Consider the following 226,463-nt stretch of genomic DNA (forward strand, 5'->3'; position numbering starts at 1 on the left):
CGGGCTCGTGCCGATGACGGCCGGCGCCGTGAAATGGCGTGGCGAAGCCGTCGCGCCCGATCACCTGCGCGGCACCGCGATGCGGCGCGAAGTGCAGATGATCTTCCAGGACCCGCTCGCGTCGCTCGATCCGCGCATGACGATCGAACAGGTCGTCGCGGAGCCGCTCGTCACGCACCAGGCCGGCCTCGGCCGCACCGAGGTGCGCCGCCGCGTGATCACGATGCTCGAACGCGTCGGCCTGAACGCGCATCACCTGCTGCGCTATCCGCATGAATTTTCCGGCGGGCAGTGCCAGCGCGTCGGCATCGCGCGCGCGCTGATCGGCGAGCCGAAGCTCGTGATCTGCGACGAACCCGTATCGGCGCTCGACGTGTCGATCCAGGCGCAGATCGTGAACCTGCTGCGCGATCTTCAACGCGAACTGTCGTTGTCCTATCTTTTCGTTGCACACGATCTCGCCGTGGTGAAGGCGATCAGCCAGCGTGTGCTCGTGATGTATCTCGGCCGCGTGATGGAGTTCGGCACGCGGCATGACGTGTACGGCGTCCCTCAACACCCGTACACGAAGGCGCTGCTCGATGCGGCGCCGACGCCGGAGCCGGCGCGCGAGCGTGCTCGCCGCCCGATGCTGCTGGCGGGCGAGATGCCCTCGCCGCTCAACCCGCCGTCCGGCTGCGCGTTCCGCACGCGCTGCCCGGTCGCGATCGATGCGTGCGCGCAGGACGTGCCGCTGCCGGAAGTTCGGCAGGGGTCGGCAGCGCGTGTCGCGTGCATCCGCGCGGGTGTGGCGTGAGCTGAAGTGACGCAGCAAACATAACCAAGGCAGGTCAACAGGGGTAGGTGCGGCGCGAACGATCTTCGCGCCGCGGGTACAGGCGCGTCCCTAACCGGGCGCGCCGGGGGGCCGGGAGCGGATCGCAGCCGGCGTGGACGATATCAACACAAGACGAGAATTACGATGAAAAAACAGAAGACGATCGGGACGGCATCGAAAATGCTGCTCGCATGGGGGCTGCCGGCACTCGCCGGTGTCTCGCTGACGGGCGTCGCGCACGCCGACGACGCGGCCCCCGCACCGCTGACGGTCGCCCAGGCCGCACCGGGCGCGACCGTTGCGCAGGCAACGACCCCGAACGCCGTTATCAACGCCGAAGCGACCCAGGCCGTCACGCCGCCCGACGAGCCGTCGGCCCAGTCGCAGTCGAAGGGTTTCATTGCCGACAGCCACCTCAACTTCCTGTTCCGCAACTATGCGGACGTGCTCGACGCCAAGGGCGGCCCGCATCGCCACGCGTGGGTCCAGGGCGCGATGGCGAACTTCGAGTCGGGCTATACGACGGGCCTGATCGGTATCGGCTTCGATGCGTCGCTGTATGCGGCGCTGAAGCTCGACGGCGGCCAGGGTGCCGGCAGCATGGTGCACATCGCGAAGGGCGGCGGTGGCGGCAACCAGCTCGCATGGGCCTATCCCGGCATCTACGACGTGAAGGCGCGCATCTCGAACACGGTGGTCAAGTACGGTCTGCAGGCCGTCGACAACCCGTTCATGGAGCAGCACGACAACCGTGCGCTGCCGCCGACGTTCCTCGGCGCGACACTCGTCAGCAATGAATTCAAGAACGTGATGCTCGAGGCCGGCAGCTTCACGAAGACCGACGCGCGCGGTCACACGACGCTCACCAACCTGACGACGCAGTACGGCGGCACGCGCATCAATCGCCTGTCGTACGTCGGCGGCACGTGGGATTACTCGCCGAACGGCGAAATCGCGCTGTACGCGAACCAGGCCGACGACGTGTGGCACCAGTACTACGCGTCGGTGAAGCACAGCATCGGCAGCCCGCAGACGATCAAGTGGACGGGCTTCGGCAACGTCTACTCGACGCACGACACGGGCGATGCGCTGCAAGGCAAGATCAACAACAACGCGTACAGCCTGTCGCTGGCCGCGCAGCACGGCCCGCACGAGCTGCTGCTCGGCTTCCAGCAGGTGCTCGGCGACCAGTTCTTCGACTACCTGAACGAAACGAACGGCATCTTCCTGACCAACTCGATGGACGTCGACTACAACGCGCCGCACGAAAAGTCGCTGCAGCTGCGTTACACGTTCTACGGCAAGGAAGCGGGCCTGCCGGGCTTCAAGGCGATGGTCTGGGGCGTGACGGGCTGGGGCGCGGACGGCAGCGCGAGCGCGGCGCTTGACCCGAGCAAGTCGAGCATCTACTGGAGCAACGGCGCGCCGGTGCAGGGCCGTCACCACGAGTTCGGCTTCATCCCGTCGTACACGTTCCAGAGCGGCAAGCTGAAGGACACGAAGGTCACGTTCATCGCGATGTGGCACGCCGGTTCGGCGCACTACTCGGACGCGACGAACACCGAGTACCGCCTGGTCGTGAACCTGCCGCTGCACGCGTTCTGATCGAAGGGGGCATGCGCCCCCGCTTCGCACGGCCGGCTTTCGATCGAAACGATCAGGCCGGCTTGTGCAGCCCCGCGACCGGATCGTTCGCGGCCGGCATGTCTTCCACGAGCGACGTGAGCTGGCGGCCCGTATCGCGCCATGCGTCGAGGCCGCCGCGCAACGCGAGCGCATCGGTGAAGCCGGCGTCGAGCAGGCGCTTCGCCATCAGGGCCGCCGTCACTTCGTTCGGGCACGAGCAGTACACGACGAACTTCTGCGAGAGCGGATAGCGCGCGACGATGTCGCCGATCCGGCGATCGTCGGCGAATTGCGCGCCGGGAATCGTGAACGGGTCGAGCTTGCGGTGCTCGGGCGAGCGCACGTCGAGCACGACCGGCGCGGTGGCGTCGCGCAGCAGCAGGTCGAGTTCGTCGACGCTGATCCGCGCATTGGCGAGCTGGCGGATCAGCGCGCGGCGGCGCATCCAGCGGATGGCCGCATACACGGCGAGCAGCGCGACGATCACCAGCAGCACCGCGCGGCCGAGGCGGCTCGCGCCGGCGAACAGCCAGTCGATCTGCCGGTAGAACACCAGCCCGGCCACCAGGCCGACGATCGTCCACAGGGCGGCGCCGAGGGCATCGTAGCCGGCGAACGTGCGGTAGCGCGTGCCGAGCGCACCGGCCATCGGCACCGATACGAGCGACAACCCGGGAATGAAGCGCGCGACCGCGAGCACGCGCACGCCGTAGCGGCCGAAGAAGCGTTCGGTCTTTCTCACGCAGGTATCGCGCGACAGCGACAGCCGGCAGATCGTCTTCAGCGTCGTGCCGCCGTAACGGCGCCCGGCGACGTACCACACGGTGTCGCCGATCAATGCGCCGAGCACCGACAGCGCCACCACCGTCACCAGTTGCGAGCCGATCATCTCGGGATGCATCGCGGACATCGCGCCGAACAGCACGAGCGTCGGCATCGCGGGCACCGGCAGGCCGATGGCCGCCGCGAGCACGTTGGCGAAGACGAGAAGCGGCCCGTATTGGGCGACGAGGTCACGGAGCATGACGGCTGGCCGAAAAGGACATGCGTGGGCAGGAAACGCAGATGGGCCGATTATCGGCCTTTTTCAAGACAACGGCGGGAATGACGGCAAGCGCCTGACGGCGGCAGGGGCGCGGTGAGCCGACGCGCTGCGAGCGGCTCACCGTTCGGAATCAGGAGGAGGTGCGGGCGAGCGACGCGGCGCCGTGGTTTTCGCCGGGCAACTCGGCGCCGTGCGAGCGGATCGCCGCGATCAGTTCGGCCGGCGTGATCTCGTAGCGGACTTCGCGATGGATGCCGGGCTTGCGTTCGTCGATCTCGATCAGCAGCACGCTTTTGCCGTCGCCGGTTGCCTCGAGCCGGAGCGAGCGCAGTTCGCGGCCGTCGGCCGGGTCGTGTTCGGTGAGCAGGGTCATTGCCCCGGATGAGCCGGTAGTGCGCATCGAACCTATCCTCGTATCGTGGATGCCGTAGTGGCGAAGATGTCTTTGTTGAATACAGCCTGACGCAGTTTAACGCGAACGGGCCGCAAGTCGGAGCATTTTCGCGAGCTGAAATGAGGGCTGAACCACCGATCCTTCTGATGTTTGAGCCGCGCGGGGCGGGCGTTTGCGCCGGATCGGGGCCGGCCGCGGCCGGCCCCCGAGCGTCGTTCGCGGCCGGGCCGGCGCGGGCGGCGACACGCGTACGACGTGGGGCAACGCGTGTCGCCGCGGCGGCATCAGAAGCGGTCGGCGAGCCCCATCGCCGGGTCGCTGACCGAGTGGCGGCCGGTTTCCACGCGGCCGGCGACGCGGCGCGAGAAACCCGGGTCGCTGTCCGCGGTGACGATGAAGTCGTACCAGTGGCCGGTCGAGTCGAGCTTCCAGTCCAGTTCGGCCTGGTCGCCGGCGCGCACCGTGACCGTCCACGTGGTACCGGTACCGCGACCCTGGCCGTTGCCGTCCTCGATGCCATGGCCGTGACCGCGACCGTCGTGTGCGCCGCGGCCCGGGAGCGGCCCGTAGACCTGGTTCGACTTCACGGTGAAGCGCACCGTGCCGCCGCCGTGGTTGCGCAGCCGCAGGTGGAGGTTGCCGCTCGCGCCCGCATAGCCGACGCGGACTTCCGGATGAGGCGCGCGAGCACCGGCCAGGCGGCTCAGGTCGCCGGTGAAGCGGCGGTGATAGCCGTTCGGGCCCAGCACCCACAGGTCATATTTGCCGCCGTCGTCGGCGCGCGCCGCCCAGTCGTCGTGCAGCGTCTTGCCCGGTTCGACGACGTAGCGCCGTGGCAGGCGGTCGAGGTGCAGCTTGTCATAGACGTGGAACACGGCGGCGGCGCGGCCCGTATTCGCGAACTTCAGCGTGAGCGTGCCGTTGCCGGCATCGGCACGCGCGCTCGCATGCAGTTCGTAAGGCAGCGCGCGCGACGGGCGCACGCCGGTCGCCTGCGCGGGCAGCGACGGCGCGGCCGGCGGCACGATCTTCGGCGCGGCCTGCTGCGCGGCGCTCAGCGCGTCGACCTGGCTTTTCGTCGTATGGCCCGCGAGCGTCGGCAGCGGTTCGTTGTTCGGCGAGCGGAAGTTGAACGCGCTCGTCAGGTCGCCGCACACCGCGCGGCGGTACGCACTGATCTGCGGCTCTGCGACGCCGAAGCGCTTTTCGAGGAAGAGCAACGTCGACGTATGGTCGAACACCTGCGAGTTGACCCAGCCGCCGCGGCTCCACGGCGACACGACCCACATCGGCACGCGCGGGCCCGGGCCGTACGGGCGGCCGTCGATCGCCGGCTGGCTCGACGTGGCCGGCGTGAAGTCGTGGTACTCGACGGCGACGTCGGCGTCCCGCAGCGTATGCCCGCCCGCGAGCGTGCCGTCGGCGTTGCGCGACGGCACGGCCGGCGACGGCATGTGGTCGAAGAAGCCGTCGTTCTCGTCGTAGTTGACCAGCAGCACCGTCTTGCTCCACACCTCCGGGTTCGCCGTCAGCGCATCGAGCACCGCCTGCACGTACCAGCCGCCCTGCGCGGGGCTCGACGGCCCCGGGTGTTCGCTGTACACGGACGGCGGGATGATCCACGACACCTCGGGCAGCTTGCCGTTGCGGATGTCGTCGCGGAACGATTCGAGGAAGCCGTACGGCATCGTGTTGCCGAACCCCTTCGCGAGCGGGCTCAGCGGATCGTCGATCGCCGGATCGTAGAACGCGCCGGCCGCCGTCACCGGCTGCGTGATGTCCGTCGACGCGACGTAGGCGGGCCGGCGCGCGGGCGGCATCTGCTCGATCGCCGCGCGCCAGTGGCGGAAGCTCATCATCTCGTTGCAGCCGAAATTATCGATCAGGCTCTGGTAGACCTTCCAGTTCACGCCGGCCTGCTGCAGCCGGTCGGCGTAGGTGGTCCAGGTCCAGCCCTGGCTCGACGGGCCGATGTCGTTGCCGCCGTTGAACTGGTTGTTCAGCGCGGCGATCTTCACGCGGCTGCCGTCGGCCGGGCTGATGCCGTTCGGGCCGTTGGTGCCGCTCCAGTAGAACAGGCGGTTCGCGATCGTGCCCGTGTGCATCCCGCAGTGATAGTGGTCGCACAGCGTGAACGCATCGGCGAGCGCGCGCTGGAACGGGACTTCCGCCGCGTCGTAGTAGCCCATCGACAGCGGCGTCTTCGCGTCGGGCCAGCGGTTCATCCGGCCATGGTCCCAGGCGGCCTGCGCATCGGCCCACGTGTGCGGCGTGCCGCCCGCGCGCTGTGCGTTGCCCTGGCTCGCGTCGAGGTGATACGGCGCGACGGTGGCGGCGGGCGTCGGCTTCGTGTACGTCTGGTAGAACACGTTGCGGCCGTTCGGCGACGGCACCGCAAAGCGGTCGCCGTAGCCGCGCACACCCTTGAACGTGCCGAAGTAGCTGTCGAATGCGCGGTTCTCCATCATCAGCAGCACGACGTGCTTGACGTCCTGGATGGTCCCCGTTTCGTGAAACGCGGGAATCGCGAGCGCGCGGCGGATGCTCGGCGGAAACGCGGCGAGTGCGGCGGCGGCGAGGCCGGAAGTGGCGGTCTGCTGGAGGAATGTGCGGCGTGACGTCATGGCGTTCGGGTCCTGTGATGATGGGAGCGTTCGTGACTTCGTCCGGCGGTGCCCGTGCGTCGCCCGCCGGGGCGATGCGCGCGGCATGGGTGGTCGGGTGCGGCGGCCGCGCGTGGCGGAAGTGCGCGACGCGCGCGATCCGTGGTGTCGCGCGGATGCCTTGGCCGGTGCCGCGACCCTGCGCGACGCGCGCTCGTGATGCGCGGGCCGGGACGTCGGCACACACCGGCCGGGTACGTGCCGGATTGGGCGGCGCCCAGTCTAGGGAGTCGACGTGACGCCGACGTGATGAAGGCATGACATCGCGTGTCGCGCGCGTGACGTTGCGTGCGCAACGATCGATCGGGAGGCATCGGGAAGCGATACGTGACGGAAGCAGGTAAGGAATTACCGGTTTCCGGTCGCCGGGCCGGTCAGATTTTCCCTGCGCGTGGAGGCGTGGCTCAAGCGCTGGTCGTTGCGGGTGCAACGGCATCGCATGACGTCGATGTTTCAAATGCGTGAAATCGGATAAGCTCGATCCGTTGCTGCGCAGGTGCGCAGCCCGCGCCGCGGGCGCGACTTTTCGGAACCGGCCCACCCATGACCGACATCAAGATCCGGCACAGCGAGACGCACGACGTCGACGCGATCCGGCAGATCGCCGCGCACCCCGCGGTGTACATGTATACGCTGCAGTATCCGTTTCCGTCGTTCGAAAAATGGCAGAAACGGCTCGCCAACGCGCACGAGCGCGGCGCGAGCCTCGTCGCCGAAATCGACGGCGAGGTGGTCGGCCATCTCGGCCTCGAGTTCGAACCGAATCCGCGTCGGCGCCATGCGGCAGGGCTCGGCATGATGGTCGACGCGACACGGCACGGGCGCGGCATCGGCAGCCGGCTGCTCGCGGCCGCGATCGATCTCGCGGAAGGCTGGCTGAACCTCACGCGCCTCGAGCTGACCGTGTTCACCGACAACCGCGCGGCGATCGCGCTCTACGAGAAGCACGGCTTCCGGATCGAGGGCGAATCGCCGGGTTATGCATTGCGCGACGGCGTGCACATGTCCGTGTATCACATGGCGCGGATCAAGGGCCGAGAGTGAACGCGCGGCGACGATGCCGCGCGTCATATTCATTCAAGAATTCGTTCGTTTCCCGCCGGCTGCGCGGATCGTATCGTTGAAGGATTTGCCGGCCGCTTCGCGCGGCGTTGACGGTTGCCGCATCGATGCGCGCGGCTTGCGTCGGCGCACGCCGGCTTGCGCCACGCCGCACGCCGGTGCGCTTCATCGCTTCATGAATCTCGCTGCATGGGCGTCGCTTCAGGTCGTCGCTTCCCGTCGTCGCCTGGCGCGCCACGCCTTCCCGCAACCTTCTTTTTCAACGGACCCGCTTCGATGAAAACCGCTCTCCGGAATCTGACTGCCGCCTGCCTGCTCGCTGCCGCCGCGGGTGCGGCGTTTGCCGCCGCCGCGCCCACGGGCACCCCGGTCGCGAGCGCATCGCCCGACGGCGCGCACCTGCCGCCCGGCATCGCGTGGCAGCACGGCGACGTCGACGCCGCTTTCGCGTTGGCGAAGCGCACCGGCAAGCCGCTGCTGCTCTACTGGGGCGCGGTGTGGTGCCCGTCGTGCAACCAGGTGAAATCGACGATCTTCAGCCAGCAGGCATTCAAGACCCGCTCGTCGTTCTTCGTGCCCGTGTATCTCGACGGCGATACCGAAAGCGCGCAGAAGCTCGGCGAGCGCTTCAAGGTGCACGGCTACCCGACGATGATCCTGTTCCGTCCCGACGGCACCGAAGTGACGCGGCTGCCGGGCGAAGCCGATCTCGACCGCTACATGCAGGCGCTGTCGCTCGGGATGACGGCCGCGCATCCGGTGCGGCAGACGCTCGCGACCGCGCTGAAGAACGGTGCGTCGCTGACGCCGGACGAATGGCGCCTGCTGGCCGACTATTCGTGGGATACCGACGGCGCGCTGCCGGTGCCGGCCGATCGCGTGGCCGAGACGCTGCAGTCGCTCGCGCAACGCGCGCGGGCGGCCGGCGCGAAGGCCGAATCGGCGCGCTTCGCGCTGAAGTCGGCCGTGGTCGCCGCGTCCGACGATCCGGCGCAGGCCGGCGCGCTGGACAAGACGGCGCTGGCCGATTCGCTGCGCACGGTGCTGCAGGACCCCGCCTTGTCGCGGGCCGATTCGGACGTGCTGGTCGCCGCGCCCGCGCGTGTGGTCGCGTATCTCGGTGGCGGCGACGCGCAGCGCGCGAAATTGCGCGGCGCATACGACACGGCGCTTGCGCGCCTGTCGACCGACACCACGCTGTCGTCGATCGACCGGCTGATGGCGCTGCACGGCCGCGTGCTGCTCGCGCGCGGCGATGCACGCAAGGGCGCACCGCTCGCCGTGCCGGCGCTGGCCGACACGGCGCGCAAACAGATCCTGGCGTCGGTGCAGGGCGCCGCGAACGCATACGAGCGGCAGGCACTCGTCAGCGAAGGCGCGGACACGCTGACCGACGCGGGGCTGTACGACGAGTCGGATGCATTGCTGAAGGCCGAGTTGCCGCGCTCGTCCACGCCGTACTACTTCATGTCCGGGCTGGCCGCGAATGCGAAGGCGCGCGGCGACAAGGCCGCGGCGCTCGACTGGTACCGCAAGGCATACGATGCGGCGAGCGGGCCGGCGACGAAGCTGCGCTGGGGCGCGACCTATTTCGCGAATGCGGTAGAACTGGCGCCGGACGATTCGGCGCGCATCGAAGGGATCGCCGCGAGCGTGCTCGCGCAGGCCGACAAGACGCGGGACGCGTTCTACGGCGCGAACCTGCGCGCGTTGACCAAGGTCGTCACGCAGTTGAACCGCTGGCGTGGCAGCGGCGCACACGACGCATCGGTCAGGTCGATCGCGAAGCAGTTCGACGGCATCTGTGGGAAACTGCCCGCCGGCGATCCGCAGGCAAGCGCCTGCGAGCGCCTGATCCAGCCGGTCAAGGCATAGATCCGGCGGCACTGCGTGGGCTTTCGGGATGCCGGCCGGCGCATTTCCCGATACCGACGAGGCCACCGATCCCATGCCCCACCTGACGCTCGAATATTCCGCGAACCTCGACGGGTTCGACGCCGGCGCGACACTGCGCGCGCTCAATGCCGCGCTTGCCGCGTCCGGCCATTTCGACGAGCGCGATATCAAGAGCCGCGCGCTGCGGCTCGATACATTTGCGGTCGGCACGTCGCCGGCGCCGCGCGCGTTCGTCCACGCGAAGCTCGCGGTGCTGAGCGGCCGGCCGACTGACGTCAAGCGGGAATTCTCGGAGCGGGTGCTGGCGGAACTGAAGCGGCACGTCGTCGCGCCGCCCGGCATGCACCTGCAACTGTCCGCGGAAATACTGGAACTGGAGCGCGGGTCCTACGCGAAAGCGGGCATCGAGCCGCGCTGACCGTGCAGCCCGGTGCGCGCTGCACGCGCCGGGAACGTGGCGCTGACGCGAGCGCAGCCCGCTGGGTTGAAACCGGACTATTGGCCCGTGGCGGACGCGCCGCGATTGCCGTAGCCGGCGCCCGCGGCCCGCGGCGCACCTTGCTGCCGGGCGATCTTCGCTTCGGCGGCCTGGATGCTGGCAGGGTAGAACCAGTCGCTCGGCTGGAAGCCGGCTTTTCTCAGTGCAACCACTTCGGAATGCACTTCGGCGCGCGTGAGCGGCGGGGTGGCTTGCGCCTGCGCGGCGACGGGAGCGGCGAATGCGGCCGCGAGGGCGAGTGTGCGGAGCAGCGGGTTCATGAGCGGATACCTCCAGGTTTTCGACGGCGCCGATCACATACGGTGACCGTCGAAAGCAGTGTAGGCCTCGCCTGACGTGTGAAAAATGCCGCTGCGCCCAACGTAGTGTTCTCCTGAAGACAACAATGAGCGGCCGGCGCACGCACCTGGACGGTGCCCGGCAAAAAGGGGAGGAGCGGGGAGAAGCCGGCCGCAGCGACGTGGCCGGCGGCCGGCGGGCAGCGGCCCGGAGACGGGCCGCCGCGTGCGGGGGTATTACACGAGACCCGTCGTGTAGTACACGGCGATCACGAAGAACACCGCGAGCGTCTTGATGATCGTGACCGCGAAGATGTCGCGATACGACTCGCGGTGCGTGAGGCCCGTGACCGCGAGCAGCGTGATCACCGCGCCGTTGTGCGGCAACGTGTCCATGCCGCCGCTCGCCATCGCGACGACCCGGTGCAGCACGTCCAGCGGGATATTGGCGGCCTGCGCGCCCTTGATGAACAGGTCCGACATCGCGGCGAGCGCGATGCTCATGCCGCCCGACGCCGAGCCCGTGATGCCGGCGAGCGAGCTGACCGACACGGCCGCGTTGACGAGCGGGTTCGGGATGCTCTTCAGGGCATCGCTGACGACGAGGAAGCCCGGCAGCGCCGCGATCACGCCGCCGAAGCCGTACTCCGACGCGGTGTTCATCGCGGCGAGCAGCGCACCGGCGACGGCGGCCTTCGAGCCGTCTGCGAAGCGCCCGCTGACGCGTTTGAACGCGGTCAGCACGACCAGCACGATGCCGAGCAGCAGCGCAGCCTCGACCGACCAGATCGCGACGACGGTCTTGATCGACGTCGTGACCGGCGCGTGCACGCCGGGCAGCACTTCCGGCGCGACCGTGTACGACGCGGCGCCGTACCACTGCGGAATCAGCTTCGTGAATGCGAAGTTCGACACGCCGACGAGGATCAGCGGCAGGATCGCGAGCGCGGGATTCGGCAGCGACTTCGCCTCGACGCGCTCCGGTTCGTTGACGAGCGACGTGCCGTAGCCTTCACCCTTTGCCATCGCCGAACGGCGGCGCCATTCGAGATACGTGAGGCCGACGACGATGATGAACAGCGAGCCGATCGTGCCGAGCGCGGGCGCGGCCCAGGCGGTCGTCTTGAAGAACGTGGTCGGGATGATGTTCTGGATCTGCGGCGTGCCGGGCAGCGAATCCATCGTGAACGAGAACGCGCCGAGCGCGATCGCACCGGGCATCAGCCGTTTCGGGATGTTGCTCTGGCGATAGAGTTCGGCCGCGAACGGATAGACCGCGAACACCACGACGAACAGCGACACACCGCCATAGGTGAGCAGTGCGCACACCGCGACGATCACCGCATTCGCGCGTGAGCGGCCGATGTAGCGGATCGCCGCGTGGACGATCGACTCGGAGAACCCGGAGAGTTCGATCACCTTGCCGAACACCGCGCCGAGCATGAACACCGGGAAATACAGTTTGACGAATCCGACCATCTTCTCCATGAAGATGCCGGAGAAGACCGGTGCGACGGCGGCGGGTTCGGTCAGGAGCACCGCGCCGAGCGCGGCGATCGGCGCGAACAGGATCACGCTGTAGCCGCGATACGCGGCGAACATCAGGAACGCCAGCGCGGCGAGGACGATCACGAAAGACAAGGGAGTCTCCTAAAAGCTTGGAATGGCTTTGGTTGTTGTTCGATCGCGCGATGCGCCGCGGACCAGCTCAGGTTCGTGCAGGTTTCGTGCCATCGGCCGGATAGCGCCGCCGGACATGGGTCCGCCGGGGACCGGCGGGCCCGCGTCGGTCGTTGTCTGACGATTCTACATAAAACGTCTCCATCCGGAGACGTTTTGGCTATCCGGCCAAGCCTCGACATCGTGCAGGGCTTTACCCGACAACGTATTGCAGCGTGTCTCCGGAGTGAGATAATCCGTCTCGTTCCGGAGACAGCCGGTCGACGATACACGGAGACGAAGACACGATGATGAACGACTGGGCCCGCCTGCCCGTCAACTACGGCGACGTGCTGCGGCGCGCCGCCGAGTCGCTGTTCCGGACCTTCGAGGATTCGAGCGCGGGCACGGTGGTCGTCGATCGCGATGCACGCGTCGTGTGGATGAACGAGCGATATGCGGCGCGCTTCGGTTTCGCCGATCCGCAACAGGCCGTCGGCCTCGACTGCGAGGCCGTGATCCCGAACAGCCTGATGCGCGAGGTCGTGTCGACCGGGCAGCCGATTTTGCTCGACATCATGGAGACGGGCCGCGAGCCGCTCGTCGTCACGCGCCTGCCGCTGAAGAACGAGGCCGGCGAGACGGTCGGCGCGATCGGCTTCGCGCTGTTCGACCAGTTGAAGACGCTCACGCCGATCTTTTCCCGCTACGCCCAGCTTCAGCAGCAACTGATCGCGACGCAGCGTTCGCTCGCGCAGGCGCGCCGCGCGAAATACACGTTCGCGAGTTTCGTCGGCACGAGTGCGGCGAGTCTCGAAACCAAGCGCCAGGCGCGCCGCGCCGCGCAGGTCGATTCGCCGGTGCTGCTGCTCGGCGAGACGGGCACCGGCAAGGAACTGCTCGCGCATGCGATCCACGCGGCATCGGCGCGTGCACTCCAGCCGCTCGTGACCGTCAACGTTGCCGCGATTCCCGACACGCTGCTCGAAACCGAATTCTTCGGCGCGGCGCCCGGTGCTTACACGGGCGCCGACCGCAAGGGGCGCGTCGGCAAGTTCGAGCTGGCCGATCGCGGGACGCTGTTTCTCGATGAGATCGGCGACATGCCGCTGCCGCTGCAGGGCAAGCTGCTGCGCGTGCTGCAGGACAAGGAGTTCGAGCCGGTCGGCTCGAACCGGATCGTGCGCGCGGACGTCCGGATCATCGCGGCCACGAGCGCCGACCTGCCGGCGCTGGTCGCGGCCGGGCGTTTTCGCGCGGATCTCTATTACCGTCTGAACGTGCTGACGATCCACGCGCCGCCGCTGCGCGAGCGCGCCTCCGACATCGCGGCGCTCGTCTACGCAACCCTCGAGGAACTGGCCGCGCAACACGGGCGCGCGGCCCATTGCGAGCTGACCGACGATGCGCTGCGGATGCTGTGTGCGTATCCGTGGCCGGGCAACGTGCGCGAGTTGCGCAATACGCTCGAGCGCGCGCTGATGCTGTCGGACCGGTCGGTGATCGATGCGCGTGCGCTCGCGCCGTTCCTTGGGCCGGTGCGCGTATCGACGGACGGTGCAGTACCGGCGCAGCCGGTGGCCGTGTCGACGGTCGAGCGGCGCACGGGCGAAGTGCGGGCTGCGCCGGCAGCGTCGTATGCCGATGCATTGGCGGCGTGGGAGCGCCAGTTCCTGACCGATGCGCTCGCGGCTTGCGACGGCAAGGTGGTGGAAGCGGCCGCGCGCATCGGGATCGGCCGCGCGACGCTGTACAAGAAGCTGGCGGCGCTGGGCATCGACCGGTAGGCCGATCGGCAAGGCCGATGCGGCCGGACGTGCGGCATCGAACAGGAGATCACGATGAAACGGATCGGCATCGCAGGATGGCTGACGCTGTTGCTGGCGAGCGCCGCGCTCGCGCAGTCCGGCGACGCCGACGCCCCCGAGGCACGGCGCAACTGGTACAACGATCCGTTCATCGCGCTGTCGCGGGACGTAGCCGAATGCCCGTTGCCACTCGGCCCGTGGATGACCCGGGCCGAGATGACGGACGACGCGCATTACCGTGCCGAACGCGGCACCACGTGCTGGCTCGCGCACCGCTGCACGAAGCCGAACTCCTACATGTATGACGCACCGATCGCCGACGCCGTGAAGGCACACTTCGCCGGCTCCGATCGACTGCATGGCACGAGCCTGTGGATCACGGTGCAGCGGCGTTTCATCTACGTCGAAGGATGTGCCGATACGGCGTTCGACCGGCAGGCATTGCAACGTGAGCTCGAGGCGATTCCGGACGTCGAGCAGGTGTTCGTTCGCATCACCGACGATCCGCGCAAGCGCTTGCCGTACAAGGCGCGCGGGCAACCCGGGCGCACGCCGGACTGACGGAGAAAGGGCCGCGCATGGCATACTCGCGACATTCAAAAAAAGGTTGACGGGAAGAACAATGAAACACATGCTTGCGTCGGTCTGTCGGTGGCCTCGGGCGGCCGTTGTGCTGGGTCTGGTTGCCGGGCTCGGCGGGTGTGGCGGCAGCGCGCCGCTGTTCACTTCGGACGGGCGTCCGACTACCCAGGTGCAATGCACCGGCAGCGACTGGAGCAATTGCACGGACAATGCCCGGGCGATCTGCAACGGGGATTTCGAAGTGCTTCAGCAATCGAGCGATGACGCCACGCGAAATCTTCTCTTCGCGTGCAAGAAGAAGAGCGGTTATTGACCTCGAGATAACCGGCTGAGGAGACCACGATCGGGCGAAGCGCTTTTCTGTTTGCTGAGAGTCACCTATTTTTCACGAATAACACTCACGGAGTCCCATCCATATGGCGACCTACAGGCAACTGACCGCGCAGCTCGAACGGCTTCAGCAAAAGATCGACAAGGAACGCGAAAAGGCGATTGCCGATGCGATTGCCGATATCCGCGCGAAAATCGAGGAATACGACATTACTCCGGAAGAGCTCGGGTTCCGTGCGGCAGGGGCGGCGGCTGCCGCCGCGAAGCCGAAGCGTACGTCGCCGCCGAAGTACCTGAACCCGAAGACGGGTGAAACGTGGAGTGGCCGCGGACGGTCGCCGACGTGGCTCGGCAAGAATCGCGCGCGTTTCCTGATCAAGGACTGACTCCCGAAAATTCTCACCTTTCGCGTGCCGACCGACGGTGCGAACGGCCATGCGGCCGTCGCACCGTTTTGTTTTTGTGCATTCCCGGCGCGATTCCCGACGGCGTATTGAACTGCGATGCCGCGCAATTAACGGATCCCGTTTTGCGAATTCGCTGCGATTCGGCTGCATATCGCGGCGATTTTCGGTAAACAGCGCCGCAATTTCACCGCATATCCGCATTGGCTCGCGCCATTCTCGCGGTGCACGCGCGCCGCGAATTCCGATCACCTTTCGCGTGTTTGCGCGTCGCGCCGTGCAATTCCCGAATTTACTCACCATAGCTCCTGTAAATCCTCACCTTTGACGAAGCGGACACAGCGCCGCGCCGAATGCGAACGCCGCCTGCGTCGAGCGAATGTGGACGCCCGGCGTGCGGCGACGGCGTTCGTGCTCGTGTCACAGGCCCATGGTGCGTGCGTTGACGTCTGTCGAATAGTCGGCCGTCCGGCATATAGGCAGCCGCATGCGCTTCGCCTATGCTTGGGGTTCGCGTCGATCGGTGTACGGCCTGTCCGTGCCGCATGCCGATCGGGTCGTCTTTCGTTACCGCAGGGAGCCGATGTGACCGTTCGCCATCTCGATGCGTTGTTCCAGCCCAAGTCCGTTGCGGTCGTCGGCGCGTCGTCGCGCGCGGGCAGTATCGGCGCGATGGTGTGGTCGCGCGTGCTCGACGGCGCGTTCCAGGGGCCCGTGTGGCCCGTCAATCCGAAGTATCGTGACCTGCACGGGCATGCGGTCGTTGCCGATGTCGACCGGTTGCCCGCACCGCCGTCGGTTGCCGTGATCTGCACGCCGCCCGCGACCTGGGCCGGCATCGTGCGCAAGCTCGGCGAGCTCGGCACGCGCGTGGCGGTGATCGTCGGCGAGGCGCGCACGGATGCCGATCGCGCCGCGCTCGATCGCACACTGAAGGCGGCGAAGCCGTTCGTGCTCCGTATCGTCGGGCCGGGCAGCCTCGGCGTGCTGTCGCCCGCACGGCATGCCCATTTCGGCGCGCCGGCCTATACGGCGCGATCGGGCGGTGTCGCGTGGGTGTCGCAATCGAATGCGCTGACGAACGCGGTGCTCGGCTGGGCCGACGCACGGGGCCTCGGGTTTTCGCATGTCGTCGCGCTCGGCGGCGAGTCCGACGTCGATGCGGGCGACGTGCTCGACTATCTCGCGAGCGACCCCGGCACGCGCGCGATCCTGCTCGAACTCGATACCGTGCGCGCGGCGCGCAAGTTCATGTCTGCCGCCCGCGCGGCCGCGCGCAACAAGCCGGTGCTCGCATTGCGCACCGGGCGCGCCGATCCCGGCGACGCGCTCTATACGGCGGCGTTCCAGCGCGCGGGGATGGTGCGGGTCGATGCGCTCGACGATCTGCTCGACGAGATCGAGACGCTCGGCGTCGGCCGCGTCACGGCGCGCGGTGCGGCCACGCTCGTGACGAGCGATGCGGGGGTCGCGAAACTCGCGGTCGACGCGGTGTCCGAAGTGCGCGACGTACTGGCCGACTGGCCGCCCGCCGCCACGTCGGCCGTCTCGGCCGCGCTGCCGCATCTCGCGTCGCCCGGCAATCCGCTGACGCTGGGCGACGATGCGCGGCCCGAGCATTTTGCCGCGGCGGTCAAGGCGCTCGCGCCGTTCCCGCAAACGGGCACGCTGTTCGTCGTCCATTCGACTTCCCACAGCGCGCCGGCCGATGCGGTTGCGCACACGCTGATCGAGGCGCGGCAGCACGCGCATCGCGGCATCCTCGCGTGTTTCTTCGGCGCGGTCGACGCGGCGACGCGCGATGCATTGCATGCGAACGGCATTCCCGTGCACACCACGCCGCAGCGGCTCGCACGCGCGTATGCGCGTCTCGTCGACTACAACCTCGGGCGGCAACTGCTGATGCAAACGCCCGAGGGCACGCCGCTGCAGCCGGCCGAGTGCGTTGCATCCGCACAGGCCGACGCGCGCCGGATGGTCGAAGCCGGCGAGCATGAGCTGACCGGCGAAGCCGCGCTGGGCTGGTTGTCCCGTTTCGGCCTGCAGGGCGAGCAGGCCGCCGAGCCGGCCGGCACGAAAGTCGTCGATGTCACGGTCGACATGTACGACGATGCGAACTTCGGCCCGGTGTTTCGTTATGCCGTGCCGCCCGCGGACGGCGTATCGGCGCCGTTCGTCGTCTATGGCCTGCCGCCGCTGAACACGGTGCTCGCCCGCGCGGTGATGGAACGCTCGCCGTATGCACGCAGCACACCCGTCGAGCCGACGCTCGACGCATTGACGGCGCTGTCGCAGGTCGTCTGCGACGTGCGTGAAGTCGTTGCGATGTCGGTCACGCTGCGCGTGCTGTCCGACCGTGCGCAAGTGATCGCACCGCGTATCACGCTGGCCACGGGCCGCAGCCGGCTCGCGATCATGCCGTATCCGCGCCACCTCGAACAGACGCTCGAGTGGCGCGGCGAGACGGTGACGATCCGCCCGATCCGTCCGGAAGACGAGGCCGCACACAACGAGCTGCTCGGTGCGATGACACCGGACGATCTGCGGATGCGATTCTTCGGTGCGGTGCGCAGCTTCGATCATTCGCAGGTGGCGCGCATGACTCAGATCGATTACGACCGTGAGATGGCCTTCATCGTGTCGTTCACCGACGTGTCCGGGCGCGACTACACGCTCGCGGTGGCGCGCGCGGTGGCCGATCCCGACAACGAGACGGCGGAGTTCGCGATCGCGGTACGACCCGACCAGAAGGGCAAGGGGCTTGGCCGGCTGATGATGAACCGGATCATCGACTACGCGCGTTCGCGCGGAACCGCATGGATGATCGGCGAGGCGCTGCGCGAGAACTCGGCGATGATCGCGCTTGCGAAGTCGTGCGGTTTCGCCGTGTCGACGACGGAGGAGCCCGGTGTCGTCGGCTTCAGGATGAAGCTGCAGCCGTAGCGTCCGTCGGTGGCTCGGCGCGTACGGACGCCATAAGCCGTCGATGCCCCCGGCTTCCCGGCACGTTGCGGATGTTTCCGGTCACGAATGCCGGGCATTCGAACCGGTCTTGTGAGCGAAACGACGGCGAACGTGTCGCTGCCTGTTCGCGATGGAAACAACGACGCGCATACGGCAGGTATCGCGAGACGCGTTTCGTTTACCGCGATATCGGTCCCGCAGCGCAGTTTTCCGCGAGGTACCCACACGTATTTGCCGCCGTATTTCAGCCTCGAAAATTCGAGCCTGCCCAAAAGGTGAGATTTTTCGGGAGCCGCCGGTGAGCTTCTCCGGGATGGTCGAGGTGAGCCGATACGGGAGCATTCGGTGAGCCTTCCCGGGAGTGGCCGGTGAGTACCTGCGGGAGGTGTCGGTGAGCCTTTCCGGGGCGCATCGGTGAGGGGCTGCGGGACGTGCCGGTGAGCACATCCGGGAGGCTTCGGTGAGAGTTTCCGGGAGCCTTGGTGAGCTTTTTCGGGAGGGGTGGGTGAGCGCTTGCGGGACGCCAAGGTGAGACTTTTCGGGAGTGTCCGGACGCACGGCTAGCGCAAGCGCAACGCCGGCCAAGGTCGGCGTCATGCAGGGCGCGGGCACGCATGAACCGTGCCCGCGCTTACATTCAGGCAGCGAGTTTCGCCGCCGCGTCGTTCACCTGGTCACGCGAAATCGCGAGTTCCTCGAGGTGCGGATCGGCATAGACGGCGCCGGTTTCGCGCTCGAGGCGGGCGATCGTCAGTGCGCAGCGCGCGATGTCCTTCGGCATCGCGATGAAGCGCTTGACCGATTCGCCGGACGTGAATGCTTCGAACAGCGCGCCGCGCACGTCGTCCGGAAGCGTCTTGGTCCACTGGTACGGCTTGCCGTTGAACGTGATCGACGGCGGCAGCGTGCGTTCCTTCTTGGTCGCCGTGATGAGCCCGTAGGTGCGGGCCGCGTCGCCGATCTGCTCGGGCGAGAAGAGCTCGTCGGGCGTGATGTCGAACTGCTCGATGTAGTTCTCGATCGCCTGCATCGCGGCGGCACGATCGTCGCGCTTCTTCTGCGCGCGCGCGACGATATCGCGCAGTTCGTCCGCCTCCTCGGGCGTGATCGTGAAGCTTGCCTGCTTCTGCTGAAGTTCGGAGAAACGCTGGAATTCTTGATCGTTCAGAAGTTTGGCCATGACATCCATCGGACACGACGGCCGCGACAACCGGCCGCCGTAGTTTTTGAGAGGGCCGCTATTTTAGCGTAGCGCCGTGGACGCACGATATGGCACCGTGCGTCGCGCCTCGCACCGGCGTGATCGCGGGCGACCGGGATCGGCGCAATCGCGCCGTCCCCGGTGCGTTCCGACGAGCCTGCGTGTCGGCAGGGACAGCTGTGTCAGCAGGTTTCGGTGCGGCACATCGACAGATGGGCGGCCGTTTCGCGCAACCCTTCGACGACCGCGTCGACCGACGGCGCCATGTGCGCATCGATCCGGCGCATGTACGGGCAGGTCAGCACCGCGATCGCATGGCCGGACGGCCCGAGGATCGGCGCGGTCAGGTCGGTCACGCCGTACGCCTGGCGGCTGTCCTGGCGCAGGTAGCCGGCCTGCCGGATGGACTGGCACGCGTACGCGAGTTCCTGCTCGTTCAGCGGCGCTTCGCCCTTGACCTTGCGGTGCTCCGCGAGCATGTGCGCGCGCTGCTCGGCGCCCTGGAACGACAGCATGACCCGCCCCGATGCGGTATCGGCGAGCCCGATGCGCGAGCCGAGCCGGACCGATACACCCCACGGGCCGGGCCCGTCGACTTGCGCGATCACGAGCAGGTTGCCGCGATCGTAGACGGACAGGTGGCACGATTGTTCGGAGGAATCGGCGAAGCGCTGCATCGGCGGCAGCGCCTCGGCGATCAGCCGGCTCATCGGCGGATGCCGGTGCGCGAGCGAGAACAGCTTGAGGCTGAGCGTATAGCGGTCGCCGCCGGTCGAGCGCATCACGTAGCGGCGCGCGACGAGGCGTTCGAGCATCCGGTAGATCTCGCTCGCATTGCGGCCGAGCTCCTTCGTGATTTCGGTGCGGGTGAGGCCTTCTTTCTGCTCCGACAGGAGTTCGAGGATGTCGAGACCCTTGTCGAGCGCGGGTGCGCGATAACGGTCGATTGCGCCCATCGATTCCCGTGCGTCGCAGCCGGGAAGCAGGTCGTTGGTTGTTTGCATTGTCGGTGTGAGGTTGGGGGATGACTGTCGATCGATTGGCGACGCACGCTGACCGATTCTGCACTTGGCCTGTGTCGGGCTCGCGTGTGGCGACGCACGCCATCCGTCCGAGCTTAACAACAAACATTTAGTGTGCAATGCAGCGTCTTTTTACCGATCGTTACCTGACAAGAACGGATCAATTCGTTTTCAGGATGACAGGGAAGCTCCGAATACCCGGTATTCATGACAGGTGGCACCGGTTCAAGGTATTCGAAAGGAAATCGGGCTGCGCCGCCGCCCGCGATGCTGCGCCGCAGCGCCCGCGGGCGCACCAATAGTCGGTATCCGTCGCGTGTCATTTCATCGTGCGCGGCCGATGGTACAAAGACTGGCGGGCCAGCGACGGTGCGGCCGCGCGTGACGCCGGCCGGTACGGGCCGGGCCATGTCGCGGGTGCCGGGCCGTCGTCGCCGATGCGCAGACCGGCGGCCGCCCGTTCGATGCGCGCCATACTTCCGTGTGGCGCCACGATCGCTGCGCCCGCGCGACCCTCGCGCGTCGAACGGCATGCCGGATGCGGCGCCGACGCGCGCAATCGACGATCGACAATCAGTCCGGCACGCGGCCGCGAAGGGCGGCGTCGGCCGGTATCCTGTCCCATTCGACAACAGAGGTTGAGCACGATGAAACTGCTTCGCTATGGCCCGTCCGGCCAGGAAAAGCCCGGTATTCTCGACGCGGACGGCCGGATTCGCGACCTGTCGGCGCATGTGCCGGATCTGTCCGGCGATGTGCTGTCCGACGCGGGTCTCGCGCGTCTGCGTGTAATCGATCCGGCCACGCTGCCGCTCGTGTCGGGCGAGCCGCGCATCGGCGCGTGCGTCGGCCATGTCGGCAAGTTCATCGGCATCGGCCTGAACTATGCCGATCACGCGGCCGAAGCCGGCATGCCGGTGCCGAAGGAGCCCGTCGTGTTCGGCAAGTGGACGAGCTCGATCTGCGGCCCGAACGACGGCATCGACATCCCGAAGGGTTCGGTCAAGACGGACTGGGAAGTCGAGCTGGGCGTCGTGATCGGCGCGACCTGCAAGGACGTCGACGAAGCGCGCGCGCTCGATTACGTCGCGGGCTACTGCGTCGTCAACGACGTGTCGGAGCGCGAATGGCAGATCGAGCGCGGCGGCCAGTGGGACAAGGGCAAGGGCTTCGACACGTTCGGCCCGATCGGTCCGTGGCTCGTCACGCGTGACGAGGTGCCCGATCCGCAGCGTCTCGACCTGTGGCTCGAGGTCGACGGCCACCGCTATCAGAACGGCAACACGCGCACGATGGTGTTCACCGTCGCGCAGCTGATCGCCTATCTGTCGAGCTGCATGACGTTGCAGCCGGGCGACGTGATCACGACGGGCACGCCGCCGGGCGTCGGGATGGGCATCAAGCCGTCGCCGGTGTTCCTGAAGGCCGGCCAGAAGGTACGCCTCGGGATCGACGGGCTCGGCGAGCAGTTGCAGAGCACGCGCAACGCGCAGTAAGCGCATGCCCGGTGCGGGCGGATCGCGGGGCAATCAGCCGCGAGCCGGTCGCGCCGCCCGGCGTCGGCGTGCTTGCCTGCGGCGAGCGTCGCGACCGAACCTCGATGCAGCAAAAACAAGGACAAGGGCCCGATTCCGCGTGATGCGGAATCGGGCCCTTGTCGTTCACCCGCGTCGGTACGAACCGGATCAGACGACGTTGTCCAGCTCGCAATGGGCTTCGAGCCGATATCCGTCGGGATCGACGACGAACGCCGCGTAATAGCCGGGGCCGTAGTGCTCGCGCTTGCCGGGCCCGCCGTTGTCCTGGCCGCCGTGCTCGAGCGCGGCGCGGTAGAACGCGTCGACCTCGACGGGCGACGCGGCCTTGAACGACAGGTGCAGCCCGGAGTCGGGGTCGGCGGCGATGGGGCGAGCCGCATGCTGCAGCCACAGCACCGGCTCGGTCTCGCCGTACCCGATCGAGCCGTCGTCGCTATACAGCCGCTTGTAGCCGAGCGCGCCGAGCGTGCTGTCGTAGAACGTGCGGCTGCGGCCGATGTGGGCGACGCCGAAGGAAAGGTGATCGATCATCTGTGGGCTCCTTGAACTGAAGAGGGGACGTCAGTACGGCAAACCTGCCTACAAGCACCATGCCAGCCGCTTGTAGCGGAGCGCACCGAGTGTGCTGTCGTCGAACACCCGGCTGCGGTCGTTGTGGATAACGCTGAAAAAAAGGCGATCGATCATCTGTGTCTCCTTGAACTGAAAGGGCGCAGTGCAGCCAACCGTTTTTTAACCACCATGCCGGTTATGTTAGAAAGCGTCCGGATGCTTGTCAACCGGCATGCTGGTTAGATACGATCGCGTCATGAGCAAAACGCAACCTTCCGTCACGACGGACTGCCTGATTCCGGCGCCGCCGGAAACGCTGAGCATCGATTTCGCGAATACGCTGTACTGGCGCGGCGCCGACACGCCGACGGAGACTTTCGGGACGCTGGACGACCTGTTGACGTGGTGCCGCGAGCAGGCGGGCGTACCGGCCGGCCTGGCCGACGCGTGTCGAGTGCGGGACAAGGATGACGAGCCGGCGATGCTCGCGCGCGCGCTCGCACTGCGCGAGGCGCTGTATCGGCTGTTTCATGCGCAGGCCGAGCAGCGCGAGCCGCACGCCGACGATCTGGCGCTGCTCGGCGGCTTCCTGGCGGAAGCGGCGCCGCGCGTCGCGCTGGCGCGCATCGACGGCGCCTATGCGTGGCGGATCGGCGGCGCGGGCGCCACGCCCGAGGCACTGCTGAGCCCGGTACTGTGGTCGGCGATCGACCTGCTCGGCGGTGCGCGGCTCGCGAAGGTCAAGCGTTGCGCGAACGACGCCTGCCAGTGGCTGTTCATCGACGACAGCAAGAACGGCAGCCGCCGCTGGTGTTCGATGTCGTCGTGCGGCAATCGCGCGAAGGCGTACCGCCACTATCACAAGGTCGACTGACGTTCCTCGTCAGGCAGGCGCGCGCCGGCGTGCCGCATCCGGCCTGCCTATTTCGCCGACAACTTCCGCCACAGCGTCGTCTTGCTGATGCCGAGCATCGCGCATGCGCGATCGCGGTCGCCGCCGCACGCGTCGAGTACCGCGCGGATCTCGTCGGCTTCCGCGCGGCGGCGGCGTGCGTGCAGCGTCTGCGCATCGTCGGCGTCGGCCGCGTCGGGCGCGGCCGCGAACAGCTCGGGCGCGATCGCCTGCAGCGCGTCGGGATCGAGCGTGCCGCAGGCGGCGGCCGGGTCGTTTTCGTCGGCTTCCTCGGCCAGCTCCACCGCGATCCGCTCGATCACGTTCTGCAGTTCGCGCACGTTGCCGGGCCACCGGTAGCGCGCGAGCACGGCCTGCGTCGCGCCGAGCACGCGCGCGGCATCGTCGGCGTCGCGCAGGCGCTCGGCGAGCCGCGGTTCGCGTCGTGCGGCCTGCACGAGCAGCGTGGCCGCGAGCGCCGGGATGTCGGCCGCGCGCTCGCGCAGCGGCGGCAGGCCGACGTTCAGGATGTTGAGCCGGTAATAGAGATCCGCGCGGAAGGTGCCGGCCTCGACGGCGGCGAGCAGCGGACGGTGCGTCGCGGCGATCACGCGCACGTCGATGCGGATCGGCTCGGTCGAGCCGAGGCGGATCACCTCGCGCTCCTGCAGCACGCGCAGCAGCCGGCTCTGCAGCGACGGCGGCATCTCGCCGATCTCGTCGAGAAACAGCGTGCCGCGGTGTGCGGCTTCGAACAGGCCGGTCTTGCCGCCGCGCCGCGCACCGGTGAACGCGCCTTCCTCATAGCCGAACAGCTCGCTTTCGAGCAGCGCTTCCGGAAACGCGCCGCAATTGACCGCGACGAACGGGTAGCTGCGCCGCGCGGACAGCGCGTGCAGGCTCTGCGCGATCATTTCCTTGCCGGTGCCGCTTTCGCCGAGCACGAGCACGGTCGCGTCGGATTTCGCGTAGCGGCGCACGAGATCGCGCACGCGCGCCATCGGCGCCGATGCGCCGACCACGTCGTCGAGCGCGTAGCGCGCCGCGAACTGCTGCGTGGTGGGCTGCGAACGCAGCGCGCGGTCGAGCCGTTCGACCGCGCGCGATTCCTGGAACGTCAGCACGCTGCCCGACGTGACGCCGCGATCGACGAGCGGCCCGCGATGCACGACGTAGCGCACGCCGCGCACGGTCGCGAGCGCGTCGCCGTCCTCGCCGCGCAGCGTGCGCAACTCGGGCCGCAGGTCGACGAGCGCGCGGCCGACGGCCGCCGCGGGTTCGACCCCGAGCGCCGACGCGAGCCGCTCGTTGATCGCCTCCACGCGGCCGCGCGCGTCGAGCGCGACCACGCCGTCGCGCAGGTGCTGGAGCAGGTTGTCGAGCCGCTGGCGGCGGAACGCCTCGGCATGCGTCGCGTATGCGACTTCGAGCGCCGTATCGACGGCCTTGCGCACCGACGCGTGCGAATACAGGAACACCGCGCCCATGCCGGCGCTGGCCGCGAGATCGGTGACGAGGCCGGGGCCGACGATCGTCTCGATGCCGCGGTCGCGCAGCTCGTGCACGCAGGCTTCCGCTTCCTGCGCGGACTGATATGACGCAAACTGCACGTCGAGGCCGTATGCGGCGACGAAGCGGCGCACTTCGGGCGGCGTTTCGCCGGCGCTGACGAGCGCGATCCGCGACGCGTCGCGCCGGGCGCGCGCGAGCGCCTGCATCACGTCGAAGCCGGTCGGCGACACGACCACCACGGGCACCTGCGCACGCGTCTTCAGGAAGCCGCCGTTCGAGCCGGCCGCGACGATCACGTCGGGCCGCGCGGTGCCGGCCTCGGCGATCGCGCTGAGCGCATCCTCATAGGCGCGCGTCACGATGCGCACGTCGGCGCGTTCGTCGAATTCGCCGGCGATCTCGCGAAAGAGTTCGCGCAGGCGGCTGATGCCCATCGCCCAGATGCGCGGGCGGGCCGCGCGATCCGCCGGGCCGACGGGCTTGGTCGAGGAGAGGTCCATGACGGTCGATTATGCGCGCGCGATTTCATTTTTGAAACACGAAATTGCTGAATTGAAATCGCCGGGTGCGGCATCGCCCGTGCCGGTTGCTTAAGAATCAGAGGGTTAGCGACATTCCGCGAGCTGGCCCGGTCCTTGCTGTTATCAGGCATTCCATCAGGAGGCCGTTCATGAGCAACACGCATCTTCAGAGCGCCGGCGCGAAGTTCCGCGCGGCAGTCGCGGCCGAGCAGCCGCTGCAGGTGGTCGGCGCGATCACCGCGTACGCGGCCAAGATGGCGCAGGCCGTCGGCTTCAAGGCCGTGTACCTGTCGGGTGGCGGCGTCGCCGCGAACTCGCTCGGGATCCCCGACCTCGGCATCAGCACGATGGAAGACGTGCTGATCGACGCGAACCGGATCACCAACGCGACCGACCTGCCGCTGCTGGTCGACATCGATACGGGCTGGGGCGGCGCGTTCAACATCGTGCGCACGGTGCGCTCGTTCATCAAGGCCGGCGTCGCGGCCGTGCACCTGGAAGACCAGGTCGGCCAGAAGCGCTGCGGCCACCGTCCGGGCAAGGAAGTCGTGCCGACCGAGGAAATGGTCGATCGCGTGAAGGCCGCGGTCGATGCGCGTACCGACGATCAATTCGTGATCATGGCGCGCACCGACGCGGCCGCCGCCGAAGGGATCGACTCGGCGATCGAGCGCGCGGTGGCCTATGTCGAGGCCGGCGCGGACATGATCTTCCCGGAAGCGATGAAGACGCTCGACGACTATCGCCGCTTCAAGGCGGCCGTGAAGGTGCCGATCCTCGCGAACCTGACCGAGTTCGGCTCGACGCCGCTGTTCACGCTCGACGAGCTGCGCGAGGCGAACGTCGACATCGCGCTGTACTGCTGCGGCGCGTATCGCGCGATGAACAAGGCCGCGCTGAACTTCTACGAGACGCTGCGCCGCGACGGCACGCAGAAGGCGGCCGTGCCGACGATGCAGACGCGCGCCGAACTGTACGACTTCCTCGGTTATCACGAATACGAGCGCAAGCTCGACGAGCTGTTCGCGCAGGGCAAGAAGTAACGCGGCCCGCGCGCCGGGCACGATTCCCGGAACGCCTTGCATGAAACCGGGCCGCGCGCACCCATGCCGCGCCCGGCGGACATGACACCCCCGATACATATTGGAGAACGGAAAGATGAGCGAGACGAAAGACGCAGCAGCACCGGCCGCCGCAGGCGCATTCAAGCCGAAGAAGTCGGTGGCGCTGTCGGGCGTGACGGCCGGCAACACGGCGCTGTGCACGGTCGGCAAGACCGGCAACGACCTGCACTATCGCGGCTACGACATTCTCGACGTCGCCGAGTCGTGCGAATTCGAGGAAATCGCGCACCTGCTCGTTCACGGCACGCTGCCGAACCTGACCGAACTGGCTGCGTACAAGACCAAGCTGCGCGCGCTGCGCGGCCTGCCGAACGCGCTGAAGGCCGCGCTCGAGCAGATCCCGGCGTCCGCGCACCCGATGGACGTGATGCGCACGGGCGTGTCGGTGCTCGGCACCGTGCTGCCGGAGAAGGACGACCACAACCTGCCGGGCGCGCGCGACATCGCCGACCGCCTGATGGCATCGCTCGGTTCGATGCTGCTGTACTGGTATCACTTCTCGCACAACGGCAAGCGCATCGAGACGGAAACCGACGACGACTCGATCGGCGGCCACTTCCTGCACCTGCTGCACGGCAAGACGCCGTCGAAGTCGTGGGTCGAGGCGATGCACACGTCGCTGATCCTGTACGCGGAGCACGAATTCAACGCGTCGACGTTCACCGGCCGCGTGATCGCGGGCACGGGCTCGGACATCTACTCGGCGATCACCGGCGCGATCGGCGCGCTGCGCGGGCCGAAGCACGGCGGCGCGAACGAAGTCGCGTATGAAATCCAGAGCCGCTACAGCTCGCCGGACGACGCCGAAGCCGATATCCGCCGCCGCGTCGAGAACAAGGAAGTCGTGATCGGCTTCGGCCACCCGGTCTACACGATCTCCGATCCGCGCAACAAGGTGATCAAGGGCGTCGCGCACAAGCTGTCGAAGGAAGCGGGCGACCTGAAGCTGTACAACATCGCCGAGCGCCTCGAATCGGTGATGTGGGAAGCGAAGAAGATGTTCCCGAACCTCGACTGGTTCAGCGCGGTGTCGTATCACATGATGGGCGTGCCGACCGCGATGTTCACGCCGCTGTTCGTGATCTCGCGCACGTCGGGCTGGAGCGCGCACATCATCGAGCAGCGCATCGACAACAAGATCATCCGCCCGAGCGCGAACTACACCGGTCCGGAAGACCTGCAGTTCGTGCCGATCGAGAAGCGCTGAAACGCCCGCCGCGCGCGCCGGCGCCCGTGATGCGGGCCGCCGGCGCGCGCGGAACGTCTTACCCCGAATTCCGCCCCACATCATGAATACCGCCAACCGCAAACCCCTGCCCGGCACGTCGCTGGATTATTTCGACGCGCGCGCCGCGGTCGACGCGATCGCGCCCGGCGCCTACGACACGCTGCCGTACACGTCGCGCGTGCTCGCCGAAAACCTCGTGCGCCGCTGCGATCCGGCGATCCTCGCCGATTCGCTGAAGCAGATCATCGAGCGCAAGCGCGAACGCGACTTCCCGTGGTTCCCGGCGCGGGTCGTGTGCCACGACATCCTCGGGCAGACGGCGCTCGTCGACCTCGCGGGCCTGCGCGACGCGATCGCCGATGGCGGCGGCGACCCGGCGAAGGTGAACCCGGTCGTGCCCGTGCAGCTGATCGTCGACCACTCGCTCGCCGTCGAGTGCGGCGGCTTCGATCCGGACGCGTTCGCGAAGAACCGCGCGATCGAGGATCGCCGCAACGAGGATCGCTTCCACTTCATCGAGTGGACGAAGAAGGCGTTCGAGAACGTCGACGTGATCCCGCCGGGCAACGGCATCATGCACCAGATCAACCTCGAGAAGATGTCGCCGGTGATCCAGGCGCAGGACGGCGTCGCGTACCCGGACACCTGCGTCGGCACCGACAGCCACACGCCGCACGTCGACGCGCTCGGCGTGATCGCGATCGGCGTCGGCGGGCTCGAAGCGGAGAACGTGATGCTGGGCCGCGCGTCGTGGATGCGGTTGCCCGACATCGTCGGCGTCGAGCTGACCGGCAAGCGCCAGCCCGGCATCACCGCGACCGACATCGTGCTCGCGCTGACCGAGTTCCTGCGCAAGGAAAAGGTGGTCGGCGCGTATCTGGAATTCCGTGGCGAAGGCGCGGCGAGCCTCACGCTCGGCGATCGCGCGACGATCTCGAACATGGCGCCCGAATACGGCGCGACGGCCGCGATGTTCTTCATCGACGGCCAGACGACCGACTACCTGCGCCTCACCGGCCGCAGCGACGAGCAGGTGAAGCTCGTCGAGACCTACGCGAAGGCGGCGGGCCTGTGGGCCGATACGCTGAACGATGCGCAGTACGAGCGCACGCTGACGTTCGACCTGTCGAGCGTGGTGCGCAACATGGCCGGCCCGTCGAACCCGCACAAGCGGCTGCCGACGTCCGACCTCGCCGCGCGCGGGATCGCCGGCCAGTGGGAAGAGAAGGCGGGCGAGATGCCCGACGGCGCGGTGATCATCGCCGCGATCACGAGCTGCACGAACACCAGCAACCCGCGCAACGTGATCGCCGCGGCGCTGCTCGCGCGCAACGCGAATGCGCGCGGCCTCACGCGCAAGCCGTGGGTCAAGAGTTCGCTCGCGCCGGGCTCGAAGGCGGTCGAGCTGTACCTGGAAGAAGCGAACCTGCTGCCCGAACTCGAGAAGCTCGGCTTCGGCATCGTCGCGTTCGCATGCACGACCTGCAACGGGATGTCGGGCGCGCTCGACCCGAAGATCCAGCAGGAAATCGTCGATCGCGACCTGTACGCGACGGCCGTGCTGTCCGGCAACCGCAACTTCGACGGCCGCATCCACCCGTATGCGAAGCAGGCGTTCCTCGCGTCGCCGCCGCTCGTCGTCGCGTATGCGATCGCCGGCACGATCCGCTTCGACATCGAGAAGGACGTGCTCGGCCACGATCCGGACGGCAAGCCGGTCACGCTGAAGGACATCTGGCCGACCGACGAGGAGATCGACGCGATCGTCGCGTCGAGCGTGAAGCCCGAGCAGTTCCGCAAGGTCTACGAGCCGATGTTCGCGCGCAGCGCCGATGCGGGCGAGCGCGCGGCGCCGCTGTACGACTGGCGCGCGCAGAGCACGTACATCCGCCGTCCGCCGTACTGGGAAGGCGCGCTGGCCGGCGAACGCACGCTGCAGGGCATGCGCCCGCTCGCGGTGCTCGGCGACAACATCACGACCGATCACCTGTCGCCGTCGAACGCGATCCTGCTGGACAGCGCGGCTGGCGAATACCTCGCGAAGATGGGCCTGCCGGAAGAAGACTTCAACTCGTACGCGACGCACCGGGGAGACCACCTGACCGCGCAGCGCGCGACCTTCGCGAACCCGACGCTGATCAACGAGATGGCGGTGGTCGACGGCGCGGTGAAGAAGGGCTCGCTCGCGCGCGTCGAGCCGGAAGGCAAGGTCATGCGGATGTGGGAAGCGATCGAGACGTACATGAATCGCAAGCAGCCGCTGATCGTCGTGGCCGGCGCCGATTACGGCCAGGGCTCGTCGCGCGACTGGGCCGCGAAGGGCGTGCGGCTCGCGGGCGTCGAGGCGATCGCCGCCGAGGGCTTCGAGCGGATCCACCGCACGAACCTGATCGGGATGGGCGTGCTGCCGCTCGAGTTCAAGCCCGGCACGAACCGGACGACGCTCGGCATCGACGGCACCGAAACCTTCGACGTGATCGGCGAGCGCACGCCGCGTGCCGACCTGACGCTCGTGATTCACCGCAAGAACGGCGAGCGCGTCGAGGTGCCGATGACGTGCCGGCTCGATACGGCCGAGGAAGTGTCGATCTACGAAGCGGGCGGCGTGCTGCAGCGTTTCGCGCAGGACTTCCTCGAATCGTCGCAGGCGGCCTGACGGGCCTACGGAGAGAACACGGACATGGCTCACATTCCTCAAATCAGGGTTCCCGCGACCTATATCCGCGGCGGCACCAGCAAGGGTGTGTTCTTCCGGCTGCAGGACCTGCCGGATGCCGCGCAGGCGCCGGGCGCCGCGCGCGACGCGCTGCTGCTGCGCGTGATCGGCAGCCCCGATCCGTACGGCAAGCAGATCGACGGGATGGGCGGCGCGACGTCGTCCACCAGCAAGACGGTGATCGTGTCGAAGAGCACGCGGCCCGGCCACGACGTCGACTACCTGTTCGGGCAGGTCGCGATCGACAAGGCGTTCGTCGACTGGACCGGCAACTGCGGCAACCTGTCGGCGGCCGTCGGCCCGTTCGCGATCAGCGGCGGGCTCGTCGATCCGTCGCGCGTGCCGCGCGACGGCATCGCGACCGTGCGGATCTGGCAGGCGAACATCGGCAAGACGATCGTTGCTCATGTGCCGATCGTGAACGGCGCGGTGCAGGAGACGGGCGACTTCGAGCTGGACGGCGTCACGTTCCCGGCCGCCGAAGTGCAGCTCGAATTCATGGACCCGGCCGCCGAGGAGGAAGGCGCGGGCGGGTCGATGTTCCCGACCGGCAACCTCGTCGACGATCTCGCGGTGCCGGGCGTCGGTACGCTGAAGGCGACGATGATCAACGCGGGTATCCCGACGATCTTCGTCGAGGCGGAAGCGATCGGCTATACGGGCACCGAGCTGCAGGACGCGATCAACGGCGATGCGAAGGCGCTCGAGAAGTTCGAGACGATCCGTGCGCACGGCGCGCTGCGCATGGGCCTGATCGACACGCTCGATGAAATCGCGACGCGGCAGCACACGCCGAAGATCGCGTTCGTCGCGAAGCCGGCCGATTACGTCGCGTCGAGCGGCAAGCGCGTGAACGCGGGCGACGTCGACCTGCTGGTGCGCGCGATGTCGATGGGCAAGCTGCACCACGCGATGATGGGCACGGCGGCGGTCGCGATCGGCACGGCCGCGGCGATCCCCGGCACGCTCGTCAACCTGGCGGCGGGCGGCGGCGAACGCAACGCGGTGCGCTTCGGGCATCCGTCGGGCACGCTGCGCGTGGGCGCGGAAGCGCAGCAGCAGGAGAACGGCGAGTGGACCGTCACCAAGGCGATCATGAGCCGCAGCGCGCGTGTGCTGATGGAAGGCTGGGTGCGGGTGCCGGGCGACGCGTTCTGATCGTGGCCGGTGGTATCGGCGCAGATGCGGGCGGCTTCGGCCGCCCGCGTCGTTTTCGTCAGCCGTGCAGGAAGCGGCGCAGCGCGTCGTGGCTCAGGCGGCGCGCCGTTTCGGCGATGCGCGCGCCGGGCACGATGTCGAAACCGTGCACGCCGCCGGGCAGCACGTGCAGTTCGGTCGGCACGCCCGCGCGGAGCAGGCGCCGCGCATAGTCGAGGTTTTCGTCGAGGAACAGGTCGAGCGAGCCGACCGACAGGAACGCGGGCGGCAGGCCGTCGAGCCGCGTGGCGCGCGCGGCGGCCGCGTAGGGCGACACGCCGTCGATGCCCGGCGCGTGACCGAGCAGCGAGGCCCAGCCGAACCGGTTGTTGGCCGCGTGCCAGACGAACTCGCCGGCATGCGGGTGCGGCGTGCGTGTGCAGGTGCGATCGTCGAGCATCGGGTAGATCAGATGCTGGAACGCGAGCCGGTATTCGCCGCGGTCGCGGGCCAGCAGCGCCAGCGACGCGGCGAGTCCGCCGCCCGCGCTCTCGCCCGCCACGCCGATCCGCGACGCATCGATGCCGAGCGTATCGGCATGGCGGAAGACCCACGCGAGCGCCGCGTAGCAATCCTCGATCGCGCCGGGAAACACGGTTTCCGGCGCGAGCCGGTAGTCGATCGAGATCAGCGCGCAGCCGAGCTGCGTCACGAGTGACCGGTGCACCGCCTCGAGATCCTTCGCCTTGCCGCGCACGAAGCCGCCGCCATGCAGGTGGACGATCGCCGGGAGCGGGCGCGCGTGATGGTCGGGCAGGTAGACGAGGACCGGGACGTCCGGCGCACCGGCGGGGCCGGGTACCGTGCGGCGTTCGAGCGTGCTGCCGGCCAGGTCGGGCGGTGGCAGCGGCAGCACGCGTTCGCGCGACTGCGCGAGGTTGTCGATGCCGAGCGTGACGGTCGGCCAGGTCTCGAGCAGCGGGCGGATTTCGGGGTCGACGAGATGCAGGGTGTCCAACGTATGGCTCCATCGTGAAGGTGGGCGGTGCACCGCGGTCAGAGCACGCTGCGCGCGATGACCCAACGGTGCACCTCGGTCGGGCCCTCGAAGATGCGCATCAGCCGCGCTTCGCTGGCCATCTGCTGCAACGGCATTTCCTTCGTCATGCCCATCGCGCCTAGCGCCTGCATCGCATGATCGATGACGCTCGACGCCATTTCGGTGGCGAACACCTTGACCATCGAGATCTGCGTGCGTGCATCCTGTCCGGCATCCACGCGCGCGGCCGCTTCGTAGGTCATGAGGCGGCACGCGTGGATCTGCGTGAGCGCGTCGGCGACCCACCACTGGATCGCCTGGCGTTCCGCGAGCGGCACGCCGAAGGTCTTGCGCTGTTTCGCATGGTCGCACAGCATCGCGACCGCGCGCTCGGCGCGGCCGATGCACCACGCGGCCATTTCCAGACGCCGGTTCGCGAGCCGTGCCTGCATCGGCGCGAAGCCGGCACCTTCCTGGCCCAGCAGTTGCGCGGCGGGAATGCGGCAGTCGTCCAGCACGATTTCGTAGGTCGACAGCCCGCCGATCATCGGGATCCGCCGTTCGATGATGAAACCGGGCGTGTCGCGGTCGACGATGAACGCCGACATGCCGCCGCGCTTGCCCTTGCTTCGATCGGTGAGCGCCATCACGATCGTCCAGTCGGCTTCGGGCGCATGGCTGATCCAGATCTTCCGTCCGTTCAGCACCCAGCTGTCACCGTCGCGCACGGCCGTCGTCGACAGCGCGCCCGGGTCCGAGCCGGCGCCCGGTTCGGAGATCGCCATCGCGGCACGCGTGACGCCGCGTGCGTACGGTTCGAGATAGTGCACGCGCTGCGCGTCGTCGGCCGCGTCGCACAGCATCCGCAGGTTCGGCGAATCGGGTGGCAGGATGTACGGCGTCACGGTCGTGCCGATCGCTTCGTTGACGCCGACCATCGCGACGGCCGGCAGGTCCGAGCCGCCGGCGTCGAGCGGCGCGTCGAGGCCCCACAGGCCGAGCTGCCGGGAACGCTCGTCGAGGTGTGCGCGTTCTTCGTCGAGCAGCCCGAAGCGCTGGCCGTCGGCCTCGCGGGCCATGACCGCTGCTTCGAGCGGGATCAGCTCGTCCTGCACGAAACGTGCGACGAGGTCGCGGATCATCCGGTGTTCGAGTTCAAGGTCGAAATTCATGGGAGTCGATGAGGGTGGGTAAAGGGGGGCGATGCCGTCAGCCGGCGTTCGCGCGCGACACCGCGCGGGTGCGCAGCGTGCCGAGCAAGGCGACGGCGCCGGCCGCGAGCAGCGCGGCGTTGAAATAGAGGCCGCCGCGCATCGACCCGGTGGCCGTGTTGAGCACGCCCATCAGGAACGGGCTCGCGAACCCGCCGATCGCGCCGGACATCGTGATCGCAGCGATCGCGACCGCCATCGAGCGCTTCGGCAGCGCGAGCCCCGGCAGCACCCAGAACGCGGGCAGCGTCGCGGCGTGCGTGGCGACCGCGACGCAGAGCGCGATCATCAGGTGCGATGTGCCGGTGGTGCTCGCCAGCCCGGCGAGCGCGGCCGCGCACGCGAGCATCGCCACTGCGCCGTGCCCGCGCCATTCGCGCCGCCGCTCGGTGCGCCAGCCCATCGCGAGCATGCCGACGATGCCGCACAGGTAGGGCAGCGCGGACAGCACCCCGATCCGCATCGCGCCATGCAGGCCGCCGCGATGCAGGATCACGGGCATCCAGAACACGAGTGCGTAGCCGGCGGCCGCGATCGCGAAATTGGCTGCGCACAGCAGCCAGAAATCGCGGTGCGCAAGCAGCGGCCGTGCCGCGTTCGCGTCCGGCGTGCCGGCTTCGGCGTGCGCGTGCGCGGCGCGCAGCGCGGCCTTGTCGGCGTCCGACAGCCAGCGCGCGTCGTCCGGCCGGTCGTCGAGAAAGCGCAGCGCGACGAGGCCGAGCACGCTGCTCGGCAGCCCTTCGACGAGGAACAGCCACTGCCAGCCGCTCAGGCCGGCGGCGCCGTCGAAGAACGAGAGGATGGCGCCCGACACCGGGCCGGCGATCAGCCCGGCGAGGTACAGCGCGGTCATGAACAGCGCGAACGCCTTCGCGCGCTGCCGCGGCGGATACCACGCGCCGAGATGGAACAGGATGCCGGGGAAGAAGCCGGCCTCGAATACGCCGAGCAGGAAGCGGCACGCGTAGAACTGCGCGGGCGTCGTGACGAACATCGTCGCGGCCGAGCCGAGCCCCCACAGCACCATGATCCGGGCAATCGTCTTGCGTGCGCCGATCCGCGCCAGCAGCGCGTTGCTCGGAATCTCGAACGCCATGTAGCCGATGAAGAAGATGCCCGCGCCGAGCCCGTAGACGGCGTCGGAGAAGTGCAGTTCGGCGGCCATCTGCGCGTGCGCGAAACCGATGTTGATCCGGTCGATGAACGAAAGCGTGTAGCAGAGGATCAGGAACGGCAGCAGCCGGCGCGAGATCCGGCGGTAGAGCGCCTGCGTCGCGTGATCGCCGGCGGCGGGCGCGTGAGTGGAAAGGGTCGGGGTCATGGGCACTCCGTCAGAAGCGGTGGGCGATGCCGAGCGCGAACACCTGCCCGGTGCCGCCCGGTTGCGGCTGCAGGCCGACGGCGACCGTGTCGCGGGCGTCGCCGCCGTTCTTCACGTACAGATAGCGGGCGTAGAGCGACGTGCGCTTCGACAGCGGATGGTCGTAGCCGACGCCGAGCGCGGTCGCGTCGTTCGCCGAGCCTTTCACGTCGCGACGCACGACCGAGACGAGCACGCGATCGAGCGCGCCGACGTTGATCGACGCGCCGGCGCTCGCGGTCGAGAACGCCGGCAGGTGCGGCGCCGTGCCGACGCCGTACAGGAACGCGGCGTACAGCTTGACGCGCGCGAACGCGTAGTTGGCCGCGAACACGTAGTGGCGCGTCGTCGACGGCGAGACGACGGGCGCCAGGTTGCCGGCCGACGTGTCGCCCTGGAAGCCGGCGCCGAGATAGAGCCCGCCGATCCGGTACTGGAGCCCGGCGCCGTAGTTGCGCCCGGCCTGCGTGGACAGCGCGTTGGGCGTCGGAAAGCCGTACGTGGCCATCACGCGCAGGCCGTTCCAGTCGGGGCTCAGATACGACGCCGCCTGGTTGAAGCGCGGAATCGGCGGCGTCGTGTTGCTCGTGATCGTGTCCGTCGACGTCGCGAGCAGCGCGAGCGGCGACAGCCGTTCGTTGAGCCCGAACGGATCGCCGTCGTACACGATGTAGAACGCGGGGGTGTATTGGCGGCCGAGCCGAAGGTCGCCGTAGCGCGTGTTCTGCAGCGACACGTAGGCCTGCCGGTAGAACAGCGTGCCGCCCTGGAACGATCCGTCGGCCGGCGAGAAGCCGCTTTCCAGCACGAACTTCGTCGACGTGCCGCCGCCGAGATCCTCGACGCCCGTCAGTCCGATGCGGCTCGTCGACGAGCCGCCGCCGCTTTGCCGCAGGCTCGACAGGCTGCCGATGCGGTCGAATTCGACGTAGCTGTCGACGATCCCGTACAGCGTGACCGACGATGCGTGCGCCGACGTGGCGCTCAGCACGCACGCGCCGATCAGGAATGCTTTCCGTTGCATGAAGGTGTCTCCGTTCCATGTCTTGTTGTGGCGCGCCCGCGTTCTGGGAGCGGTTGCGCGCGGGGTGCTGCCGTACCGCGTCGGTTCAGCGCCCCTTGAATACCGGCTTGCGTTTCTCGAGAAACGCGCGGGCGCCCTCGATCCGGTCCTCGCTCGCGTAGACGTCGGGGCCGACGTCCAGCCGCAGCGCGGCGGCCACCGGCAGCCCCTGGCTGCGTGTCGCGGTTTCCTTGATGCGGCGGATCGTGAGCGGCGCGTTTTCGGAGATCGTCTGCGCCAGTTCGCGCACGGTGTCGTCGAGTGCGGCGGCGGGGACGACGCGGTTCAGCAAGCCGATGCGCTGCGCCTCGTCCGCGTCGAAGCGTCGGCCCGTGAACAGCAGCTCCATCGCGATCGCGCGCGGCAGCAGGCGCGGCAGCAGCACGCTCGCGAAATTCGCGCCCATCCCGACGCGCGCCTCGGGTAGCGCGAAGGTCGCGTGATCGGCGGCGATCCGCAGGTCGCACGCGAGCGCGATTTCAAAGCCGCCGCCGACGGCGAAGCCGTTGATGGCCGCGATGGTCGGCTTGCGCAGTTCCAGGATCAGCTCGTGCACGTTGCGGGCGAGCCCGCGCATCGGCCGCATCCCGCGAATCTCGGGATCGCCGAGATCCACGCCCGCGCTGAATGCGCGTTCGCCCGCGCCGCGGATCACGATGACGCGGATCGACGGGTTGTCGTCGAGCGTGACCAGTTCATCGCACAGGCGCCGGATCGCGTCGGCGGACAGCGCGTTGGCGACGTGCGGGCGATGGATCGTCAGCCACGCGATGCCGTCGTCGTCGTTGCGCAGGATCGACGGGGCGTCGTCGCCCGTCAGCGAGGAAAATGCGCCCGGCGTGGTCATGACGCGCTCCCGGCAGCATTCGCGCGCGTGTCGTGGAGCACGCCCGCCTGCCGCAACGCATCCCGACGGGCCGCGTCGATACCGAACGCGTCGAGCACGGCGTCGGTGTCGGCGGCGAACGGCTGCGGCGGCCGGCGTATCGATCCGGGCGTACGGGAAAGCTTGGCGGGGATGCCCGCGCCGGTGTACGTGTCGGTGTCGACGAACATCGCGTTGCGAGCGGTTTGCGGATGGCCGAACGCGTCGGCGACGGTGTTCACCGGTCCCGTCGCGACGCCGGCCTGCATCAGCCGCTCGACGACCTCGTCGGCACGCAGCTCGGCGGTCAGTTGCCCGAGCAGCGTGTCGAGCGCATCGCGATGCGCGACGCGCTGCGCGTTGGTCGCGAACCGTGGATCGCGCGCCAGCTCCGGCACGCCGAGCGCTTCGACGAGCCGCGCAAACGTGCGGTTGTTGCCGGCGCCGGTCGCGACCGGCTTGTCCTTGCACGGATAGACGCCGTACGGCGCGATCGCGCCGTACACGTTGCCGGTCGCGACGGGAACCTCGCCGGTCGCCATCCAGCTCGTGCTGACCGGATGCAGCATCGACAGCGCCGTGCTGAACAGGTCGATGTCGACGTGCTGGCCGAGGCCGGAGCGCGTCCGTTCGACCAGCGCAAGCAGGACGCTCGATACGGCGCTCATGCCGGCCGCGAAGTCGACGACCGGAAACGGCACCTTGAGCGGCATGCCGCCCGGTTCGCCGTTGATCGACATGAAGCCGGCGAGGCCCTGCGCGACGGCGTCGTAGCCCGGAAACCGCGCGAGCGGGCCGTCGGTGCCGTATCCGGAGATCGAGCAGTGGACGAGGCGCGGAAAGCGCTCGCGCAGGCAGTCTTCGTAGCCGATGCCCCAGCGTTCGAGCGTGCCCTGCTTGAAGTTGTCGACCAGCACGTCGGCTGTCTCGAGCAGGCGGAACAGCACGTCGCGTCCGTCGGGATGCGACAGGTCGAGCGCGAGATTGAGCTTGTTGCGGTTGAGCCCCCAGTAGTAGCTGGAGAGGCCGTTCGGCATCGCGGGCCCCCAGTCGCGCGTTTCGTCGCCCTGCGGCGGTTCGATCTTGATGACGTCCGCGCCGTGGTCGGCGAGCGTCTGCGCGCAGAACGGCCCCGCATAGACGCGGCTCAGGTCCACCACACGCACGCCTGCGAGCGCGCCTTCGTTACTGCTGGTCATGACGATGTCTCCTTCGATGGGGATGCGATGCGCCGGCAGACCGGCACGCGCCGGCTGCACGTCCGTGATGCGTCGGGGTTCAGCCGCGTGCGGCAAAGAGTGCGTCGACCGCCGCGCGATGTTCCGGGGTCGCGTGCGCGAACGCCTGGTACGACGCCGACAGGTCGAGCACCGTGTCGAGGCTTGCATGGCGGCTTTCGCGCAGCAGGCGCTTGGTCAGGCGCAACGCGGTGCCTGAGTGGCGGGCGATGCGGCCGGCCAGTTCATGGGCGTGCGCGAGGAGGTCGGCGTCGGGCACGACACGCGACACGAGCCCGCAGCGCAGCGCGGCCTGCGCGTCCAGTGCGTCGCCGGTGAACGACATTTCCGCGGCGACGGCGGCGCCGACGATCTGCGGCAGGAACCACGCGCCGCCGTCGCCGGGCACGAGGCCGAGGGCGATGAAGCTCTCGGCGAAGCGCGCGCGGTCGGCGGCGATGCGGATGTCGCACATGCACGCGAGGTCGGTGCCGGCGCCGATCGCCGGGCCGTTGACCGCCGCGATGGCCGGCACCTCGAGTTGCTGGAACGCCCGTGCAAGGCGCTGAATGCCGCGGCGGTAGCTGGACCGGATCGCGGCAGGATCGTGCGACTCCGATTCCATGAAGGCGCGCATCGCCTTCACGTTGCCGCCCGACGAGAACGTCGTGCCGGCGCCGGTCAGGACCAGCACGCGGATCGACTCGTCGCGGTTCGCGTCGTCGCAGCATTCGGTCAGCGCGTCGATCGCATCGGTGTCCGAAATGGCGTTACGGGTTTCGGGACGGTTCATCGTGACGGTCAGGATCGGGCCCTGCCGTTCACGGATCAGAAAGGCTGCCATGATGTCTCCGTGTGTTCTGTGCCGCGGGGCTTCACGCCGCGGGCCGAAGCCTAGTATCGTCACGACGGTTGGCGGCGGGAAATTCCGTTCCACATATGTGGAAGGCCCGTCCCGGTTGCAGCGGAGAGGGCGGGATGAGCGGAAACGTGGTCAAGAGCGCGGCGCGCGTGTTCGAGGTGCTGGAACTCTTCAGCGCATTGCAGCGGCCGCTGAGCGTGCGCGAGATCGCCACGCGTTGCGGGTATCCGGGGTCGAGCGCGGCGGCGTTGCTGACCAGCATGAAGGTGCTCGGCTATCTTTCGTACGACGACGCAACCCACGCGTATGCGCCGACCGCACGGCTCGTCAACCTCGGCGAAGCGCTCGTCGATTCGGCGGCCGGCAGCCGGCGGCACTGGCATGCCGTCGCGAAACGGCTGGCGCTGCGCACGCACGAGGCGGTGGTGATCGCGGTGCAGAGCGACCTGTACGTGCAGTACATCGACGCGGTCGAGGGCTCGCATACGATTCCGATCCAGTTCTACGCGCCGATCGGCACGCGTCGCGAGATCTGCATGTCGGGGCTCGGCTGGGCGCTGCTGAGCCTTCAGCCGGACAGCACGATCCGCCGGCTCGTATCGCGCAGCATTCGCCGGATCGGGAAATCGGGCAGGACGATCGACGAGGACGTCGTGCTCGACAAGGTCGAGCAGACGCGCCGGCTCGGTTATTCCTATTCGGCGCATACGGTCACGCAGGGCGCCGCGATGATCTCGATGGTGATCGCGGACGGCTGGAACGGCCTGCCGCTGGCCATGGGGGTGGCCGGGCCCGTCGAGCGGATCGGCGCGCGTCGCGACGCGATCGTGCGGGCGATGCGCGAGGCGCTGGACGCGCAGCGTCCGGATGCGGCGGCCGGCTAGCCGGACGAGGCCGGCGCACGCAGGCATTCGCATAGAATCGGGCGGTTTCGCCGCTCTTGTCCCGACTGCATTTCAGCGAGGCTCTCATGTCATTGAACGCGCCGCTTTCCGGCATCCACATCATCGAATTCGAAGGTCTCGGCCCCGGCCCGCTCGCGGGCTGGATGCTCGCTGGGATGGGGGCGCGGATCACGCTGATCGCGCGCCCGGCCGGCCGCACGAGCGCGCCGGACGCATTGAAGGCCCGCGACGGCGACCTGCTGCGCGAAGGCAAGACGATCGTCGAACTCGACCTGAAGTCGCCGGCCGGCCGCGAGGCCGCGCTCGACCTGATCGCGCGGGCCGATGCGCTGATCGAGGGCCTGCGGCCCGGCGTGATGGAGCGGCTCGGCCTCGGGCCTGAGGATTGCGCGCGCCGCAATCCGAAGCTCGTGTACGGCCGGATGACCGGCTGGGGCCAGCACGGCCCGCTCGCGGCCGCGGCCGGACACGACCTGAACTACGTCGCGCTGACAGGGCTGCTGTCGCTGTCCGCGCCGCGCGACGGCCGGCCGGGGTTGCCGCCGACCGTCGTCGGCGATGCGGGCGGCGCGCTCGGGCTCGCGTTCGGGATCGTCTGCGCGCTGTTCGACGTGCGCGGCGGCGGGCCGGGGCGGGTGGTCGACGGCGCGATCGTCGACATCGTGTCGATGCTCGGTTCGCTCGCGCTGTGGGCGCGCGCGAACGGGCAGCTCGACGGCGCGCAGCCGAGCCTGTTCCACGATGCGCCGTTCTACGACGTGTATCGCTGCGCGGACGGCGAGTGCGTGACGATCGGCGCGCTCGAGCCCCCGTTCTACGCGCTGCTGGTCGAACGGCTCGGGCTGACCGACGTCGATCCGGCGTCGCAGTACGACCGCGCACGCTGGCCCGCGCTGAAGGCGCGTTTCGCCGACGTGTTCGCGCAGCAGCCGTCCGCGTACTGGCGCGCGCTGCTCGAAGGCACCGACGTGTGCTTCGCGCCGCTGCTGAGCGTGGCGGACGCGGTCGCGCATCCGCATAACGTCGCACGCGGGATCTATCGAACGGACGAGAACGGCAACGTGCGGGCGCAGGTGGCGCCGCGGTTTTTGCCGCTGGCGGGGGATGAGGCCGAGTAGCGCGTCGAAGCTCGCGGTGAGGGAGCAAACCCGGCGTTATCTTGAGGGCATTCGGGATGGAGCCAAATTGGGTACCGAATAAGGTATGGCGAAATTTCGATCGAATCAGGAGCGGACATGCGTCACACCATTCTGGCCAGCGTGACGGCGAGCGTTTCGGAGCTGAAGCGGAACCCGATGGGAACCGTGGCGGCGGGCGAGGGCTTCCCGGTCGCGATCCTGAACCACAACGAACCGGCGTTTTACTGCATCCCGGCGAAGACATGGGAGGCGATGGTCGAACGTCTCGAGGATATCGAAGCCAACGCGCTCGTCGATTCGCGCGCCAACGGGAACATCGTCAAGGTCAAGCTGGCTGACCTTTGAGTTCGCGTTGCTCGAACCTGCGTCGAAGGCGTGGAAGAAGCTCGACCGCACCGTTCGCGATCGGTTCGAGGCGAGACTTGCCGAACGGCTCGAAAATCCTCGCATTCCTTCGACCAGGCCGCGCGGTCAACTGGACCGCGACAAGATCGGGCTGCGCAGTGTCCGCTATTGCCTCGTGTACGAAGTGCGCGAGGCGGAGGTCGTCGTGCGGGTGGTCGCGCTGTGGCGTCGCGAACGCGATGCGGTCTGTCTCGCCGCGATGAAATGCCAGTGCGACACGCGCTGTGGCCTCGGCGTTTCGCGGCTTGTCTCGTCGAACCGGCCGGTGCCGCCCGTCAGGCCGTCTCTTCCGGCGCATCCGGCATCTTCCCGTCGCCGACGCGGTTGATCGTCCCTTGCGCGATCGCGACGAGCCGTTCGTGATCGCCGTCGATGACGAACACGTGACACTGGCAGGTCGCCTGATGCCGGCCCGCGTACACGAGCTTCGCGCGCGCGACGAGCGTGCCGTTCACGGCCGGCCGCAGGTAGTTGATCTTGTATTCGGCCGTAATCACGCGCGGGCCCAGCACGAGCGCGCCGGCGAACGTCAGCGCGTTGTCCGCCAGGTAGCTGATGACGCCGCCGTGCACGAACCCGTGTTGCTGCCGCAGTTCGTCGCGCACGGGCAGGCACAGCGACACTTCGTTGTCGCCGATATGCATCAGCTCCGTGCCCAGCAGCATGCTGAACGGTTGCGCGCGCAATGCGCCGCGCGCGTGATCCGTGATGTCGGTCATCGAACTTCCTTCGCAATGAGTGCCCGCTTGCGCTGAACTCTAGGAAGGGGGCTGCGGATAAGCAAGGAAATTCGTCCGCATTTCGTGCAAATTCCGGCGCGATGCGACGCGATTATTGCGTCGAATACCAAAGATCCCCCGGTTTGCCGGCGATTCCGCGGGAATGCACGAGCAACGAGAACTTTGCCGTCTCCCGGCCCTAAAGTCCGACGAAGAAATGCCGCTAATGCCGGGGCATTGCCTCATCGTCCGCTTTCCAGGAATCTCCCCCATGTTCGGAAAAATCAAGCTCGCGTCGGGTCTGCTCGGCGTGTTGACCGTGTTCTGCCTTTTCCTGTTCGCGATCGAGGCGCTCGGCTTCTGGGCGCTCACGTCGACGCGCAGCGGCGTCGACGACCTGTCGAACGTCGCGATCACGCAGGTCGGCGCGGCGAGCCAGGCCACCCAGCAGCTGCTCGACGCGCGCATCAACCTGTCGCGCGCCGGCACGCGGATGGTGCGCGGCGGCCCGAAACCGGACGACATCATCCGCCATGCCGGCGCTTCGCTCGCGGAAGCCGACAAGGCGTTCGCCGCGCTGACGGCCGTGCAGCCGGTCGACGAGACCAACCGCGCGCGCGTCGCGGCGCTCACCGAGCGCTATCGCGCGCTGCGCGGCGCGCTGGGCGAACTCGTGCAGTTCCTCGATGCCGACAACATCCAGGCATTCCTCGACCAGCCGACGCAGAGCATCCAGGACGCCTATATCGCCGAGCTGCGCCGCTTCACCGACTACGGCGGCACATCGAGCCGCTCGGCGCTCGATACGATCGACGGCGGCATGCTGTGGTTCAAGTCGGTCGGCATCGTGCTGCTGGTGGCGATGCTCGTGGCGAGCGCGGCGATCTATGCGGTCGCACGGCGCGCGGTCGTAGCGCCGCTGGAGGAAGCCGGCCGCCATTTCGAGCGGATCGCGCAGGGCCGGCTCGATGAAGTCGTGCGGGCAGGTGGCGTGTTCGAGATCGACCGGATGCTGCGCGGCCTCGCGACGATGCAGACGAGCATCGCGGGCACCGTGCGCACGGTGCGCCAGGCGTCCGATGCGATTCACCTCGGCGCGGGCGAGATCGCGGGCGGCAACGCCGACCTGTCGGCGCGCACCGGCACCCAGGCCGCGTCGCTCGAGGAAACGGCCGCGAGCATGGAGGAGCTGACGGCAACCGTCCGTCAGAACACCGACAGCGCACGTGCGGCGAGCGCGCTGGCCGACGCGGCGCTCGAGGCGACGAGCCACGGCGGCGGCGTGGTCGACAGCGTGATCGACCGGATGCGCGGCATCGCGCAGAGCTCGGGGCGGATCGCGGAGATCATCTCGGTGATCGACGGCATCGCGTTCCAGACCAACATCCTGGCGCTGAACGCGGCCGTGGAGGCCGCGCGGGCCGGCGAACAGGGCCGCGGCTTCGCGGTCGTCGCGGGCGAAGTGCGCTCGCTCGCGCAGCGCAGCGCGCAATCGGCGAAGGAGATCAAGGCGCTGATCGAGGATTCGGTCGCGCAGATCAACGGCGGCGCGGAGCTCGTCGAGCGCGCCGGCGAAGCGATGCGGACGGTGTCGACGTCGATCACGCGCGTCGTGCAGACGATGTCCGAGATCACCTCGGCGTCGGTCGAGCAGAGCGTCGGGATCGAGCAGGTGAACCAGGCCGTCACGCAGATGGATCAGCTCACGCAGCAGAACGCGGCGCTGGTCGAGGAAGTCGCGGCGGCGGCCGCGTCGTTGAACGACCAGACCGCGCACCTGATGCAGGCCGTGTCGGTATTCGAACTGGGCGATGGCCGTGCCGCGCGCGATGAACGCGCGGCGTCGTCGTTCGCCGGGACGGGTTACGAGCCGGCCGGCAGCGCCGCGTAGGCGGTCGCGAGGTGGTAGGGCGTCGTCGACGGCATGTCGGCGCGCGACACCTGCCCGTCGGCCGTCTTGCACTCGAACCAGCCGCGCGGATGCAGGAAGCGCGCGGCGAAGCGCTCGATCTGCCGCGCGAGCGGCGCGGAGGCCGGCGTGCCGCCGTGCGTCGCGAGCGCGCGCAGGTACTCCGTCTGCGCCCAGATCCGCTGCGTGCCGTCGACGCACGCACCTTGCGCATCGAGCGCCGCGCAGACGCCGCCCGTCTGCGGATCGACACCGTATTGCTCCGCAAAGCCGAACGCACGCGACAGCGTAGCGGGGAGCCCCGTTTGCGCGAGCCGCGCGCCGGCCGCATCGACCAGGTAGAACCACTCGAACTGATGACCGGGCTCGAAACGGTTGTCTGCCGCGCCGAGCGGCAGCTCGGCCACGCAGCCGGTCGCCGCGTCGACGAACGTGCGCTCGACGGCCTGCGCGGTGTGCGCGAGCGCGTCGTCGAACGCCGCGTCGCCGAAGGCATCGGCAGCCGCGAGCCACGCTTCGGTCAGGTGCATCAGCGGATTCTGCAGCGCCCCGCTGCCGGACGACGAGAAATCGGCGTCGCGCGCCGCATCGAGCAGCGCGTCGCCGGGATGCGGCGCGAAACGGTCGCGGATCAGCGCGGCGGTCTCCTCGGCCGTCGTGCGCGCGGCGGCGTCGCCCGACGCCGCATACCAGGCGGCACACGCGAACACGATGAATGCGTGCGTATAGAGATCCTTGGTCGTGTCGAGCGGCGCGCCCTGCGCGTCGACGCTGTAGATCCAGCCGCCGTGGCGCGTGTCGCGAAAGCGCCGGCCCAGCGCGTCGAACAGCGTGGCTGCGTGCGCGGTGTCGCCGGCCTGCGCGAACACGAACAGTTGCCGTGCGCACGCCATTGCGCGATAACGGGTCACGGGCAGCGGCGCGTGGGTGGCCGGATCGACGGCTTCGAACGGCAGCTGCAATGTCTGGTCGAACCCTGAACCCCGCCAGATCGGCAAGACGACGTGCGCGAAATGGTGGCGCAGCTGGGCGGCCTGGGCGGAAGCGGAGTCGGAAACGGACATGACGGGGTTGAGCGCTGGGTTCGAAACGTGTCGGCGCGGCCCGGAGGATCGGCGCGGCCGGGGCCAAGGATAAAACATTCCGCGCGGCCGGCACCAAAAAAGGAGATAAATCGCATGCTGAGCAACCTGGAACTCGTGATGCGGCTCGTTCTCGCGGCGGCGCTCGGCAGCGTCATCGGCTTCGAGCGCGAGCGCCTGTCGTGGGCCGCCGGCCTGCGCACGCACATGCTCGTCTGTGTCGGTTCGACGCTGATCATGATCGTGTCGGCGTTCGGTTTCGCCGACGTGCTCGGCAGCAGCGAGCACATCATGCTCGATCCGTCGCGGATCGCCGCGCAGGTCGTGTCGGGCATCGGCTTCCTCGGCGCGGGTTCGATCCTGCTGCGCGGCGAGATCGTGCGCGGGCTGACGACCGCCGCGAGCCTGTGGTCGGTCGCCGCGATCGGCCTTGCGGTGGGGGGCGGGCTGTACGTCGCGTCGATTTCGGCGACGATCATCATCCTGATCATCCTGGCAGGCATCAAGCCGCTGGAGCGGCGCTATTTCACGGTGCGGCAGCGCCGCCAGGTCGCGCTGACGGTCGTGAGCGGCACGCTGAACTTCGATTCGCTGCATGCGGCGCTCGGCCCGGACAGTGCGCGCGTGAAGCAGTTCATCGTGCAGCGTGCCGACGACACGGGCGAGCACGACGAGGTGCGCATCGCGCTCGCGCGGGTGTCGGCGCTCGAATACCAGGCGATCTGCGACAAGCTGCGCGCGCTGAAGGGCGTGACGCGTTTTGAAGAGGGCAACGGGCTGTCGGGCGACGAATAGGCTGAATCGGCAACGGGGCATGCGACAATGGCCGACCACCGATTCCGTTCGACATCCGGTTCCGTGTTCGCGGGCCCCGCTATCCGATCTCCATGACCGAATCCGTTTCCTCGCCTCGCTCCCGTTCCCGTTCCAATCGTTCGTCGGCCCGTTCCCGCCAGCGCTCGGCTGCTGCCGCGGGGAGTACGTCCGCGAGGGCGACGGCGCGGTCCGGCAGTGCGCCGGCCGTCGACGCGTCGCGGGACGAGCGAACGCTCGACCTGTTCGGCGATCCGGTGTTCGAGCCTGGCGAGCGCGCGCCGGTTGCGGTTCGCGACGAAGCGGGGGCGCAGGCCGATGCAGCGGCCGATATCGCGGACGATGTGGCCTCCGGGCGGCAGCCCGCGCTGGACGGGTTCGGTGCGCGGGAAGGGGCGGGCGCGGCGGCACATGCGGAAGCGGTAGAGGGCGCGGTGACGCCGGAAGTCGCGACGGTGGCCCATGGCGTTTCGGTGCCGCAAGGTGAGGAGGTTGCAGATGCCGACATCGTGCCGGCCTCCGGGGCTGTTGCGATGAAGGCGGTCGATATTCCCGTGGCGGGTGGTGTTGCAACGAAGGCCGCCGATGTGCCCGCGGCCGACGCCGTCACAATGGCGGCGACCAGGCTGCAAGCGGCCGATGATACGGCGCCGAAGGTGACCGAAACGCAAACAGCTGGCGGTGAAGTCGAGCAGGCTGTTGTCGCTGCCGCCGCCGTCAAATCCCGCGAAGGGCGATCTTCCGGCGACGCCGTGAAGGAGCGTCGCGCGTCGTCGGGCGGCAAACGTCGGGCGGCTGCCGGGGCAAGCGACGCGACAGCAGAGCAATCTGCGCCAGTCGTGACGAGCGTCGACACGGCGCGAGCAGCGGCCGGGGCGAGTCCGGCACCGGACGCGGTGTCGATCGTCGAGCCGCAGGCGTCGGCGGAGCCGACCAAGACGGCAATTGCCGCGAACCCGGCGAACACGGCGAACACGGCGAACACGGCGAACACGGCGAACACGGCGAACACGGCGAACACGGCGAACACGGCGAACACGGCGAACACGGCGAATACGGCGAATACGGCGAATACGGCGAATACGGCGAATATTGCGAAGGCCGCAGACGCCGCGCCGCACCCCGACACCACCGTATCCCCTGCCACCCAGCCGGTGGCTTCCGCTGCGTCCTTTGTCACGAAGCCGTCGGTGGAGCGCGCGCAACCGGCCGCGCCGGTCTTCGATCCGGATACGCACCTGCGTCCGCTGACCGACCGGCTCGCCGCGCTGCAGGCCGACGTCGACGGTTTGACGCGCGCGGCCGATCGCGAGATGCGCCGCGTCAACCGCCTGCTGCTGGCGTTGGCCGTCGTCGTGCTGGCCGGACTCGTAGCGCTGGTGCTTCAGACGCGGCAGATCGCGCACCTGAAGCAGGACGTCGCCACGAAGCAGCAGCGGATCGATCGCCTCGCGGCCGATCTGTCGACGCAGCAGGCGACGCTGATGACGCTCGAGGAGCATCACGAGGCGCTTCTGTCGCAAGTCGACCGGCTCCAGCGCAACGCGAATCGCGAGGCGGCCGTCGCGAAACGTGCGCACCGCACACGCTAATCGTTTCGACCCTATCCTGGGAGCCCGGCGGAGCAAGGATCGCGGTTTCGCGTCGGCGATCAGGCGCCGCGCGCATGCGGCAAACTGATGCGGTGCGCTGGCAGAGTTCAGGGAAAACCCTTAGAATAGCGTCCATCTAAGGGAAAACCCTAGTCACATCTGTCAGGAGTCTCACATGAGCTTCATCCTTGCCCTGCTGCAAAAGATCGACGACCTGTTCGTGTCGCCCCACCTGCCGCTCGACGCCGAATACTCGTACGCTGCGCGTCGTGCCGAAGCCGAGCGCGTGCGCCGTGCGCACCTCGTGCCGATCGTCCTGTATCGTCGCTGATTCGCTGATTCGCTGATTCGCTGATTCGCTGATTCGCTGATTCGCTGATTCGCTGATTCGCTGATTCGCCGATTCGCGGCCAGCGCGACGTCCGCCGCACCTGCCTGCCCGCTTTCCGCCGCCGTATCGCGCGCCGGCGCGACCGTCCCGCTACACTGGAAGTCCGAATCCGTTCACGGTGACCGGGCCATGCTGCAGATGCGGCCGATGACGGCCAGTGAATTCCACGCGTACCGTACGCGAGCCATCGACGGCTACGCGCGCGATCTCGTCTCATCCGGACAAAATGCTGTCGAAGACGCGGCCAGCCGGGCGCGCGCCTGTTTCGACACGCTGCTGCCGGATGGCCTGCGAACCTCCGGCCAGACCCTCGTCGTGCTCGTCGACGCCGCCAGCGGCGACACAGTGGGCGACCTCTGGTACGCGATCGTGCCCGAAGGGCCGAACCGCACGCTGTTCATCTACGACCTCGACATCGTCCCGTCCCGGCGTCGCCAGGGCTGGGCCACACGCACGCTCGATGCGCTCGACGCCGAGGCGCGCCGCTACGGCATCACCGAGATCGGGCTGTCGGTGTTCAATCACAACACGGCGGCCCGCGCGCTGTATCGTGCGTGCGGCTTCGCGCCGATCACGACGACGTTGATCAAGCCGGTCATTCCGGGCTGAATCAGCTGGCAGGCGCTCAGGTGGCACTTGCGGCCAACCGGGTACGTCGCGGACGGCCTGCACCGTCCACACTCCCGATCCTTCCTGCTCGCCGAGCGCCGAGCGCCGAGCGCCGAGCGCCGAGCGCCGAGCGCCGAGCGCCGAGCGCCGAGCCCCAAGCCCCAAGCCCCAAGCCCCAAGCCCCAAGCAACCGACCCCGACCATCAAACACCGACAGCCGAACGGCCCTTCGACCCTTCGACCGTCCTGCACGCGACGCCCACACCCGCTCAGTGCGCGCGCCCTTTCCATCTCCGCAGCAGCAACGCGTTGGTCACGACGCTGACGCTGGAAAACGCCATCGCCGCGCCCGCGATCACCGGGTTCAGCCAGCCGAGCGCCGCGAGCGGCACGCCGACCAGGTTGTAGACGAACGCCCAGAACAGGTTCTGCTGGATCTTCCGGTACGTGCGTCTGGAGATGTCGATTGCATCGGCGACGAGCGCCGGGTCGCCGCGCATCAGCGTGATGCCGGCTGTATGCATCGCGACGTCGGTGCCGGTGGCCATTGCGATGCCGACGTCGGCCGCGGCAAGCGCGGGCGCATCGTTGATCCCGTCGCCGACCATCGCGACGATTCCGCCGTGCGTGCGCTTCAGCTCGGCGACGACGCGCGCCTTGTCGTCGGGCAGCACCTGCGCATGCACCTCGCCGATGCCGAGCGACGCCGCGACGGCTGCCGCGCTGCCACGGTTGTCGCCGGTCACGAGCACGCTCGCGACGCCGCGCGCCGACAGTGCCGCGATCGCGTCGCGGGCGCCCGGCTTCACGGTGTCGCCGAAAGCGATCAGCGCGAGCAACGCGCGCGGCGCATCGGCGCGCATCAGCCACGAGATCGTGTTGCCCGCGCGTTCGAGCTCCGCCGCGCGGGCGTCGAGCGCGGGCGGCACGGCGATGCCGAGCTCGTCGCGCCAGCGTGTGCTGCCCAGCGCGAGCAACTGCCCGCCGACGCGGGCTTCCACGCCGCGTCCCGCCACCGCGCGCGCATCGGCCGCGCTTGCCGGCGGCACCGCACTGCCGCGTGCGGCAACGTCGGCGTCGTGCGCGGCGACCACGGCGCGCGCGAGCGGATGGTCGCTCTGACGCTGCACCGCCGCCGCGAGCGCGAGCGCTTCGTCATGCGGCACGCCGACGGCTTCGAACGCCGTCACGGACGGCTTGCCTTCGGTCAGCGTGCCGGTCTTGTCGAACGCGATCACGGTGGTGCGCTGCGCGAGTTCGAGCGCCTGCGCATCCTTGATCAGCACGCCGCGCCGCGCTGCGACGCCCGTGCCGGCCATGATCGCGGCGGGCGTCGCGAGGCCGAGCGCGCACGGGCACGCGATGACGAGCACCGCGACCGCGTTGAGAATCGCGGTTTCGGTGCCGGCGCCGGCGATCAGCCAGCCGATCAGCGTCAGCACCGCGATGCCGAGGATGGCCGGCACGAACACCTCGCTCACGCGATCGACGAGCCGCTGGATCGGCGCCTTCTCGGCCTGCGCGGATTCGACGAGGCGGATGATGCGCGCGAGCGTCGTCTCCGCGCCGATCGCGGTGGTTTCGACGACGAGCGCGCCTTCGCCGTTGATCGAGCCGGCCGTGACGGGGTCGCCGTCGTCCTTCGGCACGGGCAGGCTTTCACCGGTGATCAGCGATTCGTCGACGTGCGAGCGGCCCGACACGATCCGGCCGTCGACGGGCACGCGCTCGCCGGGCCGGATGCTGACGCGGGTGCCGACACGCACCTGCGCCAGCGGCACGTCGCGTTCGATGCCGTGCTCGACGACGCGGGCACGGTCGGGACGCAACGCGTTCAGCGCGCGGATCGCGTCGGTGGTCTGGCGCTTCGCGCGCGATTCGAGCCATTTGCCGAAGCGCACCAGCGTGACGATGACGGCCGACGCCTCGAAATACAGGTGGCCGGGATGGCCGGTGCCGCGCAGCAGCATCCACAGGCTCAGCCCGTATGCGGCCGACGTGCCGAGCGCGACGAGCAGGTCCATGTTGCCGGTGCGCGCCTTCACCGCGTGCCAGGCCGCGCGATAGAAGCGCGCGCCGAAGCCGAACTGGACGATCGAGGCGAGCACGAGCTGGACCCAGCCGTTCGGCATCAGGTGGATGCCGAACGGCGCGACGAGCATCGGCGCGATCAGGGGCGCGCTCAGCACCGCAGACCAGATCACGAGATCGCGTTCGCGGATCGCTTCGAGGCGCTTGCGTGTTTCGGGGTCCTGTGCGGCGCTGGCCGGTTGCGTGTCGGCGCCGGCTGACGACGCGTCGGCGAGCGACGCGCGATAGCCGGCGGTGGTGACGGCCGCGATCAGCGTGGCGGCGTCGAGGGCGCCGGCGCCGTGCACCGATGCGCGCTCGGTCGCGAGGTTGACCGAAACGCGCGCGACGCCCGGCACGGCGGCCAGCGCCTTTTCGACGCGGCCGACGCAGGACGCGCAGGTCATGCCGTCGATGTCGAGTTCGAGGTCGGCGGGGGCGGTGGAAGCAGCCGGCGGGATGGCCGCGCCAGCAACCGGCGTCGCGCCGTATCCGGCTTGTTTGACGGCTTCGGCGAGCCGGGCGGCGGTAACGTCGGACGCGGCGTCCACGGTCGCCCGTTCGGTCGCGAGGTTGACCGACGCGCGCGTGACGCCCGGCACCTTCGCCAGTGCTTTCTCGACGCGCGACACGCACGACGCGCAGGTCATCCCGTCGATGTCGAGTTCGATGCTGGCGGGCGCGGCAGGCGAGGAGGGGGCGAGCGCGGTGAAGCCTGCATCCGTTACGGTCGGTGTCGCGCCGTAGCCGGCCTGTTTCACGGTTTCCACCAGTTGTGCGGCGGAAACGTCGGCCGTGACATCGACGGTCGCCCGTTCAGTCGCGAGGTTGACCGACGCGCGGGTGACGCCCGGCACCTTCGCCAGCGCTTTCTCGACGCGCGACACGCACGACGCGCAGGTCATGCCGTCGATATCGAGTTCGATGGTGCTGTTGGCGGGAAGCGGATGGCCGGCTGTCGAAGCGGCTGCGGCCATCGACGCGGGCGATGCTTCGACAGGATGCGCATGCGCGGCGGCGGCGGTTTCGAGCACCGGTGCGCGTACGGAGGCGCCGTAGCCGGCTGCGCCGACCGCCTCGATCAGTCGTGCGGCGTCGACGGTTTCCTGCGCAGTCACCGTCGCCGCGTGCGCGTCGAGGTCGACCGCCGCGTCGACCACGCCCGGCACTGCGGCCAGCGCCCGTTGCACGCGGCCCGTGCAGCCGCCGCAATGCATGCCGTCGACGCTCAGCCTGATCGTGTGCAGCGCTGCGGAGGCAAGTGGTTCAGTCATGTCGGATTCCCAAAATGCACGGCTCGTGCCGCGAATGGACCCAGTATCAACATTCCCATGATGGTAAGGTCAAGCGGCGGCAGCGCGTGCCGATGCACACAGGGTGTCACAACGCGGAAAAGCAATCTCCCGGATTCCTGACCGACATCCGGGAGGGGCGGGCCTTTGCGCTCGACTGCGCGATCAGGCGCAAAGCTTGGCGCTCGCGAGACGATTCAGGCTGACGCCCTGCTCGGCGGCCTGGATCACCAGCGCGCGGTGTGCCTGCGGCGGGATGCGAACCTTGAATTCACCGCTGTAGGTGCGGTCGGCGATCGGCTCGGGCACCTTTTCTCCGTTTGCGGTCATGTCGCGAATGACATCGGCGACTAGCCGGCGAATACCGGCCAGCGCACCTTCCGGCGTTGCGTCGAGCCACGAAAGAGACGGGAATTCCGCGCACAGGCCAACGTGCTCCCCGTTCTCCGGGGACCACGTTACGCGGTACGTAAAGTGGTCTTGAGTCATGATTTCTGTTCCTTCCGTCGATCGATCGCGTCGAGAACCTGTCGCACCTGATCGTTGAATCGCACGTTCGCGGGCCCGCGCCTCATGAGTTCGAGGATCTTCCATACGCCAGCCATTTCGAATGGTGTCATTAGTGACACCATTCGGCAATCGACCAACCGGCCCCTGCACTCGAGATTGTTTCGCCTTGAGCGTGTGTCGCTCCGATATCCCCTGTTTTGTTGCAAATCGCCAGAACTATTTCGAATTTGTCGACAATACGGCTAGCGTTCGGCCAACTATTCGGCATATTAGGGGATGCCCGTAGGCGCTATGATACCGGCCTGACATCAGCGCCCACCGTTACGCAACGTCACGAAACGGTTATCCGGGCACGCTGGGGTGCCTTGCTTTCGCCATTCGCGCGTCGCACAAGGCGTTGACTGAAAAGAACGATATTCGGCCAGTACTCGATGATTGAAAACCAGCAGGAATCAGTTTCTCTGCGGCGCGCGTGCGCGTCGCTGGCCATGGCGGCGTTGCTTGCGGGGTGCGCGTCGCAACCGGATGCCATTCAGCGGAAAACCGGCTGGATGCGCGCGGAAGTCGCCGACTCCTATGTATACGCGTATCCGCTCGTGCTGATGGACGTTGCGAAGGAAGCGGCGACGGGCGGCGACGGCGCACAGCCGGGGCAGGCGCCGCTCAACACGCTGCGCCACGCGCAGGCGCTGCCGCCCGTCGGCGCGGTCAATCCGCCGCTGCCGGGCGTCGACACGCTCGACTCGACCGGCTGGCTCGACGTCGCCGCCGAACCCGTGATCGTCACGTTGCCCGACACGCGCGGCCGTTACTGGGACGCGCGTGCGCTCGACATGTGGACGAACGTGCTGTGGTCGTCGTCGAGCGTGGCTGCACGCGGCACACGCGGCGGTGTGCGATCGCAAACGATTGCCTTCGCCGCGAAGGATTGGCAGGGCACGCTGCCGAAGGGCGCCGTCCGGATCGACGTCCCGTCGGCCAACGCATGGCTCGAAGTCCGTCTGCAGACGAGCGGCGGGCGCGACCTGACGAACGTGAAGAAACTGCAGCGCGCGATCCGCGTGGTGCCGCTGTCCGTCTACACGGGTGCGGCGCGCGGCGCGTCGGTGGCGGTCCATGCGGGCAGCGCGCCGTCCGAGGCGGTGGGCGGCGGCACGCCGGCCGAGCAGGTGGCCGCGCTCGACCCGAAGGCGTTTTTCGCGCGTTTCGCGCAGGCGCTACAGGACAACCCGGCGCCGGCCGACGACGCACACGCGCAGGCGTTGCTCGGCGACATCGGCGTGTCGGCCGGCTACCCGGTGCTGTGGACGGGCGACCGCCTCGCGGCCGCGACGGCCGGCGTCGCCGAGGCGCGCGCGCGGCTCGCGACCCCGCCGTCGAACCTGCTGAACGCGAACGGCTGGAGCTGGATCGGCGATACGGCCGGCAAGTACGGCCAGGACTACACGCTGCGTGCGTACGCGGCCTACACGCAGTTCGGCACCGCGACGCGCGACGACGAAACGCTTGCGGTCGTGCGTGTCGACAGCGACGGCCATCCGCTGAACGGAGCGAACCGCTACGTGCTGCATTTCGCGCCGGGCGCGCTGCCGCCGGTTCGCGCGTTCTGGACGCTCACGCCGTATGCGACGAACGGCGCGCTGCCCGACGTCGGGTCGGCGCGCCGCTCGCTCGGCGATCGCGACCGCCTGCGCCGCAACCACGACGGGTCGATCGACATCGTCGTGTCGGCGTCGCCGGGCGGCACGCATGCGGGCAACTGGCTGCCGGCGCCGCGCGCCGATTTCGCACTCGCGTTGCGCCTGTACGCACCGAAGCCGCAGGCGAGCGACGGATCGTGGATGCCGCCCGTCGTCGTCCGGAAATGAACGGAGGGCCGGCGGCGTTGTCCGACCGGCGGGCGCGGCGGCGCCCGAACCCCGTACTGTTACCACCTGAGCCTATACTTTCGGGATAGCGTGCGCGGCCGACCGGTTCTCCGGTGCGGCCGGCATCCCATCCCGAGGCATTCAAGCATGGCAAGCGCAGACAAAGAAACCGTATCCTCGACCCTCCATGCCCTCGGTGGCGTTGCACGCTCGCGCCGCACCCGGCGCATCGGCCTCGGCCTGCTGATCTTCCTCGTTTTATTCGGACTGCTCGGGTTCTTCGCGGCGCCGCCGCTGATCCGCCATATCGCCGAACAGCAACTGAGCCAGCAGCTCGACCGCCCCGCCACGATCCGGCGCATCGCGCTGAACCCGTACACGCTGAACCTCGAGGCCGACGGCATCCATCTCGGCGACAAGGGTGGCCAGGGCGACTTCATCGACATCGCGAAGCTCGTCGTGCGGCCGTCGTGGTCGTCGCTGTTCCGCGGTGCGCCGATCGTCAATGAAGTCCGCCTCGACTCGCCGCAGTTCCATATCGTCCGCTACGATGCGCAGCGCTTCAATTTCACCGACCTGATCGAGAAATTCTCGACGCCGTCGCCCAAACCGGAAAGCAAGCCGACGCAGTTCTCGGTGTCGAACATCCAGGTCAACAACGGCCGGATCGATTTCGACGACCGCCTGCTGAACGAAAAGCACGTCGTCGACAACTGGACGCTCGGCATTCCGTATATCGCGACGCTGGCATCGAAGACCGACATCTTCGTCGAGCCGAAGCTGCGCGCGCGCTTCGACGGCAGCCCGATTGCGATCGACGGCAAGACCAAGCCGTTCGCGCAGTCGCGCGAATCGGAAATCGCGCTGAAATTCGACGGCCTCGACGTGCCGAAGCTGATCTCGTACGTGCCCGCGAAGCTGCCGGTGGCCGTGACGAGCGGCCTGCTGAGCAGCGACCTCAAGGTCAATTTCGTGATGAGCGGCGAGACGCCCGCGCTGCGCGTATCGGGCACCGTCGACCTGAACGACGCGAAGGTGACGGACCGCGCGTCCGCGCCGCTGTTCGCCGCGCGCGGCGTGCATGTCGCGGCGGCCAGCCTTGAGCCGCTGCGCAACGCGTTGCACTTCGACGAGATCCGGATCGACCAGCCGGTGGTCGACCTGTCGCGCGACAAGCAGGGCGTGCTGAACGTCGAGAAGCTCGCCGCGCAGCCGGCAGCCGCATCGAACGCTGCCGAGGGCAAGCCGGCGGCGCCGGGCGCCGCGCCCGCTTCCGTGGCTGCGGCAGCCGCCGCCAGCGGCGCAAAGGTCGAAGCCGTCGCGAAGGCGGCGCCGCCGCTCGACCTGACGATCCGCCATTTCGCGATCGACGGCGGCACCGTCAACGTCGACGACCGCGTACCGGCAACGCCGACCGCGCTGTCGCTCACGAAGCTCGCCGCGACGCTCGACGGCTTCTCGATGCAGGGCAAGACCCCCGCGAAATACACGCTGTCGACGTCGCTGTCGCGCGGCGGCGACGTGACGGCCGAAGGCACGTTCAATCTCGCGGAGAAGCAGGCCGACAGCAAGCTGACGGTCGCCGCACTCGCGCTGCCGGCGCTGCAACCGTACCTCGGCGAGGCCACGCGTGCGCGCGTGCTCGACGGCACGCTCGGCGCCACCGTCAACGCGAAGGCCGACTGGGGCAAGACGCCGCTCGCCGCGCAGGTCGCCGACAGCACGGTCAGCCTGAAGTCGCTGAAGATCGCGACGCCCGACGCGAAGGCGCCCGCGATCGTGCTGCCCGACGCGAGCGCGAAAATCGCGAAGGTCGACGTTGCCGCGCGCACCGCGGAGATCGCGAGCGTCGACGCCAGCGGGCTCGCGCTCGACGTGCAGCGCCTGAAGGACGGCAGGATCGACCTCGCGGCACTGGCCGAACCCGCGCAGGCGTCGGTGCCGAAGCGCACGGTCGCGCGCAAGGCCGAGGCCGCCGCGCCGTCGTGGCATTACCGGATCGATGCGCTGAACGTGAAGGATTCGTCCGCGAACTTCACCGACCTGTCGACGCCGCGCCCGGTGAAGCTGGCGATCAAGCCGCTGGAACTGTCGGTGCAGAAGATCAGCGACGACATGAGCAAGCCGCTGCCCGTGCAGTTGAAGGCGACGCTGAACCGCAAGGGCTCGCTGAACGTGACGGGCGACGTGACCGCGCAGCCGCTGAAGCTCGGCCTGAAGATCAACGGCAACCGCCTCGACGCGGCCGCGTTCGAGCCGTACTTCGGCAGTGCGCTGAACGCGACGATCGCCAGCGCGCTGCTCAACGCGCAGGGCAACCTCACGTTCGCGCAGGTGAAGGACGCCCCGCGCGCGACCTATCGCGGCGACGTCGCGCTGGTCGACGTGCGGATGCTCGACAAGGCGACCTCCGACCCGTTCGCGGGCTGGCGCTCGCTCGCGCTGACAAACCTGAAGGCGAACTACGACGAGAAGGGCACCGACGTCGACGCCGCGCGCGTGACGTTCTCGAACTTCTACGGCCGCGTGCTGCTCGACGCGCAGGGGCGGCTGAACCTGAAGGACGTGGTCGCGAAGGAGACGGGCCCGGCGCAGTCGCTCACGCGCGACGCGAGCAAGGGCGAACCGGTGCCGCTGTCGCCGGGCGTGACGCCGCCGGCGGCCGCCGCGCAGCAGGCGTCCGCGCCGGCCGCCGCGTCGGCGACGGTGGTCGTGAAGGCCGCGCAGCCGCCGCAGAACCCGGTGCGGATGCATTTCGGCGAGTTGCTGCTGCAGAACGGCCGCGTCACCTACACCGACAACTTCATCAAGCCGAACTACACGGCGAACCTGGTCGCGATCAAGGGCACGGTCGGCGCGTTCGGCACGGATTCGACGACCTCCGCGCCGGTCGACGTCGCCGCGAACCTCGCGGGCAACGGGCCGATCTCGATCAAGGGTTCGGTGAACCCGCTGATCGAGAAACCGGCGCTCGACCTCACCGCGACCGCGCACGACATCGAGCTGACCAACCTGACGCCGTATTCCGCGAAGTACGCGGGCTACCCGATCACGAAGGGCAAGCTCAACGTCGACCTGCATTACGAGCTCGCGAACGACCAGCTGAAGGCGAACAACCACATCTTCATCGACCAGCTCACGTTCGGCGACCATGTGGAGAACGATACGGCGACCAGGCTGCCGGTGAAGCTCGCGATTTCACTGCTGAAGAACACGCGTGGCCAGATCGACGTGAACCTGCCGGTGTCGGGCTCGCTGTCGAACCCCGAGTTCAGTGTCGGCGGGCTGATCTGGCGCGCGGTGCTGAACCTGATCGCGAAGGCCGTCACGTCGCCGTTCTCGCTGCTCGCGCATGCGTTCGGCAGCGGCGGCGAGGATCTCGGCTACGTCGAATTCGCGCCGGGCTCGTACCAGCTCGACGACGCGCAGCAGAAGAAGCTCGACACCGTCGTGAAGATGCTGACCGAGAAGCCGTCGATCCGCCTCGACCTGATCGGCCGCGTCGACCCGGCAAAGGACACGTCGGGGCTCGGCGACGCGTATGTCGAGCGGCTGGTGCGCCAGCAGAAGCTGAAGGACGTGATCGGGCAGGGCGAGAGCATCGACCCGATGTCGGTGAAGGTCGAGCCGGCCGAGTACAGCAAGTACCTGACGCGCGCGTACAAGGCCGCCGACTTCAAGAAGCCGCGCAACCTGATCGGCCTGCAGAAGACGCTGCCCGATGCCGACATGAAGAAGGCGCTCGCCGAACACGCGCCGGCCGACGACAACGCGCTGCGTGCGCTCGCGCAGCAGCGCGCGCAGGCCGTGCGCCAGTACCTCGACGGGAAGATCGATTCGAGCCGCGTGTTCGTCGTCGCGCCGAAGCTCGATGCGAAGGGCATCGACGACAAGGGCGCGACCACCCGCGTCGATTTCGGCCTGCAGTAAGCAGGCCGTCCGCCGCCGCTGCGCCCGTTCCTCCGTTCGGGCGCGGCGGCGCGCTGCCTTCAGCGCGCGGCGATCGCCGGTTCCTCGCGCTTGCCCAATTCCTTCTTCGCGGCCAGCGGCAGACGTGCGTCGTCCCACTGCGCCAGCCATTCGACTTCCTTCGCGGTGAACACCTGTCCGTAGTTGCGCAACGCGTACTGCAACGCGTCGACGACGTGGTGGCGAATGATTTCGGGGGTGCGTGCATCGTCCAGCACGAACCGGAGGGCTTCCAGGGTCGACATACTCTTGCTCCGGGTCAGGGAAAACCCTTTATCACACGCCAATAGTCGCGCGCCAAGCCGGAAAAAAAATCGTGCGGCGGGTGACGCCGCGGACGGTCTGGCCGATGCACCGGGGCGGTGCTTGCCGGTGAGCGCGCGAGTCCGCAACGTGCGCCCGGCCACGTTGGTTTGCGACCGCATCGTGTCACTTGCGATTGGTTACGTTTGATAGAAAACAGAAAGCCCCGCTTCATGCGAACGACCCACGGCGCAGCCATATTCTTGCGCGCCTGATGGCAAGTCACGCAGTTCAACGTCAATCGATGAGGTGGGGTGATCATGTATTTCCTTGGTAAGCAGCGGAAGTGGGTGGGGATGGTGGCGGGCGCGCTGGCGCTCGCAGGCGCGGGCGCGCATGCGGCGCCGCAGGACGGCAACCGTCAGGGCGAGGACCGCGGCCACGCGAACCGCGTCGTGAAGCACGTGCTGCTGATCAGCATCGACGGCCTGCACGAGCAGGATCTCGCGCGCTGCATCGGCGCGAACACGTGCCCGAATATCGCGGTGCTCGCAAAGAGCGGCGTGACCTACACGAATGCCTATACGCCCGGCCTGTCGGATTCGTTTCCGGGCCTCGCCGCGCTCGTGACCGGCGGCTCGCCGAAGACGGCCGGCCTGTTCTACGACGTGTCGTACGATCGCAACCTGTACGCGCCGGGCGACACGAGCTGCACGGGCAAGCAGGGCTGGAACGTCGTGTTCGACGAGACGACCGGCATCGACGCCGAGAACGGCGGCGCGCTGGTTCACCTGAACGGCGGCGGCGCATTCAATCCGCAGGCGATCCCGAACGCGAAGGTCAACGGCAAGTGCGTGCCGGTCTATCCGCACAACTACGTGAAGACCAACACGGTGTTCGAGGCCGTGAAGGCGGGCATCCCGAACGCGACCACCGCGTGGGCCGACAAGCACGCATGGGGCTACGACTGGCTGAACGGGCCGTCGGGCACCGGCGTCGACGATCTCGCGCGCACCGAGATCAACTCGATCGACCCGGCGACCCAGACGGACTACACGGACGTCTATTCGCATACCGCGCAATTCGACAACCTGCACGTGCAGGCGCTGGTCAACCAGATCAACGGCCGCGACTCGACGGGCACGAAGCGCGCGCCGGTGCCGACGCTGTTCGGCGCCGATTTCCAGACGCTGAGCGTTGCGCAGAAGGCGGTGGTGACGAAGGGCGGCGGTTATCTGGACGCGAACTTCACGCCGAACGGGCAGGTCGCGAACGCGATCACGTACGTCGACAACGCGATCGGCCATGTCGTCGAGGCGCTGAAGCAGGCGAACCTGTATTCGTCGACGGCCGTGATCGTCACGTCGAAGCATGGCCAGTCGCCGACCGATCACACGAAGCTCGTGAAGAACGGCGACACGCTGACGAAGCTGCTCGAAGCGAACAACTATCTCGACCCGAACGGCAACTTCGGCCAGAACAACACGAAGACGGGCAACCTGAACGACGGTTCGGGCCTGGTCGGCACGGGCTTCGTGCAGACCGACGACGTCGGCCTGATCTGGCTGCGCGACCGCAACCAGCGCACGGCCGTCGTGCAGACGCTGAAGGCGAACCTGGGCTGCAATGCGCCGGGGATCTGCGCGGATGGCCCGCAGGCGTACATCCTGTACGGCGCGGCGCTCGCCGAGCGGTTCGGCGATCCGGCCAACGGCCGCACGCCGGACATCGTCGTCCAGCCGAATCCGGGCGTGATCTATACGTCGAGCACGAAGAAGGACGAAGAGCACGGCGGCAACGCGCCGGACGACAGCCATCTCGGCCTGCTCGTGTCGTATCCGGGCCTGCATCGCGCGCGCACGGTGACCGACACGGTCGGCACGAAGCAGGTCGCGCCGACGATCCTCGGGCTGCTCGGTGCCGACCCGCGCCTGCTGCATGCGGTGGTGGCCGAGAATACCGGCGTGCTGCCGGGGCTCGGTATCGGTCGCTGAGCGACGCGAAGCCGCAGGACTGCCCGCCGCCGGCCGCGCGGCGGGCGGCCGGTGTGTCGCGTGAGGTGCCGCGTGAGGTGCTGCCTGCGTCTACTTCGCGAACAGCACCGGCATCATCTGCAGCGCGCAATCGTGCATGCGCTTGCCGATTGCCTGCACGTCCGGCTCGTCCCGCGCCATGAGCGAATCGCCCGCGCGTTTCATCGCCGCATAACTGCCGTGCATCGCCGCATACAACGGAATCGGCGACGTGGCGCCGGGGCCGGGCCCTTCGAAATAGCCGGTTGCGGCGAGTTCGCCCAGGTAGTAGGTGTACAGCGCACCGACGTGGTTCGCCTGCAGCCACCCCATCAGCTGGATACGCCGGTAGACCGACACGAGGTCGTCCTTCGGGCGCGAGCCGAGCGCGACGAAGATCTGCAGCCGCGCGAGCCAGTTGCCCTTGCGCGCGGCCTCGACGAGTGCCGTCCACTGCGCGGGCGTTGTCGAGCCGGGTTCGCGCAGGCTGCTCATGTAGTCGATCACGGCCTGCTGGTCCGGAGCCGGACCGATCTGGTCGGGCGACCTGCACACGAAGCGGGACACGTCGATGTCGGCATCGCCGAGATTGTCGAGCTCGTGCTTGATCTTGCCGTACACGTCGTCGAGCTGTTTCTGGACGTCGTCCCTCGACCATTCGGCCGGCAGCGGGCCCAGCCACACGAGTTCGTCGTCGTTGGCCGCCGCGGCCGCGCGGTAACGGGCGAGCGCGGCATCGCGGCGCCGGGCGGCCGCGGCCTGCTCGTCGTGCGCGTCGTCGGCCATGCGCTGCGCGACCAGGTTGACGGCGTCGGTCAGTTTCGCGCAGCGGGCGAAGGCGGCGTCGCGGCGCGCCCAGCACGCGTTGTCGACCGTGTAGATCCAGCGGGTGTTGACGGTCTCCAGCACATAGTGCGTCTCGCCCGCCTGCCGTGCGACGGCGGCATGCCCCTTGTCATCGGTCACGCCTTGGGACAGCACCTTGCCGTCGTGCGTGGTCCAGCTGTAGGGCTCGCTGCTCAGCGGTATTTCGCTGCCGCTGTCGCCGGTCAGGTTGATCGCGTAGCGCGTCGTCGGCTTCGTTTCGGCGTGCGCGACGCCGACGGCGGCGAGCGCGGTGAGCGCGGCGAGTGCGACGGCCGCGCAGCGGTGCCGGGCCTTCTTCGCGTGCGTGATGGCGGGCGGCTCGTGGCCGTGGTGTGACGACGGGGTGTTCATTGCCCTCTTTCTCCGTTGTTGTTCTCGTCGTGCTTCGTTTGACGACGCGCGAGTGTAGCAGGCGGGTATCGCGACGAACGGCTTGAATTCTGTCGCCCGTACCGGCATATTCGCCACGCATCACCCGTTCAACGACGCACCGAGAGGTTTGTTCATGCGCCTTCTGCTTGCCCTGCTGTTGCCGTGGTTCCAGTTCTTCACGATCGGCCGCCCGATCGCCGGGATCATCTGCCTGATCCTGCAAATCACGATCGTTGGCTGGCTGCCGGCCGCGATCTGGTCGGTGTATGCGCTGAGCCAGTACAAGACCGATCGCAAGATCGAAGCGGCGCTGCGCGGGCAAAAGTAAGCGCCCGGGCGATCCCCCGTATACCGGGCTTCGTCGATCCGGCAGCGGAAGCGGCGAGTTCCGTGCGCGTCGCCGGCTATCCCGGCGGCGCCCCTTCCAGCGCCTCCGCCCGCGCGAACAGCCAGTCGACGAACGTGCGCAGCGACGCATCGCCGTCGTCGCGATACAGGCAATGAAACGGCGGCCCTTCCAGGTGGACTTCCGGAAACAGCGCGACGAGCCGCCCGTGCTCGAGATCGTCGCGCACGACCGCGCGCGGCGCGAGGCACACGCCGAGCCCGCTTGCGGCAGCCTTGGTCATCAGGAAGAACTCGCGATAGAACGGCCCGCGCAGCGTCTCGGTGACGACCGAGCCCGCCTGGTGGAACCAGTATTGCCATGCCTGCGGCAAGCCCGCGTAATGCAGCAGCGGCGCGTTGCGCAGGTCGGCCGGCGTGCGCGCGTCATCGAGCACCGGATGGCCGGGCGCGCACACCGGCACCGCCACGGTCGCGAGCAGCGGCCGCGACACGAACCCCTTGCGGCGCAGCTCCGGCGTATAGCGGCGGATGACGATGTCGCAGGTTTCGTCGAACTGGTCGCGTTCGGTGTCGGGCGTCGTGACGAGTTGCACGTCGATATCCGGATGCCCGGCCTGGAACGCGGCCAGTTGCGTGAGCAACCATCCATGCGCGAACGACACCGACGTGTTGATCCGCACCGGATGGCCGCCGACCGGTTCGAGCATCTGGCCCGTGGCCTGTGCGAGCCGGCCGAGGCAGCTCGCGACGTCGACGAGGTAATGCCGCGCGCGCGGCGTGAGCCGCAACGAGCGCCCGTCGCGTTCGAACAGCTTCTGCCCGAAGAACGATTCGAGTACGCGGATCTGCTGCGCGACCGCGCTCTGGGTCACGTTCAGCTCGTCGGCGGCGAGGGTGAGGCTCTGCAGGCGGCCGGCAGCTTCGAAGCTGCGCAGCGCATTCAGGGGCGGCAATCGGCGCATCGTGAGATCGCGAAGAAAAGCTACACAGTGGGTCAAAAAATGTCGTTTGTGGCGGCCGGGGCGCCTCCCTATCATGGCGCCGACAGGAGAGAACGCCCCGATGACGATCATATCGCCACCCGACGCCCGGGCAACCGGATTTCGCCACCGTCTTCGCGTCCGGCGCGCGGCACGTCGTGCGACGAACCGCCCGGCCGCGGTGCCGCCCATGCGCGGCCGCGGCGCGCTGGCGCTCGCCTGTGCCGGGCTGTTCGCGGCGCTGACCGGATGCGCGACGAAAGCCGACAACGAGCGGCAGATCGGCAACGGCGGATCGCTGGTGCGCTACAGCTCGAGCCAGACCGAAGTCGACCTGACCGATGCCGAGCAGCAGACGCTGCGCATGCTCAGCGACCGCCGCTATGCGGACGCGACGCAGGCGCGCGCGCTCGACGCGGTGGCCGGCGCGCTGCGCGCGCAGGGTTATGCGCCGGTGACGGTCGATCGCGATTCGGGGCTGGTGGAAGCGGGGCGCAGCGACACGCTGATCCCGAAGTGGCGTCAGCTGCTGCGCGGCGCGCTGAAGGCGCGTATCGGGATGCTGCCGACGAAGCCCGATCATGAACGCGTGGCCGCGATCGTGACGGTTCGGGCGGGGCGGGACGCGCACGTCGCGATCGTGCGGGCGCGATTCGATCGTACGGTGTGGGACAGCGCCGGCGATTCGCGTACCAAGACCGTCATGGAGCCCGAGTACTACCAGGCGTTCTTCGCGGAAGTGGACAAGGCGATGTGCGCGACGAAGTGCGAGCAGTGAGCGGGGCACGCGCCGGCGCGTGAAAGCGTGAATGCCGGGGAGGAGGATCGCCACGGCGGCGTGCCGGTGGCGACGGTGGCGCGCCGGAGGCGGATTGCGCGGAACGGGCCCGGCATGCGCCCCGGCGTGCAACGCGGAAGGGGCCTACTTCACCGCAAACAGCGTCAGGTTCATGAAGATCTTGAACGCGTAACCGAGCGTGACGGCGCCGATCACGCCGCCGGCCCACAGGACGACGAACCACATCCAGCCGCGCATCCGCGGCCGGGGGGCCGCGGCGGCGGAGTGTTCGGCGGAATCAGTGGTGGTAGTAATGCTGGTCTTCATGGCGCACCTTGCCTCGGAATACCCAGTAACCCATCGTCGTGTAGGCGATGATGATCGGGAGGATAACCGCTGCGCCGACCAGTGTGAAGGTCTGGCTGGAGCGCGGTGCCGCGGCTTCCCAGATCGTCATCGTCTGAGGAATCGCATACGGGAACAGCGTGACGAGCAGGCCGACGTAGCCGAGCAGCACGAGCGCCAGCGCGAGCACGAACGGCGTCATGTCATGCCGGTTGCGCACCGCGCGGCGCATCCATACCGCGCACGCGGCGACCAGGAACGGCACCGGCAGCAGGCGCCAGAACAGCCCCGAATCGAACCAGCGCTGTGCGATGGCCGGGTCCTGCAGCGGCGTCCACAGGCTGACGACCGCGATGAAGCCGAGCAGCACGAGCGTCAGCGGCCACACGACGCGATGGAGGCGCCGCTGCAGGTCGCCTTCCGTCTTCGCGACGAGCCAGCAGCAGCCGAGCAGCGCGTAGGTCACGATCAGGCCGAGGCCGGTCAGCAGGCTGAACGGCGTGAGCCAGTCGAAGGCATCGCCCGCGAACACGCCGTCCTTCACGTTGATGCCCTGCAGGAACGCGCCGAGCGCGATCCCCTGGAACAGCGTCGCGCCGGCCGAGCCGCCGATGAACGCCAGATCCCACAGCTGCTTCGTGCGCCGCGCCTTCGCGCGGATCTCGAACGACACGCCGCGGAAGATCAGGCACACCAGCATGAAGATCAGCGGCAGGTACAGCGCCGACAGCACGGTCGAATAGACGACCGGGAACACCGCGAACAGCCCGGCGCCGCCGAGCACGAGCCACGTCTCGTTGCCGTCCCACACGGGCGCGACCGTGTTCATCATCAGGTCGCGTTCCTTCTCGTCCGGAAAGAACGGGAAGACGATGCCGATGCCGAGGTCGAAGCCGTCGAGCACGACGTACATGAAGAGCCCCAATGCGATGATCGCGGCCCAGATTACGGTGACGTCCATAGGTTTTCTCGTATGCGGAATGGGGTGGGCTCAGACGGTCTCGATCAGCTCGTCGACGGCCGACATCGGGCGGCGCGCGGTGTGATCGGGGCGCGTGTCGGGCATGTCGTGTTTCGGGTCGTGCTTCACGTCGGGCAGCGCGGGGCCGGCCTTCATCAGCTTCAGCATGTAGTACACGCCGGTGCCGAACACGAGGAAGTACACGATCACGAACGTCATCATCGACAGGCTGACCTGCTGCACCGACAGCGGCGACACCGCATGCGCGGTGCGCATCACGCCATACACGACCCACGGCTGGCGGCCCGCTTCGGTCGTGACCCAGCCCGCGAGCAGCGATACGAAGCCGGTCGGGCCCATCACGAGCGCGAAGCGCTGGAACCATTTCGATTCATACAGGCTGCCGCGGCGGCGCAGGAGCCACGCGAGCGCGGCGAGGCCGATCATCGCGATGCCGAGGCCGACCATGATCCGGAAGCTCCAGAACACGACCGTCGAGTTCGGGCGGTCTTCCGGCGGGAAGTCCTTCAGCCCGCGAATCTCGCCGTCCCAGCTGTGCGTGAGGATCAGGCTGCCGAGGTGCGGCACCTTCACCGCGTAGCGGGTCGTTTCCGCCTTCATGTCCGGGATGCCGAACAGGTTGAGCGCGGTGCCGCCCTTCTCGGTTTCCCACAGCCCTTCGATCGCGGCGATCTTCGCGGGCTGGTGCTTCAGCGTGTTGATGCCGTGCTGGTCGCCGATCACGGCCTGCAGCGGTGCGAGCACGAGCAGCAGCCACAGCGCCATCGAGAACATCTTCTTCACGCCCTTGTCGCGGCGGCCCTTCAGCAGGTGCCATGCGCCCGTCGCGGCCACCACCAGCGCGGCGACGATGAACGCGGCGATCGCCATGTGGAACAGGCGGTACGGGAACGACGGGTTGAAGATGATCGCGAACCAGTCGGTCGGCACGACGCGGCCGTCGACGATCTCGAAGCCCTGCGGCGTCTGCATCCAGCTGTTCGACGCGAGAATCCAGAACGTCGAGATCAGCGTGCCGATCGCGACCATCAGCGTCGCGCCGAAGTGCGCGCGTGGGCTCACGCGGTTCCAGCCGAACAGCATGATGCCGAGGAAACCGGCCTCGAGGAAGAACGCGGTCATGACCTCGTACATCAGCAGCGGCCCGGTGACGGCGCCGGCGAAGCTCGAGAAGCCCGACCAGTTCGTGCCGAACTGGTAGCTCATCACGACGCCGGAAACGACGCCCATCCCGAACGCGACCGCGAAGATCTTCGACCAGAACAGGCAGAGGGTTTTGTAGTACTGCTTGCCGGTTTTCAGCCAGCGATATTCGAGGACGGCGATGAAGCTGGCGAGGCCGATGCTCAGCGCCGGAAAGACGATGTGAAAGGAGACGGTGAACGCGAATTGCAGGCGGGCCAGATCGAGGGCCGAAAGAGCGGTGTCCATACCAGTTGACCGAGGCTGACGATACCCGCCGGCGGGTGCCGGCGGACCCCGGCGGACGGGCGTCGGGGTTGGCTGGAGTATGGGCCGCGATGTTGCACCGCGAAATGCGCCAACTCGTCGCAGATGTCCAGCCCGTCGCGCGCGATTCCGGGGTAAATCGTTGATTCGTATCAAGAAGGCTGCTTGCGGCGCGCGCGGCCGCGGCGTGGCGGTCTGACGCACGTGCGTCAATATGGCGCGTCGCGTCATCGGAACGGTTCGATCCGGGCGCGAACGCTGCGCAACACCGCACTCCTCGGCGCCCGCGCGCGGCCGAACCGTTGCGGTGCGTTATCGCGTAACGCACCCGCTCGTGCCGGCGGGCCGCGGGCGATGGGGGCTGTCACACCGGTAACGCCGCGCAACATTGGCGCGTGCGCCCGTAATGGATGACGGATCGAGCGCGGCGTAGCGTTCGGTATGTCGGGTTCGCATCGACGAACCGCCAGCCGGAGAACGTGACGTGAATGGATTGAAGCTCGCGCTGGGCGCGGTGGCCGCAGTGGCGATCGCGACGGGCGGCGTGGCGCATGCCGCCCGGGTCGGGGTCTATATCGGCCCCGGCTACCCGTATTACTACCCCGTCGTCCCTGCGCCTTATTACTACCCGCCGCCCGTCGTCGCGGTACCCGTCGACCCGGGGCCGCCGCCCGAGTACGTCGAGAAAGGGCAGCCGCAGGACGACGGCGACGCGAACGTCTGGTACTACTGCGACGCGTCGAAGCATTACTACCCGCATGTGAAGACCTGCAAGTCGGGCTGGCGATCGGTGCCGGCACGGCCGCAGTGACGGAGGCGCGACGATGAAATCCCTGTTTCGACCACTGCGCGTCCCGGCCGCGCTGGCGCTGGCCGGCCTGCTCGGCGCGTGCGCGTACATGCCGACCGGGCCGAGCGTGATGGCGCTGCCCGGCACCGGCAAGTCGTTCGACCAGTTCCGCGCCGACGATGCGAACTGCCGTCAATACGCGTTCGAGCAATCGGGCGGCGTGAGTGCCGGGCAGGCATCGACCGCGAGCGCGGTCGGCAGCGCGGCCGTCGGCACAGCACTCGGGGCGGCGGCCGGCGCGGCGTTCAACGGCGGCACGGGTGCGGCCGTCGGCGCAGGCGCGGGGCTGCTCGCGGGCAGCGTGGTCGGTGCCGGTGCGGCGCAAGGCTCGGCCTACGACATCCAGCGCCGCTACGACTACGGTTACCTGCAATGCATGTACGCGACCGGCAACCGCGTGCCGGTGCCGGGCGGGATGAGCGGCGGCGGTGGCGGTGGTGGATACGGCGGTGGCGGATACGGCGGCGCACCGCGCGCGGCGCCGCCGATGCCGCCGGCGGGTGTCCAGCCGCCGCCGCCGCGCTACTGACGGCGGCCCGGGCGGCGGCGTGCCGCATCGCGTGCCGGTGCGCCGTGCTTGCGTTCACCGTCGGCCGTCGGCGCACACACGCTGCGTGAATTGCGTACACTCTGAGTCTCGTTTCGGCAGGGCCGGGCGCATCGGTTCCGGTCCGCGTTTACCCAGGACTCAGCGATGATCGATTTACGCAGCGATACCGTGACACGTCCGAGCCAGGCAATGCTGGCCGCGATGACTGCCGCCGAAGTCGGCGACGACGTATGGGGTGACGACCCGACCGTGCTGCGCCTGCAGGCGGTGATGGCCGAGCGGGCCGGCAAGGAAGCCGGCCTGTTCTTCCCGAGCGGCACGCAGAGCAACCTCGCCGCGCTGATGGCCCATTGCGAACGCGGCGACGAGTACATCGTCGGCCAGCTCGCGCATACCTACAAGTACGAAGGCGGCGGTGCGGCCGTGCTGGGCAGCATCCAGCCGCAGCCGATCGAGAACGCGCCGGACGGCACGTTGCCGCTCGCGAAGATCGCCGCGGCGATCAAGCCGATCGACAATCACTTTGCCCGCACGCGCCTGCTCGCGCTCGAAAACACGATCGGCGGCCAGGTCTTGCCGGAAGGCTATGTCCAGGAAGCCACCGCGTTCGCGCGCAGCCGCGGGTTGGCGCTGCATCTCGACGGCGCGCGCGTGTGCAACGCGGCCGTCGCGTCGGGCCGTTCGATCGCCGAGCTGTGCGCGCCGTTCGACACCGTGTCGATCTGCTTCTCGAAAGGGCTCGGTACACCGGTCGGCTCGGTGCTGGTCGGCAACCGCGTGCTGATCGAGCGCGCGCAGCGCTGGCGCAAGGTGCTCGGCGGCGCGATGCGGCAGTCGGGCATTCTCGCGGCCGCGTGCCTGTATGCGCTCGACCACAACGTCGAGCGGCTCGCGGACGATCACGCGAACGCCGCGCATCTCGCGGCAGGCCTCGCGCGCATCGACGCGGTGAAGGTGCTGTCGCACGCGACGAACATGGTGTTCGCGCAATTCCCCGAAGCCGATTGCGCGCCGCTCGAGGCGTGGCTCAAGGAACGCGGGATCCTCACGCAGATGCTGTACGCGTCGCGCTTCGTCACGCACTGCGACGTGTCGCGCGCGGACATCGATACCTTCATCGACGCGGTCGGCGCGTATTTCGCGCAGCGCCGCGCGTAACGGGGAATGCGCCGGCCGGCGGGAGAGCCGGCGCGACGTGGCGCGAAGCTGGGAGCGAAGAGGCGACGGGGGCGACGAGGCAACCCGTCTGTCGATATCGGGCGAGCCGGCGGATTACGCTTGCCGGGGTGCGTCGGCGGGGGGCGTGCCGTCGCGGAACAGCGTTTTCAGTTGCGTGCGCAGTTCGGCGCTGTCGGTGTGCTGGTGCACCAGCACCGCGTGTTGCACGGCGGCCTCCAGCAGTTCGTTGTCGGAGTCGGCGGAAATCGCGACCGAGCAATGCGTCGCGCTGGGAAACTCGCGGCAATCGATATAGCGGCGGGACATGATGTTCTCCTTGCGGGAAAGGGAACGGCCGGATGTGCATGATCGGCCGCGCGGTGCGTTCGCGAGGCCGATGGAAAAAGTATAGGCGGCGCGGCAGGGTTTCTCGCCGCAATGCGTACCGCGCCGCGCGCCATGCACCACCCTGGCGGTGTCGATCACCCGCGCGTCACGGCAGCGGCGCGAGCAGCCGGCGTGCCGCCTCGACGACGCGTTCGGACAACGACGCCATCGTCGGCGACTGCACGGTCCACGCGTGCCAGTACAGCGTGACGTCGGTCGGATGCGCGGGTGCGAGATCGACGAGCCCCTGCGCGTCGAGCGGCGCGGCGCCGATCAGCGGCTCCGGCACCATCGCGTAGCCGAGCCCGTGCCGCACCGCCGCGAAGTGCGAATGGGTGCCCGGCACGTAGTGGCACGGGTAGGCGCCCTCGGGCAGCCCGAACTTCTCCTTCAGGAACGACGACTGCAGCGTATCGCGCCGCGAGTACGCGACGACGGGCGCCTTGCGCGCGCTTGTGCGGTTCAGCCCGCGCGGGAACCAGCGCACCGCGAACGCGGCGGCCGCGAGCAGCCGGTAGCGCATCGTGCCGAGCGGCGTCGCGAGACAGCCGCGCATCGGCTTCGGCTCGGTCGTCACGCAGCCCACCGCCATCCCGCTTTCGAGCAGCGCGAACGTGTGGTCCTGGTCTTCGACGATCAGCTCGAACAGGATGCGCTCGCCGGCGAGTACGGACGTCAGTGCCGGGAGAAACCACGTGCCGAGGCTGTCGGAATTGAGCGCGATCGTGACCGAGATCGGCGATTCGCGCTCGGTCGCGAGCGTGCTTTGCAGGTCGGCCTGCAGCAGCGCGACGCGGCGCAGGTGCTGCAGCACGCGCTGCCCGGCCACCGTCGGGCGGCACGGCCGCGTGCGCAGCACGAGCGGCGTGCCGAGGCTCGCTTCCAGTGCGCGGACCCGCTGCGTGACGGCCGACGCGGTCACGTGCAGGCGCACGGCCGCCTGCTCGAAGCTGCCCGTGTCGGCGACGGCCAGCAGTGCGGCGGCCTGCTTCGGATCGATCGTCATCGACATGTCGGTGGCATTCCTGTGAACGTAAGACGAGAGGAGCCGCTAGTGTAAGGCAGCCCGCACGCGCGCCCGAAAGCGGCGCATCGTGCTGCCGTGCCGCATTCGTCGTCGGAATCGGCCAAGGCATCGCGCACACCGCATGCCGGTGGCGCGCGCATTTTGAACTAGGCTATATGAACGCGCGGAACCCGGGCATGTGCCATGCCTGCACTCCGCGCGCGGACGATCGCGCGTCGCGCGCAAGCCGCGGCGCGGGCGTCGTGACGATTCCCATTTGACGGAGACGAACATGTCGATTCGACTAGGCGAGGACGCGCCCGATTTCACCGCGGAGACCACCGAGGGAACGATCCGCTTTCATGAATGGATCGGCGACCATTGGGCGATCCTGTTTTCCCATCCGAAGGATTTCACGCCGGTATGCACGACCGAACTCGGCTACATGGCCGGGCTCAAGCCGGAATTCGACAAGCGCAACACGAAGATCATCGGGCTGTCGATCGATCCGGTCAGCGATCACCGGAAGTGGGTGGCGGATATCGCCGAGACGCAGGGTCACGCGGTCAACTATCCGCTGATCGGCGACGACGAGCTGAAGGTCGCGAAGCTGTACGACATGATTCATCCGAATGCGAGCGGCGGCCCGCGCACGGCGGTCGACAACGCGACCGTGCGCTCGGTGTTCGTCATCGGGCCGGACAAGAAGGTCAAGGCGATGCTCGTTTATCCGATGAGCGCGGGACGCAATTTCGACGAGGTGCTGCGCCTGCTCGACGCGTTGCAGCTCAACGCGCAGCATACGGTGGCGACGCCGGTCAACTGGCGGCCCGGCGACGATGTCATCATTCCGACGTCGGTGTCGGACGATGCGGCGAAGCAGAAATATCCGCAGGGCTTCCGGACGCTGAAGCCGTACCTGCGTTACGTGACGCAGCCGGGCTGACGCGCCGTGCCGGCCGGATGCCGGCAGTGCAGGACCACGACGGGGCGGCCCGCGCGGCAACCGCGACGGCGGCGGCCCGGGCCGGACAATGCGCATCAACCAGCGACGGAGCGACTTCGCGATGATCTTCCGGCAACTCTTCGACCCGCAATCGTCGACGTACACGTACCTGCTCGCCGACCCCGCGTCGCGCGAAGCGCTGCTGATCGATCCGGTGTTCGAGCAGGTGCGCCGCGACGCGGCGCTGCTCGACGAGCTCGGGCTGCGGCTCGTCGCGACCGTCGACACGCACGTGCATGCCGATCACGTGACGGGCGCGTGGCTGCTGAAGCAGCGCACGGGCAGCACGATCGCGATCTCGGCCGCGAGCGGCGCGCAGGGCGCCGGTCGCTACCTGAACGACGGCGACCGCTGTGCGTTCGGCGCGCGCTACCTGACCGTGCGCGCGACGCCCGGCCACACGAGCGGCTGCATCAGCCTCGTGCTCGACGACGAATCGATGGCGTTCACCGGCGATTGCCTGCTGATCCGCGGCACCGGCCGCACCGACTTCCAGCAGGGCGACCCGCGTGCGCTGTATCGCGCGGTGCACGGCCGGCTTTTCACGCTGCCGGCCGCGTGCCTGCTATATCCGGCGCACGACTATCGCGGGCTCACGGTGACGAGCGTCGGCGAGGAGCGGCGCTTCAATCCGCGCCTCGGCGGCGATCTGAGCGAAGACGATTTCGCGGGCTACATGCGCAACCTCGGGCTCGCGCACCCGCGCCAGATCGACGTCGCGGTGCCGGCGAACCTTCAATGCGGCGTCGCCGCGAACGCGCCCGATGCGCAGGCGGCACCCGACTGGGCGCCGCTCGTCTATACGTTCGCGGGGTTCTGGGAAATCGATCCGCAATGGCTCGAGGATCATTTGCAGGCGGTGCAGGTGGTCGACGTGCGCGAGCCGGACGAATTCACGGGCCCGCTCGGCCATCTGCCCGGCGCGACGCCGATTCCGCTCGGCGAACTGGCCGCGCGTGCCGGCGAGATCGCGCGCGACCGGCCGGTCGTGACCGTGTGCCGGGCCGGCGGGCGATCCGCGCAGGCGACCGTGATCCTGCTGAAAGCCGGCTTCGACACGGTCGCCAATCTCGGCGGCGGAATGCTGCGCTGGCGTGCCGAGGGGCGCGTCGTGATGGACGGCCGGTCGTAACGGCACAAGTCGCACGACAAAAATTAATTCCGGACCGCTGTCGAAACGGCCGGGTGCCGTTCGTCGTCAAGGTATCCGATCACGTGGCGCCGCACGACGTGGCGCCGAAACCCGGAGAGACCGCACGATGATACCGACGCTTTACGCCCATCCCTTTTCGTCCTACTGCCAGAAGGTGCTGACCGCGCTGTACGAGAACGGCACGCCGTTCGCGTATCGCGTGCTCGCGCACGACGATCCGAAGCCGATGCAGGAACTAGCCGCGCTGTGGCCGTTGAAGCGCTTTCCGGTGCTGGTCGATGCCGGCCGCACCGTGATCGAGGCGTCCATCATCATCGAGTACCTCGGCCTGAACCATCCGGGCCCCGTGCGGCTGCTGCCCGACGATCCGCACGCGGCGCTCGAGGTGCGCACGATGGATCGTTTCTTCGACAACTACGTGTCGACGCCGCAGCAGAAGGTCGTGTTCGACGCGCTGCGGCCGGAAGCCGAGCGCGATGCGCGCGGTGTCGCCGATGCGCGCGCGATGCTCGACACGTCGTATGCGTGGCTGGACAGGAAGATGGCCGATCGCGAATGGGCGGCCGGCGACCGCTTCAGCCTCGCCGACTGCGGCGCGGCGCCGTTCCTGTTCTATGCGGACTGGACGCACCGGATCGATCCGTCGTTCGCGAACGTGATCGCGTATCGCACGCGTCTGCTGGCGCGGCCGTCGTTTGCGCGCGCGGTCGACGAGGCGCGGCCGTATCGCCCGTTCTTTCCGCTGGGCGCGCCCGATCGCGACTGAACGGCGCGGGCGTCGCGCGGCGCGCCGACGCCGCGCATGGCCGGCAGCGCGTGCCGGGGCGACGGAACGAAAGCAGCGGCAGCATCGCGGCGTCTCCCGTTACATCGTGCGGGTGGCCGACTGCGCGAGCGTCAGCAGTTCGTCGAACTGCGTGATCAGCTCGAAGCACAGCAGGAACGCGAGCGTATAGGCCGGCGCGGGGAAGCGCCGGATCGTCGCCAGCACCTGCGGCGCGAAGCGCGAGCGGATCGCGTCGCGCGTCAGCAGCCATGCGATCGCGATGCCGATCGCGGCGCCGGAGATCAGGTCGGTCGGGTAGTGGAAGCCGAGATAGGCGCGCGGTACGCAGATGAACACGACCGCATACAGCAGCGCGAGCACGCCGACGCGGCGCGCGATGATGAAGATGCCGGTGGCGATCGCCATCCACAGCATCGCGTGATCGCTGGGAAACGAACTCCATGCCTGCAGCGTGGCCGCGCGCAGCCCTGCCGACGGGAAGTGCAGGTGCAGTTCGGGGTTGTAGATCGGCCGCACGCGGAACGGCAGCACCTGGGCGAGCAGCCGGCCGAACGCGAGCGCGACGAGCCCGCTCGCGATCGTCGCGACGACCAGCTCGCGCTGCCGCTCGCGGTTCGGGCCCGGCTGGAACCATAGCCAGCACAGCACGGGAATGAGCACGAAGCCCTTGAACGTGTACAGGCCCGCGATCACGCGGATCGCGTGATTCATCAGCGGTCCGAACGTGATGTGGGTGAGGAAGGTCTGGATCGTGGTATCGAAATTGTTCATGTCGTACGATCCCGGCGGACGCCCGATGCATCGCGCGCGGCCGGCCGGATCTGGAAGCGCGCTCGCACCGGAGCGCAACGGGGGGCAAGTATGTCACCCGTTATTTCGAAGAAAATGCGAAAAAATACCGGGAATCCCCTGATGAAACGGGGCTGTGCGATGGGGCCGGATGGGCGGGCGCCGTGCGGCGGGGGGATCGGAATCGTCCGATATTTCCGCGTCGATGCGCGCGGCCATCGGAAAAATAATCGGTAGAACTGGACAGTCGCGCCGGCCGGCGTGGATCTTGCACCGGATGAGCGGTTCTCGCGCCGGATGCGCGCGAATCTGCCGGGTCACGCGGCGTCATGCGTGCGCCGATCGAAAATAAAAGAAAAGGCGGGCAAGCCCTGTGGGCCTGCCCGCCATGTGCGTGCGGTGCGGAAATTCAGCGGCGCCGGATTCGTGCCGTGAGCGCCGTGAGCGCCGGCCGGCCGCAGCGCCGTCAGCCGCGCCGGATGCCTTCGGGCAGTGCGCTGATGCGGCGCACTTCGGGCGAATCGAGCCACGCGCGCGACGTCGCGCAGTCGGCGAACATGTCGGTCGCATCCTCGCCCCAGAACAGGTCGCCGTCGAGTTCGAAGGTCGGCACGCCGAATACGCCGTGCGCGATCGCATCGTCGGTGTTCGCGCGCAGCGCGTCCTTGACCGGCTGGGCTTCGACGGCCGTCACGCCTTCCGGGAAGCCGACGGCTTCGCACAGCGCGGCGAACCCTTCCGGCGTCGACACGTCCTGGCCGTCGCGCCAGATATGCCGGAAGATCCGGCGGATCGCGTCGGGTGAACTGCCCATCGCGATCGCGAGACGCAGCGGCCTGATCGGATTGAACGGGTGCGCGGGCGGCATCCGGAATGCAATGCCGAGCTTGTCCGCGCGATATTGCGCGTGGCGATAGGTGAAGACGCGTTTCGTCGCGATCTCGGCCGGCGCTTTCTGGCCCCAGTGTGAGAGCAGCGCGCCGAGCACGATGGGCCGCGGCTCGAACGCGGCGGCGGCCGGCAACCGGTCGAACTGTTCCTGCTGCAGGTACGCGAACGGCGAGACGAAATCGAAATACCAGCTGGCGGTGCGCGCGGCGTTCATGGTGGCTGCCCTCATGGGTGTCCGGTTGGCGGTGGCACGCGCGGCACGCCTGCAGGCGGCGCGCGATGCATGCATCGGCGGCCAGTGTCGCACGCGGCTGCCTTTTGCGTCGTTGCGTTGTAGCGCTGTTGCGTGGCGGTGCGCGCGCCGCCGGTCATGACGCCGTGTCGTCGTGGCCGGCGGCCGACGCGAACTGCGCGAGGCTGTCACGTACGGCCGCCGCGTCGTAGCGTGCGCCTGCGCCGCCGAGCGCCACGGTCGCCTTCTGCGCGAGCGGCAGCAGCATCGCGAGCGCTGCCGCCATGGCCGGTGCGGCGGCGAGCCGCGATTTCGGGCCCGATACGGTCAGCGCGCCGACACACTCGCCGGCCGCACCGAACACGGGTACGGACGCCGAAGCCGTCTCGGGGTCGCGCTCGCCGTACGACGCGGCCCAGAGTCGTTCGCGCACGTCGTGCCATTGCGCATCCTGCGTGTCGGTGAACGCCAGCAGCACCTTCCCGGACGCGCCCTGGCGAACCGGAAATTCCTCGCCGACACGAATCGACACGCGCACCGCGCGGGCGGGCTCGACCCGGTACAGCACCGAGCGCATGTCGCCCTGGCGCACGTAGAACGATGCCGTTTCGCCGAGTTCGCGGCTGAGCGTTTCGAGCAGCGGCTCGACCACCGGGCCGACCCGGAACGAACGCTGGTACAGCGCGGCGAGCCGCAGCGGCTCGTGCCCAATCGCGTACTGGCCGTCGTCGAGCTTGCGCATGAAGCCACCATGCTCGAGCGCGGCGAGCAGGCGCAGGATCGTGCTCTTGTACAGCCCGGTGCGGCGCGACAGCTCCGCGAGCGACAGCCGGTCGTCGGTCTGCCCGAAGGCGCGGAGGATCGCAAACGCGCGATCGAGGACGGCGACGCCGCTGGACGCTTCTTCGGCCGGCGAATCGGGCTCGTTGCCGGCGTGATCGGTATGAGTCGTAGGCACTGCCTGCTTCCTTCAGAGGATGATCGGTCGACTATATCGTTCTGCCTGACAGAACTCAAGTTCCAGAAAATCGCAATTTCACGGGTATACCCCGCTTACAGCGCGTTCGACGCACGCTTAGAGTTCTATCAAACAGAACGATGTTCTTTCAGATAGAACGATGGAGTATCAAATGAGCGTTTCCGAATATCCGAAGGTGCTGGTCAGCGAGGTCGGGCCGCGCGACGGCCTGCAGAGCATCCGGGCCGTGATGCCGACGGCCGGCAAGCTGCGCTGGATCACGGCGCTGGCCGCGGCCGGCTTGCGCGAGATCGAGGTCGGGTCGTTCGTGCCGGCGAGGCTGTTGCCGCAGATGGCCGACGTGCGTGAGGTCGTCGCGCATGCGCTGGCGATTCCCGGGCTGCATGTCGCCGCGCTCGCGCCGAACCTGCGCGGCGCCGAGGGCGCATTCGAAGCAGGCGTGCACAAGCTGACGCTGCCGGTATCGGTGACGGAGGCGCATTCGCTGGCGAATATCCGCAAGACGCCCGCGCAGATGATCGACGAGGTGCGCGCGATCGTCGCGCTGCGCGATGCGCGGTTCCCGTCGGTGCAGATCGAGGCGGGCGTGTCGGTCGCGTTCGGCTGCACGATCGCGGGCGCCGTCAGCGACGACGAGACGATCGCGATGGCGGTGGCGATGGCCGAATGCGGGGTCGACGAGATCGGGCTGTCCGACACGAGCGGTTATGCGAACCCGGCGCAGGTACGCCGGCTGTTTGTCCGGCTGCGCCGGGAAGTCGGCGACAAGGCGGGCGGCGCGCATTTCCACAATACGCGCGGGCAGGGGCTCGCCAACGTCGTCGCGGCGCTCGACGCGGGCGTGACGACGATCGATGCGAGCCAGGGCGGCCTCGGCGGTTGCCCGTATGCGCCGGGTGCGACCGGCAACATCGTCACCGAGGATCTCGTGTTCCTGCTCGAATCGGCGGGATTCGACACGGGTATCGACGTCGACGCCCTGCTCGCCGCGCGCGCGATCCTGCACGCGGCGCTGCCGGCCGAGGCGTTGTACGGCCATGTGCCGGACGCCGGTTTGCCGAAGGGCTTCCGTTACGCGGACGGCCGTTCTCCAGCCGCGCCGCAACCGGAAGGATGCCTGGCGGGAGTCGCGCAATGAACGGCCGCCAACCCGCTTCGATGCTGCCGTACGCCGGCGTCCGCGTGATCGAGATGACGCACATGGTGATGGGCCCGACCTGCGGGATGCTGCTCGCGGATCTCGGCGCGGAAGTCATCAAGATCGAACCGATCGCCGGCGACAGCACGCGCGCGCTGCGCGGTTCGGGCGCGGGATTCTTCGGGATGTTCAACCGCAACAAGAAGAGCCTCGCGGTCGACGTGAAGGATCCGCGCGGGCTCGAGATCGTGCTGCGGCTCGTCGCGACGGCGGACGTGTTCAGCGAGAACTTCAAGAGCGGCACGATGGACCGGCTCGGCCTCGGTTATCCGGCGCTGCACTCGCTGAATCCGCGCATCGTGTACGTGTCGCACAAGGGCTTCCTGCCGGGGCCGTACGAGCATCGCACCGCGCTCGACGAGGTGGTGCAGATGATGGGCGGCCTCGCGTACATGACCGGCCCGGAGGGGCGGCCGCTGCGCGCGGGCGCGAGCGTGAACGACATCATGGGCGGCATGTTCGGCGCGATCGGCGCGATGGCCGCGCTCGCGCAGCGCGAACGCACCGGCCGCGGCCAGCAGGTGCAGAGCTCGCTGTTCGAAAACAACGTGTTCCTCGTGGCGCAGCACATGATGCAGTTCGCGGTGACGGGGCAGGCCGCATCGCCGATGCCGAGCCGGATTTCCGCGTGGGCCGTCTACGACGTGTTCTCCGTGAAGGACGGCGAGCAGATCTTTCTCGCGGTCGTGTCGGATACGCAGTGGGCGCTGTTCTGCGATGCGTTCGGGCTGGCTGCGCTGAAGGACGATGCGCGCCTCGCGACCAACAACCTGCGCGTGCAGGCGCGCGAGTGGCTGCTGCCCGAACTGCGCGCGCGGCTCGCGCCGCATTCGGCCGCGGAGGTCGGCGCGATCTTCGAGTCGATCGGCCTGCCGTATGCACCGATCACCAGGCCGCAGGACCTGTTCGACGATCCGCACCTGCTGGCGACGGGCGGCCTCGCGGACGTGACATTGCCGGCCGATGCGAGCAGCGCCGGGCGGCCGGTCGACACGCGCACCGCGCTGCTGCCGCTCACGCTCGCGGGCGAGCGCCTGCGGCTGCGCTCGGCGCCGCCGGCGCTCGGGCAGGACACGTGCGCGCTGCTTGGCGAACTCGGCTACACGCCGGACGAGGCGCGCGCGCTGATCGAGGCCGGCGTCGTGGCCGGGCGGCACGACGCGGACGGCGCGGACGGCGCGGCGGCGGGCGGCGCGCCGTCCCCGAACGAACTGGCGAGCGCGTAGCGCGGCCGCGATCCCCTGATCGAACAAAGGCGTCCCGGCCGCGCCACGCGCGGGCGAGGATCGCCCTATCCACGGAGACAACCATGACATCCGCATTCCCGGCGCTGGCCGCCGATCGCGAGACCGATGCATCGATCGAGCAGCGGGCCGTGCGCAAGGCCGCATGGCGCTTCATCCCGCTGCTCGCGCTCGCGTATTTCTTCAATTACCTGGACCGCACGAGCGTCGGGTTCGCGGCGCTCACGATGAACCGCGATCTCGGGCTGACGGCGACGCAGTTCGGCTGGGGCGCGGGGATCATGTTCGCCGGCTACTGCGTGTTCGAGGTGCCGAGCAATCTCGCGCTGTACCGCTTCGGCGCGCGCCGCTGGCTCGCCCGCATCATGATCACGTGGGGCGTGATGGCGGCCGCGACTGCGCTCGCGACCGGGCCGACGAGTTTCTATGCGATCCGGCTGCTGCTCGGTATCGGGGAAGCCGGGTTCTTTCCGGGCGTGATCTTCTTCCTCGCCGTGTGGTTTCCGGCGAGCTACCGCACGCGGGTGCTGGCGTGGTTCACCGTGTCGACGCCGCTGTCGTCGCTGATCGGCGGGCCGCTGTCGACGTGGCTGCTGCAGCTCGACGGCGCGCTCGGGCTGGCCGGCTGGAAATGGATGTTCATCGTCGAAGGGCTGCCGGCGTGCGCGCTCGGTTTTCTCGTGCTGAAGCTGCTGTCCGATTCGCCCGCGGATGCCGCGTGGCTGACGGGCGACGAGCGTGCCGCGCTGCAGCGCGCGTTCGAGCGCGAAGGCGCGGCCGCCGGCCGCAAGAAGCGCTTCGGCGTCGCGCTGCGCGACGTGCGCGTGTACGTGCTCGCGCTGATCTCGTTCGGTTTCACGATGGGTTCTTACGGGATCGGCATCTGGCTGCCGCAGATGCTCAAGGCGCACGGCATGTCGACGATGCAGACGGGCTGGCTGTCCGCGGTGCCGTACTTCTTCGCGACCGTCGCGCTGCTGTGGTGGGCGAAGCGCGTGGACCGTCGCGGCGGCCCGGTCGCGAACCTGGCGATCGGGCTGTTCATCGGCGCGGTGGCGCTCGGCGTCTCGACGCACTTCCTGACGCTCGGCCCCGCACTCGCCGGCATCACGCTGGCGCTGGTCGGCACGATCGCCGGCCGCACGATCTTCTACACGCTGCCCTCGCGCTTCCTGTCCGGCCAGGCGGCGGCCGGCGGGCTCGCGCTGATCAACTCGATCGGCGCGCTCGGCGGCTTCGCGGGCCCTTATCTCGTCGGCTACCTGAAGGACGGCTTCGGCACCTTTACCGCCGGCATGCTCGGTCTCGCGATCGTGCTCGCGATCACGACGCTGCTGACGCTGTCGCTGTACGCGTTCGACCGGAGCGAATGACATGGACACGACGCTTTCGATCAAGCGGCGCCGGCTGCTCGGCGCGGCCGCCGCATCGCTCGCGCTGCCCGCGTTCGTCGAGACGCGCGCGGCGACCCAGGAGGGAGTTTCCCGCATGACGACGCAAAGCAACTATCTGGCGGTCCGCCCCGACTGGCTCGCGTCGGCGCTCGAACCCGTGCTCGAGCCCGACCTGCCGATCGTCGATGCGCATCATCATTTCTATGAGCGGCCAGGCTGGATCTACATGCTCGACGACTATCTGCAGGACGCGCGCTCGGGCCACAACATCCAGGCGTCCGTCTACATGCAGGCGCAGACGCGCTATCGCGATGCGGGCCCGGTCGAACTGAAGCCGGCGGGCGAGACGGCCTACGTTGCCGGCGTGACCGAGCCGTTGCAGCAGCACGGCCGTCCGGCTGTCGCGAAAGGCATCGTCGGCCATGCGGACCTGCGTCTCGGCGAGCGTGTGCGCGAGGTGCTCGAAGCACATCTCGAAGCCGGGCGCGGGCGGTTTCGCGGCGTTCGTCACCTGACGACCTGGGATGCCGATCCCACGCTTGCCAATCCGCTATCGGCGGTGCCGCGCGGCATGCTGCTCGATTCCGCGTACCGGGCGGGCGTCGCGCAGCTCGCGCCGCTCGGGCTGTCGTACGACGCGTGGCTGTTCTTTCCCCAACTACCTGAACTGTTCGAGCTCGCGAAGGCGAATCCCGATACGCGCATCATCGTCAATCATTGCGGCGGCGTCGTACGGATCGCGAGTTATGCCGACAAGCGGCCGGAGGTGTTCGAACGCTGGTCGGCGTCGATGCGCGCGCTCGCGCAGCTGCCGAACGTGTACGTGAAGGTCGGCGGGCTCGGGATGCGCATCAACGGTTTCGATTTCGAGAAAGGCGCGCGGCCGCCGTCTTCCGTGCAACTCGCCGACGCGTGGAAGCCGTGGATGATGACCTGCATCGACGCGTTCGGCCCCGAGCGCTGCATGTTCGAGAGCAATTTTCCGGTCGACAAGGGCTCGTATTCGTTCGTGAACGGCTGGAATGCGTTCAAGCGCCTGACGGCGCAGGCAAGCCCGGACGAGCGCGACGCGCTGTTCCGCGGCACGGTCACGCGGGCTTACCGGCTCGGCTGACGCGCGTCGCGACGACAGGCCCGGCGCTTGCTCACCCCGCCTCCACCAGCGCCGCCAGCCTCGCCAGCGCCATTTGCCAGCCGGTTTCGTTGTCGGCGGCCGGCACGCCGGGCGGCACCCCGTCGTGCACGGCGTCCACGCGCGTGCCGCCCGCTTCGTCGGACAGCGTGATCGTGATCGTCATGGCGCCGCGCAGCATCGGATCGTCGGTTTCGAACACGTCGATCTCGACGATCTGCTCGTCCGGCACGAGCGTGACGAAGCGGCCGTGATAGGTATCGGTGCGCGCGGTGGTCTTGCCGGCGCCGGCCGACGGTGCGTCATAGCTCAGCGACACGCGCAGCGCGCCGCCTTCGCGCGCGTCGTATGCATGCACGCGGCACGTCATGCCGTCGGGCACCTTCCATTGTTCGACGGCGTGCGGATCGAGCAGCGCGCGGTAGACGCGCCCGCGCGGGGCGTTCAGGTGCCGGCTGACCCGGGTCGAATGCGTGTGCGTGTGCAACATGTCGCCTCCCGCGGAGCGCGCGCGACGGTGCACGCCGGCGGCCGGCGTGTCGTCGCGCTTCCTTCAGGAATCCTAGGCGCGTGCGAGGCGGCATGCAATGATCGCGCACCCGGCCGCGCTCAGCGCAGCGCGGCCGCGAAGGCGTCGAGCTGCGTGATGCAGGTGTTCCAGCCCTCGAAGAAGCCGAGCGCTTCATGGCGCTCGCGCGTGGCGGCGTCCGGATGCATCACGCGTGCCTCGTAGCGGCTGCCCGCATCGTCGTCGGCCATCGTGACGACTGCCGTGAACCCCATCCACGGCAGTTGCGGCCGCCAGCCGCCCCCGAGCATCGACGTGAACGCGATGCGCGATTCGGGCACGATTTCGAGGAAGCAGCCGGGGTTGTCGCTCGTGCCGCCGTCGGGGCCGCGCATGAACGTGTGGAAAGCGCCGCCCGGACGCAGGTCGAATGCGCGCACTTCGGTGGTCCACGGTTTCGGGCACCACCATTCCTTCAGCAGGTCGGGGTCGGTCCACGCACGCCACAGCGCGTGGCGCGGCGCGTGCAACGTCCGCGTGATGACGAGATCGTGGGCTTCAGCGGGGTCGATGGGGCTGGCTGACATCGTGCTCCTCCTGGTGACGGCGTTCGACGAATTCGACGAGACGATCGGATCGTGCTTCCCACAGCGCGCGCTGCGCGGCGAGCCATGCCTCGGCCTCGGCGAGCCGGCTGCCGACCAGTGTGCAGGTGCGCGAGCGGCCGGATTTCCGGGTCTGCACGAGGCCGCTGCGCTCGAGCACGGCCACGTGCTTCATGAACGACGGCAGCGCCATGTCGAACGGCTCGGCCAGTGCGGAGACGGTCCGCTCGCCCTGGCCGAGCGCGCCGACGATCGCGCAGCGCGTCGGATCGGCGAGGGCGTGGAAGACGTCGCTGATGCCGGGTTGAAAGTTAGCCATGTGGCTAAGTGTAGGCAATGGGAACGGCGATGCAACGGAAATTTTCGTCGCGTAGGATGATGGGGCGGTAACACGCGCCGACCGGGCGCGGTGTCGCCGCATGCCTGCTGCCGTTGCGCGAGCCGCGACGATCGGCCGGTGTTCTTTCCGATCCGGCCGCCCGCCGAACCCGTGCGGGCGGCCCACCTGATTACCGGAGATGGCATGACCGAATCCGTTACCGTCCGCCGCATCGACGCGGGCGAAGCGATGACCTGCGTCGATGCGCTGGCCGACGTGCTGATCGATTGCGTCGAGGGCGGCGCGTCCGTCAGCTTCATGTTGCCGATCGAGCGGCCGACCGCCGTCGCGTTCTGGACCCACGTCGCCAACGGCGTCGCGAACGGCGAGCGCATCCTGCTCGTCGCCGAGGACGCGGCCGGCCGGATCGTCGGCACCGTGCAGGTCGTGACCGCGCAGCCGGAGAACCAGCCGCATCGTGCGGATATCGCGAAGATGCTCGTGTCGCGTCACGCGCGCCGGCAGGGCATCGCCGGGCGGCTGATGGCGGCGGCCGACGCGGCCGCGCGCGACGCCGGCAAGACCGTGCTCGTGCTCGATACCGTGACGGGCGGCGACGCCGAGCGGCTGTACGAGCGGGCCGGCTGGCAGCGCGTCGGCGTCGTGCCGAACTATGCGTTGATGCCCGACGGCACGCCCTGCGCGACGACGGTTTTCCACAAGCAACTCGCGTAACGGGGCGGGCGATGCATCCCGTCGCTCCCGCGCTCCTGTCCCTTACGCTCGCGGCCGGTCTCGTCGCGCTGGTCGCGCCTGCGTGGCTCGCGGCCGCGTGGCGACGCCGTACGCAGGTGCCGCTTCGCGTGTTTTTCTACGGGATGCTGACCTTCTTCGTGTTCCAGCCGGTACTGCGCATGTCGTGGCAGATTCCGCTGTACCGCTGGCTTGCTCACGATCCGCGCTGGCACCTGCCGATGCTCGTGTTCGCGGCATTGACGGCCGGGCTCTTCGAGGAATGCGGGCGCTGGGTCGCCTTCCGGTATCTGCTGCCGAAGCGGCATGATGCGCCGACGGCCGTGATGCTCGGGCTCGGGCACGGCGGACTGGAGGCGATGCTGCTGGTCGGCGTCGGGTTTCTCGCGCTCGGCACGACTTATCTGCTCGCGCACGCGGGTGTCGTGGTGCCGGAGGGCGTGCAGTCGCTGGTCGGGTCGCAGTTCGCGGGCATGACGCTCGCGTCGCCCGTTCTCGCGTTGCTCGAGCGCACGAGCGCGCTGGCCGCGCATGTCGGACTGTCGCTGATCGTGCTGCAGACGTTCGTGCGCGGAACGAAGCGCTGGCTGGTGCATGCGATTGCGCTCCATTTCGTGTTCGACCTCGTTGTCGTGCTGCTGACGCGGTACTGGCATGTCGATACGGTGCTGGTCGAGGCGACCCTGTTCGTGTGCAGTGTCGTGCTCCTGTTGCTGGGCATTCGCTGGAGCCGCCGGACAGCGGGTGCCGGAGGCGCGAGCACCGGGCACATCGCGTGACGGGCAGGGAGCGTGTCAGCCGTTTGCAGCGGGTTCGGCCGCCGGACGGCCGGCGCATCTGATTATCCGGGCGGCATCAGTTGGTAAAAGGTCCCGGGTTCGACGAAACGGCAGATCGCAACGGCAGGCGCCGGAATGTCTCCCCGGTCGCGGCGAGCACAGTGCCCCGGGGCGACCGCGCCCCGTCCGGGAATCAGGCAGGGCCGGAGACGTCGCCAGTCCGATATAGTCACGCAGGAAGATTTCAGCAGCACGCCCCGGAACCCCCGCCTCGATGAAACGCTCCCATGTCGTTTACGCCCTCACGGGCCTGCTTGTCGCGCTGCCGATTGCCGCGTATGCGCTGGTCAAGCCGCTGCGCGTCGTCGCGCCCGCGCTGGTCCCCGGCGTGTCGTGCCCGAGCGCCGATCTCTGCACCGACGATGCCGCGAGGCTCGGCGACGCACGGCAGCTCTATCGCGACGGTTATGCACGCGCGGCGGCAGCCGTCGGCGCGTTCCGGGAGGCGCCGCGCGTCGTGTTCTGTTCGACCCGCGCGTGTGCCGATGCATTCGGCCTCGGCCAGCGCGCGGCGCTGACGCTCGGGAATTTCGGCGTGGTTGTCGCACCGCGCGGCTGGCAGACCTACTTTCTCGCGCACGAACTGATCCATCACCGCCAGGCGGAAGTGCTCGGCAACCTGGCCGTCGTGACCAAGCCGCGCTGGCTGATCGAAGGGATGGCGTATGCGCTCAGCGACGATCCGCGCCATCCGCTGGCGGAGCCGTTCGAAGCGTGGCGCACGCGTTTCGACGCATGGCATGCGGCGCTGGGCGGGCAGCCGTTGTGGGAGGCCGCGCGGGCGGTCGAATAGCGGGGCAAGGGCGCCGCGCGCGCCGTCTTGCCCCGCCGTCTGCCCGTCATGCCGGCGCGACCGGATCGTCGCGCCCGGCGCTGAGCGCGTCCCGCCCCGCCGCGAGGATTTCGTCGGCCAGCGCGGGCTCGGTGCCGGCGATCGCGCGCGACAGCACGAGCGCGCCGACCATCTGGCTGAAGACGGCGATCGCGTCGCGACGCGTCTGCGCCGGTGTCCCGCCTTCGACGGCCACCATCCGCTCCAGCCGGTCGAGATACGTGGCGAGGCCGTGCGCGTAGCACGCACGCGCCGCATCGGTCAGTCGCGGCGCATCGCCCGCGAAACCGGACAGCGGGCACCCGGCCTCGACGTTGTCGCGATGCGCGGCCGACAGATACGACGCCACCTGCGCGTCGAGACTGCCGGCGTTCGGCGAATCCGCGCGGTCCTGCATGGCCTTTTCCATCACCTCGGCCACCAGCGCGTCCTTCGACTTGAAATGGTTGTAGAAGCCGCCCTGCGTGAAGCCGGCTTCCTTCATCAGCTCCGTGAGTCCTACCGCGTCGACGCCGCGCACGCGGAACAGCCGCTCGGCGGCCGCAACGATCGCGCTCCGGTTCTCGGCAGCCTGCTGTCTTGAAACGCCCATCGATCCCTCCCTGATTTTTGCCGATCGCGTCGATTGAAAATCACAATGGCGACCACCATTGACATGAGCGGATTGCGTGAACACAATGCACGGCAAAGACAATGGTGATCGACATTGACATCGAGTGTAGCCGACTTGGCGGAAGGTGCAAAGCCGCTGCCGGAACAGTCGATGGCAATCGATCGGCGTCTTTGGCGCCGCCGGGGCACGTGTATCGGGCAACGGGCGGCTTGCCGTCTGCCGGCGGCGTACCGGTTCGGAACGCAATGGCAGCCTGGCTTTTTCACCGGATCTCACGCGCGCGGCGAGCCGGCGCGCATGCGATTCATCATGCGAAAGGAAGCGTCATGAAGATCGAAGGTGCAGTGGTGTTCGTCACGGGTGCGAATCGCGGGCTCGGGCTCGAGTTCGCGAAGCAGGCGCTTGCGAGAGGGGCGCGCAAGGTCTATGCGGCGGCGCGCGATCCGGCCACCGTGACGCTGCCGGGCGTCGTGCCGGTGAAGCTCGACGTGACCGATCCGGCGGCCGTCGCGGCGGCCGCCGACGCGGCGCGCGACGTCACGCTGCTGATCAACAACGCGGGCATCGCGCGACTCGGCAGCCTGACGGACGACGGTGCGACCGACGCATTGCGCGACCACTTCGAAACCAACGTGTTCGGGATGCTGGCGATGTCGCGCGCGTTCGCGGGCATCCTCGCCGGCCATGGCGGCGGCGCGATCCTGAACATCCTGTCCGTCGCGAGTTGGGTGAACCGGCCGATCCTGTCGGGCTACGGCGTGTCGAAATCGGCCGCGTGGGCGCTGACCAACGGGCTGCGCCATTCGCTGCGCGAGCAGCGCACGCAGGTCGTCGGGCTGCATGCCGGCTTCATCGATACCGACCTGACGGCCGGCCTCGACGTGCCGAAGGCGACGCCGGCCGACGTCGTGCGCCAGGCGTACGAAGCGATCGAAGCAGGGGAAGAAGAAGTGTCGACCGACGAGTTCACGCGGCAGGTGAAGGCCACGCTGTCGTCGGGCGTCTATCTGGAAGAACCGGCGCCGCGTTGACGCCGCCGGAACCTCGAACCCGCCTCCCGCGCCGCGTATGCGGTACGGGCGGCGGGCCGGGCCGTCAGGCCGTGGTGTCGATGATGCCCGGGATCTTCACGTCCGGGTTCACGTCCGCGTCGTAGTCGACGCCGGCGATCTCGAAGCCGAACAGGCGCAGGAACTCGGTCTTGTAGCCGGCGAAGTCGGTCAGCTCGTACAGGTTGTCGTTCGTCACGTGGTTCCACTGCGCGACGACCTTCGCCTGCACCTGCGGATCGAGCTCCTTGTAATCCGCGCGCAGGCGGCCTTCCTCGTCGACGTGCGGCGTCGCACCGTACAGGCTGTCCTTGAACAGCCCGTACACCTGCTCGATGCAGCCTTCGTGCGTGCCGGTTTCCTTCATCGTCTTGAACAGCAGCGACAGGTACAGCGGCATCATCGGGATCGCCGAGCTTGCCTGCGTGACGACGGCCTTCAGCACCGACACGCGCGCATCGCCGCCGTGCGCGGCCAGCTTGTCGCGGATCGACAGCACCTTCTTGTCGAGATCCTTCTTCGCTTCGCCGATCGAGCCGTTCCAGTAGATGTCGTGCGTGATCTGCTCGCCGAGATACGTGAACGCGGTCGTCTTCGCGCCGTCGGCCAGCACGCCGGCTTCATCGAGCGCGTCGATCCACATCTGCCAGTCCTCGCCGCCCATCACGGCGACGGTGCCGTCGATCTCTTCCTGCGTCGCCGGTTCCAGCGTGACGTCGCGGATCACTTCCTTGTCGGTGTCGAGGCCGCGGAACGTGACCGTCTTGCCGATCGGCTTGAGCGTCGAGCTGATGGTTTCGCCCGTCTTCGGATGCGTGCGGCGCGGTGCCGCGAGGCTGTAGACGACGAGATCGACCTTGCCGAGATCCTGCTTGATGGTGTCGATCGTGACCTGCTTGACCTTGTCGGAGAATGCGTCGCCGTTGATGCTGCGCGCATAGACCCCTTTTTCGGCGGCGAATTTCTCGAACGCGGCGCTGTTGTACCAGCCGGCCGTGCCCGGCTTCGTTTCGCTGCCGGCGCGCTCGAAGAACACGCCGAGCGTGTCCGCGCCCGAGCCGAATGCGGCCGAGATCCGGGCGGCGAGGCCGTAGCCGGTCGACGCGCCGATCACGAGCACCTTTTTCGGGCCGTTGGCGATCGGGCCGTGCGAAGTCACGTAGTCGATCTGTTCCTTGACGTTGGCTTCACAGCCGACCGGATGAGTCGTCACGCAGATGAAGCCACGCACGCGCGGTTTGATGATCATGGAAACCCTCTAGTCAGAAAGGCAGAAACGGCCTGAAATCGGAAAAATCCCGCGCATTGTAATGGAAGCGGCCGATCGCGGGCGGGCGCGGCCGGAACCTGGCGGATCGTCCGGTTATTTCTCTCTTGACAGAAATAACTGAAATGCCTAAATTTCACGCCATGGAACTCACACCGATTGCCGAACGATTCATTCTCCACTGGGGCGAAATGGGCTCGAGGTGGGGCGTCAACCGCACCGTCTCGCAGATCCACGCGCTGCTGTATCTGGCCGGCCGGCCGGTCGCGGCCGACGAGATCGCCGAGACGCTCAACGTCGCGCGCTCCAACGTCAGCACGAGCCTGAAGGAGCTGCAGGCATGGCGGCTCGCGAAGGTCGTGCATGTGCTGGGCGACCGCCGCGACCACTTCGAGACGTCGACCGACATCTGGGAACTGTTCAAGCTGATCGTCGAAGGGCGGCGCCAGCGCGAGATCGAGCCGACGCTCACGGTGCTGCGCGATTGCCTGACGAATCCGGAGATCGCGAACGAGAGCCGCGAGACCGAGCAGCGCATCCGCGACACGTTGCAGTTCGTCGAGACGCTCACGACCTGGTCGGACGAGATGCTGCGGCTCAAGCCCGATACGCTGATGAAGGCGCTCGGCATCGGCGCGAAGATCAGCCAGACGGTCAGGCGCAAGCCGTCGAAGTAAGCGTTACGCGCAGTGCGGGCAGGCAGCCCGCTTTTTTTGGGGTTTTTATTTCTGTCTGTACAGAAATAACTGTAAGTAGAGGATGAAAATGAACGCTGTCTTGCCGTCGACCTGCCCGCAGGGCCGCACCGGGGCGCGCCGCATGACGGTCCTCGTGTGCGGCGCGAACGGCTTCATCGGGCGGGCACTGTGCGCGCAGCTCGAAGCCGGCGGCCATCGTGTGCTGCGCGGCGTGCGGCATGCGGCCGGCCCGTGCGACGTCGCGATCGACTTCGCCGCCGACATCGATCCCGACGCGTGGCTCGCGCGGCTGAAGGGCGTCGACGTGGTGATCAATGCGGTCGGCATCCTCGCCGATCGGCGCGGCGCGACGCTCGACGCCGTGCACCGTGCCGCGCCGTGCGCACTCTTTAGCGCGTGCTGCCGCGCCGGCGTGCGGCGCGTGATCCAGATCTCGGCGCTCGGCGTCGAGCGCGGCGGCACGCGCTACTTCGCCAGCAAGCTCGCCGCCGACCGCTTCCTGCAGGCGCTGCCGATCGACTTCCGGATCGTGCGGCCCGCGCTCGTCTACGGCACGGACGGCGCGTCCGCGCGGTTTTTCCGGATGCTCGCGAGCCTGCCCGTGCAGGTGCTGCCGGCGGGCGGCCGTCAGCGGCTGCGCCCTGTGCACGTCGACGATCTCGCCGAAGTCGTCGCGCGGCTCGTCGTGCAACCGGGCGATGCGTCGGCGGCCGGCCGTGCGGTGATCGACGTGGTCGGCAACGACGAAGTCGAATACCGCGAGATGCTGGCCCGCTACCGTGCCGCGCTGGGATTTGCGCCGGCCGCCCGCGTGACGCTGCCGGGCCCGCTGGCCGGCGCGGCGGCCGCGTTGCTCGGCACGCTGCCGGGCGCGATGTTCACGCGCGACACGTGGACGATGCTGCGTGGCGGGAACACCGGCGATCCGGCCGCCGTCACGACCGTGCTCGGCCGGCCGCCGCGCGGGATCGCCGGCTTCGTCGGCACGGAAGCCGCCGCGCTGCGTCGCGACGCGCTGGCGATGTGGCGTCGGCCGTTGCTGCGGGGCGCGCTCGCGATCGTGTGGATCTGGACGGCCATCGCCAGCGCGTTCATCCATCCGCTGCCCGCGAGCCTCGCGCTGCTCGCGCCTGCGCACCTCACGGGGCTGCCCGCGCTGATCGCGCTGTACGCGGCCAGCGCGCTGGACTTCGCGTTCGGCATCGCGACCGTCGCCGCGCCTTCACGGCGCCTGTGGGCAGCGCAAGCGGCGTTGATCGTCGCGTACTCGGCCGTCATCGCGCTCACGATGCCGGCGCTGCTCGCCGAGCCGTTCGGCCCCGTGCTCAAGAACGTGCCGATTCTCGCGATCCTGTTGATCCTTTTTTCAGAAGAAGAACAAGCATGAATACCTATCTCGTCATCAAGGCGCTTCACATCCTGTCCTCGGTGCTGCTGGTCGGCACCGGCTTCGGCACCGCGTTCTACCTGTTCTTTGCGAACCGCACGCAGTCGGTGCCCGCGATCGCGGCCGTGTCGCGCCTCGTGGTGCGCGCGGACTGGTGGTTCACGACGCCGGCCGTGATCTTCCAGCCGGCATCCGGGCTCTGGCTCGCGCACACCGCCGGCTGGCCGTGGCATACGCCGTGGCTGCTCGCATCGATCGTGCTGTATGCGATCGCCGGGGCGTGCTGGCTGCCGGTCGTGTGGCTGCAGCTCGAACTTGCATCGATGGCGAAGCTCGCCCATGCGAACGGCGACGCCGCATTGCCGGAGCGCTACTGGCGCTATGCGAAGCGCTGGGAACTGCTCGGCTACCCGGCGTTCTTCGCGATGCTGTCCGTCTACTTCCTGATGGTGCTCAAGCCGATGTAAGCGCGTGGCCGCCGCCGCACGGGAGCGGCGGTACGGCGCGCGGGAAAGCAGTCGATCGATTCACGATGCACGCAAGAACAAGAAGGAATGCGAATCATGGAATCAAGTGAACTGGTGCTGTACTTCGACGGACGATGTCCGTTATGTGTCGCGCAGATACGGCGTCTCGGTGCCCGCGACGCGCAGCAGCGGCTGGCTTTCGTCGATATCGCCGGGCCGGGCTTCGACCCGGCGCCGCTGGGCGTCGGCCTGCCCGCGCTGAATCGCGAGCTTCATGCGCGTCTGCCGGACGGACGCATGCTGACCGGTGTGGACGGCATCCTCGCCGCCCATGCGCTGACCGGGCGCGGCTGGCTCGTCCGGCTGCTTCGCGTGCCGGTCGTGCGCGGTGTGCTGGCACCGCTGTATCGCCGCTTCGCACGCAACCGGCACGCCGTTTCGCGCTGGCTCGGCTATCGCGCCGAAGCGGCGTGCGGTAGCGACCGTGCCGCCGAACCCGCCGAACCCGCGGCCGATCGTCCCGCGCGCGATGACATGCGCCGCATCGTGGTGACCTGGATGTACGGCGCGGCGCTTGCCCACCTGCTCGTCGGCATCGCCGTTCCGTGGGTGGCCGGCACGCCGTGGCTCGACGCGTATCACCGCGTCATCGAGCTGCATTTCTGGGCGGGCACGGCGCCCGGCCCGGCGCGCGCGCAGCAGGTCTGGTGGATGTCGCTGATCGGCGCGACGGTGCAATGCGCGTCGGTCTGGATGCTGGCGCTCGTCCACCTCGGCAACCGGCTGCGCCGGCGGGAGGTGTGGGGGTGGCTGCTGGCCGGCCTGTCGATCTGGGCGCCGCAGGACATGCTGTTTTCATTGCAGGCCCGAGTATCGGGCCACGTTGCGATCGACGCGGCGGCACTCGTTGCGATGGTGCCGCCACTTGTGTGGCTGTGGAGGAGGGATACCCCATGAACACCTTGCCTGCTTACGACTGGGCGCTCAACCTGCTGATCGTGCAGGGCGCGATGGGCGCATTCGATACGCTCTATCACCACGAACTCACGCAGGATCTGCCGCACAGCCCGCGCGCGCGGCTCGAGCTGGGGATTCACGCGGTGCGCTCCGTGCTTTACGGTCTCGTATTCGCGTCGATCGCGAACGTCGCCTTTCACGGCGCGTGGGTCGCGGCCCTCGCGGCGGTGGTGGTCGTCGAGGTGGTGCTGACGTTGTGGGATTTCGTCGTCGAGGACCAGAGCCGCAAGCTGCCGGCGACCGAGCGCGTGCTGCACACGCTGCTGGCCGTCAACGGCGGCGCGCTGTTCGCGATGATCGCGATGCAGCTGGCCGTCTGGGCGCACGAGCCGACCGCGCTTCAGGTACTCGGCCTCGGCTGGCGCGGCGGGTTGCTGAGCGTGTTTGCCGTCGGCGTGACGGTATCGGGCATCCGCGACGGAATCGCGGCCTGCCGGATCGCGCAACGCGCGCCGGCCGCCAATCCGTTCGCGGGGCAGCCGCCGGGGAACGTGCTCGTCACAGGCGGCACCGGCTTCATCGGCGAAACCCTCGTGAACCATCTGCTCGATGCGGGCCATACGGTCACGTTGCTGGCGCGCGACCCGCTGCGCGCGGCCTACTCGTTTCAGGGCCGTGTGCGCAGCGTGACGTCCGCCGGACAACTGCAGCCGCACGAGCGTTTCGACACGGTCATCAACCTCGCGGGGGCGCCGGTGCTGGGCGCGCGCTGGAGCAAGCGCCGGCAGGCGGTGCTGCTCGCCAGCCGCGTCGGCGTCACGGAATCGCTGATGCGCTGGGTCGAGACCGCCGAGGTCAAGCCCTGCACGTGGATCCAGGCGTCGGCGATCGGCTACTACGGCGTGCGGCCTTCCGACGAACGGCTCGACGAGCGCAGCAGCGCCGGCAGCGGCTTCATGTCCGGGCTGTGCCGGCAGTGGGAGCAGTCCGCGCAGGCGCTCGAGCGTCATGGCGTGCGCACGGTGGTGCTGCGGCTGGGCCTCGTGTTCGGCCCCGGCGGCGCGTTGCGCCCGATGCTGCTGCCGCACTACTTCGGGATGGGCGGGCGATTCGGCGACGGCAAGCAGGTGATGAGCTGGATACACCGGGACGACGTGCTGCGGATCATTGCACGCGTGATGTCGAACGCGGGCATGCACGGCGTCTACAACGCGGTCGCACCCGCGCCGTTGACCCAGCGCGAGTTCGTGCAGGTCGTGTCGAGGGTGTTGCGTCGCCCGGCCTGGCTGCACGTGCCGGCCGCGCCGCTGCGCGTCGCGATGGGCGAGATGGCCGAGCTGCTGCTGGACGGGCAGCGGGTGATGCCGGCGCGGCTGCATCAGGACGGATTCATGTTCCGGTTCCCGACGGCCGAGCACGCGCTGCGTGACCTGACGAACCGGCCGCATGGAGATTTTGAGCACGCGGCCTGCCGTTTGCCTCGCGGTCGTGTTTGACTGCTCTCCCCGTGCCCCGAAGGAAGTTCCCCAGGGGAAAAGGACGAGGGTTCCCGGAGCAAACCTGCTAAATTCGGCGTGAATGCGTTCGTGGCGCGCCGTGCGCCCCGAACGTTCCGCATCCGACCTCACAAGGAGACTGCATGCTGCACATCCTCGGCAAGATTCCGTCCATCAACGTCCGCAAGGTGCTGTGGCTGTGCACCGAACTGAACCTGCCGTTCGAACAGGAAGACTGGGGCGCGGGCTTTCGCACGACCAACGATCCGGCCTATCTCGCGCTGAACCCGAACGCGCTCGTGCCCGTCATCAAGGACGACGATTTCGTGCTCTGGGAATCGAACACGATCATCCGCTACCTCGCGAACCGTTACGGCGGCGACGCGCTGTATCCGGCCGAGCCGCAGGCGCGTGCGCGGGTCGATCAATGGATCGACTGGCAGGGCGCGGACCTGAACCGCTCGTGGGTCGGCGCGTTCCTCGGCCTCGTGCGGAAATCGCCCGATCACCAGGATCCGGCCGGCATCGCGCAGTCGATCGCAGGCTGGACGAAGCACATGCAGGTGCTGAACGCGCAGCTCGAAAAGACGGGCGCATACGTGGCCGGCAACACGTTTACGCTCGCGGACATTCCGATCGGCCTGTCGGTGAACCGCTGGTTCGGCACGCCGTTCGAGCATCCGGAATTGCCGGCGGTGTCGCGTTATATCGAACGTCTCGCGACGCGCGAAGGTTTCAAGCAATACGCGGGCAGCGCGAATCCGTAAGGCCGGGCCGGCAGTGTGTGAAGCGGCCGTGTTGCAATCGCTGCCGCTTCACGCCTGACTCATCGATCCACGTACCCGTCGTCACGCGCCGGGCGCCGGCACCGCGTCGAGCACGCGCGCAAGAAACGCCTCGTGGTTCCACGCGGATTCCGGCCGCGACAGCCCGAGCCGCACGACCACCAGTTGACGGCTCGGCACCACGCTCACGAACTGGCCTTCATGGCCGACCGCATGAAACGCGTCGGCCGGCATCGCGACCGCGTGCGGATCGCGATCGTTGAACGGTTCCGGCACCTTGACCCACAGCTGCGCGCCGTATTCCTGGCGCGACGACTGCGGCGTCGCGCGCGTCAGGTAGCGTACCCAGCCGTCCGGCAGCAGCCGCTGCCCGTCCCACACGCCGTCCTGCAGCAGGAGCTGCCCGAAGCGCGCCCAGTCGCGCGCGCTCGCATACATGTACGACGCACTGACGAGTGTGCCCGACACATCGGGCTCGAACACCGCGCTGCGCATGCCGAGCGGCGCGAACAGCGCGCGACGCGGAAACGCGAGATAGTCGTCCCCGCTGCCGCCTAGCGCCTCGCGCATCACGCGCGCGACGATCGCGCTCGTGCCGCTCGAGTACGACCACTGCGTGCCGGGTGTCGCCGCGAGCGGCTTCGCCGATGCGAACCGCGCGGTATCGGGCTGCGTGAACAGCATCAACGCGACGTCGGACAGCGGGTCGTCGTAGTCCTCGTTGAATTGCAGGCCGCTCGTCATCCGCAGCAGCTCGTCGAGCGTGACGGCCGCGCGCGGATCGCCGCTGCCGCGCCATTCGGGCAGCAGCGCCGACGTATCGGGCGACAGCTTGTGTTGCGCGACGAGCGCGCCGACCAGCGCGGCCGTCACGGTCTTCGTCATCGACCAGCCGGGCAGCGGCGTGTCGGCCGTGAAGCCGGGCGCATAGCGTTCGGCGATCACCTGGCCGCGCCACATCACGACGACCGCGCGCGTGCGTCGCGGTCGTGCCGGATCGGGCTCGTCGAACGCGCGGTCGAGCGCGGTCTGCAGTTTCCGTGCGTCGATGCCGGCCGGCGGCGTGGCCGGCGCGGCTGGTGCAGGCTGCGCGGGCGGCGGATCGGGGAGGGGCGCCAGCGCGGCCGGCAATGCGGCGGGCGACGGCCCGATCGCGAGCGTGCAGCCGAGCCCGGGCCGGAAGTCGGCTTCGCGCCGGGCGAAGCCGGCGAAGGTCGCCACGGCGCGATGATGGTCGGGATCGATCGACGGGCGGACCAGTTTCAGCAGCGGATGCACGCCGGCCATGATGTCGACGTCGATCACGGACGCGGCAGGGCGGCCCGATACGTACACGCCGGAACACAGCGCCTTCGCCGCATAACCGGTCGCGACCGGCGCGAGCCGGGACAGCATGTAGCCCGTGTAGCCGATCGCGGCGACGACCGCGAGCGCGACGCCGCGCAGGATCGGCTTCTTGAAGGGGATCGTCATGCGCGGGTGTCCTCGGTTGTCTGAAGGCGGAACACGAACCGGCAGTGTCGCAGGTTCGGGCCGGCGGTGGCAATCGCGAGGGGCGGCGATGCGGGGCAGCGTCGACACGGCGCGGATTGCCCGGCCTGTACGAATCGTCTGTGTCGATCGCCGAGGTTGAACGAGCGCGTGCGGCCCGTTCAAGCGGCGCATCACTGCGCGTTGTCGTTGTCGGAGCGCAGGGCCCAGACCTTCGCGGTATTCGTGCTGTCGTCGACGGCCGCGAATTGCGGCCGGCCTTTGCTGCCGTGCCCGAACGCCGGGCCGAACGCGGCCCCGGAAACGGTGTCGACCTGCATTTGCGCGACGAAGCGCCCGTCCACCGTGAATTCGACGATCTCGCTCGGCTGCAGCGGGTCGGCAGTTGACTGCGTCGCCGTTCGCGGTCACGAGATCGCCGTTCGGTGCGAGCGCCAGCGCGACCCGGCCTGACAAGTTGAAATCCGACCCGTCGTCGGCCGATAATCGTCCGGCATTGCACTCCCGCTTTCCCAGTCCAACCGATATCGGAAACCGACATGTCCTACGACAACAACAACCCGTTCGCCAGAATCCTGCGTGGCGAACTGCCGTGCGTGAAGGTCGCGGAAGACGACACGACGCTCGCGATCATGGATCTGATGCCGCAGGCCGACGGCCACGTGCTCGTGATCCCGAAGGAGCCGGCCGCGCAGATCTTCGACTTGTCCGGCGATGCAGCCGCGGCCGGCATCCGCATGACGCAGCGCGTCGCGGCGGCGGTGCGCGCGGCGCTCGAGCCGGACGGCGTGTTCATCGGCCAGTTCAACGGCGCGGCAGCCGGCCAGACGGTTCCGCACGTGCACTTCCACGTGATCCCGCGCTGGGAAGGCGCCGAGTTGCGGATGCACGCGCGCGAGATCGCCGACGCGGCGACGCTCGAAGCGCTCGCGCAGCGCATTCGCGCGCGCTTCGTGTAACGCGTCGATTGCACGCGGCACGGCGCGCCACGGCACACCGGCCGGCCACCGCGCCATCGCCTGTTCGGCGGTCATGCGAGGTAACACGTGTAACCGCCGGCGAAACTCGGCCCGGCCGACCCGGCGCTAGACTCGGCGCATTGCTTCATCGAGCGACAGGAAGGGCGGATCGCCTCTTCGTGCCGGCCGCCGCACCTTGCGGCGGCGCGGCGTTCGCGAGGTGCCATTCGTCTTTCGCGCCGGGAATCGAGCCATGTCCAGACTTCTCATTACGCTTGCCCTGATCGGCGGCCTGTCCGGCTGCTACGTCGCGCCGCCCTACGGCTACGCGCCCGCGCCGGCCTATTACGGCTATGCGCCGGCGTATTACGCGCCGCCTGTCAGCGTCGGGATCGGCGGCAACTTCCGCATCCGCTGATCCGGCACCGGGCGCGGGCCCTGGCCGCCCCGGTCAGGGTCGCGGCGTTGTGCCGGACGATGCGCACGGATTCGCGCGCCGCATGACGGCGCCGCGCCGCGCGGCGTGCGCGCGGTTCCTATACTTCACAGGAAAGCGCATTCCGGCGAGGCAGTCATGACAGTCACCCGCAAGGTCGCCGCCCTGTCGGGCATCTCCACGCTCGTTTATCTCGGGCTCGCGGTGCTCGGCAGCGGCGGGTTCGCGGCCTTCTTCTCGCATCCGCCGCTGACCGTCGTCGTCGTCGCGACGCTCGTGATGGCCGTCGCGACGATGTTCACCGAAGGCAACCTGAGCAGCGGCGAGCGCGAGAACCGCGACAACCGCTGGGTGCTCGCGGCGTTCGGGGTGAGCGGGTTCCTGCTGGCCTACCTGCCCGCGCTGACCGACCGGCTCGACTTCTGGACCTTCGGCGGCGACGCGGTGCGCTGGGCCGGCGTTGCGCTCTACATCGCGGGCGGCGTGCTGCGCATCTGGCCCGTGTTCGTGCTCGGCAAGCGCTTCAGCGGGCTCGTCGCGATCCAGCCGGGCCATACGCTCGTGACCGACGGCATCTACCGCCGCATCCGCAATCCGAGCTATCTCGGCCTGCTCGTCAATTCGGTCGGCTGGGCGCTCGCGTTCCGCTCGGGTGTCGGCGTGCTGCTGGTCGCGTTGACGATGATCCCGCTCGTCGCGCGTATTCGCTCCGAAGAGGCGCTGCTGCGTGCGCAATTCGGCGCCGAGTACGACGCGTATTGCGCGCGAACCTGGCGGCTGCTGCCCGGCGTGTACTGACCCCCTTCATTTTTCCCCGACCGTCGTTTCCGGGCCCGCTCACGACACGTGCCCGATGTGTTGCCACGTGTGTCGCAAACGTGCGACGCCCCGCATGGGCGACCCGTCGTTGCGCAGGGCCGGAACCTCGGCAAAGCCAATGCCGGCGCGGGTCTGCGGGCATTCTGGTGCGGGTGTTCGGGGGCGCCAATTCGTAAACAACTTGTTACCAGAATGTCGACGGCAAGGATGCGGGACCGGTGCTATTCTTCGCCGCAAGCTCATTGAAATGAATTGATCCGCGGTTCGGCACAATGCCGGATCCGACGCCGATCGGTTCAGATCGTCGTACCGAGCGGACCTTCGATAACCAGATTGCGAACAAGGAAGAATACGGGAATGTGGAAGAAAATCGCCCCCGCTCTCGTCGTCGCCGCGCTGACCGGCGCGACTGCGCTGCCGGCCCTGGCAGGTGACATGAACAACGCGCTTGGCGGCGCGCTCGGCGGGGTAGCCGGCGCAGCGGTCGGCGGTGCGCTCGGCGGCAGCACGGGCTCGGTGATCGGCGGCGCCATCGGCGGCGGCGCAGGCGGCGCGGTGACGTCGAACCGTCGCGAGCGCACCGGCGCGATCATCGGCGGCGCCCTCGGCGGCGGCGCAGGCACCGCGGCAGGCAACGCGATGGGCGGCCGCACGGGCGGCCTGCTGGGTGCGGCGGTCGGCGGCGGCGCCGGCGCGGCGCTCGGCGGCAACATGTCGCGCAGCTCGTACGAGCGCGATCATGGCGATCGTGGTTATCGCCACCGCAAGCATCGTCACCACCGCGACTGGGACTGATCGCCGCCCGCGCGGCACGGTGCGCGAACCGCGCACCGGCGCGTAGACGGCGTCGGCTTCCGACGCGAGATTCGGCCCGGCGGCCTGCCGGGCCGCCATCGCCGGTTAGACCGGCGAACACTTTCCGGCTTCACCAGCCGCGGCCGGATGCCCGATCGACGGGCCAGCCGGTTTCCCCTCCTCGCAGCATTTCTCCGTTTTCCGGCTACACCGCCTCTCGCGACGGAATGCGTCCGTGCAGCGTCGACATCCTTGGCGTTCCGTTCGCCCCCCGTTCGCCCCCCGTTCGATCCCCGTTCTGCCCCGTTCTGCCCCGTTGCCCCGTTCCGGTCCGACGACGGCTCATGATCGGTGCGGAGCGGCTCGCAGCCTTGCACGCTTCGGCGCACGCCAATCTGCGTAACCGGATGTATCGCGACCCGCGTGCGCGACCGGCGTGACCGCAGTTGCGTACCCGCGCCTCCAGCGCTGCCGACGTGCGTTCGCACGGCCCCACCCGTCAGGATTTCCCGGATAGCCAGACCGTCGCGCCGCGCTCCGTCACCGCGTATCGCGGGTGCCGGCAGGTAGTGGGAAATCGAATGGAATCCATCGCAACATTTAATTGGTCGATTGCGAACGACTTCGCTATCGTCGGCGATGCTCGCGTACGGCGTCGAACCGTGCCGCCGGCCGCGCCTCGCCGCATGAACGCGAGCGCCACGGCCCGGCCGCCGGCCCCACAAGCATGGGCCGCTGCGTCCGATGAACCGGACGAACCCGTCGCGAAGCCTGGCCGACCGAACGAAGGCGCATGCGCCTTCAAGCCACCCCGGCAACGATGTCCCGCCGCCGCATGCGTGCCCCACGCGCATGCGTGTCGCCCGATGCCGTTGGCGCCCGGGGCCGGACCAACCCATTGCCTGGATGCACTATGTCTAAGACAACGTATTACGCGCCGCACGGCGGCCACCCGCCGCAGACCGATCTGCTGACCGATCGCGCGATGTTCACCGAGGCGTACGCGGTGATCCCGAAGGGTGTGATGCGCGACATCGTCACGAGCTGGCTGCCGTTCTGGACGAACACGCGCCTGTGGGTGATCGCCCGCCCGCTGTCGGGGTTCGCGGAAACCTTCTCGCAGTACATCGTCGAAGTGAACCCGGGCGGCGGCAGCGACAAGCCCGAGCAGGACAAGAACGCCGAAGCCGTGCTGTTCGTCGTCGAAGGCGAAGCCGAGCTGACGCTGCAGGGCACGAAGCACGTGCTGAAGCCGGGCGGCTACGCGTTCATTCCGCCGGGCGCCGACTGGACGCTGCACAACGTCAGCGATGCCGCGGTGCGTTTCCACTGGGTGCGCAAGCATTACCAGGCCGTCGACGGCATTCCGCTGCCGGAAGCATTCGTGACCAACGAGCAGGACGTCGAACCGATCCCGATGCCGGGTACCAACGGCGCATGGGTGACGACGCGCTTCGTCGACATGAGCGACATGCGCCACGACATGCACGTGAACATCGTGACGTTCGAACCGGGCGGCGTGATTCCGTTCGCTGAAACGCACGTGATGGAGCACGGGCTGTACGTGCTCGAAGGCAAGGCCGTCTATCGCCTGAACCAGGACTGGGTCGAGGTCGAAGCGGGCGATTTCATGTGGCTGCGCGCGTTCTGCCCGCAGGCATGCTATTCGGGTGGCCCTGGCCGCTTCCGCTACCTGCTGTACAAAGACGTGAACCGTCACATGAACCTGACGCTGAATCCGGCGCGCTGAAGCGCCGCGCAAGTCGGACACGAAAGGCCGCCGGTGCAAGCCGGCGGTTTTTTTTCGGGCGCTTCGTGGGGCAGAACGTCGGCGGACAAGCTGTACGACAACCCGAACCCGCACCGTGCGAAGGCGTCGCGCGCGGTCGTCGAAGAGACATGAGGCCGCAAGCGCCAGGAGGCCTGAAATTGCGCCCGTTGGGGATACGGTAACCACTCGTATGCGGGTACGCGTTGCCCAACGCTGTCAGGACACCAACGGCCAGCGCATTGCCGCATACGCCGTTGGCGGAACGTCGGCGAACGGCTGCAATGGATCTGGAACCGGTCGTGACACATCGAGTCCGGCACGAGCGGCACGGTATGCTGATTCGTCGATCCGACGTATTGGCAGTGTCACAACCGCATACGCTCAATGCGAGGAGGGCGGCACCGCGAAACCGGATACCCATGCCGACAGCGAAGTGGCTCATGAGACCGTGATGGCGAGCTCCTCCGCATACGCATTCAACTGGTCACCTACCCGCACCTTCAGTACATCGATGAACCGTTTGATTTTCGCGTCGACGAACTGACGGGACGAATACATCGCATACACGTTGCGCTGAGCGGTGTGGAATTGAGGCAGGACACGAACGAGCGATCCTTTACGCAAATCGTCGATTGCCGAGAATGCGGCGATCAGCCCGATTCCGGCGCCTTCCTGCAGCACAGTGGACATGGCATCCATGTCGTTGACACCGAAGTACGATCCCGTCGGACGATACACCGCGTCACCGGCCCTGCCTTGCAGATGCCACTCGTCGGGTGCGTAATCGACCGTGCTGAGGAGCACACACGTGTGATCGGCGAGATCTTCCACACATTCGGGAGCCGGATGCCGTGCCAGATAATCGGGCGATGCCGCCAGAACGCAATGGCTTGCACCGATCTTCTGGCTCACATACGCCGAGTCCGGCAGGGTGCGCGCAATCACGATCGCCACGTCGAGCTGCTCTTCCAGCAGATTCGGCATTCGCTGCGACAGCATGAGATCGACCGATACTTCCGGGTATGCGCTTCGATAGGCCAGCACGGCTTGCGAAACCAGTCGACGGCCCAATCCGGGAACCGCGTGCACGCGTAATACACCGCGCGGCTCGAGGAGCGCATCGCGGGCTTCCGCTTCTGCCCGCTCGATGTCCGACAGGATCGCAACGCTGCGCTCGTAAAAACGTCGCCCCGCATCGGTGACCACGAGCCGTCGCGTCGAGCGCTGCAGCAACCGCGTATTGAGATTGTCCTCGAGTACCGAGACCGCTCGGGAAATGTTGCCGACCGTCGTATCGAGGTGGTTTGCGACAGCCGTGAAACTGCCCATCTCGACCACTTTCGCAAACACCGACATGGTGTGAACCTTGTCCATTACGCACCCTGGTTTTGAATTTTTCGTCGAATCGCTGCGTTTCGGCCCGCGCGAGCCAGTGATCATAGAGCGCGCGCCTGTTCCATGCAGTCAGCGCGCAAGAGCGTGTCGTTTTTGCGCATCCTTTCAATATGCCTTCATGTCGGCAGGGGATTTTCTCTCCCCAGACAAGATTCATTCTTTCCGGCCCCTCTAAGTTGCCGCCGGCTTCACCCCTAGACTGGGTCCCGAAGTCAGGCAGTCAGAACACGGACGTTTGAAACCCGAGCTCGGCCCGACACGGCGGATCATCCCGACACGGTGTGGCGCAGGTTCCCCTATCCGGCTCGCGGCGAACACATATTAAATCGTATTCCTAACCATAGAAGGCAATACCATGGACATCAGTTACGACGCACTTCACCTTTTCATCAACGGCGAATGGATCGGCGCGAGCGAACGCGAAACGGCGCCGGTGATCAATCCCGCCACGCAAATCGAGATCGGACGCGTGCCGCTGGCGACGGCAGCCGACCTGGATCGCGCCCTGCAGGTCGCCGCACAGGCGTTCGACGTCTGGCGCAACACCGTGCCGGCCGAACGCGCGCGCATCCTCAAGCGCGGGGCGGAACTGATGCGCGAGCGCGCCGAGCATATCGCTACCGTCATGACGCTCGAGGAAGGCAAACCGCTGGCGGAAAGCCGCGACGAAGTCCTGCGTGCGGCCGACTATTTCGAATGGTTCGCCGAAGAGGCGCGTCGCATCGACGGCCGCGTGGTGCCGTCCAACCGCCCGGGTGTGCAACAGCTCGTGAAGAAACAGGCGATCGGGCCTGTCGCCGCATTCACGCCGTGGAATTTTCCTGCGATTACCCCGGCGCGCAAGCTGTCCGCCGCACTCGCCGCCGGATGCAGCGTCATCATCAAACCCGGCGAGGAAAGCCCCGCAACGGCGCTCGCGCTGGCACGCGCACTGGATGACGCCGGTTTGCCGAAGGGCGTGCTTCAAGTCGTGTTCGGCGTGCCCGACGAGGTGTCGAAGCACCTGATCGCTTCCCCGGTCATCCGGAAGGTGACGTTCACGGGCTCGGTGCCGATCGGCCGTCTGCTGTCGGCGCGCGCAGCCGAAGGCGTCAAACCCATCACGCTGGAGCTGGGCGGCCACGGGCCCGTCCTCGTATTCGACGATGCGGATGTCGAGAAGGCCGCGGTCGAAGGCGCGGCGAATCGCTTTCGCGGGACGGGCCAGATCTGCATCTCGTCGACGCGCTTCCTGATCCAGCGCGAAGTCTACGACGAGTTCGTCGGGCACTTCGTGCGTGCCGCCAACGCGCTCAAGGTCGGGAACGGCATGGATGCGGGCACGCAGGTCGGGCCGCTGGCCAATCCGCGCCAGCTCGCCAAGATGGAGGAACTCATCGCCGATGCGGTGGAACGTGGCGCAACGGTTCTCGCCGGCGGAAAGCGCATCGAGGGCGAAGGGTACTTCTTCGAGCCCACGGTGCTGGCCGACGTACCGAAGGACGCGCGCGTGATGCACGAAGAGCCGTTCGGCCCGATCGCGGTGCTGATGCGCTTCGATGCGCTCGCCGATGGGCTCGCCGAAGCGAACCGGTTGCCGTACGGGCTCTCCGCCTACGCGTTCACGAGCAGTGCGCGCACGGCCATCGATGTGGCAGACGGTCTCGAAGCCGGCATGATCGGCATCAACCAGTACCGCATCGTCTCGACCGAACTCCCGTTTGGCGGCATGAAGGAAAGCGGCCATGGTTCGGAAGGCGGCGCCGAGGGCATCGAGTATTACCTGACACGCAAATTCATCAGCCAGGTTTAAAAGGAGCACCGACATGTCTCATGCAGATTTCAGCAGCCCGCGGGAAGCCGCACGCGCCTTTACGCCGACGCTCTCGGCATTCGTCGACGACACGCTCTATCCGCGCATCTGGAACGACCCGGCGCTGTCGCCGCGCGACCGCAGCCTCGTGACCGTCGCCGCGCTGATCGCGGGCGGCCATCTCGACGAGTTGCCGGCGCACCTGCGTCGTGCCGTGACGAACGGTGTCACGCGGGAAGAGCTGTCGGCGGCCATCACTCACCTCGCGTTCTATGCGGGGTTTCCCGCGGCGATCTCGGCATCCGCCGCGGCGCAGGCAACGCTTGGCGCGCAACCTCGGTCCGACGATGTCGCCGGCCATTCATCCACGACGCAGGAAGGTGTGAAATGAAAGCCATCACATTCAGCGAATTCGGCGAGGCCGAGGTTCTCCAGCTCGCCGAGGTCCAGGCTCCCGAAGTTCGTCCCGACGATCTGCTGGTGCGCGTCCATGCCGCAGGCGTGAATCGCGCGGATCTTACGCATCGGCGAGGAGGATACGGCCGGCCGAACTTCGGCGACTCGACGATCATGGGGCTCGAAATCGCCGGCGAGGTGATCGAGACCGGACCTTCCGTTCAGGGTTACAAGGTCGGCGATCGTGTCATGGGCGTAGTGGGCGGCGGGGCCTATGCAGAACTGGCGCGCATCGACTGGAGAATGGCGATGCCCATTCCCGCAACGATCGACTACGTGCACGCGGCTGCGATACCGGAAGTCTTCGTCACTGCGCACGAAGCGTTGTTGCATCTTGGCCGGTTGCAGCATGGCGATTCGGTGCTGGTTCACGCGGCGGCGGGCGGAGTGGGTTCCGCAGCAGTCCAGCTGGCCTACGCAACCGGCGCGACGATATTCGCAACCGCCGAAGCTTCGAAGCTGGAACGGATCGTTCAACTGGGGGTGGACCATGCGATCGACTACAAGACGCAGGATTTTTCGGAAGTCGTCGCAAGCAGGACAGACAAACGCGGCGTCGATGTCGTTATCGACTTCGTGGGCGCGCCGTATTTTTCCCGGAATGTCGCGTCATTGGCAAACGGCGGCCGGCTGGTGCAGGTCGGCATACTCGGCGGCGGCGGTGATGTGAGCGTGGGCCTCGAGCAGATCCTGTACCGTCATCTGCAAATCATCGGCACGGTGATGAAGTCGCGCGACCAGCGCGAGAAACACGCGATGGTCCGGCGGTTCCGCGAACATTGGCTGGACCGCTTTGCGGGAGGGGCCGGCCTGGAACCGGTCGTCGACAGCGTGTTTCCTCTCGCCGATGCCGCGGCTGCCCATCGACGGATGGAGTCGGCCGTGAACGTCGGCAAGATCATCCTGACGATGAGCGAAAACGTGTGACGTGGCGTTTGCTCGTGTCGCATGCCAGTGCGTGAAGCCGTTGGGCAGGTGAGCGGAGCGAAGCGGTTGCTCGGCCAGCGTGTGCGAGCGACATGCGTCGCAACTCTTGCAACAGCCCTTCGTCGCCGCCAAGCGGTCGTTCGCAGGACGTGCGATGAAGTGGAAAGCCGCGGGCTAGTCGCGGCACATGCAAAGCTCGAACTCGTGTCCGTCGGGGCTGCTCAATACAATGCTTTTCATGGACTCGATCTTCAATCCGTCCATCACGATGGAGGCTCCGTTTTCTGTTGCCCGCTTCACGAATTCGTGAAGCGCCTTTTCTTCGAACTCAAAGACAGGGACGGAGCCGCTACCTTTTATCTCGTCTCCGAAATCGTTTAACAAAAGGCCCAGTCTGTTTGTGCCGATCATGAATTCGGTCCACTTGCCGGACCGCTTGAGCGGTTCGTATCCAAGTAGCCGCTCCCAGAAAGAAGTGGACGTCTCCATATCACTCACCTTCAAATACACGGTCCGAAGTTTCATGACGTGTCCCGGAAATGGATGCGAATCGAATGTACCAGACGCCAAAATAATTGGCTCGCGGCAGCGTCGGCCTGGCTCATGCAGTGATTGAAGCTTGAGCATGATGCGCCGGGCGTGACCGTCCATCAGCGCGCGTACGTTACAGGCCCCGTTTTCATGGTCGGTGCGTATCGCTACAGCCCGAGCGCGATTGCCGCGAGTTGCGCAACCTGCAACCGCGTGTCGGGCAGCAGGTCGTCCTCCATCAGCCACACGGCCGACAGGCCCGCCCACGCGAGAATCCACTGCAGGAGCCGACGGCGATCGAGTCGCGCGGCATCGGCCACGCACACGACGCGTTGCGTGAAGCGCGCCGGATCGGCCGCGATCTCGTGCGCGGGATTGCAGAACAGGTTCGCATAGTCGAACGCACGATCGCCGCGCAGCCCTTTCGGGTCGATCGCGAGCCAGCCGCGATCGCCGAAATGAAGAATGTTGTCGTGATGGATGTCGCCGTGCAGGACGACTTCGTCGACGGGCGGCCCGGCCAGCAGCTCGCGCGCGATCGTTGCCGAGCAATGCAGCACGTCGTTGCCGATGTCGTCCGACAGCAGCGAACGGAACCAGTCGCGCAGCGGCACGACCGAAACCGGCTCCCGCGCGCGATGCGCGTGCAGCCGGTCGACGACGCTGCATGCGATGCGCATCGTGTCGTCGTCGTGACCCGATGCGGACAATTGGGCCAGCGACGGCGCGGGCTGCGCGCGCTCGAGCAGGATCGCGTCGCTGTCGTGCTGCCACACCTGCGCCGCGCCGTGCCCGTTCCACCACGTCATCAGCGCGTTGCCGCGCCGCTCTTCGTCGCAGGTGGCGACCTTCAGCATCGCGGGCCGCGCCTGCCAGAGAACGGGCAACAGGCCGCCGCTCGCGGTCAGGATCGGGGCGCCGTCGGGTACGAGGCCCCACAGGCCGAGGTATCGATCGAACATCACACGATGCTACAGGCGAAACGGATCGCGCGCAGCGCGGTTCTCCCGGCCGCGCTCGACGTGCCCGCATGTTCGACGTGAGCGGCCCGACACACTTTCCTAAATAAAATTTAGCCAGCCAAACTTTGGCTAAAGAATGTTCCGGTTTCGCGCGATCCCTTCGACAATGCGCGCCTTTCGTGACGGTCGGTGCATATCGCGCGCCGGCCGTCGCAGCATCGAAGAAGGAGCCCGACATGACCGACCACACCGCATCCCCTCCGCCGCCGCCCGTGCCGCTGCCGCGCCGCCGTCGCGCATGGCGCACGCTCGCGGGCGCGCTGCTGGGCCTGACGCTCGCGTGCGCGGGCGTCGGCGCATGGACGATCAATCGCATCTGGACGCAGCTGCCGTCCGTCGAGCACCTCGCCGTCTATCGTCCCGCGCTGCCGCTGCGGATCTTCTCGCGCGACGGCGACCTGCTCGCCGAATACGGCGTCGAGCGGCGCGAGTTCGTGCCGCTCGAACGCATCCCGCCGCTGATGCGGCACGCGCTGCTCGCGGCCGAGGACGCGAAGTTCTATCAGCACGGCGCGGTGGATGTCGGCGGCCTCGCGCGTGCGACGTTCGCGAACGTCGTGACGGGGCAGCCGGGGCAGGGCGGCAGCACGATCACGATGCAGGTCGCGCGCAACTTCTACCTGACGCGCGACAAGGTGCTGAGCCGCAAGCTCGCCGAGATCCTGATGGCGGCCAAGCTCGAACGCGAATACAGCAAGGACAAGCTGCTCGAGCTGTACATGAACGAGATCTACCTGGGTGAGCGCGCATACGGTTTCGCGGCGGCGGCGAACGTGTATTTCGGCAAGCCGCTCGACGCGCTGAACGCGGGCGAGGCGGCCGTGCTCGCGGGGCTGCCGAAGGCGCCGTCGGCGTTCAACCCGGTCGTCAATCCGGCGCGCGCGACCGCGCGGCGCAATTACGTGCTCGGGCGGATGCATGCACTCGGCCAGCTCGACGACGCGACGTACCGTGCGGCCGTCGACGCGCCGATCGCGCTGGCGACCACGCCGCCGCCCGGGATCGTCGCCGCGCCGTACGTCGCCGAACGCGCGCGCCGGATGATGGTCGAGCGTTTTCACGACGACGCCTATACGCTCGGCCTCGACGTGACGACGACGATCTCGATGCGCGACCAGCGCGCGGCCGAAGCCGCGCTCCAGCGTCAGCTGAGCCGGCAGCCGGGCGCGAAGCGCGATGCGCGCAACGGGCTCGAAGGCGCGCTCGTGTCGCTCGATGCGGCCACCGGCGACATGCTCGCGCTCGTCGGCGGCGCGGATTTCAATCGCAACGTGTTCGACCATGCGCTGCAGGCGTATCGCCAGCCGGGTTCGAGCTTCAAGCCGTTCGTCTATTCGGCCGCGCTGGAGAAGGGCTACTTCCCGGGGGTGCTCGTCGACGATACGCAGCGCACGCTCACCCATGAGGAAACCGGCGCGCGGCCGTGGCGTCCGCGCAATTTCGGCAACCGCTACGAGGGTTTCATCCCGGTGCGGCGCGGGCTCGTGCGCTCGAAGAACCTGGTCGCGGTCAGCCTGATGCAGGCCACCGACGCGCGCTACGTGCAGCAGCACGCGGTGCATTTCGGCTTCGACGCGCAGCGCAATCCGGCGTCGCTGCCGCTCGCGCTCGGCGCGGGCGCGGTGACGCCGCTCGAACTCGCGAGCGCGTACAGCGTGTTCGCGAACGGCGGGACGCGGATGGAGCCGCGCCTGATCCTGTCGGTGAAGCAGCGCCACGGCGGCGCGATGTACGAGGCCACGACGCCGGAAGGTGCGCGCGTCGTGTCGGCGCGTAACGCGTTCTTGATGGACAGCATGCTGCGCGACGTCGTGAAGGCCGGCACCGCGCGCGGCGCGCTCGCGCTGCGCCGCGACGACGCGGCCGGGAAGACGGGCACGTCGAACGGGTCGAAGGATGTGTGGTTCGCCGGCTACTCGTCGGGCATCGTCGCGGTCGCGTGGCTCGGCTACGACACGCCGCGCCCGATGGGGCGCGCGACCGGCGCGACGCTGGCGCTGCCGGTCTGGCTCGACTACATGAAGACGGCCGTCGACGGACGCACGCCGGTCGATGCGACGCCGCCGCAGGACGTTGCGCTCGTCGACGGCGATTTCGTCTACGCCGAATACACGCGCGGCACGTGCACGGCCGACGTGCCGCCGTACATCCGCAGCCGCTTCGCCTGCGGCGGCGCGGCGGCACAGGACGCCTCCGATGCGCCGGCCGGCAGCGGCAAACCCGACGAGCCGATGCCCGCGGCCGTCGACGCGGCCGAGCGCGAACGCGTGCTCGACCTGTTCCGTACCGACGACTGACGCGCACCATGCATACGCTTTATCTGATTGCGATCGTCGCGGAAGCGATGTCGGGTGCGCTGATGGGCATGCGGCGCGGGATGGACCGCTTCGGGCTCGCGCTCGTCGGCGCGGTGACGGCGCTCGGCGGCGGCACCGTGCGCGACGTGCTGCTCGGCCACTATCCGCTCGGCTGGATCGCGCATCCCGAGTACCTGGTGATCACGCTCGCCGCGGCAACCGTCGCATCGTGGGCCGCCCGGCATGTCGCGCGAATGAAGACGCTGTTCGTCACCGTCGACGCGATCGGCCTCGCCGCGTTCACGATCATCGGCTGCGACATCGGCGCGTCGACCGGCGCCGCGCCGATCATCGTCGTGCTGGCCGGCGCGATCACCGGCGTGTGCGGCGGGATGCTGCGCGACCTGCTGTGCAACGAGATGCCGCTGATCCTGCGCGAAGAGCTGTACGCGAGCGTCGCATTCGTGACGGGCGCGTTGTACGTCGGGATGCAGCATCTCGACGTCGATGCGGGCGCGGCGACCGTGGTCGCGCTCGCGGCCGGCTTCTCGATGCGGATGCTGGCCGTGCGGCTCGGGTGGAAGATGCGGACCTTCGGCGCGGCCGACGTCGGGCATTGACGCGCGGCAGCGCGGCGGCGTTCAGTCCGGCTGCATCACCTGGAAGACATTGCCTTCCGGATCGATGCCGTCGAGCAGCCGGTACGGGAATCCGTCGAAGCGCTTGACGTCGCGCACGGTGACGCCGTCGCGCGCGAGGCGGTCGCGATGCGCGCCGATGTCGGCGTCGATCCGGAAGACGAGCTTCACGTTGTTCGTCGCCGGGTTCGCATTCGACGGCGCGGCCGCGTGGCGGAACGCCGGGCCCGCCAGATGCAGGGCGAGTTCGATCGCGCCCGCGTCGAGCACCGCCCATTCACCGTCGATTTCCTCGATGACAGGCAGATCGAAATGGCGTTGATAGAACGCCTTCAGCAGCGTGACGTCCTGGACGTACAGGATGATGCGGGTCATCGGAAGCGGCACGGGGTCTCCTCGAAGGGGATGCGCGAAGCGCGAATGAGATTGCCTGAAAGTCGGGCGCGCCGATCGAAGGCCGGGAGACAACCGGGAGACAATCGGGAAGCGGCCGCCCCGCATGCGCCCGCGGCATCATGCCGGAACCATGACCGGCGGCGCACCGTCGCCGGTTTCCACCATCTTCACGGAAAACCCGTAGCACTGCGCGATATGCGCGGGCGTCATCACGTCGCGCGGCGTGCCGTGCGCGACGATCGTGCCGTCGGCGAGCATCGCGATCGTATCCGCGTGCCGCGCGGCGAGGTTCGGATCGTGGACGATCGCGAGCACGCCGAGCCGCCATTCGCGCGCGACCGAGCGCACGGTGTCGAGCAGCCGGTGCTGGTGCGCGAGGTCGAGCGCGGCGGTCGGTTCGTCGAGCAGCAGGTAGCGCGGGCCGCTCTCCGTTGCGTCGTCGTCCGGCCATAGCTGCGCGAGCACGCGCGCGAACTGCACGCGCGCGAGTTCGCCGCCCGACAGCGTCGTGACGTCGCGGCCGACGAGCGCGTCGGCGCCCGCGCGTTCGAGCGCGCGCCACGCGATGTCGCGATCGTGATGCGACGTCGCGCCGCTGCGCCGCGCATGCGGATAGCGGCCGAGCAGCACGATTTCGTCGACGCTGAACGGAAAGGCCGGTTGCGCGGCCTGCGGCAGCACCGCGCGCAGGCACGCGAGGCGCGGCGCGTCGATGCGCGCGAGCGGTTCGCCGTTCAGCGTGACGTCGCCGGTCACGCGCACGCCGTTCGGCGCGACGCTGCCGGTCAGTTCGCCGGCGAAGGTCTTCAGCAGCGTGCTCTTGCCCGCGCCGTTGCGGCCGAGCAGTGCGGTCACGCGGCCCGGTTCGATCGACAGCGACAGGTCGCGGAGGATGGCGTTGTGGCGGCGCGCGACGTCGAGATGGTGAGCGGTCAGCATGGTCGTCGTGAAGAAAGGGTTACCCGCCGAGCGCGCCGCGGCTTTTCCACAGCAGCGCGAGAAAGAACGGTGCGCCGAGCAGCGCGGTCAGCACGCCGAGCGGAATTTCGGCTGGCGCCGCGACCGTGCGCGCGGCGAGATCGGCGGCGAGCGTCAGCAACGCGCCGAGCAGCGCGGCGCCGGGCAGCACGACGCGCTGGTCGGGGCCGCACGCGAGGCGCACGCAATGCGGCGCGACGAGCCCGATGAAGCCGATGATGCCGGCGCACGATACCAACGCGCCGACCGCGAGCGCGACCGCGACGAGCACGCGCCGCTTCAGCCGCTGAACGGGCACGCCGAGGTGCAGCGCCTCGGTTTCGCCGAGCTGCAGCGCGTTCAGCGCGTCGCGATCGCGTGCGAGCAGCACGCAGCCGATCGCGACGCACGGCGCGACGGCCGCCAGCGCGGACCATTGCGCGCCGCCGAGGCTGCCGAGGCTCCAGAAGGTCAGCGAGCGCAACTGCGCATCGTCGGCGACGAACGTGAGCAGCCCGATCGCCGCGCCGGCCAGCGCATTGATCGCGATGCCGGCGAGCAGCAGCAGCGGCAACGCGAGCCGGCCGCGCGACGCGGCGAGCCGGTAGACGAGCGCGGCGACCGCGAGCGCGCCCGCGAACGCGGCGACGGGCAACGCGGCGGCACTTGCGTGTGCGGCGAACAGCGCGGGGCCGAGCACGATCATCGTGGTCGCGCCGAGTGCCGCGCCGCTCGACACGCCGACGAGCCCCGGATCGGCGAGCGGGTTGCGGAACAGTGCCTGCATCGCGGCGCCGGCCGCGCCGAAGCCGCCGCCGACCAGCAGTGCGAGCGCGACGCGCGGCGCGCGGATGTCGAGCAGCACCGCGCGCGCCTGCTGCGCGGCGGCGTCGCCGGTCAGCGCGGCCCAGGCTTCCGTGAGCGGAATGCGGTATGCGCCGACGCACAGCGCGACGACGGACATCACGCACACGAGAACGGCGAGCGCGGCCAGCGCGAACGGCGCGAAGCGGCGCGACGTGCCCATGCGCGCGGCGCCGGAGCGTGACGCGGGCGACGGGGCGGGGAAGGGCGAAGCATGAGCGGGCATCGGGGCGATCCGGGATCAGGCGAGTGCATCCGACAGCCGTCGGTGCAGGGTCGTGACGGCGAGCGGCAGGCGTGGGCCGAAGCCGAGCAGGAACAGGGCATCCAGCGACACGACGCGTTGCGCGCGGCCGGCCGGCGTCGCGCCGAAGCCGGGCGCGGCGAGCAGCGCCGCGCGCCCGCCGACTGCCGCGAGCCCTTCGTCGGAAATCAGCACGACGTCGGGCGCGGCGGCGGCGAGCGCCTCGGTCGTCAGCGGCTTGTAGTGATCGAAACCCTGCATCGCGTTGCGTGCGCCCGCGTAGCGGATCATCGCGTCGGCGGCCGTGCGCTGGCCGGCGACGAGCGCCTGGTTGCCGGTATGGTTCAGCACGAACAGCACGCGCGGCGGCTGCGCGCCGCCGGGCGCGCGGGCAGCGACCGCGTCACGCGCGGCCTGCCAGTCGCGGTCGAAACGTTGCAGCAGCGCGGTGCCCGCGTCGCGCACGTCGAGCGCCTGCGCGACGCCCGTGATCTTCGCGCGGACCGATTCGACGTCGTGCCGTTCGTCGAACGTCGTCACCGCGACGCCGGCGCCTTTCACCTGCGCGATCGCGGTGGGCGGGCCGGCTTCCGCCGACGCGAGCACGAGATCGGGCCGCAGCGACAGCAGCCCCTCGGCCGACAGCGCACGCTGGTAGCCGACTTTCGGCAAACGCTTCGCGGCATCGGGATACGTGCAGGTCGTGTCGGCGCCGACGAGCCGGTAGCGCGGCGTCTCGGCGCCGCCGAGCGCGAACGCGGTTTCCGCGAGTGCGCCGCCGATCACGACCACGCGCTTCGGCGCAGCCGGTGCGGCCTGGGCGAGCACGCTGCCGGGCAGCGCGCCGGCGAGCGCGCCGGCCGCCGCGCCTGCCAGCATCGCGCGGCGGCGCGGATCGAACGGTCGCGCGCTCACCGCGCGCCTCCGCGTGCCGCGGCCGGCAGCGTCGCGACGAGCGCGCGCCAGTCGTCGCGTTCGACCTTGCCGGGCTTGCGTTCGCCGAACAGCAGCGCGACGTGGTCGCCCTGCCGGTCGAACAGCTCGAGCGACGTGACGATGCCGTCGCTCGTCGGCTTCTTCACGACCCACGCGGCGGCGATCAGGTCCTCGCGCACGTGCAGGTTGAAGCCCGGGTCGAGCACGTTGATCCACGCGCCGACCTCGCGCACGTTCGCGACCGGGCCCGTATGAATCTGGATCATCCCCGCGTTGCCGACGAACACCATGATCGGCTGGCCGCTCTGGGCGGCCTGTTCGAGCACGTGGCGCAGCGCATGCGCGGTTTCGACCGGATACGCGTATTGCGGATCGGCGAGGCGCAGCGCCTGCATGCGGCTCACGCCGAAGCGCTGCGTGATGCCGAAGAACTGGTGCGTGTCGGTCATCGCGTCCCACGCGGCGCGAAAACCCGCGACGTCGATCTCGGTGTCGGCGCGCTCGGGCGTTTTCGGCGCGGCGGCCGCGACCTCGAGTCCCGGCTCCTGCGACGGCGCACGCCAGCGCTCGACGAACGCGTCGTACGCGGCGTGGTCGCTGTGCGCGCGCAGGTAGACCTTGTGAATCGCATGCCCCTGCGCGTCGAAGAACTGCAGGCTCTTCAGCGGGCCGTGCGCGGTCTCGTCGCGCACCGCGAACGCCGACACCCAGTGACGATAGAAGATGCGCAGGTCGATATCGCCGAGCGCGAGGCCGACGGGCCCGTCATGGCTCATCTGTGCATATTCGCCGTCCTTCTCGTGGACGGCCGTGTCGTTGCGCGTGAGCGCCATCACGCGGCCGAGGCGCGGCATTTCCTCGAACATCGCCGGAAAGCGTGCGTCGAGCCGCACGACGTGCTCGCCGACGAACGCGGCGAGCGCCTCGCCTTCGCTGACGCCGAGCGCCTGCGCGACGTCGCGGTTGCGCAGCTGGCGCTCGGTCTTGAGCTTGACGAACGCGTCGCGCAGCGCGGCGGCCGCGCGGGCCGGCGTGGCCGGTTGACCGGGAAGGGCGGATTGCATCATGTCGGACTCCTTCAAGTAACGGTTGGGGTGGCAGCGCGGGCGGCGCGCATCAGAAATCCACTTTCATGCTGACGGCGACCGTGCGTCCGGACGACGTATACGCATCGAGCACCTGCGAATCGGCTGCGATGCCGCGCACGTCCGACCAGTTCCAGTATTTGCGGTCGAACAGGTTGCGGATGCCGATCGTCGCGCTCACATGCTTGTTGAAGCGGTAGCCGCCCCGCAGGTCGACGACGAACGACGACGGCGGCGAGAAGCACGTCTTGTTCGAACAGTCGGACTTGTCGATGTCCTTGTCGCGTTTCGCGGCCTGGAACAGCAGGTCGGTCTGCACGAACCAGCGTTCGCTCGGCTCGTACCGCACGCCGAACACGGCGGAGAACGGGTTGACGGTGTTGAGCGGCTGGCTCGCCGCGCCGTCGTTCTGCGTCGAGCCCTTCGTGAACGCCATCGCCGTCTTCAGCGTGATGCCGTTCGGCATCACCCATTCGGCGCGGCCTTCGAGGCCGTGGATGCGCGCGTCGGCGAAGTTCACGTACTGGAACACGGACGGGTCGGCCGGCCGGCCGCTGCCCGCGATCGTCGTGCGCGAGATGAAGTTGCGGTAGCGGCCCGTGAACGCGGCCGCGCTGTAGCGCACGACGCCGTAGCCGGTGCCGGCCTTGCCGCGCAGCCCGGCTTCGAAGGTATCGCTCGTCTCGGGCTTCAGGTTCGGATTGCCGATCGACGTGTAGCCGTACACCGGGTTCGAGAAACTGCTGTTCACCTGGTCGGGTGTCGGTGCGCGGAAGCCGTGCGCGTACTGCACGTACGGAATGACCGCCGGTGTGATCTCGTAAAGCACGGCGACGCGCGGCGACAGTTCGTTCGCGCTGGTCGACACGGCCTTGCCGGTGAACAGCGGATCGTTTGCGGTCGGGCTCAGCCGGTACGTGTCGAAGCGCAGGCCCGGCGTGACGAGCAGGCGGCCGTAGCCGATCTGGTCCTGCAGGAACGCACCGAACAGCGTGTAGTCGGTGTCGGGAAACGCCTTGTTCGGGAACGCTTCGCCGACGCCCGGCACCGTGCCGTCGCGCAGGTTCGTCACGCGCGACACGCTGCCGTCGACGCCATACAGCAGCTTGTGCGCGAACGGCCCGGTCGCGAAGCCGCTTTCGGCGAACGCCGAGCCGCCGAACGTGCGTTCCTTGTACTGGTTGTCGCGCGAGCGCGATTTCAGCGGCGCGCCGCGCGTCTCGAACGCGTACTGGTCCTGCTTCGCGTCCTGGTAGTAGAACTGCACGTGCGCGGTCTGGAACCAGCGGAACGCATCGTCGCGGAAATCGTAGCCGACGCTGAAGCGGTTGCGTTCGAGCCGGTCGTTCGTCGTGAGGCCGAGCGTGGTCGGCGGATTGATCGCGGACAGCACGTCGGTGCTCACGCGCCGCTGCACCGTTTCGGCGGTGAGCTTGAACGTGTCGCGCGCGGTGGGCGTCAGCACGAGCTTGCCGAGCAGCGATTCCGAATAGACGTCCTGCGGATTCGACGTGGTGCGCAGCGTGCTCGCCGAGTTGTTGCTGCCGCGCGTGTCGACCTCGTGGCCGCGCCGCCCGTCGGCGATGATCATTCCCTGGACGCGATCGTTGCCGCCCGCGGCCGATACGGTCGCGCCGATGCTGCGGTCGGCCGAGTCGTAGCTCGGCCGGAACGAGAAGTAGGTGGGCTTGTTGTAGATCGACAGCAGGTCGCGCGGATCCTTCGTGATGAAGTTCACCGCGCCGGTCAGGCCGTCGCTGCCGTAGAGCGCCGACGCCGGCCCGCGCAGGATCTCGATGCGCTTGAGTGTGTCGAGATCGGCGTAGTCGCCGCGCCCCGCTTCGAGCGGGCCGAATGAAAACGCGTTCGGCAGGCGGATGCCGTCTTCCATCAGCAGCACGCGATTGCCTTCGAGGCCACGGATGTTGATGCTCGAATCGCCGTCGCGGCCGCCGCCGAGCGCGGCGCTGCCGGGCCGGTACGCGGTGCGGCGCACCGTGATGCCCGGCTCGTAGCGCAGTGCATCCTTGATGTTGGTGGCCTGCTGTTCCTCCAGATCCTCGTCGGTGATCACCGAGACGGACGCAGCCGTGCGGCTCGTGGCCGTTGCGGTGCGGTTGGCCGTGACGGTGACGGGATCGAGCAGCGCCGCATCGCCGCGCGTGGACGTGGCAACGAGCAGGGTGGAAGGCGGGGTGGCGCCTTGCGGCGACGAATCGGCGTGAGCCGGGGCGGCGGACAGGCCGAACGCGCCGAACAGCGCGGCACAGATCGGCCGCCGCGCCAGCGTATAGCAATGCACAGGTGGTCTCCCATTGACGAAAACAAGCCCGAAGGCTGGCTGGGTGACGCGTTCACCTGGCTGGCCCGCCCGCGCACGGAATGCGGCGGGCGGCGAATTGAAAGGCAACTGACAATTTTGCCAGTGTAAATGAGAATTATTATCAATACAAGAACGAAAAGCGGCACGCGTGGGTGAGCGCTCACCTGCGTGGTTCGGGCCTGCCGTGGCGGGAAATACGGGAGAAGCGCGGGCCCCGGCGCAAGCCCGTCATGGGCGTGAACAGGCCCTAGGCGAGTGCTTCGATGCGGATCAGCAGGTTGCGTGCATGCGTGATGAACGCATCGTGTGTCGCGCGATCGCCGTGGCCTTCGAGGCCGGCCTGTTCGGCGAACGCGATCTGTTCGGTGTAGAGGTCGACGAGCGCACGGCGTGCGTCAGGGGGAAGCGCGCGGACCATCGACACGATCAGCAGTTCCTGCGCGCGAAGCGTGCCGGACAGCGTCTGGACGTTCATGCTGGCCTCCTCGGACGATGCGGCGACGAGCCGCTCTTTCCATACTAGGCGGTCGGCGTACGCAGCGCAGGCGAAGCGGTGGCGGAATGCGATTCGACGGGGCAATCGAGGGCGCCGTTGCGCGACGCGAAACGCACCGCACGCGGCCGGGCACCACGGATTGAAGCGTGCAGGGATGCGAACGGAATCAGCCGGCCGTCGTTGCGGCCCGCGCATCGCGCACGACCTGCGCGACGCGTTCGACGAACTCGACGTCGACGCTCGACAGCGCTTCGCGCTTGCCGTCGGGCATCTCGACCATCAGGCGATACGTGACGTCCTGCGTGGTCCACGCGAGATAACCGACGACGGCGAGCATCACGCCGACGACGAGCGCGGCGCTCGATCCGGCGATGCCGCCCGCGACGGCGGCGGCCGCGCCGATCAGCGAGATCAGCGACGGCACGAGGCGGTTTTTCGGAATCTTGACGACATCGACGTGGCCGATGTCACGCAGCGCGAATACCTGCCCGGCGGCCGACAGGCCGTTGCGCGTGATCATCACGCCGCGTTCGTTGAATGCGTTTTCCATCATGTGTTGCGTGGACGAAAACGCGCAGCGTAGCAGGTTTCGTTGCCGCATCAAACGAGACCGACTGCCGCACGATGCGTGCGGCGCGCTCGAAAGACAGGCAGCGGGTGGAACGGGACGGCGTTCAGAACTGCAGCCGGCCGTCGCCGTAAAGCCGGCCCGGCACGTGCGACGCGACGACCTCGGCGATCTCTTCGTCGGTCGATTCGGCCGGCACGATCTGGCGCCGCGCGGGTGCGTCGAGATGCATCGTCCATTCGACGAGACGATACGGCCGCCCCCACGGGCGCTGCATTTCGACCGATACGCGGCAGCTCTGGACCGGCATCGAGTGTTGGCACGTCAGAATCGCGTGCAGATGGCTGAAAACGGTATCTTCGATCATCATGGCCTCCGATCCTGTCTTGTGGGCAATCGATGGCGGCGCCGTCGGCGGTTCAAAAAAAAAGCCGCCGATGTTCAGGCGGCCAACAGGGGGGGTGAGAGCATCCTCTCAGCCCAGAATTAAGCGAAACTTAAAAGCCCATAAAAAAGCGCCCCGCGTGGAGCGGGGCGCTTCTTGCCGTCGTGATCCGCGAGTTAAGCGGATGCTTTAGAACTTGTGACGGATACCGATACGTGCGGCGATCTGGTTCTTCGAACCCGTGCCCGACGTGTTGAAGTAGCTCGTGCTCGAGCCGATCTGCGCTTGCACGCCCTTGCCCGATGCCTGCTGGTACACGACCAGGCCGTACACGTCGGTACGCTTGCTGAGTGCGTAGTCGGCGATACCGTTGACCTGGTTCCAGTGCCACGAGTTGCCGTTCTGCGTCGCGTTCGTGTACGTGTAGCCCAGGCCGCCCGACAGGGCCGGCGTGAACGCGTACTTCGCGCCTGCTTCATACGCGTTGTAGAACGTGCCGCCCGCGCCCGACACGGTCGAGAACTGCGTACGCGTCCACAGCAGCCATGCCGTTGCCGGGCCCCAGACGTAGCGGCCGCCCACACCGTAGGTGCGCAGGTCGCGGACGTTGCCCGTGCTCAGGTTCGCGATCGACGTCGAGAAGGCCGGCGTCGACTGGCTCGGGAAGCGGATGTCCGTGTAGGCTGCGCCGACCGACAGCGGGCCGTTCGCGTAGTTCAGGCCGAAGCTGTATGCGCGCGACGAGCCTGCCGTCGTCGTCGTGCCCGACGTCGTTGCCGGTGCGCCGGCGAAGTCCGTCGAGTTCGAGAAGCCGTACAACGCGCCGAACGTGAAGCCCGAGTAGTTCGCGCTCTGGAACTTCACGGCGTTGTTGATGCGGCTCGACGTGAGCTGGTCGATGTCGTTCACGTGGTACGCGTAGTTACCCGCGACCGTGTTGCCGCCCGTCGAGTAGTTCGAGCCGAGGATGTCGGTCGAGAACGAGTACTGGCGGCCGAACGTGACCGTGCCGTATTGCGACTGGCTCAGGCCGACGTAAGCCTGGCGACCGAAGATCGCGCCGCCCTGGCCGATCGTGCCGTTACCGCTGTTGAAGCCGTTTTCGAGCACGAAGATCGCCTTCAGGCCGCCACCGAGGTCTTCGGTGCCGCGCAGGCCCCAACGGCTGCCCTGGGCAACGCCGTCGTCATACTTGAACAGCTTGCCCGAGCCGCCGTTGGCGGTCTTGCTGTGGTTCACGTAGCTGATACCGGCATCGATGACGCCGTACAGCGTCACGCTGCTTTGTGCGTGCGCCGTGCCGGCCGTTGCTGCCAGGACGGCGATGGTCAACAGTTTCTTGTTCAAAGGATTCTCCGAGCGAATAAATGGCGTGTCCAGTTGCGGTTCCGGCGCTCTCTATGGGCGCTTTCACGGACCGGCGGCAACTTTATCGAGGGGCCACGTAATGAATATGACAGCGACTGTCATATGAAGAATGTGTGGCGCCGATGCGACATTAGGGCCTGCTTGCATATGGAACGTGCATGCGTTGCCACGAGAACGGCCGCTCGCGAGGCGCGTGACGCCGCGAATACTGACGTATTCGCAAGGAGCGCAACGCGGCGAGCGGCCGTTCTCGTGGCAACCCCAAACTAAAAATTCAATCCACGGGAATGCCCGAAATCGCCCGCATGGCGGCGTCGCTCGTCGCTTGTTTGGCTTGGCCAAACGGCGCTCCTCACTTCTTGCCCTGCGAGCGATTTTGGGCATTCGCATGTACGTTCCATATGCAAGCAGGCCCTAAATTCTGCCCGGTTGCGCTGCCCGGGGTTATACCGAATTCGGCTGAGAATCGATCCGGCCCCGGAATATGCACATGAAATAAGCTTGGTTGGTGGCGTTCCGGCCCCGTGCCACGATCCGTCTTCCAACAAACGACACGGGACTAGAGGACACCATGCGACGTTCATTCCTGACCGGCCTCGGCGCGCTCGCAGCCGCACTGGCATTCGCGGCGCCCGGCGCGCACGCCGACTCGCAAACGCTGAAGATCGGCACGATGAGCGGCCCCGACGCGCAGATCTGGACCGAAGTGACGAAGGTCGCCGCACGCGAAGGCCTCGCGATCAAGGTCATCGAATTCAACGACTACGTGCAGCCGAACGCGGCGCTCGATGCCGGCGACCTGGACGCGAACGGCTTCCAGCACCAGCCGTTCCTCGACAGCCAGATCAAGCAGCGCGGCTACAAGATCGTCAACGTCGGGCTCACCTACACGGCGCCGATGGGTTTCTATTCGAAGAAGATCAAGTCGCTGAAGGATCTGCCGGTGGGCGCGAAGGTCGGGATCCAGAACGATCCGTCGAACGGCAACCGCGCGCTGCTGCTGCTGCAGAAATACGGCGTGATCAAGCTGAAGCCGGGCGTCGGCACCAACGGCGTGAACGCGACGCCGCTCGACGTTGCCGAGAACCCGAAGAAGATCAAGATCGTCGAACTCGACTCCGCGCAGCTGCCGCGCGCGCTGCCCGATCTCGACGCCGCGTCGATCAACACCGACTACGCGGTGAAGGCCGGGCTCACGCCGGTGAAGGATGCGATCGCGATCGAGGACCTGCGCGGGCCGTACGCGAACCTGATCGCCGTGCGCGCACAGGACAAGGACAAGCCGTGGGTGAAGAAACTCGTCGCGGCCTATGAATCGGCCGACGTGCGCAAGTTCATCGACCAGAAGTTCGGCGGCGCGATCGTGCCGGCGTTCTGAACGCCCACGCGTGCCTTCGCCCGGCCGGATGGATCGCCGGGCATTCCGGAAAGCAAATCGCCCGCGCAAGCGGGCGATTTCGTTGGTGCGCGCGGGTGAGCGCCGGGGGATGCCCGGGGGATGCCCGGGGGATGCCCGGGGGATGCCCGGGGGATGCCCGATACGCGCCGTGACCCGGCGCGCGGGCCGGCCGCTCAGGCCGACAGCAGCGAACCAGTGCGGATCGCGGTCGCGCCCGCGATACGCGCGACTTCCATGCCGGCCGTCGCGAAGCGCACGATCTGGCGCGCGTACAGCACGCCCGACACGCTGCTCTTCAGCGTGACGACGCGATCGGTCAGCGGATCGACGATGTCGGCCACGGCCTGGCCGGCCTCGATCATCACGCCGACCGGCGTGCGGAACACGATCACGCCCGACACGGGCGCGACGAGCGGATCGGTGCCCGCGAGCGGCGTGGCCGGATGCGCGAGCGGCGGCAGCGGCGCCGGCGTGCCTTCGACGACACCGCGCTCGGTCAGGTATTCGACGATCGCCTGCGCGTCCTTTTCGGCGAATTCGTAGGACACGTCGCGTTCGCTGCGCAGTTCGACCGTGACGGAAATCGCGCCGTTCGGGATCGGGAAGCGGTCGCCGAAGCGGTTGCGCAGGTCCGACCAGCAGAAGCTGTGGATTTCGTCGAACGGGTTGCCGACCGAATTCAGCGCGAGCAGCGACGCCTGTGCATCGAGATAGCGCGCCAGCGGCTCGACGTCCGCCCACAGATCGGGGTTCGTGTACAGGTGCATCACCGCATCGTTGTCGCAGTGCAGGTCGAGCACGATATCGGCGTCGAACGACAGCTTCTGCAGCGCGAGGCGCTGCGAGTCGAGTTCGGTGCGCGGCTTCTGTTCGTCGAGCGCTTCGCGCATCGCGGTGCGCACGGCGACGAGGTTGCGCTGCGCGTCGTTCGTGAGGCGGCTTTCGACGTGCGGCAGCACGAGCGCCGCGAGATCGTGGAAATTGCGGTTGAAGTTCTGCATCGAGCCGAGCTCGAAGCGGCCGAGGTGATCGCCGAACACGTGCTGCGACAGGCCGATCGGGTTCGGCACGGGCACGATGACGACTTCGCCGCGCAGCTTGCCGGCCGTTTCGAGCGCGGCGATCTTGCGGCGCAGCAGCGTGGCGACCAGCATGCCGGGCAGTTCGTCCGCGTGCAGCGACGACTGGATGTAGACCTTCTTGCCGCCGCGCGGGCCGTAGTGAAAGCTCGTGATCTGGCGTTCGGTACCGACGGCGGGGGAAATCAGCGGATGGGTCTGCGTTTGCATGATGGGGGAGTGCGGCGCAGCCGCGAATGATCCGGTGTGCGTGGAAGATCGATTGTACGTTGCCTTCCTCGCCCCCATCAAACCGGCGCCAGAACGCGCCGATTTTCGTTGCGAATCATCAGGTTGGTGCGGAAAAAATAACGCTGCCGGCACCGCGTGCGCAAAAAAAACGGGCTCCTTGCGGAGCCCGTTCGTGCCGAAGCGAAGCGTGCGCTTGCGCGGCGGATTACTTGCCGTAGACGTCGAAATCGAAGTACTTCTTCGCGATCTTCGCGTACGTGCCGTCCTTGCGCATGCCGGCGATCGCGCTGTCGATCTTCGCCTTCAGGTCGGTGTCTTCCTTGCGCAGGCCGATGCCGGCGCCTTCGCCGAGCGTCTTCGGATCGTCGAGATCCTTGCCGGCGAAATCGTAGTTCGCGCCGCGCGGCGTCTTCAGGAAGCCGATCTCAGCCTGCACCGCGTCCTGCAGCGCGCCGTCCAGACGGCCCGAGATCAGGTCGGCGTAGACCTGGTCCTGGTTCTGGTAGGGCACGACGTTCACGCCCTTCGATGCCCAGTACGTCTTCGCGTAGGTTTCCTGGATCGTGCCCTGCTCGACGCCGACCGACTTGCCCTTCAGCGATTCGGCCGTCGGCATCAGGCCGGCACCCTTCTTCGTGACGAGGCGCGTCGGCGTGTTGAACAGCTTCGCCGAGAAGGCGATCTGTTCCTGACGCGCCGGCGTCATCGACATCGACGACAGCACGCCGTCGAACTTGCGGGCCTTCAGTGCCGGAATCATCCCGTCGAAGTCGTTTTCGATCCACACGCACTTCGCGTTCATGCGGCGGCAGATTTCGTTGCCGAGATCGACGTCGAAACCTACAACCTTGCCGTCAGCGCCTTTCGATTCGAAAGGCGGGTAGCTTGCGTCGACGCCGAACCGCACGGTCGACCAGTCCTTCGCATACGCGCTGCCGGCCGATACGGCGAGCAGGGCAACGGTCACAGCCGCAAGAATCTTTTTCACCAGGTGACTCCTCGTTTTGTTCGATGGGTGCGCGGTTGTGCCGCGCCGTAAGCCTTCGGCCTGCCGCGGCTTCGCGTCAGGCTGTCCGTTTCGCCCACCCGATGCGGGCGCGCGACGTGCGCAAGATTATCAAGACAAAATACCGGCAGGGCGCCTAGGACAAGCCCCGATACCGGGCCCGGCGGCGGCGCGTTGCGTGCGCCGCCGTTTCAGACACAGGAACGATTCAGCCGAGCGTTTCGTTGACCGCACGCTGCAGGCACGTGACGAATTGCGTGACGGCGGGCGTGGGCAGCAGGTCGCGCCGCGCGATGATCGACAGGTCGAAGCGCGGCATGCGCTCGTCGAGTTCGGCCGTGCGGATGCCGAGCGGCGCGACCGTCGCGGCGAGCGGGCGCGTGAAGCAGCCGATCACGTCCGAGCGCGCGACGAGCCCGAGCGTCACCGCGAACGACATCGGCGAGCGCAAGAGCCGCTTCGGCAGCGGCAGCCCGTGCGCCTGGAACATCCCGACCATCACGCTGTGCGGAAACTGCTCGGCGCCGACGGTGACGATCCACTCGGCATCGAGCAATTCCTCTAACCGGCGCGCGTGCGCGAGCGGGTGGCCTTCGCGCATCACGACGGTGAACTCGGTGGACAGCAGCGGCAACTGCGTGAAATCGCGATCGAGCGCGGGCACGTGGTGCATCGCAGCGATGTCGAGCGTGCCGTTGCGCAACTGCGCGAGCGCGTCGGGCACCGTCACTTCCTCGAGATGCAGGCTCACGTCCGGCATCGACCGGCGAAATGCCGTCACCGCGCGCGGCAGCGCCGTCAGTGCGATCGACGGCATCGTGCCGACCGCGACGCGGCCGGACATCTCGCCCTTCACCTGTTCGACGGCCTCGACCGTGCGGCGGATATCGCCGAGCAGTTGCTCGGCGCGCGGCAGCAGCGCATGGCCGCATGCGGTCAGCTCGACGCCGCGGACGCTGCGCGCGAGCAGCTCCGCGTTGAGCGTCGTTTCGAGCTCGCGGATCGTATGCGTGATCGCGGGCTGCGTGACGCCGAGTTCGCGCGCCGCGGCGCGCAGACTCTTGTGATGTGCGGCGGAGACGAACGCCTGGAGCTGCGCGATGTTCAGGGGATTGCGGATGCGGGTCATCGATCGGGTCCGGTTGGCGCGAAAGGGGGCGGCGGCTTGATGCTTCAGGTAGTGATCCTGACGAACGTCACGCGCCGACGCGTGCGCGAAACATCTGGCGATAACGCTGCGGCGACGTGCCGACGATGCGCGCGAACCGCTCGCGAAACGCGGTGACCGAACCGAATCCGGCTTCCGTCGCGACATGCTCGATCGACAGCGCCGTCACCTCCAGCAACTGCTGCGCGTGCCTGACGCGTGCGGTCTGCAGCCATTGCCGCGGCGACGTGCCGGTCTGTTCCTGGAAGCGCCGCGTCAGCGTGCGCACGCTCGTCGATGCCTTGCGGGCCATCTCGTCGAGCGTGAGCGGCTTGCGCAGGTTCGCCTGGAGCCAGTCCATCAGGTCGTGCAGCCCGTCGCCGCCGGCCGGCCATTCCGGCGCGATGAACTGCGCCTGCCCGCCTTCGCGCACGCGCGGCGCCACCGCGCTGCGTGCGGCGTCGACGGCAACCGCCGCGCCGTAGTCGGCCTGGATCATGTGCAGGCACAGGTCGAGGCCGGCCGCCGCGCCGGCCGACGTCAGGATGCGCCCGTTGTCGACGAACAGCACGTTCGGATCGACGTCGACGTCCGGATAGCGGCGTGCGAGTTCGGCGGCCGCGAGCCAGTGCGTCGTCGCGCGCAGGCCGTCGAGCAACCCGGCTTCCGCGAGCACGAACGCGCCGCTGCAGATCGACGCGATCCGGCACCCGCGCGCGGCAGCCGCGCGCAACGCCGCGAGCACGCGGGGCGACGTGGGCGCGAGCGGCTCGGACGTGCCGGGGACCATGATCGTATCGGCGCCGGCCAGCGCGTCGAGACGAAACGGCGGGCGCAGCTCGAACAGGTCGCCGGTGACGCGCGGCTGCTCGCTGCACACGCGCACGTGGTAGGCCGGCGCGACGTCGGGCGACCGCACGCGCGCGAACGTGTCGCAGGCGACGCCCAGGTCGAACGGGACGACATCGGGCAAGGCAAGAACGGCGACCGTGTGCATGGCGTTCGCGGCCGTGGCCAGAATCCGTTGAAAGATGTCATTCTAGCCAATGGCTCGAACCCGCACCACACGCGACAATCGCGGCGGATCAACCTGGAGCCCCGCCGATGAAACAAGACGATCGCAACGCGTTGCGGAACCTGCAGTACCTGTCGTTGCTGGAGGCGACCACACTCGTCGTGCTGGTGTGCGTCGCCGTGCCGCTCAAGCATCTGGCCGGTTATCCGGTCGCGGTATCGATCATGGGGCCGGTCCACGGCATCGCGTTCGCGATGTACGTGTGGGCGGTCGTCGGCACCGCATCGAGCGGGCTGTGGAGCAGGGGCGACGTCGCGCGGCTCGTGCTGTCGGCCGTCGTGCCGTTCGCGGGGCTGGCGAGTGCGGGATGGATCGCGCGCCGGCGGCACGCGCGATGATCTACCTGATGATGAAGACCGTGCACGTGGTGGCCGTCGTCACGTTCGTCGGCGGGCTGCTGATGCTGTCCGTCGGTGTCCGGATCGCGAACCTCGCCGTGCATCGCGCGGTGCGGCGCTGGGATCGCACGGTGACGGCGCCTGCACTCGCGATCGTCTGGATCACGGGTGTCGCGATCGCGCTCAACGGGCACTGGTTCGGCGCGGCGTGGCTGTCGGTGAAGCTTGCGGTCGTCGTCGCGCTGTCGGCGCTGCACGGCATGCTGGCCGGCACGCTGCGGCGCATGGAGCGCGACGATCTCGTCGTCGTGCCGACACCGTGGCTCGGGCACGCGGCGGGCGCGGTCGTGGCCGCGACGGCGATCGTCGTCGGGCTGGTCGTGATCAAGCCGTTCTGACGAGTGCCGTTTCGACGGCCGCCAGCGTACGGCGCCGGATCCAGCCGCTTCCCAGCCGGATCGCGAGCCAGTACGGCGTGAGCAGCCAGCGCGTGCGCTCGCTCGGGCAGTGGATGAACGTTTCCGTGCGCAGCATGTGCGCGCCCGATGCGAGCCCGACGACCTCGAAGCGGAGCACCAGCTTCGCATCGCGCGGGTCGTCGTGCCGCACGAAGGCCGTTGCGTCGGCGATCGTTCGAACGTCGGGCGTGGGACGCCAGAAGCGGCCGACGAGGCCGAGCGACAGCGATGTGTCGTCGCGGTGGAGCAGCGTGAACGAGTCGAAGCCGAAGCGCGCGTGTTCGGGGCGGGCCGGCCCGTTGCGGAGCGCGCCGGCGACGGCGGCCGGGAATTCGCGCACCATGAGCAGCGCGTCGATGACGGGATCGGCACGCATGTCGAGCGACGCGACGGCGTCGATGATGCGCGCGGGCGGCGCGTCGATCGGCTGCGATTCATGCACTTCGTGGAACCCGAACGACGGGATGAACGGCGGCTTGCGCGCCGAGGTCCGGGTGCTCGATTCGGAGACGATGCCGAGCGCGTTCATCGCGGCTCCTGAAGGGGGCAAAGCGCGATCGTAGCACCGGGCGCGGATTTGCGTCGCGCCGTTGCCGCGACGCGCATCATGCTGCACTGCACGCACAAAAAAAGCCTGGAAACTTGCGTTCCCAGGCCTGGAGACCATCAACGACGATGGTGGAGGAGACGATGTCGTCCCGATGCGCGCCGCCCTTCTGCAGGCAACGTCGCGCATGTCTCGCGGTCAGATCGCCCAGCCGCCGAGATAGAACGTGACGAGCACGGCCGCGATGAGCACGGTGCCGACGTTCAGCTTGCGGAATTCGCCGCTGGCGATGCGGCCGATCACGAGCGTCGAGAAGCCGAGCATGATGCCCGTCACGATGTTCGCGGTCAGCACGATGAACACCGCGCACACGAGGCCCGACATCGCGTCGACCATGTCGTCCATGTGCAGCTTGCTCACGCTGCCGAGCATCAGCAGGCCGACGTACATCAGCGCGGGTGCGGTGGCGTACGACGGCACTAGGCCCGCGAGCGGCGAGAAGAACATCACGACGAGGAACAGCAGGCCGACCACGGCGGCCGCGAGGCCCGTCTTCGCACCGGCGGCCACGCCGACGCTCGACTCGATGTAGGCCGCCGCCGGCGCGCCGCCGAGGAAACCGGAGAAGATCGAGCTGATCGAATCGGCGGTCAGCGCGCGGCCGCCGTTGATGATGCGGCCGTTCTCGTCGAGCTGGCCGGCCTGGCCCGCGACCGCGCGGATCGTGCCGGTCGCGTCGAACACGGCGGTCATCACCAGCGCCAGCACGCTCGGCAGCACGGCCATCGACAGCGCGCCCTTGATGTCCATCGCGCCGATCAGCGATGCATGGCCCGGTGCGCTCAGCGACGGCAGCGCGAAGACGCCGTGGTACTTCACGGCGGGATCGAAGATCAGCCCGAAGATCGAGATCGCGATCACGACGAGCAGGATGCCGCCCGGCACGCGACGCTTCTCGAGGCCGAAGATCGCGGCGAGGCCGACGACGGACATGATCACCGGGAGGGCGGTGATCTGGCCGAGCGAGACCGGCAGGCCGGCGCCCGGGTTCTTGATCACGAGACCGACGTCGTTCGACGCGATCAGCAGCAGGAACAGGCCGATGCCGATCCCGGTGCCGTGCGCGACGCCCGCGGGCAGGTTGCGCAGGATCCACGAGCGCACGCCGGTGACCGAGATGCCGGTGAACACGAGGCCCATCAGGAACACGGCGCCGAGTGCGACCGTCGGATGCAGCCCCTTGCCGAGCACGAGGCCGAACGCGGTGAACGCGGTCAGCGAGATCGCGCAGCCGATCGCGATCGGCAGCTTCGCCCACAGGCCCATCAGCAGCGAGCCGAATGCGGTCGTGAGGCAGACCGCGACGAACACCGCGCTCGTGTCGAAGCCGGCCTTGCCGAACATGCCGGGCACGACGAACACGGAATAGACCATCGCGAGGAAGGTGGTGACGCCGGCGACGATCTCGGTGCGTTGCGTGCTGCCGCGCGACGAAATGCCGAAGTACCGGTCGATGACTCCCTGGGTGCCAAAGTCAGATTCTGCCGCGCCGACGTCGACCGTCGGCTGCACCGGGGTATCACTCATGAGCTTGCTCCTTTATCAGCATGCTGAAACGGCCCGTAGCGAACCGTCGTCAGGGTGTCTCGTATCTAGTTGGGATTTGTCGGCAACGTCGTGGGGACGAATGACGCGTGATGCGTGTCGTCACGTGCGAATCGAAACGATCGCGAGGGTGTCGCGTCGGACGACGCGTGGTGTGGTCGACCCCGTCACGTGTGCTTTGCCGTAGCGAAGGTTAGGCGAGCGGCCCATCACGTCCCATCGGGGGAAGTGCATGCAGCGCATGTCGCAGCGCTTATATCGGCGTGCAACCGGGCTCCGTCGCGACGACACGCGTGTATACGCCTAGTTCGAATCCGTTAAGGCGACTATTTGAATGCAGGGTCGACAGGCAGGGCGGGAGCGGGTGAGGCATTGAATATTACGAATATCTTTCATCGAGGCGGTGCACGCGCATGAAAACGGCGGCGCGCGACGCGATGCGGTGCGCGGCCATGTACAAGCGGCACCCGGATGATACCGGTGCCGCACGCGGCTTGCGCTCGCGCGTTCCGGCCCTCGTCGCTTCGGTCGCGCCGGTCGCTTGGGTCGCGTCAGTCGCGTGCGAGGTGCGCGAGGTACGCGCAGAACATGTCGGCCATCGCGGCCGAATAGGCATCGATTTCCGCCGGCGTGCGCGCGGTTTCGGAGAACGTCTTGCCGCCCGACGTGAGCGTTGTCTTGATCAGCTCGCAGGCGAGCGCATGCGTGGTGTCGGGCACGCCGGGCAACGCTTCGCGCATGAACGCGTTGAAGACCCGGTTGCCTTCGGCTTTCACTTCCTGCGCTTCGGGCGCGTCGCGATAGAGCGGTGCGGCATCGTCGAGTGCGATGCGCATGCTCGCCTCGTCGCATTCCGACTGGACGAACGCATGGACGGCCGTGCGCAGTCGCTCGGGCGGCGTCTTCTGCGTGTCCTGGAGTATTCGGCACAGCATGTCGGACGTCTGCCGCCATTCGTCGTGCTGCAGCCGGAACAGCACCGACGCCTTGTTCGGGAAGTACTGGTACAGCGAGCCGACGCTCACGCCGGCGCGCTCGGCGACGCGCGCCATCGTGAAGCGCTGCGCGCCTTCGGTCGCCAAAACCTGAACAGCAGCCTGGAGGACGTCTTCGACGAGACGGGTCGAGCGCGCCTGCCGAGGCAGCTTGCGCGTGGCAATCGGGGCGTTTCGGCGGTCGGTCATGGGTGGTTGGCCAATGCGAATAGTAAAACCTGAATAGTTCGTCATATTCTAGTCGGGCGCACTGACGCACTCAACCTGACACTGGAGATCCGCATGACCACCCTGATTCACGACCCGCTGGCGTCGCTGCTCGCGCGCCTGTTCGACGAAGCCGAGGCGGCGTCACCCGCGACGAGCCCGGCCTTCGCCGACGTGTCGCGCGACGAGCAGGCGCGGCTGATGCGCAGCAAGACGGACTACACCGATCTGTATGCGCGCCTGAAGGACTATCCGCTTCCCGTGTCGCGCGAGACGGGCACGCTGCTGTACATGCTCGCGCGCAGCGGCGGCGCGCGGGCGATCGTCGAATTCGGCACGTCGTTCGGCATTTCGACGCTGCATCTCGCGGCCGCGCTGCGTGACAACGGCGGTGGCCGGCTGGTCACGAGCGAGTTCGAACCGTCGAAGGTCGCGCGCGCGAGGGCGAACCTGACGGCGGCCGGGCTCGCCGATCTCGTGGAGATTCGCGAAGGCGATGCGCTGCGCACGCTGGCCGCCGATCTTCCTGATTCGGTCGACCTGTTGCTGCTCGACGGCGCGAAGGGGCTGTATCCGGAGATCCTGGCGCTGGTCGAACCTCACCTCGTGGCGGGGGCATTCGTCGTGGCCGACAACGCGGAATACAGCCCCGACTACCTCGCGTACGTGCGCGCGCCGGAAAACGGCTATCTGTCGGTGCCGTTCGGCGGCGATGTCGAGTTGTCGATGCGGATACGCTGAACGGGCGTAACGCGGGTGTCGACGCTGTCACGCTTCCGCGCATGAAAGACAGGAAAACTGAATGAATGGTGACGTGGCGGCGTGGCGGCAGGAAGCGGGACGATGCCCGGTGCCGGTGGCGCCGGGCGTTACCTCACTTCACTTCAGGAACACGTAACGCGCGAAGTAAGGAAAGCGTCCGACCGCATGCTCGGTCGTGCACGTCGCGGCCGGCGGCGTGCCGCCCGCCGTGTCGAGCCGCTGCACGAAGCGCACGCTGGCAAGCGTGCCGGTTGCGGCCGGCGTGGCCGCGAGCAGCAGTTGAGGAACGCTGCCCGGGTGTGTGCCCGGCGCTTCCGCGAGCTTCTTGCCGGTGATGCGGCTGCCGTCGAGTGCCTCCCACGACGGGCCCGCGCCGTGCCGGACGACGAGGGTGCCGCCGGCATCGAACAGCAGTGCTTCGGGGTACTGGAATGCCCACGCGAGCCGGTGCCCGGCATCGTATTCGCATGCGTAGACCTGCATGCCGCTCGCGGTGGTCGACAGCACCGGCGTGGCCGGCTCGGGCGGCGCGAGGCCGGCGGCCTCGTCGGCATGCGCGGGCGCGGTGAGCGCCACGCAGGAAAGGCCGGCCGCAAGGGCCAGCAGCAGGTCGCGTGTCGGGGAACGGCTGGGCATGGCGGAGCGTCCTCTCAGGTCGGGTGACGGTCGTGTGGCGTCGATCTCGTCAACACTAGACGCCGATGGCGCAAGCCGCAACCCGGAAATGACAATCGCGGCGATAGCGGCCGCGATGGTCGGGGGGCGGAGGTGCGATCAGCGGATCGCAACCGGGTTGATGTTGACCTGCGTGGAGCCGACGTACAGCGGCTGGCCGAGCACGAACAGGAATTCCCGCGCCTTGTCGCGCACCAGCGCGCGGCTGTCGATCCGCTCCAGGTTGTAGATGTCGCGCGTCGCGAGCATGTACTGGTCGATCGGGAATTCGTCCTGCGTGTGCGGACTCCTGTCGATCGTTACGCCGCGGCTTGCGCGAGCGTCGGGTAATCGGTCAGGCCCTGGGCGCCGCCGCCGAACAGCGTGTTGCGGTCGTGCGGCGCGAGCGCGGCGCCGGTGCGCAGGCGTTCGGGCAGGTCGGGGTTCGCGACGAACGGGCGGCCGAACGCGACGAGGTCGGCCCAGCCGGCGGCGATCGCTTCGCGTGCGCGCTCGGCGGTGTACGCGCCGGCGTAGATCAGCACGCCCGGGTACGCGGCGCGCAGCTGCTGCTTGAATGCGACCGACATCAGTGGCGCGTCGTCCCAGTCGGCTTCCGCGATGTGCAGGTAGCCGACGCCGAGCTCGCCGAGCAGCTTCGCGGCGGCGAGGTAGGTCGTTTCCGGATCGTCGTCGACGCAGCCGTTCAGCGTGGTCAGCGGCGCGAGGCGGATGCCGACGCGCGACGCGTCGCCGGTGCCTTCGATCAGCGCCTGCGTGACTTCACGCAGGAAGCGCAGCCGGTTCTCCAGCGAGCCGCCGTATTGGTCGGTACGCGTGTTCGCGTTCGAATCGATGAACTGGTTGACGAGGTAGCCATTCGCGCCGTGCAGCTCGACGCCGTCGAAGCCGGCTTCGATCGCGTGGCGCGCGGCGGTGCGGTACTGGTCGACGATCTCGCGGATTTCGTCGACGGACAGCGCGCGCGGCTCGGATGCCTGCACGAAGCCCGGCGTGCTGCCGTCGTCACCGGCGATGAACACGTTCACGCCCTTCGCCTGGAGCGGCGACGACGATACGGGTTGCGCGCCGCCGAGCAGGCTCGTGTGGCTCAGGCGGCCGACGTGCCACAGCTGCGCGAAGATGCGGCCGTGCGCGGCATGCACGGCGTCCGTCACCTTGCGCCAGCCGGCGACCTGCGACGGCGTGTGAATGCCGGGCGTCCATGCGTAGCCCTTGCCGAGCGGCGCGATGTAGGTGCCTTCGCTGACGATCAGGCCCGCACTCGCGCGCTGCGCGTAATACGCGGCCATCAGTTCGTTGGCTTCGTCGCCGGGCTGGCTGGCGCGCGAACGCGTCATCGGCGGCATCACGATGCGGTTCGGCAGCGTCAGCGCGCCGAATTGCAGCGGTTGGAAAAGCGGGTCCTGGGTCATGATGGAGTCCTGTCGGGGCCGCGGCCGGCCGGCCGCGGACGATTCGATTGAGAGAGCGGTGCGCTTAGTCCCACTTCGGCGCGAGGCCAGCCGGGTCGACTTCGCGGCCGTTGCGCTCCAGCGCGGCGATCTGCGCCATGTCTTCGTCGGTCAGGCGCAGCGTCTGCGCGAGCAGGTTGCTCGCGAGGTTCTCGCGCTTCGTCGACGACGGAATCACCGAGTAACCGAGCTGCAGCGCCCACGCGAGTGCGACCTGTGCCGGCGTCGCGTCGTGACGCTGTGCGATCGCGCCGATCACCGGGTCGCCGAGCACCTTGCCGTACGCGAGCGTCATGTACGACGTCACGTGGATGCCTTCGGCGTTCAGGAACTCGACGAGCTTGCGGTTCTGCAGGTACGGGCTCAGTTCGATCTGGTTCGTCGCGATCGCATCCTTGCCGACGGCCGCGATCGCTTCCTTCGTCAGTTCGATGTTGAAGTTCGAGATGCCGATCTGGCGCGTGAGGCCCTTCGCCTTCGCGTCGGCCAGCGCGGTCATGAACGCCTCGATCGACACGCCGTTGCCCGGGGCCGGCCAGTGGATCAGCGTCAGGTCGACATAGTCGGTGCGCAGCTTGCGCAGGCTTTCCTCGAGGCTCGCGACCAGCTTTTCCGGTGCGTAGTTGTCGACCCAGATCTTCGTCGTGAGGAACAGGTCTTCGCGGCGCACGCCCGATGCGGCGATCGCTTCGCCGACTTCGGCTTCGTTGCCGTAGATCTGCGCGGTGTCGATCGCGCGGTAGCCCACTTCGAGGCCGTTACGCACCGAGTCGATGACCACCTGGCCTTGCAGGCGGAACGTACCGAGGCCGAATGCGGGAATGTTGCTCATCAAGTGCTCCTGAAAGGGGTGGAACGGTTGCGGTATGGAAGTCATTCTGGCGCTTGATACTGATGAGATAAACGCCTTTAGAGGTCAAAAATATTTGATTTAAATTCAAATATCGGTCGTGCGGCGGGCTCGCTCGCGGCCGTTGCCGGCCTTATGCGGCGCGCGTCTGCGCGTTTGCCTTCGTCTTCGCGTGGAATGCCGGCAGCACGTCCGACGCGATCTCGGCCATCGTCTCGTCGAGCGGGCGGCGGTTGCGGCGGAAATGCAGGCCGATGTGCCGCACGCCCGCGTCGCGCATCGCCGCGAGTTCTTCCGTCAGCGCGATGCGTCCGGCGCGGGCGCCGAAGCGGTGCCGCTGCAGCGGCTCGTGCGGATCTTCCGCGAGGTCGAGGTGGATGAAGCTCACGTACGGCTTGTCGCCGGCCACCGCGCGCCAGTTCGCGGCGCGCTGCGCGTGGTCGGCCGGCGTGCCCGGATACGCGAGGCAGCCGTCCATGTGTTCGCCGATCCACGCGGGCGTCTGCTGCGCGAGACCCGCGACGAGCAGCGGCACCGGCGAGCGCGCGGCCGGCAGCACCTCGAGGCCCGGCGGCAGGTGCCCGCGTGCGCCGTCGCGCAGCAGCGCGACCTGGTCGCGGAAATTCGCGCCGCGCGACGCGAAGTCGCGGCCGAACAACGGATATTCGACCGGCCGGTCGCCGCTCGCGACGCCGAGCATCAGGCGGCCGCCGCTCAGTTCCTGGATCGTCGCGGCCGATTTCAGCGTCAGCAGCGGCTCGCGCAGCGGCAGCACGACGGCCGCCGTGCCGAGCAGGATGTCGTTCGTGATGCCGGCGAGGTAGCCGAGATACGAGAACGTTTCGAACACCTGCGCGGCGTCGCCGAACGACGGGTCGTACACCGGCACGTCGCGCACCCAGAGCGCGCGGAAGCCGAGCGTGTCGGCCAGCTGCGCAAGCTCCGCGTGGATCGCCAGGTCGGGCACGCCGGGGCGGCGGCCCTGTTGCTGGCGCTTCGCGTCGCCGGCCGGCGACCAGTCGTTGTCGAGCGGCAGTTCGATGCCGACGCTGAAGCCGCCGTCGGCGAGTTTCTCGAGTGAAGTGGACATGGTCGGGCTCCGTTCAGACCGCGCGCAGGCTGCCTGCGAGGCGGTAGAAATCGAGCGACGCCGCGGTGAAGAACGAGCGCGACGTGCCGGCGGCGAAATCGTCGACATGCACGACCGTCGCGCGGTCGGCTTCCTGCCACGAGATCGCGTAGGTGTCGCCGGCGACGTGCTGCCACGTGTATTCGACTTCACCCTTCGCGCCCGCGTACGGGCCTTCGGTGATCTCGTAGCGCATGTGGAGGCCGTCCTCGTCGTACGCGTTGAGCGCGGTGAGGCCGTCGTAACGGACTTCGAACGTCTTGCCGGCGAACGGCGGACGTTGGGTCGATGCGTTCATGCTGGTTGGCTCCTGCAAAAAGTGACGTTCAATGGGCGAGTTCGACGGGTTCGGCCGTGCGTTCCGGCAGCCCGTGGCGGCGGTCGAGACGGCCGCTCAGCGCGGTGAGCGCGAACGCGCCGAGCGTGACGACGGCGGCGATCCACGGCGTGTGGCCGAGGCCGACGTTCGCGACGATCAGGCCGCCGAGCGACGAGCCGCCGGCCACGCCGAGGTTGAAGGCGGCGATGTTGAAGCCCGATGCGACGTCGGTGGCGTCCGGCGCGAAGTGGCGCGCCTGCTTGACGACGTACACCTGCAGCCCCGGCACGTTGCCGAACGCGACCGCGCCCCATGCGAGCATCGTCAGCACCGCGAGCCATTTCACGTGGATCGTGAAGGTCAGCGCGAGCAGCACGATCGCGAGCAGCAGGAAGATCCGCTTGAGCGCCTTCACGGGGCCAACGGCATCCGCGAGCTTGCCGCCCCACACGTTGCCGAACGCGACCGACACGCCGTAGCCGACGAGCACGAGGCTGACCTGCGACGGCGTGAAGCCGGCGATCTGTTCGAGCAGCGGCGCCATGTACGTGAATGCGATCAGCGAGCCACCGTAGCCGACGGCCGTCATCGCATAGACGAGCAGCAGGCGCGGCTGGGCCAGCACGCGCAGCTGGCGGGCGAGCGGCGCCGGCGGCGTCTGCGGCAGCCCGCGCGGCACGAACGCCACCGCGCCGAGGAACGCGACGAGGCCGAACAGCGCGACGATCAGGAACGTCGCGCGCCAGCCGAAGTGCTGGCCGATGAAGGTGCCGAGCGGAATCCCGGCGACGAATGCGACGGTCATTCCGCTGAACATCGTCGCGATCGCGCTGGCGGCCTTGTCTTTCGGCACGAGCGTGGTCGCGATGATCGAGCCGACCGAGAAGAACACGCCGTGCGCGAGGCCGGTGAGCACGCGCGCGACGATCAGCGATTCGTAGCTCGGCGCCTGCCAGGCGACGAGGTTGCCGACGGTGAAGAGCGCCATCAGCCCGGCGAGCAGCGTCTTGCGCGGCACGCGGCCGGTGAGCGCGGTGAGCAGCGGCGCGCCGATGGCGACGCTCAGCGCATAGAGGCTGACGAGCAGGCCGGCCGACGGCAGGCTGACGCCGAGATCGGCGCCGATCGTCGGGATCAGCCCGACGATCACGAACTCGGTCGTGCCGATGGCAAAGGCGCTGATGGTCAGCGCAAGCAGGGCGAGTGGCATGATGGGATCCAGGTTCCAGTAAGGATGGATCGCAGTGTGCCGACTTTACTTTTGCGGAAAAACTGGTCTATAAACCAAATTGTTTTGATTTCAGATCAACAATGAAGATCACGTTAGACGAACTCCAGGCCTTTGCCGCCGTGGTCGACACCGGTTCGATCACCGCGGCGGCCCAGCAGCTCGACCTCACCGTGTCGGCCACGAGCCGCACGCTCGCGCGGCTCGAGGAGAAGCTGAAGACCACCCTGCTGCGCCGGACCACGCGCCGGCTCGAACTGACCGAGGAAGGGCGCGCGTTCCTGCAGGACGCGCGCGCGATCATCGAATCGGTCGAGACGGCGGAAGAGCAGATGCTCGCGCGGCGCGAGATGCCGTCGGGGCGGCTGCGTGTCGACGCGGCGACGCCGTTCATGCTGCACGTGATCGTGCCGCTCGTGCGCGGCTATCGCGAACGCTTCCCGAAAGTCGAGCTGGAACTGAACAGCAACGAGGGCATCATCGACCTGCTGGAGCGGCGCACCGACGTCGCGATCCGGATCGGGCGGCTGAAGGATTCGACGCTGCACAGCCGGCGCATCGGCAACAGCCGGCTGCGCATCTTCGCGAGCCCTGCGTATCTCGAAGCGCACGGCCAGCCGCGCAAGGTCGAGGATCTCGGCAAGCACACGCTGCTCGGCTTCACGCAGCCCGAATCGCTGAACGTGTGGCCGATCCTCGGTGCGGACGGCGAAGCGTGCCGCATCGAGCCGGACATCTGTTCGTCGAGCGGCGAGACGTTGCGGCAGCTCGCGCTGGAGGGCGCGGGTGTCGTCTGCCTGTCGGATTTCATGACCGCGCAGGATCGCGAGGCCGGGCGGCTCGTGCAGGTGCTCGCGCGCCAGACGCTCGAGGTCGAACAGCCGATCAACGCGGTGTATTACCGGAATACCGCGATTTCGTCGCGGATCGCGTCGTTCGTCGATTACATGATCGAAGTGCTGGGCGGCGGGAGCGGCGGCAGCGATGCGCCGGCGCGGCGCAAGGCGGCGTGGATGGGGACGGTCTAGCCGGGGACGGCTGCGTCGTTGCCGCCGGGCGCCGTTCCCGCGCAAGACAGCTCGACGGACTTCCTCCGGCCGAAGCGAACGGCGCGGAGGCGGGCGGTACGCGGCGGGCGCGCCGATGTGATCCGGCATGTCGACGGCGCGTGCACCGCCGACATGCCGTCGCGTGCTGCGCTTTCTACGCTTCCTCGGACCACGACATCCCGTCGCGCGCGAGCAGCGCCGACGAAGCCGCGGGCCCGAACGTGCCGGCCGTGTACAGGCGCGGCCGGTCGCCGAGCTGCTTCCAGCCGTCGAGGATCGGCTCGACCCACGACCAGGCGGCTTCGAGCTCGTCGCGGCGCATGAAGTGCGTGAGGCGGCCGCGGATCACGTCGATCAGCAGTCGTTCGTATGCTTCCGCGCGCCGCTCCGGAATCGCCTGCTGCAGGTCGAGGTTCAGGCTCACGGGCACCATGTTCATCCCGCTGCCCGGTTCCTTCGCGAGCATCTGCAGCTGGATCGACTCTTCCGGCTGAAGCTGGATCACGAGGCGGTTGCTGTAGTGGCGCGGGCCGGTCGGGATGATCGAGAACGGCATGTCCGCGAACTCGATCACGATTTCCGACTGGCGGCGCTGCAGCCGCTTGCCGGTGCGCAGGAAGAACGGCACGTTCGCCCAGCGCCAGTTGTTGATGTGTGCGCGCAGCGCGACGAAGGTTTCCGCGCGGCTGTCGGCCGGCACGTTGTCTTCCTCGAGGTAGCCCTTCACCGGCTGGCCGTCGACCGCACCGGCCGTGTACTGCCCGCGCACCGTGTCGCGCGCGACGTCGGCGACCGCCATCGGCCGCAGCGAGCGCAGCACCTTCAGCTTCTCGTCGCGCACCGCGTCCGGGTCGAGCGACACGGGCGGCTCCATCGCGACGATGCACAGCAGTTGCAGCAGGTGGTTCTGCACCATGTCGCGCAGCGCGCCGGTATGGTCGTAGAAGCCCGCGCGGCTGCCGACACCCACCGTCTCCGCCACCGTGATCTGCACGCTGCGGATGCTCGGCGCCTGCCACAGCGGCCCGAAGATCGGGTTGCCGAAGCGCAGCACCATCAGGTTCTGCACGGTTTCCTTGCCGAGATAGTGGTCGATCCGGTAGATCTGCGATTCCTCGAAGTGCTTGCCGACCGCATTGTTGATCGCCTTCGCGGACGCGAGGTCGTGACCGAGCGGCTTTTCGAGGACGACGCGCGAGTGCCTGTCGACGAGATGCGCGGCCGACAGGTTGTCGCAGATCGTCGTGAACAGCTCCGGCGACGTCGACAGGTAGAACACGCGGATCGCGTCGCCGCGCGCCGCTTCCGCGAGCCGCAGGTAGTCGTCCGGCGCGTTCACGTCGATCAGCACGTACTTGAACAGGTCGAGGAAACGGCTCCAGGCGGCGGGATCGAACGCCTTTTCGTCGATGAACGGGCGCGACTGCTCGTCCATGAACTTGCGATAGCCGTCGATGCCCCAGTCGCGGCGGCCGACCGCGATGATGCGCGTCTCCGGCGGCAGGTTGCAGTGCAGGTGCGCCATGTACAGCGCGGGCAACAGCTTGCGGGCGGCCAGGTCGCCGCCGCCGCCGAAGATGATCATGTCAACGGGCCGGTCGGCCGCGGTCTGGGTAGGCTGATTCGTCATGGGAGGTTCGCGTCTGAAACGGTGAGCGTGGAACGAACGTCGAAGGCACAGGGCGCCGGTACGGCAAAACCCTAATAGTGCACGCATTTGATGGATCGCGTGTGTGTCCGTTTCCTGTCGCGCAGCTGGCGGATGGGTTGCAGCCGGGTTGCAGGCGGTGCGGGCGTTGAAGGAGCCGGGCCGCTGCCGGAGCGGGCGAGCGGCATGAACGGTCGTCGGGCGGCGGCTCGCTGGCAGGGTGTGGCGCCGCCGGCCTGCGAGCCGCGTCGCCTCGCTCGATCGGTACGGTGCCCGGCATGCGCATCCGGTACAGCGACACGGCCTGGATCGCGAGCGCACAGACGATCGCGCGACCGTCGGCCGGAATCGGGTCAAGCCGCGTGAGCGTCGGGCTCAGCACATGAAAGAACGCTGCGAAGCTCGGCAGCCCGGTGGCCGTCCCGCCCGCGTGAGCGCACGACTGCCCGCCGAGCGCTCAGCGCCCCAGCGCGTAAAACTCCGCGTTCGGCCGCATGTTCGTCACGTTCGCGATGCGATTGGACATGCCGAAGAAGGCCGAGATCGCCGCGATGTCCCAGATGTCTTCTTCGACGAAGCCCTGCGACTTGAGCGTGTCGAAATCCGCTTCGCCGACCTGGTGCGCGGCCTGCGACACCTTCATCGCGAAGTCGAGCATCGCCTTCTGCCGGGCGGTGATGTCGGCCTTGCGATAGTTGGTGGCGACCTGGTCGGCGATCAGCGGATCCTTCGCGCGAATGCGCAGGATCGCACCGTGCGCGATCACGCAGTACTGGCACTGGTTCACGCTGCTGGTGGCCACGACGATCATTTCCCGTTCGGCCTTGCTCAGGTTGCCCGGCTTGTCCATCAGCGCGTCGTGGTAAGCCATGAACGCGCGAAACTCGTCCGGGCGATGCGCGAGGGTCAGGAAGACGTTCGGGATGAAGCCCGACTTTTCCTGGACGGCCGCGATGCGTTCGCGAATGTCCTCGGGCAGGTCTTCGAGCGCGGGCACGGGAAAGCGGCTGATGGGGGCGGTGCTTGTGGCGGTCATGAGGTCTCCTGGATAAGACGGCACGGCCGCGCTCGATGCGCGGGCGGCCGTCCGAAAAATGAAGCGCCGGTGTCGGCGGCGGCGTTACGCGTTGACGTCGACGACGATACGGCCGCGAACCTTGCCGGCGATCAACTCTCCGGCAAGGGGGATGACGTCGCCCAGGCCGACCTGGTGGCTGATCGCGCCCAGCTTCCCGACGTCGAGATCGGACGCGAGCCGGCGCCACGCCTCCAGGCGGTCGGCACGCGGGCACATGACGCTGTCGATCCCGACGAGCGTGACGCCGCGCAGGATGAACGGCATGACGGTCGCGGGGAAATCCATGCCGGCGGCCAGGCCGCAGGCCGTCACGACGCCGCGGTACCGCGTGGTCGCGCACACGTTGGCGAGCACATGGCTGCCTGCCACGTCGACCGCGCCGGCCCATCGTTCCTTGCCCAGCGGCTTGCCGGGCTCGCTGAATTGCGCCCGCTCCAGGATCTCCGCCGCGCCGAGCTGCCGCAGGTAGTCGGCATCGGCGGGGCGGCCGGTGACGGCGACGACGCGGTATCCCAGCCGCGCGAGGAGGGCCGTGGCGACGCTGCCTACCCCGCCTGCCGCGCCGGTCACCACGATCTCGCCGTCGTCCGGGCGCACGCCATGCCGCTCCAGTGCCATCACGCACAGCATCGCGGTGTAGCCCGCCGTGCCGATGGCCATCGCCTGTTGCGGCGAAAAGGCGGACGGCAGCGGCACCAGCCAGTCGCCATCGACGCGGGCCTTCTGCGCCAGGCCGCCCCAGTGCGTTTCGCCGACGCCCCAGCCGTTGAGCACGACCTGATCGCCGGGGCGATAGTCCGGGTGCGTGCTGTCCTCGACTTCCCCGACCAGATCGATGCCGGGCACCATCGGGAACTTGCGGACCACCGGGCTCTTGCCGGTGATCGCCAGCCCATCCTTGTAGTTCAGCGTCGAATAGCCCACGCGTACCGTCACGTTGCCGGCCGGCAACTGCGCGTCGTCCAGCGTCTCGAGCCGCGCTTGCTGGCCGGTTTCATGCCTGTCGATCACGATGCCTTGAAACATGTGTCCTCCTTTCTAGACCGATCGTCTAGTTAATGGCAAAAAAATTCAGCGGCGGGGCAGCCCGTTGAAGAAGAACTGCGCGAACAGGGCCAGCGGCGTATCGCTGCGCTCCAGCTTCGCGCGCAGCACGGCGCCTTCCCAGCCGATCCAGAAGAATGCGGCGAGTTCGGCAGGGTCGGCCGAGCCGGCCAGTTCGCCGGCTTGCTGCGCGGCGGCCAGGCAATCGGCGAGGCGGCGTTGCCAGTCCTCGAAGGTGGTGCGCAGGCGTGCGCGGAAGCTTTCGGGCAGCGCGCCCATTTCCTGCCCGAGGTTGCCGATCAGGCAGCCCCGGCTGTATTCGTAGCGGGCCATGCCGTCCCGGGCATCGTCGACGAACGCGCGCACGCGCTGCAACGGCGAGCGCGCCGCGTCGCTGAAATGGCGGTCCAGCTTGCGCGCGAAGAAGTCGGCATATCGGTCGATCAGTTCGAGGCCGAACGCTTCCTTGCTGTCGAAGTAGTGATAGAAGGAGCCCTTGGGCACCCCGGCGCGCCCGAGGATCTCGTCGAGCCCGGTGGCCGAAAAACCCTTCTCGGTGAGCACTTCCAGCCCGGTGCGCAACAGCATGTCCCGCGTGGCGACGAGGTCTTCATGCTGCTTCGGTGGCCTGCCGCGACGGCGAGGCGGATCAGTTCGAACGTCCATGCGCGAATAATAGACCGTTTGTCTCAAAAATCAACGGGCGCGTGTCGATCGCATCCGATGAGGCACGGACGGCGAGCGACGCCCGTATTAACCCTGATTAACAAACCTTATCGCGGTGAAAAATTCCGCATCTTATTGAACCGATATCGGCTCGATATAGTGGCTCGCTTTCCCGCACGCACCGGTTGCGTGTGCAGACAAACAGCAGGAGCCCCTTGATGACCACCGATACCCGATTCACCGAAGTCGAGGATCTGATGCCCGCCGCCGGCGGGTTGCGCGAGATCCGTCACCACATCCACCACCATCCCGAGCTTGCATACGAAGAGCACGACACGGCCGCGCTCGTCGCCGGGAAGCTCGAACAGTGGGGCTGGCAGGTGACGCGCGGGGTCGGCAGGACGGGCGTGGTCGGCACGTTGCGCGTGGGCGACGGCACGCGCAGCATCGGCATTCGCGCCGACATGGACGCGTTGCCGATCGTCGAGGCGACGGGGCTGCCCTATGCGAGCGGCACGCACGGCAAGATGCACGCCTGCGGCCACGACGGCCACACGACGATGCTGCTCGGCGCCGCGCAGCATCTCGCGAAGACACGCAACTTCTCCGGCACCGTGCATCTGTATTTCCAGCCGGCGGAAGAGCACGGCGTCGACAGCGGCGCGAAGAAGATGATCGACGACGGCCTGTTCGAACGCTTCCCGTGCGACGCCGTGTTCGGCATGCACAACCATCCGGGCGCGGCGCCGGGCGTGTTCCTCACGCGGCGCGGCCCGTTCATGTCGGCCGGCGACAAGGCGATCGTCACGATCGAAGGCGTCGGCGGCCACGCGGCACGGCCGCACCTGACGGTCGACCCGGTCGTCGTCGCGGCAAGCATCGTGATGGCGCTGCAGACGATCGTCGCGCGCAACGTCGACCCCGCGCAGCCGGCGGTCGTCACGGTCGGCTCGATGCACGCGGGCACCGCGAACAACGTGATCCCGAACGGCGCGCGCCTCGAGCTCAGCGTGCGGTCGTTCAGCCCGGAAGTGCGCGCGCTGCTCAAGCGCCGCATCACCGAGCTGGCCGAAACGCAGGCCGCGAGCTACGGCGCGAGCGCGAACGTCGAGTACATCGAGGGCTATCCGGTCGTCGTCAATACGGATGCCGAAACGGATTTCGCCGCGCAGGTCGCGCGCGAACTGGTCGGCGACGCGCACGTGGTCGAGCAGACCGACCTGCTGATGGGCAGCGAGGATTTCGCGTTCATGCTGCAGCAGCGGCCGGGCTCGTTCGTGCGGCTCGGCAACGGCGAAGGCGAGGACGGCTGCATGGTGCACAACCCGAAATACGACTTCAACGATCGCAACCTGCCGATCGGTGCGGCGTTCTGGACGCGTCTCGTGGAGCGTTACCTCGGGCGGTGATTCCGGCGGCGGTGGCGCGCGGCCGGCGCTTCCGGCCGCATTGAGAGGAGAGGACAACGATGCAGAAAGACCATCTCGCGCTGCACCCCGCGTCGACGGGGGGCGCCGAAGTCGGCACGCCGCGCGCACCGGCCGTCACGCGGCGCGGTGCGATCGCGGCGGCCGTGATCGGCAACTGGCTGGAATTTTTCGATTTCACCGTGTACGGCTTCTTCGCGGTGCTGATCGGCAAGCTGTTCTTCCCGTCGAGCGACCCGACCACGTCGCTGCTGCTGTCGGTCGCGACGTTCGCCGCCGGCTTCTTCACGCGGCCGCTCGGCAGCGTCGTGCTGGGCGTCTACGCCGACCGCAAGGGGCGCAAGGCCGCGCTGAACCTGACGATCATGCTGATGGCGCTCGGCACGGGGCTGATCGCGATCGCGCCGACTTATGCGCAGGTCGGCGTGGCCGCGCCGCTGCTCGTCGTGTTCGCGCGGCTGCTGCAGGGCTTCTCGCAGGGCGGCGAATTCGGCGCGGCGACGACGACGCTGCTCGAACAGGGCGGCACGTCGCGTCGCGCGTTCCGCGCGAGCTGGCAGCTGGCGACGCAGGGCGGCGCCGCGCTGATGGGCTCGGGTTTCGCGGCGCTGCTGTCGAACACGATGACGAAGGACGCGCTCGAAAGCTGGGGCTGGCGGCTGCCGTTCCTCGTCGGCGTGCTGATCGCGCCGGTCGGCATGTACCTGCGCCGCCGGCTCGCGGACGATGCGCCCGGCGACAGCCATCACGGGATCGAACGCGGCGTGCTGCACGAGCTGTTCTCGAAGCACACGCGCACGGTGGTGCTGCTGATGCTCACGGTGATGGGCGGCACGGTGTCGACCTACATCCTGACGTTCTACATGCCGACCTATGCGATCCACACGCTCGGGCTGCCGATGAAGCTGTCGATGTTCGTCGGCGTCGCGTCGGGCTGCGTGATGCTGGTCACGTGCCCGCTGTTCGGCTGGCTGTCGGACCGGCTCGGCAGCCGCCGCCTGCCGATCTTCGTCGGCCGCGGCGTGCTGGTCCTGTTGCTATTCCCGGCGTTCTGGCTGATGAACCACCACCCGACGCTGTCGGTGATCCTGCCGCTGACCGCGCTGATGCTGCTGTTCTATTCGCTCGGCTCGGCGTCGGAAATGGCGCTGATGTGCGAGTCGCTGCCGCGCCACGTGCGCGCGACCGGCATCTCGATCGCGTATGCGCTCGCGGTGACGATCTTCGGCGGCACCGCGCAGCTGATCGCGACCTGGCTCGTGAAGACGACCGGCAGCAAGCTCGCGCCGGCCGGCTACGTGGCCGCGTGCGTGGTGCTGTCGCTGATCGCGGTCGCGATGCTGCGCGAGACGGCCCGGGACTCGCTGGACTGACGCGCGGCACAGCAAGGCGGGCGGCGGGCTGCAGGCTGCAGTACGCGCTTACCGCCCGCGCACCATCCTCAGGTACGACGCGAGCATCGTCGCGAGTTCCTGCGCGGCCGGCGTCAGCGGCACGGCCGCGCGCTGCAGCAGGCAGATGTCCTGCGATTCGGCCTGCTCGCGAACGGGCACCTTCGCGAGCGCGCCGGCGAACGGCCCGTGCCGCGTGATGGCTTCGGTTTCGAGCGCGAGGGAATCGGTCTGCGTGACGATCTGCAGCGTCTCGAACATCCCTTCGACGGTCGCGAGAATCCTCGGCGGCGGCTGGCCGTGCGCGTCGAAGTACGCGAGCAGCCGGTTCACGACCGGGTCGGCGCTCAGGTTCGGCGAGCGCGTGGACACCCACCCGTAACCGGCCAGTTCGGCGAGCGATTTTGCGTGCATCGCCGGATGCCCGTGGCGGCACACGACCACCGGCGCTGAAGCACGCAGCGGCGTGACCGCGAGATCGGTCGTGTCGGTCTGCTTCGCGACGAGTGCGATCGCGAAATCCACCGCGCTTTCGCGCAGCCAGCCGATCATCATCCGCGACGTGCCGGTGCGCAGATGCACGTCGACCTTGTCGAAGCGCGCGCGGAACGCGCTCAGCACGGGCGCGAACGCGTCGATCAGCGGTTCGGCCACGAGGCCGAGCGTGACGGTGCCTTCGTACGCGCCGCTCAACTGCCGGATCTCCCGCTCGACCTGCTCGCATTCGCCGAGGATCGAACCGGAGCGCGCGAGCAGCCGCTGGCCGACGGCCGTCGGCACGATCCCGCGATTGGTGCGCGTGAACAGCGTCGCGCCGAGCGTCGCCTCGAGGCTCTGCAGCTGCTGCGTGACGCCGCTCTGCGCGAGATCGAGCGCGCGTGCGGCGGCGCGCAGGCTGCCGTGCTCGACGACGGCCTGGAAGATGCGGAGCTGGGAGAGCGTGAACGCCATGGGCACGCGCGGGGCCGGTGATCGGAAATACCGATCATGATAAGGCAGTCGATGGTTCCGGCGGCGGCCCGTGCCGCCTACGATCGCAGGCAGTCCGGCTGATGCCGTTTGCGTTCCTTCCTGTCCTCCGTCGACCATGAAACGTATCCTCGTCCCGCTCGTTTCCCTGTGCCTTGGCTGGGCTGCCACGTCCGCGTTTGCACTCGACGCGCACGTCGTGCGCCTCGGCATCGATCCGACCTATCCGCCGATGGATGCGAAAGCGCCCGACGGCAGCCTGAAGGGCTTCGACGTCGATCTCGGCAACGAGATCTGCCGCCGCGCGCAGTTGCGCTGCCAGTGGGTCGAGCTCGAATTCTCCGGGATGATTCCCGCGCTGCAGGCGCGCAAGATCGACGCGATCCTGTCGTCGATGGCGATCACCGACAAGCGCGAGAAGCAGATCCTGTTCTCGTCGAAGCTGTTCCGCTTCAAGTCGCGGCTCGTCGCGCGGCCCGGGAGCGGCCTCGGCAGCACGACCGCGTCGCTGGCCGGCAAGCGTGTCGGCGTGCAGTCGGGCACGCAGTTCGAATCGTGGGCGCTCGCGCACTGGGCGACGGCCGGCGTGAGCGTGGTGCCGTACAAGAGCCAGGACGACGTGTTCGCCGATCTCGTCAACGGCCGCCTCGACGCGGCGCTGCTCGGCACCGTGGAAGCCGACTACGGCTTCCTGCGCACGCCGAAGGGCAATGGTTTCGCGTTCGTCGGCGCGCCGCTCGACATGGGCGATCGCGGCGTCGGCATCGGCATGCGGCAGTCGGATACGGCGCTCAAGGCGTCGATCGACGGCGCGATCGCGTCGATGCTGAAGGACGGCACGTACGACCGGATCGCGAAGAAGTATTTCGACTTCAACCCGTACGGCGACTGAACGCCAAGCCTCCGCGCCGTTGCACCCGCGGCCCCGTTTTCATCCGTTCGAGACCCTCGATGCAGATTCGCACCACGCCACTCCTGTCGCCGTCGATCGGCACGCAGCGCACGCTGACGAGCTTTCATTTCGGGCCGGCCGGCACCGGCCGCAAGATCTACCTGCAGGCCGCGCTGCACGCGGACGAGACGCCCGCGATGCTCGCGGCGTTCGTGCTGAAGCAGCGTCTCGCGCAGCTCGAGGCCGAAGGCCGGCTCGCGGCCGAGATCGTGCTCGTGCCGGTCGCGAACCCGGTCGGCCTCAATCATCATCTGCTCGGGCAGTTCATCGGCCGTTTCGATCTTGCGAGCGGCCGCAACTTCAATCGCGGTTTCCTGCCGCTCGCGGACATCGCCGCGCGTGCGCGCGACCGGCTCGGCGACGACGGCGAACGCAATCGCGCGATCGTGCGCGAATGTGTCGGCGCGGCGCTCGACGATATCGCACCGCGTACGGAATTCGATGCGCTTCAGCTGGCGCTGCTGAAGCTGTCGTTCGATGCCGAGGTCGTGATCGACCTGCATTGCTCGCTCGAAGCGGTGATGCACGTGTACACGAGCGATACCGCGTGGCCGCAAGTCGAGCCGCTTGCGCGCTATCTCGGCGCGCAGGTGTCGCTGCTCGCCGAGGATTCGGGCGGGCACGCGTTCGACGATGCGCATCATCTGCTGTGGTCGCAGTTGCGGCAGCACTTGCCGGCAGGCACGCCGATGGCGGCCGGCACCGTGGCCGTGACGGTCGAGTGCCGGGGGCAGCGCGACGTCACGTACGACCATGCGGAGCGCGATGCCGATGCGCTCGTCGCCTATCTCGTGTGGCGCGGCGCGGTACGCGGCGAACGCGTGCCGCTGCCGCCGCTCGCCGCGCCGGCCACGCCGCTCGCGGGCAGCGAGCAGTTCTACGCGCCGGTGAGCGGGATCCTCGTGCACCGCGCGGCGATCGGCGCGACGATCCGCGCCGGCGATCCGCTGTTCGACATCGTCGATCCGCTGACCGATGCAATCACGACGATCTCGAGCGGGACCGACGGCGTGTTCTACATGCGCCGCGCGATCCGTTTCGTCACGGCCGGCGCGCCGCTCGGCCGCGTGACGGGTGCCGTGCCGGTGCGCAAGGGGATGTTGCTCGGCGCGTGACGAGCGGCGCGCGTCGCTCGCGACGAACCCCGAACTTTACGAGATCGGAAAGAAACTTCGGTTTCCTCAGATAATCGCTCGCCGCTCGATCCCGGCCTGCACCGGGTCGGCCGCCTGTAGACGGCCGGCGGACGCAGGCCGCATCGTCAGCCGGGCCGTTCATGGCCCGCCGCGACGCACGGCAGCACGCTTGCCTGACTTGCCGCGCGCCGTTGTCCCGCCGTTGCGCCCGCCCGCGTCCGAAAACATCTTCATGTCCCGAAGGATGCCGCGCAGCAGCGTATCGGCTGCCACCCCGAGCGTGCGTCCGGCCTTGACCAGCAGCCGCGCGTTGGCTGCCTCGAGCAGCGGATGGGCGACGGGAACGGCGACGAGTTCTCCCGCCTCCAGTTCCTGATAGGCCGCGAACGCGGCGAGCAGCGTGACGCCGTCGTTGCGCCTGACGAAGTGGCGCAGCACGGCCAGCGAGTTGGTGGTCAGCGTCGGGTGGAGCTGGATGTTCTCTGCATAGGCGAGCATCTGCACGGCCTGCCCGAGACCGAACGCCGGCGGCATCAGCGCGAGCGGATACCCGGCGAGTTCGTGTACCGCGAGGGGCCGGCCCCGCACGGCGAGCGGGTGCCCGGGATGCACGAGCGCCACCACCGGCTGCGGCGCGGTGGCGACGTACTCGATATCCGGATGCGCCGGGGGATTGTAGGCGAGGCCGATATGCGCGCGGCTCTCGGCGACTTCCTGCAGCAATGTGCTGACCGGAAGGATATCGACGGTGACGTCGAGCTTCGGATAGCGCGCGCAAAAGTCGGTGAGCACCTCGTCCATCAGGCAGTCGATATAGCCTTCGCTGGTGGCGATGCGGATCTGGCCGTGTTGCAGGCCGTGCAGCGCCTGCAGGCGGTCTTCGAACAGTTCCTGCTGGGAGCGGCAGCCGCGCCAGTATTCGAGCAGGTGCGCCGCGGCTTCGGTCGGCCGGACACCGCGCGGCTGGCGCTCGAACAGCGGCGCCCCGATTTCTTCCTCGAGCAGCCGGATCTGCCGCGTGATGACGGACGGCGACGTGTTGATGCTGTCGGCCGCGCCGCGGATCGAGCCGTGCGTCAGGACTTCATGGAAATAGCGCAGGCGGCGCTGGTTCAGTTCGCGCATGGTGTCGGTCCGTTTGCCGTTGAAGTGTTGCTCGTTGAGCAACGATAACTCGCTTAGGTTGCTATTGCGCTGCTTTTTCGGCTCCTCGACGATTCGAACGGAGTCGATCATCGATGCGGGATTCGAAGCAATACGCCCTAAAGGAGAGCGCATGTCCGCCATTCCATCCCCTCAAGACCCGGTCGCGCCCGACAGCCCGGCGCATCAGGCCCTGTATCGCAAGCTGAACTGGCGCCTGCTGCCTTTTCTGCTGCTCTGCTACACGTTCGCCTATCTCGATCGCGTGAATATCGGGTTCGCCAAGCTCTCGATGCAGAGCGACCTGGGCATCTCCGATGCGGTGTACGGGCTGGGCGCGGGCATCTTCTTTCTCGGCTATGTGCTGTTCGAGATCCCGAGCAACCTGCTGCTGCCGCGGATCGGTGCACGCAAGACCATCAGCCGGATCATGGTGCTGTGGGGCCTGACCTCGGCGGGCATGATGTTCGTCCACGACGAGACCACCTTCTACGGGATGCGCTTCCTGCTCGGCGTGTTCGAGGCCGGTTTCGCGCCGGGGATGATCTTTTACCTGACCTACTGGTACGGCCAGCGCCGCATGGCCGGCGTGATGGCGGTCGTGATGCTCGCAGGCCCGATCGGCGGCGCCTTCGGCTCGCCGCTGTCGGCGTGGCTGATGACCGGGCTGTCCGGTGCCCACGGCCTGGCCGGCTGGCAGTGGATGTTCGTCGTCGAAGGCCTGCCGTGCGTGCTGCTCGGCGCGCTCGCACTCAAGGTCCTGTCCGACCGGCCGGCCGACGCAGCCTGGCTGACCGACGACGAGAAGCGGATGCTCGCCGCCGAGCTGCACGCACCCGGCGCCGGTCATCACTCGTTCGGACAGGTGTTGCGCGACCCGCGCGTGTACCTGCTGGCGTTCGCGTACTTCACGATCATCTGCGGAATCTACGCGGTGAGTTTCTGGCTGCCGTCGATCCTCAAGGCCGACGGCGTGACCGACACGATGCAGATCGGGCTGTACTCGATGATCCCGTACGTCTGCGCCGCGATCGCGATGATCGTCATCGGCCGCCGGTCGGACCGGCGCGGCGAACGCCGTTTCCACAGTGCCGTGCCGGCCCTGATCGGCGCGATCGCGCTGGCTGTGGCGACGACGGCCAACGGCAATCTCGTCGTCTCGCTGGTCGGCATGACGATCGCCACGTCGATGATCTGGGCCGCGTACACGGTGTTCTGGGCGATTCCGTCGCAATACCTGAAGGGCGACGCGGCCGCGGGCGGCATCGCGCTGATCAATACGATCGGCCTGATCGGCGGCTTCCTGAGCCCGACCATCATCGGCGCGATCCACTCGGCGACGGGCAGCATGGCAGCCGGCCTGCTGGTCATGGTCGCGTTGCTGGTCGCGGGCGCCGCGGTGCTCGTGGCGAACCGGCTGCCCGCGCCGCACGACGCGTTGGCGACGGCGTGATATCGCGGGCGCGCAAGCGCTCGCGACCTCCGTCGCGGCGTGGCACGGCCCGTGCCTTGACTACCTATTTCCGGAGACACGTTTTTGAACACGCGGATCTTGATTGCCGGCTTTCAGCATGAAACCAATACGTTTGCGCCGTCGAAAGCCGCTTACGCAAACTTCGAGCGCGGCGAGGGCTTCCCGGCCATGGTGCGGGGCGACGACGTGCTTGCGCTGCGCGACGTCAACATTCCCGCGGGCGGATTCATCGTCGCGGCGGAGCGACGCGGCTGGACCCTGCTGCCGGTCATCTGGGCGGGCGCGAGCCCGTCGGCCCACGTGACCGAGGATGCGTTCGAGCGCATCGCCGGCGAAATCCTCGCGGCGGTTCGCAGCGGAGGCTACGACGCGGTGTACCTCGACCTGCACGGCGCGATGGTCGCCGAGCATACCGACGACGGCGAAGGCACGTTGCTGGAGCGCGTGCGCGCCGCGGTCGGCCCGGCCGTGCCGGTGGTCGCGTCGCTCGACCTGCATGCCAACGTCACCGCGAAGATGCTGCACGAGGCCGACGCGCTGGTCGCCTTCCGCACCTATCCGCATGTCGACATGGCCGAGACCGGCGAACGCGCGGCCGTGCTGCTCGAGCGCCTGCTCGTCTCGCGGGCGGCGGGTAGCCGCCCGCTGCATCGCGCGGTGCGGCGGCTGCCGTTCCTGATCCCGATCAACGGCATGTGCACGCTGCTCGAGCCTGCGCGCGGCATGTATGCGCAGCTCGCGGCGCTGGAAACCGGGGCCGTGGCGTCGCTGTCGTTCGCGCCGGGTTTTCCGGCGGCCGATTTTCCCGAATGCGGCCCGGTCATCTGGGGTTACGGCGACGACGCCGCGTCGGCCGAGGCCGCCGTGCAGGCACTCTACGACAGGATGCTGGCGGACGAGGCCGCGTGGCAGGTGCCGTTCCTGTCGCCCGACGCTGCCGTGCGCGAAGCGATGCGGCTTGCCGACGGGGCAGACAAGCCGGTCGTCATCGCCGATACGCAGGACAATCCCGGCGCGGGCGGCGACTCGAACACGACGGGCATGCTGCGGGCATTGCTGCGCAATGGCGCGAGAGAGGCGGCGATCGGCCTGATCTGGGACCCCGCTGCCGCGGCGGCGGCTCATCGCGCCGGGGTCGGGGCGTTCGTCGAGCTGGCGCTCGGCGGTGTTTCCGGCGTGCCCGGCGACGAGCCGGTCCACGCGCGTTTCGAGGTCGTGAAGTTGTCCGACGGCGTATGCCGGTACGACGGCCCGATGATGAACGGCATGCGCGCGGATATCGGCCCCGTCGCCTGTCTGCGGATCGATGGTGTGCTGATCGTGGTGAGCAGCGGCAAGGCGCAGATGCTCGACCGCAATCTCTATCGCGTGGGCGGCGTCGAGCCGGAAGCGATGCGCATCCTCGTCAACAAGAGCTCGGTGCACTTTCGCGCCGATTTCCAGGGGATCGCCGAGGCGGTGCTCGTTGCCACGGCGCCGGGCCCGATGACGGCCGATCCGGCCGAGTTGCCCTGGACCCGGCTGGCCCCGGGCATCCGGATGAAGCCGATGGGCGACGCATTCGCCGGCAACGGCTGAAGCACGGCACGCCGCCGGCGCGCCGGTACGCCGGCGAGCGGGCGGCTGTCCTGGACAACGCCGTCGCGCCGGCCGACACCGGGCGCCGCGCGCGGATCGGCGCTCACCCGCGCCGCGCCACCAGCTCCGACACCGTCTGCGCGGCCTGCTGCAGCGGCTCGAGAAACTCCTTCACCATCTGCTTCGCGGTATGCCGCTGCGCATTGCCGCTGATGTTCATCGCCGCGATGATCTGCCCGCGCCGGTTGCGAATCGGCGCGGACAGCGACATCAGGCCCACTTCGAGCTCCTGGTCGACCACGGCCCAGCCCTGCTGGCGCACCTGTGCGATCGCCGCCTTCAGTTCGCCGAGGTCGGTGATCGTGCGCGGCGTATGCGCGCGGATGCCGCTTTGCGCGAGCGTTTCGTCGAGCGCGGCGTCGTCGAGCGCGGACAGCAGCACGCGGCCCATCGACGTGCAGTACGCGGGCAGCCGACTGCCGATCGACAGGTTGATCGTCATGATCTTGCGGGTCGGCACGCGCAGCACGTAGACGATCTCGGTGCGGTCGAGCACAGCCGCCGAGCAGCTTTCGTGGATCTGCTCGGACAGTTGCTCCATCACGGGATCGGCGAGATTCCAGAACGGCATCGACGTGAGGTACGCGAAGCCGAGCTCGAGGATCTTCGGCGTGAGCCGGAACAGCCGGCCGTCGGCCTCGACGTAGCCGAGCGTCTGCAGCGTGAGCAGGATCCGGCGCGCGCCCGCGCGCGTGAGCCCGGTGGCCGAGGCGACCTCGGTGAGCGTCTGCTCCGGACGGGTCGCGTCGAACGCGCGGATCACCGCGAGGCCGCGTGCGAACGACTGTACGTAGGAGTCGCCGGGTTTCGTCTGAGTGTCTTCGGTTGTCATGAGCGCCTGGAAAATCGTGCAGCCGAGAAGATAGCGCACGGGGCCCGACACGCCAACCGCACGGCGGACCGGGCGCTTGACAGGTCGTCCCCGCACTCCCTATGATGCATTGAACGTTCGATACACGATCTTATGTTCGTATATAGAACATTTAAGCGCATCCCGGCGGGCAATGCAAGGGGCGCGCCCTGTTCATTCCCCAGCCTGTCCTGGGAGCGGAGACACTGATGACCGAAGCTTTTCTGTGTGATGCGATCCGTACGCCGATCGGGCGTTACGGCGGTGCACTGTCCGGCGTGCGCGCCGACGATCTGGGCGCCGTGCCGCTCAAGGCGCTCGTGGAGCGCAACCGCGACGTCGACTGGACGGCGATCGACGACGTGATCTACGGCTGCGCGAACCAGGCCGGCGAGGACAACCGCAACGTCGCGCGCATGTCCGCGCTGCTCGCGGGGCTGCCGCAGGGCGTGCCGGGTTCGACGATCAACCGCCTGTGCGGCTCCGGGATGGACGCGGTCGGCGTGGCCGCCCGTGCGATCAAGTCCGGCGAGGCCGCGCTGATGGTCGCGGGCGGCGTCGAGAGCATGACGCGCGCGCCGTTCGTGATGGGCAAGGCCGCGAGCGCATTCGCGCGCCAGGCCGACATTTACGACACGACGATCGGCTGGCGCTTCGTCAATCCGTTGATGAAACAGCTGTACGGCGTCGATTCGATGCCGGAGACGGCCGAGAACGTCGCGGTCGACTACAACGTCAGCCGCGCCGACCAGGATCTGTTCGCGTTGCGCAGCCAGCAGAAGGCCGCGCGTGCGCAGCAGGACGGCACGCTCGCCGAGGAAATCGTCGCGGTCACGATTCCGCAGAAGAAGGGCGATCCGGTGGTCGTGTCGCGCGACGAGCATCCGCGTGAAACGTCGCTCGAAACGCTTGCGAAGCTGAAGGGCGTCGTGCGTCCGGACGGCTCGGTGACGGCCGGTAACGCGTCGGGCGTCAACGACGGTGCCGCCGCGCTGCTGCTCGCGAACGAGGAAACCGCAAAGCGCTTCGGCCTGACGCCGCGCGCCCGCGTGCTGGGCATCGCGACGGCCGGCGTCGCGCCGCGCGTGATGGGCATCGGCCCCGCGCCCGCCACGCAGAAGCTGCTCGCCCGGCTCGGCATGACGATCGACCAGTTCGACGTGATCGAGCTGAACGAGGCGTTCGCATCGCAAGGTCTCGCGGTGCTGCGCATGCTCGGCGTCGCCGACGACGATCCGCGTGTGAACCCGAACGGCGGCGCGATCGCACTGGGCCATCCGCTCGGCGCATCGGGCGCGCGTCTCGTGACGACCGCGATGTACCAGCTGCATCGCACGAACGGCCGCTTCGCGCTGTGCACGATGTGCATCGGCGTCGGTCAGGGCATCGCGATCGCGATCGAACGCGTCTGACCCGCGTTTCATGTCTCGCGGCGAAGCGGCGGCCACGAGCCGCTTCGCCGCTCGACCGCTTTGCCTCTCGACCGATTCGCCGCTTTGGAAACGATGCGCGGCACGAGGATGCTCGTGCCGCGCATCGTCGTTAACCGGCCTGCGACAGCTCCCCGAGACGCGCCTCGAGCGCGCCGATCTCGGTGTCCGCGAACACCTCGATCCCGTGCTCGCGCAGCAACGCCGCCGTGACACCGGCGCCCGCGTGCCGCCGGTTCCCGAAACTCCCGTCATGGATGAACGTGCTGCCGCACGACGGACTGCCGTCGGCCAGGATAGCGAAGCGGCAACCGTGCGCGCGTGCGAGGGCCAGCGCGGTTTGCGCGCCGGCGACGAACGGCGCGGTCACGTCCGTGCCGTTCACGTCGACGATGCGCGCGGCGCCCGACAGCACCTGCTGACCCGACGCGCCGCCGGCGATTTCGGCGGGCGGGCGCGGCACGCTGAAGCCGCCGGCCAGTTCGGGGCAGACGGGCACGAGACGCCCTTCGCGCTGCCACCGTTCGAGTGCCGCGTGCGCGGCGGTCTTGGCCGAGCCGTTGTAACGCACCGGATGGCCGACCACGCACATGCTGACGAGGATCTTCGGCATGGTTGGCGGCTGTGCTTCGTCCTGCAATTTTGCTCTCCGTGATTGGGCGATGGCCGATGGCAGCCGAGGCAAGGCGGGACATCCCGCGCTTCATCCGCGTGCCGGCGCGTCAGGCCGCGGGCCCTTCCAGATGAATGTCTTCCGGCTCGAGCGCGTAAAGCGCCGGGTCGGGCGATGCGCTGACCGTGAAGCCGAGCCGCAGGTAGAAGTCGATCGTGCGCTGCGACGGCGTCGCGGACACGTACAGGCGTGCGGCGCCCATCGCGCGCGCCTGCTCGCGGGCCGCACGGTAGAGCTGCTCGCCGAGCCCGCAGCCGCGCCAGTCGCGGCTCACGTGCAGGAACTTCAATTGCAGCATGTCGCGATGCGGGCCGATCGGCCGGCTGTCGACGACGACCGCCGCGACGAGCCGTTCGCCGTCGAACATGCCGAGGCACCAGCCGCCGCGATCGTGGCAGTCGATCAGGATCGGCGTGTAGTGGTCGGCTTCACCTTCCGGCCAGCCGCCGACGTCGTAGAACTCGGGAACGAGATGCAGCGCGCCGTCGCGCAGCACGTACAGGTGCTCGATGATCTCGCGCCGGTCGATGGTCCACACGAGCGGCATTTCTTCGCGCGTGAGCGGGCGTGCGGAAAGCGCGTCGCGTTCGGCGGCGGTGCGGCGCGTCATGCGGCCTCCCGATGCGCGGCGATCGCATACATCAGCGGCAGGCTCGGCATGTGACCGGGCGGCACCATCCGGCGGCCGTCCAGCTCGCGCATGCCGTCGAAGCCCTTCCAGCCGTTCGAATACGGATATTCGGTCAGGCGGTCGATGGTGAGCCCCGCCGACACGAGTGCGTTCACGACCTCGCCGATGCCCCACATGAACTCGTAGCTCGGATGCGGGTTTGCGAAATCGACGACGCCAGGATGGTCGTGCTGCGCGCCGAGCCCCGTGCCGGATACGGCGACGTAATCGCCGACGCCTGCCGGTTCCTCGGTCGCGTCGCTTTTGAAATAGTCATAGTGCGGCTTCCACTGTTCGTCGAAATACAGCGCGAACGGATGGAACTCGACCATCGCGAAACGGCCGCCCGGCGCGAGCAGCGCGGCGATTCCGCGCGCCCACGCGTTCAGGTCGGATAGCCAGCAGATCGCGCCATACGACGTGAACACGCGATCGAAGCGCTCGCCGCGCGCGGCGGCCTCGGGCATCCAGTCGAGCACGTCGGCGCGCTCGAAACGCGCGGGCAGGCCCGCGTCGGTCGACAGTTGCCGTGCGAAGGCGATCGCTTCGTCGGAGATGTCGACGCCCGTCGCATCCGCGCCCTCGCGCACGAGGCTCAGCGTGTCCTGCCCCGCGTTGCACTGCAGGTGCAGGAGCCGCAGCCCGCCGACGTCGCCGAGCAGTTCGCGTTCTTCCGGATAGAGCGTCGAGCCGCCCGCGCGGAAAAACGCGGCCTGATCGCCTTTGTGGCTGTTATGCGCGACTGTCGCGGTATTCCAGGACAGCCGATTCAGCTCATGTAATGCCTTTTTCATCGAATTCGAATACCGGTTGAATGGAGCAGGATAAACGGAATCGTTTCGCCGCACGCAACGGCTGATGGCGTTGGTCTGCCGCGCGACGTCGTTGCGCAGCGTGGCGTGACATCTGGATGAACGCTCGCGGCGATTATTGCCGGATTATTTGATCGAAATCATGGCGGCGGGCGAATTGGATATTTTATGCGAGGAAAGGGTAAGGTTTTTCCCCAATATGCCGACAGTAAGATGAAGACCGTCGTTAAGCGATAAACCGTTTTTCGGCTACTGAGCGTGATTTCAGCGCGGCGCGGACGACAGATCCGCCTTTCGGAGCCTTGCATGCGCAATAACCAGCCCGTTACCCAACAGGAATTCGATTTTCCCGACGACGTCACGCTGATGTCGACGACCGATGCGGACAGCATCATCACCTACGCCAACACGACGTTCGCGCAGGTGAGCGGCTTCACGACCGAGGAACTCGTCGGCCAGCCGCACAACGTGGTGCGCCACCCGGACATGCCGCGCGAGGCATTTGCCGACATGTGGGCGACGCTCCAGCGCGGCGAGCCGTGGACCGCGCTCGTGAAGAACCGCCGCAAGAACGGCGATCATTACTGGGTGCGTGCGAACGCGATACCCGTGATGCGCAACGGCGAGCCGCAGGGCTACATGTCGGTGCGCACGAAGGCGCCGCACGACGAGAGCGCGGCCGCCGATGCACTGTATCGCGCGTTCCGCGACGGCAAGGCCGGCCAGCGCCGGTTCCACAAGGGGCTGGTGATCCGCACGGGGCTGCTGCGTATCGCGTCGCTGTCGCAGACGATGTCGGTGCGCGCGCGCGTGCATTCGGCGCTGTGCGTGCTTGCGCCGGCGGTCGTCGGCGCGGGCTGGGCGTGCGGGCTCGCCGGTGGCGGGCTCGCGGCATTTGCCGGCGTGACGGTCGGCGTGGCGGCGGCAGCCGGCCTGTGGCTCGATGCGCAGATCGTGCGTCCGCTGAAGCGGCTGCACGACCAGGCGCTGAACGTCGCGACCGGCGAAAGCCGGCGCGGCGTGCGGATGAACCGCGTCGACGAGATCGGCATGACGCTGCGCACGATCAACCAGCTCGGGCTGATGTTCCGCTGGCTCGTCGACGACGTCAGCGAGCAGGTGCACAACGTGCAGCGCGCGAGCAACGAGATCGCGCAGGGCAACAACGACCTGAGCGCGCGCACCGAGCAGGCGGCGTCGAGCGTGCAGGAGACGGCTGCGTCGATGGCCGAGATGACGGCGACCGTCGACAGCAACGCGGAGACCGCCCTGCAGGCGAACCGGCTCGCGATGTCGGCGAGCGAAGCGGCCGGGCGCGGCGGGCAGGCGGTGGGCGAGGTCGTCGCGACGATGAGCGACATCACCGCCAGCTCGCGAAAGATCTCGGACATCATCGGCGTGATCGACGGCATCGCGTTCCAGACCAACATCCTTGCGCTGAACGCGGCCGTGGAAGCGGCTCGCGCCGGCGAACAGGGGCGCGGCTTCGCGGTGGTTGCCGGCGAGGTGCGGGCGCTCGCGCAGCGCAGCGCGAACGCGGCGAAGGAGATCAAGACGCTGATCGGCGCGAGCGTCGAGCGCGTCGAGTCGGGCGCGCGGCGCGTGGACGAGGCCGGCAAGACGATGGAGGACATCGTCGCGCAGGTGAAGCGCGTGTCGGATCTGATCGCGGAGATCAGCTCGTCGACGGCCGAGCAGAGCACCGGGGTGTCGCAGGTCGACCAGGCGGTGGTGCACCTGGACAACATCACGCAGCAGAACGCGGCGCTGGTCGAGCAGAGCACGGCGGCATCGGAGAGCCTGAAGCAGCAGGCGACGCGTCTCGTGGATGCGGTGAACGTGTTCCGGTGATCGTCGGGGCGCGCACGCCATGTGCGCGCCCGATCGATGCAGCGTGACATCGTGATTGACGCGCGCAATGCGCGTTCAGGTTTTTCGATTCAATCAAAATACGCGAAACGAGAAATATTCGTATTCAAGATTCTGCATTTATGCATTGAATCGATTTTGGCGAATTGCGCGAATTAATCAGACTAATATCCGCCAAACCGTTGCCTGGTCTGGTGTTTGGTTTCATAAGTAAACAAATTGTTCGGTAAAGACAAGGTGATGCATTTTTAATGCATATTTACCCGGGCAAGGCATAATGTTTTCGTAAAAGTTGCCGAAAGTGCAGGAGCATGACCAATGCGCATGCGGATTGACCGCAATGTGCAGGGTCGCGAATCAATCGACAAGCGGACGCAAGATCCGTTACCCGGAGCTCCACACCATGCGCAACAACCAGCCCGTCACGCAACGCGAATTCGATTTTCCCGACGACGCGACGCTGATGTCGACCACCGACGCGAACAGCTACATTACCTACGCGAACGCGGCATTCATCCAGGTCAGCGGATTTTCTCCCGAAGAGATCGAGGGCCAGCCGCACAACGTCGTGCGGCATCCGGACATGCCGAAGGAGGCGTTCGCCGACATGTGGGCGACGCTCAAGGGCGGCGAGCCGTGGACCGCGCTCGTGAAGAACCGCCGCAAGAACGGCGATCACTACTGGGTGCGTGCGAACGCGATACCCGTGATGCGCAACGGCGAGCCGAAGGGCTACATGTCGGTGCGCACGAAGGCGACGCGCGACGAGATCGCGGCCGCGGAGGCGCTCTACAAGGACTTCCGCGAAGGGCGGGCCGGCAACCGGCATTTTCACAAGGGGTTGATCGTCCGCAAGGGCGTGGCCGGCTTCACGTCGCTGTTCCAGACGATGTCGGTGCGTGCGCGGCTCCATGCGGCGCTGTGCGTGTTTGCGCCGGTCGTGGTGGCCGGCGGCTGGGCGTGCGGGCTGGCCGGTGGCGGGCTCGCCGCGTTCGCGGCGGTGACGGCCGGCGCCGCGGTGGCCGCGGGGCTGTGGCTCGATGCGCAGATTGCGCGCCCGCTCGTGCAGTTGCGCGACGAGGCGTTGCGTGTCGCGACCGGAGAGAGCCGCAGCGGCGTGCGGATGAACCGTGTCGACGAGATCGGCATGACGCTGCGCACGATCAACCAGCTCGGGCTGATGTTCCGCTGGCTCGTCGACGATGTCAGCGAACAGGTGCTGAACGTGCAGCGCGCGAGCAACGAGATCGCGCAGGGCAACAACGACCTGAGCGCGCGTACCGAGCAGGCGTCGACGAGCGTGCAGCAGACGGCTGCATCGATGGCCGAGATGACGGCGACCGTGTCGAGCAATGCGGAGACGGCGCTGCAGGCGAACCAGTTGTCGGTGTCGGCGAGCGAAGCCGCCGGGCGCGGCGGGCAGGCGGTGAGCGAGGTGGTGGCGACGATGAACGACATCACCGCCAGCTCGCGAAAGATCTCGGACATCATCGGCGTGATCGACGGCATCGCGTTCCAGACCAACATCCTTGCGCTGAATGCGGCCGTTGAAGCGGCGCGTGCCGGCGATCAGGGGCGCGGCTTCGCGGTGGTTGCCGGTGAGGTGCGGGCACTCGCGCAGCGCAGCGCGAATGCGGCGAAGGAGATCAAGACGCTGATCGGCGCGAGCGTCGAGCGCGTCGAGTCGGGCGCGCGGATCGTCGACGGCGCGGGCAAGACGATGGAGGACATCGTCACGCAGGTGAAGCGCGTGTCGGATCTGATCGCGGAGATCAGCTCGTCGACGGCCGAGCAGAGCACGGGCGTTGCGCAGGTCGACCAGGCGGTGGTGCACCTGGACAACATCACGCAGCAGAACGCGGCACTGGTCGAGCAGAGCACGGCGGCATCGGAGAGCCTGAAGCAGCAGGCGACGCGGCTGGTGGAGGCGGTGAACGTGTTTCGGTGATGGCGGGAACGAGGCGCGACGGCTGGACCCGATCGGGTCATTGGTTGTCGCGCGCATTGCACGTTCAGCATCTTCGATTCAATTGGAGTGCATCAACGGATTGGCGTTCCTGTTTCGGATTTTGCATTCATGCATTGAATTGAATGGCAGGAACGGCGCGATAATTGGATGAAAATCTGGAAACCATTATTCGTCTCAATTAATTCTGTAGGTCGACTGATGGGCAAGGCGGTACGCCGCGGAATCAACGTATTCGATTTCGGATCATTCGCGCTTGTTATCGGTTCCATTGGAGGCGGTGCTATTGCGAACAGCCGGCTAGGGTGAATGCGAATACGCGGTACCCGGATCGCGAGCGCTACACCACATCGAAGCGTCATTCGTGGCGCACGGCCTATGGGAGTCAGTTGGATCGCGGCGCGAACCTGGTCAGGCAATTGCGGTTCGCGGCGTGTCAGGTACGGCGACACTAACCGGCTGCGAACTCCCGAGCAGCATATAAGCCGCTGTCAGCGGCGTTGAAGGGCGAATCACAAGAGCTTGGGAACCTACATGCACGGTTGAGCACGTTAGCGCCATCTTTTTTTGTCCTGTTCCGACTTCGCAATGGACATCCGCTTGTCGAGACTTAGGACAGATCCCATTTTTTATATGCGCTAAATTCGATTCGACAAAAATATTCAGGGAGTGTGCGGCGCTTTCCGATAAAGAACTTTCGCATCGTATCGTAAAACAATTTGCGCATAGGATTTTTATTATAAAAATATTGTGTCGCATAAGTTGTCAAATAATGTTTCTTGTGGCGACATTTTCCATCTCAATATATAAATTTCCGCATCAAGTTGCATGGGTTTGATATTCTTCGTGCGATAAATTGCGAGCGACATATTTTTTATTGGGATTTCGATTCGAATGAAATTGAATTCGGGGCGAGAATAATGAGATTGCCGTCATGCAGATAGCAGCAATACTCCGTGCCTTTGCTTCCGGCCAGGTCGACTGGAACACGCGCCCGGTCACTTTTCATTTCGGCAAAGAGCAACGCGCAACGGGTCATCTAAAGGCGATCCGTCACGTTGACGTACGTGAAGGGATGATGGCGGACACCTGCGCTTCGACGTGTGACGATCGGTCGTCTCGGTTGTTTCTCGAACTGCCAGTGTCGGTGTGCTTGGCGAGCGACACGGCCGGCGAACTGCCGGAGGTCCATGCCGACCGGGTCGAAACGCTGTCGGTGCAGTTCATCAAGAAGAATCGTTGAGACCATGACCGATTCGATTCTCGACCATCGGCCGGTAGCGAGTGCGCACGCCCATGCGCCGGCCACGACGACTGATGCTCCCGACTCAACGGCATCGCGCTCCACCCCGCCACCTATCGTCGTCGGCCGAACCCAAGGGCCGATGCTGTACGACAAGAACAAGCGGCTCATCTGCGTCAAGCAACTGCCGTTGCCCGGCGTCGTCATCTTCGTCCACGGCGTCAACTCCGAGGGCGAATGGTTCCAGGCGTCCGAAGAGGGATTGTGCAAGGGCCTGAATCGTCGGCTGGGACGACTGGACGACCAGATGAAGTATCACGGGGTCGACGCCGGGCAGTTGACGCCTGCGAAGTACACCGAGAGCGTGACGCCGGAGGGGTTTCTGAATCCGGAGCTTTGGGCGGGAAACTACGTCAAGCCCGATCCGTCGTTTTCTCCGGTCATCCATTTTCGTTGGGGCTACCGCGCGACACTGAAAGAGCTGAAGGAATACGGCGACAAGATCTTTCTCAACGAGAAGGATTATTGGGGAGGCGGGCCGTTCACCAACGGCTGTTCGAGCCTGCCCGATCTTTGGCACGGCGGCCTCGACGACCGAGCCGTGGGGTGGATAACCGTGCAGGGGATCAACCCGACCAACCGGCCGCTGTATCGCGCGCCGCCGCGTGCGTATGGCGTGCTTGCCGCGTTGCGGCTCGCCAAACTGATCGAGTCGATCCGGAAGATGCGTGCCGACGTGCCGATCACCGTCGTGTGTCACAGCCAGGGGAATATCGTCGGCCTCACGGGCGCGTTCTTCGGTGACGCGTTACCGGAAGTGGAAGATCCGTGGGGACGCAAGGGGCGCTGCGTCGCGGATGCCTATGTGCTGGCGAATGCACCGTACAGCCTGGCAAACAGCGAAGGCCCGCACAAATCCGACACGTTCATGGACGCGTGGTCGCAACGTCTGACGAAGGACGCCACGGGCCGTCGCGGCCGGCAGACCTACGCGGCGCGCACTCAAACGCTTCGCACGTTCTTGTCCATGATTGGCGACCGCGCCGACCATGAACCGTCACCCGACACAGTCGACGCCGACATGGCGAACAACCGGGTATCGCCGACGAGCAACAAGTCGTATACCGCATTGGCCGACCGCGCACGCCACGGCCTGAACGGATCGACGTATGGGCGCGTCACGGCGTATTGCTGTCCGCACGACCAAGTGATTTCGGCGATCACTGTGCAGGGTATCGGCTGGCGCGGCATCGACAGGCACGAACTGGCGGATATCGGCGTACACGGTGTCCTGACGCAGCGCGTGTTCGCGTCCGGCTTCGATGTCGGTGTGCAGAAGCGCTATCGCTATTGGGAAGACGACTGGCGTTACGGCAAGAAAGGCACGAAGCGGGGCTTCTGGTATCCGCCCTCGCCGCCGGCGAAGTTCAATCTGGTTGGTGCGCTCAAGGGAAACGAGTCCATCTGGGGGATGGCGGCAACGCTGTTCTCGGCGCCGATCATGTTCGTCGCGACCGGGTTCAGTTCGGCAATGAACATGTTTCGCGTGAATGCCGATCCGCCGAAGGGTTGGGAGATATTGGCGGACGCACCGGCTCTGGACGAGACGTTTCCGCCGCAGGCGTTGAGGTTCGACAAGCCGATTCTGACCGAGGACGGCGAAGCAACCAGTACCTTCAACGAAGGCAACGATCCGCCCTCCGCATGGCGCGATGCGAGCAAGGCCGACGCGGACAAACAGGCCGACGATCCTTACGACCAGTACAAGGCAAAGAACAAGGACGGTGACGCGCACGGTACGGCCACGAGTGAAGCCGGGCAGCGTTACGAGGACCGCGCCCTGATGCGGATGGAGGCGCGCCGCACGTTGAACACGGAGTGGGTCAACAGCGATGGTCACGTCATTGGTGAAGACGGCAAAAGCGCTCTACCTGAAGGCTACAAGGAATGGCGAGACAAGCAGATCGTGGATTGGCTTGATCGCGGTACGACGAACAGCCCGACGAACCACTCGACGACGATGACCAATCCGGAGCATGCGGAAAAGGCGCTGGCGTATGACGTGGCGATCGGTCCTTGTTACCTGACGCCAGAACAGATGGAAGCGCTGCGGATTGAGGCAGATTGGCGGATGGGGGAGGGGATCCCGCGCAGCAACTCCGTCGGGAAGTATTACACGTACTTCCTGGACGGCTCGATTGACCAACTACCTATGCACGAGTGGGTACATGTCAATGACGGCGAAGGCAATATGCCCGGCAAGATAGCGGACGAACGCGAGGGCCAACTCTTTCTGAAGGCGGGGGGGCCGCTATGAAGACGCTGATCGCCACATGGCCGAGACGCATCATCGTGACGAGCGTGGTGTGGTTGATCTCGGTCTTGCTAATGCTTGTGCTGAAAGAGTATCCAGCACATTCGAACTTGGTCGTACGTGAAACAGGAGATTGGATGAAACGACTAGTCATTTTGCCCGGACTGATGGCGCTCGTGGTGTTCGTATTCACTACGGCGATGACTCGTCCTGCGCAAGCCGAGCCACGCGCCAGTCAAGACGCGAGTATGGCTGTTCCGGCTGAAGAATCTGCCAAGCCATTCGTTGCGCAGGTCGTTGGTCTTATTTGGATGAACCCCTTGCAGCGCCGGGACTACCCGACAGAATGGCAAACGTTATGGGCGCAAGGCCTTGTCTTGCCGAACAGGAACGACGATATGGTGCGCACCAAACCGAAGTCGTTCAAGACGCTGCAATCGGTCGCTGGAATTGCCTACGGAAACCAAGGTGCCGAAACGTTCAGGGGCTTCTATCGCAAGTATATGCAAAAGTTCCCTCGGTTTATGCGTTCGCGCTATGCGATGAGCGCGAAGTACTTCTACACGGTGAAACCGGATAACCGCAAGGATTGGCACGAACTTGCCGGAATTCATGTCGAACTGGCGATTCCACCGAGACTCGATATTGCCGAGTCGGAAGCGGACCTGGCGAGCGAAATCAGCCAAACGTTCTTTATCGGCAATCCGTATTTTCCGGAGGTATGGAGTCGCGATACCCCACCCGATGTGCGGGGCACGCAAGGCGGCCCGAATGCCGGCTTCACGTCGCTGAACAACGCGCTGGACTACCTGCAGGCGAACCCCGACAAGAGCGTGTGGGTGATGAATTGGGATGCGCCGAATTTCCCGCCCGCCGACGCCCAGATCAACGAGAACCTCGTCGTACTGTTCCTCGCCGGTCCCACCTTCAACACCGAGCGCGAACCGCTCGCGTGGATCGGCAAGGCAGCGACCGGCAACACCGACGCGTTTTCGAAAAAGGCAGGTACGACGCGAACGGTGCAAGCCTGGAAGGCGACTGTCGATCAGGCGGCACGCAACGCCAGGATAGGGGTTTCGGACATCGAGTACATCGTTCACGATGCCGGTGCCGGCAGTGATGCTGCATCGGCTCGTCTCGTCGGACTGTCGCAGACACTGACTGAAGTCCTGCCCGAATACGACCACAAGAATCAGACGTTCAACACGGCAGCATTGCTCGGCGACATGGGAACCGGTAGCGCATTGACGGACGTCGTGCTGGCGATCGGCCGGATCAATCACTTCGGCGGTAACGCGTTGGTTGCCGGCACAACGGACCCGAAACATCCAGTTGCCGTCGTAGTGAGGCCCCCGTCGAAACTCACACCGATCGATCCGGACAAGGACTGGTTTCGCGCACGCGGCGAAAACAACGCTTACCTGCCGTGGTGGGGGCGTCGTCACGATACCAATTACGGGATGCAGGGCTATTCGTGGTGATGGCGGGGGACGTCGCACGCAGGTTGCGCGCGAACCGCTCCTGCACCGCATCGAAGTGGAACGCTCGATCTGGCCGCTTGCCGCGGAACGAGAAATGAGGCGTGAACGAAATTCGCGAACGGTGTGACGTTCCGCGTGGGCGGCAGCGAATTCGCAAATAGGGATCCGGAAGACTTCGAAAGTAGCGCTGCGAGGCGACGCGGGCACGACGGAGAGGGACGCCGGCCCGCGTCGGACCGCCCGGTTCCGGCCGGGCGGTCAGGGCCTGTCACCGAAGCGGTGCCAGGCCCTGAACCGTCAGACGGCGAGGCAGAGGTACTTGATCACGACGTAGTCGTCGATGCCGTAGTGCGAGCCTTCGCGGCCGAGGCCCGATTGCTTCACGCCACCGAACGGTGCGACTTCGTTCGAGATCAGGCCCGTGTTCACGCCGACCATCCCGTATTCGAGCGCTTCGGCGACCTTCCACACGCGGCCGATGTCGCGGCTGTAGAAGTAAGCGGCGAGGCCGAACTCGGTGTCGTTCGCGAGGCGGATCACTTCGTCGTCGCTGCCGAACTTGAACAGCGGCGCGAGCGGCCCGAACGTCTCTTCCTTCGCGACCTTCATCGCCGGCGTGACGCCCGTCAGCACGGTCGGCTCGAAGAAGCCGTGGCCCAGCGCGTGGCGCTTGCCGCCCGTCACGACGGTCGCGCCCTTCGCGAGCGCGTCCTCGATGTGCGCCTCGACCTTCAGCACCGCTGCTTCGTTGATCAGCGGGCCTTGCGTGACGCCCGGCTCGGTGCCGCGGCCCACCTTCAACTGGCCGACGGCAGCCGCGAGCTTCTGCGCGAACTGGTCGTACACGGCTTCATGCACGTAGAAGCGGTTCGTGCACACGCAGGTCTGGCCGCTGTTGCGGTACTTCGATGCGATCGCGCCCTGCACGGCCGCGTCGAGATCGGCGTCGTCGAACACGATGAACGGCGCGTTGCCGCCCAGCTCCAGCGACACCTTCTTGACCGTCGCCGCGCATTGCGACATCAGCAGGCGGCCGACCGGCGTCGAGCCGGTGAACGACAGCTTGCGCACGATCGGGTTCGACGTCAGCTCGCCGCCGATCGCCTTCGGGTCGCCCGTGACGACGCTGAACACGCCGGCCGGCACACCCGCACGCTCGGCCAGCACGGCCATCGCGAGCGCGGAGAACGGCGTCGCCTCGGCCGGCTTCACGACGATCGGACAGCCCGCGGCGAGCGCCGGGCCGACCTTGCGCGTGATCATCGCCGCCGGGAAGTTCCACGGCGTGATCGCCGCGCACACGCCGATCGCTTCCTTCGTCACGACGATGCGCTTGTCGCTCGCCGGCGTCGGGATCGTGTCGCCGTACACGCGCTTGCCTTCTTCCGCGAACCATTCGAGGAACGATGCGGCATAGCCGATCTCGCCCTTCGCTTCGGCCAGCGACTTGCCCTGCTCGGTCGTCAGGATCAGCGCGAGGTCGTCGGCGTTTTCCATCATCAGGTCGTGCCACTTGCGCAGGACGACCGCGCGTTCCTTCGCGGTCTTCTTGCGCCACGCCGGCCATGCGGCGTTCGCGGCTTCGATCGCGTGACGCGTCTCGGCCGTGCCCATCGCCGGTACGGTGCCGAGCAGGCCGCCCGTTGCCGGGTTGCGGACTTCGAACGTCTCGCCGTTCGTCGCGCCTTGCCATTCGCCGTTGACGTACGCCTGCTGGCGGAACAGCGACGGATCTTTCAGTGCCAGGGTTTCCTGAACAGTGCTCATATGAATCGCCTGCTTTGAAGATGACGGATAAAAAGGCCGCCGCCGTCGTGACGACGGCGGCGGCGCATTCAGAAGGCAGGAACTCAGGCCGGCACGCCGACCGTTTCCTTCAGCACTTCCTCGAGGATCACGAGCGCTTCGTCGAACACGGCCTGCGTGATCGTCAGCGGGAACAGGAAGCGCACAACGTTCGAGTACACGCCGCACACGAGCAGCAGCAGGCCGCGCTCGAGCGCACGCGTCTGCACGCGCTTCGTGAACTCGGCATCCGGCTCGCCCGAACCCGGCTTCAGGAACTCGACCGCGATCATCGCGCCCGGGCCGCGCACGTCGGCGATCTGCGGCACGTCGGCCTGCAGCGCGTTCAGCTTCGCCTTCAGCACGTCGCCGAGTTGCGTGGCACGCTCGCACAGCTTCTCTTCGTCGATGATCTCGAGCACGGCGTGCGCCGATGCGACGGCCAGCGGGTTGCCCGCATACGTGCCGCCGAGGCCGCCGGGCGCTGCCGCGTCCATCAGGTCGGCACGGCCGACGACGCCCGACAGCGGCATGCCGCCCGCGAGGCTCTTCGCCATCGTGATCAGGTCGGCCAGCACGTCGTAGTGCTGCATCGCGAACAGCTTGCCGGTACGCGCGAAGCCCGTCTGCACTTCGTCGGCGATCAGCAGGATGCCGTGTTCGTTACAGATCTTGCGCAGCGCGCGCACGAATTCGGCCGGCGCCGGGTTGAAGCCGCCTTCGCCCTGGACCGGTTCGAAGATGATCGCGGCGACACGCTTCGGATCGATGTCGGCCTTGAACAGCATCTCGATCGCCTTGATCGAGTCGGCCGTCGTCACGCCGTGCACGGCGTTCGGGTACGGCGCGTGGAACACGTCGCCCGGGAACGGCCCGAAGTTCAGCTTGTACGGAGCGACCTTGCCGGTCAGCGCCATGCCCATCATCGTGCGGCCGTGGAAACCGCCCGAGAAGGCGATGACGCCCGGACGGCCGGTGGCCGCGCGTGCGATCTTGATCGCGTTCTCGACGGCTTCCGCGCCGGTCGTGAAGAACGCGGTCTTCTTCGGGAAATCGCCCGGCGCGCGTGCGTTGATCTTCTCGGCCAGCTCGACGTACGACGCATACGGGACGATCTGGTAAGCGGTGTGCGTGAAGTTGTTCAGCTGATCCGCGATCGCCTTGACGATCTTCGGGTGGCGGTGGCCGGTGTTCAGCACCGCGATGCCGGCGGCGAAATCGATGAAGCGGCGGCCTTCGACATCCCACAGTTCCGCGTTCTCGGCGCGGGCTGCGTAGAAATCGCACATCACGCCGACGCCGCGCGGGGTGGCGGCGTTCTTGCGGGCCTGCAGGTCGGCATTCTTCACGGTCATCTCCTTGATGTTCTTTCCGGTGAGGTGAAAATCGGGCGCTTCGACAGCCCATGGAGGCGACTATAATCACATTTGGCTCTGGCAATCAGAGCCATTTCAATAAATATTCAGGAGCCAATCATGCGCGCGAGCGTGTTGTCGGACTGGCTGGCGCAGCGCCTCGTGCGAGGCGGCGAACAGCCGATCTACCGGCAGCTTCACCGGCTGCTGCAACAGGCGATCCTGTCGCGTGAACTGCCGGCCGGCACGCGCGTGCCGTCGTCGCGGCTCCTCGCGGCCGAACTCGGGATCGCGCGCAACACGGTCACGCAGGTTTACGAACAGCTTTCACTCGAAGGTTATGTGAACTCGGCGACCGGCCGCGGTACGTTCGTGGCCGACAGCGCGCCCGACGAGATCGTCGGCGCGCCGCCCGACGCAGGCGCCACCCACCCGGCGTTCGTGCAGCCGTCCGCGCGGCGGCTGTCGGCGCGCGGTACGCGGCTCGTCGAAGGGGCCGGCGTGTCGAAACGGCAGGGCGGCGCGTTCATGCCGGGCGTGCCCGACGTGTCGCGCTTTCCCGCACGCGTGTGGACGCGGCTGCACAACAAATACTGGCGGCGGCTGCGCCCCGACTTGCTGACCTACGCGCCGGGCGGCGGGCTCGCGCTGCTGCGCGAGGCGCTGGCCGATTACCTGCGCACGTCGCGCTCGGTGCGCTGCACGCCCGAGCAGATCGTGATTACGACCGGCATCCACCAGTCGATCGATCTCGCTGTACGGCTGCTGACCGACCCGGGCGACGCGATCTGGACCGAGGATCCGTGCTACTGGGGCGTGCGCAGCGTGCTGAACGTGTCGGGGCTGACGACGCGGCCGATCCCGGTCGACGAGGAAGGCATCGCCCCGTCGGCGGCCGATCTCGCCGAACCGCCGAAGCTGATGCTCGTCACGCCGTCGCACCAGTATCCGCTCGGGATGGTGATGAGCCTCGCGCGGCGGCGCATGCTGCTCGAATACGCACGCCAGCACGGTTGCTGGATCATCGAGGACGACTACGACAGCGAATTCCGCTACGGCAGCCGCCCGCTTGCGTCGCTGCAGGGGCTCGACACGGCCGGGCAGGTGATCTACGTCGGCAGTTTCGGCAAGACGCTGTTCCCGGGGCTGCGGGTCGGCTACCTGGTCGCGCCCGAGCCGCTCGCGGAAAGTTTCGCGACCGCGAGCGCCGAGTTGTACCGCGAAGGGCAGTTGCTGCAGCAGGCGGTGCTTGCCGAATTCATCGCGGAAGGGCACTTCGTGTCGCATATCCGCAAGATGCGCACGCTGTACGGACAGCGCCGCGAGGTGCTGCTCGACGCGGTCGCGCAACGCTATGGCGACACGCTGCACGCGCTCGGCAGCGATGCCGGGCTGCATCTGGTCACGCAGTTGCCGGAAGGCGTCGACGATCGTGCGGTCGCGCAGGCCGCGCTCGAACGCAATATCGTCGTGCGACCGTTGTCGGGTTATTACGCGGACCGCGAACGCGCGGCGTCGGGGTTGCTGCTCGGTTATGCGTGCGTGCCGGAGGACGAGATCGCGACGGCGTTCGCGACGCTCGCCGAGGCGATCGACGAGCGGGCATTCGGCGGGGCGGCGGTCGCGGTCTGACGCCTTGCAGATCGCACAACCTGCAGACGAACGCGTGTTGCGCGCGCCGTCTACAGGCGGATCAGCGCCGCGCCCACGACCACCAGCGCGCATGCGGCAAGCCGCTGCGCGCCGGGCCGCTCCCGCATCACGAGCCAGCCGATCGCGACCGCGAAGATCGAACTCGTTTCACGCAGCGCCGACACCGTCCCGACCGGCAGGTACCGGTACGCGAGGATCACGATCCCGTAAGCGGCGAGGGAGATCGTGCCGGCGATCGCGCCCTGCGTGAGCGCCGTGCGCGAGGCGAGCACCGCGCGCGGGCCGCCACGTACCGCGCAGACCAGCACGAACTGCGGCACGCTCCACAGCACGTACACCCACGCGATGTAGCCGAGCGCGCTGCCGGACACGCGCGAGCCGATGCCGTCGCAGATCGAATACGCGGCGATGAACACGCCCGTGAGCAGCGCAAACGGTACGCCTTCACCGGAGAACCGGAAGCCGCGCCGCAGCGCGAGCGACATGATGCCGAACGACACGAGCGCGATGCCCGCGAAGCCGAACGGGGTCGGCTGTTCGTGGAGAAAGGCGAGCGCGAGCACCGACACGAGCAGCGGCGAGATCCCGCGCGCGATCGGATAGATCTGCCCGAACTCGCCGCTTCGATAGGCGCGCGCCAGCGTGAAGCAGTACGCGACCTCGAGCGCGGCCGACGCGGCGATATACGGCCACGCGGCGGGTGCCGGCGCGGGCAGCAGCGCGGCGCCGGCGACGCCGAACGCGAAATAGGGCAATGACATCGTGCCGAGCTGTACGAGCCGGTCTTCGCTGACGTGGAGGAAGGCATTCCAGATGGCGTGCAGCAACGCGGAGCACAGCACGAGGCCGATGAAGAGGTGATCCATGGACGAAGGTGCGGGCGGCAGCGGGAGCGGGGAGTGCGCCGCCATTATGTGGGTATCGGGCGCGCTCGCACGGAATTGTCGATAATGTCGTGTTGTTATTCACCGGATGCCGACGATGACCGAAGCCACCCAAGCCCAGCCTGCCGTTCCGCGCCTCACGAGCCTGTCGCACGGCGGCGGCTGCGGCTGCAAGATTGCGCCGGGCGTGCTGTCCGAGCTGCTGAAGCGCGCGACGCCGCCCGCGCTGTTCCCGGATCTGCTGGTCGGTACCGAGACGTCCGACGACGCGGCCGTCTACCGTCTCAACGACGAGCAGGCGATCGTCGCGACCACCGACTTCTTCATGCCGATCGTCGACGATCCGTTCGACTTCGGCCGCATCGCCGCGACCAACGCGCTGTCCGACGTGTATGCGATGGGCGGCAAGCCGATCCTCGCGCTCGCGCTGGTCGGGATGCCGATCAACGTGCTGCCGCACGAGACGATCGCGGCCGTGCTGCGCGGCGGCGAATCGGTGTGCGCGGACGCCGGCATTCCGGTGGCGGGCGGCCATTCGATCGATTCGGTCGAGCCGATCTACGGGCTCGCGGCGATCGGCGTCGTGCATCCGTCGCGCGTGAAGCGCAACGCGGCCGCGCGTGCGGGCGACGTGCTCGTGCTCGGCAAGCCGCTCGGCGTCGGCGTGCTGTCGGCCGCGCTGAAAAAGAACCAGCTCGATGCCGCGGGTTACGCGCAGATGGTCGCGACGACCACCAAGCTGAACCGTCCGGGCGCCGACCTTGCCGCGCTGCCGGGCGTGCATGCGCTGACCGACGTCACGGGCTTCGGGCTGCTCGGTCATACGCTCGAGCTCGCACGTGGCGCGCACCTCACCGCGCGCGTGCACTACGCGTCGCTGCCGTGGCTCGCGGGCGTCGAGGCGTTCGTGGCCGACGGCGTGTTCACCGGCGCGTCGGGCCGCAACTGGGCCGCGTACGGCGCGGACGTTCACCTGGCCGACACGCTGCCGCCCGTCGCGCAGGCGCTGCTGACCGATCCGCAAACGTCGGGCGGCCTGCTGGTCGCGTGCGCGCCCGAGGCCGTCGACGACGTGCTCGCATGCTTCCGTGCCGACGGCTTCGACCGCGCGGGCGTGATCGGCGAGATGGTGGACGGGCCGGCGCGCGTCGATGTCGCGTGACGCCGAATCGCCGCAGCGGAGATTTTGCGTTCGCTAGAATCGGTGCCTTCGATCGAAGGCATCGACGACCGATGAACGACTTCCTGTTCGGGCTGATGATCGCGCTGTCGGTCGGGCCCGTTGCGCTGATGATCGCGAACTACGGGATGCGCGCCGGCACCGCCAGCGGCGTGCGCGCGGCGGTGGGTGTCGCGACGGCCGACGGCTGCTACGCGGTCGTCGCGTTCACGCTCGGCGCGATGCTTGCGAGCACGCTCGCGGCGCATCTGTCGCTGTTTCGTCTGGTGGGTGCGCTCGTGTTGCTCGCGATGGGCACGCGGATGCTGTGGCAGGCGCTGCGGGATCGGCGCCGCACGCTCGACGGCGATGCGCGGCCGCCGGGCACGCGCCCGTTCACGTCGATGTTTTTCGTCACGCTCGCGAATCCGCTCACCATCCTGCTGTTCTATGGCTATGCGACGGCTGCCGCCGGTGCGCATCGCCACTGGCTGCTTGGCGCCGCGTGCGTGTTCGCCGGCAGCCTCGCGGGGCAGCTCGTGTTCGCGTTCGGCGGCAGCACGATCGGGCACATCGTGAAATCGCCGGGGGGGCTCGCGGCGAGCCATCTGATCGCCGCGCTGGTCGTGCTCGGTTACGGTGTCGCAGGGCTCGTGCGCGTGTAGCGGTTCGGGAGCCGGCCGAAATCGATGTCGACGGGTGCGATACGCAGCGGCATGTCGGCAGGCGTTCGTTCCTGCCAACCCGATAGCATTCCTGATGGTTGTCATGCACGGCGACGGTGCGAAACCGACGACGCACATCGCATTGCGCAACACGCGCACGGCCGCACGAAACACGGGCAGTCGTTTCGTAGTCGGGTTCCGCAACGCGCACGCCCGTTCTATACTCCGTCGCGCAGTCTACGAGAGCCGTTCTCACCCAACATCATCGAAACAAGGAACGCCGATGCTGACTCGCTCCATTCTTTCCGCCGCTGCATTCTCGCTCGCAGCCTGTGCAACCGCGCCGTCGATCGCGCAGGACAACCAGGGCAACAACGCGGGCAACAATGCATTCGCCGAGACCGGTGCACAGGGCCGCCCGGTCAAGGTCATGATCATCACGATGTTCGGACCGGAGGGCCAGGCCTGGCTCGACCGGCTCGGCCCGTGGCGCGACATCGCCGTGCCCGGCCTGTCGCCCGACTACCCGAACGTCCACTGCAACAAGCAGGACGTGTGCGTGGTCACGACCGGCATGGGTTATGCGAATGCGTCGGCGACGATCATGGCGCTCACGTTCTCGCAGCGCTTCGATCTGCGCCGCACGTATTTCCTGATCTCCGGCATCGCGGGCGTCGACCCCGCGCAAGGCACGGTCGGCTCGGCCGCGTGGTCGAAGTACCTCGTCGATTTCAGCCTGCAGTGGGAGCTCGATGCACGCGAGATTCCGGCCGGCTGGAATACCGGTTTTCTCGGCATCAACACGAAGAGCCCGAACGACAAGCCGCCGCTCGACTATCGCACCGAGGTGTTCCAGCTCAACCCGCAGCTGACCGACGCCGCGGTCGCGCTGTCGCGCAACGTCGTGCTCGCCGACAGCGCGCAGGCGCAGGCCGCACGCGCGAAGTTCACGTATGCGCCGGCGAACCGGCCGCCGACGGTGATCCAGTGCGATACGTCATCGGGCAACACGTGGTTCTCGGGCACGCTGATCGGCGAGCGCGCGCGCCAGTGGACGAAGATCCTGACCGACGGCAAGGGCACCTACTGCATGACCGCACAGGAAGACAACGCGACGTATGAGGCGCTCAAGCGCGCGGCGAGCGTGAAGCGGGTCGACCTGTCGCGCGTCGCGGTGTTGCGTACCGGGTCCGATTTCGACCGGCCGTATGCGGGGCAGACGAGTGCGGACAACCTGCTGAACTACGCGGACCAGGGCGGCTTCGCCCCGGCGACCGAAAACCTGTATCGCGCGGGCAATCCGCTCGTGCAGGACATCGTGACGCACTGGGGCGAGTGGCGTGACGGGGTGCCGCGCCGTTGAGGGCCAGGCGACGGCTCGGTCGGTGGTCAATGCGAGTGCGGGGCCGAACGGAAAGGCGTCCAGACCGGCGTGGTGTCGTCCCAGTGATCGAGCGGCGAAGGAAGTTGGTCGTTCATCATGTGCTCCTGCAACTAACTGACTCAGCGAGTCGTCGATAGGTGTGTCGCGACGCCGCGCACGGGGCACCCCGCTGCGCGGCGTTGCCCGTTTACCGGCCCCCGCCGGCGAGCTGGTTGCTTTCCGGCAACGAGCGATACGGGCCTTGCGCGAGTTCGAGCCCTTGCGGGTACGAATTCGCCTTGCGCAGGTACGCGAGCGTGCCGTCCTTGCGGGCCTGCTCGACTTCCGCGCTCACTTCGGCGCGCGTGCGCGGGCCGTAGTGCTGCGAGTACCACGACGTATTGCCGTAGTCGCCGGCGTGCGGCGTGCCCGAATCGGCGAAGGCCGGTGCGGACACGGCGAGTGCGAGGGCGAGAGCGGAGAAAAGGTGGCGGCGGTTCATGGCATGACTCCTGTCGATACGAGTTAGCGCTTCAGCGCTTACTCAGATCCCATGCTTGGCATTTCGGAGTTGGGCGCCCTGGCGCTTGCTCCGGTCCCATCAAGCGGGATCTGTTCGATGCGCAACGAGGTGCGCGACAGGGTTTACTCTAGGTGTCTGTTCCGGCGCGATAAATGCGGCAGCCGCGAATTGAATTGTCGCCGTACAGGAACAATCGGAATCCGCACACGCAATGGGGGAATGCGGAAAGCCTTGCTGGCTGGCGCTGGCAGCGAGATGCGGTGGATCGGGCGGAGCATGTCGCGCAGCGATCAATCCAATCGGCGCAATAGTCTTCTGCATGCGATGACGGGATGTCGCGCGTCACGAGCGCCGTTCCTCCGTGCGTTGGCCGACGGGCGCGGCAGCCTGGCGATGCAGTGCGACGGTGCAATGGGCATGGTCGCGTTGCCACGGATAGGGGGCGTCAGATCGCCTCAAGTCGATAGCCGAGCGAATAGACCGCGCTGAGCCGCATGCCGTTCGACGGCTGGAGTGCCAGCTTTATGCGCAATCGATAGATGTGCGTGTCGAGGCTGCGCGATACGCGGGTCATGTCACGGCCCCACAGCGAAAGGATCAGCGCGTCGCGTGGCATGATGCGCCCGAGGTTACGAAACAGCAGCACGGCGAGATCGAATTCGCGTGGTGTCAGCACGATCTGCGTGCCGTTGAGCCGCACCGTCCGTGCCTTTGTATCGATCCGGTAGCAGCCGATATCGAGGGTCTCCAGCGGCGCACCGCCGCCGTGATACGCGCGCCGCAGCAACGCGTTGGTGCGCGCCAGCAGTTCGAAATGGTTGATCGGCTTGACCATGTAATCGTCGGCGCCGGCGTTGATCGCGGAGAAAATCTCGTCCTTTTGCGCGCGATTCGTCAGGAACAGGATCGGCAGGCACCCGCCGATGCGTTCCCGGGTCCATTTCAGCACCTCGAACCCCGACAGGCCCGGCACTTGCCAGTCGAGAATCAGCAGGTCGACAACCGCGTTCTCCAGATGGCGGATCGCCTGGTGGCCGTTGCCGACCGCATGTACGCGGTGCCCCGATTTCTCCAGTATTGCGGTGATCATTTCGACGTATGCGCTGTCGTCCTCGAGATATAGAACATTCATGTTTTGCACTCCTTTGTTAGCGAGCAGGTCGATCGTACTGCGTCGAGCATGGATGGAAGGATTCTTGTGATCCGTGTGAAACCGAGTGGCGACCGGCGAATTGCCGCGCATGTTCGCATCGTTACGCGCGTGCGATTGTCAACGATTTTGAACGCGTTAAGCCGTTGTTATAGCGTCGAAATTGCTTTCATCGGGGCATGTGAGGTCGATTTGTAGTCCATATTGTTGACAAAGGTTGTCAATATGAAACGGCAGCGCGATTACGCTCCGATGTACCGGCACCGCCTTGGTGGAGGCCCGGCGTAGAGGCGAGTCTTAAGGAGCGTCGCATGTTGATATACAAGTCGTTCATGGAAAAGAAGGCCTTGCTCGAAGAGCAACTGGAACGCGAGCGTCTTGCCATATCGGAGGCTGTGCTGCTCGAAGTCCGGCGCTGTATCGAGGAATTCGGGTTCACCCACAAGGAGGTGTTTCCGGCCGGTGCGATCGGCTCCGGGAGGAAGCGCCGGGCAAAGTATTTCGACCCGCGCACCGGGCAGACGTGGTCCGGCGTGGGGCGGGAGCCGGTGTGGTTGCGTGGTCAGGATCGCGACCGGTTCCTGATCGACGTCATGTCGCCGAATAAATCTGAGGATTCCTGATCATTTGATTGTTGAAGATTCGTCATGTCGGTCTCGGGGAGCTTCGACGCGGCGGCCTGTCATCGGCGTCGCGACGCGTTCGGAAGATCGCTCGCTCGGTGACACCGGGGTGACTGAGCGAAGCAGGTGGAACCAGTTCCACCGGGAATATTACATTTCGATTATGACAGTTCTAGTGGCGAACACCGGTGCCCCAATTTCTTTTTCGCCGGCCGGACCGAAGGGCGAGATCAGGAGCGAATTCGTATGAGCGATCAAGCAGCGCAACAGCACGACGAGGCGTTGGCGCCCGAGCGCGTGTTTGTCGGCATCAGCGTGACGCGGGAGACGGTCGAGGTCGGCATCTCGTCGCTGAGCGTGATTCTCGGCTACCGGAACGAGACGTTCGGCATCGAGTCGCTGACCGATGCGATAGCCGGATTGGCTCCTGCGCGCGTCGTGCTGGAGTCGTCCGGCGGCGCCGAATTCGAGGCGGCTTGCTCGCTGCAGGCCGCGCGACTGGCGGTGGCCGTTGCCTATCCGCATCAGGCCCGCGATTTCCTCGCGGGAGCGGTCGAGATTCCGCTCGAACGAAAAGGGGCGCGAGCCCGTTTGCTGACGGAACTGGCCCGCCAGTTCGATCAGCATCCGTCGTGCGCCCGGCTCGTCGAGCCGTTGTCCGACCCGCAACTACAGAGCTTGCAGGCGTTGGTGCAGCGCCGCCGGCAACTTGCGCGCACGCTGATCGCGGAGTATCAACTGCTTACGTGCTCTCAGGCGAACGTGCGCGGCGGAATCGAGCAGACGATCGCGTTCCTGGAAAACCAGATCGGCGTGATCGACCGCTATTGCGCGCGGCACGTGAGCGCGCAGCGCGCCGAGCTGGCACGGGCGATGGCGCGCGCGAAGCGGCCCGGCCGCGGCGCACCCGGCATGGGGGCCGCGGAATTCATGCGTGCGTGGCGAGCGAAGTGAAAAAGGCGCCCGGGTAGGCCGGACCTACGCGACCCACTCGTTGATGACCGGCGTGTCGAGCACCGGCGCGCGTTCGGCTTCCTCGAACGTGCGCTTGCTGCACGTCGCGTCGAGGCTGCCCTTGCCGCTCAGCAGCGGGCAACGGTCGAACACCTCGGCGATCCAGTCGACGAATACGCGCACTTTCGGCGACAGATGGCGGCTGTGCGGATACACGACCGAGATCGGCATCGGCAGCGGCTTGACGCCGGGCAGCACTTCCTTGAGCCGGCCTTCGCGCAGATGCGGCAGCACCATGAAGAGCGGCGGCTGGATCAGCCCGAAGCCTTCGATCCCGCAGGTCACGTACGCATCGGCATCGTTCACCGACACGATGCCCTCCATCTTCATCTCGACTTCCTGGCCGTCGGTCAGGAACGTCCAGTCGATCGTGCGGCCGGTGCGGCTCGAGAAGTAGTTGACGGCCTTGTGCTGGCTCAGGTCGTCGATCGTCTTCGGCTCGCCGTGACGCTCGAGATAGTCGGGCGACGCGACCGTCACGCATTCGAACAGGCCGACCCGGCGCGCGACGAGCGACGAGTCCTGCAATGCACCAACGCGGATCACGCAATCGACCCCTTCCTGCAGCAGGTCGACCGGCCGGTCGGACAGGCCGAGCTGCAGGTCGATGTCCGGGTAGCGCGTATGAAATTCGCACAGCGACGGAATCACGAGCAGCCGCCCGATCGAGCCCGGCATGTCGATACGCAACTTTCCGTGCGGCTTCCGGTTGTTCGCCTGGAAGCTCGCCTCGGTTTCCTCGACGTCCGCGAGGATCCGCACGCATCGTTCGTAGTACGCGGCGCCGTCCGGCGTGAGCGACAGCCGACGCGTGGTCCGGTGCATCAGCCGCACCCCGAGGAATGCTTCGAGATTCTGGATGATCGTCGTGACGGATGCCCGCGGCAGGCTGAGCGTTTCTGCTGCCTTGGTGAAGCTGCTTGTATCGACGACGCGAGTAAACACCTGCATGGCCTGAAGCCGGTCCATCACAACCTCCGCAATCTAATTTGCCGCCGGAACAAAGAGGCTGCGCTACCTCGTGGGTAAACGCAGCCTCGGATTGTTCGGGGGCGTTGAATTGTGTTGCCGGATTATAGGCATTTATCCCAATGTCTGCCGGACCCAGAATTCGTTCCATCTCGAAATGGATGCTGCATCGTCATGGACGCTTCTGAATTCAGCAAATTCCTGAAGGCCGCGTTGCCCGCCCAAGCCACGGCGGGCGCGGCGCTGACGGTCGCCGAAGTGGAAATTCCCGGCTACGCGCAGGACATCGTGCTGCGCCTGTACCGGCGCCCGGACAAGACCGGGTTGCCAGTGGTGCTTTATTTCCACGGCGGCGGCTTCGTCCGCGGTTCGCTCGAAGACGCCGATTTCGCCGCGCGCTTTTTAGCAGAACGCTTACCAGCTCTCGTAGTGTCGGTCGACTATTCGCTCGCGCCGGCCTTTCCCTTTCCGGCCGCGCCGGAGGATGCGTATCGCGCCGCCGTGTGGGCCGCGACGCGCGCCCGCGCGTTCGGCGGCAACCCGAAGAAGATCGGCGTCGCGGGCCACGACGCGGGCGGCCAGCTCGCGAACTGCCTCGCGTTCATCGCGCGCGATCGCGGCGAAGTGTCGATCGTCGCGCAGGCGCTGTTCGGGCCGATGCTCGACCCGAGCATGACGCGCATCGGCGACGCCGAGCGCCTCGCGTCCGACATCACCGCGCGCGAATGCGCGGCCTGTTATCGCGCATATCTGCCGCAGGCCGCGCAACGCATGCACCCGTATGCGGCACCGCTCGAATCGGTGCGCCTCGCGGGCCTGCCGCCGACGCTCGTCGTCACCGCGCAGAACGACGTGCTGCACGTCGAGGCGGAGAAATATGCGGGCTGCCTGATCTCGTCGGGCGTGCTCACGCAGGTGATCCGCTATCCGGACATCACGCACGCCGCGCTCGCGACGCACGAAGCCGCCTTCGAGGAAGCCGTGCGCTTCTTCCAGTGCCGCTTCCAGGCGCGCCAGCCCAACCGTTCCGAATAACCAGAACCAATCCACGTTTACCTGGAGATCCACATGGCCATCCTACGCACCTCCCGTTCCCGAATCGCGACAGCGGCGATCGTGACGCTTGCCGTCGTCGGCCTCGGAACGTTCGGCGCGATGCGCGTGAACGCGAACGCGCCCGAGAAAGCGGCTGCACCGCTGCCCGAAGTCGACGTCGCGACCGTCGTGCCGCAGACCGTCACCGACTGGCAGAGTTATTCGGGCCGCCTCGAAGCGGTCGAGAAAGTCGACGTGCGCCCGCAGGTGTCGGGCACGATCGTCGCGGTGAACTTCAAGGACGGCGCGCTCGTGAAGAAGGGCGACGTGCTGTTCGTGATCGACCCGCGCCCGTACCAGGCCGAAACCGATCGCGCGGCCGCGCAGCTCGCGGCCGCGCAAGCGCGCAACGGTTACGCGCAGACCGACTGGCAGCGCGCGCAGCGGCTGATCGGCGACAACGCGATCGCGAAGCGCGATTACGACGAGAAGCAGAACGCGGCGCGCGAAGCGGCCGCGAACCTGAAGGCCGCCGAAGCCGCGCTCGAAACGGCGCGCATCAACCTCGGCTATACGCGGATCACCGCGCCGGTGTCGGGCCGCGTGTCGCGTGCGGAAATCACGCTCGGCAACGTCGTGTCGGCCGGTGCGTCGGCCGCGCCGCTCACCACGCTGGTGTCGGTGTCGCCGATCTACGCATCGTTCGACGCAGACGAACAGACCTACCTGCAATACATCAACGGCGCGCGCAACGGCCGCAAGGTGCCGGTCGAGCTCGGCCTCGCGAACGAAACCGGCTACTCGCGCAGCGGCGAGATCGACTCGGTCGACAACCGGCTCGACACGTCGTCGGGCACGATCCGCGTGCGCGCACGTTTCGACAACGCGGACGGTGCGCTCGTCCCGGGCCTGTACGCACGCGTGAAGGTGGGCGGCAGCGCGCCGCACGAGGCGCTGCTCGTCGACGACGCGGCGATCAACACCGACCAGGACAAGAAGTTCGTGTTCGTCGTCGACCAGCAGGGCCGCGTGTCGTACCGCGAAGTGCAGCAGGGGCTGCAGCACGGCAACCGGCGCGTGATCGTGAGCGGCCTCGCGGCAGGCGATCGCGTGGTCGTGAACGGCACGCAGCGCGTGCGCCCCGGCGAACAGGTGAAGCCGCACATGGTCCCGATGACGGGCGGTGACGCGCCGTCCGCGCCGCTGGCGGACAACGCGAAGCCGGCCGCCCCGGCGAAGGCGGATTCGTAAGCGGCCCGCCGCTTCGCATCCGCGTTCAACCAGACAGAGCCACACATGAACATTTCAAAATTCTTTATCGACCGGCCGATCTTCGCAGGAGTCCTATCGGTGATCATCCTGCTCGGCGGGGTGATCGCGATGTTCCTGCTGCCGATCTCGGAATATCCGGAAGTCGTGCCGCCTTCCGTGATCGTGAAGGCGCAGTATCCGGGCGCGAACCCGAAAGTGATCGCCGAGACGGTCGCGTCGCCGCTTGAAGAACAGATCAACGGCGTCGAGGACATGCTCTACATGCAGTCGCAGGCGAACAGCGACGGCAACATGACGATCACCGTCACGTTCAAGCTCGGCACCGATCCGGACAAGGCCACGCAGCTCGTGCAGAACCGCGTGAACCAGGCGCTGCCGCGCCTGCCGGAAGACGTGCAGCGGCTCGGCATCACGACGGTGAAGAGCTCGCCGACGCTGACGATGGTGGTCCACCTGATCTCGCCGGACAACCGCTACGACATGACCTACCTGCGCAACTACGCGCTGATCAACGTGAAGGATCGCCTGTCGCGGATCCAGGGCGTCGGCCAGGTGCAGCTGTGGGGTTCGGGCGACTACGCAATGCGCGTATGGCTCGATCCGCAGAAGGTCGCGCAGCGCGGGCTGTCGGCCGAGGACGTCGTGCAGTCGATCCGCGAGCAGAACGTGCAGGTCGCAGCCGGCGTGATCGGCGCGTCGCCGTCGCTGCCCGGCACGCCGCTGCAGCTGTCGGTGAACGCGCGCGGCCGTCTGCAGACGGAAGACGAGTTCGGCGACATCGTCGTGAAGACCACGCCGGACGGCGGCGTCACGCACCTGCGCGACATCGCGCGGATCGAGCTCGACGCATCCGAATACGGGCTGCGCTCGCTGCTCGACAACAAGCCGGCCGTCGCGATGGCGATCAACCAGTCGCCGGGCGCGAACTCGCTGCAGATCTCGGACGAAGTCCGCAAGACGATGGCCGAACTGAAGCAGGACATGCCGGCGGGCGTCGACTACAAGATCGTCTATGACCCGACGCAGTTCGTGCGTTCGTCGATCAAGGCCGTCGTGCATACGCTGCTCGAAGCAATCGCGCTGGTCGTGATCGTCGTGATCGTGTTCCTGCAGACCTGGCGCGCGTCGCTGATTCCGCTGATCGCGGTGCCGGTGTCGATCATCGGCACGTTCTCGCTGCTGCTCGCGTTCGGGTATTCGATCAATGCGCTGTCATTGTTCGGGATGGTGCTCGCGATCGGGATCGTGGTCGACGATGCGATCGTGGTGGTCGAGAACGTCGAGCGCAACATCGAAAGCGGGATGAACGCGCGGCAGGCGACCTACAAGGCGATGCAGGAAGTGAGCGGGCCGATCATCGCGATCGCGCTGACGCTCGTCGCCGTGTTCGTGCCGCTGGCGTTCATGTCGGGCCTGACCGGCCAGTTCTACAAGCAGTTCGCGATGACCATCGCGATCTCGACGGTGATCTCGGCGTTCAACTCGCTGACGCTGTCGCCGGCGCTGTCCGCGATCCTGCTGAAGGGGCATGGCGACAAGGAGGACTGGCTCACGCGCGTGATGAACCGCGTGCTCGGCGGCTTCTTCCGCGGCTTCAACAAGGTGTTCCATCGCGGCGCGGAGAACTACGGTCGCGGCGTGCGCGGCGTGCTGTCGCGCAAGACGCTGATGCTCGGCGTGTACCTCGTGCTGGTGGGCGCGACCGTGCTGGTGTCGAAGGTCGTGCCGGGCGGCTTCGTGCCCGCGCAGGACAAGGAATACCTGATCGCGTTCGCGCAGTTGCCGAACGGTGCGTCGCTCGACCGCACCGAGAAGGTGATTCGCGACATGGGCTCGATCGCGTTGAAGCAGCCGGGCGTCGAGAGCGCGGTCGCGTTCCCGGGGCTGTCGGTGAACGGCTTCACGAACAGCTCGAGCGCGGGCATCGTGTTCGTCACGCTGAAGCCGTTCTCGGAACGGCATGGCAAGGCGCTGTCGGCCGGCGCGATCGCGGGTGCGCTGAACCAGCAGTACAGCGCGATGAAGGACTCGTTCGTCGCGGTGTTCCCGCCGCCGCCGGTGCTCGGCCTCGGCACGCTCGGCGGGTTCAAGATGCAGATCGAGGATCGCGGCGCAGTCGGCTATGCGCGGCTCGCGGATGCGACCAACGACTTCATCAAGCGCGCGCAGCAGGCGCCGGAACTCGGCCCGTTGTTCACGAGCTACCAGATCAACGTGCCGCAGCTCAACGTCGATCTCGACCGCGTGAAGGCGAAGCAGCTCGGCGTGCCGGTGACCGACGTGTTCAACACGATGCAGGTGTATCTCGGCTCGCTGTACGTGAACGACTTCAACCGCTTCGGGCGCGTGTACCAGGTGCGCGTGCAGGCCGATGCGCCGTTCCGCCAGCGTGCGGACGACATCCTGCAGTTGAAGACGCGCAACGACAAGGGCGAGATGGTGCCGCTGTCGTCGCTGGTCACGGTGACGCCGACGTTCGGCCCCGAAATGGTCGTGCGCTACAACGGCTACACGGCGGCCGACATCAACGGCGGCCCGGCGCCGGGCTTCTCGTCGGGTCAGGCGCAGGCCGCGATCGAGCGCATCGCGCATGAAACGCTGCCGCGCGGCGTGCGGTTCGAGTGGACCGACCTCACGTACCAGCAGATCCTTGCCGGCGATTCGGCGATGTACGTGTTCCCGATCAGCGTGCTGCTCGTGTTCCTCGTGCTCGCCGCGCTGTATGAAAGCCTGACGCTGCCGCTCGCGGTGATCCTGATCGTGCCGATGAGCATTCTGTCGGCGCTGACGGGCGTGTGGCTCACGCAGGGCGACAACAACATCTTCACGCAGATCGGCTTGATGGTGCTGGTGGGGCTGTCGGCGAAGAACGCGATCCTGATCGTCGAATTCGCACGCGAGCTCGAACACGACGGCAGGACGCCGCTCGAGGCCGCGATCGAGGCGAGCCGGCTGCGGCTGCGCCCGATTCTGATGACGTCGATCGCGTTCATCATGGGCGTCGTGCCGCTCGTCACGTCGACGGGGGCCGGTTCGGAAATGCGCCATGCGATGGGTGTCGCGGTGTTCTTCGGGATGCTGGGCGTGACGCTGTTCGGGCTGATGCTGACGCCGGTGTTCTACGTCGTGTTGCGTACGCTGGCGGGCGGCAAGATCCACGTCGCCGGCAAGGACTCGTCCGGCTACGGCGTGCCGGCCCAGGGCGTACCGGCTTCGGATGCTTGAGGATAAAAAGATGGACAACATGCACAACACGAACGGCCTGATGCGCTTCGCGAAGGTGGCGGCCGCGAGCACCCTGCTCGCGACGCTGCTCGCCGCGTGCGCGGTGGGCCCCGACTACAAGCGCCCGGATGTGTCGACGCCCGCCGCGTTCAAGGAAGCGCCGACGCTCGCCGCCGGCGAGCAGGCCGGCACATGGAAGACGGCCGAGCCGGCGGATGGCGAACATCGCGGCGAATGGTGGAAGGTGTTCGGCGATCCGGTGCTCGACTCGCTCGAGACCCAGGCGCTCGCCGCGAACCAGAACCTGAAAGCGGCGGCCGCGCGGGTCGAGGAAGCGCGCGCGGCGACGCGTTCGGCGCGCTCGCAATGGTTCCCTCAGGTCGGCGCCGGGTTCGGTCCGACGCGCGAAGGGCTGTCGTCGGCGTCGCAGTTCCAGCCGCAGGGCACGGGCCCGACCAATGCGACGCTGTGGCGCGCGCAGGGTACGGTGTCCTACGAAGCCGACCTGTTCGGCCGTGTCGGCCGCAACGTCGAGGCGTCGCGTGCCGACCAGGCGCAGAGCGAAGCGCTGTTCCGTTCGGTGCAGCTCGCGCTGCAGGCGGACGTCGCGCAGAACTATTTCGAACTGCGCCAGCTCGACTCCGACCAGGACCTGTACCGCCGCACGGTGGAGTTGCGCGATCAGGCACTGAAGCTCGTGCAGCGCCGCTTCAACGAAGGCGACATCAGCGAGCTCGACGTGTCGCGCGCGAAGAACGAGCTGGCCAGCGCGCAGGCCGATGCGGTCGGCGTCGCGCGCCGGCGCGCGGCATCCGAGCATGCGCTCGCGATCCTGCTCGGCAAGGCGCCCGCGGATTTCGCGTTCAAGGAAACGCCGATCGTGCCGGTCGCGGTGAAGGTGCCGCCGGGCCTGCCGTCCGCGCTGCTCGAACGCCGTCCGGACGTGTCGGCGGCCGAGCGCGCGATGGCGGCCGCGAACGCGCGGATCGGCCTCGCGAAGTCGGCATATTTCCCGAAGCTCGACATCACGGGGGCGTTCGGCTATGAGGCGTCGACGCTCGGCAACCTGTTCCTGTGGTCGAGCCGCACGTTCCTGCTCGGGCCGTTCGCGGGCACCGCGCTGACGCTGCCGCTGTTCGACGGCGGACGCCGTGCGGCCGGCGTGCAGCAGGCGCGCGCGCAGTACGACGAGCAGGTCGCGAACTACCGGCAGCAGGTGCTCGTCGCGTTCCGAGAGGTCGAGGACAATCTCGCCGACCTGCGCCTGCTCGACGACCAGATCCGCGCGCAGGATGCGGCCGTCAATGCGTCGCGGCGCGCGGCGACGTTGTCGCGCACGCAGTATCAGGAAGGTGAAGTCGCCTATCTCGACGTCATCGACAGCGAGCGCTCGGTGCTGCAGTCGCAACTGCAGGCGAACCAGCTCACCGGTGCGCAGGCCGTGTCGACCGTCAACCTGATCCGCGCGCTCGGCGGCGGATGGGGTGCCGCGCCGACGGCGGTCGGCGATGCGGCGTCCGGCAAGGCGGAGGTCGCCGCGCGTTGATGCCGCGGCCCGCCAAGGGCCGTTCAGGCAGATGGCTGATATGGCCGATCGATGAAGAACCCCGATCCGTGGCAACGCGGATCGGGGTTTTTTATTGGCCGCTCGTCATGACTGCTCTTCGGGCGTCACGTCCGTGCGTTCGGCGATCACCACCGCGTAGCGGCCAACCGCATCGGCGATGCGTTGCGCCAGTTCGGGATCGCGCACCGCGCGCGCGAGCGTGACGCCGCCCGACAGCAGTGCAAGGAACGCGATCGCACGGTCGTCGTCGGGCGTGTCGCCCAGACCGGACGCGACTTCGTCGACGATCTGCCGCAACGCCTGTTCATACGCGTCGCGCGTGTCGTCGTCGGCGCGCATCACTTCGGGCGACAGGCTCGGCAGCGCACAGCTTTCGCCGAGTGCGCAGGTGCGCCGCGGCCCGAGGTAGAACGACACGAACGGGCGGCGCCAGCGCGCGCCATGCTCGGCCTTGAACGTCGCGACGCCTTGCCGGAGCTGCTCGAGGCCGTCGAGCACGACGTTGCGGAACGCCTCGCCTTTCGATTTGAAATGCCCGTAGAACGCACCGTTGGTGACGCCCGCGGCCTTCGTCAGCGGACCGATGCCGGAGCCGCCATAGCCCTCCTGGCGGAACAGGCGGCTCGCGGCCTCGAGGATGCGCGTGCGGGTTTCGTGCTTGTGCTCGACGGAATAACGCATGACAGGCTCGCTTCAGAGCGATCGCTCTTTATCGCTTGCATAGAGAGCAATCAGTGTCTAATGTATAGAGAGTGACTGATATTTATATCACGTCACGATTCCGATGACCTGACCAGGAGAACGTGCGATGCCGATTACGCTGACAGTATCTGAAGGGGTTTTCACGCCGGACGACGAGGGGCCGGTGTTTGCCGAGTTGACCGATGCGCTGCTGGATGTCGAAGGATTGACCGGGAACGGGTTCCTGGCGCCGAACGTGGTGGGCACGCTCAACGTGCTGCCGCGGCACCGGACCTTCGTGCATGGCCGCGCGGAGCCCGCCGCGTTCGTCGAGCTGAAGCTGCCGGCGGTGGCGCTCGCCGAGCCCGACAAGCAGCGGCAATTCGTCGAACGGGCGACCGAGATCGTGCTGCATCGAGCGGGCGGGCGGCTGACGCCCGCGCAAGTGTGGGTGAACGTCGTGCATGCCGTCGATGGCGGATGGGGTATTGCCGGGCGGCGGTACGACAACGCGTCGCTCGTCGATTCGATCCAGAGTGCGGCTGCTGCGGCTTCGCATTGACTGCAATTAACTGCAACTAACGGTCAAGCCCTCAAGCGTTGACCGACGGTGCGGCGGCGATCGCCGCCGCACCGGTTACTTGTCGTTGCCGGCAGCCCGCAGCGCGCGCACCAGTTCGCTCGCCGCCTTGCCGAGCCCCGTGTGTTTCGGCCGGCGCAGATACACGGGCAGCGGCAGCCCGTTGCGGATGTTCGCGAACACGAGCGGCGCGAGTTCGCCGTCGGCGGTGTACCGGCCGACCACGGATTCCGGCAGGTTCGCCCAGCCGTGTCCGGCCTTCACCAGCGCGATCGCGGTGGCCATGTCGGTCACCTTCCACGTGCGGTTGCCGATCAGCGGCCGCACGTCGGTGAGCGGCCGTTCGGGATCGGCGATCACGATCTGGCGGAAGCCCGACAGCCGCTCGATCGCCCCGGGTTGCGCGCATTCGGCGATCGCCGGATGGCTCGGCGCGGCGACCGCGACGAGCGTCTCGGTCCACAACGCGTGGATCTGTTCCTGCGGATGAAGATCGAGCCCGCCGTACGCGACACAGAGGTCGATGGCGCCGCGATGCAGCGCGTCGACGGTCACGTCCTGCGGCGCCGTGACGATGCTGATCGCGAGCGCCGGATATTTCGCGGCCACGGCCGTCAGTGCTCGGGCAACCGGCGCGCCGTCGATTTCGGCCGCGAGCCCGAGCCGCAACGTATCTTCGACGCCTTCCGACAAATGCTGCGCATGCGCGCGCAGCGCGTGCAGCCGCTCGGCGATCGAGCGCGCATCGGGCAGCAACGCGGCCATCGCGGCGGTCGGCGTCGGTTCGCGCGTGCCGCGGTCGAACAGCACGAGGTCGAGTTCGGCCTCGAGGTTCGCGATCGCCATGCTGATCGCCGACGGCGTGCGGCCGAGCGCGCGCGCGGCCGCCGAGAACGAGCCCTGGTCGACGACGGTCAGCAGCATGTCGATGTGGTCGCTGGTCAGCATGCACCGCCTCCTGTCAGAAAAATTGAAAGGACCTGACTTTGGCGAGCGGGGGCCCGCTGATAGTCTCGCCACCTTGTTCGAGATGAAGGTGGATGGTCATGCAAGGGTGGAAGAGACGCATAGTCTATGTCGTGATGTTCGAGGTGCTCGGCATCCTGGTCGCATCGTCGGTGCTCGGCATGCTGAGCGGCGCGAGCGTGGCGGCGAGCGGCCTGCTGGGGGTGATGATCTCGACGACGGGCGTCACCGTCAATTTCCTGTACAACCTCGCGTTCGAGGCGTGGGAGCGGCGCAGCGCGGCGACGACGCGCACGGTCGGCCGCCGCGTGCTGCATGCGATCGGCTTCCAGGTCGCGCTCGTGACGTTCCTGATCCCGTTGATCGCGTGGTGGCTCGACGTGTCGCTGCTGCAGGCGTTCCTGTACGACGCGGTGCTGATCGTGTTCTTCCCGATCTTCACGTTCGCGTACAACTGGGCGTTCGACGGCGTGTTCGGACTGCCGGATGCGGTCACGCGCAAGGCGGAGCCGGTCGTCTGGTGACCGGTGGCGCGGCGGCGCGTGCGCATGCAGCGGCCATCGGCATGGGCGAGCATCGGGTGACGTACTGGCGCTTCGATGGCAGTACGTATCAGCCGGGCGACTCGTGGATTGAAACGGGCGCCGGCAGCGATGCCGACGGCAACGGTCCGGCTATCGCACAGGGCGGGACGTCGGTCGGGGTGACCTGCCGATAGCCGCCCGACAGAACTTACGCGGCGACGAACTCGTGCACGTAACGGTTGAACACGGCGGGGCTCGCCGCGTTCATCCCGTGCGATGCGCCGGCGACGGTCTGCCGTTGCGCATTGCCGATCCACTGCGTCAGCGTATCGACATTGTGGCGGAACATCTTCGGGCTGCGCTGGCCGTCGATCAGCAGCGTGCGGCACGCGATGTCGCCGGCCGTGTGCTGCGAGTATGCGGGCAGCGGGTCGCGCAGCTGCTTCGGCAGCGTGCTTGCGTTGTCGATCGCCATCGTGCGGAAACGCGACGTGCTTTTCTTCCACGCGCCGGGCAGGCTCACCGAATCGACGAACATCTCGAGGCCCGCTTCGACGTCGCCTTGCCCGATCAGGCTCACGGCCTTCGTGCGCAGTGCGATCGCGGCGGCCGGCAGCGCGGCTTCGCGCACGCCCGGCTGTTGCAGCGGGCCGCCCGGATCGGCGAGCGTCAGCGATTCGACGAGTTGCGGATGCTGGCGCGCGACGTTGAACGCGACGCTGCCGCCGCGCGAGTGGCCGACCAGATGCACGGGGCCGAGATCGAGCGCGTCGATGAATTCGGCGAGCTCGTCGACGTGGTTCTGCCAGCTGAACTCGTCCTGGATGCCCGCTTCGACGGCCGGCCAGTAGTGGCTGAGGCTCGGCGCGATGCAGCGGTAGTGGGCCGACAGCGACGCGAGCTGCGGATCCCAGTAGCGGTAGTCGCACAGCGAGCCGTGCACGAACACCATCGGCGCGCCGCTGCCCCGCTCGACATACGGCAGGCTGATGCCTGACGAAAGCGTCGCAAATTGCAGGTCGGGGTTCGCGAGCACGGACGGCTCGATTCGCATGTTCATGACTGAAAGACTCAAAGGTGCGTCAACACGACGCAACTATGCATCACGGCGACCTGCAAGGAAAACGCATAATTTTCATCGTGACGATCAATTTTTTTGATGGCTCGGCCGCAAACCCTTGTCGGAAGGGGATGGGTGTCGATGCTTTCAATCGTCTAACGATTGGCCGTGAAGCCGGACAGGCCCGGAAAGGCGCGTGCGACGGCCTGCGCACCCGCGCATCGCAACCGGGGAAAACGGGAAAACGGGGAAACGGGAAGGACGCGCGCCGCGAACGCGGCCCGCGTTTCAGCGCACCGCCAGCGCAGGCGCCGTCTGAAGCTCGACGGGGAGGTCGTTGTCGGCCGCGAACTGCATCGCGAAGTCGAAGGCGTCCGCGCATACGGTGCGCAATTCGTCCGACACGAACAGGCATTTGACGTTGCCGTCGACCACCGGCATCGCGAGCCGCGACAGCGCGCACGGATAGCCGGGCCGCCGCTCGCCGACGAACAGCGTGATGACGCCCGCGAGGCGCTCGGGCCAGTCGCTCGGGCGGAAGGTTTTCTGCGCGCGCGTGACGCCGCGGATCAGGTGGCCGGCGACGCGGCCCTGTTCGGTGACTTCGATGCGATCCATGCTGTGCGTGTCCTCGTTCGCGTCATTCGCCGCCATCGGCCGCCGCGTCGCCGCGCGCGGGAATCCGCAGGTTGCGCAGCTTGTGATAGAGCGTCTTCTTCGGCATGCCGAGCGCTTCGCTGGCCTCCGCGACGTTGCCGTTGTGACGCTGCAGCATGTCCTCGATCAGCATCCGCTCGAAATACGCGAGCTGCTCCGCGAGCGTGCCGCCCGCGGCCGGCGTGCCGCCGGACGACAGCAGGCTGTCGCCGGTCAGCCCGAGCACGAAGCGGTCGGCCACGTTCTGCAGCTCGCGCACGTTGCCGGGCCATGCGTGCGTCATCAGTTCGGATACCTGCGCAGCCGTGACGACCGGCGCCGGCTGCCCGAAGCGCCGTGCGGCCGCGAGCACGAAATGCTCGAACAGCAGCGGCACGTCTTCGCGCCGCTCGCGTAGCGGCGGCAGCTCGATCTGCGCGACGTTGAGGCGATACAAGAGGTCGGCGCGGAAGCGGCCGTCGGCCGCCAGTTCGGCAAGATCGGCCTTCGACGCGGCGACCACGCGGCAGTCCACCGGAATCAGCTCGTTCGCGCCGAGCCGCTCGACCACGCGCTCCTGCAGCACGCGCAGCATCTTGACCTGCAGCGGAACCGGCATCGTCTCGATCTCGTCGAGGAACAGCGTGCCGCCGTCCGCCCATTCGATCTTGCCGATGCGCTTCTTGATCGCACCCGTGAACGCGCCGGCCTCGTGGCCGAACAGCTCGCTTTCGAACACCTGCTCGGGCAGGCCGCCGCAGTTCAGCGCGACGAAATGCGCGTCGCGCCGGCCGCCGAAGTCGTGCAGGCTGCGCGCGATCAGTTCCTTGCCGGTGCCCGTTTCGCCGGTGATCAGCACCGACACCGACGTATCGGCGAGACGCAGGATCTTCTTGCGCACGTCGGCCATCGCAGGCGACTTGCCGAGCACGAACGCCTCGATGCCCTGCCAGTTGTTCAACGCCGCGCGCAGGCCCTGCACCTCGAGCGTCAGGCGGCGCTTCTCGACCGCGCGCGCGACGCGCCCCGCGATCACGTCCGACGAGAACGGTTTCTCGATGAAGTCGTACGCGCCGACCTGCATCGCGCCGACGGCCGTCGAGATATCGGCGTGGCCGCTGATCAGCACGACCGGGATCTGCGCGTCGATGGCCATCACGCGATCGAGCAGCTGCAGCCCGTCGATGCCCGGCATCCGCACGTCCGACACGATCACGACCGGCGCGCCGGGCGCGACGTGATGAAGCGCGTCGGCGGCCGACGCGAAGGCATCGACCGCGAAGCCGGCAAGCGCCACCGCCTGCTCGACGCCGATCCGGACGTTTTCATCGTCCTCGACGACCAGCACCCGAATCTCATCTTCCATGCTCTGTCCTTTGCAGCGTTGCCGCCGCGAATTCGATACTGAACTGCGCGCCGCCTTCGTCGCGGTTCGTCGCGGCGATCTTCGCGCCGAACGCCTCGACGATGCGCGACGTGATCGCGAGGCCGAGCCCGAGGCCCTGGCCGCGCGGCTTGGTCGTGACGAAGGGCTCGAACAGGTGCGGCAGCACCTCGGGCGCGATGCCCGCGCCGCTGTCGGCGACGGTGAAGCGCACACGGCCCGCTTCGTCCGGCCCGGTGGCCTCGATGACGATGCGGCGCACGGGCGCGTCGCGCACCGCGTCGAGCGCGTTGCCGAGCAGGTTCACGATCACCTGCTGCAACTGGCTCGATTCGGCCGACACGGCGGTGCCGGGTGCGATGTGCACGTCGAGTTGCACGCCTTCGTCGCGGATCCGCGCATCGTAGATGAGCCGCGCATGTGCGACGGCCTCGTTCAGCGAGACCGCGACGCGCTCGACGTCGGGCTTGCGTGCGAAGGTCTTCAGCTCGCCGGTGAGCACGGCCATGCTGTCGACGAGCTTGCCGATCCGTTCGAGATTGGCGAGCGCCGGCGCCGGCTGGCCGCGCTCGAAGAACGTGCGCGCGTTGTCGCACAGCGTGCGGATCGCGACGAGCGGCTGGTTCAGCTCGTGCGTGAGGCCGGCGGCCATCTGCCCGAGCACCGCGAGCTTGCCCGCGTGCACGACTTCCTGCTGCGACGCGCGCAGCCGCTGCTCGGTGCGCTCGCGCTCGACGATCTCGCGCTGCATCCGTTCGTTCGCGGCCGTCAGCGCGGCCGTGCGCTGCGCGACGGTCAGCTCGAGCCGGTCGTTCGCGCGCCGCAGCGCGTCCTGCGCGTTCAGCCGCGCGACGATCGCGCGGCGGCGCTGGATCGCGTAACCGGCCAGCAGCGCGGCGATCAGGAACGCGCCGGTGACGAACACGAAGGCCGTCTGCTGCTGGCGCCGCGCCCCCGCGATGTCGAGCAGCACCATCAGCGAATCGCCGGCCTGCGGCGCGGGGCGCGACATCACGAGATAGCGTGTGGTGCGGCCGGTGTGGCGCGGATCGGGGAAGGTGCCGAACCATGCGGCCGCGCTGCGGTCGCCGATGCGGCGGTACGGCAGCGCGTCGACCGTGCGGCCCGCGTACTGTCGCGACGCCTGGATGTCGCGCTGCTGCTGCGCGGTGATCGGGCGCAGCGCGGTGAATTTCCACGCGGGTTCGGTCGAGATAACGACCACGCCGTTGCCGTCGACGACCATCGCGGCGACGCCCGGCGCGCGCCACGCCGATTCGAGCGGATCGACGCTGATCTTCACGGCGGCGACGCCGATCGGCACGCCGTCGTCACGCACCGCGCTCGCGAAGTAGACGCCCGGCACGCCGGTGTTGGTGCCGATGCCGAAGAAGCGGCCGCTGCCGCGCGCGAGCGCGTCCTTGAAATACGGCCGGTACGACACGTTGGTGCCGACGAAGCTGAGCGTCTCGTTCCAGTTGCTGGCGGCGATCACGTCGCCCTGCAGGTCGATCACGTCGACCGCGCCGCTGCCCGCGTCGCGGTTGACGGCTTCGAGGTACGTGTCGACCGTGTGCACGAGCTCGGGGGCATCGTGCGGCGCGGCTTTCAGCATCGCGCGCACGCGGTCCTGCCGCGCGACCAGGCCGGGCAGGATCTCGAAGCGGCCGAGTTCGCTCTTCAGGCTCGATGCATAGAGGTCGAGCCGGTGCGCGCCGGTTTCCTCGAGCGCGTCGATCGCGCGTTCCCACGCGAAATCGACGGCCGCGGCCGCCACGCACACGTACAGCACGCCGGCCGATGCCCAGCCCCACCACGGGATTCCCTTGAAGCTCTTCTGCACGTTCGCCCTCATCGAAGCCCGCAACCGGTCGCCCGGAGCGACGCCCCGAACGACGCGCGCCGCGCGCCGGCAAGGCCGGCGGCGGCGCGTGCGAAGCAGCCTGCGCGACGGAACGCGCGGCGGCGCGTCATCCGAAGTGTGCGATCAGGATCAGCGTGACCGTGACGACGATCGCGCCGCCGATGCGGGTTGCGATCTGCGCGAACGGCATCAGCTGCATCCGGTTCGCGGCAGTGAGGATCGCGACGTCGCCGGTGCCGCCTTGCCCGCTGTGGCAGGCGTTCACGATTGCGGTGTCGATAGGGTACATCTTCATCAGGCGGCCGACCACGAAACCGGTGCCCATCAGCGTCGCGACGGTCGACACGATCGTGACCACGTTGACGATCGTGAACGCGGCGGTCAGCTTGTCCCACGGCGTCATCGCGACGCCGATCGCGAACAGCAGCGGATACGTGACGGCGGTCGAGAAGAACTTGTAGACGACGAACGCGCCTTCCTGCAGCGGCGGCGACACCGCGCGCGCGAGCTTCACGAGCACCGCGAGGAACAGCATCGCGACCGGCGCGGGCAGGCCGAACAGCTTGTGCGCCATCAGGCCGACCAGGTACAGCGTGATCGCCGTGATGCCGGCGCCCGCGATGTGCGAGACGTCGACGTGGCCGCGGATTTCCTCGTTCTCGGGCGTCATGTCGCCCGATTCGCCGACCTGCAGGCGGCCGTTGCCGGTCAGGTGCGGGAAGCGCTTGCCGAGCATGTCGAGCGCGCCCGACAGGATGATCGCGGTCAGGCTGCCGAGCATCACCGGCGGCAGCACCATCGCGAACATCTCGCCTTGCGGCAGGTGCATCAGTTCCGAATAGCCGATCGACAGCGGAATCGCGCCTTCGCCGACGCCGCCCGCCATGATCGGCACGACGATGTACAGCAGCGTGTGGCGCGCGCCGAGGCCGAGCGCGGTACCCACCGCCGTGCCGACGATCGCGGCCGCGACCGAGCCGGCCGCGAGCGGAATGAAGATCTTCACGAAGCCCTGGATCAGCACGCGCCGGTCCATGCTCAGGATGCTGCCGACGATGATCGACGCGATGAACAGGTACAGGAAGTTGGTCGACTTCGTGAACTCGACCGTCAGGTTCAGCACCGGCTTCGGCAGCACGTGGTAGTACGTGAGCGCCGACGGCACGAAGGTCGCGAAGATCGCGGCCGCGCCGATGTTGCGCAGGAGCGGCAGGCGCTTGCCCAGTTCCGCGCAGGTGAAGCCGAAGAACGCGAGCACCGCGATCGCCATCGAGATCTCGCCGGGCACCTTGCCGGTGACCGAGAAGCCGACGATCAGCGCAAGCAGGATGAAATAGACGGGCAGCGGGATGATACCGATGCGGATTTCCATCAGCTTCCACCAGCCTTCCGGCCAGAAGCGCTCGCGCGGGGCGGCGACGGCGTTGGAAACCGGCTCCGGATGGGACGGGGTATGGATAGAGGTCTGCAAGACGTGTCTCCTGATGTTGGAATGCCTGCATCGCTTCGCGGCATTGTGTGCCGTCTATTACGCAACCCCCATGCCAGAAATGCGGCCTGCCGGAATATTTTTAATGCATTGATTCATAAGGGATTTATTTCGTCTGCGGAAATGATGGCCCGATCGGCTGGCCGAGATTTCGGAATTCGCCCGGCGTCCAGGCCGAGATTTCGGCCGGGCGCCCGGTCGGGCCGCCGATCCTGCGTGGCCGCCGGCCATATCGCCGCGCGCGATTTTCTTCGCACAATCGCTTCGTAGACCGTCCCCGCTCCGCTCTCTATCATCGGCTGATCCTTTTCCGACGCGCTTGACCCTTGTCCGGAGAACGCCCACGCGTTCGCCGCGGCGTCGCTCATCCGTCGATACCGTCTTTGGACAGGAGAGTGGTTCCCATGCTGCATGCCGTTTTTTCCACCCGTCTTTCCGCCGGCCGCGTCGCGCGCCTTCTGGCCGCCGCCCTGCTCGGCGTCGCACTGCTCAATGGTGCGCGGGCCGACACCGCGCCGCTGAAGGTCGGCATTTCGACGAGCCCGCAGATCGAGGCGCTGAAGGTTGCCGCCAAGGAGGCGAAGGCGCAGGGGCTCGACGTGCGGATCGTCGAATTCACCGACTGGAATACGCCGAACGCGGCGCTCGCGAACAAGGACATCGACGTCAACTACTTCCAGCACATCCCGTTCCTCGAGAACGCGAACAAGCAGGGCGGCTACAACTTCGTGTCGATCGCGCCCGGCACGATCATGAAGATCGGCCTCTATTCGAAGAAGGTGAAAAGCTTCAGCGAGCTGAAGGACGGCGCGAAGGTCGCGATCGCGAACGATCCGGTGAACGGCGGGCGCGGGTTGCTGCTGCTGCAGCGCGCGGGGCTCATCAAGCTGAAGCCGGGCGCCGACTACCGCGCGACGACGCACGACATCGTGTCGAACCCGAAGCACCTGAAGATCATCCCGCTCGAGGCATCGCAACTCGCGCGTTCGCTCGACGACGTCGATCTCGCGCAGGGCTACCCGAGCTTCATCAAGCTCGCCGGCACGACCGACCCGAACAGCGCGCTGCTGTTCGACGGCACCGAGAACAAGATCTTCGCGATCCAGTGGGTCGTGCGGCCGGACAGCGTGAACGACCCGCGCATCCGCAAGTTCATCGCGATCTACCAGCAGTCGCCGGCCGTGCGCAAGGCGCTCGACAACGCGTTCGGCTCGCTGTACGCGATCGCGTGGTGACGGAGGCGCGCACATGACGACGGCGAACCGCAAGAAGATCCTGCTCAACGCGTTCAACATGAACTGCGTCGGGCACATCAACCATGGGCTGTGGACGCATCCGCGCGACCGCTCCGCACACTACACCGATCTCGACTACTGGGCCGACCTCGCGAAAACGCTCGAACGCGGCAAGTTCGACGGGATCTTCCTCGCGGACATCGTCGGCGTGTACGACGTGTTCGGCGGCGGCCCCGATGCCGCGCTGCGCGAATCGGTGCAGGTGCCCGTCAACGATCCGCTGCTGCTGGTGCCCGCGATGGCGCAGGTCACGCGGCATCTCGGCTTCGGCGTGACCGCGAACCTGACCTACGAGCCGCCTTACCTGTTCGCGCGCCGCATGTCGACGCTCGATCACCTGACGAAAGGGCGCGTGGGCTGGAACATCGTCACCGGTTATCTCGACAGCGCCGCGCGCGGGATGGGCCTCGCGCAGCAGATCGGTCACGACGACCGCTACGAGCGCGCGGACGACTACATGGACGTCGTCTACAAGCTGTGGGAGCAGAGCTGGGACGACGACGCGGTGATCCGCGATGCGCAGGCGCGCGTGTTCGCGCAGCCGGGCAAGGTGCGGCGCGTGAAGCACGACGGGCCGTTCTATTCGATCGATGCGATCCACCTGAGCGAGCCGTCGCTGCAGCGCACGCCGGTGCTGTACCAGGCCGGTTCGTCCGCGCGCGGCGTCGAGTTCGCGGGCCGTCACGCCGAATGCGTGTTCGTGAACGGGCAGAGCAAGGCCGCCGCGCGTGCGGCGGCGCTCGACATCCGTGCGGCTGCCGCGCGGCAGGGGCGCGACCCCGCGTCGATCAGGATCTTTGCCGGCGTGAGCGTCGTGACGGCCGAAACCGAGCGGCTCGCGCGCGAGAAATTCGACGAATACCGGCGCTATGCGAGCCCCGAAGCGGGCCTCGCGCATTTCGCGAGTTCGACCGGCATCGACTTCGCGAAGTACGGCCTCGACGAGCCGATCTCGTATGTGAAGACCGACTCGATCCAGTCGGCCGTCGACGCGATCTCGCGCAAGAGCACGACCGGCACGTGGACCGTGCGGCGGATGCTCGAACAGATGTCGCTCGGCGGCCGCTATGCGCCGATCGTCGGCTCGCCGTCGCAGGTCGCGGACGAGCTGCAGTCGTGGATCGACGAGACGGGCATCGACGGTTTCAACCTGACGCGCACCGTGATGCCCGAGTCGTTCGAGGATTTCGTCGACTGGGTCGTGCCCGAGCTGCAGAACCGCGGCGTCTACAAGGAAGACTACGATCCCGCGCCGACGCTGCGCGAGAAGCTGTTCGGCGCGGGCCCGCGCCTGCCCGCGTGGCACACGGGCGCGCAGCACCGGCCGGCTGCCGCGCCGGCAACCGAACCCGCGCATCCCGCGCATGCCTGAACGTGACGGAGCGAAGCGATGACGCAATTGTTCGATACGCTGGGTTTCGTCGACGCATCGGCCGCGCGTGCCGGCGCCGCCGCCGGCCCGCATGACGCGGCGGCCGCGGCCGCCGCCGGTGGCGTCGCCGTGTCGCTGGAGCAGGTCGGCAAGGTGTTCGCGACGCCGCGCGGCCAGGCCGCCGCGCTGCGCGACGTGACGCTCGACGTGCGGCGCGGCGAGGTATTCGGGATCATCGGCCGCAGCGGCGCGGGGAAGTCGACGCTGCTGCGGCTCGTGAACGGGCTCGAGCGGCCGAGCTCGGGCCGCGTGCGCGTGCAGGGCGTCGACGTCGGCGCGCTCGACGAGGACGGGCTCGTGGCGCTGCGGCGTCGCACCGGCATGGTGTTCCAGCATTTCAACCTGCTGTCCGCGAAGACGGTGTTCGAGAACGTCGCGCTGCCGCTGAAGATCGCCGGCGTGCCGAAGGCCGAGCGCGTGCGCAAGGTCGAGGCGCTGCTCGAACTCGTCGGGCTCGCCGCGAAACGCGACGCGTATCCGGCCAGCCTGTCGGGCGGGCAGAAGCAGCGCGTCGGCATTGCCCGCGCGCTCGTGCACGATCCCGAGGTCCTGCTGTGCGACGAGGCGACCTCGGCGCTCGATCCCGAGACGACGCAGTCGATCCTCGCACTGCTCGCCGACATCAACCGTCGCCTCGGGCTGACGATCGTGCTGATCACGCACGAGATGGAAGTGATCCGCGCGGTGTGCGACACGGTCGCGGTGATCGAACAAGGCGAAGTCGTCGAAACGGGCCCCGTGTGGCGCGTGTTCGGCGATCCGCGCCACGGCGCGACGCGCGCGCTGCTCAGCACGCTCGTGCACGACCTGCCGGCCGAACTGGCCGCGCGCGTGCAGCCGCTGCCCGAGCAGGCCGCGCTGCCCGACGGCGCGCAGGTCGTGCTCGACGTCCGTTATACGGGCGAGAGCGGCGGCGAGCCGGATGTCGGCGCGCTCGCGGCGGCGCTTGGCGGCTCGGTGCGTTTCCTGCATGGCGGGATCGAGCGCATCCAGGGGCATGCGCAAGGGCGGCTCGTGATCGCGGCGGCGCCGCGCGCGGACGACGCCGGCCAGCCGGCGGCCCGCGGCGGTGCGGTGGCGGCGCTGCTCGAACGCGCGCGCCGCCACGCGAATCACGCGGAGGTGCTCGGCTATGTTTGACCTCTGGTGGCCCGAACTGCTCGACGCGATCCGCGACACGCTGTCGATGGTCGCCGCGTCGGCCGCGGTCGCGGCGCTGATCGGCGTCCCGCTCGCGGTGATCCTCGTGACGACCGCGCCCGGCGGCATCTACGAGCGGCGCGGCGTGAACGCGGTGCTCGGCGCGCTCGTCAACGTGTTCCGCTCGACGCCGTTCATCATCCTGCTCGTCGCGCTGCTGCCGTTCACGCGTGTGCTGATCGGCACGACGATCGGCGTATGGGCGGCCGTCGTGCCGCTGTCGATTGCCGCGATCCCGTTCTTCGCGCGGATCGCCGAGGTGAGCCTGCGCGATGTCGATCGCGGGCTGATCGAGGCCGCGCTCGCGATGGGCGCGAAGCGCCGCCACATCGTCTGGCACGTGCTGCTGCCCGAGGCGCTGCCCGGCATGCTCGGCGGCTTCACGATCACCGTCGTCGCGCTGATCGGCTCGACCGCGATGGCGGGTGCCGTCGGCGCGGGCGGGCTCGGCGATCTCGCGATCCGCTACGGCTATCAGCGTTTCGACACGACCGTCATGGCGACCGTGATCGTGATCCTGATCGCACTCGTTTCGGCCGTGCAAATCACGGGCGACCGCCTGGTCCGACGCGTGACCCGGCGTACCTGAGCGGCGCCACAAGCGCCGGCTCTTTTCATTGAAGACCCTGAGAGAACGATACCCATGACCTTACCCATCGGCGCGCCGCGCGAATGGAACGGACAATTCGAGGAAGCGCTGTTCCTGGACGTCGCGCGACGCCATCGTCCCGGCTTCCCGGACAAGCTTGCGACACCGCCGCGCGAGCCGCGCGGCGAAGACGAACTGGCCGCCGTCGCCGACTACTACACGAAGATGGCGTCGCACGACCTGTTCATCGTGCAGGTCGTCGCGAAGGCGATCGACACGTTGTTCCGCGACGATCCGCATTTCCAGCTGATCCTGTCGCGCCAGCTCGGCGACGACGGCGCGCACGCGGTGATCGGCCGTGAGCGCGTGACCGAACTGACGGGGCGCGATCCGCTGCCGGAAATCGACCGGCTCGTCGCCGCGCACTGGGCGCGCATCGGCGACATCGCGGTGCGCGACGTCGCGGGCTTTCTCGCGTTCGAGTGGCATTACGAGCTGCACATCCTCGCGAAGCTGTGGATCCAGCGCAAGACCGGCCGCATCGGCGACAGCGCGATGCGCGAGCATGGCGAGAACCGGATCCGGCCGGACGAGGAGTGGCATCGCGTGCAGATCGTCCAGTGGTGGTTCGACACGTTGAAGGCGCTGCCGGCGGCCGAACGCGACGCGTTGATCGATCGCGTGATCGCGGCCGACGAGGAAACGCAGGCGCGGCTCGACGGTTACCTGCACGACGAATACGCGCACACCGCGCACGTGTTCGGCGCGGATATCGCCGAATACCGCGCGATCTACGACGACTGGCGGCGCGAGATCCTCGCGCGGTTGACCGGCAGGCGCGAACTGGGGAAACTCGTGCCGTTGTCGGAAGCTGTCTCGACCCAGGAACAGGAAGCCGTCGCATGAACGATCCCCGCGGCCCGGCGACGCTCGCCGCTGCAACGGATGTGTCAGCCGTCGATCCGGACGCACTGGCGCGCGTCATCGAAACGCTGCGCGAAACCGCCGCCGCGCGCGATCGCGCGGGCGGCCACGCCGCGCAGGAAAAGCAGTGGCTCGCCGACGCGGGCCTGCTGACGCTCGCGGTGCCGCGCGAGTTCGGCGGGCAGGAAGCCGGGTGGCCGGCGGTCTACGACACGATCCGGCGGATCGCGCGCGTCGACAGCGCGCTCGCGCATCTGGTCGGGTTCCAGATCCTGCAGGTGGTGAGCGTCGACGTGTGGGGCAGCGCGGCACAGCGCGAACGTTATCTGCGCGGCACGGTCGAGCATCGCTGGTGGTGGGGCAACGCGGTCAACCCGCTCGACACGCGGCTGGTGGCGACCGCGACGCCCGACGGCGGCTACCGGCTCGACGGCGTGAAGGGCTTCTGTTCGGGCACGCGCGGCTCGCAGCGCATGACGGTGTCCGCGCACGATCCGCAAGCGGGCCGCACCGTGTTCGGCGTGGTGCCGACCGATCGCGCGGGGATCACGGTCAACGAAGACTGGGACCCGATCGGCCAGCGACAGACCGACAGCGGCAGCGTGAGCTTCGCCGGCGTGACGCTCGCGCCGGACGAGGTGCTGCACCGCTCCGAGGCGCCGCCGACACCGCGCGCGACGCTGCGCACGCTCGTGTCGCAGCTCGTGCTGACGAACCTGTTCGTCGGGCTCGCGGAAGGTGCGCTGGCGGAAGCGCGCGACTACGTGCTGAAGCATGGCCGCCCATGGATACAGTCGGAGGTCGCGCAGGCGAGCGACGATCCGTACACGCTGCAGCGCTTCGGCGACATGCGCGTGCGGGCGATCGCCGCGGCGGCGCTGGCCGATCGCGCGGCGGCCGCGTTGCAGCGCGCGTGGGCGCGGCAGGATGCGCTGACGGCGGACGAGCGCGCCGAGGTGGCGCTCGCGGTATCGGAGGCGAAGATCGTCGCGCAGCGCGCGGCGCTCGACAACGGCGAGGCGCTGTTCGACGCATGCGGCGCGCGCGCCACGGCCGCGTCGCTCGGCCTCGACCGCTTCTGGCGCAACGCGCGTACGCATACGCTGCACGATCCACTCGACTATCGGCTGCGTGACGTCGGCCGGTTCGCGTTGACCGGGGAATTGCCGCCGGCGTCGCTCTATACGTGACGGATTGACACCGGAGCGGGCGCGGCCTGCTCCGGACAACACCCTGCCGGCATGCTGGACGTCCGAAATGATATGTTATATCGTTACGATACAATATATCATTCGTTCCTCAACGTCCTCTTCCGGAATCGCCCGATGAGCACCGCACTCCCTCCGTCCAAGCGGCTTCCCGTGACCGTCCTGTCCGGCTTTCTCGGCGCCGGCAAGACGACGCTGCTCAACCACATCCTGAACAATCGCGAGGGCCGTCGCGTCGCGGTGATCGTCAACGACATGTCCGAGGTCAACATCGACGCCGCGCTCGTCCGCGACGGCGGCGCAGGGCTGTCGCGCACCGACGAGAAGCTGGTCGAGATGAGCAACGGCTGCATCTGCTGCACGCTGCGCGAGGATCTGCTGATCGAGGTCGACCGGCTCGCGCGCGAAGGGCGCTTCGACCAGCTCGTGATCGAATCGACCGGCATCTCGGAGCCGCTGCCGGTGGCCGAGACGTTCACGTTCGAAGGCGAGGACGGCCGCAGCCTCGGCGAAGTCGCGCGGCTCGACACGATGGTGACCGTGGTCGACGCGTTCAATTTCCTGCGCGACTACGCGTCGCGCGACAGCCTGCAGGCGCGCGGCGAATCGATGGGCGACGAGGATGCGCGCACGGTGGTCGATCTGCTGATCGACCAGATCGAGTTCTGCGACGTGATCGTGATCAACAAGATCGACCTGATCGACGACAACGCACGCGAGCGGCTGGTCGCGCTGCTGCGCGGGCTGAATCCGCGGGCAAGGATCGAGATCGCCGAATTCGGCCAGGTGCCGCTCGAGCGCGTGCTCGACACGGGCCTGTTCGATTTCGACGCGGCATCGCGCGCGCCGGGCTGGCTGCAGGAGCTGCGCGGCACGCACACGCCGGAAACCGACGCATACGGCATCCGCAGTTTCGTCTACCGCGCGCGGCGGCCGTTCCATCCGCGGCGCTTCTTCGCGCTCGTCGAAAGCGAATGGCCGGGCGTCGTCCGCTCGAAGGGGTTCTACTGGCTGGCCACCCATCCGACCGTCGCCGGTTCGTGGTCGCAGGCCGGCGCGGTCGCGCGGCACGGGCCGGCCGGCCACTGGTGGGCGGCCGTGCCGCCCGAGCGCTGGCCGCAGGACGCGGAAGCCGTCGCGCAGATCCGCGCCCGCTGGGACGAGCGCGTCGGCGACGCGCGGCAGGAACTCGTGCTGATCGGCATGGACATGGACGAGCCCGCGCTGCGCGCGCGCTTCGACGCGTGCCTGCTGACCGACGCCGAGATGGCCACCGGCCCCGAACACTGGACCACGTGGGACAACCCGTTTCGCGACTGGCCCTGACCTGAACGCGCTTCCTGCATCGATCCGGATGGAGAAGGCGCTCCACCGGATCCCGAGCATGAATGCCCCCCTTCCCGATATCTCCCTGACCGATGCCGCGCCGGGCCGCCGCCCGCTCGAATGGGTCGGCATGCAGGGCATCGACCTGCCCGTTGCGGTGGCCGAGCCCGGCTGCCGGCGCGAAGTGCATGCGCGCGCCGACGTGCAGGTCGACCTTCCCGCACCGCACGTGAAGGGCATCCACATGTCGCGGCTGTACAGGCTGCTCGACGGCCTCGGCGATGGCGCCGCGCTGTCGCCGGCCGGCCTTCGGCCGGTGCTGCAGGCGATGGTCGACAGCCATCGCGACTGCGACACGCGCCGTGCGCGGCTACGGCTGCGCTTCGACCTGCTGGCGCGCCGCGCCGCGCTGGTGACCGACGGGCTTGCCGGGTGGAAGGCCTATCCGGTCCGGATCGACGCGGCGCTGACCGACGTCGGGTTCGAGCTGCGCGCGCAGGTGACGGTCGTCTATTCGTCGACGTGCCCGTGTTCGGCCGCGCTGTCGCGGCACTGGGTCGAACAGGCGTTCCTGGCGGCGTTCGGCCGCGACGATCGCGTGGAACCGGCAGCGGTCGCCGCGTGGCTGAAACGGCACGCGACGGCGGCCACGCCGCACAGCCAGCGTAGCGAGGCCGTCGTCAGCGTGGGGCTGCCGGCCGATGGCGCGACGCTCGGGCTGATCGACCTGATCGATCGCGTCGAGCACGCGCTCGGCACGCCGGTGCAGACGGCCGTCAAGCGCGCGGACGAGCAGGCGTTCGCGGTGCTGAACGGCGGCAACCTGATGTTCGTCGAGGATGCCGCGCGCCGGGTCCAGGCCGCGCTGGACGGCCGCCATGCGAACCCGCGCGTGCACGTGCGCCATCTGGAAAGCCTGCACCCGCACGACGCGGTGGCCTGGGCCGCGCCGGTTCGCGAAGGCGCCGACGCATGCTGATCCGCAAGCTGTTCCGGTTCGAGAACGCGCACGTGGTGCGCGGCTGCAGCACGCGGCGCTGCTCGCATTCGATCCACGGCCATTCGTATCGCGTCGAGCTGCTGCTCGAGGCGCATGCGCTGGACCACGGGCAGATGATCTACGACTTCGGGCTGCTCAAGGGCGACGTGCGCGACCTGATCGACGCGTTCGACCACGCGGTGACGCTGTGGTCGGATGACGATCCCTGTTATGTCGAGAGCATGCGCCGGCATTCCGAGCGCTGGGTGCTGCTGCCGGTGTCGCCGAGCGCCGAGCAGTTCTCGCGCGTGTTCTTTCGCCTCGTCGATGCGGCGCTGTCCTGCACGCGCATGTCGAACGGCGAAGCCGGCGTGCGGCTGCATTCGATCATCGTTCACGAAACCGAGACCGGCTACGCGCAGTGTTTTCGCGACGATGCGTTCAACCCGCGCATGGGCCGCATCGACCTGGACGACATCGTGTTCGCGCCGGCCATCGCCGGACAGTGGCGCGATCCGGGCCTGTTCGAGCGGATCAAGCGCGGCCGTTCGATGTCAAGACAGGAATCCTGATGATCAGAAAGAATCCGCGCGGCGACCTGCCGCAGATACACCCGAGTGCATTCGTCGATCCGACCGCCATTCTGTGCGGGCTCGTGATCGTCGAGGAGAACGTGTTCATCGGCCCGTACGCGGTGATCCGCGCCGACGAAACGGATGGCGACGGCCGGATCGCGCCGATCGTGATCGGTGCGCATTCGAACATCCAGGACGGCGTGGTGATCCATTCGAAGTCGGGCGCGAGCGTCACCATCGGCCAGCACACGTCGATCGCGCATCGCGCGATCGTCCACGGGCCGTGCAAGGTCGGCAACGGCGTATTCGTCGGCTTCAACAGCGTGCTGTTCAACTGCACCATCGACGACGGCTGCGTGGTGCGCTACAACGCGGTCGTCGACGGCTGCCACCTGCCGCCGGGCTTCTACGTGCGCTCGACCGAGCGCATCGGGCCGGAAACCGATCTCGCCGCGTTGCCGCAGGTGACGGCCGACGCGAGCGACTTCTCCGAGGACGTCGCGCGCACGAACAATGCGCTGGTGCTGGGCTACAAGCACATCCAGAACGAGTTCTGAGCCATGGACGAACCCGTTCGACGTGAAGGGCGCGCGACCGACGCGCTGAAGCGACGCCATGTCGACCTGCTCGTGCACGGCGGCACGGCGATGACACCCAACGGTGCCGAGCAGGTCGACGTCGCGTGCGTGGATGGCCGTGTCGTCGCGCTGGGTGCGTTGCATGGCACGTGGAGCGCCGACGTTCTCCTGGATGCCGGCGGCCTGCATGTGCTGCCGGGCGTCGTCGACAGCCAGGTGCATTTCCGCGAACCGGGCCTGACGCACAAGGAGACCATCGAGGCCGGCACGCGCGGCGCGGTGCTCGGCGGCGTCACGACGATCTTCGAGATGCCCAACACGCATCCGCTGACGCTGACCGCTCAGGATCTGCAGGCCAAGCTGGAACGCGCGCGCGGCCGCGCGTGGTGCGACTACGCGTTCTACATCGGCGGCTCGGCCGCGAACGCCGAACGGTTGCCGGCGCTTGAAGCGCTGCCGGGCTGCGCGGGCGTGAAGGTCTTCATGGGCAGTTCGTTCGGCGACCTGCTGGCCGACGACGAAGCCGTGTTGCGCCGGATCGTGCGCAACGGGCGGCGGCGCATGGCCGTGCACGCGGAGGACGAAGCGCGGCTGCGCGCACGCCGGGCGCTCGTCGAAGCGGGCGGCGACGTGCGCGACCATCCGCGCTGGCGCGACGTGCAAAGCGCGCTGGAGGCGACGCGGCGCATCGTCGCGCTGGCCGCCGAGACGGGCCGCCGGCTGCATGTGCTGCACGTGTCCACCGCCGAGGAAATGGCGTTGCTCGCGCGGCACCGGCAGCGGGTGACCGTCGAAGTCACGCCGCATCACCTGAGCCTGCATGCCCCCGATTGCTACGAACGGCTCGGCACGTTCGCACAGATGAATCCGCCGGTGCGTGAACGGCATCATCGGGACGCGCTGTGGCAGGCCGTTCGCGACGGCGTGGTCGACGTGATCGGCAGCGATCACGCGCCGCATACGCGCGACGAAAAGCGCCGGCCCTATCCGCAGTCGCCGAGCGGGATGACCGGCGTGCAGACGCTGCTGCCGCTGATGCTCGATCATGTGCACGCGGGCCGCGTGAGCCTCGAACGACTGGTCGACCTGACCAGCGCCGGGCCGGCGCGCATCTTCGGCATCGCGGGCAAAGGGCGCATCGCGGTGGGCTACGACGCCGATTTCAGCATCGTCGACCTGCGCGCGCGGCGGATCATCCGCGACGAATGGATCGCCAGCGTCAGCGGCTGGACGCCTTACGACGGGTGCGCGGTCACGGGCTGGCCCGTCCATACGGTCGTGCACGGCCAGGTCGTGGTGCGAGACGGCGCGCTGAACGGGACGCCGCAGGGGCAGGCCGTCACGTTCCTGGACGCCTAGATCGGCAGGCGAACCGTCTGCTTGATGCGCTTCAGCGGAATCTCGGTTTCGACGTTGCGCACGCCTTCGATCTGCGTGAGCGTTTCCATCTGGAAGCGCTGGTAATCGTCGAGATCGCGGGCGATCACGCGCAGCAGATAGTCGTAGCTGCCGGCCATCAGGTGGCATTCGAGCACTTCGGGCGCCTGCTCCATCTCGCGCGCGAAGCGTTCGACCGTCGTCTTGTCCTGACGCTCCAGCGTGACGCGCACGAACGCCGTGAATCGCAGGTCGACGGCGGCCGGGTTCAGCAGCGCGACATACGCGTCGATCACGCCCTGTTCCTCGAGCAGGTGAACGCGGCGCAGGCAGGGCGTGGCGGACAGCCCGGCCTGTTGCGCGAGTTCGGCATTCGTCTGGTTCGAATTCCGTTGCAATGCACGCAGAATGCGCCGGTCGATTGCATCCAGTTTGATTGGCATTTTTGACTACCCGAACGGTGAATGCTAGAGAATAGCGCCAAAACCGATAGTCAAAGTAGCCGAATACGCATCCAATCTCCATGGGAAGGCGCCGATAATCCGACGACAGGCCGGGCGATTCCCGTCCGCCGGCAATCCCGTTCAGGAGCTATCCCATGTCGCATCCATCCTGGCTGCCGTTCATTGCAACGTCGCTGCTGATCATCGTCACGCCGGGCCAGGACATGGTGCTCGTGATGTCACGTACGCTGTCCGACGGCACGCGCGCGGGCCTCGTGACCGCCGCGGGCGTCAGCGTCGGGCTGCTCGTGCACACGATGCTCGCGACGCTCGGGCTGGGCGCGCTGCTGCAGGCATCCGAATGGCTGTTCACCGCGCTGAAGGTCGTCGGCGCGTTGTACCTGCTGTATCTCGGCATCACGCTGTTGCGCTCGTCGGGAGAACTGACGCTCGCGAGCGGCGACGGCGCGCAGGCATCGCGGCTGCGCACGTTCGCGCAAGGCGCGCTGTCGAACGTGTCGAACCCGAAGGTCGCGCTGTTCTATCTGGCGTTCCTGCCGCAGTTCGTGCCGGCGGGCGCCGCGCATCCGATGCTGTCGCTGTTCGTGCTGGGCGCGACCTTCGCGGGCCTGACGTTTCTCGTCAAGGGGCCGGTTGCGGTATTTGCCGGCCTGCTGTCCGCATCGATCCGCCGCAACCCGAGGATCCTGACACGCATGCACCGCGTCAGCGGGGTGGTGCTGTTGGGGCTCGGGGTGAAGCTGGCGCTCGAGCGCCGCTGATGGTGGGGCGCTCGTGCGCGTGTCGTCGCGCGCGTGGCCGCATTCGAACCTGGCACCACGGAATTCGCGTCGGCCGCATTCGCGCCTTCGCCGATGGCGACCGCATTCACCGCGGAGGCCGTCGCGCGGGCGATCGCGACGCTGCCGGTCGCGGATGCCGAGCTGTCGATGCCGAGCGCAACTGCATCGGCAGCACCGGCGTTGGCCTGAAAGCCGGCGTTCGTGCGCTGCTTTCCTGCACGCTCCGTTGCGCACGTTATTGCGCCGGCAAAGCGTCCGCGAGCGCCCGCATTGCTTCCACCGTCTCCGGATTCGCGGGGAAAAACGCCTCGATCGCGAGTTCCGACAGCGTCACGTCGACCGGCGTGCCGAACACCGTCGTCGTGCTGAAGAACGTCAGTTCGCCGGCCGCCGTGCGCAGCCGCAACGGCACGGCGATATCCGCGAAATCGGTGCGCGCATGCGTGTCGTCGGGCTGGCCGGCCGGTACCGGATATGCGGCGAGTTCGTCGCGTAGCGTGTGCAGCGCGCGGTCGCCGCTGGCATCGATCTGCCGCTGCAGCCGATGCAGGATGTGCGCGCGCCACTCGTGCCAGTTGACGATCTGTGGCGCGAGGCCCTCCGGATGCAGGCTCAGCCGCAGCACGTTGACGGGCGGTTGCAGCAGCGACGGATCGGCCTGCGCGACCAGCGCGCCGAGCATCCGGTTCGCGGCAAGCAGCGTCCAGTGACGATCCACGGCGAGCGCCGGGTAGGGCTCGTGGCCGCGCAGCACGGCTTCCACCGCATGGCGCGCGGCATCGAGCTGCGGATCCGAAAACGGCCGTTCGCGAAACAGCGGCGCGAAGCCGGCCGCGACGAGCAGCGCATTGCGTTCGCGCAGCGGCACGTCGAGACGCTCCGCCAGATGCAGCACCATCTCGCGGCTCGGCTGCGCGCGACCCGATTCGACGAAGCTCAGGTGGCGCGCGGAAACGTCCGCGTCGAGCGCGAGCGCCATCTGGCTCAGGCGCCGGCGTTGCCGCCACGTGCGCAGCAGCGGGCCGATGCCGGACGCGCGGCCGGCGGACGGGGAGGGCGAGTGGCGGGCGGCGGTCGGGTTCATGCAGCAGATGATAGGCAATCCCGAGTGCCTTGGGCATTACCTGCGACGTAAGCATCGCGCCTCCCCGGGCGTGTCGCGGCGCTGCGTTACCATAGCCCCCGTGCCAACTGAGAGACGACGCCGGACCCGCGATTGAAAACGCAAGGGCCGACGCCGTGCATATTTACGACAAGGCATTCCAGGGGAATCCAACAATGAAAAAACTTGCCGTCCGGCTCGCCTGCGTGGCGACGCTTGCATTCACCGCGATCAGCGCCCACGCGCAAACCGAAGCCGCGCAGGTGGAAATGAGGGCCGCGGCTGCCGCCGCCAACGACGCGGTCGTGAAGGGCCCGACCGACATCGACGTGAAACACGAAGCCGTGCTGAAGCTGAAAGCCGGCGAATCGTTCGTGCCGGCCGCCGAAGCCGGCCGCTACCTGCGCTCGATGGGCAACTCGATCGACGAAACCAGGCTGGTCGGCCTCGTGCTGCCCGACGATCCCGATGCCGACTGGATCTCGGTCGTATCGTTCGAGCCGAGCGGCTATATCCGCGACGACGACGCGAAGGACTGGAAACCCGACGAACTGCTGAAGAGCCTGCAGGCCGGCACCGAGGAAGACAACCCCGGGCGCAAGGAACGCGGCCTGCCCGAAACCGAGGTGGTCGGCTGGGCGAAGGCGCCCGCGTACGACGCGGCTACGCACCGGCTCGTGTGGTCCGCGATCATCCGCGACAAGGGCGCGGCGCCGAACGCCGAAAACGACGGCGTGAACTACCGGACGCTCGTGCTCGGCCGCGACGGCTACCTGTCGCTGACGATGGCGTCGACGCTCGTCGATCTGCCGAAATACAAGGCGTCGGCCGACGAACTGCTGTCGAACATCAGCTTCAACGACGGCAAGCGCTATGCCGATTTCAACAAGTCGACCGACCACGTGGCCGAGTATGGCCTCGCGGCGCTGATCGTCGGCGTCGGCGCGAAGAAGCTCGGCCTGCTCGCGTTGATCGGCGCGTTCGCGGTGAAGTTCTTCAAGGTCGGCGCGGTTGCGCTGCTGGCCGGCGGCGCCGCGCTGAAACGCTTCTTCGGGCGCAAGCCGAAGCCGGCCGCGGTGCCGGCCGTCGCCGATGCATCCGGCGCGTCCGGCATGTCCGATGCATCCGCCACGGAGCGCAAGGAATGACGAAGCTGTTGCTGCTGATCTTCGGCGGCCTCAAGCTCGGCAAGGTGCTCGTGTCGGCGGGCACCATGCTCGCGTCGATCGCGGTCTACGCGCTGTTCTACGGCTGGCGGTTCGCGGCCGGTTTCGTGGCACTGCTGCTGGTGCACGAGGCCGGCCACTACGTGGCCGCGCAGCGGCGCGGGCTCGACGTCGGGCTGCCGACCTTCATCCCGTTCGTCGGCGCGTGGATCCAGCTGAAGGAGATGCCGCACGACGCGGAAACCGAGGCGTACGTCGGGCTCGCCGGGCCGTTCGTCGGCACGCTCGGTGCGCTGGCCTGCTACGCGGCCGCGCGCCACTACGACAGCAACCTGCTGCTCGCGCTGTCGTACACGGGCTTCTTCTTGAACCTGTTCAATATGATTCCGCTGTCGCCGTTCGACGGCGGGCGGATCACCGCGGTGCTGTCGCCGCGCATCTGGTTCGCGGGCGTGCCCGTGCTGATCGCGCTGTTCGTGTACCGCCCGAGCCCGCTGCTGATCGTGATGGCGATCCTCGCGCTGCCGCAGCTCAAGCGCGCGTGGCGCTACGATCCCGACGCGCCGGAGAACCGCGTGTACTACGCGACGTCGGTCGAGACGAAGACGACGTTCGCGCTCTGCTATGTCGGACTGCTCGCGTTCCTCGCGCTGATGACGTCCGGCGTGCACGACATGCTGCGCGTCGCGCATTCCGCGGCCTGACGCAAAAACGGCGGCCGCTGTTACGCGGCCGCCGTCGTTTTTCTTTTCGCCGAATCTCACGCGTCGCGATGCCTCAGCTCGACGCGCCTGATGTCCTTCACGATCACGAGATAGCTGAACACGGTGACGAGCGCGTTCAGCCCGACGAACACGAGTGCGCCGTTGAACGAGCCGCTCGCGCCGACGAGATAGCCGATCGCGATCGGCGCGACGATGCCGGCCGTATTGCCGAACATGTTGAACAGGCTGCCCGACAGGCCGATCGCTTCCTTCGGCGCGGTATCGGCGACGACGGCCCAGCCGAGCGAGCCGATGCCCTTGCCGAAGAACGACACGGCCATCAGCACGATCACGAGCGCTTCGCTGTCGACGTAGTTGCAGCCGATGATGACCATCGACAGCGCCATCCCGCCGACGATCGGGATCTTGCGCGCGAGCGTGAGCGACACGCCGCGGCGGATCAGCCCGTCGGACAGCATCCCGCCGAGCACCCCGCCGAGGAACCCGCAGATCGCGGGCAGCGACGTCATGAAGCCGGCCTTCAGCAGGGACATCCCGCGCGCCTGCACGAGGTAGATCGGGAACCACGTGAGGAAGAAATAGGTGAGCACGTTCACGCAGTACTGGCCGAGATACACGCCGATCAGCATCCGGTTCGACAGCAGCTGGCGCACGTAGTACCAGCCCGCCACGCGGCGGCCTTCCGAACGCAGGCCGTCGGTGCCGCGCACGGTCGTGCGCACGAGGCCGCCGCCCTGCTCGATGTGCTCGAGTTCCGCGCGGTTCACGGCCGGATGGTCGGCCGGATCCTTCACGACCCGCAGCCACAGGAACGCGAGCGCGATGCCCGCGAGGCCGAGCCACAGATACACCTGGTGCCAGCCGTACGCATGCGTGAGCCACGCCATCAGCGGCGAGAACACCACGGCCGCGAAGTATTGCGCGGCGTTGAAGATCGCGGACGCCGTGCCGCGCTCGGCGGTCGGGAACCAGCTCGCGACGACTTTCGCGTTCGCGGGAAAGGCGGGTGCCTCGGCGATGCCGACCGCGAAGCGCATCGCGAACAGCGCGGCCACCGCGAACGCGGCGCTGCCGCCGAGCCCGATCGTGCCCTGCAGCAGCGTGAACGCCGACCACAGGAAGATACTGGCCGCATACACGCGACGCGCGCCGAAGCGGTCGAGCAGCCAGCCGCTCGGCAGTTGCGCGAGCACGTACGCCCAGCTGAACGCCGAGAAGATGTAGCCCATCGTCACCGGGTCGATGCCGAACGCCTTGCGGATCGGCGTGCCGGTGATCGACAGCGTCGCGCGATCCGCATAGTTGAGCGTCGTGACGACGAACAGCATCGCCAGGATCCAGTAGCGTACGGCGGTCCGGCGCGCGGTGCGCGCGAGGTCGAGCGGAAGCTCGCGAGGGGTGGTCTGATTAGGCACTTTAATGTACGTCGTCGTATGACATGGTGCGAAGTTTATGTGGGTTGGTCGACCCCGGAAACCTCGGGTTTTCCCGTTGGACGCGACGCGAAACGCCCACAATTTGGGCATTAGGCGAATGAATTAGGGATTCGCGCATTGTGTGGCAAGATCGACGACCCGCGTGAATCGCAAAATCATGTCGGCAGACATCATATCTGTTGGGCTACAATGAGCCCATCATTCCCGAACCACGGAGCACACCCATGCAACTGACAGGAGAGATGCTGATCGGCGCCGAAGCGGTCGCCGGCTCGGCCGGTACCTTGCGCGCGTTCGACCCGTCGAAGGGCGCGCCGATCGATGCGCCGGCGTTCGGCGTCGCGGCGCAGGCCGACATCGAGCGTGCATGCGAACTCGCGCGCGACGCGTTCGACGCGTACCGCGCGCAGCCGCTCGCGGCCCGCGCGGCGTTTCTCGACGCGATCGCGGATGAAATCGTCGCGCTCGGCGACGCGCTGATCGAGCGCGCGCACGCTGAAACGGGCCTGCCCGTCTCGCGGCTGCAGGGTGAGCGCGGCCGCACCGTCGGCCAGCTCCGGCTGTTCGCGCGTGTCGTGCGCGACGGTCGTTTCCTCGCCGCGTCGATCGATCCCGCGCAGCCTGCCCGCACGCCGCTGCCGCGCTCGGACCTGCGGCTGCAGAAAATCGGGCTCGGGCCCGTCGTCGTATTCGGTGCGAGCAATTTCCCGCTCGCGTTCTCGGTGGCCGGCGGCGATACGGCGTCGGCGCTCGCGGCCGGCTGCCCGGTGATCGTGAAGGCGCACGAGGCGCACCTCGGCACGTCCGAACTGGTCGGCCGCGCGATTCGCGCCGCCGTCGCGAAAACCGGGATGCCGGCCGGCGTGTTCTCGCTGCTGATCGGCCCCGGCCGCGTGATCGGCGCGGCGCTCGTCGGCCATCCGGCGGTCCAGGCCGTCGGCTTCACGGGGTCGCGGCAGGGCGGCATGGCGCTCGTGCAGATCGCGAATGCCCGCCCGCAGCCGATTCCCGTCTACGCGGAAATGAGCAGCATCAACCCCGTCGTGCTGTTCCCGGCGGCGCTCGCCGCGCGCGGCGACGCGATCGCAACGGGTTTCGTCGATTCGCTGGCGCTCGGCGTCGGCCAGTTCTGTACCAACCCGGGCCTCGTGCTCGCGATCGACGGCCCCGATCTCGACCGCTTCGAATCCGTCGCCGCGCAGGCGCTCGCGAAGAAGCCGGCCGGCGTGATGCTCACGCCCGGGATCGCCGATGCGTATCGCCATGGCCGCGGCAAGCTGGCCGAACTGCCGGGCGTGCGCGAGATCGGCGCGGGCGAGGCCGCGCAGACCGATTGCCAGGCCGGCGGCGCGTTGTACGAAGTCGGCGCGCAGGCGTTCCTGGCCGAGCCGGCGTTCAGCCACGAAGTGTTCGGGCCGGCGTCGCTGATCGTGCGCTGCCGCGATCTCGACGAAGTCGCGCGCGTGCTCGACGCGCTCGAGGGCCAGCTCACGGCCACGCTGCAGATGGACGCCGACGACAAGCCGCTGGCCCGCCGGCTGCTGCCGATCCTCGAACGCAAGGCCGGGCGCCTGCTCGTGAACGGTTACCCGACCGGCGTCGAGGTGTGTGACGCGATGGTGCACGGCGGGCCGTTTCCCGCGACGTCGAACCCGTCCGTCACGTCGGTCGGCGCGACGGCGATCGAGCGTTTCCTGCGCCCGGTGTGCTACCAGGATTTCCCGGACGATCTGCTGCCGGAAGGGTTGCAGGAGAAGAACCCGCTCGCGATTCCGCGGCTGCGGGACGGGAAGGCGGAGTGACGGGCGGCGACGATTGAGCGTGTGATTTCCGGCGGCCGGTGCGTCGGGGTCGGTGCCGGCACGCGGAAACCAAAAGGCGGATGTGGCCGGTGGGCCGCTTCCGCCTTTTTTGCATGACGGGTTTCGGTGCAGACGGGTTTGTTCGAAGTGTCGACAAGAATCATGTCGGGGCAGCATGGGGGGGCGGCGGTCGGAGCAGCGGCCTCGGGGTACGTGACTGCCGTGGATCTTGCCGTCTTCCCCGTCCCCCGGTTTTCTCCTACAGTAGCGAAGCCTCGGGCCAGCCGGCCCGCAGGCAAGCCTGAGAGACCGACAAAAGACAACGAGGGAACCCCCGATGAACATCAACAAGCGTGGCGATCACCTGTTCGCGGCCGGATTGTGGAAAGCGATCGGCGACGTCGCGAAATCCGTGCGCACCCAGGTCGGCCAGTACAGCGAAGGGCGCGTGCTCGCGAATGCGCTGCTGGAATTCCAGCGCGACCTGGGCGGCAGCGAATTCGACGTGACGATCAACCAGGGGCGCGTCGTCACGGGCGCCGACGCGCATTCGCTCGTGTTCGGGCAAGCCGTGCGCCGTTTCCGGCAGGACATGGAAGCGCTGGTGTTCGCGCTCCAGTACCGGCGCGGCATCGACGAACGCGACCCGGGCCTGCGCACCGAAGCACTGCTGCAGGCGAACAGCCAGCTCGCGACCGCGAAGCAGTCGGCGACGATCACGGTCGGCCGGTTCTTCGATGCGGTCGTCGACCGCGACGTGCTCGGGCAGATCCTCGACGGCGAATCGAACGCGCGCGCGCGGGCGGGCACGCAGGGGCAGATCGAGGCGACGCGGGTCAGGCTCGCGAACGTGCGCCACCGGATCGTCGGAATCATCGCGCAGATGTGACGCGGCCGGACGGCCTGCAAGGCGGGGTGGCGTCACGCGAAGCGCCGCGCCGGAGGCGGCACCCGTCGCGGCGCGGCGGATGCGTGCGGGGTTACTGCTGCGAACGGTCGCGATACCGTCGAACCGGCACGCGACGCGACAACCGGCCGGCGCGGCGCCGATCAAGGCACCACGCAGGCCGTACCCGCTTACTGCGGGCCCATCTTCTTGATCAGCACGTCGAGTTCGGCCGCTTCGGCCTCGGTGAGGTCGACGAGCGGCGCCCGCACGGGGCCCGCGTCATGGCCGACGAGCTTCGCGCCCGCCTTCACGATGCTGACCGCATAACCCGCGCGGCGGTTGCGGATCTGCAGGTACGGCAGGAAGAACGTGTCGATCAGGCGGCCGACCGTTGCGTGGTCGTCCTTCGCGATCGCTTCGTAGAATTCCATCGCCGTCTTCGGGATGAAGTTGAACACGGCCGACGAATACACCGGCACGCCGAGCGCCTTGTACGCGGCGGCATAGACTTCGGCCGTCGGCAGGCCGCCGAGATATGCGAAGCGGTCGCCGAGGCGGCGGCGGATCGTCACCATGCTTTCGATTTCGCCGACGCCGTCCTTGAAGCCGATCAGGTTCGGGCAACGATCGGCGAGGCGCTCGAGCATGTCGGCGTTCAGCTTCGAATTCGCCCGGTTGTACACCACGACGCCGATCTTCAGGGCGCGGCACACCTGCTCGACGTGCTCGGCGATCCCTTCCTGGCTGGCCTCGGTCAGGTAATGCGGCATCAGCAGCACGCCGCTCGCGCCGAGGCGCTCGGCCTCCTGCGCATATTCGATCGCGACGCGCGTCGCGCCGCCCGCGCCGGCGAGGATCGGCACCTTGCCCTTGCAGGTTTCCGTCGCGACGCGGATCACGTCCGAATACTCGCGCTGCGTGAGCGAGAAGAATTCACCGGTGCCGCCGGCCGCGAACAGCGCGCTCGCACCGTACGGCGCGAGCCATTCCAGGCGCTCGGCATAGGTGGACGGGCGGAAGCTGCCGTCGGCGTCGAAGTCCGTCAGCGGAAAGGACAGCAGGCCGTGGGAGATGATCTGTTTGAGTTCTTGCGGTGAAGTCATGGTTGGGTCGTCCGTCTAGCGCGAGTGCTGGTTCGTCGGGAACGGCATACGAGCCAAATTGGCGATGTCGTTGTATGTCATCGTACAACGAGGGAAAGGACCACGCAAGCGGTTTGCTGGCCGGTAAATGATAGGGTCTTTCCGGATAAGGGTTTACGCAGCATCGCCGGCCGGAGTTGAATGTCGTATGATGACTAACAATATGGCCGACAGCCTCCAGGATTTCCGATGACTGCTTCCCCGCTCTACATCCGTGTGCATCCGGACGACAACGTCGCGATCGTCGTCAACGACGGCGGCCTGCCCGAGGGCGCGACGTTCGCCGACGGGCTGACGCTGCGCGAAGGCGTGCCGCAGGGGCACAAGGTCGCGCTGGTCGATCTCGCGGCCGGCGACCCGATCGTCCGCTACAACGTGGTGATCGGTTATGCGCTGGCCGAGCTGCGACGCGGCAGCTGGGTCAACGAGCGCACGATGCGCATGCCCGAGCCGCCGGGGCTCGACAACCTGCCGCTCGCGACGCGTGCCGCGCCGCCGCTGCCGCCGCTCGAAGGCTATACGTTCGAGGGCTTCCGCAATGCCGACGGCTCGGTCGGCACGCGCAACATCCTCGCGATCACGACGACCGTGCAGTGCGTGTCGGGCGTCGTCGAGCATGCGGTGCAGCGGATCAAGGCCGAGCTGCTGCCGCGCTACCCGAACGTCGACGACGTGGTCGGGCTCGAGCACACCTACGGCTGCGGCGTCGCGATCGACGCGCCCGACGCCGACATCCCGATCCGCACGCTGCGCAACATCAGCCTGAATCCGAACTTCGGCGGCGAGGTGATGACCGTGAGCCTCGGCTGCGAGAAGCTTCAGCCCGAGCGCCTGCTGCCGCCCGGCGCGATTCCGGTGGCGGCCGACGGCGCCGGCGACAACGGCGGGGTCGTGTGCCTGCAGGACGCCGCGCACGTCGGCTTCAACTCGATGATCGACTCGATCATGAAGATGGCCGAATCGCATCTCGAGCGGCTGAACCGCCGCCGCCGCGAGACGTGCCCCGCGTCGGATCTCGTCGTCGGTGTGCAGTGCGGCGGCAGCGACGCGTTCTCGGGCCTCACCGCGAATCCCGCCGTCGGCTTCGCGGCTGACCTGCTGGTGCGCGCGGGCGCGACGATCATGTTCTCCGAGGTGACGGAAGTGCGTGACGGTGTCGCGCAGCTCACGTCGCGTGCGGCGAACGAGGACGTTGCGCGCGAGATCATTCGCGAGATGGACTGGTACGACCGTTACCTGCAGCGCGGCCGCGTCGACCGCAGCGCGAACACGACGCCGGGCAACAAGAAGGGCGGCCTGTCGAACATCGTCGAGAAGGCGATGGGCTCGATCGTGAAGTCGGGCAGCGCGCCGATCGCCGGTGTCGTGCGTCCCGGCGATCGCGCGAAGCAGAAGGGGCTGCTTTATGCGGCGACGCCCGCGAGCGACTTCATCTGCGGCACGCTGCAGCTCGCGGCCGGGATGAACCTGCACATTTTCACGACCGGCCGCGGCACGCCGTACGGCCTCGCACAGGTGCCGGTGATCAAGGTCGCGACGCGCAGCGATCTCGCGCGCCGCTGGCACGACCTGATGGATCTCGACGCGGGGCGGATCGCGACCGGCGCGGCGACGATCGAGGACACCGGCTGGGAACTGTTCCGGCTGATGCTCGACGTCGCGAGTGGCAAGCGTCGCACGTGGGCCGAGCAGTGGAAGCTCGCGAATGCGCTGACGCTGTTCAATCCGGCGCCGGTGACCTGACGCGCGCGGCCGATGCCGCCGGACGATGCGGGCGCCCGACGGCGCCCGTTTTCATTGCGGCGCGCGTGGTCGCGACGGGCGATCGTTATGCGATGTCGATCGGCAGCGACAGCCCGACCTTGACGCGCGACATCACGACCATCGTTTCGAAGTGACGAATGTTGTGGTGCTGCCGGAATACGCGCGTGGAAAACTCCTCGTAGTGGTCGATATCGCGCATCGCGATCATCAGCACGAAATCGGCGCGCCCCGTCACCACATAACACTGCATGACTTCCGGCAGCGACTTCAGGAACCGCTTGAATTCGTCGAGCAGGTCGACCCGTTCGCGCTCGACCTGCACGAGGACGAGCATCGTCAACGGGAGGCCGACCTTGGTCGGATCGACGACGGAAACGTCCTGCTGGATATAGCGCTCGTCGCGCAGCCGCTTCACGCGGCGCAGGCATGCTGGCGGGCTCAGGCCGATCTCGGCGGCGAGCGCCTGGTTGGTGATCTGGTTGTCGTGCTGGAGGCGGGCGAGGATTCGCAGGTCGAAGTCGTCGAGCGGTGTGGCGGCGGAATTCATCGGATTTCCTTCGGAGAGAAAAAACGAAACAAACTCGCGAATGATGCCGCCCGATGTTTATCGGATTTCGCGACGGCTGCCGATAATCGTAGCACCCGTCAACGATGAAGCCGCGAGGAAAACATCATGCGTTTCCGACATCTGCTGCTGGTGCCGCTCGTGCTGCTGGTGCCACTTGTGTCGCTTGTGCCGGCCGTTCCCGCGTTCGGCGCGGATACGGTCGTCGTGGGTTTTGCCGGCGCGCTCACGGGTGCGCAGGCGCATTTCGGCGAGGACAGCGCGCGCGGCATTCGGCTCGCGATCGACGAAATCAACGCGGCGCATCCAGGCGTCGCCGGGCATCCGGTCACGTTCGCGCTCGACGCGCAAGACGACCAGGCCGACCCGAAGGTCGCGACGACGGTCGCGCAGCGCTTCGTCGATACGCACGTCAGCGCCGTGATCGGCCACCAGAATTCGGGGACGTCGATCGCCGTCGCGCGGCTCTACGCGACGGCGAACATCGCGGAGCTGACGCCGTCGGCCACCAATCCGGCGTTCACGCGTCTCGGCTATCGCACCACGTTCCGGATGCTCGCGAACGACGACTTCCTCGGGCAGGCGGTCGCCCGCTATGCGGTCGAGCAGTTGCACGCGCGCCGCATCGGTGTCGTGGACGATCGCACGGCCTACGGGCAGGGCATCGCGGACGTGTTCGCCGGCGGGCTCGGGAACACGGGCGCCGCCGTGGTCGCACGCGAATACACGACCGACAAGGCGTTCGACTTCGGCGCGCCGCTGACGCTGATCAAGGGCCGTGCGCCCGACGCGATCTTCTTCGGCGGCATGGACACGCAGGGCGGGCCGATGCTCAAGCAGATGAAGAAGCTGCGGATCGCCGTGCCGCTGCTGGGTGGCGACGGTCTGTGCACACACGAGATCCTGAAACTGGCCGGCGATGCGCTCGACGGCAACCTCGTGTGCGCAGACGGCGGCCGAAGCCTCGCGAAGATGCCGGGCGGCCCCGCGTTCGCGGCGCGCTTCACGCAGAAGTACGGCGCCCCCGTGCAGCTCTACGCACCGTATGCCTACGACGCGATGATGGCCGTCTACCACGCGGTGATGCTCGCGCAGTCCACCGATCCGGCGAAGATCGTCGACGCGCTGCATCGCGTCGACTTCCAGGGCGTGACCGGCCGGATCGCGTTCGACACGAACGGCGAGCTGCGTAATCCGGCGGCAACGATTTCGACGTTCAAGGGAGGCAACAAGGTGACTTTGTCGGAGGTAGTGAAATGAATACGCGGATTCTTCCGGTGGGCACCGCATCGCTGCGCGACGTCGCGCGGCCGGTCGGCGACGTTACCGATCCCGCCGTGCGCGAAGCCGCCGGCGCATTGCGCGCCGCGCTGCGCGCGTTTCGCGACGAACACGGTTTCGGCCGCGCGGTCGCCGCGCCGCAGATCGGCGTCGGGCAACGGATGATCGCGCTCGCGCTGGACGGCTGGCCCGACGTGATCGTGAACCCCGAAATCGTGTGGCACAGCGACGCGCGGATGACGCTGTGGGACGACTGCATGTGCTTTCCTGACCTGTTCGTGCGTGTCGAGCGCCACGCGTCGGTGAGCGTGCAGTACACGACGCTCGACGGCGAGCTGCATCGGTGCGACGCGCTGTCGCCCGATGTGTCGGAGCTGATGCAGCACGAGATCGACCATCTCGACGGCAAGCTGTCGTTCGATCGCGCGGCGGGGCCGAATGCGGTCGTGCATCGCAGCGTGTTCGACGCCGATCGCGCGTCGTTTGTCGCGCAGGTCGACTACGCGCCGCACGCGCCCGACGTGAAACGTTCGGCGCCGGAGCGCATTCAGTCCGCCGAAGCATCCGCGTATCCGCCGGGCGCCGCGTACATGAACGGCCGCTTCGTTCCGATCGCCGACGCGCGCGTGTCGGTGCTCGACTGGGGTTTCCTGCATTCCGACGTCACGTACGACACCGTGCACGTGTGGAACGGCCGCTTCTTCCGCCTCGACCGGCACATCGCGCGGTTCAGGCGCTCGCTGGCGCGGCTGCGGCTGGACGTACCGTTGAGCGACGACGCGCTGCGCGACATCCTCGTCGAATGCGTGCGCCGCTCGGGCCTGCGCAACGCGTACGTCGAAATGCTGTGCACGCGCGGCGTATCGCCCACCTTCAGCCGCGACCCGCGCGACGCGGTGAACCAGTTCATCGCGTTCGCGGTGCCGTACGGCTCGGTCGCGAACGAGCGGCAGTTGCGCGAGGGCCTGCACCTGCATCTGATCGACGACGTGCGGCGGATTCCGCCCGAATCGGTCGATCCGCAGATCAAGAACTACCACTGGCTCGACCTCGTCGCCGGGCTGCTGAAAGGGTATGACGCGGGTGCGGAGTCGGTCGTGCTGAAGTGCACGGACGGCAGCATCGCCGAAGGGCCCGGGTTCAACGTCTTCATCGTGCGCGACGGCCGGCTTCGGACGCCCGAGCGCGGCGTGCTGCACGGCATCACGCGGCAGACCGTGTTCGAGCTGGCGGCGTCGATGGGCATCGACGCGCAGGCCGGCCGTGTCGACGATGCGCAACTGCGCGAAGCGGACGAGGTGTTCATCACGTCGACGGCCGGCGGGATCATGCCCGTCACGCGGCTGAACGGCGCACCGGTCGGCGACGGCCGGCCGGGCCCGATGACGCGCCGGCTGTTCGACGCGTACTGGGCGAAGCACGAGGATCCGGCGTGGAGCCTGGCGGTCGACTACGCGGCCAACTGCGCGGCCGGCTGATCGCGGCGGTGCGGGCGCGATTCCTTACCTCGCACGTAATCGACCGCCCGCGCGAGGCCGGCGACGATGACGGCACGCGAACACGAAACACGCAACGTTCGCGACCTCGTCCCCTCGTCGACACCAGGAGCCTCGCCATGAACACCGCACAATCCGCTTCGTCCGCATCGTCCGCCTCGTCCATTCACGCCGACCTGATCGACCGCTACTTCGACGCATGGAACGAACCCGACGTCGCGCGCCGCCGCGCGCTGATCGATGCGACCTACGCGAGCGACGCGGCCTATCGCGATCCGCTGATGGCCGGCGACGGCCACGCAGGCATCGACGCGATGATCGCGGCCGTGCAGGCGCGCTTCCCCGCGTTCCGCTTTCGCCGCACGACCGACGTCGACGCGTTCGGCCAGCACCTGCGGTTCTCGTGGGCGCTCGTGTCGCCCGACGGCGCGGCGATCGTGAAGGGTTCGGACTTCGGCACGGTCGACGCATCGGGCCGCCTCGCGACGGTCACCGGTTTCATCGACGAGATGCCGGCCGCGGCGTCGTGACGTGAGCGATGCATGCGCAACGGCCACCGGGATCGGGTAACGTTATGCGATTCGTTCCTGATCCCGGAGACTAGCCGACATGCTGAAGAATCTCGACCCGCTGCTGCACGCCGACATCCTGCACACGCTGCGTGCGATGGGGCACGGTGACGAAATCGCGATCTGCGACGCGAATTTCCCGGCGGAATCCGTCGCGGAGCACACGGTGGTCGGCCGCGCGTTGCGCATCGACGGCGCCGATTCGGCGCGCGTCGTGCGCGCGGTGCTGTCCGTGCTGCCGCTCGACACGTTCGTCGACACGCCCGCATGGCGGATGGAAGTCGTCGGCGACGCAGCCGCGGTGCCGCCCGTGCAACGCGAAGTGCAGGCCGAGATCGACCGCGCGGAAGGGCGCGCGGTGCCGCTCGCGGGCATCGACCGTTTCGCGTTCTACGAGCGCGCGCAGCAGGCCTACGCGGTGATCGTCACCGGCGAGTTGCGCGGCTATGGCTGCTTCATCTTCAAGAAAGGCGTGTTGTTGAGCGACGCGGGCTAAACGCGTTTTTCAGTGCGTCGAGCCGCCGGCACGGCCGCCGCAGTGTAAAGATTTGCTACAACCTTTTTCTTGGACACGGCGAAAAGACCCTCTATGCTGGCCCATTTGCCGCGTCCCCTCCGGGGCCGCGCGGCGTCGAACCGCCCCGGCGCGCCCGGGGCAAGCGGCCGAATTGCATACGAGGAGAGAGGCATGACGCGTACCGTCGATTCCGGCGTCATTTTTTTCGCACGCCTGGCGCTGGCGGCGTTGTTCTTGTGGGGCGGCATCATGAAGCTGCTCGGCTACAGCGATTTCATCGCGTATCTGCACGGGATGAACGTGCCCTATCAACAGGTCGTCGCGCCGATCGTCGTCGCGATCGAGGGGCTGGGCGGTCTGCTGCTGATCGTCGGCTACAAGGTACGGCCGCTCGCGCTGCTGATGGCGGTCTACACGATCGCGACCGCGATGGTCGGGCACAATTTCTGGGACGCGACGAGCGCCGCCGTCCAGCACGACATGGTGATTCACTTCTGGAAGAACGTCGCGATCGCCGGCGGGTTCCTGCTGCTGTTCGTCACCGGCGCCGGCGGCGCGAGCATCGACGCGCTGCGCCGGCCGAGTTCGTCGTACGGCGTGCTGCGTTGAACCGGGCTGACTCGCGCCGCCAGGCCGAGGCATAGCAAAAGGGCCGAATCCCGCACGCCGCGGGATTCGGCCCTTCGTTCATCAAGCGGGCGCCGGTGTTCAGTGCGTGCCCGTTACATCCTTTGCATCCTTCACGTCCTTCGCATCCTTCGAGAACTGCACGGCGATCGCGCCGAGCACGCAGATCGCCGCGACGTACACGACCGGCGCGAGCGGATTCGATTTCATCATCAGCGACACGATCACCGGCGTGAGGCCGCCGAAGATCGCATACGCGACGTTGTACGAGAACGAGATGCCCGAGAAGCGCACGACGGCCGGGAAGCTCTTGACCATCACGAACGGCACCGCGCCGATCGTGCCGACCATGAAGCCCGCGATTCCGTAGTAGAGCGGCAGCGTCGACGCATCGGCCGCGACCTGCACGAACAGCAGGTAGTAGCAGGCGGCCAGCCCGATGCCGCCGATGCCGAGCACGCGCTTCGCGCCGATCCAGCCCGCAAGCGAACCCGCGGTGATGCAGCCGGCGGTCAGGCACAGCGTTGCGACGCTGTTCGCGAACAGCGTCGTCGCGGGCGTCAGGTGGAACTGCTTCTGCAGCAGCGCGGGCGTCATCAGGATCACGACGACGATCGCGGCCGACAGCATCCACGTGAGCAGCATCGACACGATCACCGCGCGGCCGTGGTCGCGCAGCACGGCCTTCAGCGGAATCTCGGCCGCGAGCGCCTTCTTCGCCTTCATCTCGGCGAACACCGGCGTTTCATGCAGCCAGCGGCGCAGGTACACGGAGAACAGGCCGAACACGCCGCCGAGCAGGAACGGGATGCGCCACGCGAACGCGGCGACTTCGGCGGTCGAGTAACGGCTGTTGATGCCGGCGGCGACGAGCGAGCCGAGCAGGATGCCGGCCGTGAGGCCCGCGGTCAGCGTGCCGCATGCGTAGCCGATATGACGCGACGGCACGTGTTCGGACACGAACACCCACGCGCCCGGCACCTCGCCGCCGACCGCCGCGCCCTGCAGCACGCGGAACAGCAGCAGCAACACCGGCGCGAGGATGCCGATCGTGTCGTAGGTCGGCAGGAGGCCCATCAGCAGCGTCGGCACGGACATCATCAGCACGCTCAGCGTGAACATCCGCTTGCGGCCGAACAGGTCGCCGAAGTGCGCCATGATCACGCCGCCGAGCGGGCGCGCGAGATAGCCGGCCGCGAAGATGCCGAACGTCTGCAACTGGCGCAGCCAGTCGGGAATGTCGTGCGGGAAGAACAGTTGCCCAATCGCCGGCGCGAAGAACACGAAGATGATGAAGTCGTAGAACTCGAGGGCGCCGCCGAGTGCGGCAAGGCCAAGGGTCTTGTAGTCGCTGCGCGTGAGCGCGCGTTCGGCGGCGCGAGGCACGCCGCTCAATTCGGAAGCTTGCATGGTCAGGACGATCGGTTTTCGAATGTTGTTGTCGGTGCTGCGTCTCCAGGGCCCGCTATCGGCATGGACTGACAAGGCGCGGCTTGCATCGTCGAAGCGTGTCGTGTGCCGGGTGAGGCGCGCAACACGCGCCGCCGCACCGGGATGGGGCACGGCAGGGACGAAGCGTCAAAGCGGGTGGGAGGATTCTACAGGAGCGCGAAATGCGCGCGCGGGTGTGCGACGGGGAAGGCTTCGAAGCGCGCGGCCGAGGCCGGGGCAAAAGCGCGCGCGACGCGGGCGGCCGGTGAGCCGCTGACGCGCCGCGCGGGGCCGGGTTGCGTATCAGTTGCCGGCGATCGTATCGACCGGCTTGAACGTGCCGCGCTCGACCTTGTAGATCGTCACCGGCGCATCCTTCAGGTCGCCCTTCGCGTCGTACGCGATGCTCGGGGCCGACACGCCCTTGACCGACACCTTGCCGAGATACGGCGTGTACACCTTCGGGTCGGTCGAGTTCGCGTCCTTCATCGCGGTGAGCAGCGCGATCGTGCCGTCATACGAGTACGGCGAGTAGGTGATCACGTCTTCGTTGAAGCGCGCCTTGTAGCGTGCCGCGTAACCGGCGAAGCCCGGCATCTTCTCCTTCGGCAGGCCGCCCATGTAGACGATCGCGCCTTCGGCGGCGTCGCCGCCGACCTTCAGGAACGTCGGCGAGCGCGACATCTCGCCTGTCACGAACGCCGACTTCATCCCGAGCTGGCGCATCTTGCGGATCATCGGCGACGATTGCGCGTCGCCGCCGCCGTAGAAGATCGCGTCCGGGTTCATCCCCTTGAGGTTGGTCAGGATCGCGGAGAAATCGAGCGCCTTGTCGTTCGTGAAGTCGCGCTTGATGATCGTGCCGCCCGCCGCCTCGACGGCCTTCGCGAATTCGTCGGCGATGCCCTGGCCGTAGGCCGTGCGGTCGTCGATGATCGCGATGCGCTTGAAGCGCAGCGTCTTCACCGCGTACGTGCCGACGATGCGGCCCGCTTGCGCGTCGCTCGTCAGCAGCCGGTAGGTCGTCTTGTAGCCGCGCGCGGTGTATTGCGGCGACGTGGCCATCGAGATCTGCGGCAGCCCCGCGCGATCGTACAGGTCGGACGCGGGAATGCTCGTGCCCGAGTTGAAGTGCCCGATGATCCCGCGGACGTTGTCGTCGATCAGCCGCTGAGCGACGGTCGTGCCCGTGCGCGGGTCGGCCTGGTCGTCCTGCGAATCGAGCTGGAACGTGACGGGCTTGCCGCCGATCGTCGGACGCGTCGCGTTGAAATCGGCGATCGCGAGCTGCACGCCCTTCTGCATGTCCGTGCCGTAGTTCGACTGCGGGCCGGTCAGCGGTGCGGCGAAACCGATCTTGACGACGTCGGCGGCAATGGCGTGCGCGCCCGACAGTGCGCAGGCAGCGGCCAGCGCGACGTGCGATACCTTCAGCTTCACTTTCACTTCCCCTTGATGGCGTGGTTGGGCCGCCGCCGGCTGGCGGGCCGGCACCGGTAAACCGGGCGAGACGGTTCGGTCGGCAGGCCGATGCGAGGGCCATGCGTGCGTGCCGCGTGCTACCCGGGCTGTGCCGGAATCGGCGCGTGTGGTGGCCGATGCCGCAGGCCCTGCACGCCGGTCGCTGCTGCGGCGGAAGGTCGTCTCGTGACCGTGAAGCGAAGTCTAGACAGCGAAAATGCGTGCGTCTTGCGCGTTCGGTGCGCGGCCGGCGACGATATCGGCATATCGTCGATAACCCTGATATATGCCGAAATCGTCACGACGAATGCGCAAACGCGCCAAGACGCTGTACGGTTGCATTTTTATGCTGGCGAGTTCGAGCACGCGGTGCCGGTGAGCCAGTGAGCCAGTGCGCTCACGGCAGGCCGGCATCGGCGCATGCGGATTTGCGGCCGGCCGCTGCATGCGCGGCGCAGTGGTTGTGCACGCAACGTATGTTGCGTGTCGAAGCCGGTCGGCGCGACGTGACGGCTGCCGCCAACTTGCCCGCCCTTGCGATCGGCGCGACGCGATCGGAGGGGCGCTTCTATAATCGACGCCATCTGCCACTCGCATTGCGGTTGCCGGGATGACGACCTTGCCAGCCGTACCGCCCATGAGCCTGTCCGATACGTTGCGCCACCAGCCCGACAACGCCGATCTCGGCGCGATGCTCGCGCACTTCCGCCTGCTCGAACCGGTATTCGATGCGCTGCCGGACGTCGCGTTCTTCGTGAAGGACGCGAACGGCCGCTACGCGCTCGTCAACCGCACGCTGGCGATGCGCTGCGGCTACAAGGACAAGCGTGACCTGCTCGGCAAGACGGCCGACGAAGTGTTTCCGCGCCGCTTCGGCCGCAGCTATTTCGAGCAGGACATGGCGACGATCAACGCCGGCCAGCAACTGATGGACCAGCTCGAGCTGCACCTGTATCCGGGCCGCCTGCCGGGCTGGTGCCTGACCTGCAAGGAGCCGCTGCGCGATGCCGCAGGCAGGGTGGTCGGCCTGGCGGGCATCTCGCGCGACCTGAAGGCGCACGAGGGATCGCACCCGGCGTACAGCCGGCTCGCCGACGTGGTCCAGCACATCCAGGATCACTACGTACAGCCGCTGAACCTGAAGCAGCTCGCGCAGATGGCCGGGATGTCGGTCGCGCAGCTCGAACGCTACTTCCACAAGGTGTTCCACCTGACGCCGCGCCAGGTGCTGCTGAAGACGCGGCTGGATGCGGCCACCGCGCTCCTCGTCACGCACGACAAGGTGACCGACGTCGCGGCGCTATGCGGCTATACGGATCACAGCGCGTTCACGCGCCAGTTCAAGGCGACGGTCGGCGTGACGCCGACGGAATACCGGTTGATGCTGCAGGAGCGGGCAGGGTGACGCGACGCGCCGAAAGGGCCGGCGAGTCGCAGGGATCGGGGCGGTACGGGGAAAGGGGGAAACGGTGAAGCGGTGAAAACCGCGGCTCAGCGGTAGCCGAGCCCTTTCAGGACGGCGGTGCCGTTTTCGGTCAGCCGGAAGCTGGGGGCCGTATCGGCGTCGAGCTTGACCATCTCGACGAGGCCGGCTTCCTGCAGCGCAGGCAGTTCGGGTTTGGCGTTCGCGCCGATCGGTGCGTGCAGCAGCACGAGCAGCGTCGCGATTTCATGATGACTGAGCAGGCGGCGCAGCATCGTCTTCTTTGCAGGGGGCGCGGCCGGGCGGCCCGCGGGTGCTTCTACGGCGCTCATCGCTTTCCTCCTTTTCGAGATAACTATCGGGTACTGGTTGCGGATGGTGCCGTCGAAGACTTAAGCGATTCTTAAAACCGTGGCCGAGGACCGGTTGCTGCGCTGCGGTACGGGTTACCGGATGTAACATCAGAC

The 226,463-nt window shown here is 67.8% G+C and carries 207 protein-coding genes and 2 pseudogenes (1 of these 209 only partly in view); 113 read left to right on the forward strand and 96 right to left on the reverse strand.

Annotation, left to right across the window (positions count from 1 at the left end):
- On the forward strand, positions 1-796 hold the 3' portion of the coding sequence (locus tag PQB87_RS18425; protein WP_059688058.1) for an ABC transporter ATP-binding protein. The gene continues 224 nt to the left of window position 1, outside the view; the window shows 796 of its 1,020 coding nt (coding positions 225-1,020); its start codon lies off the left edge, out of view; the stop codon is at positions 794-796.
- A gap of 165 nt (positions 797-961) precedes the next feature.
- Positions 962-2,422, forward strand: coding sequence for an OprD family porin (locus PQB87_RS18430; RefSeq protein ID WP_059688057.1), 1,461 nt, complete (start codon positions 962-964; stop codon positions 2,420-2,422).
- Between the two features lie 52 nt (positions 2,423-2,474).
- On the opposite strand, the gene PQB87_RS18435 is transcribed toward PQB87_RS18430, so the two are convergent.
- The 3 genes from PQB87_RS18435 to PQB87_RS18445 form a co-directional block, all read right to left on the reverse strand.
- The gene (locus PQB87_RS18435; protein WP_111938713.1) at positions 2,475-3,467 is read right to left on the reverse strand and encodes a DedA family protein/thiosulfate sulfurtransferase GlpE; all 993 of its coding nucleotides are present in this window, start codon (positions 3,465-3,467) and stop codon (positions 2,475-2,477) included.
- Positions 3,468-3,618: 151 nt separating this feature from the next.
- Positions 3,619-3,888, reverse strand: a complete 270-nt coding sequence (locus tag PQB87_RS18440) for a hypothetical protein (RefSeq protein WP_011353737.1) — start codon at positions 3,886-3,888, stop codon at positions 3,619-3,621.
- 278 nt (positions 3,889-4,166) lie between these two features.
- Positions 4,167-6,506, reverse strand: a complete 2,340-nt coding sequence (locus PQB87_RS18445; RefSeq protein ID WP_489243454.1) for a phosphocholine-specific phospholipase C — start codon at positions 6,504-6,506, stop codon at positions 4,167-4,169.
- Between the two features lie 582 nt (positions 6,507-7,088).
- Here PQB87_RS18445 and PQB87_RS18450 point away from each other — a divergent pair.
- From PQB87_RS18450 to PQB87_RS18465, 4 genes are all read left to right on the forward strand, one after another.
- Positions 7,089-7,589, forward strand: a complete 501-nt coding sequence (locus PQB87_RS18450) for a GNAT family N-acetyltransferase (protein ID WP_059688054.1) — start codon at positions 7,089-7,091, stop codon at positions 7,587-7,589.
- Between the two features lie 13 nt (positions 7,590-7,602).
- Positions 7,603-7,887 carry a hypothetical protein gene (locus PQB87_RS18455; protein ID WP_489243455.1) on the forward strand — a complete coding sequence of 95 codons (285 nt, stop codon included), beginning with the start codon at positions 7,603-7,605 and terminating at the stop codon, positions 7,885-7,887.
- Positions 7,884-9,482, forward strand: a complete 1,599-nt coding sequence (locus PQB87_RS18460; RefSeq protein ID WP_060083836.1) for a thioredoxin family protein — start codon at positions 7,884-7,886, stop codon at positions 9,480-9,482. The genes PQB87_RS18455 and PQB87_RS18460 overlap by 4 nt, the downstream gene beginning before the upstream one ends.
- 73 nt (positions 9,483-9,555) lie before the next feature.
- Positions 9,556-9,921 (forward strand): 5-carboxymethyl-2-hydroxymuconate Delta-isomerase, encoded by a 366-nt coding sequence (locus tag PQB87_RS18465; RefSeq protein ID WP_059688156.1) that lies wholly within the window; start codon positions 9,556-9,558, stop codon positions 9,919-9,921.
- A gap of 77 nt (positions 9,922-9,998) precedes the next feature.
- On the opposite strand, the gene PQB87_RS18470 is transcribed toward PQB87_RS18465, so the two are convergent.
- Complete coding sequence (locus tag PQB87_RS18470) at positions 9,999-10,262, reverse strand: DUF4148 domain-containing protein (RefSeq protein WP_489243456.1); 264 nt, start codon at positions 10,260-10,262, stop codon at positions 9,999-10,001.
- Between the two features lie 255 nt (positions 10,263-10,517).
- Positions 10,518-11,921: a GntP family permease gene (locus PQB87_RS18475; RefSeq protein ID WP_021159644.1), complete on the reverse strand. Its 1,404-nt coding sequence runs from the start codon at positions 11,919-11,921 to the stop codon at positions 10,518-10,520.
- A gap of 326 nt (positions 11,922-12,247) precedes the next feature.
- Between PQB87_RS18475 and PQB87_RS18480 the strand changes: the two genes are divergently transcribed.
- The 5 genes from PQB87_RS18480 to PQB87_RS18500 all read left to right on the forward strand — a co-directional run bounded on the left by PQB87_RS18480 (position 12,248) and on the right by PQB87_RS18500 (position 18,006).
- Complete coding sequence (locus PQB87_RS18480) at positions 12,248-13,726, forward strand: sigma-54 interaction domain-containing protein (RefSeq protein WP_059688051.1); 1,479 nt, start codon at positions 12,248-12,250, stop codon at positions 13,724-13,726.
- 54 nt (positions 13,727-13,780) lie between these two features.
- Entirely contained in the window at positions 13,781-14,308 is a 528-nt protein-coding gene (locus PQB87_RS18485; protein WP_021159648.1) for a BON domain-containing protein, read from the forward strand.
- Positions 14,309-14,369: 61 nt separating this feature from the next.
- Positions 14,370-14,642 (forward strand): hypothetical protein, encoded by a 273-nt coding sequence (locus PQB87_RS18490; protein ID WP_048023821.1) that lies wholly within the window; start codon positions 14,370-14,372, stop codon positions 14,640-14,642.
- Between the two features lie 103 nt (positions 14,643-14,745).
- Positions 14,746-15,045 carry an H-NS histone family protein gene (locus PQB87_RS18495; RefSeq protein ID WP_027790329.1) on the forward strand — a complete coding sequence of 100 codons (300 nt, stop codon included), beginning with the start codon at positions 14,746-14,748 and terminating at the stop codon, positions 15,043-15,045.
- Between the two features lie 603 nt (positions 15,046-15,648).
- Positions 15,649-18,006 (forward strand): bifunctional acetate--CoA ligase family protein/GNAT family N-acetyltransferase, encoded by a 2,358-nt coding sequence (locus PQB87_RS18500; RefSeq protein ID WP_489243457.1) that lies wholly within the window; start codon positions 15,649-15,651, stop codon positions 18,004-18,006.
- A 658-nt stretch (positions 18,007-18,664) separates the two neighbouring features.
- Here PQB87_RS18500 and PQB87_RS18505 read toward each other — a convergent pair.
- Positions 18,665-19,216, reverse strand: coding sequence for a hypothetical protein (locus PQB87_RS18505; RefSeq protein ID WP_059688049.1), 552 nt, complete (start codon positions 19,214-19,216; stop codon positions 18,665-18,667).
- Positions 19,217-19,410: 194 nt separating this feature from the next.
- On the reverse strand, positions 19,411-20,232 hold the full coding sequence (locus PQB87_RS18510; RefSeq protein WP_048023825.1) for an IclR family transcriptional regulator: 822 nt from the start codon (positions 20,230-20,232) through the stop codon (positions 19,411-19,413).
- A gap of 665 nt (positions 20,233-20,897) precedes the next feature.
- Between PQB87_RS18510 and PQB87_RS18515 the strand changes: the two genes are divergently transcribed.
- Entirely contained in the window at positions 20,898-21,746 is an 849-nt protein-coding gene (locus PQB87_RS18515) for an ureidoglycolate lyase (RefSeq protein WP_489243458.1), read from the forward strand.
- A gap of 189 nt (positions 21,747-21,935) precedes the next feature.
- Here PQB87_RS18515 and PQB87_RS18520 read toward each other — a convergent pair whose 3' ends face one another.
- The gene (locus tag PQB87_RS18520; protein WP_021159659.1) at positions 21,936-22,319 is read right to left on the reverse strand and encodes a VOC family protein; all 384 of its coding nucleotides are present in this window, start codon (positions 22,317-22,319) and stop codon (positions 21,936-21,938) included.
- A gap of 253 nt (positions 22,320-22,572) precedes the next feature.
- Here PQB87_RS18520 and PQB87_RS18525 point away from each other — a divergent pair, with 253 nt between their 5' ends.
- Entirely contained in the window at positions 22,573-23,214 is a 642-nt protein-coding gene (locus PQB87_RS18525) for a CGNR zinc finger domain-containing protein (RefSeq protein ID WP_301862990.1), read from the forward strand.
- Between the two features lie 47 nt (positions 23,215-23,261).
- On the opposite strand, the gene prpR is transcribed toward PQB87_RS18525, so the two are convergent.
- Complete coding sequence (prpR, locus tag PQB87_RS18530) at positions 23,262-25,244, reverse strand: propionate catabolism operon regulatory protein PrpR (protein ID WP_060067896.1); 1,983 nt, start codon at positions 25,242-25,244, stop codon at positions 23,262-23,264.
- Between the two features lie 170 nt (positions 25,245-25,414).
- Between prpR and prpB the strand changes: the two genes are divergently transcribed.
- The 4 genes from prpB to prpF all read left to right on the forward strand — a co-directional run bounded on the left by prpB (position 25,415) and on the right by prpF (position 31,491).
- A complete protein-coding gene (gene prpB / locus PQB87_RS18535; protein ID WP_489243459.1) occupies positions 25,415-26,308 on the forward strand; it encodes a methylisocitrate lyase in 894 nt (297 codons plus the stop codon).
- A gap of 115 nt (positions 26,309-26,423) precedes the next feature.
- Positions 26,424-27,596 (forward strand): bifunctional 2-methylcitrate synthase/citrate synthase, encoded by a 1,173-nt coding sequence (gene prpC / locus PQB87_RS18540; protein WP_031400290.1) that lies wholly within the window; start codon positions 26,424-26,426, stop codon positions 27,594-27,596.
- Positions 27,597-27,678: 82 nt separating this feature from the next.
- Positions 27,679-30,273 (forward strand): Fe/S-dependent 2-methylisocitrate dehydratase AcnD, encoded by a 2,595-nt coding sequence (gene acnD / locus PQB87_RS18545; protein WP_060067894.1) that lies wholly within the window; start codon positions 27,679-27,681, stop codon positions 30,271-30,273.
- A gap of 24 nt (positions 30,274-30,297) precedes the next feature.
- Positions 30,298-31,491, forward strand: coding sequence for a 2-methylaconitate cis-trans isomerase PrpF (prpF, locus tag PQB87_RS18550; RefSeq protein ID WP_059688045.1), 1,194 nt, complete (start codon positions 30,298-30,300; stop codon positions 31,489-31,491).
- A 58-nt stretch (positions 31,492-31,549) separates the two neighbouring features.
- Here prpF and PQB87_RS18555 read toward each other — a convergent pair whose 3' ends face one another.
- The 7 genes from PQB87_RS18555 to PQB87_RS18585 form a co-directional block, all read right to left on the reverse strand.
- The gene (locus PQB87_RS18555; RefSeq protein WP_489243460.1) at positions 31,550-32,488 is read right to left on the reverse strand and encodes an alpha/beta hydrolase; all 939 of its coding nucleotides are present in this window, start codon (positions 32,486-32,488) and stop codon (positions 31,550-31,552) included.
- A gap of 38 nt (positions 32,489-32,526) precedes the next feature.
- Positions 32,527-33,681: an acyl-CoA dehydrogenase family protein gene (locus PQB87_RS18560; RefSeq protein ID WP_489243461.1), complete on the reverse strand. Its 1,155-nt coding sequence runs from the start codon at positions 33,679-33,681 to the stop codon at positions 32,527-32,529.
- A gap of 37 nt (positions 33,682-33,718) precedes the next feature.
- Positions 33,719-35,041: an MFS transporter gene (locus PQB87_RS18565; protein WP_489243462.1), complete on the reverse strand. Its 1,323-nt coding sequence runs from the start codon at positions 35,039-35,041 to the stop codon at positions 33,719-33,721.
- 10 nt (positions 35,042-35,051) lie between these two features.
- Complete coding sequence (locus PQB87_RS18570) at positions 35,052-36,104, reverse strand: porin (RefSeq protein WP_489243463.1); 1,053 nt, start codon at positions 36,102-36,104, stop codon at positions 35,052-35,054.
- An 85-nt stretch (positions 36,105-36,189) separates the two neighbouring features.
- Complete coding sequence (locus tag PQB87_RS18575) at positions 36,190-36,990, reverse strand: enoyl-CoA hydratase/isomerase family protein (protein ID WP_489243464.1); 801 nt, start codon at positions 36,988-36,990, stop codon at positions 36,190-36,192.
- Entirely contained in the window at positions 36,987-38,207 is a 1,221-nt protein-coding gene (locus PQB87_RS18580) for a CaiB/BaiF CoA transferase family protein (RefSeq protein ID WP_060068059.1), read from the reverse strand. The genes PQB87_RS18575 and PQB87_RS18580 overlap by 4 nt, the downstream gene beginning before the upstream one ends.
- A gap of 79 nt (positions 38,208-38,286) precedes the next feature.
- On the reverse strand, positions 38,287-39,069 hold the full coding sequence (locus PQB87_RS18585; protein ID WP_059622095.1) for a crotonase/enoyl-CoA hydratase family protein: 783 nt from the start codon (positions 39,067-39,069) through the stop codon (positions 38,287-38,289).
- Between the two features lie 134 nt (positions 39,070-39,203).
- Between PQB87_RS18585 and PQB87_RS18590 the strand changes: the two genes are divergently transcribed.
- From PQB87_RS18590 to PQB87_RS18605, 4 genes are all read left to right on the forward strand, one after another.
- On the forward strand, positions 39,204-39,971 hold the full coding sequence (locus PQB87_RS18590) for an IclR family transcriptional regulator (RefSeq protein WP_489243465.1): 768 nt from the start codon (positions 39,204-39,206) through the stop codon (positions 39,969-39,971).
- Between the two features lie 86 nt (positions 39,972-40,057).
- Entirely contained in the window at positions 40,058-41,110 is a 1,053-nt protein-coding gene (locus PQB87_RS18595) for a CaiB/BaiF CoA transferase family protein (protein WP_489243466.1), read from the forward strand.
- Positions 41,111-41,227: 117 nt separating this feature from the next.
- Entirely contained in the window at positions 41,228-41,476 is a 249-nt protein-coding gene (locus PQB87_RS18600; protein ID WP_489243467.1) for a type II toxin-antitoxin system Phd/YefM family antitoxin, read from the forward strand.
- 7 nt (positions 41,477-41,483) lie between these two features.
- Positions 41,484-41,864 (forward strand): type II toxin-antitoxin system RelE family toxin, encoded by a 381-nt coding sequence (locus PQB87_RS18605; RefSeq protein WP_489243468.1) that lies wholly within the window; start codon positions 41,484-41,486, stop codon positions 41,862-41,864.
- Here PQB87_RS18605 and PQB87_RS18610 read toward each other — a convergent pair.
- Complete coding sequence (locus PQB87_RS18610; RefSeq protein ID WP_059523219.1) at positions 41,812-42,255, reverse strand: PaaI family thioesterase; 444 nt, start codon at positions 42,253-42,255, stop codon at positions 41,812-41,814. The genes PQB87_RS18605 and PQB87_RS18610 overlap by 53 nt on opposite strands.
- A 271-nt stretch (positions 42,256-42,526) precedes the next feature.
- On the opposite strand from PQB87_RS18610, the gene PQB87_RS18615 reads away from it, so the two are divergent.
- Positions 42,527-44,146 carry a methyl-accepting chemotaxis protein gene (locus tag PQB87_RS18615; protein WP_489243469.1) on the forward strand — a complete coding sequence of 540 codons (1,620 nt, stop codon included), beginning with the start codon at positions 42,527-42,529 and terminating at the stop codon, positions 44,144-44,146.
- Here PQB87_RS18615 and PQB87_RS18620 read toward each other — a convergent pair.
- Positions 44,119-45,228: an AGE family epimerase/isomerase gene (locus PQB87_RS18620; protein WP_153490439.1), complete on the reverse strand. Its 1,110-nt coding sequence runs from the start codon at positions 45,226-45,228 to the stop codon at positions 44,119-44,121. The two genes, PQB87_RS18615 and PQB87_RS18620, sit on opposite strands and share 28 nt — an antisense overlap.
- 114 nt (positions 45,229-45,342) lie before the next feature.
- Here PQB87_RS18620 and PQB87_RS18625 point away from each other — a divergent pair, with 114 nt between their 5' ends.
- The 4 genes from PQB87_RS18625 to PQB87_RS18640 all read left to right on the forward strand — a co-directional run bounded on the left by PQB87_RS18625 (position 45,343) and on the right by PQB87_RS18640 (position 48,651).
- Positions 45,343-46,041, forward strand: a complete 699-nt coding sequence (locus tag PQB87_RS18625) for an MgtC/SapB family protein (RefSeq protein WP_027790353.1) — start codon at positions 45,343-45,345, stop codon at positions 46,039-46,041.
- A gap of 92 nt (positions 46,042-46,133) precedes the next feature.
- Positions 46,134-47,651 (forward strand): flagellar hook-length control protein FliK, encoded by a 1,518-nt coding sequence (locus tag PQB87_RS18630; RefSeq protein ID WP_301862984.1) that lies wholly within the window; start codon positions 46,134-46,136, stop codon positions 47,649-47,651.
- Positions 47,652-47,826: 175 nt separating this feature from the next.
- Positions 47,827-47,982: a hypothetical protein gene (locus tag PQB87_RS18635; RefSeq protein ID WP_006481665.1), complete on the forward strand. Its 156-nt coding sequence runs from the start codon at positions 47,827-47,829 to the stop codon at positions 47,980-47,982.
- 189 nt (positions 47,983-48,171) lie between these two features.
- The gene (locus PQB87_RS18640) at positions 48,172-48,651 is read left to right on the forward strand and encodes a GNAT family N-acetyltransferase (RefSeq protein ID WP_059688033.1); all 480 of its coding nucleotides are present in this window, start codon (positions 48,172-48,174) and stop codon (positions 48,649-48,651) included.
- 269 nt (positions 48,652-48,920) lie between these two features.
- Here the strand turns inward: PQB87_RS18640 and PQB87_RS18645 are convergent, their stop codons facing one another.
- Positions 48,921-51,995: a heavy metal translocating P-type ATPase gene (locus PQB87_RS18645; protein ID WP_489243470.1), complete on the reverse strand. Its 3,075-nt coding sequence runs from the start codon at positions 51,993-51,995 to the stop codon at positions 48,921-48,923.
- Positions 51,996-52,178: 183 nt separating this feature from the next.
- Positions 52,179-52,502, reverse strand: coding sequence for a type II toxin-antitoxin system HicB family antitoxin (locus PQB87_RS18650; RefSeq protein WP_489243471.1), 324 nt, complete (start codon positions 52,500-52,502; stop codon positions 52,179-52,181).
- A 452-nt stretch (positions 52,503-52,954) separates the two neighbouring features.
- Between PQB87_RS18650 and PQB87_RS18655 the strand changes: the two genes are divergently transcribed.
- Positions 52,955-54,391, forward strand: a complete 1,437-nt coding sequence (locus PQB87_RS18655) for a DUF1254 domain-containing protein (RefSeq protein ID WP_059649004.1) — start codon at positions 52,955-52,957, stop codon at positions 54,389-54,391.
- A gap of 147 nt (positions 54,392-54,538) precedes the next feature.
- Positions 54,539-58,321: a DUF748 domain-containing protein gene (locus tag PQB87_RS18660; protein WP_489243472.1), complete on the forward strand. Its 3,783-nt coding sequence runs from the start codon at positions 54,539-54,541 to the stop codon at positions 58,319-58,321.
- Positions 58,322-58,380: 59 nt separating this feature from the next.
- Here the strand turns inward: PQB87_RS18660 and PQB87_RS18665 are convergent, their stop codons facing one another.
- Positions 58,381-58,605 carry a hypothetical protein gene (locus PQB87_RS18665; protein WP_027790361.1) on the reverse strand — a complete coding sequence of 75 codons (225 nt, stop codon included), beginning with the start codon at positions 58,603-58,605 and terminating at the stop codon, positions 58,381-58,383.
- 318 nt (positions 58,606-58,923) lie between these two features.
- On the opposite strand from PQB87_RS18665, the gene PQB87_RS18670 reads away from it, so the two are divergent.
- On the forward strand, positions 58,924-60,597 hold the full coding sequence (locus PQB87_RS18670) for an alkaline phosphatase family protein (protein WP_373863133.1): 1,674 nt from the start codon (positions 58,924-58,926) through the stop codon (positions 60,595-60,597).
- Between the two features lie 90 nt (positions 60,598-60,687).
- Here PQB87_RS18670 and PQB87_RS18675 read toward each other — a convergent pair whose 3' ends face one another.
- Positions 60,688-61,833, reverse strand: a complete 1,146-nt coding sequence (locus PQB87_RS18675) for a hypothetical protein (RefSeq protein WP_111942683.1) — start codon at positions 61,831-61,833, stop codon at positions 60,688-60,690.
- 154 nt (positions 61,834-61,987) lie between these two features.
- Between PQB87_RS18675 and PQB87_RS18680 the strand changes: the two genes are divergently transcribed.
- Positions 61,988-62,182: a YqaE/Pmp3 family membrane protein gene (locus PQB87_RS18680; RefSeq protein ID WP_021163564.1), complete on the forward strand. Its 195-nt coding sequence runs from the start codon at positions 61,988-61,990 to the stop codon at positions 62,180-62,182.
- Positions 62,183-62,258: 76 nt separating this feature from the next.
- Here PQB87_RS18680 and PQB87_RS18685 read toward each other — a convergent pair whose 3' ends face one another.
- On the reverse strand, positions 62,259-63,164 hold the full coding sequence (locus tag PQB87_RS18685) for a LysR substrate-binding domain-containing protein (RefSeq protein ID WP_059523230.1): 906 nt from the start codon (positions 63,162-63,164) through the stop codon (positions 62,259-62,261).
- A 208-nt stretch (positions 63,165-63,372) separates the two neighbouring features.
- On the opposite strand from PQB87_RS18685, the gene PQB87_RS18690 reads away from it, so the two are divergent.
- A complete protein-coding gene (locus PQB87_RS18690; RefSeq protein ID WP_301863824.1) occupies positions 63,373-63,960 on the forward strand; it encodes a hypothetical protein in 588 nt (195 codons plus the stop codon).
- Positions 63,961-64,104: 144 nt separating this feature from the next.
- Here PQB87_RS18690 and PQB87_RS18695 read toward each other — a convergent pair whose 3' ends face one another.
- The 3 genes from PQB87_RS18695 to PQB87_RS18705 are packed head-to-tail and all read right to left on the reverse strand — an operon-like array spanning position 64,105 to position 66,718.
- Positions 64,105-64,287, reverse strand: a complete 183-nt coding sequence (locus tag PQB87_RS18695) for a hypothetical protein (protein WP_027790366.1) — start codon at positions 64,285-64,287, stop codon at positions 64,105-64,107.
- A complete protein-coding gene (gene cydB, locus PQB87_RS18700; RefSeq protein WP_021163567.1) occupies positions 64,259-65,266 on the reverse strand; it encodes a cytochrome d ubiquinol oxidase subunit II in 1,008 nt (335 codons plus the stop codon). The genes PQB87_RS18695 and cydB overlap by 29 nt, the downstream gene beginning before the upstream one ends.
- Before the next feature lie 30 nt (positions 65,267-65,296).
- On the reverse strand, positions 65,297-66,718 hold the full coding sequence (locus PQB87_RS18705) for a cytochrome ubiquinol oxidase subunit I (RefSeq protein WP_021163568.1): 1,422 nt from the start codon (positions 66,716-66,718) through the stop codon (positions 65,297-65,299).
- Between the two features lie 502 nt (positions 66,719-67,220).
- Between PQB87_RS18705 and PQB87_RS18710 the strand changes: the two genes are divergently transcribed.
- The 3 genes from PQB87_RS18710 to ltaE all read left to right on the forward strand — a co-directional run bounded on the left by PQB87_RS18710 (position 67,221) and on the right by ltaE (position 69,294).
- Positions 67,221-67,547 (forward strand): hypothetical protein, encoded by a 327-nt coding sequence (locus PQB87_RS18710; RefSeq protein WP_021163569.1) that lies wholly within the window; start codon positions 67,221-67,223, stop codon positions 67,545-67,547.
- A 13-nt stretch (positions 67,548-67,560) separates the two neighbouring features.
- A complete protein-coding gene (locus PQB87_RS18715; protein WP_060083809.1) occupies positions 67,561-68,115 on the forward strand; it encodes a YMGG-like glycine zipper-containing protein in 555 nt (184 codons plus the stop codon).
- A gap of 165 nt (positions 68,116-68,280) precedes the next feature.
- Positions 68,281-69,294 carry a low-specificity L-threonine aldolase gene (ltaE, locus tag PQB87_RS18720; RefSeq protein ID WP_059487550.1) on the forward strand — a complete coding sequence of 338 codons (1,014 nt, stop codon included), beginning with the start codon at positions 68,281-68,283 and terminating at the stop codon, positions 69,292-69,294.
- Between the two features lie 114 nt (positions 69,295-69,408).
- Here the strand turns inward: ltaE and PQB87_RS18725 are convergent, their stop codons facing one another.
- On the reverse strand, positions 69,409-69,621 hold the full coding sequence (locus tag PQB87_RS18725; RefSeq protein ID WP_059684048.1) for a DUF1059 domain-containing protein: 213 nt from the start codon (positions 69,619-69,621) through the stop codon (positions 69,409-69,411).
- Positions 69,622-69,787: 166 nt separating this feature from the next.
- A complete protein-coding gene (locus PQB87_RS18730) occupies positions 69,788-70,693 on the reverse strand; it encodes an HTH-type transcriptional regulator ArgP (protein WP_021164296.1) in 906 nt (301 codons plus the stop codon).
- Between the two features lie 286 nt (positions 70,694-70,979).
- Here PQB87_RS18730 and PQB87_RS18735 point away from each other — a divergent pair, with 286 nt between their 5' ends.
- The 3 genes from PQB87_RS18735 (at position 70,980) to PQB87_RS18745 (ending at position 73,612) form a co-directional block, all read left to right on the forward strand.
- The gene (locus PQB87_RS18735) at positions 70,980-71,633 is read left to right on the forward strand and encodes a peroxiredoxin (RefSeq protein WP_027790373.1); all 654 of its coding nucleotides are present in this window, start codon (positions 70,980-70,982) and stop codon (positions 71,631-71,633) included.
- A gap of 121 nt (positions 71,634-71,754) precedes the next feature.
- Positions 71,755-72,825 carry a rhodanese-like domain-containing protein gene (locus PQB87_RS18740; RefSeq protein WP_489243473.1) on the forward strand — a complete coding sequence of 357 codons (1,071 nt, stop codon included), beginning with the start codon at positions 71,755-71,757 and terminating at the stop codon, positions 72,823-72,825.
- Positions 72,826-72,952: 127 nt separating this feature from the next.
- Positions 72,953-73,612: a glutathione S-transferase family protein gene (locus PQB87_RS18745; protein WP_489243474.1), complete on the forward strand. Its 660-nt coding sequence runs from the start codon at positions 72,953-72,955 to the stop codon at positions 73,610-73,612.
- Between the two features lie 99 nt (positions 73,613-73,711).
- Here PQB87_RS18745 and PQB87_RS18750 read toward each other — a convergent pair whose 3' ends face one another.
- From PQB87_RS18750 to PQB87_RS18760, 3 genes are all read right to left on the reverse strand, one after another.
- Positions 73,712-74,404, reverse strand: coding sequence for a phosphatase PAP2 family protein (locus PQB87_RS18750; RefSeq protein WP_489243475.1), 693 nt, complete (start codon positions 74,402-74,404; stop codon positions 73,712-73,714).
- A 484-nt stretch (positions 74,405-74,888) separates the two neighbouring features.
- The gene (locus PQB87_RS18755) at positions 74,889-75,527 is read right to left on the reverse strand and encodes a 2-hydroxychromene-2-carboxylate isomerase (protein ID WP_175830403.1); all 639 of its coding nucleotides are present in this window, start codon (positions 75,525-75,527) and stop codon (positions 74,889-74,891) included.
- A gap of 154 nt (positions 75,528-75,681) precedes the next feature.
- Positions 75,682-76,503, reverse strand: a complete 822-nt coding sequence (locus tag PQB87_RS18760; protein ID WP_059552602.1) for an IclR family transcriptional regulator — start codon at positions 76,501-76,503, stop codon at positions 75,682-75,684.
- Between the two features lie 172 nt (positions 76,504-76,675).
- On the opposite strand from PQB87_RS18760, the gene PQB87_RS18765 reads away from it, so the two are divergent.
- The 4 genes from PQB87_RS18765 (at position 76,676) to PQB87_RS18780 (ending at position 81,474) form a co-directional block, all read left to right on the forward strand.
- Positions 76,676-77,662 (forward strand): hydroxymethylglutaryl-CoA lyase, encoded by a 987-nt coding sequence (locus PQB87_RS18765; protein ID WP_060061014.1) that lies wholly within the window; start codon positions 76,676-76,678, stop codon positions 77,660-77,662.
- A complete protein-coding gene (locus PQB87_RS18770; protein ID WP_233344325.1) occupies positions 77,659-78,948 on the forward strand; it encodes a CaiB/BaiF CoA transferase family protein in 1,290 nt (429 codons plus the stop codon). The genes PQB87_RS18765 and PQB87_RS18770 overlap by 4 nt, the downstream gene beginning before the upstream one ends.
- Before the next feature lie 83 nt (positions 78,949-79,031).
- The gene (locus tag PQB87_RS18775) at positions 79,032-80,339 is read left to right on the forward strand and encodes an MFS transporter (protein ID WP_175860383.1); all 1,308 of its coding nucleotides are present in this window, start codon (positions 79,032-79,034) and stop codon (positions 80,337-80,339) included.
- 1 nt (position 80,340) lies between these two features.
- Positions 80,341-81,474 carry an amidohydrolase family protein gene (locus PQB87_RS18780; RefSeq protein ID WP_301863816.1) on the forward strand — a complete coding sequence of 378 codons (1,134 nt, stop codon included), beginning with the start codon at positions 80,341-80,343 and terminating at the stop codon, positions 81,472-81,474.
- A gap of 31 nt (positions 81,475-81,505) precedes the next feature.
- Here PQB87_RS18780 and PQB87_RS18785 read toward each other — a convergent pair whose 3' ends face one another.
- The 3 genes from PQB87_RS18785 to PQB87_RS18795 all read right to left on the reverse strand — a co-directional run bounded on the left by PQB87_RS18785 (position 81,506) and on the right by PQB87_RS18795 (position 82,924).
- Positions 81,506-81,982: an SRPBCC family protein gene (locus PQB87_RS18785; protein WP_059684055.1), complete on the reverse strand. Its 477-nt coding sequence runs from the start codon at positions 81,980-81,982 to the stop codon at positions 81,506-81,508.
- Between the two features lie 119 nt (positions 81,983-82,101).
- Positions 82,102-82,587 (reverse strand): SRPBCC family protein, encoded by a 486-nt coding sequence (locus PQB87_RS18790; protein WP_489243476.1) that lies wholly within the window; start codon positions 82,585-82,587, stop codon positions 82,102-82,104.
- Complete coding sequence (locus PQB87_RS18795; RefSeq protein WP_489243477.1) at positions 82,559-82,924, reverse strand: ArsR/SmtB family transcription factor; 366 nt, start codon at positions 82,922-82,924, stop codon at positions 82,559-82,561. Before PQB87_RS18795 ends, PQB87_RS18790 begins: the two co-directional genes overlap by 29 nt.
- Positions 82,925-83,128: 204 nt before the next feature.
- On the opposite strand from PQB87_RS18795, the gene PQB87_RS18800 reads away from it, so the two are divergent.
- The 3 genes from PQB87_RS18800 (at position 83,129) to PQB87_RS18810 (ending at position 85,309) form a co-directional block, all read left to right on the forward strand.
- A complete protein-coding gene (locus tag PQB87_RS18800) occupies positions 83,129-83,659 on the forward strand; it encodes a GNAT family N-acetyltransferase (RefSeq protein ID WP_153490464.1) in 531 nt (176 codons plus the stop codon).
- Positions 83,660-83,670: 11 nt separating this feature from the next.
- A complete protein-coding gene (locus tag PQB87_RS18805; protein ID WP_489243478.1) occupies positions 83,671-84,456 on the forward strand; it encodes a YhfC family intramembrane metalloprotease in 786 nt (261 codons plus the stop codon).
- 274 nt (positions 84,457-84,730) lie between these two features.
- Positions 84,731-85,309 (forward strand): hypothetical protein, encoded by a 579-nt coding sequence (locus tag PQB87_RS18810; protein WP_175830316.1) that lies wholly within the window; start codon positions 84,731-84,733, stop codon positions 85,307-85,309.
- A gap of 46 nt (positions 85,310-85,355) precedes the next feature.
- Here the strand turns inward: PQB87_RS18810 and PQB87_RS18815 are convergent, their stop codons facing one another.
- A complete protein-coding gene (locus PQB87_RS18815) occupies positions 85,356-85,940 on the reverse strand; it encodes a TetR/AcrR family transcriptional regulator (protein ID WP_059552615.1) in 585 nt (194 codons plus the stop codon).
- 347 nt (positions 85,941-86,287) lie between these two features.
- Between PQB87_RS18815 and PQB87_RS18820 the strand changes: the two genes are divergently transcribed.
- Complete coding sequence (locus PQB87_RS18820; RefSeq protein ID WP_048023522.1) at positions 86,288-86,992, forward strand: SDR family oxidoreductase; 705 nt, start codon at positions 86,288-86,290, stop codon at positions 86,990-86,992.
- A 64-nt stretch (positions 86,993-87,056) separates the two neighbouring features.
- On the opposite strand, the gene fabV is transcribed toward PQB87_RS18820, so the two are convergent.
- Complete coding sequence (fabV, locus tag PQB87_RS18825; RefSeq protein WP_021159934.1) at positions 87,057-88,259, reverse strand: enoyl-ACP reductase FabV; 1,203 nt, start codon at positions 88,257-88,259, stop codon at positions 87,057-87,059.
- Between the two features lie 161 nt (positions 88,260-88,420).
- Here fabV and PQB87_RS18830 point away from each other — a divergent pair, with 161 nt between their 5' ends.
- The 6 genes from PQB87_RS18830 to PQB87_RS18855 all read left to right on the forward strand — a co-directional run bounded on the left by PQB87_RS18830 (position 88,421) and on the right by PQB87_RS18855 (position 94,049).
- Positions 88,421-88,954, forward strand: coding sequence for a GbsR/MarR family transcriptional regulator (locus tag PQB87_RS18830; protein WP_006480371.1), 534 nt, complete (start codon positions 88,421-88,423; stop codon positions 88,952-88,954).
- 88 nt (positions 88,955-89,042) lie between these two features.
- A complete protein-coding gene (locus PQB87_RS18835) occupies positions 89,043-90,362 on the forward strand; it encodes an SDR family oxidoreductase (RefSeq protein ID WP_489243479.1) in 1,320 nt (439 codons plus the stop codon).
- The gene (locus PQB87_RS18840; RefSeq protein ID WP_021159932.1) at positions 90,359-90,829 is read left to right on the forward strand and encodes a DUF2269 family protein; all 471 of its coding nucleotides are present in this window, start codon (positions 90,359-90,361) and stop codon (positions 90,827-90,829) included. Before PQB87_RS18835 ends, PQB87_RS18840 begins: the two co-directional genes overlap by 4 nt.
- A gap of 96 nt (positions 90,830-90,925) precedes the next feature.
- Entirely contained in the window at positions 90,926-91,786 is an 861-nt protein-coding gene (locus PQB87_RS18845; protein WP_489243480.1) for a thiol-disulfide oxidoreductase DCC family protein, read from the forward strand.
- Positions 91,783-93,282, forward strand: coding sequence for a TIGR01777 family oxidoreductase (locus tag PQB87_RS18850; protein ID WP_489243481.1), 1,500 nt, complete (start codon positions 91,783-91,785; stop codon positions 93,280-93,282). The genes PQB87_RS18845 and PQB87_RS18850 overlap by 4 nt, the downstream gene beginning before the upstream one ends.
- Before the next feature lie 143 nt (positions 93,283-93,425).
- Positions 93,426-94,049 carry a glutathione S-transferase family protein gene (locus tag PQB87_RS18855; RefSeq protein ID WP_027790394.1) on the forward strand — a complete coding sequence of 208 codons (624 nt, stop codon included), beginning with the start codon at positions 93,426-93,428 and terminating at the stop codon, positions 94,047-94,049.
- Positions 94,050-94,130: 81 nt separating this feature from the next.
- On the opposite strand, the gene PQB87_RS18860 is transcribed toward PQB87_RS18855, so the two are convergent.
- Positions 94,131-95,540 carry a serine hydrolase domain-containing protein gene (locus PQB87_RS18860; RefSeq protein ID WP_489243482.1) on the reverse strand — a complete coding sequence of 470 codons (1,410 nt, stop codon included), beginning with the start codon at positions 95,538-95,540 and terminating at the stop codon, positions 94,131-94,133.
- 191 nt (positions 95,541-95,731) lie between these two features.
- A pseudogene (locus PQB87_RS18865) lies at positions 95,732-96,017 on the reverse strand (hypothetical protein); the annotation flags it as partial.
- Between the two features lie 80 nt (positions 96,018-96,097).
- On the opposite strand from PQB87_RS18865, the gene PQB87_RS18870 reads away from it, so the two are divergent.
- From PQB87_RS18870 to PQB87_RS18890, 5 genes are all read left to right on the forward strand, one after another.
- Positions 96,098-96,517 (forward strand): HIT family protein, encoded by a 420-nt coding sequence (locus tag PQB87_RS18870; RefSeq protein ID WP_021159927.1) that lies wholly within the window; start codon positions 96,098-96,100, stop codon positions 96,515-96,517.
- Between the two features lie 253 nt (positions 96,518-96,770).
- Positions 96,771-96,935: a hypothetical protein gene (locus tag PQB87_RS18875; protein WP_162836114.1), complete on the forward strand. Its 165-nt coding sequence runs from the start codon at positions 96,771-96,773 to the stop codon at positions 96,933-96,935.
- 156 nt (positions 96,936-97,091) lie between these two features.
- Positions 97,092-97,751: a methyltransferase family protein gene (locus PQB87_RS18880; protein WP_489243483.1), complete on the forward strand. Its 660-nt coding sequence runs from the start codon at positions 97,092-97,094 to the stop codon at positions 97,749-97,751.
- A 378-nt stretch (positions 97,752-98,129) separates the two neighbouring features.
- A complete protein-coding gene (locus PQB87_RS18885) occupies positions 98,130-98,567 on the forward strand; it encodes a hypothetical protein (protein ID WP_027790397.1) in 438 nt (145 codons plus the stop codon).
- Positions 98,568-99,480: 913 nt separating this feature from the next.
- A complete protein-coding gene (locus PQB87_RS18890; RefSeq protein ID WP_048023509.1) occupies positions 99,481-100,317 on the forward strand; it encodes a bifunctional allantoicase/(S)-ureidoglycine aminohydrolase in 837 nt (278 codons plus the stop codon).
- Positions 100,318-100,776: 459 nt separating this feature from the next.
- On the opposite strand, the gene PQB87_RS18895 is transcribed toward PQB87_RS18890, so the two are convergent.
- The gene (locus PQB87_RS18895) at positions 100,777-101,712 is read right to left on the reverse strand and encodes a LysR family transcriptional regulator (protein WP_059487527.1); all 936 of its coding nucleotides are present in this window, start codon (positions 101,710-101,712) and stop codon (positions 100,777-100,779) included.
- Positions 101,713-102,088: 376 nt separating this feature from the next.
- On the opposite strand from PQB87_RS18895, the gene PQB87_RS18900 reads away from it, so the two are divergent.
- Genes PQB87_RS18900 through PQB87_RS18910 form a run of 3 tightly spaced genes read left to right on the forward strand, consistent with a single transcriptional unit; the run spans position 102,089 to position 104,908 of the window.
- Positions 102,089-103,525, forward strand: coding sequence for an NAD-dependent succinate-semialdehyde dehydrogenase (locus PQB87_RS18900; RefSeq protein WP_489243484.1), 1,437 nt, complete (start codon positions 102,089-102,091; stop codon positions 103,523-103,525).
- Positions 103,526-103,538: 13 nt separating this feature from the next.
- Positions 103,539-103,916, forward strand: coding sequence for a carboxymuconolactone decarboxylase family protein (locus tag PQB87_RS18905; RefSeq protein ID WP_021164021.1), 378 nt, complete (start codon positions 103,539-103,541; stop codon positions 103,914-103,916).
- Positions 103,913-104,908, forward strand: a complete 996-nt coding sequence (locus PQB87_RS18910) for an NAD(P)H-quinone oxidoreductase (RefSeq protein WP_489243485.1) — start codon at positions 103,913-103,915, stop codon at positions 104,906-104,908. Before PQB87_RS18905 ends, PQB87_RS18910 begins: the two co-directional genes overlap by 4 nt.
- Positions 104,909-105,082: 174 nt before the next feature.
- Here PQB87_RS18910 and PQB87_RS18915 read toward each other — a convergent pair whose 3' ends face one another.
- Both PQB87_RS18915 and PQB87_RS18920 read right to left on the reverse strand, forming a co-directional pair.
- Positions 105,083-105,559: a VOC family protein gene (locus PQB87_RS18915; RefSeq protein ID WP_489243486.1), complete on the reverse strand. Its 477-nt coding sequence runs from the start codon at positions 105,557-105,559 to the stop codon at positions 105,083-105,085.
- A 47-nt stretch (positions 105,560-105,606) separates the two neighbouring features.
- Positions 105,607-106,401: an aminoglycoside phosphotransferase family protein gene (locus tag PQB87_RS18920; RefSeq protein ID WP_489243487.1), complete on the reverse strand. Its 795-nt coding sequence runs from the start codon at positions 106,399-106,401 to the stop codon at positions 105,607-105,609.
- Positions 106,402-106,637: 236 nt separating this feature from the next.
- Between PQB87_RS18920 and PQB87_RS18925 the strand changes: the two genes are divergently transcribed.
- Both PQB87_RS18925 and PQB87_RS18930 read left to right on the forward strand, forming a co-directional pair.
- On the forward strand, positions 106,638-108,758 hold the full coding sequence (locus PQB87_RS18925) for a penicillin-binding protein 1A (RefSeq protein WP_489243488.1): 2,121 nt from the start codon (positions 106,638-106,640) through the stop codon (positions 108,756-108,758).
- 8 nt (positions 108,759-108,766) lie between these two features.
- The gene (locus PQB87_RS18930) at positions 108,767-109,378 is read left to right on the forward strand and encodes a trimeric intracellular cation channel family protein (protein ID WP_048023500.1); all 612 of its coding nucleotides are present in this window, start codon (positions 108,767-108,769) and stop codon (positions 109,376-109,378) included.
- A 21-nt stretch (positions 109,379-109,399) separates the two neighbouring features.
- On the opposite strand, the gene PQB87_RS18935 is transcribed toward PQB87_RS18930, so the two are convergent.
- The 10 genes from PQB87_RS18935 to PQB87_RS18980 form a co-directional block, all read right to left on the reverse strand.
- Positions 109,400-109,783, reverse strand: a complete 384-nt coding sequence (locus tag PQB87_RS18935; protein ID WP_489243489.1) for a VOC family protein — start codon at positions 109,781-109,783, stop codon at positions 109,400-109,402.
- A gap of 126 nt (positions 109,784-109,909) precedes the next feature.
- A complete protein-coding gene (locus PQB87_RS18940) occupies positions 109,910-110,731 on the reverse strand; it encodes a heme ABC transporter ATP-binding protein (protein WP_059684077.1) in 822 nt (273 codons plus the stop codon).
- A 19-nt stretch (positions 110,732-110,750) separates the two neighbouring features.
- A complete protein-coding gene (locus PQB87_RS18945) occupies positions 110,751-111,839 on the reverse strand; it encodes a FecCD family ABC transporter permease (protein ID WP_489243490.1) in 1,089 nt (362 codons plus the stop codon).
- A 15-nt stretch (positions 111,840-111,854) separates the two neighbouring features.
- Positions 111,855-112,772 carry a heme/hemin ABC transporter substrate-binding protein gene (locus tag PQB87_RS18950; protein ID WP_059684080.1) on the reverse strand — a complete coding sequence of 306 codons (918 nt, stop codon included), beginning with the start codon at positions 112,770-112,772 and terminating at the stop codon, positions 111,855-111,857.
- The gene (locus PQB87_RS18955; RefSeq protein WP_048023584.1) at positions 112,769-113,860 is read right to left on the reverse strand and encodes a hemin-degrading factor; all 1,092 of its coding nucleotides are present in this window, start codon (positions 113,858-113,860) and stop codon (positions 112,769-112,771) included. Before PQB87_RS18955 ends, PQB87_RS18950 begins: the two co-directional genes overlap by 4 nt.
- Positions 113,861-113,909: 49 nt before the next feature.
- A complete protein-coding gene (locus PQB87_RS18960; protein WP_489243491.1) occupies positions 113,910-116,180 on the reverse strand; it encodes a TonB-dependent hemoglobin/transferrin/lactoferrin family receptor in 2,271 nt (756 codons plus the stop codon).
- 268 nt (positions 116,181-116,448) lie between these two features.
- Complete coding sequence (locus tag PQB87_RS18965) at positions 116,449-116,676, reverse strand: hypothetical protein (RefSeq protein ID WP_027790410.1); 228 nt, start codon at positions 116,674-116,676, stop codon at positions 116,449-116,451.
- Between the two features lie 187 nt (positions 116,677-116,863).
- Complete coding sequence (locus PQB87_RS18970) at positions 116,864-117,247, reverse strand: DUF6232 family protein (RefSeq protein ID WP_489243492.1); 384 nt, start codon at positions 117,245-117,247, stop codon at positions 116,864-116,866.
- 124 nt (positions 117,248-117,371) lie between these two features.
- Entirely contained in the window at positions 117,372-117,632 is a 261-nt protein-coding gene (locus PQB87_RS18975) for a DUF2866 domain-containing protein (RefSeq protein WP_011353838.1), read from the reverse strand.
- Positions 117,633-117,839: 207 nt separating this feature from the next.
- A complete protein-coding gene (locus PQB87_RS18980) occupies positions 117,840-118,997 on the reverse strand; it encodes a porin (protein ID WP_027790412.1) in 1,158 nt (385 codons plus the stop codon).
- A 592-nt stretch (positions 118,998-119,589) separates the two neighbouring features.
- On the opposite strand from PQB87_RS18980, the gene PQB87_RS18985 reads away from it, so the two are divergent.
- Positions 119,590-120,396, forward strand: a complete 807-nt coding sequence (locus PQB87_RS18985) for a MetQ/NlpA family ABC transporter substrate-binding protein (protein ID WP_027790413.1) — start codon at positions 119,590-119,592, stop codon at positions 120,394-120,396.
- A 194-nt stretch (positions 120,397-120,590) separates the two neighbouring features.
- Here PQB87_RS18985 and PQB87_RS18990 read toward each other — a convergent pair whose 3' ends face one another.
- The 4 genes from PQB87_RS18990 to PQB87_RS19005 all read right to left on the reverse strand — a co-directional run bounded on the left by PQB87_RS18990 (position 120,591) and on the right by PQB87_RS19005 (position 124,877).
- On the reverse strand, positions 120,591-121,706 hold the full coding sequence (locus PQB87_RS18990; protein WP_489243493.1) for a succinylglutamate desuccinylase/aspartoacylase family protein: 1,116 nt from the start codon (positions 121,704-121,706) through the stop codon (positions 120,591-120,593).
- Between the two features lie 226 nt (positions 121,707-121,932).
- Complete coding sequence (locus tag PQB87_RS18995) at positions 121,933-122,715, reverse strand: ABC transporter substrate-binding protein (RefSeq protein WP_489243494.1); 783 nt, start codon at positions 122,713-122,715, stop codon at positions 121,933-121,935.
- 226 nt (positions 122,716-122,941) lie between these two features.
- A complete protein-coding gene (locus PQB87_RS19000) occupies positions 122,942-123,862 on the reverse strand; it encodes a LysR family transcriptional regulator (RefSeq protein ID WP_489243495.1) in 921 nt (306 codons plus the stop codon).
- 67 nt (positions 123,863-123,929) lie between these two features.
- The gene (locus PQB87_RS19005) at positions 123,930-124,877 is read right to left on the reverse strand and encodes a GlxA family transcriptional regulator (protein ID WP_111942642.1); all 948 of its coding nucleotides are present in this window, start codon (positions 124,875-124,877) and stop codon (positions 123,930-123,932) included.
- Between the two features lie 107 nt (positions 124,878-124,984).
- Here PQB87_RS19005 and PQB87_RS19010 point away from each other — a divergent pair, with 107 nt between their 5' ends.
- Together PQB87_RS19010 and PQB87_RS19015 are read left to right on the forward strand one after the other, a co-directional pair.
- Complete coding sequence (locus PQB87_RS19010) at positions 124,985-125,293, forward strand: DUF3817 domain-containing protein (RefSeq protein WP_027790418.1); 309 nt, start codon at positions 124,985-124,987, stop codon at positions 125,291-125,293.
- Positions 125,290-125,691: a HemJ family protein gene (locus PQB87_RS19015; protein ID WP_489244335.1), complete on the forward strand. Its 402-nt coding sequence runs from the start codon at positions 125,290-125,292 to the stop codon at positions 125,689-125,691. The genes PQB87_RS19010 and PQB87_RS19015 overlap by 4 nt, the downstream gene beginning before the upstream one ends.
- Here PQB87_RS19015 and PQB87_RS19020 read toward each other — a convergent pair.
- The 3 genes from PQB87_RS19020 to PQB87_RS19030 all read right to left on the reverse strand — a co-directional run bounded on the left by PQB87_RS19020 (position 125,678) and on the right by PQB87_RS19030 (position 129,132).
- Positions 125,678-126,280, reverse strand: a complete 603-nt coding sequence (locus PQB87_RS19020; protein ID WP_021156468.1) for a hypothetical protein — start codon at positions 126,278-126,280, stop codon at positions 125,678-125,680. The genes PQB87_RS19015 and PQB87_RS19020 overlap by 14 nt on opposite strands.
- A gap of 216 nt (positions 126,281-126,496) precedes the next feature.
- Positions 126,497-127,885: an NCS2 family permease gene (locus tag PQB87_RS19025; RefSeq protein WP_021156467.1), complete on the reverse strand. Its 1,389-nt coding sequence runs from the start codon at positions 127,883-127,885 to the stop codon at positions 126,497-126,499.
- 569 nt (positions 127,886-128,454) lie between these two features.
- Positions 128,455-129,132 (reverse strand): TetR/AcrR family transcriptional regulator, encoded by a 678-nt coding sequence (locus PQB87_RS19030; protein ID WP_489243496.1) that lies wholly within the window; start codon positions 129,130-129,132, stop codon positions 128,455-128,457.
- A 48-nt stretch (positions 129,133-129,180) separates the two neighbouring features.
- Here PQB87_RS19030 and PQB87_RS19035 point away from each other — a divergent pair, with 48 nt between their 5' ends.
- A complete protein-coding gene (locus PQB87_RS19035) occupies positions 129,181-129,846 on the forward strand; it encodes an O-methyltransferase (protein ID WP_060061055.1) in 666 nt (221 codons plus the stop codon).
- A gap of 138 nt (positions 129,847-129,984) precedes the next feature.
- Here the strand turns inward: PQB87_RS19035 and PQB87_RS19040 are convergent, their stop codons facing one another.
- The 7 genes and pseudogenes from PQB87_RS19040 to PQB87_RS19070 form a co-directional block, all read right to left on the reverse strand.
- Positions 129,985-130,503, reverse strand: a complete 519-nt coding sequence (locus PQB87_RS19040) for a DUF3455 domain-containing protein (RefSeq protein WP_489243497.1) — start codon at positions 130,501-130,503, stop codon at positions 129,985-129,987.
- Between the two features lie 138 nt (positions 130,504-130,641).
- Positions 130,642-130,830: pseudogene (locus tag PQB87_RS19045) on the reverse strand (cyclase family protein); the annotation flags it as partial.
- Positions 130,831-130,841: 11 nt separating this feature from the next.
- A complete protein-coding gene (locus PQB87_RS19050) occupies positions 130,842-131,957 on the reverse strand; it encodes an alkene reductase (RefSeq protein ID WP_489243498.1) in 1,116 nt (371 codons plus the stop codon).
- A gap of 64 nt (positions 131,958-132,021) precedes the next feature.
- Positions 132,022-132,828, reverse strand: coding sequence for a 2,5-didehydrogluconate reductase DkgB (gene dkgB / locus PQB87_RS19055; RefSeq protein WP_059708866.1), 807 nt, complete (start codon positions 132,826-132,828; stop codon positions 132,022-132,024).
- Positions 132,829-132,979: 151 nt separating this feature from the next.
- Positions 132,980-133,936, reverse strand: coding sequence for an LLM class oxidoreductase (locus PQB87_RS19060; RefSeq protein ID WP_059684101.1), 957 nt, complete (start codon positions 133,934-133,936; stop codon positions 132,980-132,982).
- Positions 133,937-133,949: 13 nt separating this feature from the next.
- Complete coding sequence (locus tag PQB87_RS19065; protein ID WP_060061065.1) at positions 133,950-134,273, reverse strand: MoaF-related domain-containing protein; 324 nt, start codon at positions 134,271-134,273, stop codon at positions 133,950-133,952.
- Positions 134,274-134,301: 28 nt separating this feature from the next.
- Positions 134,302-135,504, reverse strand: a complete 1,203-nt coding sequence (locus PQB87_RS19070) for an MFS transporter (RefSeq protein ID WP_027790429.1) — start codon at positions 135,502-135,504, stop codon at positions 134,302-134,304.
- A 101-nt stretch (positions 135,505-135,605) separates the two neighbouring features.
- Here PQB87_RS19070 and PQB87_RS19075 point away from each other — a divergent pair, with 101 nt between their 5' ends.
- Positions 135,606-136,550: a LysR family transcriptional regulator gene (locus PQB87_RS19075; RefSeq protein WP_059684104.1), complete on the forward strand. Its 945-nt coding sequence runs from the start codon at positions 135,606-135,608 to the stop codon at positions 136,548-136,550.
- A gap of 175 nt (positions 136,551-136,725) precedes the next feature.
- Here PQB87_RS19075 and zwf read toward each other — a convergent pair whose 3' ends face one another.
- The 4 genes from zwf to acuR form a co-directional block, all read right to left on the reverse strand.
- Positions 136,726-138,201 carry a glucose-6-phosphate dehydrogenase gene (gene zwf / locus PQB87_RS19080; RefSeq protein WP_059684106.1) on the reverse strand — a complete coding sequence of 492 codons (1,476 nt, stop codon included), beginning with the start codon at positions 138,199-138,201 and terminating at the stop codon, positions 136,726-136,728.
- A gap of 475 nt (positions 138,202-138,676) precedes the next feature.
- Positions 138,677-139,255, reverse strand: a complete 579-nt coding sequence (locus PQB87_RS19085; protein WP_489243499.1) for a peroxidase-related enzyme — start codon at positions 139,253-139,255, stop codon at positions 138,677-138,679.
- Positions 139,256-139,339: 84 nt separating this feature from the next.
- On the reverse strand, positions 139,340-140,323 hold the full coding sequence (gene acuI, locus PQB87_RS19090; RefSeq protein WP_048023465.1) for an acrylyl-CoA reductase (NADPH): 984 nt from the start codon (positions 140,321-140,323) through the stop codon (positions 139,340-139,342).
- 45 nt (positions 140,324-140,368) lie between these two features.
- Positions 140,369-141,007, reverse strand: a complete 639-nt coding sequence (gene acuR, locus PQB87_RS19095; protein ID WP_059684112.1) for an acrylate utilization transcriptional regulator AcuR — start codon at positions 141,005-141,007, stop codon at positions 140,369-140,371.
- Positions 141,008-141,225: 218 nt separating this feature from the next.
- On the opposite strand from acuR, the gene PQB87_RS19100 reads away from it, so the two are divergent.
- Positions 141,226-142,416 carry a M20 aminoacylase family protein gene (locus PQB87_RS19100; protein ID WP_489243500.1) on the forward strand — a complete coding sequence of 397 codons (1,191 nt, stop codon included), beginning with the start codon at positions 141,226-141,228 and terminating at the stop codon, positions 142,414-142,416.
- A gap of 59 nt (positions 142,417-142,475) precedes the next feature.
- Positions 142,476-143,807, forward strand: coding sequence for an MFS transporter (locus tag PQB87_RS19105; protein WP_489243501.1), 1,332 nt, complete (start codon positions 142,476-142,478; stop codon positions 143,805-143,807).
- 48 nt (positions 143,808-143,855) lie between these two features.
- Here the strand turns inward: PQB87_RS19105 and PQB87_RS19110 are convergent, their stop codons facing one another.
- Entirely contained in the window at positions 143,856-144,776 is a 921-nt protein-coding gene (locus PQB87_RS19110) for a LysR family transcriptional regulator (protein WP_489243502.1), read from the reverse strand.
- A 136-nt stretch (positions 144,777-144,912) separates the two neighbouring features.
- Here PQB87_RS19110 and PQB87_RS19115 point away from each other — a divergent pair, with 136 nt between their 5' ends.
- On the forward strand, positions 144,913-145,686 hold the full coding sequence (locus tag PQB87_RS19115) for a transporter substrate-binding domain-containing protein (RefSeq protein ID WP_222154960.1): 774 nt from the start codon (positions 144,913-144,915) through the stop codon (positions 145,684-145,686).
- Positions 145,687-145,745: 59 nt separating this feature from the next.
- Complete coding sequence (locus PQB87_RS19120) at positions 145,746-146,861, forward strand: succinylglutamate desuccinylase/aspartoacylase family protein (RefSeq protein ID WP_104766742.1); 1,116 nt, start codon at positions 145,746-145,748, stop codon at positions 146,859-146,861.
- Between the two features lie 159 nt (positions 146,862-147,020).
- Here the strand turns inward: PQB87_RS19120 and PQB87_RS19125 are convergent, their stop codons facing one another.
- Positions 147,021-148,007 (reverse strand): LysR family transcriptional regulator, encoded by a 987-nt coding sequence (locus PQB87_RS19125; RefSeq protein ID WP_489244336.1) that lies wholly within the window; start codon positions 148,005-148,007, stop codon positions 147,021-147,023.
- A gap of 151 nt (positions 148,008-148,158) precedes the next feature.
- Here PQB87_RS19125 and PQB87_RS19130 point away from each other — a divergent pair, with 151 nt between their 5' ends.
- Positions 148,159-149,478 (forward strand): MFS transporter, encoded by a 1,320-nt coding sequence (locus tag PQB87_RS19130; RefSeq protein WP_489243503.1) that lies wholly within the window; start codon positions 148,159-148,161, stop codon positions 149,476-149,478.
- Positions 149,479-149,562: 84 nt separating this feature from the next.
- Positions 149,563-151,077: a M81 family metallopeptidase gene (locus tag PQB87_RS19135; protein ID WP_489243504.1), complete on the forward strand. Its 1,515-nt coding sequence runs from the start codon at positions 149,563-149,565 to the stop codon at positions 151,075-151,077.
- A 103-nt stretch (positions 151,078-151,180) separates the two neighbouring features.
- Here the strand turns inward: PQB87_RS19135 and PQB87_RS19140 are convergent, their stop codons facing one another.
- Positions 151,181-151,969, reverse strand: a complete 789-nt coding sequence (locus PQB87_RS19140; RefSeq protein ID WP_489243505.1) for an IclR family transcriptional regulator — start codon at positions 151,967-151,969, stop codon at positions 151,181-151,183.
- 227 nt (positions 151,970-152,196) lie between these two features.
- Between PQB87_RS19140 and pcaF the strand changes: the two genes are divergently transcribed.
- A complete protein-coding gene (pcaF, locus tag PQB87_RS19145) occupies positions 152,197-153,399 on the forward strand; it encodes a 3-oxoadipyl-CoA thiolase (RefSeq protein ID WP_174415000.1) in 1,203 nt (400 codons plus the stop codon).
- 130 nt (positions 153,400-153,529) lie between these two features.
- Here the strand turns inward: pcaF and PQB87_RS19150 are convergent, their stop codons facing one another.
- The 3 genes from PQB87_RS19150 to PQB87_RS19160 form a co-directional block, all read right to left on the reverse strand.
- The gene (locus tag PQB87_RS19150; protein WP_174415069.1) at positions 153,530-154,030 is read right to left on the reverse strand and encodes a 2-thiouracil desulfurase family protein; all 501 of its coding nucleotides are present in this window, start codon (positions 154,028-154,030) and stop codon (positions 153,530-153,532) included.
- Positions 154,031-154,139: 109 nt separating this feature from the next.
- Entirely contained in the window at positions 154,140-154,700 is a 561-nt protein-coding gene (locus tag PQB87_RS19155; protein WP_489243506.1) for a GNAT family N-acetyltransferase, read from the reverse strand.
- Complete coding sequence (locus PQB87_RS19160) at positions 154,697-155,554, reverse strand: class I SAM-dependent methyltransferase (RefSeq protein ID WP_153490497.1); 858 nt, start codon at positions 155,552-155,554, stop codon at positions 154,697-154,699. The genes PQB87_RS19155 and PQB87_RS19160 overlap by 4 nt, the downstream gene beginning before the upstream one ends.
- A gap of 324 nt (positions 155,555-155,878) precedes the next feature.
- Between PQB87_RS19160 and PQB87_RS19165 the strand changes: the two genes are divergently transcribed.
- From PQB87_RS19165 to PQB87_RS19185, 5 genes are all read left to right on the forward strand, one after another.
- Positions 155,879-157,423: a methyl-accepting chemotaxis protein gene (locus PQB87_RS19165; RefSeq protein ID WP_059591008.1), complete on the forward strand. Its 1,545-nt coding sequence runs from the start codon at positions 155,879-155,881 to the stop codon at positions 157,421-157,423.
- Between the two features lie 421 nt (positions 157,424-157,844).
- Positions 157,845-159,389 carry a methyl-accepting chemotaxis protein gene (locus PQB87_RS19170; protein ID WP_027790459.1) on the forward strand — a complete coding sequence of 515 codons (1,545 nt, stop codon included), beginning with the start codon at positions 157,845-157,847 and terminating at the stop codon, positions 159,387-159,389.
- 952 nt (positions 159,390-160,341) lie between these two features.
- The gene (locus tag PQB87_RS19175) at positions 160,342-160,650 is read left to right on the forward strand and encodes a hypothetical protein (protein WP_153490500.1); all 309 of its coding nucleotides are present in this window, start codon (positions 160,342-160,344) and stop codon (positions 160,648-160,650) included.
- Positions 160,651-160,792: 142 nt separating this feature from the next.
- Positions 160,793-162,967: a T6SS effector phospholipase Tle3 domain-containing protein gene (locus PQB87_RS19180; RefSeq protein WP_489244338.1), complete on the forward strand. Its 2,175-nt coding sequence runs from the start codon at positions 160,793-160,795 to the stop codon at positions 162,965-162,967.
- Positions 162,964-164,445: a virulence factor gene (locus PQB87_RS19185; protein WP_489243507.1), complete on the forward strand. Its 1,482-nt coding sequence runs from the start codon at positions 162,964-162,966 to the stop codon at positions 164,443-164,445. The genes PQB87_RS19180 and PQB87_RS19185 overlap by 4 nt, the downstream gene beginning before the upstream one ends.
- A gap of 297 nt (positions 164,446-164,742) precedes the next feature.
- Here the strand turns inward: PQB87_RS19185 and gabD are convergent, their stop codons facing one another.
- Both gabD and PQB87_RS19195 read right to left on the reverse strand, forming a co-directional pair.
- The gene (gene gabD / locus PQB87_RS19190) at positions 164,743-166,212 is read right to left on the reverse strand and encodes an NADP-dependent succinate-semialdehyde dehydrogenase (protein ID WP_021156413.1); all 1,470 of its coding nucleotides are present in this window, start codon (positions 166,210-166,212) and stop codon (positions 164,743-164,745) included.
- An 83-nt stretch (positions 166,213-166,295) separates the two neighbouring features.
- Positions 166,296-167,579 carry a 4-aminobutyrate--2-oxoglutarate transaminase gene (locus PQB87_RS19195; protein ID WP_059684213.1) on the reverse strand — a complete coding sequence of 428 codons (1,284 nt, stop codon included), beginning with the start codon at positions 167,577-167,579 and terminating at the stop codon, positions 166,296-166,298.
- 126 nt (positions 167,580-167,705) lie between these two features.
- Between PQB87_RS19195 and pdxR the strand changes: the two genes are divergently transcribed.
- The gene (pdxR, locus tag PQB87_RS19200) at positions 167,706-169,217 is read left to right on the forward strand and encodes a MocR-like pyridoxine biosynthesis transcription factor PdxR (protein ID WP_489243508.1); all 1,512 of its coding nucleotides are present in this window, start codon (positions 167,706-167,708) and stop codon (positions 169,215-169,217) included.
- A gap of 50 nt (positions 169,218-169,267) precedes the next feature.
- Here the strand turns inward: pdxR and PQB87_RS19205 are convergent, their stop codons facing one another.
- Complete coding sequence (locus PQB87_RS19205) at positions 169,268-170,104, reverse strand: EamA family transporter (RefSeq protein WP_027790462.1); 837 nt, start codon at positions 170,102-170,104, stop codon at positions 169,268-169,270.
- A 115-nt stretch (positions 170,105-170,219) separates the two neighbouring features.
- Between PQB87_RS19205 and selD the strand changes: the two genes are divergently transcribed.
- The 3 genes from selD to PQB87_RS19220 all read left to right on the forward strand — a co-directional run bounded on the left by selD (position 170,220) and on the right by PQB87_RS19220 (position 173,309).
- Positions 170,220-171,284, forward strand: coding sequence for a selenide, water dikinase SelD (selD, locus tag PQB87_RS19210; RefSeq protein WP_174415014.1), 1,065 nt, complete (start codon positions 170,220-170,222; stop codon positions 171,282-171,284).
- A 71-nt stretch (positions 171,285-171,355) separates the two neighbouring features.
- Positions 171,356-171,946 (forward strand): LysE family translocator, encoded by a 591-nt coding sequence (locus PQB87_RS19215; protein ID WP_489243509.1) that lies wholly within the window; start codon positions 171,356-171,358, stop codon positions 171,944-171,946.
- 283 nt (positions 171,947-172,229) lie between these two features.
- Positions 172,230-173,309 (forward strand): purine-nucleoside phosphorylase, encoded by a 1,080-nt coding sequence (locus PQB87_RS19220; RefSeq protein WP_021156407.1) that lies wholly within the window; start codon positions 172,230-172,232, stop codon positions 173,307-173,309.
- 208 nt (positions 173,310-173,517) lie between these two features.
- On the opposite strand, the gene PQB87_RS19225 is transcribed toward PQB87_RS19220, so the two are convergent.
- Positions 173,518-173,811, reverse strand: a complete 294-nt coding sequence (locus tag PQB87_RS19225) for a DUF4148 domain-containing protein (protein ID WP_047902332.1) — start codon at positions 173,809-173,811, stop codon at positions 173,518-173,520.
- 466 nt (positions 173,812-174,277) lie between these two features.
- Positions 174,278-174,964, reverse strand: coding sequence for a response regulator transcription factor (locus PQB87_RS19230; protein WP_059684134.1), 687 nt, complete (start codon positions 174,962-174,964; stop codon positions 174,278-174,280).
- Between the two features lie 329 nt (positions 174,965-175,293).
- Here PQB87_RS19230 and PQB87_RS19235 point away from each other — a divergent pair, with 329 nt between their 5' ends.
- Both PQB87_RS19235 and PQB87_RS19240 read left to right on the forward strand, forming a co-directional pair.
- Positions 175,294-175,605 (forward strand): H-NS histone family protein, encoded by a 312-nt coding sequence (locus PQB87_RS19235; protein WP_059684135.1) that lies wholly within the window; start codon positions 175,294-175,296, stop codon positions 175,603-175,605.
- Positions 175,606-175,731: 126 nt separating this feature from the next.
- A complete protein-coding gene (locus PQB87_RS19240; RefSeq protein WP_153490504.1) occupies positions 175,732-176,559 on the forward strand; it encodes a hypothetical protein in 828 nt (275 codons plus the stop codon).
- Between the two features lie 24 nt (positions 176,560-176,583).
- Here PQB87_RS19240 and ceoR read toward each other — a convergent pair whose 3' ends face one another.
- Entirely contained in the window at positions 176,584-177,588 is a 1,005-nt protein-coding gene (gene ceoR / locus PQB87_RS19245; protein WP_021156406.1) for a putative multidrug efflux transcriptional regulator CeoR, read from the reverse strand.
- Positions 177,589-177,762: 174 nt separating this feature from the next.
- On the opposite strand from ceoR, the gene PQB87_RS19250 reads away from it, so the two are divergent.
- The 4 genes from PQB87_RS19250 to opcM are packed head-to-tail and all read left to right on the forward strand — an operon-like array spanning position 177,763 to position 184,666.
- Complete coding sequence (locus tag PQB87_RS19250) at positions 177,763-178,623, forward strand: alpha/beta hydrolase (protein WP_027790468.1); 861 nt, start codon at positions 177,763-177,765, stop codon at positions 178,621-178,623.
- A 33-nt stretch (positions 178,624-178,656) separates the two neighbouring features.
- On the forward strand, positions 178,657-179,874 hold the full coding sequence (ceoA, locus tag PQB87_RS19255; RefSeq protein WP_027790469.1) for a multidrug efflux RND transporter periplasmic adaptor subunit CeoA: 1,218 nt from the start codon (positions 178,657-178,659) through the stop codon (positions 179,872-179,874).
- A gap of 45 nt (positions 179,875-179,919) precedes the next feature.
- Entirely contained in the window at positions 179,920-183,120 is a 3,201-nt protein-coding gene (gene ceoB / locus PQB87_RS19260) for a multidrug efflux RND transporter permease subunit CeoB (protein ID WP_059684138.1), read from the forward strand.
- A gap of 10 nt (positions 183,121-183,130) precedes the next feature.
- Positions 183,131-184,666, forward strand: coding sequence for a multidrug efflux transporter outer membrane subunit OpcM (gene opcM, locus PQB87_RS19265; RefSeq protein ID WP_059684140.1), 1,536 nt, complete (start codon positions 183,131-183,133; stop codon positions 184,664-184,666).
- 105 nt (positions 184,667-184,771) lie between these two features.
- Here the strand turns inward: opcM and PQB87_RS19270 are convergent, their stop codons facing one another.
- Positions 184,772-185,368: a TetR/AcrR family transcriptional regulator gene (locus tag PQB87_RS19270; protein WP_059684142.1), complete on the reverse strand. Its 597-nt coding sequence runs from the start codon at positions 185,366-185,368 to the stop codon at positions 184,772-184,774.
- Between the two features lie 127 nt (positions 185,369-185,495).
- Here PQB87_RS19270 and PQB87_RS19275 point away from each other — a divergent pair, with 127 nt between their 5' ends.
- Positions 185,496-185,930: a Tautomerase enzyme gene (locus PQB87_RS19275; RefSeq protein ID WP_489243510.1), complete on the forward strand. Its 435-nt coding sequence runs from the start codon at positions 185,496-185,498 to the stop codon at positions 185,928-185,930.
- A 75-nt stretch (positions 185,931-186,005) separates the two neighbouring features.
- Here PQB87_RS19275 and PQB87_RS19280 read toward each other — a convergent pair whose 3' ends face one another.
- Positions 186,006-186,896 (reverse strand): LysR family transcriptional regulator, encoded by an 891-nt coding sequence (locus PQB87_RS19280; RefSeq protein ID WP_060061106.1) that lies wholly within the window; start codon positions 186,894-186,896, stop codon positions 186,006-186,008.
- Positions 186,897-186,994: 98 nt separating this feature from the next.
- Here PQB87_RS19280 and PQB87_RS19285 point away from each other — a divergent pair, with 98 nt between their 5' ends.
- Entirely contained in the window at positions 186,995-187,438 is a 444-nt protein-coding gene (locus tag PQB87_RS19285; protein WP_042972729.1) for a PACE efflux transporter, read from the forward strand.
- A 208-nt stretch (positions 187,439-187,646) separates the two neighbouring features.
- On the opposite strand, the gene PQB87_RS19290 is transcribed toward PQB87_RS19285, so the two are convergent.
- The 5 genes from PQB87_RS19290 to PQB87_RS19310 form a co-directional block, all read right to left on the reverse strand.
- Entirely contained in the window at positions 187,647-188,498 is an 852-nt protein-coding gene (locus PQB87_RS19290; protein WP_048023420.1) for an alpha/beta fold hydrolase, read from the reverse strand.
- Positions 188,499-188,786: 288 nt separating this feature from the next.
- Entirely contained in the window at positions 188,787-189,116 is a 330-nt protein-coding gene (locus tag PQB87_RS19295) for a DUF3579 domain-containing protein (protein ID WP_060061173.1), read from the reverse strand.
- A gap of 22 nt (positions 189,117-189,138) precedes the next feature.
- Positions 189,139-190,500, reverse strand: a complete 1,362-nt coding sequence (locus PQB87_RS19300; RefSeq protein WP_027790480.1) for a sigma-54-dependent transcriptional regulator — start codon at positions 190,498-190,500, stop codon at positions 189,139-189,141.
- Entirely contained in the window at positions 190,490-192,373 is a 1,884-nt protein-coding gene (locus PQB87_RS19305) for a sensor histidine kinase (RefSeq protein WP_489243511.1), read from the reverse strand. The genes PQB87_RS19300 and PQB87_RS19305 overlap by 11 nt, the downstream gene beginning before the upstream one ends.
- A gap of 115 nt (positions 192,374-192,488) precedes the next feature.
- On the reverse strand, positions 192,489-193,853 hold the full coding sequence (locus PQB87_RS19310; RefSeq protein WP_021156390.1) for a 2-hydroxycarboxylate transporter family protein: 1,365 nt from the start codon (positions 193,851-193,853) through the stop codon (positions 192,489-192,491).
- A gap of 422 nt (positions 193,854-194,275) precedes the next feature.
- On the opposite strand from PQB87_RS19310, the gene PQB87_RS19315 reads away from it, so the two are divergent.
- The 11 genes from PQB87_RS19315 (at position 194,276) to PQB87_RS19365 (ending at position 205,336) form a co-directional block, all read left to right on the forward strand.
- Positions 194,276-195,106, forward strand: a complete 831-nt coding sequence (locus PQB87_RS19315; protein WP_059684149.1) for a MetQ/NlpA family ABC transporter substrate-binding protein — start codon at positions 194,276-194,278, stop codon at positions 195,104-195,106.
- Positions 195,107-195,119: 13 nt separating this feature from the next.
- Positions 195,120-196,538 carry an LLM class flavin-dependent oxidoreductase gene (locus tag PQB87_RS19320; RefSeq protein WP_222154973.1) on the forward strand — a complete coding sequence of 473 codons (1,419 nt, stop codon included), beginning with the start codon at positions 195,120-195,122 and terminating at the stop codon, positions 196,536-196,538.
- An 18-nt stretch (positions 196,539-196,556) separates the two neighbouring features.
- The gene (locus tag PQB87_RS19325; protein ID WP_175831886.1) at positions 196,557-197,738 is read left to right on the forward strand and encodes a methionine ABC transporter ATP-binding protein; all 1,182 of its coding nucleotides are present in this window, start codon (positions 196,557-196,559) and stop codon (positions 197,736-197,738) included.
- Positions 197,731-198,387: a methionine ABC transporter permease gene (locus PQB87_RS19330; RefSeq protein ID WP_489243512.1), complete on the forward strand. Its 657-nt coding sequence runs from the start codon at positions 197,731-197,733 to the stop codon at positions 198,385-198,387. Before PQB87_RS19325 ends, PQB87_RS19330 begins: the two co-directional genes overlap by 8 nt.
- A 54-nt stretch (positions 198,388-198,441) precedes the next feature.
- Positions 198,442-199,293 carry a hypothetical protein gene (locus tag PQB87_RS19335; RefSeq protein ID WP_021159288.1) on the forward strand — a complete coding sequence of 284 codons (852 nt, stop codon included), beginning with the start codon at positions 198,442-198,444 and terminating at the stop codon, positions 199,291-199,293.
- Positions 199,290-200,501, forward strand: a complete 1,212-nt coding sequence (locus tag PQB87_RS19340; RefSeq protein WP_431208091.1) for an acyl-CoA dehydrogenase family protein — start codon at positions 199,290-199,292, stop codon at positions 200,499-200,501. Before PQB87_RS19335 ends, PQB87_RS19340 begins: the two co-directional genes overlap by 4 nt.
- Positions 200,502-200,636: 135 nt before the next feature.
- Positions 200,637-201,845 carry a zinc metallochaperone GTPase ZigA gene (zigA, locus tag PQB87_RS19345; protein ID WP_489243513.1) on the forward strand — a complete coding sequence of 403 codons (1,209 nt, stop codon included), beginning with the start codon at positions 200,637-200,639 and terminating at the stop codon, positions 201,843-201,845.
- Positions 201,846-201,903: 58 nt separating this feature from the next.
- Positions 201,904-202,824, forward strand: coding sequence for a GTP cyclohydrolase FolE2 (folE2, locus tag PQB87_RS19350; RefSeq protein WP_489243514.1), 921 nt, complete (start codon positions 201,904-201,906; stop codon positions 202,822-202,824).
- Positions 202,818-203,396 (forward strand): 6-pyruvoyl trahydropterin synthase family protein, encoded by a 579-nt coding sequence (locus PQB87_RS19355; RefSeq protein WP_021159292.1) that lies wholly within the window; start codon positions 202,818-202,820, stop codon positions 203,394-203,396. The genes folE2 and PQB87_RS19355 overlap by 7 nt, the downstream gene beginning before the upstream one ends.
- A complete protein-coding gene (locus tag PQB87_RS19360; RefSeq protein WP_021159293.1) occupies positions 203,396-203,956 on the forward strand; it encodes a gamma carbonic anhydrase family protein in 561 nt (186 codons plus the stop codon). Before PQB87_RS19355 ends, PQB87_RS19360 begins: the two co-directional genes overlap by 1 nt.
- A gap of 3 nt (positions 203,957-203,959) precedes the next feature.
- The gene (locus tag PQB87_RS19365) at positions 203,960-205,336 is read left to right on the forward strand and encodes a dihydroorotase (RefSeq protein WP_489243515.1); all 1,377 of its coding nucleotides are present in this window, start codon (positions 203,960-203,962) and stop codon (positions 205,334-205,336) included.
- On the opposite strand, the gene PQB87_RS19370 is transcribed toward PQB87_RS19365, so the two are convergent.
- Positions 205,333-205,797 carry an Lrp/AsnC family transcriptional regulator gene (locus PQB87_RS19370; RefSeq protein WP_011353935.1) on the reverse strand — a complete coding sequence of 155 codons (465 nt, stop codon included), beginning with the start codon at positions 205,795-205,797 and terminating at the stop codon, positions 205,333-205,335. The genes PQB87_RS19365 and PQB87_RS19370 overlap by 4 nt on opposite strands.
- 155 nt (positions 205,798-205,952) lie before the next feature.
- Here PQB87_RS19370 and PQB87_RS19375 point away from each other — a divergent pair, with 155 nt between their 5' ends.
- On the forward strand, positions 205,953-206,579 hold the full coding sequence (locus PQB87_RS19375) for a LysE family translocator (RefSeq protein WP_042974904.1): 627 nt from the start codon (positions 205,953-205,955) through the stop codon (positions 206,577-206,579).
- A 256-nt stretch (positions 206,580-206,835) separates the two neighbouring features.
- Here the strand turns inward: PQB87_RS19375 and PQB87_RS19380 are convergent, their stop codons facing one another.
- Positions 206,836-207,684: a helix-turn-helix domain-containing protein gene (locus PQB87_RS19380; RefSeq protein WP_226218754.1), complete on the reverse strand. Its 849-nt coding sequence runs from the start codon at positions 207,682-207,684 to the stop codon at positions 206,836-206,838.
- Positions 207,685-207,878: 194 nt separating this feature from the next.
- On the opposite strand from PQB87_RS19380, the gene PQB87_RS19385 reads away from it, so the two are divergent.
- The gene (locus PQB87_RS19385; RefSeq protein WP_489243516.1) at positions 207,879-208,850 is read left to right on the forward strand and encodes a DUF2167 domain-containing protein; all 972 of its coding nucleotides are present in this window, start codon (positions 207,879-207,881) and stop codon (positions 208,848-208,850) included.
- Positions 208,847-209,572 carry a site-2 protease family protein gene (locus PQB87_RS19390; protein ID WP_489243517.1) on the forward strand — a complete coding sequence of 242 codons (726 nt, stop codon included), beginning with the start codon at positions 208,847-208,849 and terminating at the stop codon, positions 209,570-209,572. Before PQB87_RS19385 ends, PQB87_RS19390 begins: the two co-directional genes overlap by 4 nt.
- A 56-nt stretch (positions 209,573-209,628) precedes the next feature.
- Here the strand turns inward: PQB87_RS19390 and PQB87_RS19395 are convergent, their stop codons facing one another.
- The gene (locus PQB87_RS19395) at positions 209,629-211,008 is read right to left on the reverse strand and encodes an MFS transporter (protein WP_059496411.1); all 1,380 of its coding nucleotides are present in this window, start codon (positions 211,006-211,008) and stop codon (positions 209,629-209,631) included.
- 245 nt (positions 211,009-211,253) lie between these two features.
- On the opposite strand from PQB87_RS19395, the gene PQB87_RS19400 reads away from it, so the two are divergent.
- Both PQB87_RS19400 and PQB87_RS19405 read left to right on the forward strand, forming a co-directional pair.
- Complete coding sequence (locus PQB87_RS19400; protein WP_489243518.1) at positions 211,254-212,831, forward strand: aldehyde dehydrogenase (NADP(+)); 1,578 nt, start codon at positions 211,254-211,256, stop codon at positions 212,829-212,831.
- Positions 212,832-213,168: 337 nt separating this feature from the next.
- Positions 213,169-213,720 carry a hypothetical protein gene (locus PQB87_RS19405; RefSeq protein ID WP_021159300.1) on the forward strand — a complete coding sequence of 184 codons (552 nt, stop codon included), beginning with the start codon at positions 213,169-213,171 and terminating at the stop codon, positions 213,718-213,720.
- 188 nt (positions 213,721-213,908) lie between these two features.
- Here the strand turns inward: PQB87_RS19405 and kdgD are convergent, their stop codons facing one another.
- Positions 213,909-214,823, reverse strand: coding sequence for a 5-dehydro-4-deoxyglucarate dehydratase (gene kdgD / locus PQB87_RS19410; protein WP_060061135.1), 915 nt, complete (start codon positions 214,821-214,823; stop codon positions 213,909-213,911).
- Positions 214,824-215,051: 228 nt separating this feature from the next.
- On the opposite strand from kdgD, the gene garD reads away from it, so the two are divergent.
- Entirely contained in the window at positions 215,052-216,605 is a 1,554-nt protein-coding gene (gene garD, locus PQB87_RS19415; RefSeq protein WP_111943212.1) for a galactarate dehydratase, read from the forward strand.
- A gap of 85 nt (positions 216,606-216,690) precedes the next feature.
- Here the strand turns inward: garD and PQB87_RS19420 are convergent, their stop codons facing one another.
- Positions 216,691-217,173 carry an Lrp/AsnC family transcriptional regulator gene (locus PQB87_RS19420; protein WP_042974910.1) on the reverse strand — a complete coding sequence of 161 codons (483 nt, stop codon included), beginning with the start codon at positions 217,171-217,173 and terminating at the stop codon, positions 216,691-216,693.
- Positions 217,174-217,299: 126 nt separating this feature from the next.
- Here PQB87_RS19420 and PQB87_RS19425 point away from each other — a divergent pair, with 126 nt between their 5' ends.
- The 5 genes from PQB87_RS19425 (at position 217,300) to PQB87_RS19445 (ending at position 221,663) form a co-directional block, all read left to right on the forward strand.
- Positions 217,300-218,451 carry a branched-chain amino acid ABC transporter substrate-binding protein gene (locus PQB87_RS19425; RefSeq protein WP_301863494.1) on the forward strand — a complete coding sequence of 384 codons (1,152 nt, stop codon included), beginning with the start codon at positions 217,300-217,302 and terminating at the stop codon, positions 218,449-218,451.
- On the forward strand, positions 218,448-219,950 hold the full coding sequence (locus tag PQB87_RS19430; protein ID WP_301863493.1) for an aminotransferase class IV: 1,503 nt from the start codon (positions 218,448-218,450) through the stop codon (positions 219,948-219,950). The genes PQB87_RS19425 and PQB87_RS19430 overlap by 4 nt, the downstream gene beginning before the upstream one ends.
- 137 nt (positions 219,951-220,087) lie before the next feature.
- The gene (locus PQB87_RS19435; protein WP_111943208.1) at positions 220,088-220,498 is read left to right on the forward strand and encodes a nuclear transport factor 2 family protein; all 411 of its coding nucleotides are present in this window, start codon (positions 220,088-220,090) and stop codon (positions 220,496-220,498) included.
- A gap of 79 nt (positions 220,499-220,577) precedes the next feature.
- Positions 220,578-221,033 carry an RbsD/FucU family protein gene (locus PQB87_RS19440; RefSeq protein WP_021159305.1) on the forward strand — a complete coding sequence of 152 codons (456 nt, stop codon included), beginning with the start codon at positions 220,578-220,580 and terminating at the stop codon, positions 221,031-221,033.
- Positions 221,034-221,225: 192 nt separating this feature from the next.
- The gene (locus PQB87_RS19445; RefSeq protein WP_021159306.1) at positions 221,226-221,663 is read left to right on the forward strand and encodes a DoxX family protein; all 438 of its coding nucleotides are present in this window, start codon (positions 221,226-221,228) and stop codon (positions 221,661-221,663) included.
- Positions 221,664-221,762: 99 nt separating this feature from the next.
- Here the strand turns inward: PQB87_RS19445 and PQB87_RS19450 are convergent, their stop codons facing one another.
- Positions 221,763-223,091 (reverse strand): MFS transporter, encoded by a 1,329-nt coding sequence (locus PQB87_RS19450; RefSeq protein WP_301863492.1) that lies wholly within the window; start codon positions 223,089-223,091, stop codon positions 221,763-221,765.
- A gap of 324 nt (positions 223,092-223,415) precedes the next feature.
- On the reverse strand, positions 223,416-224,552 hold the full coding sequence (locus PQB87_RS19455) for a branched-chain amino acid ABC transporter substrate-binding protein (protein ID WP_021159308.1): 1,137 nt from the start codon (positions 224,550-224,552) through the stop codon (positions 223,416-223,418).
- Positions 224,553-225,183: 631 nt separating this feature from the next.
- Here PQB87_RS19455 and PQB87_RS19460 point away from each other — a divergent pair.
- Positions 225,184-225,978 carry an AraC family transcriptional regulator gene (locus PQB87_RS19460; RefSeq protein WP_111943204.1) on the forward strand — a complete coding sequence of 265 codons (795 nt, stop codon included), beginning with the start codon at positions 225,184-225,186 and terminating at the stop codon, positions 225,976-225,978.
- An 86-nt stretch (positions 225,979-226,064) separates the two neighbouring features.
- Here the strand turns inward: PQB87_RS19460 and PQB87_RS19465 are convergent, their stop codons facing one another.
- On the reverse strand, positions 226,065-226,328 hold the full coding sequence (locus PQB87_RS19465; protein WP_021159311.1) for a hypothetical protein: 264 nt from the start codon (positions 226,326-226,328) through the stop codon (positions 226,065-226,067).
- Positions 226,329-226,463 lie beyond the last annotated feature (135 nt).

The sequence above is a fragment of the Burkholderia sp. KL41 genome, assembly GCF_057005415.2.

Excerpts from the sequence above, each read along its gene's own strand:
- PQB87_RS18900 (WP_489243484.1), top strand. The coding sequence starts at position 102,089 with ATGGACATCAGTTACGACGCACTTCACCTTTTCATCAACGGCGAATGG.
- PQB87_RS18510 (WP_048023825.1), bottom strand. The coding sequence starts at position 20,232 with ATGCAAACAACCAACGACCTGCTTCCCGGCTGCGACGCACGGGAATCG.
- PQB87_RS19030 (WP_489243496.1), bottom strand. The coding sequence starts at position 129,132 with ATGACGAACTATTCAGGTTTTACTATTCGCATTGGCCAACCACCCATG.
- PQB87_RS18970 (WP_489243492.1), bottom strand. The coding sequence starts at position 117,247 with ATGGAAAACGCATTCAACGAACGCGGCGTGATGATCACGCGCAACGGC.
- PQB87_RS18595 (WP_489243466.1), top strand. The coding sequence starts at position 40,058 with ATGTCATTGAACGCGCCGCTTTCCGGCATCCACATCATCGAATTCGAA.
- PQB87_RS18730 (WP_021164296.1), bottom strand. The coding sequence starts at position 70,693 with ATGTCGATGACGATCGATCCGAAGCAGGCCGCCGCACTGCTGGCCGTC.
- PQB87_RS19370 (WP_011353935.1), bottom strand. The coding sequence starts at position 205,797 with ATGCCAATCAAACTGGATGCAATCGACCGGCGCATTCTGCGTGCATTG.
- PQB87_RS18580 (WP_060068059.1), bottom strand. The coding sequence starts at position 38,207 with ATGACCAGCAGTAACGAAGGCGCGCTCGCAGGCGTGCGTGTGGTGGAC.
- PQB87_RS18855 (WP_027790394.1), top strand. The coding sequence starts at position 93,426 with ATGCTGCACATCCTCGGCAAGATTCCGTCCATCAACGTCCGCAAGGTG.
- PQB87_RS19295 (WP_060061173.1), bottom strand. The coding sequence starts at position 189,116 with ATGGATCGCATCGAAGTCACCGAACAGGGCCGCGTCGCCGGCCACCTG.
- PQB87_RS19180 (WP_489244338.1), top strand. The coding sequence starts at position 160,793 with ATGCTGTACGACAAGAACAAGCGGCTCATCTGCGTCAAGCAACTGCCG.
- PQB87_RS18735 (WP_027790373.1), top strand. The coding sequence starts at position 70,980 with ATGTCGATTCGACTAGGCGAGGACGCGCCCGATTTCACCGCGGAGACC.
- PQB87_RS19340 (WP_431208091.1), top strand. The coding sequence starts at position 199,290 with ATGAACGATCCCCGCGGCCCGGCGACGCTCGCCGCTGCAACGGATGTG.
- PQB87_RS19020 (WP_021156468.1), bottom strand. The coding sequence starts at position 126,280 with ATGAACGCGCTCGGCATCGTCTCCGAATCGAGCACCCGGACCTCGGCG.
- PQB87_RS18465 (WP_059688156.1), top strand. The coding sequence starts at position 9,556 with ATGCCCCACCTGACGCTCGAATATTCCGCGAACCTCGACGGGTTCGAC.
- PQB87_RS19065 (WP_060061065.1), bottom strand. The coding sequence starts at position 134,273 with ATGAACGCATCGACCCAACGTCCGCCGTTCGCCGGCAAGACGTTCGAA.
- PQB87_RS18975 (WP_011353838.1), bottom strand. The coding sequence starts at position 117,632 with ATGATCGAAGATACCGTTTTCAGCCATCTGCACGCGATTCTGACGTGC.
- PQB87_RS18670 (WP_373863133.1), top strand. The coding sequence starts at position 58,924 with ATGTATTTCCTTGGTAAGCAGCGGAAGTGGGTGGGGATGGTGGCGGGC.
- PQB87_RS19440 (WP_021159305.1), top strand. The coding sequence starts at position 220,578 with ATGCTGAAGAATCTCGACCCGCTGCTGCACGCCGACATCCTGCACACG.
- PQB87_RS18515 (WP_489243458.1), top strand. The coding sequence starts at position 20,898 with ATGAAACTGCTTCGCTATGGCCCGTCCGGCCAGGAAAAGCCCGGTATT.
- PQB87_RS19160 (WP_153490497.1), bottom strand. The coding sequence starts at position 155,554 with ATGAAAAAGGCATTACATGAGCTGAATCGGCTGTCCTGGAATACCGCG.
- PQB87_RS18665 (WP_027790361.1), bottom strand. The coding sequence starts at position 58,605 with ATGTCGACCCTGGAAGCCCTCCGGTTCGTGCTGGACGATGCACGCACC.
- PQB87_RS18840 (WP_021159932.1), top strand. The coding sequence starts at position 90,359 with ATGAATACCTATCTCGTCATCAAGGCGCTTCACATCCTGTCCTCGGTG.
- PQB87_RS19005 (WP_111942642.1), bottom strand. The coding sequence starts at position 124,877 with ATGCACACGGTCGCCGTTCTTGCCTTGCCCGATGTCGTCCCGTTCGAC.
- PQB87_RS19315 (WP_059684149.1), top strand. The coding sequence starts at position 194,276 with ATGCTGCATGCCGTTTTTTCCACCCGTCTTTCCGCCGGCCGCGTCGCG.
- fabV (WP_021159934.1), bottom strand. The coding sequence starts at position 88,259 with ATGATCATCAAACCGCGCGTGCGTGGCTTCATCTGCGTGACGACTCAT.
- ceoR (WP_021156406.1), bottom strand. The coding sequence starts at position 177,588 with ATGGACCGGCTTCAGGCCATGCAGGTGTTTACTCGCGTCGTCGATACA.
- PQB87_RS18830 (WP_006480371.1), top strand. The coding sequence starts at position 88,421 with ATGGAACTCACACCGATTGCCGAACGATTCATTCTCCACTGGGGCGAA.
- PQB87_RS19040 (WP_489243497.1), bottom strand. The coding sequence starts at position 130,503 with ATGCCCAGCCGTTCCCCGACACGCGACCTGCTGCTGGCCCTTGCGGCC.
- PQB87_RS19280 (WP_060061106.1), bottom strand. The coding sequence starts at position 186,896 with ATGCTGACCAGCGACCACATCGACATGCTGCTGACCGTCGTCGACCAG.
- PQB87_RS18815 (WP_059552615.1), bottom strand. The coding sequence starts at position 85,940 with ATGGGCGTTTCAAGACAGCAGGCTGCCGAGAACCGGAGCGCGATCGTT.
- PQB87_RS19110 (WP_489243502.1), bottom strand. The coding sequence starts at position 144,776 with ATGGCGTTCACGCTCTCCCAGCTCCGCATCTTCCAGGCCGTCGTCGAG.
- PQB87_RS18520 (WP_021159659.1), bottom strand. The coding sequence starts at position 22,319 with ATGATCGATCACCTTTCCTTCGGCGTCGCCCACATCGGCCGCAGCCGC.
- PQB87_RS18740 (WP_489243473.1), top strand. The coding sequence starts at position 71,755 with ATGATCTTCCGGCAACTCTTCGACCCGCAATCGTCGACGTACACGTAC.
- zigA (WP_489243513.1), top strand. The coding sequence starts at position 200,637 with ATGAGCACCGCACTCCCTCCGTCCAAGCGGCTTCCCGTGACCGTCCTG.
- dkgB (WP_059708866.1), bottom strand. The coding sequence starts at position 132,828 with ATGAGCAACATTCCCGCATTCGGCCTCGGTACGTTCCGCCTGCAAGGC.
- PQB87_RS18615 (WP_489243469.1), top strand. The coding sequence starts at position 42,527 with ATGTTCGGAAAAATCAAGCTCGCGTCGGGTCTGCTCGGCGTGTTGACC.
- PQB87_RS19220 (WP_021156407.1), top strand. The coding sequence starts at position 172,230 with ATGCTGACTCGCTCCATTCTTTCCGCCGCTGCATTCTCGCTCGCAGCC.
- PQB87_RS18565 (WP_489243462.1), bottom strand. The coding sequence starts at position 35,041 with ATGACCCCGACCCTTTCCACTCACGCGCCCGCCGCCGGCGATCACGCG.
- PQB87_RS18460 (WP_060083836.1), top strand. The coding sequence starts at position 7,884 with ATGAAAACCGCTCTCCGGAATCTGACTGCCGCCTGCCTGCTCGCTGCC.
- PQB87_RS18885 (WP_027790397.1), top strand. The coding sequence starts at position 98,130 with ATGTGGAAGAAAATCGCCCCCGCTCTCGTCGTCGCCGCGCTGACCGGC.
- PQB87_RS18675 (WP_111942683.1), bottom strand. The coding sequence starts at position 61,833 with ATGAACACCCCGTCGTCACACCACGGCCACGAGCCGCCCGCCATCACG.
- PQB87_RS18445 (WP_489243454.1), bottom strand. The coding sequence starts at position 6,506 with ATGACGTCACGCCGCACATTCCTCCAGCAGACCGCCACTTCCGGCCTC.
- garD (WP_111943212.1), top strand. The coding sequence starts at position 215,052 with ATGACTGCTTCCCCGCTCTACATCCGTGTGCATCCGGACGACAACGTC.
- PQB87_RS18570 (WP_489243463.1), bottom strand. The coding sequence starts at position 36,104 with ATGCAACGGAAAGCATTCCTGATCGGCGCGTGCGTGCTGAGCGCCACG.
- ceoB (WP_059684138.1), top strand. The coding sequence starts at position 179,920 with ATGAACATTTCAAAATTCTTTATCGACCGGCCGATCTTCGCAGGAGTC.
- PQB87_RS19170 (WP_027790459.1), top strand. The coding sequence starts at position 157,845 with ATGCGCAACAACCAGCCCGTCACGCAACGCGAATTCGATTTTCCCGAC.
- PQB87_RS18585 (WP_059622095.1), bottom strand. The coding sequence starts at position 39,069 with ATGGCAGCCTTTCTGATCCGTGAACGGCAGGGCCCGATCCTGACCGTC.
- PQB87_RS18870 (WP_021159927.1), top strand. The coding sequence starts at position 96,098 with ATGTCCTACGACAACAACAACCCGTTCGCCAGAATCCTGCGTGGCGAA.
- acuR (WP_059684112.1), bottom strand. The coding sequence starts at position 141,007 with ATGGACGTTCGAACTGATCCGCCTCGCCGTCGCGGCAGGCCACCGAAG.
- PQB87_RS18860 (WP_489243482.1), bottom strand. The coding sequence starts at position 95,540 with ATGACGATCCCCTTCAAGAAGCCGATCCTGCGCGGCGTCGCGCTCGCG.
- pcaF (WP_174415000.1), top strand. The coding sequence starts at position 152,197 with ATGACCGAAGCTTTTCTGTGTGATGCGATCCGTACGCCGATCGGGCGT.
- PQB87_RS19430 (WP_301863493.1), top strand. The coding sequence starts at position 218,448 with ATGAATACGCGGATTCTTCCGGTGGGCACCGCATCGCTGCGCGACGTC.
- PQB87_RS18765 (WP_060061014.1), top strand. The coding sequence starts at position 76,676 with ATGAGCGTTTCCGAATATCCGAAGGTGCTGGTCAGCGAGGTCGGGCCG.
- PQB87_RS19325 (WP_175831886.1), top strand. The coding sequence starts at position 196,557 with ATGACGCAATTGTTCGATACGCTGGGTTTCGTCGACGCATCGGCCGCG.
- PQB87_RS18715 (WP_060083809.1), top strand. The coding sequence starts at position 67,561 with ATGAAATCCCTGTTTCGACCACTGCGCGTCCCGGCCGCGCTGGCGCTG.
- ceoA (WP_027790469.1), top strand. The coding sequence starts at position 178,657 with ATGGCCATCCTACGCACCTCCCGTTCCCGAATCGCGACAGCGGCGATC.
- PQB87_RS18620 (WP_153490439.1), bottom strand. The coding sequence starts at position 45,228 with ATGTCCGTTTCCGACTCCGCTTCCGCCCAGGCCGCCCAGCTGCGCCAC.
- kdgD (WP_060061135.1), bottom strand. The coding sequence starts at position 214,823 with ATGACTTCACCGCAAGAACTCAAACAGATCATCTCCCACGGCCTGCTG.
- PQB87_RS18850 (WP_489243481.1), top strand. The coding sequence starts at position 91,783 with ATGAACACCTTGCCTGCTTACGACTGGGCGCTCAACCTGCTGATCGTG.
- acnD (WP_060067894.1), top strand. The coding sequence starts at position 27,679 with ATGAATACCGCCAACCGCAAACCCCTGCCCGGCACGTCGCTGGATTAT.
- PQB87_RS19085 (WP_489243499.1), bottom strand. The coding sequence starts at position 139,255 with ATGACCGCCACAAGCACCGCCCCCATCAGCCGCTTTCCCGTGCCCGCG.
- PQB87_RS19330 (WP_489243512.1), top strand. The coding sequence starts at position 197,731 with ATGTTTGACCTCTGGTGGCCCGAACTGCTCGACGCGATCCGCGACACG.
- PQB87_RS19250 (WP_027790468.1), top strand. The coding sequence starts at position 177,763 with ATGGACGCTTCTGAATTCAGCAAATTCCTGAAGGCCGCGTTGCCCGCC.
- PQB87_RS19270 (WP_059684142.1), bottom strand. The coding sequence starts at position 185,368 with ATGCGTTATTCCGTCGAGCACAAGCACGAAACCCGCACGCGCATCCTC.
- PQB87_RS18915 (WP_489243486.1), bottom strand. The coding sequence starts at position 105,559 with ATGGACGGTCACGCCCGGCGCATCATGCTCAAGCTTCAATCACTGCAT.
- PQB87_RS19435 (WP_111943208.1), top strand. The coding sequence starts at position 220,088 with ATGAACACCGCACAATCCGCTTCGTCCGCATCGTCCGCCTCGTCCATT.
- PQB87_RS19335 (WP_021159288.1), top strand. The coding sequence starts at position 198,442 with ATGACCTTACCCATCGGCGCGCCGCGCGAATGGAACGGACAATTCGAG.
- PQB87_RS19075 (WP_059684104.1), top strand. The coding sequence starts at position 135,606 with ATGAAGATCACGTTAGACGAACTCCAGGCCTTTGCCGCCGTGGTCGAC.
- PQB87_RS18680 (WP_021163564.1), top strand. The coding sequence starts at position 61,988 with ATGCGCCTTCTGCTTGCCCTGCTGTTGCCGTGGTTCCAGTTCTTCACG.
- PQB87_RS19015 (WP_489244335.1), top strand. The coding sequence starts at position 125,290 with ATGATCTACCTGATGATGAAGACCGTGCACGTGGTGGCCGTCGTCACG.
- PQB87_RS19175 (WP_153490500.1), top strand. The coding sequence starts at position 160,342 with ATGCAGATAGCAGCAATACTCCGTGCCTTTGCTTCCGGCCAGGTCGAC.
- PQB87_RS18655 (WP_059649004.1), top strand. The coding sequence starts at position 52,955 with ATGATTGAAAACCAGCAGGAATCAGTTTCTCTGCGGCGCGCGTGCGCG.
- PQB87_RS19355 (WP_021159292.1), top strand. The coding sequence starts at position 202,818 with ATGCTGATCCGCAAGCTGTTCCGGTTCGAGAACGCGCACGTGGTGCGC.
- PQB87_RS18455 (WP_489243455.1), top strand. The coding sequence starts at position 7,603 with ATGCCGCGCGTCATATTCATTCAAGAATTCGTTCGTTTCCCGCCGGCT.
- PQB87_RS19305 (WP_489243511.1), bottom strand. The coding sequence starts at position 192,373 with ATGAGGGCGAACGTGCAGAAGAGCTTCAAGGGAATCCCGTGGTGGGGC.
- PQB87_RS18985 (WP_027790413.1), top strand. The coding sequence starts at position 119,590 with ATGCGACGTTCATTCCTGACCGGCCTCGGCGCGCTCGCAGCCGCACTG.
- PQB87_RS19150 (WP_174415069.1), bottom strand. The coding sequence starts at position 154,030 with ATGCCGAAGATCCTCGTCAGCATGTGCGTGGTCGGCCATCCGGTGCGT.
- PQB87_RS18955 (WP_048023584.1), bottom strand. The coding sequence starts at position 113,860 with ATGATGCAATCCGCCCTTCCCGGTCAACCGGCCACGCCGGCCCGCGCG.
- ltaE (WP_059487550.1), top strand. The coding sequence starts at position 68,281 with ATGATCGATTTACGCAGCGATACCGTGACACGTCCGAGCCAGGCAATG.
- prpR (WP_060067896.1), bottom strand. The coding sequence starts at position 25,244 with ATGGACCTCTCCTCGACCAAGCCCGTCGGCCCGGCGGATCGCGCGGCC.
- PQB87_RS18945 (WP_489243490.1), bottom strand. The coding sequence starts at position 111,839 with ATGCCCGCTCATGCTTCGCCCTTCCCCGCCCCGTCGCCCGCGTCACGC.
- gabD (WP_021156413.1), bottom strand. The coding sequence starts at position 166,212 with ATGAGCACTGTTCAGGAAACCCTGGCACTGAAAGATCCGTCGCTGTTC.
- PQB87_RS18560 (WP_489243461.1), bottom strand. The coding sequence starts at position 33,681 with ATGAATTTCGACCTTGAACTCGAACACCGGATGATCCGCGACCTCGTC.
- prpF (WP_059688045.1), top strand. The coding sequence starts at position 30,298 with ATGGCTCACATTCCTCAAATCAGGGTTCCCGCGACCTATATCCGCGGC.
- PQB87_RS18635 (WP_006481665.1), top strand. The coding sequence starts at position 47,827 with ATGAGCTTCATCCTTGCCCTGCTGCAAAAGATCGACGACCTGTTCGTG.
- PQB87_RS18905 (WP_021164021.1), top strand. The coding sequence starts at position 103,539 with ATGTCTCATGCAGATTTCAGCAGCCCGCGGGAAGCCGCACGCGCCTTT.
- PQB87_RS18895 (WP_059487527.1), bottom strand. The coding sequence starts at position 101,712 with ATGGACAAGGTTCACACCATGTCGGTGTTTGCGAAAGTGGTCGAGATG.
- PQB87_RS19290 (WP_048023420.1), bottom strand. The coding sequence starts at position 188,498 with ATGAACATGCGAATCGAGCCGTCCGTGCTCGCGAACCCCGACCTGCAA.
- PQB87_RS19100 (WP_489243500.1), top strand. The coding sequence starts at position 141,226 with ATGACCACCGATACCCGATTCACCGAAGTCGAGGATCTGATGCCCGCC.
- PQB87_RS18575 (WP_489243464.1), bottom strand. The coding sequence starts at position 36,990 with ATGACCACGCCGGGCGCATTTTCCTCGCTGACGGGCGACGACGCCCCG.
- PQB87_RS18890 (WP_048023509.1), top strand. The coding sequence starts at position 99,481 with ATGTCTAAGACAACGTATTACGCGCCGCACGGCGGCCACCCGCCGCAG.
- PQB87_RS18685 (WP_059523230.1), bottom strand. The coding sequence starts at position 63,164 with ATGCGCCGATTGCCGCCCCTGAATGCGCTGCGCAGCTTCGAAGCTGCC.
- PQB87_RS19000 (WP_489243495.1), bottom strand. The coding sequence starts at position 123,862 with ATGACCCGCATCCGCAATCCCCTGAACATCGCGCAGCTCCAGGCGTTC.
- PQB87_RS18775 (WP_175860383.1), top strand. The coding sequence starts at position 79,032 with ATGACATCCGCATTCCCGGCGCTGGCCGCCGATCGCGAGACCGATGCA.
- PQB87_RS19235 (WP_059684135.1), top strand. The coding sequence starts at position 175,294 with ATGTTGATATACAAGTCGTTCATGGAAAAGAAGGCCTTGCTCGAAGAG.
- PQB87_RS18965 (WP_027790410.1), bottom strand. The coding sequence starts at position 116,676 with ATGAACGTCCAGACGCTGTCCGGCACGCTTCGCGCGCAGGAACTGCTG.
- PQB87_RS18695 (WP_027790366.1), bottom strand. The coding sequence starts at position 64,287 with ATGAAGACCAGCATTACTACCACCACTGATTCCGCCGAACACTCCGCC.
- PQB87_RS18430 (WP_059688057.1), top strand. The coding sequence starts at position 962 with ATGAAAAAACAGAAGACGATCGGGACGGCATCGAAAATGCTGCTCGCA.
- PQB87_RS18660 (WP_489243472.1), top strand. The coding sequence starts at position 54,539 with ATGGCAAGCGCAGACAAAGAAACCGTATCCTCGACCCTCCATGCCCTC.
- PQB87_RS18625 (WP_027790353.1), top strand. The coding sequence starts at position 45,343 with ATGCTGAGCAACCTGGAACTCGTGATGCGGCTCGTTCTCGCGGCGGCG.
- PQB87_RS18505 (WP_059688049.1), bottom strand. The coding sequence starts at position 19,216 with ATGGATGTCATGGCCAAACTTCTGAACGATCAAGAATTCCAGCGTTTC.
- PQB87_RS18490 (WP_048023821.1), top strand. The coding sequence starts at position 14,370 with ATGAAACACATGCTTGCGTCGGTCTGTCGGTGGCCTCGGGCGGCCGTT.
- PQB87_RS18590 (WP_489243465.1), top strand. The coding sequence starts at position 39,204 with ATGAGCGGAAACGTGGTCAAGAGCGCGGCGCGCGTGTTCGAGGTGCTG.
- PQB87_RS18755 (WP_175830403.1), bottom strand. The coding sequence starts at position 75,527 with ATGAACGCCGCGCGCACCGCCAGCTGGTATTTCGATTTCGTCTCGCCG.
- PQB87_RS18610 (WP_059523219.1), bottom strand. The coding sequence starts at position 42,255 with ATGACCGACATCACGGATCACGCGCGCGGCGCATTGCGCGCGCAACCG.
- PQB87_RS19185 (WP_489243507.1), top strand. The coding sequence starts at position 162,964 with ATGAAGACGCTGATCGCCACATGGCCGAGACGCATCATCGTGACGAGC.
- prpC (WP_031400290.1), top strand. The coding sequence starts at position 26,424 with ATGAGCGAGACGAAAGACGCAGCAGCACCGGCCGCCGCAGGCGCATTC.
- PQB87_RS18750 (WP_489243475.1), bottom strand. The coding sequence starts at position 74,404 with ATGAACAATTTCGATACCACGATCCAGACCTTCCTCACCCACATCACG.
- PQB87_RS18745 (WP_489243474.1), top strand. The coding sequence starts at position 72,953 with ATGATACCGACGCTTTACGCCCATCCCTTTTCGTCCTACTGCCAGAAG.
- PQB87_RS19205 (WP_027790462.1), bottom strand. The coding sequence starts at position 170,104 with ATGGATCACCTCTTCATCGGCCTCGTGCTGTGCTCCGCGTTGCTGCAC.
- PQB87_RS19140 (WP_489243505.1), bottom strand. The coding sequence starts at position 151,969 with ATGACAACCGAAGACACTCAGACGAAACCCGGCGACTCCTACGTACAG.
- PQB87_RS18940 (WP_059684077.1), bottom strand. The coding sequence starts at position 110,731 with ATGCTGACCGCTCACCATCTCGACGTCGCGCGCCGCCACAACGCCATC.
- PQB87_RS19120 (WP_104766742.1), top strand. The coding sequence starts at position 145,746 with ATGCAGATTCGCACCACGCCACTCCTGTCGCCGTCGATCGGCACGCAG.
- PQB87_RS19125 (WP_489244336.1), bottom strand. The coding sequence starts at position 148,007 with ATGCGCGAACTGAACCAGCGCCGCCTGCGCTATTTCCATGAAGTCCTG.
- PQB87_RS18820 (WP_048023522.1), top strand. The coding sequence starts at position 86,288 with ATGAAGATCGAAGGTGCAGTGGTGTTCGTCACGGGTGCGAATCGCGGG.
- PQB87_RS18705 (WP_021163568.1), bottom strand. The coding sequence starts at position 66,718 with ATGGACACCGCTCTTTCGGCCCTCGATCTGGCCCGCCTGCAATTCGCG.
- PQB87_RS19420 (WP_042974910.1), bottom strand. The coding sequence starts at position 217,173 with ATGAATTCCGCCGCCACACCGCTCGACGACTTCGACCTGCGAATCCTC.
- PQB87_RS19425 (WP_301863494.1), top strand. The coding sequence starts at position 217,300 with ATGCGTTTCCGACATCTGCTGCTGGTGCCGCTCGTGCTGCTGGTGCCA.
- PQB87_RS18780 (WP_301863816.1), top strand. The coding sequence starts at position 80,341 with ATGGACACGACGCTTTCGATCAAGCGGCGCCGGCTGCTCGGCGCGGCC.
- PQB87_RS18800 (WP_153490464.1), top strand. The coding sequence starts at position 83,129 with ATGACCGAATCCGTTACCGTCCGCCGCATCGACGCGGGCGAAGCGATG.
- PQB87_RS18845 (WP_489243480.1), top strand. The coding sequence starts at position 90,926 with ATGGAATCAAGTGAACTGGTGCTGTACTTCGACGGACGATGTCCGTTA.
- prpB (WP_489243459.1), top strand. The coding sequence starts at position 25,415 with ATGAGCAACACGCATCTTCAGAGCGCCGGCGCGAAGTTCCGCGCGGCA.
- PQB87_RS19300 (WP_027790480.1), bottom strand. The coding sequence starts at position 190,500 with ATGGAAGATGAGATTCGGGTGCTGGTCGTCGAGGACGATGAAAACGTC.
- PQB87_RS18470 (WP_489243456.1), bottom strand. The coding sequence starts at position 10,262 with ATGAACCCGCTGCTCCGCACACTCGCCCTCGCGGCCGCATTCGCCGCT.
- PQB87_RS19165 (WP_059591008.1), top strand. The coding sequence starts at position 155,879 with ATGCGCAATAACCAGCCCGTTACCCAACAGGAATTCGATTTTCCCGAC.
- PQB87_RS19320 (WP_222154973.1), top strand. The coding sequence starts at position 195,120 with ATGACGACGGCGAACCGCAAGAAGATCCTGCTCAACGCGTTCAACATG.
- PQB87_RS18725 (WP_059684048.1), bottom strand. The coding sequence starts at position 69,621 with ATGTCCCGCCGCTATATCGATTGCCGCGAGTTTCCCAGCGCGACGCAT.
- opcM (WP_059684140.1), top strand. The coding sequence starts at position 183,131 with ATGGACAACATGCACAACACGAACGGCCTGATGCGCTTCGCGAAGGTG.
- PQB87_RS18435 (WP_111938713.1), bottom strand. The coding sequence starts at position 3,467 with ATGCTCCGTGACCTCGTCGCCCAATACGGGCCGCTTCTCGTCTTCGCC.
- PQB87_RS19380 (WP_226218754.1), bottom strand. The coding sequence starts at position 207,684 with ATGAACCCGACCGCCGCCCGCCACTCGCCCTCCCCGTCCGCCGGCCGC.
- cydB (WP_021163567.1), bottom strand. The coding sequence starts at position 65,266 with ATGGACGTCACCGTAATCTGGGCCGCGATCATCGCATTGGGGCTCTTC.
- PQB87_RS19155 (WP_489243506.1), bottom strand. The coding sequence starts at position 154,700 with ATGACGCGCCGCACCGCCGCCGAACGCGACGCGCTTTCCGCACGCCCG.
- PQB87_RS19115 (WP_222154960.1), top strand. The coding sequence starts at position 144,913 with ATGAAACGTATCCTCGTCCCGCTCGTTTCCCTGTGCCTTGGCTGGGCT.
- PQB87_RS18770 (WP_233344325.1), top strand. The coding sequence starts at position 77,659 with ATGAACGGCCGCCAACCCGCTTCGATGCTGCCGTACGCCGGCGTCCGC.
- PQB87_RS18835 (WP_489243479.1), top strand. The coding sequence starts at position 89,043 with ATGAACGCTGTCTTGCCGTCGACCTGCCCGCAGGGCCGCACCGGGGCG.
- PQB87_RS18480 (WP_059688051.1), top strand. The coding sequence starts at position 12,248 with ATGATGAACGACTGGGCCCGCCTGCCCGTCAACTACGGCGACGTGCTG.
- PQB87_RS18925 (WP_489243488.1), top strand. The coding sequence starts at position 106,638 with ATGACCGACCACACCGCATCCCCTCCGCCGCCGCCCGTGCCGCTGCCG.
- selD (WP_174415014.1), top strand. The coding sequence starts at position 170,220 with ATGACCGAAGCCACCCAAGCCCAGCCTGCCGTTCCGCGCCTCACGAGC.
- pdxR (WP_489243508.1), top strand. The coding sequence starts at position 167,706 with ATGCGCGCGAGCGTGTTGTCGGACTGGCTGGCGCAGCGCCTCGTGCGA.
- PQB87_RS19360 (WP_021159293.1), top strand. The coding sequence starts at position 203,396 with ATGATCAGAAAGAATCCGCGCGGCGACCTGCCGCAGATACACCCGAGT.
- PQB87_RS19130 (WP_489243503.1), top strand. The coding sequence starts at position 148,159 with ATGTCCGCCATTCCATCCCCTCAAGACCCGGTCGCGCCCGACAGCCCG.
- PQB87_RS18690 (WP_301863824.1), top strand. The coding sequence starts at position 63,373 with ATGCGCGGCCGCGGCGCGCTGGCGCTCGCCTGTGCCGGGCTGTTCGCG.
- PQB87_RS19035 (WP_060061055.1), top strand. The coding sequence starts at position 129,181 with ATGACCACCCTGATTCACGACCCGCTGGCGTCGCTGCTCGCGCGCCTG.
- PQB87_RS18525 (WP_301862990.1), top strand. The coding sequence starts at position 22,573 with ATGCTGGTTAGATACGATCGCGTCATGAGCAAAACGCAACCTTCCGTC.
- PQB87_RS18910 (WP_489243485.1), top strand. The coding sequence starts at position 103,913 with ATGAAAGCCATCACATTCAGCGAATTCGGCGAGGCCGAGGTTCTCCAG.
- PQB87_RS19450 (WP_301863492.1), bottom strand. The coding sequence starts at position 223,091 with ATGCAAGCTTCCGAATTGAGCGGCGTGCCTCGCGCCGCCGAACGCGCG.
- acuI (WP_048023465.1), bottom strand. The coding sequence starts at position 140,323 with ATGTTTCAAGGCATCGTGATCGACAGGCATGAAACCGGCCAGCAAGCG.
- PQB87_RS18790 (WP_489243476.1), bottom strand. The coding sequence starts at position 82,587 with ATGTCAGCCAGCCCCATCGACCCCGCTGAAGCCCACGATCTCGTCATC.
- PQB87_RS19375 (WP_042974904.1), top strand. The coding sequence starts at position 205,953 with ATGTCGCATCCATCCTGGCTGCCGTTCATTGCAACGTCGCTGCTGATC.
- PQB87_RS18485 (WP_021159648.1), top strand. The coding sequence starts at position 13,781 with ATGAAACGGATCGGCATCGCAGGATGGCTGACGCTGTTGCTGGCGAGC.
- PQB87_RS19390 (WP_489243517.1), top strand. The coding sequence starts at position 208,847 with ATGACGAAGCTGTTGCTGCTGATCTTCGGCGGCCTCAAGCTCGGCAAG.
- PQB87_RS19070 (WP_027790429.1), bottom strand. The coding sequence starts at position 135,504 with ATGCCACTCGCCCTGCTTGCGCTGACCATCAGCGCCTTTGCCATCGGC.
- PQB87_RS18920 (WP_489243487.1), bottom strand. The coding sequence starts at position 106,401 with ATGTTCGATCGATACCTCGGCCTGTGGGGCCTCGTACCCGACGGCGCC.
- zwf (WP_059684106.1), bottom strand. The coding sequence starts at position 138,201 with ATGACGAATCAGCCTACCCAGACCGCGGCCGACCGGCCCGTTGACATG.
- PQB87_RS19230 (WP_059684134.1), bottom strand. The coding sequence starts at position 174,964 with ATGAATGTTCTATATCTCGAGGACGACAGCGCATACGTCGAAATGATC.
- PQB87_RS19460 (WP_111943204.1), top strand. The coding sequence starts at position 225,184 with ATGACGACCTTGCCAGCCGTACCGCCCATGAGCCTGTCCGATACGTTG.
- PQB87_RS19405 (WP_021159300.1), top strand. The coding sequence starts at position 213,169 with ATGAACATCAACAAGCGTGGCGATCACCTGTTCGCGGCCGGATTGTGG.
- PQB87_RS18650 (WP_489243471.1), bottom strand. The coding sequence starts at position 52,502 with ATGACTCAAGACCACTTTACGTACCGCGTAACGTGGTCCCCGGAGAAC.
- PQB87_RS18880 (WP_489243483.1), top strand. The coding sequence starts at position 97,092 with ATGACAGTCACCCGCAAGGTCGCCGCCCTGTCGGGCATCTCCACGCTC.
- PQB87_RS18875 (WP_162836114.1), top strand. The coding sequence starts at position 96,771 with ATGTCCAGACTTCTCATTACGCTTGCCCTGATCGGCGGCCTGTCCGGC.
- PQB87_RS19225 (WP_047902332.1), bottom strand. The coding sequence starts at position 173,811 with ATGAACCGCCGCCACCTTTTCTCCGCTCTCGCCCTCGCACTCGCCGTG.
- PQB87_RS19445 (WP_021159306.1), top strand. The coding sequence starts at position 221,226 with ATGACGCGTACCGTCGATTCCGGCGTCATTTTTTTCGCACGCCTGGCG.
- PQB87_RS19050 (WP_489243498.1), bottom strand. The coding sequence starts at position 131,957 with ATGACCCAGGACCCGCTTTTCCAACCGCTGCAATTCGGCGCGCTGACG.
- PQB87_RS19060 (WP_059684101.1), bottom strand. The coding sequence starts at position 133,936 with ATGTCCACTTCACTCGAGAAACTCGCCGACGGCGGCTTCAGCGTCGGC.
- PQB87_RS18440 (WP_011353737.1), bottom strand. The coding sequence starts at position 3,888 with ATGCGCACTACCGGCTCATCCGGGGCAATGACCCTGCTCACCGAACAC.
- PQB87_RS18990 (WP_489243493.1), bottom strand. The coding sequence starts at position 121,706 with ATGCAAACGCAGACCCATCCGCTGATTTCCCCCGCCGTCGGTACCGAA.
- PQB87_RS18795 (WP_489243477.1), bottom strand. The coding sequence starts at position 82,924 with ATGGCTAACTTTCAACCCGGCATCAGCGACGTCTTCCACGCCCTCGCC.
- PQB87_RS19275 (WP_489243510.1), top strand. The coding sequence starts at position 185,496 with ATGCCGATTACGCTGACAGTATCTGAAGGGGTTTTCACGCCGGACGAC.
- folE2 (WP_489243514.1), top strand. The coding sequence starts at position 201,904 with ATGAATGCCCCCCTTCCCGATATCTCCCTGACCGATGCCGCGCCGGGC.
- PQB87_RS18600 (WP_489243467.1), top strand. The coding sequence starts at position 41,228 with ATGCGTCACACCATTCTGGCCAGCGTGACGGCGAGCGTTTCGGAGCTG.
- PQB87_RS18645 (WP_489243470.1), bottom strand. The coding sequence starts at position 51,995 with ATGACTGAACCACTTGCCTCCGCAGCGCTGCACACGATCAGGCTGAGC.
- PQB87_RS18495 (WP_027790329.1), top strand. The coding sequence starts at position 14,746 with ATGGCGACCTACAGGCAACTGACCGCGCAGCTCGAACGGCTTCAGCAA.
- PQB87_RS18450 (WP_059688054.1), top strand. The coding sequence starts at position 7,089 with ATGACCGACATCAAGATCCGGCACAGCGAGACGCACGACGTCGACGCG.
- PQB87_RS19025 (WP_021156467.1), bottom strand. The coding sequence starts at position 127,885 with ATGAGTGATACCCCGGTGCAGCCGACGGTCGACGTCGGCGCGGCAGAA.
- PQB87_RS18640 (WP_059688033.1), top strand. The coding sequence starts at position 48,172 with ATGCTGCAGATGCGGCCGATGACGGCCAGTGAATTCCACGCGTACCGT.
- PQB87_RS19365 (WP_489243515.1), top strand. The coding sequence starts at position 203,960 with ATGGACGAACCCGTTCGACGTGAAGGGCGCGCGACCGACGCGCTGAAG.
- PQB87_RS18810 (WP_175830316.1), top strand. The coding sequence starts at position 84,731 with ATGAAACGCTCCCATGTCGTTTACGCCCTCACGGGCCTGCTTGTCGCG.
- PQB87_RS19285 (WP_042972729.1), top strand. The coding sequence starts at position 186,995 with ATGCAAGGGTGGAAGAGACGCATAGTCTATGTCGTGATGTTCGAGGTG.
- PQB87_RS19400 (WP_489243518.1), top strand. The coding sequence starts at position 211,254 with ATGCAACTGACAGGAGAGATGCTGATCGGCGCCGAAGCGGTCGCCGGC.
- PQB87_RS19105 (WP_489243501.1), top strand. The coding sequence starts at position 142,476 with ATGCAGAAAGACCATCTCGCGCTGCACCCCGCGTCGACGGGGGGCGCC.
- PQB87_RS19010 (WP_027790418.1), top strand. The coding sequence starts at position 124,985 with ATGAAACAAGACGATCGCAACGCGTTGCGGAACCTGCAGTACCTGTCG.
- PQB87_RS18805 (WP_489243478.1), top strand. The coding sequence starts at position 83,671 with ATGCATCCCGTCGCTCCCGCGCTCCTGTCCCTTACGCTCGCGGCCGGT.
- PQB87_RS18930 (WP_048023500.1), top strand. The coding sequence starts at position 108,767 with ATGCATACGCTTTATCTGATTGCGATCGTCGCGGAAGCGATGTCGGGT.
- PQB87_RS18630 (WP_301862984.1), top strand. The coding sequence starts at position 46,134 with ATGACCGAATCCGTTTCCTCGCCTCGCTCCCGTTCCCGTTCCAATCGT.
- PQB87_RS18785 (WP_059684055.1), bottom strand. The coding sequence starts at position 81,982 with ATGTTGCACACGCACACGCATTCGACCCGGGTCAGCCGGCACCTGAAC.
- PQB87_RS19215 (WP_489243509.1), top strand. The coding sequence starts at position 171,356 with ATGAACGACTTCCTGTTCGGGCTGATGATCGCGCTGTCGGTCGGGCCC.
- PQB87_RS19465 (WP_021159311.1), bottom strand. The coding sequence starts at position 226,328 with ATGAGCGCCGTAGAAGCACCCGCGGGCCGCCCGGCCGCGCCCCCTGCA.
- PQB87_RS19385 (WP_489243516.1), top strand. The coding sequence starts at position 207,879 with ATGAAAAAACTTGCCGTCCGGCTCGCCTGCGTGGCGACGCTTGCATTC.